154 protein-coding genes, 6 tRNA genes and 1 riboswitch are annotated in these 165,854 nt (G+C 62.2%); of the genes, 80 read left to right on the top strand and 80 right to left on the bottom strand.

Annotated features, from left to right (window positions below):
• Positions 1-193, bottom strand: a 193-nt coding sequence (locus CFR80_RS04505; protein WP_146221606.1) for a transposase, incomplete at its 3' end; no start/stop codon positions are given.
• Between the two features lie 593 nt (positions 194-786).
• On the opposite strand from CFR80_RS04505, the gene CFR80_RS04500 reads away from it, so the two are divergent.
• Complete coding sequence (locus CFR80_RS04500; RefSeq protein ID WP_042658792.1) at positions 787-2,223, top strand: hypothetical protein; 1,437 nt, start codon at positions 787-789, stop codon at positions 2,221-2,223.
• A 277-nt stretch (positions 2,224-2,500) separates the two neighbouring features.
• On the opposite strand, the gene CFR80_RS04495 is transcribed toward CFR80_RS04500, so the two are convergent.
• From CFR80_RS04495 to CFR80_RS04480, 4 genes are all read right to left on the bottom strand, one after another.
• Complete coding sequence (locus CFR80_RS04495) at positions 2,501-3,307, bottom strand: polyprenol monophosphomannose synthase (RefSeq protein WP_110507115.1); 807 nt, start codon at positions 3,305-3,307, stop codon at positions 2,501-2,503.
• Between the two features lie 178 nt (positions 3,308-3,485).
• Positions 3,486-3,562: transfer RNA gene (locus CFR80_RS04490), tRNA-Pro, on the bottom strand.
• A 55-nt stretch (positions 3,563-3,617) separates the two neighbouring features.
• A complete protein-coding gene (locus CFR80_RS04485) occupies positions 3,618-4,202 on the bottom strand; it encodes an LOG family protein (RefSeq protein ID WP_010513587.1) in 585 nt (194 codons plus the stop codon).
• A gap of 45 nt (positions 4,203-4,247) precedes the next feature.
• A complete protein-coding gene (locus CFR80_RS04480; protein ID WP_048856128.1) occupies positions 4,248-5,450 on the bottom strand; it encodes an MFS transporter in 1,203 nt (400 codons plus the stop codon).
• Between the two features lie 199 nt (positions 5,451-5,649).
• Between CFR80_RS04480 and CFR80_RS04475 the strand changes: the two genes are divergently transcribed.
• Complete coding sequence (locus tag CFR80_RS04475; protein WP_010513589.1) at positions 5,650-6,225, top strand: NUDIX domain-containing protein; 576 nt, start codon at positions 5,650-5,652, stop codon at positions 6,223-6,225.
• A gap of 369 nt (positions 6,226-6,594) precedes the next feature.
• On the opposite strand, the gene CFR80_RS04470 is transcribed toward CFR80_RS04475, so the two are convergent.
• The 4 genes from CFR80_RS04470 to CFR80_RS04455 form a co-directional block, all read right to left on the bottom strand.
• Positions 6,595-7,356: a methylenetetrahydrofolate reductase gene (locus CFR80_RS04470; RefSeq protein WP_010513590.1), complete on the bottom strand. Its 762-nt coding sequence runs from the start codon at positions 7,354-7,356 to the stop codon at positions 6,595-6,597.
• Positions 7,353-8,282: a bifunctional methylenetetrahydrofolate dehydrogenase/methenyltetrahydrofolate cyclohydrolase FolD gene (folD, locus tag CFR80_RS04465; protein WP_029329327.1), complete on the bottom strand. Its 930-nt coding sequence runs from the start codon at positions 8,280-8,282 to the stop codon at positions 7,353-7,355. Before folD ends, CFR80_RS04470 begins: the two co-directional genes overlap by 4 nt.
• 179 nt (positions 8,283-8,461) lie before the next feature.
• A complete protein-coding gene (locus tag CFR80_RS04460; RefSeq protein WP_010513592.1) occupies positions 8,462-10,033 on the bottom strand; it encodes a Do family serine endopeptidase in 1,572 nt (523 codons plus the stop codon).
• Positions 10,034-10,153: 120 nt separating this feature from the next.
• Positions 10,154-10,627 carry a nucleoside deaminase gene (locus CFR80_RS04455; protein ID WP_082071119.1) on the bottom strand — a complete coding sequence of 158 codons (474 nt, stop codon included), beginning with the start codon at positions 10,625-10,627 and terminating at the stop codon, positions 10,154-10,156.
• Positions 10,628-10,835: 208 nt separating this feature from the next.
• On the opposite strand from CFR80_RS04455, the gene CFR80_RS19735 reads away from it, so the two are divergent.
• The gene (locus tag CFR80_RS19735) at positions 10,836-10,973 is read left to right on the top strand and encodes a hypothetical protein (protein WP_232275600.1); all 138 of its coding nucleotides are present in this window, start codon (positions 10,836-10,838) and stop codon (positions 10,971-10,973) included.
• A 120-nt stretch (positions 10,974-11,093) separates the two neighbouring features.
• On the opposite strand, the gene CFR80_RS04445 is transcribed toward CFR80_RS19735, so the two are convergent.
• The 13 genes from CFR80_RS04445 to mnmE form a co-directional block, all read right to left on the bottom strand.
• Positions 11,094-11,840 (bottom strand): histidine phosphatase family protein, encoded by a 747-nt coding sequence (locus tag CFR80_RS04445; RefSeq protein WP_042658794.1) that lies wholly within the window; start codon positions 11,838-11,840, stop codon positions 11,094-11,096.
• Positions 11,841-11,875: 35 nt separating this feature from the next.
• Positions 11,876-13,984: a hypothetical protein gene (locus CFR80_RS04440; protein ID WP_010513596.1), complete on the bottom strand. Its 2,109-nt coding sequence runs from the start codon at positions 13,982-13,984 to the stop codon at positions 11,876-11,878.
• The gene (locus tag CFR80_RS04435; RefSeq protein ID WP_010513597.1) at positions 13,966-14,724 is read right to left on the bottom strand and encodes an RluA family pseudouridine synthase; all 759 of its coding nucleotides are present in this window, start codon (positions 14,722-14,724) and stop codon (positions 13,966-13,968) included. Before CFR80_RS04435 ends, CFR80_RS04440 begins: the two co-directional genes overlap by 19 nt.
• Positions 14,721-17,576, bottom strand: coding sequence for a DNA translocase FtsK (locus CFR80_RS04430; protein ID WP_010513598.1), 2,856 nt, complete (start codon positions 17,574-17,576; stop codon positions 14,721-14,723). The genes CFR80_RS04435 and CFR80_RS04430 overlap by 4 nt, the downstream gene beginning before the upstream one ends.
• Positions 17,577-17,747: 171 nt before the next feature.
• Positions 17,748-18,323, bottom strand: coding sequence for a 16S rRNA (guanine(966)-N(2))-methyltransferase RsmD (gene rsmD / locus CFR80_RS04425; protein ID WP_010513599.1), 576 nt, complete (start codon positions 18,321-18,323; stop codon positions 17,748-17,750).
• A complete protein-coding gene (locus CFR80_RS04420) occupies positions 18,323-19,099 on the bottom strand; it encodes a pseudouridine synthase (protein ID WP_010513600.1) in 777 nt (258 codons plus the stop codon). Before CFR80_RS04420 ends, rsmD begins: the two co-directional genes overlap by 1 nt.
• Complete coding sequence (locus tag CFR80_RS04415; RefSeq protein ID WP_010513601.1) at positions 19,096-19,836, bottom strand: gamma-glutamyl-gamma-aminobutyrate hydrolase family protein; 741 nt, start codon at positions 19,834-19,836, stop codon at positions 19,096-19,098. The genes CFR80_RS04420 and CFR80_RS04415 overlap by 4 nt, the downstream gene beginning before the upstream one ends.
• A gap of 168 nt (positions 19,837-20,004) precedes the next feature.
• Positions 20,005-20,080, bottom strand: a tRNA-Lys gene (locus CFR80_RS04410).
• Positions 20,081-20,163: 83 nt separating this feature from the next.
• Entirely contained in the window at positions 20,164-21,063 is a 900-nt protein-coding gene (locus CFR80_RS04405) for a ParB/RepB/Spo0J family partition protein (protein ID WP_010513602.1), read from the bottom strand.
• Complete coding sequence (locus CFR80_RS04400; protein WP_010513603.1) at positions 21,063-21,887, bottom strand: ParA family protein; 825 nt, start codon at positions 21,885-21,887, stop codon at positions 21,063-21,065. Before CFR80_RS04400 ends, CFR80_RS04405 begins: the two co-directional genes overlap by 1 nt.
• Positions 21,880-22,479: a 16S rRNA (guanine(527)-N(7))-methyltransferase RsmG gene (rsmG, locus tag CFR80_RS04395; RefSeq protein WP_029329330.1), complete on the bottom strand. Its 600-nt coding sequence runs from the start codon at positions 22,477-22,479 to the stop codon at positions 21,880-21,882. Before rsmG ends, CFR80_RS04400 begins: the two co-directional genes overlap by 8 nt.
• Positions 22,480-22,487: 8 nt before the next feature.
• Positions 22,488-24,359 (bottom strand): tRNA uridine-5-carboxymethylaminomethyl(34) synthesis enzyme MnmG, encoded by a 1,872-nt coding sequence (gene mnmG, locus CFR80_RS04390; RefSeq protein WP_010513605.1) that lies wholly within the window; start codon positions 24,357-24,359, stop codon positions 22,488-22,490.
• A gap of 13 nt (positions 24,360-24,372) precedes the next feature.
• Positions 24,373-25,707, bottom strand: coding sequence for a tRNA uridine-5-carboxymethylaminomethyl(34) synthesis GTPase MnmE (gene mnmE / locus CFR80_RS04385; protein WP_042658795.1), 1,335 nt, complete (start codon positions 25,705-25,707; stop codon positions 24,373-24,375).
• A gap of 73 nt (positions 25,708-25,780) precedes the next feature.
• On the opposite strand from mnmE, the gene CFR80_RS04380 reads away from it, so the two are divergent.
• A complete protein-coding gene (locus tag CFR80_RS04380) occupies positions 25,781-26,236 on the top strand; it encodes a methylated-DNA--[protein]-cysteine S-methyltransferase (protein ID WP_010513608.1) in 456 nt (151 codons plus the stop codon).
• Positions 26,237-26,269: 33 nt separating this feature from the next.
• Positions 26,270-27,241, top strand: coding sequence for a quinone oxidoreductase family protein (locus CFR80_RS04375; RefSeq protein ID WP_010513609.1), 972 nt, complete (start codon positions 26,270-26,272; stop codon positions 27,239-27,241).
• A 163-nt stretch (positions 27,242-27,404) separates the two neighbouring features.
• Here CFR80_RS04375 and rho read toward each other — a convergent pair whose 3' ends face one another.
• From rho to CFR80_RS04360, 3 genes are all read right to left on the bottom strand, one after another.
• On the bottom strand, positions 27,405-28,715 hold the full coding sequence (gene rho, locus CFR80_RS04370) for a transcription termination factor Rho (protein WP_010513610.1): 1,311 nt from the start codon (positions 28,713-28,715) through the stop codon (positions 27,405-27,407).
• A gap of 513 nt (positions 28,716-29,228) precedes the next feature.
• The gene (locus CFR80_RS04365; protein WP_010513611.1) at positions 29,229-30,542 is read right to left on the bottom strand and encodes an outer membrane beta-barrel protein; all 1,314 of its coding nucleotides are present in this window, start codon (positions 30,540-30,542) and stop codon (positions 29,229-29,231) included.
• A 168-nt stretch (positions 30,543-30,710) separates the two neighbouring features.
• Entirely contained in the window at positions 30,711-31,676 is a 966-nt protein-coding gene (locus tag CFR80_RS04360) for a magnesium transporter CorA family protein (RefSeq protein WP_010513612.1), read from the bottom strand.
• A 195-nt stretch (positions 31,677-31,871) separates the two neighbouring features.
• Between CFR80_RS04360 and trpB the strand changes: the two genes are divergently transcribed.
• The 4 genes from trpB (at position 31,872) to CFR80_RS04340 (ending at position 36,207) form a co-directional block, all read left to right on the top strand.
• On the top strand, positions 31,872-33,101 hold the full coding sequence (gene trpB / locus CFR80_RS04355; RefSeq protein WP_010513613.1) for a tryptophan synthase subunit beta: 1,230 nt from the start codon (positions 31,872-31,874) through the stop codon (positions 33,099-33,101).
• Positions 33,098-33,922 carry a tryptophan synthase subunit alpha gene (gene trpA / locus CFR80_RS04350; RefSeq protein ID WP_010513614.1) on the top strand — a complete coding sequence of 275 codons (825 nt, stop codon included), beginning with the start codon at positions 33,098-33,100 and terminating at the stop codon, positions 33,920-33,922. Before trpB ends, trpA begins: the two co-directional genes overlap by 4 nt.
• A 70-nt stretch (positions 33,923-33,992) precedes the next feature.
• Entirely contained in the window at positions 33,993-34,862 is an 870-nt protein-coding gene (gene accD / locus CFR80_RS04345; protein ID WP_010513615.1) for an acetyl-CoA carboxylase, carboxyltransferase subunit beta, read from the top strand.
• Positions 34,863-34,884: 22 nt separating this feature from the next.
• A complete protein-coding gene (locus CFR80_RS04340) occupies positions 34,885-36,207 on the top strand; it encodes a bifunctional folylpolyglutamate synthase/dihydrofolate synthase (protein WP_010513616.1) in 1,323 nt (440 codons plus the stop codon).
• A gap of 138 nt (positions 36,208-36,345) precedes the next feature.
• Here CFR80_RS04340 and CFR80_RS04335 read toward each other — a convergent pair whose 3' ends face one another.
• The 4 genes from CFR80_RS04335 to CFR80_RS04315 all read right to left on the bottom strand — a co-directional run bounded on the left by CFR80_RS04335 (position 36,346) and on the right by CFR80_RS04315 (position 39,694).
• Positions 36,346-37,761 carry a sugar porter family MFS transporter gene (locus CFR80_RS04335; protein ID WP_110507117.1) on the bottom strand — a complete coding sequence of 472 codons (1,416 nt, stop codon included), beginning with the start codon at positions 37,759-37,761 and terminating at the stop codon, positions 36,346-36,348.
• Positions 37,762-37,804: 43 nt separating this feature from the next.
• The gene (locus tag CFR80_RS04330; RefSeq protein ID WP_232275604.1) at positions 37,805-38,347 is read right to left on the bottom strand and encodes a hypothetical protein; all 543 of its coding nucleotides are present in this window, start codon (positions 38,345-38,347) and stop codon (positions 37,805-37,807) included.
• 61 nt (positions 38,348-38,408) lie between these two features.
• The gene (locus tag CFR80_RS04325) at positions 38,409-38,912 is read right to left on the bottom strand and encodes a Fur family transcriptional regulator (protein WP_029329333.1); all 504 of its coding nucleotides are present in this window, start codon (positions 38,910-38,912) and stop codon (positions 38,409-38,411) included.
• 287 nt (positions 38,913-39,199) lie between these two features.
• Positions 39,200-39,694 (bottom strand): flavin reductase, encoded by a 495-nt coding sequence (locus CFR80_RS04315; protein WP_010513622.1) that lies wholly within the window; start codon positions 39,692-39,694, stop codon positions 39,200-39,202.
• Positions 39,695-39,816: 122 nt separating this feature from the next.
• On the opposite strand from CFR80_RS04315, the gene CFR80_RS04310 reads away from it, so the two are divergent.
• The 3 genes from CFR80_RS04310 (at position 39,817) to CFR80_RS04300 (ending at position 43,877) form a co-directional block, all read left to right on the top strand.
• Positions 39,817-40,875 carry an enoyl-CoA hydratase/isomerase family protein gene (locus CFR80_RS04310; RefSeq protein WP_010513623.1) on the top strand — a complete coding sequence of 353 codons (1,059 nt, stop codon included), beginning with the start codon at positions 39,817-39,819 and terminating at the stop codon, positions 40,873-40,875.
• A 28-nt stretch (positions 40,876-40,903) separates the two neighbouring features.
• Positions 40,904-42,334, top strand: a complete 1,431-nt coding sequence (locus tag CFR80_RS04305; RefSeq protein ID WP_029329334.1) for a protein adenylyltransferase SelO family protein — start codon at positions 40,904-40,906, stop codon at positions 42,332-42,334.
• 64 nt (positions 42,335-42,398) lie between these two features.
• Positions 42,399-43,877, top strand: coding sequence for a sugar porter family MFS transporter (locus CFR80_RS04300; RefSeq protein ID WP_042658796.1), 1,479 nt, complete (start codon positions 42,399-42,401; stop codon positions 43,875-43,877).
• A 184-nt stretch (positions 43,878-44,061) separates the two neighbouring features.
• Here the strand turns inward: CFR80_RS04300 and CFR80_RS04295 are convergent, their stop codons facing one another.
• Entirely contained in the window at positions 44,062-46,059 is a 1,998-nt protein-coding gene (locus CFR80_RS04295; RefSeq protein WP_110507114.1) for a S9 family peptidase, read from the bottom strand.
• Between CFR80_RS04295 and CFR80_RS04290 the strand changes: the two genes are divergently transcribed.
• A complete protein-coding gene (locus CFR80_RS04290) occupies positions 46,058-46,825 on the top strand; it encodes a DedA family protein (RefSeq protein WP_029329336.1) in 768 nt (255 codons plus the stop codon). The genes CFR80_RS04295 and CFR80_RS04290 overlap by 2 nt on opposite strands.
• Positions 46,822-47,763, top strand: a complete 942-nt coding sequence (locus CFR80_RS04285; protein ID WP_010513629.1) for an SDR family oxidoreductase — start codon at positions 46,822-46,824, stop codon at positions 47,761-47,763. The genes CFR80_RS04290 and CFR80_RS04285 overlap by 4 nt, the downstream gene beginning before the upstream one ends.
• 99 nt (positions 47,764-47,862) lie before the next feature.
• Here CFR80_RS04285 and trmB read toward each other — a convergent pair whose 3' ends face one another.
• From trmB to CFR80_RS04255, 6 genes are all read right to left on the bottom strand, one after another.
• On the bottom strand, positions 47,863-48,567 hold the full coding sequence (trmB, locus tag CFR80_RS04280; RefSeq protein WP_010513631.1) for a tRNA (guanine(46)-N(7))-methyltransferase TrmB: 705 nt from the start codon (positions 48,565-48,567) through the stop codon (positions 47,863-47,865).
• A gap of 232 nt (positions 48,568-48,799) precedes the next feature.
• A complete protein-coding gene (gene metK, locus CFR80_RS04275; RefSeq protein ID WP_010513632.1) occupies positions 48,800-49,987 on the bottom strand; it encodes a methionine adenosyltransferase in 1,188 nt (395 codons plus the stop codon).
• A gap of 143 nt (positions 49,988-50,130) precedes the next feature.
• On the bottom strand, positions 50,131-50,922 hold the full coding sequence (gene dapB / locus CFR80_RS04270) for a 4-hydroxy-tetrahydrodipicolinate reductase (RefSeq protein WP_010513633.1): 792 nt from the start codon (positions 50,920-50,922) through the stop codon (positions 50,131-50,133).
• Positions 50,923-51,103: 181 nt separating this feature from the next.
• Positions 51,104-52,231 carry a molecular chaperone DnaJ gene (dnaJ, locus tag CFR80_RS04265; RefSeq protein WP_010513634.1) on the bottom strand — a complete coding sequence of 376 codons (1,128 nt, stop codon included), beginning with the start codon at positions 52,229-52,231 and terminating at the stop codon, positions 51,104-51,106.
• A 190-nt stretch (positions 52,232-52,421) separates the two neighbouring features.
• A complete protein-coding gene (dnaK, locus tag CFR80_RS04260; RefSeq protein WP_010513636.1) occupies positions 52,422-54,335 on the bottom strand; it encodes a molecular chaperone DnaK in 1,914 nt (637 codons plus the stop codon).
• Positions 54,336-54,520: 185 nt separating this feature from the next.
• Positions 54,521-55,126, bottom strand: a complete 606-nt coding sequence (locus tag CFR80_RS04255; protein WP_010513637.1) for a nucleotide exchange factor GrpE — start codon at positions 55,124-55,126, stop codon at positions 54,521-54,523.
• A gap of 243 nt (positions 55,127-55,369) precedes the next feature.
• Here CFR80_RS04255 and CFR80_RS04250 point away from each other — a divergent pair, with 243 nt between their 5' ends.
• Positions 55,370-56,080: a response regulator transcription factor gene (locus tag CFR80_RS04250; protein WP_010513638.1), complete on the top strand. Its 711-nt coding sequence runs from the start codon at positions 55,370-55,372 to the stop codon at positions 56,078-56,080.
• Between the two features lie 113 nt (positions 56,081-56,193).
• Positions 56,194-57,870 (top strand): stimulus-sensing domain-containing protein, encoded by a 1,677-nt coding sequence (locus CFR80_RS04245; RefSeq protein ID WP_258367729.1) that lies wholly within the window; start codon positions 56,194-56,196, stop codon positions 57,868-57,870.
• Here CFR80_RS04245 and pqqE read toward each other — a convergent pair.
• From pqqE to pqqA, 5 genes are read right to left on the bottom strand one after another with little or no spacing between them, the layout of a single operon-like run.
• Complete coding sequence (pqqE, locus tag CFR80_RS04240) at positions 57,851-58,957, bottom strand: pyrroloquinoline quinone biosynthesis protein PqqE (protein WP_010513641.1); 1,107 nt, start codon at positions 58,955-58,957, stop codon at positions 57,851-57,853. The genes CFR80_RS04245 and pqqE overlap by 20 nt on opposite strands.
• A complete protein-coding gene (gene pqqD, locus CFR80_RS04235; protein WP_010513642.1) occupies positions 58,954-59,235 on the bottom strand; it encodes a pyrroloquinoline quinone biosynthesis peptide chaperone PqqD in 282 nt (93 codons plus the stop codon). Before pqqD ends, pqqE begins: the two co-directional genes overlap by 4 nt.
• Positions 59,232-59,969: a pyrroloquinoline-quinone synthase PqqC gene (gene pqqC / locus CFR80_RS04230; RefSeq protein ID WP_010513643.1), complete on the bottom strand. Its 738-nt coding sequence runs from the start codon at positions 59,967-59,969 to the stop codon at positions 59,232-59,234. Before pqqC ends, pqqD begins: the two co-directional genes overlap by 4 nt.
• A complete protein-coding gene (pqqB, locus tag CFR80_RS04225; RefSeq protein ID WP_110507113.1) occupies positions 59,966-60,889 on the bottom strand; it encodes a pyrroloquinoline quinone biosynthesis protein PqqB in 924 nt (307 codons plus the stop codon). Before pqqB ends, pqqC begins: the two co-directional genes overlap by 4 nt.
• A gap of 59 nt (positions 60,890-60,948) precedes the next feature.
• The gene (pqqA, locus tag CFR80_RS04220) at positions 60,949-61,029 is read right to left on the bottom strand and encodes a pyrroloquinoline quinone precursor peptide PqqA (protein ID WP_010508617.1); all 81 of its coding nucleotides are present in this window, start codon (positions 61,027-61,029) and stop codon (positions 60,949-60,951) included.
• A gap of 295 nt (positions 61,030-61,324) precedes the next feature.
• Between pqqA and CFR80_RS04215 the strand changes: the two genes are divergently transcribed.
• Positions 61,325-62,587 (top strand): AI-2E family transporter, encoded by a 1,263-nt coding sequence (locus CFR80_RS04215; RefSeq protein ID WP_232275606.1) that lies wholly within the window; start codon positions 61,325-61,327, stop codon positions 62,585-62,587.
• Here the strand turns inward: CFR80_RS04215 and CFR80_RS04210 are convergent.
• Complete coding sequence (locus CFR80_RS04210) at positions 62,584-63,351, bottom strand: Crp/Fnr family transcriptional regulator (RefSeq protein ID WP_010513646.1); 768 nt, start codon at positions 63,349-63,351, stop codon at positions 62,584-62,586. The genes CFR80_RS04215 and CFR80_RS04210 overlap by 4 nt on opposite strands.
• Positions 63,352-63,579: 228 nt before the next feature.
• On the opposite strand from CFR80_RS04210, the gene CFR80_RS04205 reads away from it, so the two are divergent.
• The 7 genes from CFR80_RS04205 (at position 63,580) to CFR80_RS04175 (ending at position 70,600) form a co-directional block, all read left to right on the top strand.
• On the top strand, positions 63,580-64,044 hold the full coding sequence (locus CFR80_RS04205) for a hypothetical protein (protein ID WP_110507112.1): 465 nt from the start codon (positions 63,580-63,582) through the stop codon (positions 64,042-64,044).
• A 120-nt stretch (positions 64,045-64,164) separates the two neighbouring features.
• Complete coding sequence (locus CFR80_RS04200; RefSeq protein ID WP_029329342.1) at positions 64,165-64,971, top strand: OmpW/AlkL family protein; 807 nt, start codon at positions 64,165-64,167, stop codon at positions 64,969-64,971.
• Between the two features lie 4 nt (positions 64,972-64,975).
• Entirely contained in the window at positions 64,976-66,343 is a 1,368-nt protein-coding gene (gene hemN / locus CFR80_RS04195) for an oxygen-independent coproporphyrinogen III oxidase (protein WP_110507111.1), read from the top strand.
• Between the two features lie 57 nt (positions 66,344-66,400).
• Complete coding sequence (locus tag CFR80_RS04190) at positions 66,401-67,042, top strand: 2OG-Fe(II) oxygenase family protein (protein ID WP_010513651.1); 642 nt, start codon at positions 66,401-66,403, stop codon at positions 67,040-67,042.
• A gap of 155 nt (positions 67,043-67,197) precedes the next feature.
• Positions 67,198-68,838, top strand: coding sequence for an electron transfer flavoprotein-ubiquinone oxidoreductase (locus CFR80_RS04185; RefSeq protein ID WP_010513653.1), 1,641 nt, complete (start codon positions 67,198-67,200; stop codon positions 68,836-68,838).
• Between the two features lie 71 nt (positions 68,839-68,909).
• Positions 68,910-69,659 (top strand): electron transfer flavoprotein subunit beta/FixA family protein, encoded by a 750-nt coding sequence (locus CFR80_RS04180; RefSeq protein ID WP_010513654.1) that lies wholly within the window; start codon positions 68,910-68,912, stop codon positions 69,657-69,659.
• A gap of 2 nt (positions 69,660-69,661) precedes the next feature.
• Positions 69,662-70,600 (top strand): electron transfer flavoprotein subunit alpha/FixB family protein, encoded by a 939-nt coding sequence (locus CFR80_RS04175; protein ID WP_110507110.1) that lies wholly within the window; start codon positions 69,662-69,664, stop codon positions 70,598-70,600.
• 69 nt (positions 70,601-70,669) lie between these two features.
• On the opposite strand, the gene CFR80_RS04170 is transcribed toward CFR80_RS04175, so the two are convergent.
• A complete protein-coding gene (locus CFR80_RS04170; RefSeq protein WP_010513656.1) occupies positions 70,670-70,873 on the bottom strand; it encodes a hypothetical protein in 204 nt (67 codons plus the stop codon).
• 517 nt (positions 70,874-71,390) lie between these two features.
• On the opposite strand from CFR80_RS04170, the gene CFR80_RS04165 reads away from it, so the two are divergent.
• Positions 71,391-72,824 carry an MATE family efflux transporter gene (locus CFR80_RS04165; RefSeq protein ID WP_010513657.1) on the top strand — a complete coding sequence of 478 codons (1,434 nt, stop codon included), beginning with the start codon at positions 71,391-71,393 and terminating at the stop codon, positions 72,822-72,824.
• Between the two features lie 257 nt (positions 72,825-73,081).
• Here the strand turns inward: CFR80_RS04165 and CFR80_RS04160 are convergent.
• Together CFR80_RS04160 and CFR80_RS04155 are read right to left on the bottom strand one after the other, a co-directional pair.
• Positions 73,082-73,157 (bottom strand) — tRNA-Ala (locus CFR80_RS04160).
• 97 nt (positions 73,158-73,254) lie between these two features.
• Entirely contained in the window at positions 73,255-73,899 is a 645-nt protein-coding gene (locus CFR80_RS04155; RefSeq protein WP_083819077.1) for a Maf family protein, read from the bottom strand.
• Between the two features lie 406 nt (positions 73,900-74,305).
• Here CFR80_RS04155 and hemE point away from each other — a divergent pair, with 406 nt between their 5' ends.
• From hemE to hemJ, 3 genes are read left to right on the top strand one after another with little or no spacing between them, the layout of a single operon-like run.
• Complete coding sequence (gene hemE, locus CFR80_RS04150) at positions 74,306-75,367, top strand: uroporphyrinogen decarboxylase (protein WP_010513659.1); 1,062 nt, start codon at positions 74,306-74,308, stop codon at positions 75,365-75,367.
• A gap of 3 nt (positions 75,368-75,370) precedes the next feature.
• Positions 75,371-76,084: an HAD family hydrolase gene (locus tag CFR80_RS04145; RefSeq protein ID WP_029329343.1), complete on the top strand. Its 714-nt coding sequence runs from the start codon at positions 75,371-75,373 to the stop codon at positions 76,082-76,084.
• A complete protein-coding gene (hemJ, locus tag CFR80_RS04140) occupies positions 76,077-76,526 on the top strand; it encodes a protoporphyrinogen oxidase HemJ (RefSeq protein ID WP_039733358.1) in 450 nt (149 codons plus the stop codon). Before CFR80_RS04145 ends, hemJ begins: the two co-directional genes overlap by 8 nt.
• A 25-nt stretch (positions 76,527-76,551) precedes the next feature.
• Here hemJ and CFR80_RS04135 read toward each other — a convergent pair whose 3' ends face one another.
• Both CFR80_RS04135 and CFR80_RS04130 read right to left on the bottom strand, forming a co-directional pair.
• Positions 76,552-77,001: a YjjA family protein gene (locus CFR80_RS04135; protein WP_010513663.1), complete on the bottom strand. Its 450-nt coding sequence runs from the start codon at positions 76,999-77,001 to the stop codon at positions 76,552-76,554.
• A gap of 98 nt (positions 77,002-77,099) precedes the next feature.
• The gene (locus CFR80_RS04130; protein ID WP_029329345.1) at positions 77,100-77,420 is read right to left on the bottom strand and encodes a YggT family protein; all 321 of its coding nucleotides are present in this window, start codon (positions 77,418-77,420) and stop codon (positions 77,100-77,102) included.
• A gap of 144 nt (positions 77,421-77,564) precedes the next feature.
• Between CFR80_RS04130 and CFR80_RS04125 the strand changes: the two genes are divergently transcribed.
• Positions 77,565-77,640: transfer RNA gene (locus CFR80_RS04125), tRNA-Ala, on the top strand.
• Positions 77,641-77,852: 212 nt separating this feature from the next.
• On the opposite strand, the gene CFR80_RS04120 is transcribed toward CFR80_RS04125, so the two are convergent.
• Positions 77,853-78,200 carry a RidA family protein gene (locus tag CFR80_RS04120; protein ID WP_232275609.1) on the bottom strand — a complete coding sequence of 116 codons (348 nt, stop codon included), beginning with the start codon at positions 78,198-78,200 and terminating at the stop codon, positions 77,853-77,855.
• A 99-nt stretch (positions 78,201-78,299) separates the two neighbouring features.
• Here CFR80_RS04120 and CFR80_RS04115 point away from each other — a divergent pair, with 99 nt between their 5' ends.
• The 14 genes from CFR80_RS04115 to CFR80_RS04050 all read left to right on the top strand — a co-directional run bounded on the left by CFR80_RS04115 (position 78,300) and on the right by CFR80_RS04050 (position 90,218).
• Positions 78,300-78,743, top strand: a complete 444-nt coding sequence (locus CFR80_RS04115) for an HPr kinase/phosphorylase (protein WP_010513667.1) — start codon at positions 78,300-78,302, stop codon at positions 78,741-78,743.
• A 134-nt stretch (positions 78,744-78,877) separates the two neighbouring features.
• A complete protein-coding gene (gene rapZ / locus CFR80_RS04110) occupies positions 78,878-79,849 on the top strand; it encodes an RNase adapter RapZ (protein WP_048856067.1) in 972 nt (323 codons plus the stop codon).
• Positions 79,846-80,304: a PTS sugar transporter subunit IIA gene (locus CFR80_RS04105; RefSeq protein ID WP_010513669.1), complete on the top strand. Its 459-nt coding sequence runs from the start codon at positions 79,846-79,848 to the stop codon at positions 80,302-80,304. The genes rapZ and CFR80_RS04105 overlap by 4 nt, the downstream gene beginning before the upstream one ends.
• Positions 80,297-80,593, top strand: a complete 297-nt coding sequence (locus CFR80_RS04100) for an HPr family phosphocarrier protein (protein WP_010513671.1) — start codon at positions 80,297-80,299, stop codon at positions 80,591-80,593. The genes CFR80_RS04105 and CFR80_RS04100 overlap by 8 nt, the downstream gene beginning before the upstream one ends.
• Positions 80,580-82,418, top strand: coding sequence for a phosphoenolpyruvate--protein phosphotransferase (gene ptsP, locus CFR80_RS04095; RefSeq protein ID WP_010513672.1), 1,839 nt, complete (start codon positions 80,580-80,582; stop codon positions 82,416-82,418). The genes CFR80_RS04100 and ptsP overlap by 14 nt, the downstream gene beginning before the upstream one ends.
• A gap of 224 nt (positions 82,419-82,642) precedes the next feature.
• Positions 82,643-84,223 (top strand): bifunctional phosphoribosylaminoimidazolecarboxamide formyltransferase/IMP cyclohydrolase, encoded by a 1,581-nt coding sequence (gene purH / locus CFR80_RS04090; protein WP_010513673.1) that lies wholly within the window; start codon positions 82,643-82,645, stop codon positions 84,221-84,223.
• A gap of 98 nt (positions 84,224-84,321) precedes the next feature.
• Complete coding sequence (locus CFR80_RS04085) at positions 84,322-85,095, top strand: hypothetical protein (protein WP_010513674.1); 774 nt, start codon at positions 84,322-84,324, stop codon at positions 85,093-85,095.
• A gap of 125 nt (positions 85,096-85,220) precedes the next feature.
• Positions 85,221-85,562 (top strand): AtpZ/AtpI family protein, encoded by a 342-nt coding sequence (locus tag CFR80_RS04080; protein WP_010513676.1) that lies wholly within the window; start codon positions 85,221-85,223, stop codon positions 85,560-85,562.
• A 12-nt stretch (positions 85,563-85,574) separates the two neighbouring features.
• Positions 85,575-86,324, top strand: coding sequence for a F0F1 ATP synthase subunit A (locus CFR80_RS04075; RefSeq protein WP_010513677.1), 750 nt, complete (start codon positions 85,575-85,577; stop codon positions 86,322-86,324).
• Between the two features lie 61 nt (positions 86,325-86,385).
• Entirely contained in the window at positions 86,386-86,610 is a 225-nt protein-coding gene (locus CFR80_RS04070) for an ATP synthase subunit C family protein (RefSeq protein WP_003616715.1), read from the top strand.
• A 16-nt stretch (positions 86,611-86,626) separates the two neighbouring features.
• The gene (locus CFR80_RS04065; protein ID WP_110507109.1) at positions 86,627-87,241 is read left to right on the top strand and encodes a F0F1 ATP synthase subunit B family protein; all 615 of its coding nucleotides are present in this window, start codon (positions 86,627-86,629) and stop codon (positions 87,239-87,241) included.
• 30 nt (positions 87,242-87,271) lie between these two features.
• Positions 87,272-87,766 (top strand): F0F1 ATP synthase subunit B family protein, encoded by a 495-nt coding sequence (locus CFR80_RS04060; RefSeq protein ID WP_010513680.1) that lies wholly within the window; start codon positions 87,272-87,274, stop codon positions 87,764-87,766.
• A gap of 21 nt (positions 87,767-87,787) precedes the next feature.
• Positions 87,788-88,537, top strand: a complete 750-nt coding sequence (locus CFR80_RS04055; protein ID WP_010513681.1) for a glycosyltransferase family 2 protein — start codon at positions 87,788-87,790, stop codon at positions 88,535-88,537.
• Positions 88,538-88,550: 13 nt separating this feature from the next.
• Positions 88,551-90,218, top strand: a complete 1,668-nt coding sequence (locus CFR80_RS04050) for an ArnT family glycosyltransferase (protein ID WP_010513683.1) — start codon at positions 88,551-88,553, stop codon at positions 90,216-90,218.
• 131 nt (positions 90,219-90,349) lie between these two features.
• On the opposite strand, the gene CFR80_RS04045 is transcribed toward CFR80_RS04050, so the two are convergent.
• From CFR80_RS04045 to CFR80_RS04035, 3 genes are all read right to left on the bottom strand, one after another.
• Positions 90,350-91,438, bottom strand: a complete 1,089-nt coding sequence (locus CFR80_RS04045) for an oxidoreductase (RefSeq protein ID WP_110507108.1) — start codon at positions 91,436-91,438, stop codon at positions 90,350-90,352.
• Positions 91,439-91,617: 179 nt separating this feature from the next.
• Entirely contained in the window at positions 91,618-93,384 is a 1,767-nt protein-coding gene (locus CFR80_RS04040; protein WP_029329348.1) for a porin family protein, read from the bottom strand.
• 445 nt (positions 93,385-93,829) lie between these two features.
• Positions 93,830-94,102 (bottom strand): hypothetical protein, encoded by a 273-nt coding sequence (locus tag CFR80_RS04035; RefSeq protein WP_010513686.1) that lies wholly within the window; start codon positions 94,100-94,102, stop codon positions 93,830-93,832.
• A gap of 94 nt (positions 94,103-94,196) precedes the next feature.
• Here CFR80_RS04035 and CFR80_RS04030 point away from each other — a divergent pair, with 94 nt between their 5' ends.
• Entirely contained in the window at positions 94,197-94,712 is a 516-nt protein-coding gene (locus tag CFR80_RS04030) for a DUF2721 domain-containing protein (RefSeq protein ID WP_029329349.1), read from the top strand.
• A 102-nt stretch (positions 94,713-94,814) separates the two neighbouring features.
• Here the strand turns inward: CFR80_RS04030 and CFR80_RS04025 are convergent, their stop codons facing one another.
• The 4 genes from CFR80_RS04025 to CFR80_RS04010 form a co-directional block, all read right to left on the bottom strand.
• Positions 94,815-96,029 (bottom strand): cytochrome b, encoded by a 1,215-nt coding sequence (locus CFR80_RS04025; protein ID WP_010513688.1) that lies wholly within the window; start codon positions 96,027-96,029, stop codon positions 94,815-94,817.
• A gap of 192 nt (positions 96,030-96,221) precedes the next feature.
• Positions 96,222-96,298, bottom strand: a tRNA-Arg gene (locus CFR80_RS04020).
• A gap of 71 nt (positions 96,299-96,369) precedes the next feature.
• Positions 96,370-99,663, bottom strand: a complete 3,294-nt coding sequence (locus tag CFR80_RS04015) for an efflux RND transporter permease subunit (protein ID WP_010513690.1) — start codon at positions 99,661-99,663, stop codon at positions 96,370-96,372.
• A gap of 63 nt (positions 99,664-99,726) precedes the next feature.
• The gene (locus tag CFR80_RS04010; RefSeq protein WP_010513691.1) at positions 99,727-100,560 is read right to left on the bottom strand and encodes an SDR family NAD(P)-dependent oxidoreductase; all 834 of its coding nucleotides are present in this window, start codon (positions 100,558-100,560) and stop codon (positions 99,727-99,729) included.
• Between the two features lie 90 nt (positions 100,561-100,650).
• Between CFR80_RS04010 and gmk the strand changes: the two genes are divergently transcribed.
• The 8 genes from gmk to CFR80_RS03975 all read left to right on the top strand — a co-directional run bounded on the left by gmk (position 100,651) and on the right by CFR80_RS03975 (position 106,916).
• A complete protein-coding gene (gene gmk / locus CFR80_RS04005) occupies positions 100,651-101,313 on the top strand; it encodes a guanylate kinase (protein ID WP_042658798.1) in 663 nt (220 codons plus the stop codon).
• Positions 101,314-101,331: 18 nt separating this feature from the next.
• Positions 101,332-101,469, top strand: coding sequence for a hypothetical protein (locus CFR80_RS19195; protein WP_010513693.1), 138 nt, complete (start codon positions 101,332-101,334; stop codon positions 101,467-101,469).
• Positions 101,456-102,694, top strand: coding sequence for a multidrug effflux MFS transporter (locus CFR80_RS04000; protein ID WP_029329351.1), 1,239 nt, complete (start codon positions 101,456-101,458; stop codon positions 102,692-102,694). The genes CFR80_RS19195 and CFR80_RS04000 overlap by 14 nt, the downstream gene beginning before the upstream one ends.
• A gap of 130 nt (positions 102,695-102,824) precedes the next feature.
• Positions 102,825-103,610: an MlaE family ABC transporter permease gene (locus CFR80_RS03995; RefSeq protein WP_010513695.1), complete on the top strand. Its 786-nt coding sequence runs from the start codon at positions 102,825-102,827 to the stop codon at positions 103,608-103,610.
• Positions 103,607-104,404, top strand: coding sequence for an ABC transporter ATP-binding protein (locus tag CFR80_RS03990; protein WP_010513697.1), 798 nt, complete (start codon positions 103,607-103,609; stop codon positions 104,402-104,404). The genes CFR80_RS03995 and CFR80_RS03990 overlap by 4 nt, the downstream gene beginning before the upstream one ends.
• 187 nt (positions 104,405-104,591) lie before the next feature.
• Positions 104,592-105,998 (top strand): DNA repair protein RadA, encoded by a 1,407-nt coding sequence (gene radA / locus CFR80_RS03985; protein ID WP_010513698.1) that lies wholly within the window; start codon positions 104,592-104,594, stop codon positions 105,996-105,998.
• A complete protein-coding gene (locus CFR80_RS03980; RefSeq protein WP_010513700.1) occupies positions 105,995-106,621 on the top strand; it encodes an IMPACT family protein in 627 nt (208 codons plus the stop codon). The genes radA and CFR80_RS03980 overlap by 4 nt, the downstream gene beginning before the upstream one ends.
• 58 nt (positions 106,622-106,679) lie before the next feature.
• Positions 106,680-106,916 (top strand): DUF3297 family protein, encoded by a 237-nt coding sequence (locus CFR80_RS03975; RefSeq protein ID WP_010513701.1) that lies wholly within the window; start codon positions 106,680-106,682, stop codon positions 106,914-106,916.
• Positions 106,917-107,073: 157 nt separating this feature from the next.
• Here the strand turns inward: CFR80_RS03975 and CFR80_RS03970 are convergent, their stop codons facing one another.
• From CFR80_RS03970 to CFR80_RS03940, 7 genes are all read right to left on the bottom strand, one after another.
• Complete coding sequence (locus tag CFR80_RS03970) at positions 107,074-109,668, bottom strand: MMPL family transporter (protein ID WP_010513702.1); 2,595 nt, start codon at positions 109,666-109,668, stop codon at positions 107,074-107,076.
• Between the two features lie 141 nt (positions 109,669-109,809).
• Positions 109,810-110,820: a lysylphosphatidylglycerol synthase domain-containing protein gene (locus CFR80_RS03965; RefSeq protein ID WP_010513703.1), complete on the bottom strand. Its 1,011-nt coding sequence runs from the start codon at positions 110,818-110,820 to the stop codon at positions 109,810-109,812.
• A gap of 79 nt (positions 110,821-110,899) precedes the next feature.
• On the bottom strand, positions 110,900-111,385 hold the full coding sequence (gene ribH / locus CFR80_RS03960; protein ID WP_010513704.1) for a 6,7-dimethyl-8-ribityllumazine synthase: 486 nt from the start codon (positions 111,383-111,385) through the stop codon (positions 110,900-110,902).
• Between the two features lie 66 nt (positions 111,386-111,451).
• Positions 111,452-112,702: a 3,4-dihydroxy-2-butanone-4-phosphate synthase gene (gene ribB / locus CFR80_RS03955; protein ID WP_010513705.1), complete on the bottom strand. Its 1,251-nt coding sequence runs from the start codon at positions 112,700-112,702 to the stop codon at positions 111,452-111,454.
• A complete protein-coding gene (locus CFR80_RS03950; protein WP_010513706.1) occupies positions 112,702-113,319 on the bottom strand; it encodes a riboflavin synthase in 618 nt (205 codons plus the stop codon). Before CFR80_RS03950 ends, ribB begins: the two co-directional genes overlap by 1 nt.
• A gap of 2 nt (positions 113,320-113,321) precedes the next feature.
• A complete protein-coding gene (gene ribD, locus CFR80_RS03945; protein WP_010513707.1) occupies positions 113,322-114,326 on the bottom strand; it encodes a bifunctional diaminohydroxyphosphoribosylaminopyrimidine deaminase/5-amino-6-(5-phosphoribosylamino)uracil reductase RibD in 1,005 nt (334 codons plus the stop codon).
• Between the two features lie 129 nt (positions 114,327-114,455).
• Positions 114,456-114,618: riboswitch (FMN riboswitch) on the bottom strand.
• 106 nt (positions 114,619-114,724) lie between these two features.
• A complete protein-coding gene (locus tag CFR80_RS03940) occupies positions 114,725-115,615 on the bottom strand; it encodes an MIP/aquaporin family protein (protein WP_010513708.1) in 891 nt (296 codons plus the stop codon).
• A gap of 298 nt (positions 115,616-115,913) precedes the next feature.
• On the opposite strand from CFR80_RS03940, the gene CFR80_RS03935 reads away from it, so the two are divergent.
• The gene (locus CFR80_RS03935) at positions 115,914-117,794 is read left to right on the top strand and encodes a hypothetical protein (RefSeq protein WP_010513709.1); all 1,881 of its coding nucleotides are present in this window, start codon (positions 115,914-115,916) and stop codon (positions 117,792-117,794) included.
• Here CFR80_RS03935 and CFR80_RS03930 read toward each other — a convergent pair.
• On the bottom strand, positions 117,766-118,293 hold the full coding sequence (locus CFR80_RS03930; protein ID WP_042658790.1) for a hypothetical protein: 528 nt from the start codon (positions 118,291-118,293) through the stop codon (positions 117,766-117,768). The genes CFR80_RS03935 and CFR80_RS03930 overlap by 29 nt on opposite strands.
• A 291-nt stretch (positions 118,294-118,584) precedes the next feature.
• Between CFR80_RS03930 and CFR80_RS03925 the strand changes: the two genes are divergently transcribed.
• A complete protein-coding gene (locus CFR80_RS03925; protein WP_010513711.1) occupies positions 118,585-118,812 on the top strand; it encodes a DUF3126 family protein in 228 nt (75 codons plus the stop codon).
• A gap of 48 nt (positions 118,813-118,860) precedes the next feature.
• Here CFR80_RS03925 and CFR80_RS03920 read toward each other — a convergent pair whose 3' ends face one another.
• Entirely contained in the window at positions 118,861-119,484 is a 624-nt protein-coding gene (locus CFR80_RS03920) for a DUF2939 domain-containing protein (protein WP_010513713.1), read from the bottom strand.
• Between the two features lie 198 nt (positions 119,485-119,682).
• Between CFR80_RS03920 and CFR80_RS03915 the strand changes: the two genes are divergently transcribed.
• Genes CFR80_RS03915 through pyk form a run of 4 tightly spaced genes read left to right on the top strand, consistent with a single transcriptional unit; the run spans position 119,683 to position 123,367 of the window.
• Positions 119,683-120,507: a HesA/MoeB/ThiF family protein gene (locus CFR80_RS03915; RefSeq protein WP_010513714.1), complete on the top strand. Its 825-nt coding sequence runs from the start codon at positions 119,683-119,685 to the stop codon at positions 120,505-120,507.
• A complete protein-coding gene (locus tag CFR80_RS03910) occupies positions 120,504-120,890 on the top strand; it encodes a DsrE family protein (protein ID WP_010513715.1) in 387 nt (128 codons plus the stop codon). Before CFR80_RS03915 ends, CFR80_RS03910 begins: the two co-directional genes overlap by 4 nt.
• 15 nt (positions 120,891-120,905) lie before the next feature.
• Positions 120,906-121,898, top strand: a complete 993-nt coding sequence (locus tag CFR80_RS03905) for an SH3 domain-containing protein (protein ID WP_110507107.1) — start codon at positions 120,906-120,908, stop codon at positions 121,896-121,898.
• Between the two features lie 29 nt (positions 121,899-121,927).
• Entirely contained in the window at positions 121,928-123,367 is a 1,440-nt protein-coding gene (gene pyk, locus CFR80_RS03900) for a pyruvate kinase (RefSeq protein WP_029329353.1), read from the top strand.
• Positions 123,368-123,452: 85 nt separating this feature from the next.
• Here pyk and CFR80_RS03895 read toward each other — a convergent pair whose 3' ends face one another.
• Together CFR80_RS03895 and CFR80_RS03890 are read right to left on the bottom strand one after the other, a co-directional pair.
• Positions 123,453-124,355 carry a prephenate dehydrogenase/arogenate dehydrogenase family protein gene (locus CFR80_RS03895; protein WP_010513719.1) on the bottom strand — a complete coding sequence of 301 codons (903 nt, stop codon included), beginning with the start codon at positions 124,353-124,355 and terminating at the stop codon, positions 123,453-123,455.
• Between the two features lie 46 nt (positions 124,356-124,401).
• Entirely contained in the window at positions 124,402-125,478 is a 1,077-nt protein-coding gene (locus CFR80_RS03890; protein ID WP_010513720.1) for a lysylphosphatidylglycerol synthase domain-containing protein, read from the bottom strand.
• A gap of 194 nt (positions 125,479-125,672) precedes the next feature.
• Here CFR80_RS03890 and hpnA point away from each other — a divergent pair, with 194 nt between their 5' ends.
• The 9 genes from hpnA (at position 125,673) to CFR80_RS03845 (ending at position 137,780) form a co-directional block, all read left to right on the top strand.
• Positions 125,673-126,668, top strand: a complete 996-nt coding sequence (gene hpnA, locus CFR80_RS03885; protein ID WP_010513721.1) for a hopanoid-associated sugar epimerase — start codon at positions 125,673-125,675, stop codon at positions 126,666-126,668.
• 10 nt (positions 126,669-126,678) lie between these two features.
• Positions 126,679-127,911, top strand: coding sequence for a glycosyltransferase (locus CFR80_RS03880; RefSeq protein ID WP_010513722.1), 1,233 nt, complete (start codon positions 126,679-126,681; stop codon positions 127,909-127,911).
• Entirely contained in the window at positions 127,908-128,771 is an 864-nt protein-coding gene (gene hpnC / locus CFR80_RS03875) for a squalene synthase HpnC (RefSeq protein WP_010513723.1), read from the top strand. The genes CFR80_RS03880 and hpnC overlap by 4 nt, the downstream gene beginning before the upstream one ends.
• 82 nt (positions 128,772-128,853) lie before the next feature.
• Positions 128,854-129,735 (top strand): presqualene diphosphate synthase HpnD, encoded by an 882-nt coding sequence (gene hpnD / locus CFR80_RS03870; protein ID WP_010513725.1) that lies wholly within the window; start codon positions 128,854-128,856, stop codon positions 129,733-129,735.
• Between the two features lie 3 nt (positions 129,736-129,738).
• A complete protein-coding gene (hpnE, locus tag CFR80_RS03865) occupies positions 129,739-131,055 on the top strand; it encodes a hydroxysqualene dehydroxylase HpnE (RefSeq protein WP_010513726.1) in 1,317 nt (438 codons plus the stop codon).
• Between the two features lie 49 nt (positions 131,056-131,104).
• Positions 131,105-133,138, top strand: coding sequence for a squalene--hopene cyclase (shc, locus tag CFR80_RS03860; RefSeq protein WP_258367724.1), 2,034 nt, complete (start codon positions 131,105-131,107; stop codon positions 133,136-133,138).
• Positions 133,139-133,153: 15 nt separating this feature from the next.
• The gene (locus tag CFR80_RS03855; RefSeq protein ID WP_029329355.1) at positions 133,154-133,834 is read left to right on the top strand and encodes a phosphorylase family protein; all 681 of its coding nucleotides are present in this window, start codon (positions 133,154-133,156) and stop codon (positions 133,832-133,834) included.
• 322 nt (positions 133,835-134,156) lie between these two features.
• Entirely contained in the window at positions 134,157-135,368 is a 1,212-nt protein-coding gene (locus CFR80_RS03850) for an acetate/propionate family kinase (RefSeq protein ID WP_010513729.1), read from the top strand.
• A gap of 42 nt (positions 135,369-135,410) precedes the next feature.
• The gene (locus CFR80_RS03845) at positions 135,411-137,780 is read left to right on the top strand and encodes a phosphoketolase family protein (RefSeq protein ID WP_110507105.1); all 2,370 of its coding nucleotides are present in this window, start codon (positions 135,411-135,413) and stop codon (positions 137,778-137,780) included.
• A 245-nt stretch (positions 137,781-138,025) separates the two neighbouring features.
• Here the strand turns inward: CFR80_RS03845 and CFR80_RS03840 are convergent, their stop codons facing one another.
• The 10 genes from CFR80_RS03840 to CFR80_RS03795 form a co-directional block, all read right to left on the bottom strand.
• The gene (locus CFR80_RS03840; protein WP_181418158.1) at positions 138,026-139,093 is read right to left on the bottom strand and encodes a L,D-transpeptidase; all 1,068 of its coding nucleotides are present in this window, start codon (positions 139,091-139,093) and stop codon (positions 138,026-138,028) included.
• Between the two features lie 254 nt (positions 139,094-139,347).
• Positions 139,348-140,349 (bottom strand): glycosyltransferase family 2 protein, encoded by a 1,002-nt coding sequence (locus CFR80_RS03835; protein WP_110507104.1) that lies wholly within the window; start codon positions 140,347-140,349, stop codon positions 139,348-139,350.
• Between the two features lie 283 nt (positions 140,350-140,632).
• On the bottom strand, positions 140,633-142,348 hold the full coding sequence (locus CFR80_RS18865) for a hypothetical protein (protein ID WP_146221610.1): 1,716 nt from the start codon (positions 142,346-142,348) through the stop codon (positions 140,633-140,635).
• Between the two features lie 864 nt (positions 142,349-143,212).
• Positions 143,213-143,300, bottom strand: a tRNA-Leu gene (locus CFR80_RS03825).
• A 378-nt stretch (positions 143,301-143,678) separates the two neighbouring features.
• Positions 143,679-145,196 (bottom strand): efflux transporter outer membrane subunit, encoded by a 1,518-nt coding sequence (locus CFR80_RS03820; protein WP_010515677.1) that lies wholly within the window; start codon positions 145,194-145,196, stop codon positions 143,679-143,681.
• A gap of 16 nt (positions 145,197-145,212) precedes the next feature.
• The gene (locus tag CFR80_RS03815; protein ID WP_010515679.1) at positions 145,213-146,124 is read right to left on the bottom strand and encodes an HlyD family efflux transporter periplasmic adaptor subunit; all 912 of its coding nucleotides are present in this window, start codon (positions 146,122-146,124) and stop codon (positions 145,213-145,215) included.
• Positions 146,125-146,152: 28 nt separating this feature from the next.
• Positions 146,153-146,347, bottom strand: coding sequence for a DUF1656 domain-containing protein (locus tag CFR80_RS03810; RefSeq protein ID WP_010510087.1), 195 nt, complete (start codon positions 146,345-146,347; stop codon positions 146,153-146,155).
• Between the two features lie 199 nt (positions 146,348-146,546).
• Positions 146,547-147,020, bottom strand: a complete 474-nt coding sequence (locus tag CFR80_RS03805) for a MarR family winged helix-turn-helix transcriptional regulator (protein ID WP_010515680.1) — start codon at positions 147,018-147,020, stop codon at positions 146,547-146,549.
• Positions 147,021-147,200: 180 nt separating this feature from the next.
• A complete protein-coding gene (locus tag CFR80_RS03800) occupies positions 147,201-147,635 on the bottom strand; it encodes a hypothetical protein (protein ID WP_010515681.1) in 435 nt (144 codons plus the stop codon).
• Positions 147,636-147,675: 40 nt separating this feature from the next.
• Positions 147,676-147,933, bottom strand: a complete 258-nt coding sequence (locus CFR80_RS03795) for a hypothetical protein (protein ID WP_010515682.1) — start codon at positions 147,931-147,933, stop codon at positions 147,676-147,678.
• 99 nt (positions 147,934-148,032) lie between these two features.
• On the opposite strand from CFR80_RS03795, the gene CFR80_RS03790 reads away from it, so the two are divergent.
• The 5 genes from CFR80_RS03790 to CFR80_RS03770 all read left to right on the top strand — a co-directional run bounded on the left by CFR80_RS03790 (position 148,033) and on the right by CFR80_RS03770 (position 152,068).
• The gene (locus CFR80_RS03790) at positions 148,033-149,148 is read left to right on the top strand and encodes an ABC transporter ATP-binding protein (protein WP_010515683.1); all 1,116 of its coding nucleotides are present in this window, start codon (positions 148,033-148,035) and stop codon (positions 149,146-149,148) included.
• A gap of 45 nt (positions 149,149-149,193) precedes the next feature.
• Positions 149,194-150,222 carry an extracellular solute-binding protein gene (locus tag CFR80_RS03785; RefSeq protein WP_010515684.1) on the top strand — a complete coding sequence of 343 codons (1,029 nt, stop codon included), beginning with the start codon at positions 149,194-149,196 and terminating at the stop codon, positions 150,220-150,222.
• On the top strand, positions 150,222-150,686 hold the full coding sequence (locus tag CFR80_RS03780) for a hypothetical protein (protein WP_010515685.1): 465 nt from the start codon (positions 150,222-150,224) through the stop codon (positions 150,684-150,686). Before CFR80_RS03785 ends, CFR80_RS03780 begins: the two co-directional genes overlap by 1 nt.
• Before the next feature lie 34 nt (positions 150,687-150,720).
• The gene (locus CFR80_RS03775) at positions 150,721-151,209 is read left to right on the top strand and encodes a YcgN family cysteine cluster protein (RefSeq protein ID WP_010515686.1); all 489 of its coding nucleotides are present in this window, start codon (positions 150,721-150,723) and stop codon (positions 151,207-151,209) included.
• A gap of 154 nt (positions 151,210-151,363) precedes the next feature.
• Positions 151,364-152,068: a M48 family metallopeptidase gene (locus CFR80_RS03770; protein WP_010515688.1), complete on the top strand. Its 705-nt coding sequence runs from the start codon at positions 151,364-151,366 to the stop codon at positions 152,066-152,068.
• A 114-nt stretch (positions 152,069-152,182) separates the two neighbouring features.
• On the opposite strand, the gene CFR80_RS03765 is transcribed toward CFR80_RS03770, so the two are convergent.
• Positions 152,183-152,986, bottom strand: coding sequence for an NAD kinase (locus CFR80_RS03765; protein WP_010515689.1), 804 nt, complete (start codon positions 152,984-152,986; stop codon positions 152,183-152,185).
• Entirely contained in the window at positions 152,983-153,834 is an 852-nt protein-coding gene (locus CFR80_RS03760) for a carbon-nitrogen hydrolase family protein (RefSeq protein ID WP_010515690.1), read from the bottom strand. Before CFR80_RS03760 ends, CFR80_RS03765 begins: the two co-directional genes overlap by 4 nt.
• 142 nt (positions 153,835-153,976) lie before the next feature.
• On the opposite strand from CFR80_RS03760, the gene CFR80_RS03755 reads away from it, so the two are divergent.
• On the top strand, positions 153,977-154,936 hold the full coding sequence (locus CFR80_RS03755; protein ID WP_010515691.1) for a cation diffusion facilitator family transporter: 960 nt from the start codon (positions 153,977-153,979) through the stop codon (positions 154,934-154,936).
• On the opposite strand, the gene serB is transcribed toward CFR80_RS03755, so the two are convergent.
• Positions 154,926-155,834, bottom strand: coding sequence for a phosphoserine phosphatase SerB (serB, locus tag CFR80_RS03750; RefSeq protein WP_010515692.1), 909 nt, complete (start codon positions 155,832-155,834; stop codon positions 154,926-154,928). The genes CFR80_RS03755 and serB overlap by 11 nt on opposite strands.
• A 30-nt stretch (positions 155,835-155,864) precedes the next feature.
• On the opposite strand from serB, the gene miaA reads away from it, so the two are divergent.
• The 7 genes from miaA to clpB all read left to right on the top strand — a co-directional run bounded on the left by miaA (position 155,865) and on the right by clpB (position 165,535).
• A complete protein-coding gene (gene miaA, locus CFR80_RS03745; RefSeq protein ID WP_110507103.1) occupies positions 155,865-156,869 on the top strand; it encodes a tRNA (adenosine(37)-N6)-dimethylallyltransferase MiaA in 1,005 nt (334 codons plus the stop codon).
• A 72-nt stretch (positions 156,870-156,941) separates the two neighbouring features.
• Complete coding sequence (gene ilvB / locus CFR80_RS03740; RefSeq protein ID WP_010515695.1) at positions 156,942-158,762, top strand: biosynthetic-type acetolactate synthase large subunit; 1,821 nt, start codon at positions 156,942-156,944, stop codon at positions 158,760-158,762.
• A gap of 105 nt (positions 158,763-158,867) precedes the next feature.
• Positions 158,868-159,383 (top strand): acetolactate synthase small subunit, encoded by a 516-nt coding sequence (gene ilvN / locus CFR80_RS03735; RefSeq protein WP_010515696.1) that lies wholly within the window; start codon positions 158,868-158,870, stop codon positions 159,381-159,383.
• Between the two features lie 52 nt (positions 159,384-159,435).
• Positions 159,436-160,455, top strand: a complete 1,020-nt coding sequence (gene ilvC, locus CFR80_RS03730; RefSeq protein WP_010515698.1) for a ketol-acid reductoisomerase — start codon at positions 159,436-159,438, stop codon at positions 160,453-160,455.
• A 142-nt stretch (positions 160,456-160,597) separates the two neighbouring features.
• Complete coding sequence (locus tag CFR80_RS03725; protein ID WP_110507102.1) at positions 160,598-161,326, top strand: fumarylacetoacetate hydrolase family protein; 729 nt, start codon at positions 160,598-160,600, stop codon at positions 161,324-161,326.
• Positions 161,327-161,530: 204 nt separating this feature from the next.
• On the top strand, positions 161,531-162,595 hold the full coding sequence (locus CFR80_RS03720) for an aldo/keto reductase (protein WP_010515700.1): 1,065 nt from the start codon (positions 161,531-161,533) through the stop codon (positions 162,593-162,595).
• A 336-nt stretch (positions 162,596-162,931) separates the two neighbouring features.
• On the top strand, positions 162,932-165,535 hold the full coding sequence (gene clpB, locus CFR80_RS03715; protein ID WP_110507101.1) for an ATP-dependent chaperone ClpB: 2,604 nt from the start codon (positions 162,932-162,934) through the stop codon (positions 165,533-165,535).
• A 104-nt stretch (positions 165,536-165,639) separates the two neighbouring features.
• Here clpB and CFR80_RS19595 read toward each other — a convergent pair.
• Positions 165,640-165,854: hypothetical protein (locus CFR80_RS19595; RefSeq protein ID WP_220032737.1), on the bottom strand; the 215-nt coding region annotated here is incomplete at its 5' end.

Raw genomic sequence — 165,854 nt, 5'->3', positions numbered from 1 at the left:
CGCACCCGGCCGAGGCTATGTAGAGCATCGCATTGACCACCTCGCGCATATCCGTCGTGCGAGGGCGACCGCCCCGTTTCGCAGGGGGCACAAATGGCACGATCAAAGCCCATTCCCCGTCCATCATATCCGATGGATATCGCAGTCCTTCCCGGCTATGTTCACGTCGGGCAATACCAGTCCATGTCACCATTCACTCCATCTCTTCGTAAAGACGGATGAATCACAACAGGCTGGTATTGTTCAAAAACTTTCGGATCAGGCTCTATGGCGTCGTTGTAGAAGGCATCATCAGTAAATATCAGTTCACAATCGCAATGCATCAAGCCAGATTCCACCGCGGAAAACAGAATCCAATATTCCTACGTTTATTATAACGCACGACAATGACGCCCAGGACTGATTTTGGCTGAGGTATACTTCTTTCAGACGTCTTGCACAACGATGAGGCTGAAGAAGCTTGCATGGTCAGTAAAGTTTTCCTAGGGCTTCACATGAATGATGATGCCGCAGGGCGTATAGCAGCCAGACCATTCGTCACAAGGCAACATGCGTATAGGATTTTCCCTACGCCTGCAACACAAGCGAATATGCAGTCTGAAACGAAAATGAGCGGTACATCAAAAGATGCTTGACCAAAAAATCTGACCGACCCCAGCGTGCCAAACACAGTAATCTGCATTGAAAGGCAGCCACCCGATAATATGAAGAATGGAGGTAACGCGTAGGCTTGCCCAAAAAAAGGCTGTGACATATAGGAATGACGCGATTATCGACGGGGATAACATGAAATATTTGAAAAAATCATGCGGTATAAATTACATATTTATACTGTGCATGATAATGTATTTAGGTGATACTCTTTTTTGGGAGCACTTACCCGTAAAAATAAAAGAAAACTGTTTATCACTTACCTTTAATAGCATGATGGATCATATGCTTCATGGAAGTTTTGATGTTGATCCAGAGACTGTTGGGCAAGAGGGATTTCTTCGTAATGGCCATGTTTATGCCTATTGGGGAATATTTCCGGCCTTGTTGCGCCTACCAGTAATTTTCCTGCCACATGGCCTTCACATAGATATCACACGCCTGTCATGTGCCATTGCAGCTATTCTCATGTTCTGTATTAACTTACGGAGTATTAGCTATATTACTACACGCACCGCATCGACCGCATCATGGGTCAGAAGCCTCCTTTTCGTAGCGGTGGCATTCACTGGTGTGCAGATATGCTTCCTCTGTCCGTCTCTTTATCAGGAAGTATGCCTATGGGCGCTAGTTTTCGGCATGATGTTCGTTTATTGGGCTCTGCATTCTTGCCTAGATCCAGAAGAAGCTCCGAAAGCACTTATCTGGATGTCTGCGGCCTCTGTGGGTGCGCTTCTAACACGCGTCTCTATGGGGATCGGAACTTATGGTGCCGAGACTCTCCTAGGTCTACTAGTTTTATGGCGCTGCTGGCGCAACACATTAGGCGCACCGCAGGCGACGGTCCGTAAATGGTTGTATCAATGCGCCGTCGCAATCATCATCCTTATTGTAGGCATCCTGCTCGCTGCAGGAATCAATTTCGAACGATGGGGCAATCCCCTTACGTTCGCGAATTATAATCTTTATCTTTTTAACGAACAATATCCCGACCGTCTTATAAGAACGGAACATTACGGTCTCTTCAATATCCAGCGCATTCCTCTTGGCCTAATCTATTTCTTTTTTCCGCTATGGTTCATTCGAAATGGGGATCATCTGTTTTTCCAGGACGCGTTTACGCGCCTGATAGATGCGGCCGAACTGCCACCAAGCAGTTTCTTTCTTACAGATGGTGTCTTTCTTCTTTTAGGCTGGATTTTTGTATCGTCGCTGATGAAGCGAGCACTACAGCCTCGATCCATGATGGTTCGAACATCCTCTCTTGCAATCATTGTGGGGCTATCCGTGCCTGCCATACTGATGCTCATGGCGATCAGCATGAATTACCGTTATCGGGCTGAATTTTATCCCCTAATCATCTTCATGGGCTTTATGGGAGCCCACAGTATTTCCTTGAACAATGGCTGCGATAGAAAATGGCTCAAGCCGCTGTGCTGGGGGCTCGTTGCCATCGGCATTCTCACCTCTCACGTCGTATTGATTCTCTATGATGTCAGCGAACTTGGCCCAGCCACGCGCTTTCTTACAAACGGAGTTGTAAGTTATTATCGATCCAAATTTTGTATTTAACGTGAATAAAACCTCTCGCAGACACTATGGCTTTCCACTCGTGTCTGCGGGATATATTTTTTTATTCCAAAATCACTTCATAAATAACGTCCCCGCCTTCTGTCCTGACGGGGAACATCTGTCGTCCCCGTCGGGACAGACTTCATTGTATCGTGCATGATCAGGTCATGGCGCCCCCCTGCGAAATGCGTCGGGCAGGCCACTTCATCATCACGATAAAGACATCGCAGATCTGACAACGGAAATATGAGCGACCTCCCGCATGGGGCGTGGCATGTCAGCCTGCCGTGCCACCACCTGATGCTGTTGGAAGAGATGTCTTTCTGCGCTTCAGCATATGGTGGGCAATCATCTGCCCGAACTGGATCAGCACCTTGCGGCCCATCTTGCTTTCCCCTTCATGACGCGACCGGAAAACAAAGGGCAGTTCAATCACACGTGGAGCGGTCTTCTGCACCATCAGCAGATCAAGCAGGATCTTGAACCCCGTACCCGACAGGTCGCTCACCGATCTGACAAACAGATCACGCCGCACGGCGAAAAAACCGCTCATCGGGTCGCTCACCTTCACGGGCAGGCATAGCTGCGCGATCCGGATGCCCGCATTGGACAGGAACAGCCGCCACCAGTTGGCCAGGCCACTATTGTCGCCACCTTCCACATGCCGGCTGCCGATCGCCACATCGTACCCCTGGTTCCGGATGGCATCGAACATCTGGCCCAGCAGCCGCTCGTCATGCTGCATGTCGCCATCCATCACCGCCACAACCGGCGCCGATGACGACAGGATTCCCTCGATCACGGCGGAAGACAGGCCACGACGGCCCACCCGCAGGATGCCACGCACCCGGCTGTCAGCCTGCGCCAGCCGCCAGACTTCATCTATGGTGCCGTCAGGCGATGCATCGTCAACGAATATCAGTTCCCAATCGAGATGCACCAGCGCCTGCTCCACCGCGTGAAACAGGGGCTCGACATTTCCGCGTTCATTATAGCACGGGATGATGACGCTAAGGACCGGCCCCGGTCGGGATATACCTTTTTCATGCGACTCAGACTGCGAGGGGACTGAAGAAGCTTGCATGGTCGGTAAAAATTCCTAGGGCTTTACATGGATGGCGATGCGGCAGGACGTACCGCAGGCAGACCCCCCATTACAAGAGGTCATGCGTAAAGGATTTCCCCTACGGCTGCAATATAAGCGGATATGCAGCCTGAAACAGAAACAGGCCGGTTACCAAAAGGCAACCGGCCTGCAAACCTGGTCGGAGTGAGAGGATTCGAACCTCCGGCCCCTGCGTCCCGAACACAGTGCTCTACCAGGCTGAGCTACACTCCGTTGCAGGCGGCTATACAGGGCTGCTGCATTTTAGGCAAGGGGATAGATGAAAGATTTACAGCGTGGTGACCCTGTCGCGTGCATCTGCCTGCACCGACAGGGCAGCCAGCGCCGTCATCAGTGTCGCCACATCGGGCACCACCTCAAACAGGTTCCGCGCGGAAGGGGAGGCAAACCCATCCGCGATGCAGCTGTCCACCATGGCCAGCAGCGGATCGGCCCACCCCGCCACATTGACGATATAGATCGGCTTGTCATGCTGGCGCAGCTGCCGCCACGTCATGATCTCGATCGTCTCGTCAAAGGTGCCCAGTCCCCCCGGCATCACCACAAAGGCATCGGACTGCGCGAACATGCGCGCCTTGCGATCATGCATGCTGTCGGTCACGGTCAGGTCGGTGACACCTTCATGCATGATCTCACGCGAATGCAGAAAGGCGGGAATGACCCCCGTCACCGCCCCGCCCGCAGCCAGCACGGCGTCCGCCACGGTCCCCATCAGGCCAACATGCCCCCCACCATAGACCAGCCGGAGCCCGGCCCGCCCCAGCGCGGTGCCCAGCGCGCGGGACTGCGCCGCATATTCCGGCCGGGAACCGAAACGCGATCCACAAAAAACAGCAACGGATGAAATCTGCATCTATCCAGCTCAGCTCCCCACAGGATTATCGTTTTCCCACGCCTGTCAGCGTGGCAGGAATCTCAACATAATGGTTACACCCACACCCGCCAGCGTAAACAGGGCCGACACCAGAAACAGCGCGCCATAACCCATGGTCTGGATCACCAGCCCCAGCAGGGGGCCCGACAGGCCCACGGCAATATCAAGGAACACGGAAAATGCCCCCAGCGCGGCCCCCCGGTTTTCCGGCCCGACACGCGCCACCGCCAGCACGCCCATGGCGGGGAACACCAGCGAGAACCCCGCCCCGGTCAGCGCCGCCCCCAGCGCCGCCCCGCTGATCGAGGAACACCGCCACAGCACGACCAGCCCCAGCGTTTCCACCAGCAGCGAGATGAACGTGACCACCAGTCCACCCCGGCGGTCAATCTGCCGGGCGAACAGGAACCGCATGAGCACGAACGCCAGGCCGAATCCGGTCAGCGCCGTCGCGGCCCCGTTCCAGTGGTTATGGGCGTAGAACAGGGCAAGGCAGGCCGAAATCGTCCCGAACCCCACGGACCCGCATGCCAGAACCGCCCCATGCGGCAGGACACGACGGAACACGGCATGGAACGGCATTGGCGGTGCCTTGCTGGGCACGGGCGGCACCGGGGCGTACTGCCGCGCCAGCAGGAAACCGAACAGGGTCAGCCCCGCCGAGAGCATGCCAACCACCGTCAGTCCGCCATATGGCAGCGGCAGGCCCGACAGAAGCTGACCGATTGGCGCGCCCAGCGCGATGCCGCCATACGACGTCACCCCGTTCCATGAAATGACCTGCGCGGTGCGCGCGGCACCCACCCGTCCGATATTCCACATGATGGCGCCAGTCGCGGTCCAGCTTTCTCCTATTCCCAGAAAAATACGGCTGGCGATCAGCAGGATGATGGACAGGGCCGCGAAATGCAGCAGTACGCCCGACAGCATCAGCGCCAGTCCCGACAGGGTACAGACCGCAAGACCGGTCACCACCGTGGGCTTGGCCCCACGACGGTCCGCCTGCCGCCCTGCCCCCGCGCGGGAGGCAAAGGTGGCAAGGTACTGCACGGATACCGCCAACCCCGCCAGCACCGTGTTATATCCCAGCACCTGGTGCACAAAAACCGGAATGACCGCCATCGGCAGGCCAATATCGATGTAACAGAGGAGGTTGAACAGCACGACGGGAAGTATCCGCCGTGTAGGAGACCCCGATACAGCCTGCGGCCCGGTCATGATACGCATAAACTCCGTAAATAAAAAACAAACGCCCAGATCAAACGCGGATACCAGCAATACGGCCAACCCCACAAAATCATTGTGGAGCCGAGGCACCATAGGGCTTATGGGAAAACGTGAAAAAACCAACCCATGACTATTCGTTCCCGCATGACAGCCCTGTGCGGGATGCATGCAGGCGTGATCAGGAAGGATGCAGGACCCCATGACGCAATCCCCCACCCCGGACGCAGGTGGCTATACAACCGTTTCCACCCGCACCGCCTATGAAAATCCATGGACCCGCGTGCGCGAAGACATCATCATCCGCCCAAATGGCAAAAAGGGGCTGTACGGCGTGGTGGAACGGGGGGATTTCGTCGTGGTCCTGCCCCTGTGGGACGGACCGGATGGCCCACGCGTCACCCTGATCCGCCAGTACCGCTATCCCATCGGCAAACGGATGTGGGAACTGCCCATGGGCATGTGGGAACACCGTCCCGACGCCACGCCCGAAGACGTGGCGCGCGGCGAACTGCGCGAGGAAACCGGCCTGCTTGCCGAGCATATGCGCGAAGCCGGCCTGCTGTATCAGGGTGCTGGATACACCACCCAGAAAGGTCGCGCCTATCTGGCCACCGGCCTGCGGCAGGGCCCGCACCAGCGTGAGGAAACGGAAGAGGACATTACCTGCCACGTCGTCACGCTGAAGGAGATGGAAGCCATGATCGTGGACGGGCGGATCACCTGCATGGTCACAATCGCGGCATTTGGCCTGATCCGCGCGCGCGGCTGGATCTGACCGGGCCGGGACTCGCTGTTCGGGCGCCAACCCCGGGACGTTCTGTTCCGGGAGAGAAGATGAAGGCCGCCGGGCAGTCCCCGATCGTCGCGGCGGCTCCGGGTTCAGATTGCATGCTGTCCGCACGAGATGCCGGGGAAACAGCCCTTTTTGAACAATACGACTGCAGCCCGATGGGCTTTGGGAAGGCACATCATCCGCCAGACGGGTTTGATCGGCCAGCCATTGCGTAAGGGCCGCAGAAATCCGCTCAGATCTCCAGCATCCCCACCGGATGAAACGGTTACATGGGCCCCTGCATGGACCCTACCTTGGCAGGGCACTTTCCCCTGAAGACCGTTCCGGACCACAAAAACGATCCCGTGCGGTTCAGCAGGTCAACGGATCCTGCGCATGGCCACGGCGCAGCGGGGGCAGGTAACGCTCCAGCTTGACACGCAGCGGCATGAGATAGGTATTGCCGCCCGCCTGCGCCACCGTCTCCATCATCTGCCGTGCAAAAGCGATGTTGGCGTCCAGCGTCGGCTCGAAATCATGGGGGAAAATGACGTGGTTCGTCGTTTCCCAGTATGAGCGTGACTTCGGGCCAATCACGGGGGAAATACCCCAGAACACATTTTCCCCATGAAGCCAGTTCATGCACAGGTCCAGCATGCGCATGTCAAAAATGGGCTGGGTAAAGAAACCGGCAGCACCGGCTTCCTTCTTGCGGGCTATGGCCTCCATTTCCTTGTACGGCGCACGGCGGTACGGATCGAAAGCGGCATAGACCGTCAGATGCGGCGCTTCACGCCGGTACCGGGCAATCATGCTCTCGCTGGTATTGGGATAGGTGCGGTGCTTCAGGTCCGATGGCGGATCCCCCTTCACCACCAGCACTTCCTTCAGGTCCGGGTCATCCGCACCCGGTAGCGGCGCGTCGGGCGCGATGTCGATGGCGCGGATATGGGGCACCACACGGGGGAAAATTGGACGGACCAGGGCCGCCGCCTCCCAGCTTCGGATGGAAAAACGCAGGAGGTCGGGAATATTGAGCATCTGCGCATCGGGAAACAGCCGGCGGACATCCTCGGCATCGCGTAGCAGCGTTTCCTGGTCGCGCGGAATCAGTTCAACGGATGTCAGCGTCATGTGTTTTCTCCTGAACGCGCCTTGCCCTCCACCAGCATGCGGGCCGCATCAAGGGTGTTGCGCAGCAGGCAGGCGATTGTCATGGGCCCGACCCCGCCGGGTACAGGCGTAATCAGGCCCGCGCGCCTGACGGCTTCATCAAACTTCACATCCCCGACCAGCCGCGTCTTGCCATTAGGCAGCGTCACGCGGGATATCCCGACATCGATCACTGTCGCACCAGGCTTGATCCAGTCGCCACGCACCAGTTCGCGCACGCCTGTCGCCACCACAACGATATCCGCCTGCCGGGCAAGGGATGCGGTATCGCGTGTATCGATATGGGCCACGGTCACCGTGCAGCCTTCACGCAGCAGCAGTTCCGCCATGGGGCGGCCCACCAGATTAGATGCCCCGATCACCAGCGCATCCCTGCCACGCATGTCACCCACGTAATGACGCAGCAGCAGCAGGCAACCCAGGGGCGTGCACGGCACGATACCCGGCAGCCCCAGCGCCAGTCGGCCGGCATTGACCACGCCCAGCCCGTCCACATCCTTTTCGGGAATGATCGCATTGGTCACCGCAACCGGGTCCAGCCCCGCCGGCAGCGGCAGCTGCACAAGGATACCATGGATTTCAGGATCAACATTCAGCCGTTCGATCAGGCCCAGCAGTTCCTTCTGCGATGTCGTGGCAGGCAGCATGTGCATGAATGAGCGCATACCCGCGCGATGGGTCTGCAGCGCCTTGTTGCGCACATAGACCTCACTGGCCGGATCATTGCCCACCAGCACCACCGCAAGGCCGGGGGTGACGTGATACCGGTCATAGAAAGCGCTGACATCGGTCGCGATATCCTGCGTCATGCGGGCCGCGAAGCCCTTGCCGTCAATCAGGCGCGCGGCAGGGTGTTCCTGTGCATCGGATACTGCTGGACCGGTCATCATCCCTCCGGAAACGAACATGGCGATGCCAGCAGATAAGGCAAGAAACCATGGTGCGACAATCATCCCCCGCCAGTTTTCTGGCCCATACCGTAAAAAAACCGGCTTTTTCCCGTCCGGATGCAAAAAAGGCCGGGGCATTCCTGCCCCGGCCCCTGCCATCCGGTAATGGAAATGGCTTACTGGTCGTCTTCCTCGCTGCTGGTCGTATCCGAATCATCGCTGTTGGGGCTGACGGCCACAAAAACACTCTGCCCATTGCGCACGACCCGCAGCAGGACGGAATGGTTGGCCTGCAGTGCCTGCCGGATGGCGGACACCGTGGCGCGCGGGTTTTCAACCGGCACCTCACCCACGGACTGGATGACGTCGCCCGCATGGATCCCGGCCTGTTCGGCAGCGGAACCGGGCTGCACGTCACTGACCACCACGCCACGCACGTTTTCCTCCAGCCCGAGCTGCTGGCGCATGTCAGGCGTCAACGGCGCAAGTGTTACGCCCAGCTTGGGTCCCTTGTCCGCATCGTGGGAGGTATCGCCCACCGTGCCATCAGCCGTGCCACCCTTGCCAAGGCTGGAAATCTGGACACTGGCGGTCTGCGGCTTGTTGTTGCGCAGGTACGCAATCGTCGCCTTGGTGCCCGGCACGATGGTCGCTACCTTGACCGCAAGCGTATGCGGCGTGTCGATGGGCTGGCCATTCAGCGCGGTGACGACATCCCCCGCCTTCAGCCCCGCCTTTTCAGCCGGGCTGCCGGCACTGACGCTGGCTACCAGCGCACCCGTCGCCGGCGCACCAGAGGGCGATGGCTTCATGCCCAGCGCACTGGCCATGGACGGCGTGATCGCCTGCGCCGTCACCCCCAGATACCCACGGGTGACGTGACCGGTCTTTTCAAGCTGGTCCACAATATTCTTCACGGTATCGGACGGGATGGCGAAGCCAATCCCGATCGACCCGCCAGAAGGCGACAGGATGGCGGTATTCACCCCCACCACCTTGCCATCCTGCGTGAACAGCGGGCCGCCGGAATTGCCGCGATTGATCGGGGCATCGACCTGAATGAAGGAATCATAGGGGCCATCGCCAATGTCACGCCCGCGGGCCGAGACGATACCGGCCGTCACCGTGCCGCCAAGGCCATACGGGTTGCCCACGGCCACAACCCATTCACCCGGTTCGACCTTGTCCGAATCCCCCAGTTCGATAAAGCGCAGCTTGCCCGATGGCGAGACCTTGAGCAGCGCGATATCCGTCTTGGAGTCGCGCCCCACGATCTTGGCAGGCAGCGCCGTGCCATCATCCAGCGTCACGGTAACCTTGGTCGCCCCCTTCACCACATGGTTGTTGGTCACGACATATCCGTCGGGCGAAATGATAAAGCCTGATCCACGGGCCTCAACGGTATGATGGGGCTGCTGCGGCATCATCTGGAAGGGAAAGGGGAACGGAAAACCGCCGGGCATGCCACCCGGGCCACCATCCTCGCCCGTATCGGCATCCTTGATCCGCGCCGTGATGGAGACAACGGCAGGTTTGACCTGCTTGACCAGGTTCACGAAATTCGGAAGCTGCTGGATCTGGGTGTCAGGATGGATGACCCCGCTATCTTCCGCCCGCGCCAGAGGAGCCGAGAGCAGGCAGCCCCCCGCTACGGTGCTGGCGACGAGTGTAGCCAGCATCCGGTTCCGGAACCGGCGGGGGGAAAGGGTGTTCGACCGCAATACGTCTGACATGGCATCCCTGAACATGGTTGTCCTGCTGAAATCTCAAAACGACGGACGGGACCGACCGCCGGGGCTTACAGTCCCATTGCCTGCATTGTGCCGCAAGACAGCCGACCCGTGTTATACCGTTGCATGACAAATAGGTTAGGCGCGCAGCCGCTGGAAAAACTCCCGCAGCAGCCGTCCCGCCTCGCGCTCGCGCACGCCGCCCACGATTTCGGGGCGATGCAGGCAGCGTGGCTGTGCAAACAGGCGTGGGCCATGTTCAACCCCGCCCCCTTTCGGGTCATAGGCCCCGAACACGATCCGGCCGACCCGGAAATGCGTGGCCGCGGCGGCGCACATCGGGCATGGTTCAAGCGTGACATACATCGTGCAGTCAGCAAGACGCAGCCCCCCGCGCTGCACACTTGCCGTCCGCATGACCTGCATTTCCGCATGGGCGGAGGGATCGCCCCATTCTTCCACCCGGTTGCCCGCGCGCGCCAGCAGCAGCCCGTCCGGCCCCGACAGGGCGGCACCCACCGGAACCTCCCCACGCCGGGCCGCGGCACGGGCTTCCTCCATCGCGATATCCATGAAATGCCCCGGCAGGGGACGTGAACGTGTCATGCGCATCCGGTCGCGGTCCCCTTCAGTCCCGATATGTCCGCCGTCGTCCATTTTTTTGTGGATCGGCACAACTCCCACCTGACAATATCGTTTCACATAGGTGGCAGTAGGGGCGGATTCTCCCTACTGTCCTTCTGGCAGACCGCAACTGGCCCATCCCATCCCGGGTCATGCAACCACCCGGGGCATGGGTGACCTTTATGGGAGTAAGGTGATGCATACGCTCACGCTTGTTCTTGCCACCGCTGCCATTGTAGCGGGGATGGCCGCCTCGGACGATCTGCGCCACAGGACCACGCAGGCAGGCGAACCCTGTGTCCTGACCTGCATGCTGCGCACGGACCAACGCTGACAGTTCCCCGGCCCATGCCAGACCACACCCCGGCATGGGCCGTCCTTCATTTCCCCGCCGGGCCGCGCATGACCATGCCATGGTCACCTTCCGGGCTGGCCGCAGGGATCTGCGCGCGCCTTACGCCCGACCGGTTGCCGCGATGGCGGCCGAGTTCACGGTCGTCTCTTCATACCCGTCCTCCGCAGATGCGGGCAGCGGCATGGGCAATTCGTTGACCGTGACGATCCGCCACCCCTCCGGCAGGCGCTCGATCACGCTCAGCGCCAGGTTCTGCACGGAAAAATGCAACGCCGTTTCCGCATGGATACGCAGGGCATGCGCCAGGGCGGCGCGAATGGCCCCGCCATGGCTGACCACGACCATGTCCTGCCCCGCATGTTCCGCCGCCAGACGGTCCAGGCACGCGCCAACCCGGGCACAGACCTGCACCATGCTTTCCCCCTCCGGCGGCAGTTCGGTGGCACTGACGGACCAGAACGGGTGCGCGGGCAGGCTCAGCCTTTCGGGCAGGGTATCGTGGGTGATGCCGTGCCATTCTCCCATGGACTGTTCAGTCAGGTCCGGCTCAACCTGCCATTCATGCGGGCCATAGCCCGCCTGCTGGATGGCGCGCGCCGTCTGCTGCGTGCGTGACAGTGGCGAGGTGAACCACAATGCCGGATGCGGCAGGCGACGGGCCAGTGCTTCATACATCCAACGCTGGGCCACAAGGCTGTCGGGGCACAGGGGCACGTCCATCGCGCCATACAGCCGCATGCGGGCGTTCTGTTCCACCAGTGCGTGGCGGATCAGCCAGAATCGGGTCACCCCCCTCTGCAACTGGGGAGTATCAAGAAAATTGCTGTGGTTTTTCTGTATGGTCACGCTGGACATCCATTGAACGGGAAAGTCGTGAAAACTCAGGCTGGCAGGATGGCGCGCGCCTGCCAGCCATGAGGCAGATAGGTCTGTACCGGCGCGGCCATGCTCAGCCGCGACCAGTGCCGCAGGATCAGATTGATCTTGTCCACGATCCGTCCCACGTTACGCACTTCACGGCGCAGGCGTTCGGTCGGATCCATGCCTTCATGCGACGGCTCCCCCGCCACAAGCCGGGCACCTGCGGAAATACGCAATGCCCCCGCGACCATACCGGGCAGGCCGGGATGCGCCAGCGGCACGGGCTGGCCCACATGACACAGCAGGCAAGCAAGGGCCACGTCGGGATCATCGGGCGGGATAAGGCCCGACAGGTCGGTGTTGAGCCACGCATAAAGCCGCCGCGCATCCGGCAGCGCCAGCGGACGGAAGCCTTCCCCGTCACAGCCGGGCGCACGCACGAAAAAACACATGATGGTCGGCAGGGTGTCCCACGCCCCTTCCATCGGCACGCGTTCTGGCCGGACAGGCGGCAGGAGTTCCAGAGCGGGTTCCGCCATGATGCGGGCCGAAACCGCAGACAGGAAACCACGTAGCCGGTCATGGACCGTCGCACGGGGAATGCGGCTGAACGCGGCCATTTCCGCCAGTGCCGCGCACCAGCGCAGGATCAGCCCGATGTTATGCCCCGCAGGCAGACCGGCTACCGCCCCGCCCCGCGGCCAGGCATGCCGATAGCTGTAATCCTCCAGCCCCACGGGCACGGGACGGGGACCATCCAGCCTGCGGCGCACACCCACGGGCAGGAGCAGGGCCCCGCAGAACGGCGGCCCGGTAAAGAACTTGGACCCCGTGACCATGACCATCCAGCCCCTGTCCAGATAGTCGCGGACCCGCATCGGGTCCAGCCGGGCCTGACAGGCATCCACCACCACGTCCGGGCCATCCCCCATCCCGTCCATTGGTGCACAGGCCTGTTCCAGCGCCGGAAGCCCCGGCGCCAGCAGCCCGGTCTTGGACAGGTCGAGCCGGTGCAGCAGCACATGCCGCCCCGCAGCACGCATTTCATGGGTAAGGCGGCAGGTTTCGGCATCCACGTCCGCGACCGGGCGGACATGTCCCTCCGCATCGCGCATCGGCACGTTCACCACCAGCGTATCGATGGGGAATCCCGCAATCGGCGCCCCCCGCGTCACACCGTGGCCAAGGGCGGTATCATTGGCGAAATGGCACCCCATGGCGGCCAGCGGCACGCCGCTGCCGGTTTCCTCGGGCGCAAGCACGATATTGCTGAGGGGTCGCCCGCCCGGTGCAAGGGATGCAAGGGCCAGCGCATACAGTTCGCAATCCGTGCCGGAGGGGGCCAGCACGACCCCTTCCCCCGCCACGAGGCCGAAATGCGCTGCGATATCGGCCTGTATGTCCGTATCCAGCGCGCAGGCCGCCTCTTCCCCGCGCCCATGCAGTGCACCGGCCAGCAGGGACAGTCGCGCTGTCTCCGCCCCCGCGAACCCCCGTTCGGACAGCGATGACGCCGTGGATGAGGCAAAGGTAATGGCCCATGGCCGGGGCCGGTGCGAACAGCCGTAATGGTTCAGGCCCGTTGCCGGGTCCACTGCCAGGCGGGCATCGCCGCCCGTGGCCATCAGGTTCTCGGTCGGTCCCAGTATGGGCCACAGGCCACGTAACGCGTCATGCAGCGCGGCAAACCGGTCGGTGCCGACGTGTCGCGGCACATCAGGCTGAAGCGGGGCAAGGGCCTGCCATATCTGCTGCAGGGCAGATGGCGGGGGTACCTGTGCCTGCGCCATCTGTGGTACCCATGTCGCGGGCGCATCTGCATCCGACCGCCCGGTATCAAGGTACCAGAACAGGGCCGCCGTGCGCGCGGCACAGAAAGCGGCGCACAGCGCCCTGTGCGGCACGATTTCCAGCAGGGGGGCAAGTTCCAGTGCATGGCGCAGGAAAAAGGCCGTTTCCTCCTGCTGTCCCTGCGCTGGCAGCCCCAGCACGATGGCGCCCGTGGGCTGGACACGGAATGGCAGGTCCAGCGCCGGGTCCAGCGCGATCTGCCGCTCGCCCGCAATCACGCGCAGATCCGGCCGTTCCAGAACGCGCAGCAGTTCCTGCGTCAATGTGTGGGCGAACACCGTGCTGCTTCCTTTTCCACATTGTCAGGCGGCGCGGTCCAGCCAGCCTGTTCCATGATACGGCGCATATGCTCCGGTGGCATGGCCGTGGCGTGCACGGGCACATCCAGGGGTAAATGGATGCTCCGGCTCATAAGGTGTAGCGTCCCCGCGTCCCGGGCGCCATAGCGCGTATCCCCGCGTATGGGACACCCGATCGCAGCGCAATGCGCACGCGCCTGATGGGTCCGCCCGGTTTCCAGTACCAGTTCCAGCCAGCTTATGGGCTGGCCTGCGCCGTCATGCCCCGTTCCCAGCACGCGCCAGCGCGTCCGGGCTGGCTGACCGCCGGTTTTCACGGGCTGCATCCGCCACTGCCTGTCGTGTTCCACCCGCGCAAGCGGGACATCGATCACCCCCTGCGCCGCATCGGGCGCGCCCTGCACGATGGCCCAGTAGGTCTTGCGCGCTTTCCCTGCAGCCAGACACGCCTGCACCGCCACCAGCGCCTGCTTGCGCAGGGCAACCACAAGACAGCCCGATGTATCCCGGTCCAGCCGGTGGGCCAGCCACGGGCCATTGCGATGCCGCGACAGGGCAGGAAACCAGTCCTCGACGCTTTGTCCCCCACCCCTGCCCGGATGGACCGGCAGGCCGGGCGGCTTGTCCAGCACGACCAGCCGGTTGTCACGGTACAGGACCGTAAACGGCAGGGTGGCGGAGGGCTGTTCCACCGCACGGGACATGGCGTGGGGTTTCATTCGTCTTCCGTCGGGCGGCGCATCAGGACTTCGCGGCGACCGACATGATTGGCCTCGCTGACCAGCCCTTCCTTTTCCATCTGTTCGATGATCTTGGCGGCACGATTATAGCCGATCGACAGATGGCGCTGGATGAAGGATGTGGACGCCTTGCCTTCGCGTGCCACGACCTCGACCGCCTGCGCGAACAGGCCATCTTCCTCCCCGCCGCCGGCAGGTGCGGCGAAGGGTTTGCCGGAACTGTCCTCTTCCTGCGGGGAAATGACGTCATCATCATAAATCGGCTCACCCTGCGTGCGCAGGAAGGCGACGACGGCCTCCACTTCATTGTCGTCCACGAACGGGCCATGCACGCGCGTGATCCGGCCACCGGCCTGCATGAACAGCATGTCACCACGCCCCAGTAGCTGTTCGGCCCCCTGCTCGCCCAGGATGGTGCGGCTGTCGAACTTGCTTATGACCTGAAAGGAAATACGCGTCGGAAAGTTCGCCTTGATGGTGCCGGTAATCACATCCACCGACGGGCGCTGGGTGGCAAGGATCAGGTGGATGCCCGCAGCACGCGCCTTCTGCGCCAGACGCTGCAGCAGGGCCTCGATTTCCTTACCCGCCACGATCATGAGGTCGGCCATCTCGTCCACCACGATCACGAGATATGGCAGGGAATCGAGGGCAAGCTGCTGTTCTTCAAACGTAGGCTTGCCGGTTTCGGGGTCATAACCGGTCTGTACGCGCCGGGTCACGATCTCACCACGCGCCCGCGCTTCGGCCACGCGTTCGTTGTAGCTTGCGATGTTACGCACCTGCAGGTGCGCCATGGCCCGATACCGGCGATCCATTTCGCGCACGGCCCATTTGAGCGCCGCAACCGCCTTGGCCGGTTCCGTGACCACTGGCGTCATGAGGTGGGGTATCCCCTCATAGATCGAAAGTTCGAGGATCTTGGGATCGATCAGGATCAGGCGGCACTGTTCGGGCGAAAGACGGTACAGCAGCGACAGGATCATGGAATTCACGCCCACCGACTTGCCCGACCCGGTGGTGCCCGCGATCAGCAGGTGCGGCATGGCGGCGAGGTCGCTGTAAACGGACTCGCCCGCAATATCCTTGCCCAGCGCCAGGTTCAGGCGCGCACGCGAATGCGCCCATTGCGGATCCATGAGCAGTTCGGAGAAATAGACCGTCTCACGCCGTGTATTGGGCACCTCGATCCCGATCACGTTACGACCCGGCACGGTGGCGATACGCACGCTGAGCACCGACAGGGAACGCGCCACGTCATCCGCCAGACCAATCACGCGCGCGGCACGGATGCCGGGAGCAGGCTGGAGTTCATACAGCGTGACCACCGGACCCGCGTGATAGGCGACGATTTCACCCTGCACCCCATATTCCGACAGCACGGTAACAAGCTGCGTGGCATTGGCGTGCAGCAGTTCCTCGGTCGGCTTGGTCGCTTCAGCAGATGGTGGGGGCTTGAGCAGCGACAGCGGCGGAAACTGCCATTCCGGCTGCGGCGGAGGCGTATAGGCGTCTTCCGTCAGGGCCACGGGCGTTGCGGGGGCATAATCCGGGCCGCCCGTCGCCGGTTCTTCCGCTGCACGGTTTGTGCCCGAAAAAAAGCGCGACAGCAGGTTCGGGCGCGCAGGCTCCTTGGCAGCAGCCGGCAGGTCATCGGGGAGCGACGGAATGATGGGTGTCGTCTCCTGCCCCTCGGTCTCCTCATGCCATGGCAGCCGGTCCGATGCCGGCGTGGACCCGCCCGTAAGCAGGGGCTGGGTAATTTCCTCGTCCATGCCCGGCGGGTGCATCCAACTGGTCTGCAGCGAAACCTGCGCGGGTTTGCCCCCGTCCGCCTTGCGGCTGCCCAGCGCTGCGGGACGAACGACCGTTTCCGGTTTTTTGACCGGTGCGGGCATGGACTTAGGCACGGCAGCTACAGCCGTCTTGGGATCGGTTACCGGCATGATGCCCGTGCCGGGCATGGAGGGCTGTCCCGTGGACACGTCCGGGTCCGCCTGCATCACGCGGCTGCCCGTATCCGCAAGCGGTGTCTGGAAAGGCGAGGCCTCAGCCGTGTCATGCCTTACGCCGGAAGCCGGGGACGCCGTGGGTCTGGCCCGCTGCGACATGTCGGGATACGGGACCGTGTCCGGCATATCCCGCGCCTGCGCCCTGTCCCCCGTTACGCGCCGCAACCAGATGGCCAGCACCATGGGCTGGCGCAGCAGGACCCGGATCCCCCGGCCAATGCCCCGCCATTCGGACAGGGACAGCGCAAGGGCCAGCAGCAGCAGCAGCCCGCCGAGCACCAGCCCCAGCAGCCAGACGACAAGCGGCCCCCCTCGCCCCACGAACACGGTGGCCGCCTGAATGGACATATGCGCCACCGACAGGCCGACAGCCCCGCCCGGTCCCGCCTGCGTGGGCCACAACGGGGCATGAAGCGCTGGCAGCAGCAACGGCACGGCAGCAATGTCAGCCGCGATGACCGGCAGCCCGCAGACCAGCGCGATGAAACGCAGCAACGCCGATGTCAGCCCGTGGTGCCGGATCAGCCGCCATCCCCATGCCAGCAGGCAGAAAATGGCCAGCACGTCCACAATCCCGAAATTCTGGAGCATGAAATCGGCAATATACGCGCCCGGCCGCCCAAGCAGGTTGGCCGGGGGCTGGGCGCTGGACGTATTGGCTGATGGATCGCGTGGATCATAACTCCACAACGCAATGGCGAAACACAGCGCCAGACTCCACAACCCCAGCCCCCCCGCTTCGGTCAACCGGTCGCGCAGACGCGACCGTACCGGGCCGGAGGACAGCGAGTCAGGGACAAAACGGCTGAAAATCGCCAAAAATCCATATCCTGATCATAAGTCCCGGCATGGGGGTGCCAGCAGGGACCAAACGCACAAGGGAAACAGCCAGTACACTACACTCCATGCCTGTCATTTCCGTCAAACGATCCAACTATAACCCCGTCCGCCCCATAGACAGAAGGCCGCTGGCAAAAATACGGCAATCAATCATGCCGCGTCATCCGCGCCATGCCGCCACGCATACAGGCATGCGGCCCCATGCCTGCGTTCCAGCAGCAGCCGGTCGGCAGGCACAGGCGCGGGTTCTGCCGCAGCCGTTTCCACCACCACCAGCGTTGCAGGGTGCAGCCAGCCCCCACGGTCCAGCACCGCCAGCGCCCGTGCAGGCAGGGCCTGGTTATAGGGTGGGTCAAGGAAAACCATGTCCACCGGCGCTGCCGCCCCACGTGGTGACAGGCGCAGCATGTCCTGTGCGCGGATTATGGCGCGATCCCCCATGCCACAGGTCGCGACATTTTCACGCAGGGTCCGCAGGGCGGCACGATCGCGTTCCACGAACACGGCGCTGGCGGCCCCACGGGACAGGGCTTCCAGCCCCAGCGCACCCGTGCCCGCGAATCCATCCATGACACGCGCGCCACGCATGGTGTCCGCCCCCGCCCATGGCGCATGAGCCAGCGTATCAAACAGCGCCTGCCGCACACGGTCCGCCGTGGGGCGCGTGGTCTGTCCCGGCGGCGCGCGCAGGGTACGCCCACGACAGTCACCCGCAATAATCCGCATTACGCCCTGCGCTGTGACGTGGCGGACGGAAGCCCGGGCACCTGTTCACGAATGACCTTGCCAGTGACTTCTTCCAGTTCGCCGCGCTTGAGGGTGCCAAGCTGGAAAGGACCATAAGACGTGCGGATCAGGCGGCTGACATGCAGGTTCAGTCCCCGCATGACCTTGCGGACCTCGCGATTCTTGCCCTCACGCAAGGACACGGTCAGCCACGCATTGTCTCCCTTTACCGAATCCAGATGTGCCTCGATCGGGCCATAGCGCACGCCCTCGAATTCACTGCCATGGGCAAGGGAGGCCAGCATCCGTTCGTCCACCACCCCGAACACACGCACGCGGTACCGGCGTATCCAGCCATTGCTGGGCAGTTCCAGCCTGCGGGCCAGTTCGCCATCATTGGTCAGAAGCAGCAGTCCCTCACTGTTGAGGTCCAGCCGCCCCACGCTTATGACGCGCGGCATGCCCGGTGGCAGGGACTCGAACACGGTCGAACGCCCTTCGGGATCGCGATGGGTTGTCACCAGGCCATCGGGCTTGTGATAGCGCCACAACCGCGTGCGGTCAGGCGCGCTGACCACGGTGTTGTCCACCTGAACGATATCGCCCGTATCCACGAACGTGGCCGGATGGGTGACGACCGCGCTGTTCAGCCTGATCCGTCCTTCGGCAATCATGCGTTCGGCATCGCGGCGGCTGGCCACGCCCGAACGGGCCAGCCATTTGGCGATACGGTCGCCCCGTTCCGGTGCGTTGGATGGGGAATTGTCCTGTGTCATGTTCGTATCTGCCTCGCAGCGTCGATCAACCCTTCGAACAGGAGACGGTCCCCTGCCGATATGCCAAATTCCGGATGCCACTGCACCCCGATGCAAAATGGATGGCCAGGCAGTTCAATGGCCTCGACAACCCCATCAGGCGCTGTAGCACAGATCACCGCACGCCCTGCATCCGCGACCGCCTGATGATGGGACGAATTCACCGCCAGCCGCCCGCCCCCCACCAGGCGCGCCAGATGCGTGCCTGCGATCACATCCACCATATGCCCGGCCTCATCACGCGGATTGGGCTGTTCATGCGCAAGGGCCGTGGGATAGGTGTCGGGAATATGCTGCACCAGCTTTCCCCCCAGCACCACAGCCAGAAGCTGCATGCCGCCACATATACCCAGAACGGGCAGCCCACGCGCCATGGCGGCACGGACAAGGGCCGTTTCCGCTATCGTCCGCCGTGGCTTGGTCTGCACGCTGGCATGCTGGTCCGATGCGCCGTACAGATCGGGCGGCACGTCAAACGCGCCCCCCGTGACCACCAGACCATCCAGCCGCGCGACCATGGCCGCCGCCTGCTGCGCATCATGCCCCAGGGCAACCGGCAGCCCACCGCACGCAGCAATCATATCCATGTAATTCTGCCGGATCGCGTACCACGGGAATCGGGAATAACCGTCCCGGTCATCCGTTGCGGGTGGTTCGCTGTCCAGAGTGACCCCGATCAGGGGGAAATGGGGTTTCATCCCGCCTGCCTAACGGAATATCCAGCCAAAAGGAATGGAGATGCCACGCTGTTCCCTTCCCTGATTGCCTGACAGAGTCGAAATGCTGGAGCCCCCCACGGAACAGAATACAAAAAATCCCCACCGGGCATGCCATGATGGGGATTTTCGTAAACCTGTTAAACCCTATGGTGGGCGCACAAGGGCTCGAACCTTGGACCCGCTGATTAAGAGTCAGCTGCTCTACCAACTGAGCTATGCGCCCACAGGGTTACCCGCTTGGATGAGAGGGCTTCTAGCAGTCAGCCCATTGTCTGGCAAGGGGAATTTTTTATTTTTTTGAAATTCCTACCGCTGCAGCAGCCGCAGCACGCCATCAAACTGCTCCAGCGACCGGTAATCAATGCGGATGCTGCCCCCTTTTCCGTCAAAGGATATCTGTACCTTCAGCCCCAGCCTGGCCGCAAGATCGCGTTCCAGTGCAGCGATTTCAGGATTGCGGACCGTTTTATCCGCCCTGTCGCGTGCACTCGCCGCCTTGCGCTCCTGCTGTTTGGCCAATGCTTCCGTCTGCCGGACATTAAGCCCCTGCGCCAGCACGGTTTTTAGCGCCGCAACCGGATCGGCATGTGCCAGCAGGGCGCGGGCATGCCCGGCGGACAGGCCGCGATGACGCACCGCGTCACGCACAGGCGGCGGCAGCTGCAACAGACGCACCATATTGGCGACATGTGGACGGGACTTGCCTATGGCGCTAGCCAGTTCATCCTGCGTCAGGTCATAGTCATCTAGCAGGCGCTGCAGGCCCTCGGCTTCCTCAATGGCATTAAGGTCGGCACGCTGGAGATTTTCCACCAGTGCCGCCGCCATGGCGTCCCCGTCATCAAGCGGACGGATATGGACGGGCACGTCATGCAGACCCGCGATCTGGGCCGCGCGCCAGCGGCGTTCGCCCGCAATGATCTGGTAAACCCCTTTCCGCCCCGGATGAGGACGGACAAGGATGGGTTGCAGGATTCCGCGTACGCGGATGGAACTGGCCAGTTCATCCAGCGCACCGGGCTCCATCTGCTGGCGTGGCTGGAAGGGGCTGGGCTCCATGACGTCAACCGGCAGGCTGGAAATGGCTTCCGGCGCCTTGCGGGCCTCTACCGCCGGGGCGGCGGGCAGCATGTTGACCTGCTCACCCAACAGGGCAGCCAGCCCGCGACCGAGACGGGGACGACCGGCATCCTTCTTGGTTTTCATCAGCTTGCCTTCCCTTTTCGTGCTGCGTGCAGCCCCAGACGGTCCACCACTTCGGTGGCGAGGGCCTGATAGGCCAGGCTGCCAGATGAACGGTGATCGTAATTCATCACCGGCTGCCCATGGCTCTGCGCTTCCGAAATCCGGATATTGCGGGGAATGAGGGTTTCCATCACCCGGTCACCGAAGAAGCTGCGGGCGTCATCCGCCACCAGTTCCGACAGGTTGTTCCGCCGGTCATACATGGTCAGCACAATACCATCGAGCTTCAGCGCCGGATTGAGCGACTGGCGCACACTGTTGACGGTACGGACCAGCTGGCTGATCCCTTCCAGCGCAAAGAACTCACACTGCAGCGGCACGATCACGGACTGCGCCGCCACAAGGGCATTGAGGGTCAGCAGGCCGAGGCTGGGCGGACAATCAATCAGGATGGTATCGTAATCCGCCCCGATCTGCGCCAGCGCATCATGCAGCCGGTATTCCCGCCGGTCCGCCATGACCAGTTCCAGTTCCGCGCCCGCCAGTTCCGTATCCGCCGCGATCAGCGACAGGCCAGGCACGGCGCTGGGCTGCACCACCGCGGCTGCCCGCGCGCTATCTTCCAGCATGGCGTAGGTACCGCTGCGCCGGGCATCATACCCCACGCCCAGACCGGTCGAAGCATTGCCCTGCGGGTCCATATCGACAAGCAGGACCTTCAGCCCCGATGTCGCCAGAGCCGCCGCCAGATTGATGGCCGTGGTTGTCTTGCCCACACCGCCCTTCTGGTTGGCCAGCGCAATAATGCGGGGGAAAGCGGCAGAGCCGTTTTCCGTATCATTCATTGTTGTGGTCTGTGACACGCCTGATATCGCTCAATTTTAGAATCACACCATCCGTATTTGTACGGCTTGGAATCCGGGTTGTCGCCATGTGCCAGTCGGTGCTGGCCGTCATCAATTCTTCTTCCGCATTCCGTCCTTTCAGAAACAGGCAGAAGCCATCTGGGCGCAGAAAACGCGTTCCCCATTCCAGCAGGCGCGGCAGGGGAGCCAGCGCGCGGGCCGTCACCACCTGTGCTGGCGGAACATCCGCTGTCTCCAGCCGCTGCGCGCACACGCACACCTGCACGCCTGCGGTCCGTGCAGCTTCGCGCAAGAAAGCGGCCTTGCGCTGATCCGATTCAATCAGCGTGACCCGCGCATCCGTGGCGCAGGCGATCACCAGACCGGGGAACCCGCCACCAGACCCCATATCCACCAGATCAATGGGACCAGACGGAATCATCTGCGCCAGTTGCAGACTATCAGCAATATGGCGCGACCATAAATGCGGCAGGTCATGCGGGGATACAAGATTGATCCGCTGGTTCCAGCGCAGCAGGATATCGGCATAGCGGTCCAGCCTGTCGCGTGTTTCACGTGAAACATCGGGCATGACGGGCCTCATACCGCAACCTGCCTTTGCCGCACATGCGCCAGCAGGGCAACCAGGGCCGATGGCGTAATACCCGGGATACGCTGTGCCGCGGCAAATGTCATGGGGCGAACCCGTGCCAGACGCTCCTGCATTTCCGTGCTCAGCCCACCCACCAGCGCATAGTCCAGGTCTGGTGGCAGCGCCATGCGCCCTTCCGTGGCAAGCTGCCGGATTTCACGGTCCTGTCGGGAAATATAGCCGCTGTACCGGGCTTCGGTCGCCAGGTGCTGGGCTATGCGGGGTGGCAGGTCGGCAAACCATGGCGCCACCCGGGCAACCGTTTCAGGAGATGCGTCCGTAGCCAGCACATCCAGCAGGGAGCGCGCGCGCCCGTCAGCCGAGACATTCACCCCTGCCCTGCGCAGGATATCGGGCGTATAGGTTTCATTGCGCGCGCGAGCGGTCGCGGCCTCAATCGCGGCACAGTCCCCACGGTAGCGCTGCGCACGCGCAGCCCCGACACACCCCCATTCCAGACCACGCGGCGTCAGCCGCAGGTCGGCATTATCCGCCCGCAGGGTCAGGCGATATTCAGCGCGGGACGTAAACATGCGATAGGGTTCGGACACGCCCTGCGTGGTCAGGTCATCGATCATGACGCCGATATAGGCATCCCCGCGATCAAGGGTGACACCGGGTTGCCCTACCGCATGCCGGGCGGCATTGACGCCTGCGACCAACCCCTGCGCGCCCGCTTCCTCATACCCGGTCGTGCCATTGATCTGGCCGGCCAGGAACAGGCCTGGCATGTTTTTCAGTTCCAGCGTGGGTGCCAGTTCGCGCGGGTCCACGTAATCATATTCCACTGCATAGCCCGGCCTGACAACCCGGCAGTTTTCCAATCCAGGTATGCTGCGCAGCATCTCTACCTGCACATGTTCAGGCAGGCTGGTGGAGATACCATTGGGATACACCAGCTCTCCATCCGTGCTGCCGGGCAGACCTTCGGGTTCAAGGAAGATCTGATGGGACTCCCGCTGTGCGAACCGCACGACCTTGTCTTCGATCGAAGGACAGTACCGCGGTCCCCGCCCTGATATTGCCCCGCCATACAGGGCAGAAAGCTGCAGGTTCTCGCGTATGATATCATGCGTGCGTGGCGTGGTGGCTGTAATGCGGCACGACACCATGGGGTTCGTGATGGCGTCCGTCATGCGGCTGAACGGCTCGGGCACGGCATCGCCCCTGTCTTCCGCCAGGGTGTCCCAGTCGATGCTGTCCCGTGCAATACGGGCCGGTGTCCCGGTCTTGAGACGTCCCATGCGCAACCCCAGTGCGGCCAGACGTTCACCCAGCGCATTTGCGGGCTGGTCCCCTACCCGCCCGGCAGGCTCGCTGTCATGTCCAACATGGATCGTCCCGCGCAGGAATGTACCAGTGGCCAGCACCACAGCCCCGCAGGCGAAGGTACGACCGTCCTCACAGATCACGCCATCAATCCGCCCCTGCCCATCAAGCTGCAGGTCACCGGCCGCTCCTTCGACAATATCCAGCCCTTCGGTCTGCGCCAGCAGGTCCTGAATCGCCTGACGATAGAGCGAACGGTCAGCCTGCGCCCGCGGTCCATGCACCGCAGGCCCCTTGGAGCGGTTCAGCAGTTTGAAATGGATCCCGGCCCGATCCGCCGCGCGCGCCATCAACCCATCCAGCGCATCGATTTCACGCACAAGGTGTCCCTTGCCAATCCCGCCAATGGCCGGGTTGCAGGACATGATGCCAATCGTCTCGCGACGGTGTGTCAGCAGCATCGTCCGCGCGCCCATACGCGCAGCGGCTGCAGCGGCTTCGCATCCCGCATGGCCGCCGCCCACGACAATCACATCATATTCGCGATTCATCCCGGCGTCTCTCCTACTTGCCAATGCAGAACTGGCCAAACACGGTATCCAGCAGGGCCTCGACATCCACGGCCCCTGTCAGGCGCCCGAGCGCGCGCATTGCCAGCCGCATCTCTTCCCCCCGCATTTCCGGCCATGCCATCATCCGTGCCCGACCGAGGTGATGGACCGTCTCCTCTATCGCGGCGCGATGGCGTGCCCGGGTGAAGGGCGCGCTGGCCCGACCGGCCGTCAGGGCACGTGCCCGGTCAGCCAGAACGCTCCTTAGCACATCCATGCCCGCACCGGTGAGAACACTGATCCCTATTACGCCATCCGGTGCGGGAGACAGGTCCGTCTTGTTGCATACCAGCACCCCGTCCCCATCCAGCCGCTCTGCTGGCGGACCATCTGTAAACACATGCACCACGCAATCCGCCTGTTTCACGTGAAACAGTGACCGCCGCACGCCTTCGGCTTCAATCTCATCATCGGTTTCACGCAGGCCCGCCGTATCGACCAGCGTAACCGGCACGTCCCCCATGACGACACGGATTTCAATCGCATCGCGCGTCGTACCAGCCCGTGTGGACACAATGGCGGCATCCCGCCCCGCCAGGGCATTCAGCAGGCTGGACTTGCCAACATTTGGTTCCCCCACAATGGCGAAGACCAATCCACGCCGCAGGCGCGCGGCACCCTCGCCCGTAGCCAGGTAATCCTGCATGGTCGCGTGCAGCGCCTGCAGGCCATTCACCAGTTCCTGCTCGACTTCAGGCGGCAGTTCTTCATCAGGGAAGTCGATCAGGGCCTCCTGATGCGCCAGCAGCACGCGCAGCCTGTCGGCCCATTCCTGGTACAGTCGGCTCTGCGCCCCATCGACCTGCGCCAGTGCCTGTCGCCGCTGGGCTTCGGTTTCCGCATCGATCAGGTCGGCAATGCCTTCCGCCTGCATGAGGTCAAGTCGGCCGTGGGTAAAAGCACGACGGCTGAACTCTCCCGGCTCCGCCGGGCGCGCGCCCATCGCCACCAGCGTGTCGGCCACGGCACTGATAACCGCCGGTCCCGCATGCAGGTGCAGTTCCGCGCTGTCTTCCCCCGTATAGCTGTCTGGCCCCGGAAACCACAGCACCAGCGCGCGGTCCAGCAGGACGGGCGCGTCCCCATCCCGCCGCCATAGCCCCCGCAGGGACGCACGACGCGGCGCAGGCAGGCGTCCGCACAGGGATTCCACAATCCTGCCCGTCCCCGGACCACTCAGCCGCATGACGGCTATGGCCGCACGGGACAGGCCACTGGCCAGCGCGAAAATGACGGGGGGATGACGATCACTTTCCTGCACAAACATCTCCATGGTGGCCATCATCATTTTGTCAGTTCCGGGAACGGCGTTATCGTTCACCTCTTTGTCCTGATCAAGGTGACTCATGCCACAACTTTCAATGCATTCGCCACTCGCGCCCCTGACCATCTCTGTCGAGGATGGAAAAATCGTGGCGCTTGACTGGGGCTGGGGTCGGGATCAGGAAGAAACACCCCTGCTGCTGGAAGCGCGTGCCTGGCTGGATGCGTATTTTGACGGTGACGCCACGCTGTGCACCCTGCCGCTGGACCCATATGGCACACCCGAACAGATCGCTGCATGGCGTTTCATGCAGACCATTCCCGTGGGCCAGCAGGTCTGCTGGACGGATGCGGCGCGTCTGGCCGGTGTCTCCAACGATGCCATCATCAGTGCATGCATGGAAAATCCCATTCCCATCCTGATCCCCTGCCACCGCATCAATTTTGATGACTGTGCGCAGTATGATCCCGAAACCTATCCCGGTGATGAAGGTGCGCGGGACCGGCAGTTCCTGCATGATCTGGAAACCCTTTCCGCGAGCCCCCTGGCCTAATTTCCCCTGCACCAGCTACAGGACGTTCAGGACATGAATACCGTCATCCGCATTCATGAATATGGGGGGCCTGATGTCCTCCGCACCGAAACGCTACCCGTTCCCACCCCGGCAGCAGGCGAAGTCGTGCTGCGGCAGGAGGCGATCGGGGTCAACTTCATCGATACCTATTTCCGCACCGGCCTGTACAAATTCCCGGCCCTCCCCGCCGTACCCGGCATGGAGGGCGCCGGAACCGTCACCGCCATCGGCCCCGGCGTGGAGGACATCCGTCCCGGCATGCGCGTGGCCTATGTCACGACCCCAGGCGGCTATGCCACGTTCCGTACCATTGCGGCTGACAGGCTCGTGGTCCTGCCCGATGACATCCCGTCCCAGACTGCCGCCGCCATCATGCTGCGCGGACTGAGCGCGCATATGCTGCTGCGCGAGGTCCATCGCGTCCAGCCCGGAGAGAACATTCTGGTCTATGCCGCAGCCGGTGGCGTGGGGCTGCTTATGTGCCAGTGGGCACGCCATCTGGGCGCACGCGTCATTGGCGTCGTCTCAACGGTTGAAAAAGCAGAACTGGCCCGGGCCAACGGGGCAGCGGATGTCATCATTGGCATGGACCGGATACGGGAACAGGTCAGCGACCTGACAAATGGGCGCATGCTGCCGGTCGTGTATGACAGCATTGGCCGCGACACCTTTGAAACCAGCCTGTCCTGCCTGATGCCACGCGGTCTTATGGTCAGCTATGGCAATGCATCGGGGGCGGTGACGGGCGTTGATGTCGGCACGCTGGCTTCCCATGGCAGCCTGTACCTGACGCGCCCGGCCCTTACGACCTACATTGCCAAACGGCCCGCGCTGCTGCATGCCGCCAGTGAACTGTTCAAACTGGTGCGGCAGGGCATCATCAAACCATGTATCGGCCAGTCCTTTCCCCTGACCGAAGCGGCAGAGGCCCAGATCGCCCTTGAATCACGCAAGACCACGGGCAGCACGATCCTGATTCCCTGAATTACAGCCGGAATAACAGAAGTTTCCGGGTACCGTCTTTTTTCAAGAAAGCAGCGCCTTCTGAAGCATTTTGAAAAAGCTTCACCAAAAACTTTTGCCCTTCAAAACAAAAAACCCCGGCCTTACAGCCGGGGTTTTTTCAATCCGTCACGAAGCAACCCGATCAGGTATTCATCGCATCGAAGAAATCGTGGTTGGTCTTGCTGTATTTCAGCTTGTCCAGCAGGAAGTCCATCGCATCCATGGTCCCCATCGGGGCAAGGATACGGCGCAGGACCCACATCTTGGCCAGATCGGCCCGATCAACCAGCAGCTCTTCCTTACGGGTGCCACTCTTGGTGATGTCGATGGCAGGGAACGTACGCTTGTCAGCCAGCTTGCGGTCAAGGATCAGTTCGGAGTTACCGGTGCCCTTGAACTCTTCAAAGATGACTTCATCCATACGGCTGCCGGTATCGATCAGCGCGGTCGCGATAATGGTCAGCGAACCGCCTTCCTCGATATTACGGGCCGCACCGAAGAAGCGCTTGGGGCGCTGCAGTGCGTTTGCATCCACACCACCGGTCAGCACCTTGCCCGATGACGGCACGACGGTGTTGTAGGCACGGGCCAGACGTGTGATCGAATCCAGCAGGATCACGACATCACGCTTGTGCTCGACCAGGCGCTTGGCCTTTTCCAGCACCATTTCCGTAACCTGGACATGACGTGTAGCAGGTTCGTCAAAGGTGGAGGACACCACCTCCCCCCGCACCGAACGCGCCATGTCCGTCACTTCTTCCGGCCGCTCGTCAATCAGCAGCACGATCAGGAACACTTCGGGATGGTTCGCGGAAATGGAGGAGGCGATGCTCTGCAGCATCACGGTCTTGCCGGTGCGCGGCGGGGCCACGATCAGCGCGCGCTGGCCCATGCCGATGGGCGAGACAAGGTCGATCACGCGCGATGTGAAATCGCGGTTCGGAGTCTTGCCCTTCCCCTTGCCATTGGCTGGCGGTTCCGTAGCGCCCCCCACAGCCGAGTTCTCGACTTCCATCTTCAGGCGGCGTTCGGGGTAAAGCGGCGTCAGGTTATCGAAATTGATCCGCTGGCGCACGGCCTCGGGCGGTTCAAAATTGATCGCGTTGACCTTCAGCAGGGCAAAATACCGTTCCCCATCACGGGGCGCGCGGATCTGGCCCTCAACCGTGTCACCGGTGCGCAGGCCGAAGCGGCGGACCTGGCTGGGGGAAATGTAGATATCATCAGGTCCGGGCAGGTAATTGGCTTCCGGTGAGCGGAGGAAGCCAAAGCCATCAGACAGGATTTCAAGCGTGCCGTCCCCATAGATGGCCTGATCATTGTCGGCCAGTGTCTTGAGGATCGTGAACATCAACTCCTGCTTGCGAAGAGAAGATGCGTTTTCAATGTTCAGACTTTCAGCATATGCCAGAAGGTCTGCTGGGGATTTGGCCTTGAGTTCGGCGAGTTGCATGCAGGATATGCCTATAAGTGGGCAGTTCACGAAAGGAAAGGAAAAGCCGGCAATCAGTTTGAGAAGGCGCGTCGATGACGGACCCTGACCATATTCGGACGAAACGGTTTGATGCAGCTTAACGGATAGGTGGGAATCCCGAGCACGCCATGAAATGGCACCCTTCGGGACAGCGAAACCATATGCCTTTAATCATGCGCCGTCAAGCATCCGCACCTGTCCATGCCATGGAACCCTGCAGGCATGGGGGCGATTATACTGTCTTCATGGCTGTAACGCCACGGCGCGGCACAATATTCACCTGGCCATTGCGGCGTTTCGATCCGGTTCCACTGCGAATTTCCAGCCTTTACCCATCGGGCACCGGACAAGGTTCCTGACGGCTTCATGATAAAGCGTTGATAAAAAATCAGCAGAGGCACCCTGCGGTTGCGTTTCTGAAAAAAGCCCTGCCCGCAACGCCCTTATGATCCGCACGATGGTTCATATACCCGGCGTGTGACAACCGCACGCTCAGAACCCGATGACGGCATCCCCGCCAAAGGTGAACATGCCATTGTTCCGCCCACCATTGAATGGCATGGTCCCGTTCAGTGCACGGTCAAAGCGGATTTCGGGGCGCAGCATGAACACCCCGATATGGTGGCCAAGTTGCGGGCGATAGCTGACACCCAGCGTCATTTCGCCATACGTCGTGCCATGGCTGGAGGCCGATGGCCCCGGCACGACCGTCCCCCCTGTGCCAGCCAGTGCTTCCATGTAGGAAGTGTTCCCCTGGAAGGTCGCAACCATGGCGTTGTTATTGTCGCGGTATATTTCCCCACGGTAATTGAAGGTCAGGTCACGGTTGATACGGTAGCTGAGGAAACTGACGAAGCTTTCCGCATCCACGCCGGCAAACTGCCCCCGCGCGCCAATGCCGCGCGTGCCCTCGTCATGCAGGTAATTGAATTCCGCCGTCAGGTTCAGCCGGTCATTCACCTGATAATAGGCACTGATATCGTTCCAGAACCGCTGGGAATGATCGGCTTCATAATGGCCGATGGCGCGCCATGAATTTTCCGGCCCGACGCGGCTCAGTTCCACGATACGCAGCCTGCCGTGGGCCAGTCTGTTCAGGTTGAACCCGAAATACCCGGCTGGCGCACTGTTGTTGTCCGCATGCCCGAATGATGTCTGGTTCCCGGTATCAATGCCGAATGTCACATCCACCATGGGCGTGACATGCCAGTTGAACATGGCGCCCACATGCTGGAACGGCACGGAATATTCAGATGTATAGGCCAGCGTGTAGAAAGGCCGGGAGGTCGGATCAAGCCCTTCCACCCCCATCGGGGCCTGCAGGATGCCCGCCTGCATGTCCAGCCCGCCACGTGTCAGCCATGGCAGGTGAACATCCATGTGCGCCTGCGCGGGGATCAGCTGGTACCGGGCATTCCATTCCCGGTCACTGATGCCCAGCACCTGATAGTACCGCGCATCCGATCCGTACATGCCCTCCAGCGTAAAGCCGACCTGATATCTGTTTACGGTGGGATCGATTGCCTTGTTCAGGGTGAATTCAGCCTGGTTCAGCTGGACCTGATTGGCATGGTCGGCAAGGAAGTCACCATAGTTGTAACCGGGCTGTGGACGGGCGGGATTGGCCATGATCCCCCCTTCGATCTGCGCGCTCAGGGTAATGTCACCCAGCCACCGGGCAAGGCCCGTGCTGCTGTCATGCCGTAGGCCGGAAAAGACATGAACCTGCGCGCGTGCAATGGCAGGCAGACCGCACAGCATGCTGGTGATGACCAGAAAACACCCCAGTTTACGGTTTGATTTCATGGTGGCCTTCCCCCTCTCCCGGTCTACCCGGGCAGGCACGGACAGTCTGCGCGCGCTCCGGCGTTCATGAATTTTCTTTTATTTCGTTTCCCTCGCCAATGGAACATAAATCATTGAAATGATTCGATATTATAATAATTATGATGCCGATATGTCAGGCAGGACCGCCTATTTTCCCAGCCATCCACGCCGCCAGAACCAGATCAGCGGCAGCACCACCGTCGCCGCCATAAGGGCAAGGGAATACCAGTACCCATATTTCCAGTTCAGTTCCGGTATATCATGGAAGTTCATGCCGTAGATGCCCGCTACCAGCGTGGGAGCCACGCCAATAAAGCTGACCACGGTCAGGATCTTCATGCCATTATTCTGTTCGATGCTGATGAAGCCCAGCGTCGCATCCAGCAGGAACTGCACCTTGTTGGCGGTCTGGGATACGAAATCGTTCAGCGAGCGGATATCACGCCCCACCGTCGCCAGCCGCGCCTGCAGGTGTTCAGACAGGTCATGGCGCTTGTTTTCGCCCAGGAAAATGGAAATCCGTTCCAGTCCCAGCAGGCTGTCGCGCACGGATGAACTGAGATCGCCCGACCGGCCCACCCGGCGCAGCATGTTGCGCAGCAGGGCACCCGCCTGCGCCTGGCTTGGCTCCTCGGACTGGAACACATCCTTCGACATGCCATCCAGCGCCTGCCCCAGATGTTCCAGAATATCGGCCAGCCGGTCCACGATGGCTTCCAGCAGCATGATCCCCGCCTCATTGGAAACCAGGGGCGTCGCCTCGCCCGCCACCGCGCGCGCCACCACATCAAACGCGCTGAACCCGGTATAGCGAATGGTCAGCAGCCTGCCGGGCATGAGCACGAACCCCACGGGGGATACGAAAAAATCATCCGGCGTCTTACGCACCAGCGGCGTGGACAGATAGACGCCATTGCCTTCGGTAAAGAGCCGTGACGAACTTTCAATCTCATCCAGCTGGGCACGGGTGGGAACACGCAGGCCCGTCACCTCGGCGGCCAGGGCTTCCTCCTCCTCGGTGGGATTGAGCAGGTCCAGCCACGCCGCACCGGCCGCATCCTCCGCAGTCGTAACGGTCCGGGCCGGGGCGCCGGGACGATGGGCGAGAAACATGGGCAGTCTTTCTTTGGTTCGGGTCGTTGTTCATCCATCATGTGACGGCAAACATGTCAAATCATGACATGCCCCACGATACGGCAGGGGCTGGTATTTTGCCGCCATCCGGTCCAGAACCGGCTGACAAGCGGCCAGGGACGGCTGCATGACGATACCATTGAGCCACGCACCTATTCTTGTGGAGTAGCGAAGTTGAGCGCAACAGACACACAGGCAGGCGCCAACAGCCTGCGCAGCGGGCCGGACGGTCGCGGCCGTTTCGGCATTTTCGGCGGCCGTTTTGTCGCTGAAACCCTGATGCCGCTCCTGCTGGAGCTGGATGGCGCCTACAGGGCCGCACAGGCGGACCCCGAATTCCGGCGTGAACTGGATTATTACCTCAAGGATTATGTCGGCCGTCCCAGCCCGCTGTGGTTCGCGCGCCGCATGACCAGGGAGCTGGGCGGCGCCAAAATCTACATGAAGCGCGAGGAACTGAACCACACCGGTTCCCACAAGCTCAACAACGTTATGGGGCAGATCCTGCTGGCCCGCCGCATGGGCCGTACCCGCATCGTGGCTGAAACGGGCGCGGGCCAGCACGGTGTCGCCACCGCGACCGTGTGCGCGCTGTTTGGCATGAAATGCGCGATCTACATGGGCGCCACCGATGTCGAGCGCCAAAAGCCCAACGTGTTCCGCATGCGGCTGCTGGGTGCCGAGGTCGTGCCCGTCACCGCAGGCGCGGGCACGCTGAAGGACGCCATGAACGAAGCCATGCGCGACTGGGTGACCAACGTACACGACACCTACTTCCTTGTTGGCACGGTGGCGGGGCCGCATCCCTATCCGCAGATGGTACGTGATTTCCAGTCCGTCATCGGCGTGGAGACAAAGGAACAGATCATGGCCGCCGAAGGCCGTCTGCCCGATACGATCGTGGCAGCGATCGGTGGTGGGTCGAACGCCATGGGCATCTTCCATCCCTTCCTTGATGATCCCGAAGTCAGGCTGATCGGTGTCGAGGCCGCAGGCTGCGGTCTGGACAGCGGACGCACCGCCGCCTCCATCGAACGCGGCAGGCCCGGCGTGCTGCACGGCAACCGTACCTACCTGCTGCAGGACGCGGACGGGCAGATCACCGAAGCCCATTCCATTAGCGCGGGCCTCGACTACCCCGGTGTCGGCCCCGAACATTCATGGCTCAGTGACATCGGGCGCGCCGAATATGTGGGCGCGACCGACCAGGAGGCACTGGACGCCTTCCAGCTGTGCACCCGCACGGAAGGCATCATCCCCGCGCTGGAAAGCGCCCATGCCATTGCCTACGCCGCAAAGATCGCGCCCGATATGGCAGAGGACAGGATCATCGTGGTCAATATTTCAGGCCGGGGGGACAAGGACATCTTCACCGTCGCCGAACACCTGGGAGTGAAACTGTGAGCCGCATCGCCCGCCGCTTCGCCACCCTGCGCCAGCAGGGACGTGGCGCCCTGATCCCCTATGTCGAAGCCTGCGACCCCGATTTTGATACGTCGCTTGCCATCCTGCGCGGCATGCCTGCCGCCGGTGCAGACCTGATCGAGGTTGGCGTCCCCTTCTCCGACCCGTCAGCCGATGGCCCGACCATCCAGAAGGCGGCCCTGCGCGGGCTGAAGGGCGGTTCGACCATGAAGCGCGTGCTGGAAATGGTCGCGGCCTTCCGCGAAGGCGATGACGAAACCCCGATCATCCTGATGGGCTACACCAACCCCATCGAAGCCTATGGTCCCGAACGCTTCTGCGCGGATGCGCGCAAGGCGGGCGTGGACGGGCTGATCGTGGTCGACATGCCGCCAGAAGAAGCCGACCTGCTGGCAGGTCCCGCCGCTGCCGCCGGGCTGGACATCATCCGCCTTGTCGCTCCCACCACGCCCGATGACCGCCTGCCGGTCGTCTTCAGTGGCGCATCGGGTTTTGTCTATTATGTCAGCATCACCGGGGTGACGGGCACGCGCACCGCCAGCACCGATGAACTGGCCCACGCCCTGCCGCGCCTGCGCCGGGCTACCGACCTGCCCATCGCCATCGGCTTTGGCATCCGCACGCCCGAACTGGCGGCGAACGCCGTAAGCGTTGCCGATGCCGCGGTCGTGGCCTCCGCCCTGCTCAACACGCTTGAGGCCACGCTCGATGCCAATGGCCAGGCCACGGCCCGGACCGTGCCCGCCGTGCTGGAACAGCTGCGCGCACTGGCCGATGCCGTGCATGCCGTGCGGAAATAAAAGACAATCTGGCCCAATCGTTCATCTGCCTGTATGGAACAGGCCCCATAAAGCTTAAGGGAGAGGCAATATGAGCTGGCTGACCGAATATGTCCGTCCCAAGATCCGCGGCCTGCTCAAGCGGGAAGTGCCGGACAACCTGTGGACCAACTGCGAATCGTGCGAGCAGATGATCCTGACCAAGGACCTGCGCAAGGCGATGAACGTGTGCCCGCATTGCGGCCACCACATGCGTGCAACCGTGCCCGAACGGCTGGAATGGACGTTTGATAACGGGGAATACACCCGCATCGAACTGCCCAAGGTGCCGGTTGACCCCCTCTCCTTCCGTGACCGCAAGCGCTATACGGACCGGCTGAAGGACGAACGCGCCAAATCCCAGCTTGATGAATCCATGGCCGTAGCGCATGGGCAGATCGGCGGGCATAACGCGGTTGTCGCCGTCATGGCGTTCGAATTCATCGCGGGCACGATGGGTGCGGGATTGGGCGAGGCCTTTCTGGCCGCAGCCCGCCTTGCCATCCTGCAGCAGTCCCCGCTGATCGTCTTTACCGCGTCCGGCGGCGCACGCATGCAGGAAGGCATGATCAGCCTCATGCAGATGCCGCGCACCACGGTGGCGGTCCAGATGCTGCGGGAAGCGGGGCTGCCCTATTTCGTCGTACTGACCAACCCGACCACGGGCGGCGTGTCCGCATCCTTCGCCATGCTGGGGGATGTGCAGATTGCCGAACCCAATGCCCTGATCGGCTTTGCCGGACAGCGCGTGATCGAGGATACCGTGCGCGAAAAGCTGCCCGAGGGCTTCCAGCGCGCAGAATACCTGCTGGAACACGGCATGCTGGATATGGTGGTCAAGCGCGGCGACCTGCCCGGCATGCTTGGTCGGCTGATCGGCCAGCTCAATTACCGCCACATTGCGCCGCGGCCTGCGGCCTGATTTCCGGAAAAGAACGCCACGCATGAATGCCCCCACGCTTGGGCCGGAATTCGTTGGCCGGACAGGGCAGATACTCGAACGGCTGAACCGGCTGTATCCGACCCTGATCGACCTGTCACTGACCCGGCTGGAGACCCTGCTGGCACGCCTTGGCCACCCGGAACGCCACCTGCCGCCCGTCGTGCATGTCGCGGGCACCAATGGCAAGGGCAGCACATGCGCGTTCATGCGCGCCGTGGCCGAAGCTGGCGGATGGCGGGTGCATGTCCTGACATCGCCGCATCTGGTGCATGTGACGGAACGATTCCGCATTGCGGGCCAGATCGTGACGGAAAGCGAACTGGCTGGCGTTCTGGAAGAAATCGAGCAGGTCAATGCCGGCGCACCCATTACGGTGTTCGAGGTACTGACGGCTGCGGGTTTCATGCTGTTTTCACGCCATCCCGCCGACCTTGCGATTGTCGAGGTCGGGCTGGGCGGGCGGTGTGACGCCACCAATGTGCTGCGCCATCCGGTCGCCTGCGCGATCACGGCCATTTCCATGGATCACGAGGCGTTCCTTGGCAACACGCTGGGCGCGATCGCGGGCGAGAAGGCCGGCATCATCAAACCCGGCGTTCCCGTCACCACAGGCCGCCAGCCTGCGGAAGTCATGGCCCCACTGACCCGCACGACGCATGATCTGGGCAGCCCGCTGTGGCGGCGCGATCATGAATGGTCCATCACACCCGCCCCGGACGGCGCCAGCCTGCGGTATCATGACCGTCATGGCACGCTGGACCTGCCGCTGCCGGGCCTGCGTGGGGCGCACCAGATCGACAATGCGGGACTTGCCATCGCCACGCTGCGGGCCAGTGGGCTGCCCCTGCCGCCGCAGGCATGGGCGGGTATCGCCCACGCCCGCTGGCCCGCGCGGATGCAGCGCCTGTCCGGCCATCTGGCGGCACTGCTGCCGCCGGGTTGGGAGCTATGGCTGGATGGTGGCCACAACCCCGGCGCGGGCGAAGTGCTGGCGCAGGTCATGGATGAATGGACGGACCGTCCCACCCATCTGGTCATCGGCATGAAGCAGACGAAAGACGCCACCGGCTTCCTGGCGCCACTGCTATCCCGCGCCGCCTCCATTCAGGCCGTGGCGGAGAAGAACCAGCATCTGGCCCAGCCGGTAGCCGACATTATCGCCGCCGCCGGTGGCCGGGCAACGGCAGGCCCCACCCTGCATGATGCGCTGACGCACCTGACGGCAGCGGCAGGGCCGGATGCCGCCCCTGCCCGCGTCATCATATGCGGAAGCCTGTATCTGGCAGGTGTCGCCCTGCAGCTTGATGGCTGGCAGTCCGACTGACAGGTAAGATCCCAATCGTTTCCCGGTGCCGCCTTTTTTCAGCAAAGGCGGCGTTCCCTGAAGCCTTTTGAAAAAGCTTCACCAGAACCTGTTACACCCGCCCCCTTGACCACAGGGCGGGTGCACGGTGACCTTGCCCTATCTGCCACCAGGCAGCGGTTCGCCCTGCCCGATCTCACGCAGGGGCAGGCCGGCCATGAGCCTCTGCTCGATCTTTTCCAGCGACATGTCGCGCGTCTCCGGAATGAATCGCCAAGTCACCACCACGAAAATCAGGTTGAACCCGGCAAACAGCCAGAAGGTCGGCCCGTTGCCCATCCATTGCAGCAGTGACAGGAAGCTTGCCCCCACGATCATGTTGGCGATCCAGTTGGTCAGCGTGGAAATGGAAATGCCAAGGTCACGCCCCTGCAGCGGCTGCACCTCCGAACACAGGACCCAGATCAGGGGGCCGGCGGACATGGCAAAGCCGGAAATATAGATCAGCAGCATGAAGACCGAGATGATCTGTTCCGTCTGCCCCAGGTTGGGCCGGTTCAGCATGAAACCAAGGCAGCCCATGCCCACGGCCATGATGATGAAGCCGGTATACAGGATGGGCTTGCGCCCCCACCGGTCCACCAGACCAATGGCGATAAAGGTGGCCAGCATGTTCACCAGCCCCACCATGGCGGTGCACCACAGCTGCGCCGGGCCGATATAACCGGCCAGCGCGAAGATCTTGGGCGCGTAGTACATCACCACATTCACGCCAGCGAGCTGCTGCATGACCTGCAATGTCATGCCCAGAAAGATGGAGCGGCGGAAATTGCTGTTGTGGCGCAGCAGGCTCCAGCCGCGCTGCTTCTGCTGCAGCTGGCGGCTGATGTTCTGGATTTCCTGCATGGCGGCACTCCGGTCATCACGCAGGTCCACCAGTACCTCCAGCGCCTCCTTGCGCCGGCCACGCATCATGAGCCAGCGCGGGCTGTAGGGCAGGAACAGCACCCCGATCAGGAACAGCACCCCCGGCACGGCGGCGATGGCGAACATGCCGCGCCAGTTACCGGAATAGCTGAACATCGTATTGCTGAGGAACGCAATGAAAATCCCGGCCGTAATCATGAGCTGATAGGTCGAGATCATGGCGCCACGCGCCTGTTCGCTGGCGATTTCGGACAGGTACAGGGGCGCGGTGAATGCCGCCACCCCGATCGCCAGCCCCATGATCAGCCGCCCCACGATCATGGACGGGATCGACCATGCCAGCGCACAGGCCAGCGACCCCGCCACGAACACCGCCGCCCCCACCAGCAGCGCATGCTTGCGCCCGATCTGGTGCGACATCCAGCCACCACACAGGGATCCCACGGCGGCCCCCCCCATCATGGCGCTGACAATCCATTCCTGCTGCACGATGGAGGCATGGAACGTCTGGGCCAGCAGGTCCAGCGCACCGGATATGACCCCGATATCCAGCCCGGCCATAAGGCCGGCAAGTGCGGCAAGACAGCCAATGACGAGAGTACGCAGCCGTGCCGTATCGAATCCGTTAGCTGCGGGCTGATTTTCCATGAAAGCCGGTCCTTTGATCTTTTTCTTGTTGCCGGTGATCAGATTATTCCGACCGGGCAATCCCGGTCAGCAGAAAGAACGATACACCATATCTTCGCGTCCGGTCAGGATCATGTTCCAGCAGCTCATCGATTACAAATCGTTTTACCCTGAGAACGACCGGCATATCCGCTGTATGCCCTGCCGGATCGTCCGATTCCATGATTTCCATCATATTTGCAAGCCATGGCGGCACGCCCGGGCGCTCCGTCAGCACCAGTGGCGCGCGGGGGGAAAACACGATGGTGCCACGCACCTGTATCGTTTCCAGGTCCGCCTGCGTGGTCACATGGTACAGGTAGGCATCAGTTCCCTCGCCCGCCCGCAGGTGACGCACGTCCACCCGCGTCAGACCGATCGCCACGATATCAAGATAGGTCAGGGCATGCGCGATACCTTGCAGGGGTGCGGCAAACAGGTCCGGCTGCCCGGCTGCGGGCGCGGCAGGTGGCGCGTCCCCGCGCTGCCGCGCCTTCGCAGGCTTCCTGCTGCGCATGAGGGACGCAAAGGGCAGTTCCGCCATCCGGCCTTTTCGGCGTTGCGCCATGTCCGTGCCCCATCAATGACCGACAGATGCCGTTATCGCCCGTTGTGGTAAATGCAGGCCGTCAGGCGCATGCGGCGCACACGCCCTCCGCCTCTATGGTGGTCTGGCGGACGGAAAACCCGCGGGCACGCGTCACATCCAGCAGCGCCTGAAGGATAGGGGGATCATCCAGTTCCGTCACGCGCCCGCATTTGCTGCAGATCAGGAACTGCGCCGCATGGACATGGCCATGGCTACGGCAGTCATGGCCGGATTCCAGCATGTGCCGGCACCCGACAAAGGCGGACAGGCGTTCGATCTTGTGGATCAGCCCCTGTTCCATAAGGAAGTCCAGTGCCCGGTAGACCGTGGGCGGCGCCACCGGCTTGCCACGGCTTGCGCGGATCTGTTCCAGCAGGTCATAAGCCCCCAGCGGGCGGTCCGACGCCAGCACCAGCCCCAGTACCAGCCGGCGGATATCCGTCAGCCTGACAGCACGTGCCACACACACGGCCGCCGCCTGGTCAAGCAGGTTTTCCACCCCGTCGGGCAAACCGGTTCCGGCCGTCTGTCTCGTGCGGGCCACTGCTGGTGCTCCTGTATCCGGTTACCGGCATGGCCCCGGTGCGCCCGCATGCCTCCGGGCCGGGTCAGTCCGGCAGGTGATCCGCCCACATGGCCATAAACGCCATGAAAAGGGCAAGGCCAGCATGTATCCAGATCAGTCCGCGCAGCGTCAAGACAGGAACCCTGTCCCGCATGCCTGCCCTGTCGGGCGTGTTCCCCACCATGCCGCCATCCCCCTGCCTGTCGGTCCATCCGGCCCGTCATGCCGCAAAAGGCTGGATTTTTCCTTAACCCTGCGCAGGCGGTCTATTCACCATCCTCATGGGGCAGCATATGGTAGGTGCGGTTGAAATAGACCAGCCCACCGCGCGGGCTGCTGTTGCGCAGGCTCTCCACCGCGCCGAACATGACACTGTGGGTACCCACTTCCACGATCCGCTCGATCCGGCAGTCCAGCGACAGCACCGCTTCAGCCAGCACCGGCGCGCCGGTGGTCAGGGTGTCCCAGTGCCCGCTGCGGAAGCGTTCGGCCTGTTCCAACGGACTGGCGAACACACCCGATATGTCCTGCTGGTCGGCGGCAAGGACGTTGATGCACATGGCGGCGTCCACACGGAACCGGTCGCGCACCCGTGAATTGCGGTTCAAACACACCAGAACGGTTGGCGGCGTATCGGTGACCGAACACACGGCGGATGCCGTAAAACCCGCCGGGTCATCAAGTGTTCCGGTCGTAACCACATTTACCGCCGCGCCAAGTCGCGCCATGGCGTTGCGAAAGGTGAGGGCGTCAATCCCCATGGTGCTCCTGCCTTGGTAGCTGTTGCATGCCTGTGGTCCGCACGCAGCCGTGACGCCGGACGATAGCGGGGGTAGCGCATTCTGTAGCGGTTGAACACAGCAAACAGCACCAGGGAAACACCATGGACAACGGATTGATCGATATACGCCATACCGGCCGGCTGGGCCGCATTACGCTCAACAGGCCTGCGGCACTCAACGCCCTGAACATGGACATGCTGGACCGCATTGACGCCTGCCTGCGCGCGTGGCGTGACGATGGGGCGGTCGAAACCGTGCTGATCGACAGCGCCAGCCCGCGCGCCTTCTGCGCGGGGGGCGATATCCGCGCCATACGCGACCGGCTGGCAACACATGGTCTTGAGGCCGGGGCCATGCCCTTCCGGCGCAGCTACCGCCTTGCCGCCACGCTTGCCGGGTATCCAAAGCCGGTCGTGTCCTTCATGGATGGCATCGCCATGGGTGGCGGGATCGGGCTGGGTGGCCATGTCCGGTACCGGATCGTGACCGAACGCGCCGTCCTCGCCATGCCGGAAACCGCCATTGCGCTTACGCCGGACGCGGGCGGGTCCTACCTGCTGTCCCGCGCGCCCGGCATGAGCGGACTGCGCCTTGCGCTGACGGGCGGACGAATGAACGCGACAATGGCGCTGGATGCGGGATTTGCCGACCGGATGGCCCATTCCACCACGCTGGACGCCATAAGGCAGGCGCTGACCCACACACCTGCGGGCCGGGTCATGGACAGCCTCCCGCCATGTCCCCCGATGCCAGGGGGACCGGACACGGCAGCCATCGCGACCGTCTATGATGCGCCCGACCTGCCCGACCTGCTACGCAGGCTGCAGGCGCATAAGGCCGACTGGGCGCGTGACGACCTGGCGGCAATGACGCGTGCCTGCCCGTTTTCGCTGTGCCTGACACTGGCGGCCTACCATGCCGCCCGCACCCTGCCGGATCTGGACCATGTGCTGGAACAGGAATTCCAGCTGGTCTGCCACCTGCTACTGCGTCCCGACTTTGCCGAAGGCGTGCGCGCCCGCCTGATTGACAAGGATAATGCCCCAAACTGGAGACCCGAATGCGTTAATGCCGTTTCCCCGCATGAAATTGCAGCCTGTCTGCATGACCATGCCTGTTCACCCCTGGGCCTGGGCACCGCCGGTCCGGACAGACGATAATTTATTATCACACATAAAGTATATGAAAATGCCATTTTCTGACCATTACATTCCCCTGACCCATCACAGCAGGCTGGGGGATGAATTCTATGACGTGGTGCAGGCCGCCGCCTTCCCCGCGCACATCCTGCGCTACCGGAATGATGACGTCTCACCCCGCATCGGGCTGGATACGCTCAGTGACGCAGAATGGGTGCGCCATTTCGGATATTTCGATCCCCTGCCCGGTTCGCTGCCGCAGCCACTGGCCCTGCGCTATCACGGCCATCAGTTCCGGGCGTACAACCCCGACCTGGGGGACGGGCGCGGCTTCCTGTTTGCGCAGCTGGAGGACAGCGTGGACCGGCGCGTGCTGGATATTGGCACCAAGGGCAGCGGCACCACGCCATGGTCACGTGGTGGCGATGGCCGCCTGACGCTAAAGGGGGGCGTGCGCGAAATCCTGGCCAGCGAACGGCTGGATGCCGCGGGCGTACGGACCTCGCGCACGCTGAGCGTGGTGGAAACGGGGGAAAACCTGCACCGTGGCGACGAACCGTCCCCCACGCGTTCATGCGTTCTGGCGCGGCTGAGCCATTCCCATATCCGCATCGGCACGTTCCAGCGCCTTGTCGCCCATCAGGACCGCGCCAGCCTGACCCGGCTGGTGGAATATGTGATCGAAACCTACTACCCCCACCTCGCTGGTGCTGCTGATCCTGCCGCCGCCCTGTATGACGCCGCCACGACCCGCATTGCCGAAATGACCGCGCAGTGGATGACGGCCGGCTTCGTGCACGGGGTGCTGAACACCGATAACATCAACATTACCGGCGAAAGTTTCGATTACGGGCCATGGCGGTTCGCGCCCACGTTCAACCCGACCTTCACCGCCGCCTATTTCGATCATTCCGGCCTGTATGCCTACGGCCGCCAGCCAGAGGCGATGATGTGGAATGTGGCACGGCTGGGAGAATGCCTGCTTTCCCTTTCCACGCTTGAGAACATCCAAAGTATTTTTGATGACTTCTGGGAACGATATGAACGTTTTCTTGATATTTCAGTGCTTAATCGGCTTGGGCTGAAAGATATTTCAAGAAAATCATCCACCAGTCTGCGTGAATGTCTTTTTTCTTTCATGGATGAAAGCCAGATTGGGTTTGAATTTCCATTTTTTGACTGGTATGGTGGCGAACAGAGCCAGAAACGTGCCGTAACAGGACCGCGTGGAGACTTTTATGCGCAGGACAGTTTCCGATCCCTGCACGACCGGATCATGCGCCATGAACCGGTGCCGGGCGTCGATCTGTCACAGCCATATTTCCACAATGGGATCGCGTGCGTGATGTCTGTCGAAACGGTGGAAGCCATCTGGCAGCCCATCGCGACGGCCGATGACTGGTCCCGCCTGCGTGACGCACTGCGTCAGGTCGCCAGCATGAAAGCCGCCGTGCAGACCCATGCCCTCCGGGACGGTTGACCCCGCCCCGGGAACCCGGCCGTTACGGATGAATTATAAGAAGAAGGAAGGAAAAGGCACCCGCATGAATAACCAGACCCCACCAGCACACCCCACGCCAGAGGCAACGGAACCGTTGCCCGACATGTCCCAGATCGAGATTTCCCCCAACGCACGCAAGACCTTATGGCTCGCAGCCATCGTGGCCGCAATCTGTGGCGGCCTCTATGGTTACGATACCGGGATCGTCTCGGGGGCGCTGCTGCTGATCACGCATGATTTCCACCTCAGCAGCTTCTATCAGGAGATGGTAGCCTCCGCCATTCTGGCTGGCGCCGTGATGGGATCGCTGCTGACCGGGTGGATGTCCGAACATTACGGGCGCCGCAAGTCCATCATGATCGTGACGGCCATTTTCGTGCTGGGCGCGCTGGCCTGCGCCTTCTCGCCCGATGTCTACACGCTGATCATTTCACGTGTGTTCCTCGGGCTGGCGGTTGGCGGATCCACGCAGGTGGTACCCATGTACATCTCGGAACTGGCGCCAGCGCACAAGCGCGGGCACATGGTCACGATGTTCAACATCGCCATTGGCATCGGCATCTTCGCCGCCAACATCATCGGCTTTGCCGCACGTGATGCATGGGGCTGGCGGCCGATGGTGGCGATCGCCGCCATTCCTGCTGCCATCGTGTTCATTTCCATGTTCTTCCTGCCCAAAAGCCCGCGCTGGGCGGCAGAACATGAAAGCCTTGATTCCGCGCTGGAGCAGCTGCAGCGCATCCGTACCTCCGAACGTGACATCCGCCGCGAAATGCGCCGCATCCACGCCAATGCGAACGAGGAAACCGACCCGCGCGACATCGGCTGGCGTGGCCTGCGCCAGCCATGGGTGCGCCCGGCCCTTGTGGCCGCACTTGGCGTCGCCTTCTTCACGCAGGCAGGCGGCCTGGAAATGATGATCTACTACGCGCCGACCTTCCTGTCGGATGCGGGGTTTGGCAGCTCATCCGCGCTTATGGCCAGCATCGGCATCTCGATCATCTATCTGGTCATGACCGTGCTGGGGTCGAACATTGTCGACCGCATCGGTCGCCGCAGGCTTGTGCTGGTCATGGGACCGGGCAGCGTGCTCAGCCTGATCGGCCTTGGCATCATGTTCCTGCTGCACCCGCAGCCGGGCAGCATGGGCAGCTGGCTGATCATTGCCTTCATGCTGCTGTTCATGGTGTTCAATGCCGGTGGCATCCAGGTCGTGGGCTGGCTGCTGGGGGCGGAAATGTTCCCGCTGTCCATGCGTGGCAACGCCACCAGCCTGCATTCGGCCATGCTGTGGGGCAGTGACCTGCTGGTGACCAGTACGGCGCTGACGCTGGTCACCAAGATCACGCTGGGCGGCACGATGTGGTTCTACGCCGGGGTGAACCTGCTGTCGGTCCTGTTCGTGTATTTCATGGTGCCTGAAACGCGCGGCGCCTCGCTGGAAGACATCGAGGAAGCACTGCGCGAGGGTCGCTTCCGTCCGACACGCGGCAACACCGCCATTGTCGAGGAAGAAGAATAATACTCCACACCGCCGGGTTCGGTCGGTAGCATTAAAAAACGGGCGTCCCGGTCAGGGGCGCCCGTTTTGCGTCAGGTGAAGTCATGAAAGTTTCCGGGTGCCGCCTTTTTCCATAAAGGCGGCGTTATCTGAATCTTTTTGAAAAGGATTCACCAAAAACCTTTCGTCCGGATCAGACAGCTTCTTATGCGTGGGAGGGCTGGGGGTCAGCAATCAGGGCCACGCGCAGGGCAGGGGAGACGGGCAGCCTGAGCACCTGCTGGTAAAATGCCAGTTCCAGTTCCCATGCCTGCCGGATGGTGGCTTCCTGCCGGAAACCATGGCCTTCGCCCTCAAACTCGTACAATGCACACGGCACCCCACGTCCGCGCAGGGCGGCGACCATGGACCGTGCCTGCGCGGGGGGCACCACCCGGTCATCCAGCCCCTGCAGGAACAGGACCGGCACCCGGATGTCCGCCACCTGTGTTATGGGCGAACGGGCCAGATAGGTTGCCTCATCCGCAGGGTAGGGACCAACCAGCGTATCCAGATAACGTGATTCAAACTTGTGGGTATCCTGCGCCAGAGCCCGCAGGTCGGTCACGCCATACAGACTGGTACCCGCCGCGAACAGGCTGGAGCGCGCCAGTGCCAGCAGCACGGTCAGACCGCCCGCGCTGCTGCCACGTATGACGATACGGGCCGGGTCAACCTGCCCGGTCGTGGCAAGGTACTGGCAGGCGGCAATGCAGTCATCCACGTCCACCACGCCCCACTGCCGTTCCAGCCGTTGCCGGTAGGCGCGGCCAAAACCGGTCGAACCACCATAATTGACGTCAACCACGGCGAACCCCCGGCTGGTCCACCACTGCACCTTGAATGAAAAGGCGGGATTGGCGCGTCCGGTCGGGCCCCCATGGGCGACAACAACCAGCGGCGGCTTTTCGCCGTCCGGCCCGCGATACCGGGTATTGGCGGGCGCATAGAAAAAGGCATGTCCCGTGCCCTCACCACCGGGCAGGGGAAAATGGATCGGGGCAGGGCGGGCGATGTCGGCTGCCGCCAGCGGCAGCTCCGTTGCCCGCCGCAGCACCTGTGGCGCATGGCCCGGCTGGCCGCGCACGACCGCCGCCGCGTTATCAGGCGGCGCATCCAGCCACGCGAACCCGTCCCCTTCCACCGGGACGGGGCAGCCGGACGGGTGGCCAAGGTCCAGCGGCGTCACCACGCCGTCACGGATGGAAACCATCCGGGTATCGCCATCGTTGATGACCATGGCAAGGATGCTGCCATCCGCCAGCGGCACGTAACTGCGCAGGCCGAACACCCAGTGGGGCTGGCCGATTTCGGCTTCCATGGGGGCCAGCGCCACGGGGGGGGAGGACGTCGTATCGAACCGGTAAAGATTCCACCATCCGCTGCGATCAGACAGCGCCAGCAACCGCCCCGCCGCGTCCCAGCAGGGTTCAATGACCGATTCCATCTGCGCGTCATCGCCCGCGGCACTCCACGGGGCGGCAAGGCGCGGCGGATCATCGCCTTCCTGCAGCAGGGTGGCGACACGCAGGCGCGTCGCATCCCACGGCATGGCGGGATGGTCCCATTCGATCCATGCCATATACCGCCCATCGGGCGAGGGGCGGGGGGAAGACAGGAAATCCGGCCCCATGACCAGCGGTGTCCCCCCATTGAACGCAGGATCCACCGTCGCCGTACAGTCCAGCACCACGATGGCGGCGGCAGGTTCCTCGTCTTCCGCGCGGTGGTCTTCCCGCACGCAGAACAGGAAGCGGCCGTCGGGGCTGAGTGTCAGGTCGGCATACCACAGCCCAGCCCCGGTCGAGAGGCAGCGCGGCGTCCCGCCTTCCACCAGCCACAGGCTGCCGTCGCGACGGTTGCTGAACGCAATGATACCCTGACACACCGCATACGCACCGCCGCCATATTCATGTACCCGGGTGCCGACATCAAACGGGGCAGGGGTCACGTCTTCCACCTGTCCCGCACGGGCACGGACCAGCACGCGCCGTCCCCCTTCGGCCGGGCGCCCCTCGATCCAGTAGATGTCACGCCCATCCACCCGCACATCCGACAGGGAAACCGTCTTTCCCGCCACAAGTGCCGCGCTGACGGGTGAGGGCCATGTGCCATAGGGGCGCACCCCGGTGCCTGTCGTGGCGCTGGTGCTGGACTGGGTCATGTTCTTGCTCCTGCCATTTGTGCGTGACAATGGTATCGGAATTGCACACACCGCGTTTTACGCTCTGTCGTCCATACCCTACATACTCTTTTTATTTGTGACAGGTAGTCCGCTGCTTCAGCATCTTGAACATCTTTTCCAGCATTACGGCTATGGCGTGATTGGCGTCATTGTCATGCTGGAAAGCATGGGAATCCCCCTGCCGGCGGAAACCCTGGTCATTTCGGCCGCGATCTACTGCGCCACCACCCACCGGCTGGATATTGCATGGGTGGCGACGGCCGCGATCGTGGGCGCGATTACAGGGGACAACCTTGGCTACCTGATCGGACGCTGGCTTGGCTACCCGCTGCTGGAACGCCATGGGCCCAAGGTGGGGCTGACGCTGCGGCGCCTCCAGACCGGCCGCTATCTGTTCGCGCGGTATGGGGGGATCATCGTCTGCGCGGGACGGTTCCTTGCCATCCTGCGTGTATTCGTGGCCCTGCTGGCGGGGGCCAACCATATGCCGTGGTCCAGATTTCTGGTGTACAATGCGCTGGGCGGCACGATATGGGCCGGTGGATATGCCTATGCCGCCTATTATCTGGGCCACAGGATCACACGCATTTCCGGCCCGGTGGGCATAACCGTCGCAATAGTGGGCGGAATTGTGATGGTATGCGCCATCATCTTCCTGCGCCGGCACGAAGCGCGCCTGACGGCGCAGGTGGAAGCCGCAGCCCTGAAGGAAATGCATCAACCCAAGGAACAGGCGGACACATGACCAGACACTGGACCATTCGGCAGGCCCCACGCATGGACGGACGCCTTGCCCTTGTCACCGGGGCCACTGGCGGCCTTGGCTACCAGACGGCCCTTGGCCTGGCGTCACGCGGGGCCCGGGTCATCCTGACGGGGCGCAATCCCGACAAGGGACTGGCCGCACTGACGCGCCTGCAGCTTGACGCGCCCGGGGCGGATGCCACGTTCCGGCTGCTTGATGTCTCGAGCCTTGAATCAATCGCGACCTTTGCCCATGCACTGGCGGAGGAAACCGACAGGCTGGACGTTCTGGTCAACAACGCGGGCGTCATGGGCACACCGCACCGCATGGAAACACGCGATGGTTTCGAAATGCAGTTTGGCACCAATTTCCTTGGTCCCTTTGCACTGACGGCCCGCCTGCGACCCCTGTTATGCGCGGTCCCGCACGGTGGCCGGGTGGTGACGGTGGCAAGCCTTGCCGCCCTGACCGGGCAGATCGTGTTTGACGACCTGCAGGCCCGCCGCCGTTATGCCCCCTTCCGCGCCTACCGGCAAAGCAAGCTGGCCGACCTGATCCTGGCGCTCGAACTGGACCGTCAGGCGCGCACGCACGGCTGGCCCCTGCATTCCATTGCCGCCCATCCCGGCTGGGCCAGGACCGATATCGCCACCAGCAGGCTGGATACGGAACAGGGGTTGCAGGAACGGCTTACCCGCATCGGCGCGGTCTGGGCGTTCCGCCTTATGGGACAGTCCGCAGCCCACGGCGCGCTGCCCATCGAATTCGCAGCCATGGCGCCGGAAGCTCGTGATGGTGGCTATTACGGACCGAGCGGCCAGGGTGAACGTCGAGGACATGTTACCGACGCCTTCGTTCCGCCCGCCGCCCGCGACCTGACCATTGCACGACGGCTGTGGCAGGTGGCGGAGCGGCTGACCGGCACATCGCTGTCATAAATGAGAAAGAATAAAAATTTCTGGCTGCTGCCTTGTTAAAAGGCGGCATTCCTGAAGCTTTTTGAAAAAAGCTTCACCAAAAACTTTTCCAACCGTCTCTCAGCGCCGGATAAAGGTCCAGTACAATGGCTGACGGCCTGCTTTCAGCGCCTTGGCTTCGTAACGGGTGGGGGGCCAGCCTTCGGGACGGAGTGTTGCGGGCGGCGCCGTTTCAAACAGTTCCTGCGCACCCATGACTTCCTCAACCCATGCCTGATAGGTCGGGTCATCGCTGGCTACGCGCCAGACCGCACCCGGACGCAGGATACGGGCAGCCTGCTTCACCGTTTCGGGGTGGACAAAACGCCGCTTCGCATGGCGTGACTTGGGCCACGGATCAGGAAACATGAGAAACAGGCGGTCAATGGACGCATCGGGCAGGCCGCGCAGCAGGATGCGGGCATCTTCATCCCATATCCGCAGCATATCAGGGACCGGGGCGGTTGCCTCCTCATCATCCGGCACGACGCGGGACAGCAGGGAACACAGCCCGTTTTCAAAGACTTCGCACGCGATATAGCCGACATCCGGATGGGCGGCATGCTGGGCCAGGGAATGTTCGCCACCGCCAAAACCGACTTCCAGCCATATCTGCGCCGGCCTGTGGCCGAAACCGGCCGCCGGGTCCGCAATGGCGGATTCCGGGAACCGCATCCGGAGCAATGTCTGGTCCAGAAGCCGCTGCTGGCGGGGACGCAGCGGATGGCCGCGCTGACGCCCGTAAAGCCGGTCAGGAGATGCCTTTACATCCACAGAGGCCGTCATATGTCCGAAAATCCTGCTCCTGCTGCCGCGTGGTGCACGCCGCACGGCATGATTACCCCATTGGGGCGGGGGAAAAACACAGCGGGGGCTGCCATGACCGGCTTTTGCAAGCAGTCATGGCAAGCCCCCGATGGGCTCCGGCCCGTATATAGGCCAAAGCAGGCGGAAGAATGAACCCGCCAGAATGCCGCCTTTCCGAAAAAAGGCGGCGTCCAGAAAATTTTACCGTCTTTTAGCGGTTGAAGGCACCACGCAGGGCACCGACCAGATCGGTCTGTTCCCACGTGAAATCGTCCTTCGCCGCATCCGGCGTGCGGCCAAAGTGGCCGTAAGCGGAGGTCTGGGTGTAGATCGGACGGTTCAGGCGCAGATGCTTGCGGATACCGCGCGGAGACAGGTCCATGACCTCACGCAGCACGCGGCCCAGCTTTTCCTCATCGACATCCTTGCCCGTGCCATCCAGGTCAACATAGACCGACAGCGGATGAGACACGCCAATGGCGTAGGAAATCTGCAGCGTGCAGCGATCAGCAAGACCAGCCGCCACAACATTCTTCGCCAGGTAACGGCAGGCATAGGCCGCCGAACGATCAACCTTCGTCGGATCCTTGCCCGAGAACGCGCCACCGCCATGCGGTGCCGCACCGCCATAGGTATCCACGATGATCTTGCGCCCCGTCAGGCCGCAGTCACCATCCGGCCCGCCGATGACGAACACGCCGGTGGGGTTAACGTAGAATTCATCTTCCGGCGGCATCCAGCCTTCCGGCAGGACGTCGCGCACGATGCTGCCCAGTTCCTCACGGATGGTGGCCTGGCTGGCCCCTTCAACGTGCTGGGTGGAAATCACGACGGAAGTGGCGCCAACGGGCTTGCCATCGACATAGCGCAGGGTGACCTGGCTCTTGGCGTCCGGCTGCAGGGCTGCGGCACGCGGGTCGCCAGCCTTACGCAGGTCACGCACGCGGTGCAGGATATCATGCGCATAGAACAGCGGCGCAGGCATCAGGCTTTCGGTTTCACGCGTGGCGAAACCGAACATGATGCCCTGGTCGCCAGCGCCCTCGTCCTTTTCACCGGCGCTGTCCACGCCCACGGCAATATCGGCGGACTGTGCGTGGAGGTAGTATTCCACCTCGGCATTGCGCCATGAGAAACCGGCCTGATCGTAGCCGATGTCCTTCACCGCGTCGCGCGCGCCCTGAATCAGCAGGTCGGGGGTGACGGAGGCCGGGCCACGGACTTCACCCGCAAGGATGATGCGGTTGGTGGTGACCATCGTTTCACACGCAACGCGCGATTCACCGTCTGCCGTCAGGAATGCATCGAGAACGGTATCACTGATCCGGTCGGCGACCTTGTCGGGATGCCCTTCGGATACCGATTCCGATGTAAACAGAAAATCGCCTTTATTACGCATGATGGTCCTGTCTGCCTCGTGTGGAGTAGAATAACGCCTGCGAAACCGGGCGTACGATCGCATGCGTTTGGCCGAAACAGGACCAAGCGTCAAGCCATTTCCCTGAATACCACCATCCCACGCCACACCCCCGGCATGCCCGGTTATGCAGGGCGGTCCAGCCCCAGTACGTCTTCCATATCATAAAGGCCGGGCGCACGCCCCGACAGCCACCGCGCCGCCCGGACCGCGCCGGTGGCATAGACCCGACGGTCAAAAGACCGGTGGGTCAGGCTGATCTGTTCATGCCCCGATGTAAAAATGACCGAGTGCTCGCCCACGATCTGCCCACCACGCAGGGCGGCGAAGCCGATCGCCCCATCCGCGCGCGGGCCGGTATGTCCGTCGCGACCACTTTCGATATGATCTTCCAGCCTTACACCACGGCCTGCGGCTACCGCGCGGCCCATGGCCAGCGCCGTGCCCGATGGGGCATCGACCTTCTGCCGGTGATGCATCTCCAGAATTTCGGCATCATATTCACTGCCGGGCAGGACGGCGGCCATCTGCCGCGCCAGCCGGGTGACCAGCGTCACACCGGGGGAGAAATTGGCAGCCTGCACCACCGCGATCTTCTGTGCCGCCGCATCAACCGCCTGCTGCTGCGCCGGGGACAGGCCCGTCGTACCCAGCACCCATGCGGTACCGGTTTCAGTCAGTGCCGTTGCATGCGGAACAACCGTATCGGCATGGGTGAAATCAATCACGACATCGCAATGACGCGCCAGTTCGGCAATATCGGCATATACCGGGCATTCGATACCCGCGACTTTCTGCCCATCACGTGTCGTGCCACCAGCCAGAATGGCGTCACCGGCGGGCACTTCTTCAGCCAGCAGGCGACCCACGCGCCCGTTCAGGCCCGCGATCCCGATACGCAATGACTGCGCGTTCATTGAGCTTCTCCACCATTGTCCAGATATAGAAATAGCGGCGCGACCGGGGGATCGCGCCGCCTGGGCCTATTCATGGTGCAAGTTGGGGGGGATTCACCATGAATAGTGACCACGACCCTACACCTGAATAATCTGTCATTTCAACCGCCGCCCTTGCATGTCAGTTCAGGAAAGAGGCGGCTTACAGCTTGCCTTCAAAAAAATCCTTCACCTTGCTGAAGAAACCGGTGCTTTCGGGGCTGCCCTTGGCATGACCCGCGGCGTCGCCTTCAAATTCCTCCAGCAGTTCGCGCTGGCGCTTGGTCAGATGGCGCGGCGTTTCCACCACGACCTGGATATACATATCGCCACGGGCGGAAGACCGCAGGACCGAAAACCCCTTGCCGCGCAGGCGGAAATGTTCGCCCGTCTGGGTTCCTGCCGGAATCTTGACCTTGGTGCGCGACCCGTCCACGACCGGCACCTCGATTTCGGTGCCGAGGGCGGCCTGCGCCATGCGCACGGGCACGCGGCAGTAGATGTTGGCGCCATCGCGCTGGAAGATCGCATGCTGTTCAACCGATACATGGACATACAGATCGCCTGCGGGCACGCCCTTGCCGCCGGATTCCCCTTCGCCGGAAATACGGATGCGGGTGCCATCTTCCACCCCGGCGGGGATCGTGACCTCAATGGTGCGGTTCTTTTCCACCGTGCCGGTACCGTGACATTCCTTGCACGGATTGCGGATCAGGCGGCCCGAGCCATGACAGGTGGGGCAGGGACGTTCCACGAAAAAGAAGCCCTGCTGCGCACGTACCTTCCTCGCGCCATGGCACGACGGGCAGGTTTCGGGCTGTGCATCCTTGTCCGCCGACCCGGTGCCGTCACAGCTTTCGCAGGTGACGCGGGTGGGAACGGTGATCTTTTTCTTAACGCCGGCAAAGGCCTCAGCAAAGGTGATGGTCACCTGCACCTGCAGGTCGGCACCCGAACGGCGGCCACCGCGCCTGCCGCCCATCATGTCGCCGAACATCTGTTCGAAAATGTCGCCCAGACCTCCACCACCGAAATCAAAGCCGCCAGCGCCGGGACCACCGCCCTCGAACGCCGCATGGCCGAACCGGTCATAGGCCGCGCGCTTCTGGTCGTCCTTCAGCACGTCGTAGGCTTCGTTGATTTCCTTGAACCTGTTTTCCGCTTCCGCATCCCCGGGGTTCCGGTCGGGATGGTACTTCATGGCCAGCTTGCGATACGCCCGCTTGATCTCGTCACCATTGGCATCGCGAGAAACTTCAAGGACTGCGTAATAATCTATCTTGGTGGCCATGTGGGTCCTCTAGCAAACGCGGCCGCCCGGCATCCTTGCGGCACGATCCTCGCGTTCCAGAATAGTGTTGTTGTGCAGAATATGAAAAGCGCCCGTCTTCACAGAAGCACGGGCGCCACCCTGGTGGAAAGGTCGGGCGGGCCCGAAGGCCCGCCCTCCATTCCGGAGCCTGTATGACGCCTTGCGGCGATCAGGACTTCTTGGAGTCGTCCACGTCTTCAAAGTCGGCGTCGACAACCTTTTCGTCCTTCGGCGCACCGCCGGGGGCAGCACCCGCTGCACCGGCAGCACCTTCGGCCTGGCCTGCCTTGTAGACCGCTTCGCCAACCTTCATGGCAACCTGCGTCAGGCGATCGGTCGCCGTCTTCAGGGCTTCGGCATCGGTACCTTCAAGTGCCTTGCGCACATCGGCAATCGCTGCTTCCGCTTCGGTCTTGTCAGCCGCCGGAACCTTGTCGCCTGCTTCCGCCAGCGACTTCTCGACCTGGTGGGTCAGACCTTCGGCCTGGTTACGGGCCTCGACCTGTTCCTTCTTCACCTTGTCGGCTGCGGCGTTGGCTTCGGCATCCTTCACCATCTTTTCGATGTCGGATTCCGACAGACCACCAGATGCCTGGATCTTGATCTGCTGTTCCTTGCCGGTCGCCTTGTCCTTGGCCGAGACGGACACGATGCCGTTGGCGTCAATGTCGAACGTCACCTCGATCTGCGGCACGCCACGCGGTGCGGGGGCGATACCGGTCAGGTCAAATGTGCCCAGCAGCTTGTTGTCAGCCGCCATTTCACGCTCGCCCTGATAGACCTTGATGGTCACGGCGCTCTGGTTGTCTTCCGCGGTCGAGAAGGTCTGGCTCTTCTTCGTCGGGATCGTCGTGTTGCGGTCGATCAGGCGGGTGAACACACCACCCAGCGTCTCGATACCCAGCGACAGCGGCGTCACGTCGAGCAGCAGCACGTCCTTGACGTCGCCCTGCAGCACGGCACCCTGAACAGCCGCGCCAATGGCGACCACTTCGTCAGGGTTCACGTTGCGGGCGGGTTCCTTGCCGAAGAACTCCTTAACGGCCTCGATCACCTTCGGCATACGGGTCATGCCGCCGACGAGGATGACTTCGTCAATCTCACCAGCCGAAACCGACGCGTCCTTCATGGCGGCGCGGCAGGGTTCCAGCGTGCGCTGGATCAGGTCGTCCACCAGGCTTTCCAGCTTCGCACGGGTCAGCTTGACCACGAGGTGCTTCGGACCGGAGGCATCCGCCGTGATGAACGGCAGGTTGATCTCGGTTTCCTTGGCGGAAGACAGTTCGATCTTCGCCTTTTCAGCTGCTTCCTTCAGACGCTGCAGGGCCAGCTTGTCCTGACGCAGGTCGATGCCCTGCTCACGCTTGAACTCGTCAGCCAGGAAGCCGATGATGCGGGCGTCAAAGTCTTCACCGCCGAGGAAGGTGTCACCGTTGGTGGACTTCACCTCGATCACGCCGTCGGAGATTTCGAGGATGGACACGTCGAACGTGCCGCCGCCAAGGTCATAGACCGCGACCGTGCCGCCGTTCTTCTTCTGCAGGCCATAGGCAAGCGCTGCGGCAGTCGGTTCGTTGATGATGCGCAGAACTTCCAGACCGGCGATCCGGCCGGCATCCTTGGTGGCCTGACGCTGTGCATCGTTGAAGTACGCGGGAACCGTGATGACGGCCTGCGTAACCTTCTCGCCCAGATAAGCTTCGGCGGTTTCCTTCATCTTGCCCAGAATGAAGGCGGAAATCTGCGCAGGGGCGTATTTCTTGCCCTGTGCCTCGACCCATGCGTCGCCATTGTCACCCTTCACGATGGCGTAGGGGACCAGTTCCTTGTCCTTCGCCACGGTGGGGTCGTCGTAACGACGGCCGATCAGGCGCTTGACCGCATACAGGGTGTTGGACGGGTTTGTGACGGCCTGACGCTTCGCTGCCTGACCGACCAGCATTTCACCGCTGTCGGTAAAGGCCACCATGGACGGGGTGGTGCGTGCGCCTTCGCTGTTCTCGATAACCCGCGTCTCGTCGCCTTCGCGCACGGCAACGCAGGAATTGGTCGTACCAAGGTCGATACCGATAACCTTGCTCATTCAGATACTCTCCTTTTCAGCGGCCTGCCCGGACCCGAAGCATCGGGGCAGACCCTTTCTTCAATATCGTCCGGTGAGGGGGCGGACTGTCTGTTCCACATCCGCCCATGGCACCGGTGTTACCATCCGATGTAGGCAGCCCCCGCGCAGCTTTCAAGGGTCTGAAGACATGCGCGGAAACGATTTCACCCTGCCTGCGCCGGCCCCTTTGACACGACAACCATTGCCGGCTTGAGCAGCCGCCCGTGCAGCGTCCATGCGGGGGTCCAGGCCTCCATCACGGTGCCCTGCGCGTGTTCGTCGCTATGCTGTTCGGCCATGGCCTGATGGAGGTTGGCGTCAAAGGGCTTGCCCTTTGCGTCTTCCGCCTTGATGCCATTGCGTTCCAGAATGCCCACGAACGACCGTTCGGTGCTTTCGATCCCTTCGCGCATGCGCGTCAGGATGTTGTCCTCGCCTTCGGTCGGCTGGGGCAGGCTGGCCAGCGCGCGCTTGAGGTTTTCGGCCGCTTCGACCACGTCCTTGGCGAATTTCTGCACGGCGTACTGCCGGGCGTCTTCCACCTCGCGCTTGGCGCGGTTGCGCACGTTCTGGGTTTCGGCTTCTGCACGGACCCATTTGTCACGCAGGGTCGCGACCTCGGCCTCCAGTTCGGCTATGCGCGGATCGACCGCGGCCTGCCCGGCCTGAGCTTCCGGCGCCTGGCCGGAATGCTCGGCCGTCGCGGGGTTGGGTGTGCCGTCGCCGTTTGCGGCATCGGCAAAGGGGGTGGGGTCTGTGTTCTCGCTCATGCTCTTACAAGTAGGTAACGGCTGGCCAATGGACAAGGCATTGCGTTCCCGGCAGGCATGCCGTTTTTGCGCAACTTGTCCCGATTCCATGGAACAGCCGGAACGTCATGGACGTTCCAGTGAAGCAGGATACCCGCATCCCCTCATGACATGCGGGTGAATATGACGCTATGCTACATACGTGCGCCGGACAAGAACCGGCGGCCATGCCCGCATCGGCAGAGGAGCGAAAAGAGACCCCCCATGGAGCCAACGAAACAGACGATCGTGCTGGTTGATGATGACAGGAACATCCTGACCTCCGTGCAGATGACGCTGGAGGCGGAGGGATTCATTGTCCGCACCTATACCGATGGCGAAAGTGCGCTGCACGGTCTGTCGTCACGGCCGGCGGATCTGGCGGTGCTGGATATCAAGATGCCGCGCATGGACGGGATGGAACTGCTGCAGCGCCTGCGCGCGCGCTCGCAACTGCCGATCATTTTCCTGTCTTCCAAGGATGAGGAGGTCGACCAGCTGATGGGCCTGCGGCTGGGGGCGGATGACTACATCACCAAGCCCTTTTCCCAGCGCCTGCTGCTGGAACGCATCCGTGCGCTGCTGCGCCGCAACGAGGTCAGCCGCAGCGAGGCTGCAGGCGTAAGCCCCACCGGCACCATGGTACGGGGCGGGCTGTCGCTGGATGAAACGCGGCACCAGTGCCTGTGGCATGGCCGCGATATCCAGCTTACGGTTACCGAATTCCTGCTGGTCAAGGCGCTTGCCGCACGTCCCGGCCTGGTCAAGTCACGTGACCAGCTGATTGACGCGGCATATGGCGAGAACATCTATGTCGATGACCGCACGATCGACAGCCATATCAAGCGCGTGCGCAAGAAATTCCGCCAGGTCGATGAGGAATTCAACCAGATCGAGACCCTGTACGGAATCGGCTACCGTTACAAGGAAGAATGACCCAGCCGGTGCCGCGTCCCGTTCTTTCCCTGCCCCCGGCTGTCCTTACCCCCCTGCGCCGCCTGATCCCGCGCCGGTGGAGCGGGGAGGGCAGGAACGCGGTCGCGGAATTCATGGAATACCGCACCCGGCTGGTTTCGCCGCTCATGCGGCGCATCCTGCTGGTCAATACGCTGCCGCTGGGGCTGCTGGCGCTGACGCTGCTGTACCTGACGCAGTTCCAGAACAGCCTGCTGGAAGCCGAGGTTTCGGCGCTGCGTGAACAGGCCTGCATCTATGCCGGCGCGCTGGGACAGAGTGCTGTCATCGTCTCGCGCCATGACGTGACGCTCGAACCCAATCTTGCCCGCCCGCTGCTGCTGCGCCTGACCGAACCAAGCCCCAGCGCACATGCCCGCCTGTTCGCCCCCGACGGGCAGATCGTGGCGGACAGTCGCGTGGAACAGGCCGGTCGCCACGGCAATACCGCCAGCCCCCCTGTGCCCCCCGCGGCGGAGGAGGATGAGCATTCCCCGCTGTATCCCCCGTCGGTCAACATGGGCGAACGGCTGTACAACTGGCTCCTGGCACAGCTGCCCACCCTGTCGGGTGAGCGGATCATGACGCTGGACACGCCGGATTCCGATCCTTCCATCCAGCCAGTGACCCAGCCGGATGGCACGCGGGTCATGGAAATACCGCCCTATATCCGCCGTAACGCCAACCACCAGCTTATGGTTACGGTGGCCGAACCCGTCATGCATGACGGGCGGACAACGGTGGGCATCATTCAGCTTACGCGGGAAGCACGTGACGTGGACCGTTCGCTGTTTGCCGTGCGGTCGTCCATCCTGTCGCTGTTCCTCATGGCGCTGGCGCTGACCATCCTGCTGTCATGGTACCTGTCACTGACCATCGCGCGCCCACTGCTGCGACTGGCGGCATCCGCCCATACCATGCGCGAATCCTCCAGCCGTACGGACGTGGTGCCCGAACGCCTGCTGGCGCGACGCGATGAAATCGGCGAAGTCGCCCGCGCGCTTCAGGACAGCGCCAGCGCGCTATGGGCCCGGATGGACGCCATCGAACGGTTTGCTGCCGATGTCAGCCATGAAATCAAGAACCCACTGTCCTCCATCCGCTCGGCCATCGAAAGCCTGCTGCGCATCGACGACCCCGTACGCCAGCAGCGGCTGCTGTCGATCATCAACGATGACGTGCGCCGACTCGACCGCCTGATTACCGACATTGCCGACGCCAGCCGTGTGGATGCCGAACTGTCGCGCGCGCGCGCGGAACCGGTGGCCATAGTGCCGCTGCTGTCGGTACTGGTGGAAATACACCAGACCACCCGCCAGCCGGGACAGCCCTACATGGCGGTGGCCAGCAGCGGCGACAGTCCCGAACGGCGGCTGACCGTCCTTGCGGTGGAAGACAGGCTGGTGCAGGTCCTGCGCAACCTGATCGGCAACGCGATTTCCTTTTCCCCGCCCGATGGCAAGATCCTGCTGAGCGCGGTGCCGGCAGGCGGCATGGTCGAAATCGCGGTCAGTGATGAAGGACCGGGCATTCCGCAGGCCAAGCTGGACAATATTTTCGACCGTTTTTATTCGGAACGCCCCAGCAGCGAGAATTTCGGGCAGCACTCGGGTCTTGGCCTGTCCATCAGCAAGCAGATCATCGAAGCCCTGCGCGGCACCATCAGTGCCGAAAACCGCATCGACGCCGATGGCCATGTCCAGGGTGCGCGCTTCGTGATCTGCCTGCCGCGGGTGGATGTGAAGCCGGAGGTCAGCCGACCTCATCCGTAGCGCGGGCATACCGGCGGTAGCGGAATGGTGGCGGTTCGGCAGGCAGGGTTTCCAGCACCCGGACGACACGGTCATGATCGGGTGCCCGGCTGCATACGGGATCGGTCGCCGCGGCATTCCCCGCCAGCGCAAGCGCCTGACAGCGGCAGCCTCCCCAGTCCTTTTCCCGCTGGTCACAGCTGCGACACGGCTGGGGCATCCAGTCCGTACCCCGGAACATGGTGAACAGCGGGGAGTCGCGCCAGATATGTGCAAGCGTATCATGCCGCACATCGGGAAAGGCGACATTGGGGATCGTTTCGGCCGCATGGCAGGGCAGCACCCGGCCCGAGGGCGAGATATTGATGAACCGACGCCCCCAGCCCCCCATGCAGGGTTTGGGACGGTCGGCATAATAATCGGGCGTGACGTAATCTATGGTCAGGCGGCCGGCGTATTTCTGACGCGCGGCTTCCACTGCCTGCGTGGTCTGTTCAAGCTGTGCCGCCGTGGGCATGAGGGCCTCGCGATTGGCCAGCCCCCAGCCATAATACTGCGTATGCGCGATCTCGACCCGGCGCGCGCCCATTTCCACCGCCGCATCCAGCATCTGTGGCACGCGGTCGGCATTTTCGCGGTATATGACGAAGTTCAGCGTCAGTGGCATGCCATCCGCCGCAATCAGACGTGCAGCTTCCAGCTTGCGCGCCTGCGCGCCCTTCATGCCGCCCACATGTTCGGCATTGGCGGTATCGATATCCTGAAAGGACAGCTGGACATGATCCAGCCCGGCATCCACCAGCACGGGAAAGGTCTTTTCGTTCAGCAGCACGCCAGAGGTAATGAGGTTGGTGTAAAGACCCAGCCCCACCGCATGACGGATCAGGTCGGGCAGGTCCGGGCGGCTCATCGGTTCCCCGCCCGAGAAATGGACCTGCAGCACGCCCATTTCCGCGGCCTGGTCCAGCACGCTGATCCAGTCCTGCGTGGACAGTTCGTTGCGGCGCGGTTCCAGCGCCAGCGGGTTGGAACAGTACGGGCACTGCAACGGGCAGCGATGCGTCAGTTCCGCCAGAAGGCTCATGGGGGAAAGGATGGTTTCTGTCATGCCACCAGCACCTGCCGCGTCATAAGGTCACTGACCATGACATGGACATCGCGGCCGATCACATCAACCGGGGCCGCGAAACGGTTGGCCAGATCCGCCACGATCTGACCCAGCGTACGCGTGCCATCAACCAGTTTCAGCACCTCCGCCGCGATGGGATCGGGGATGAAGGCGCGTTCGGGAGCCTGGATGATCCACCGTTCACGCACGCGGTCATGCTGTAGCCGGACCCCGCGCGCGAAACGGATAACGCTGTCATCCGTAAGACCTGTGGTCATGCCACATCCGGGCGGAACGCGCCGGGGGGAATGCGGCCGGGATTGACATAGGCGTATTCCAGTTCATCCAGCATGGCCCACAATACGCCACACTTGAACTTCAGCGCGCCCAGTACCGCCTGCTGCTGTTCGGGCGTGCGGGCATTTTCCTTCACGTAACCCAGCGCGAAATCGGAATCACGCGGGGCCTGCGTCAGACGCGGCTGGAAGTAGGCTAGCGTTTCGGGCGTAATGAAATCATAATGCCGCAGCATGCCCGCGACCCGCTCACTGATGATGGTGGGCGAGAACAGTTCGGTCAGTGATGAAGCAATGGCTTCAAGAATGGACCGGTCGCGCACGAACGCCACATAGGCATCCACCGCGAACCGCGTGGCGGGCAGCAGCCCTTCGAGCGATTCGACATAGGCACGGTCCAGCCCCAGCCCGTCGGTCAGCTTCAGCCAGCGTGCCACGCCGCCCGTGCCCGGTGCATCACCATCATGGTCCACCAGCCGCCTGCGCCATTCACGCCGCAGTTCCGCCGTGGGCAGGCGGGCAAGCAGCGTTGCGTCCTTGGCCGGGATGCTGGCCTGGTAATAATAGCGGTTCAGCGCCCATGCCTGCACCTGCCCGCGCTTCAGCCGCCCGTCATGCAGCGCACGGTGGAAGGGGTGCAGGTTGTGATAGCGTTCCGCCCCGATGGCGCGCAGTGCGGCTTCCAGTTCATCGGGGGAAAGCAGGGGTGCGCTCATGCCGTAATCCTCATCCCGTCGTGGGAGACTTCCCACCCTGCGGCCTCGACGGCGGCGCGTTCGGGCGAATCCGCCAGAAGGACAGGGTTGGAATTGTTGATATGTATGAAAATCTTGCGTTTGATGCTCAGGTCACGCAGGGCAGCAATGGTGCCGTCCATGCCATCAATGGACATATGGCCCATGCGGCGACCGGTTTTCTCACCCAGTCCCGCGCGGACCATCTCGTCATCAACCCATAGCGTGCCATCAAAGAACACGGCATCCGCCCCACGCAGGCGCACGCGCAGGTTGTCGGTCATGCGCGCGCAGCCGGGCACGAAACAGACACGATGCTGCCCGTCGGATATTTCCAGCCCGACCGTTTCGCCATTTTCACAGATTGCCGCCGGGTCCGGCCCGGACTCGGCATAAAGCGGCACCTTGCCCGGCACCGCGAACGGTACGATGGTCAGCCCGGCTGGCGTGCCGTCACCCAGCTTCAGCGCCAGCGACTGATCGAGTCCCATAGGCGTGCGGGTCACGACCGCGCGGTTCAGGGCTTCAAAAATGGGATTGGCGTCCAGCATGGACAGCACTTCGGGTGTTGCCAGCAGGGTAAAGGGCTGACGTTCGCGCAGGGTCAGCAGGCCGGTGATGGTATCCACCTCGCCGCCCGTCAGGATGACACCGGCGATGGGCGTGGACCGCAGGCCTTCGCTGGGGTGCAGGGCCGGGGTCTGGTTTATCTGGGCCCGCAGGTCGGGGGAGGCATTGACCACGAACCAGTTCTTTCCATCCCCACTTATGGCGATGGAAGCCTGTGTGCGGGGCAGGGCTGCCGGATCGCCGGCCCTGGCCCGCCTGCAACCGGGAGCGTTGGAATTCCATTGTGGAAATCCGCCACCCGCCGCCGCGCCGAGAACGATAATGTCGATCATGGACGCAGACTGTAAAAGAAAATCGCCGCCTGTGCGAGACAGGCGGCGATGTTTCCATCTTACTTCTTTTCGCCGCAGACGTAGCTGTTGATCTCGGCACCCAGGGGGACTTCAACGATCTTGGGGGTATTCCAGGCCATGGGACTCTCCATTGATTGCAGTTCCAGAAGGCGGCAGGCCTTCGTCTTGGGGTATTTGACCCCTGTCCAATCCTGCTTTCAAGTACCGTCTCCCGCCATATGGGGCCCAAAAATTCACGTTAGCGTGTACGCACCATCACCCCCTGCAATGGTTGCGTAGCGGGAATGTGCCAAAAACCTTGGTCCTGCCCCCCATATGCCGCCATAAGGAACGGATTGGTACGATACGAATTAAGCGGCCACAGGAAACACCACAGCCGTTGGGGCCACGCCAGCACCACCTCAGGACCTGATCATGCCGCCCGAGACAGAGCCACCCCCACAGCAGCCATCTTATGAACAGGTGCAGCAGCAGCGCGCCATCGAGGTCATGCGCCACAGCCGCATCGACACGCGCACCGCCTGCCTTCTGCTGCTGAGCGTGCTGGCGGTTTTCTATACCCTGTATTTCGCGTCCGCCATCATCCTGCCCATGATCCTGGCGCTGGTGGTGAACCTGCTGCTGTCCACGCCGCTGCGCTTCCTGCACACACGGCTGCGCCTGCCCAAGCCGCTGGCGGCCCTGTGCCTGATCCTGTGTGTGTTCGGCATTGTCGGCGCGGTGGGGACCGCCATTTCCGTTCCCGCCACCGGCTGGCTGGAACGCGCACCCGAGGCGATCAATACGCTGCAGGAACGCCTTGCCTTCCTGCGCGGTCCGTTCCAGCTCCTGACCAGCGCATCCGACCGTATCCACAATTTCATGACCATCGCAGGCGGCCATGTGGACCACCCGGCCGCCGTGACCGATACGGCCGATGGCCATGTCATTGTGGTATCAACCCCCAGCACGGGCGGCCTGGACCGGTTCAGTTCGTCCATCCTGCTGGGCACGCAGGCCTTCATGGGTCAGTTCTTCACCATGATCCTGATGCTGTTCTTCCTGCTGGCGCAGGGGGACAGCCTGCTGCGCCGCTTTGTGGAGATCATGCCGACCTTCGCCGACAAACGGCGCACGGTACAGATCGCCTACCAGATCGAACGGAACGTTTCACAGTATCTGGCCACCATCACCATCATCAACAGCCTCGTCGGGCTGGTGAACATGGCGCAGTGCTGGCTGCTGGGCATGCCCAACCCGCTGCTGTGGGGGGTGATGGCGTTCCTGCTGAACTACATTCCCATTATCGGACCGATGATGGGGATCATCATCTATTTCCTTGTGGGACTGTTCGTTTACCCGTCCGCATGGCAGGCACTGCTGCCACCCGCCATCTATCTGTGCATCCACCTGACGGAAGGGGAAACGATCACCCCCATGGTGCTGGCGCGGCGGTTCACGCTCAACCCGGTTCTGGTCATGGCGTCACTGATGTTCTGGGACTGGCTGTGGGGCATTTTCGGGGCGTTCCTGTCGGTGCCCCTGCTGGCGGTGTTCAAGATCATCTGCGACCATGTCGAGATCCTGACTCCGATCGGCCATATCGTGGGGGGACCTGCACGCACGACCCCGCCCAAACCGCTGTTTACGGATGCACCCGATCCGCCTGATGACAGGCAGGCGGGACAGGATGACTAGGTATTGCCCGCCGCCAGCACGTCAAGCTTCGCCGCCGACACGATGGTGATGGCATAGCCCTTGCCCACCTCGATCATGCCCTGGCTACGCATCCAGCTAAGCGTGCGGCTGACGGTTTCGATGGTCAGGCCAAGGTAATCGGCAATATCACCACGCGTCATGGGCAGGTGCAGTCGGCCGCCATTACTTTCGTGACCGGGCAGCTGGCTTGCATGCATCTGATCCAGCAGGAAGCTGGCCACGCGTTCGCGCGCGGTCTTGCGCCCGAGCAGCAGCATCTGGTTCTGGGCGGCGACAAGTTCGTTGGATGCTTCTTCCAGCAGGCGGCGTTCCAGCTTGGGAAAATCATCCAGCAGGTCGGCCATCTTGTCGCGTGAAAAACGGCAGACCCGCACGGTATCGACCGCTTCCGCGCCAAAGGCGTAATTGTCCGACACCGCAAGCCCGAGGAAATGCCCGGGCGAGGCAAAACCCGTGATCTGCCGCCGCCCATCAGGCAATGCCTTGAACAGCTTGACCGTGCCGGACGTGACGTTGAAAAAGTCGGTGGCCGGCGCGCCTTCCTCGATAAAACCACGACCGGGGGGGATAATGGTTTCCACCGCCGCATCCGACAGGCGGGAAATGTCATCCGGTCCGATCACGCTGCACACGCTGGTGGGGCGGACGCTGCACGTCGTGCAGAAATCCGTCTGCACGCCGGACGACCCGATGACGATACGCCGAGGCCTCGATTCAAACTGACACGAAGGCATATCCGACATAAATTATTCCTAATCACTTTCAGGCGCCTGCGTTCCGGCGCCGAAGTAACCGGACATGCCTGGCTCCCTAGAAATACACTAATGCATTTGCCAAGATGTGGGGAGTATGGCCGATGGATTGATGTAAATCAATGCGTTCCGCCGCGAAATATCAGGTAAACAGGCCTGTAACCAATAAAAACCTCCAGCCCGAGGAAAATCCGACGCGTGCAGGCCGTCCCCCCGCCTATGGTCCGACGACTGGACCCTGCAGATGTCCCGTTGCTCTATCCGTTGATCAGGATCGCCCTGCCGCATATCTCCATGCAGGACTGGATACGCATCGGACGCAGGCTGGCCCGGTCCGGCCCCCGCGTGCGGGAAGGGATTCTGGTCGCCCATTACGGCATTGCCCGGCCACCCTGCGCCATGGCTACCTTCCGCCGGGGGTTCGACCTGTATTCGGGTGATACGCTGACATCGGATTACATCATCACCCTGTCCTATACCCAGCGGCAGAAGATCGTGGATGCGCTGATCCCGGCCATGGAAACACTGGCACGCGAACTGGGATGCGATGCAATACGCATGTTTTCCTATAGTAACCGGGCGATAAATCAGGACAGCCCGGTCCGGAAACTGTGTTCCACAAGCCACATTACCAAAAGAACAGTCAGGCTGGACCGTAATAAGGAAATAGTTCACCCGTCCTGATTGATTCATATCAAAGCCGAATGCTAGGTGAGCGTGATTTCTGCACCTAACAAATCAAATTGAACATTCTTAACGATCCCGTCTGCATGCCAGCCGGAATGAAACTAGGGTCTGCTCACGATGAAGAACATTCGTAAACTCGCCATGTCGGCTGCACTGGGCGCCACGGCACTGGCACCTGTCGCGGTCCATGCGCAGACGACAGCACCCTCCACCTACGTCAATGCACCGCTGGCACAGCCCGTGGCCGTGGCACAGCCCCGTAACGGCCACTGCGGCATCTTCCAGACCTGCGCGACCACCAAGATCGGCCTGGGCAAGGGTGACTTCATGATCCGCCTGTCCGCCGTGGGCGTGCTGCCGGAAGATCGTGACAGCAAGGTCTGGGCCAGCGTCAATGGCAGCCCGTATGGCGTAGTAAGCGGCACCCGCATCAAGACCACCAACCAGGTCATGCCGGAACTGACGTTCGAATACTTCGTGACCGACAACATCTCGCTGGACCTGATCGCCACCAGCACCCGTCATGAAGTGGCGGCCGAAGGTGCCAATGTCGGTGGCAAGCTGGATGTTGGCAGCGCATGGGTGCTGCCGCCGACGGTCACGGTCGCGTGGCACTTCCGTCCGCACAAGCGCCTGAACCCGTATGTGGGTGTGGGTGGCACGTTCATGTGGTTCCACAACATGAACGCTGCTGGCAATGCGCTGGGCACGACGAAGCTGAACTCCGGCTTTACCGGTGGTCCGTCCATCAACGCCGGTGTGGATTACCAGCTGGTTGGCAACTGGTTCTTCAATTTCGACGTGAAGCAGATGTTCGTGCGCATGCACGCATGGGCCGAAAATGGCAACGAAAGCGTGAAGGTCATGGCCCACGATTCGCTGGACCCGACCGTCGTTTCCGCCGGTATCGCCTACCGGTTCTAATGGCATGAACGCGGCGGACAGTTCCCTGCTTTCCCGTTATGGGGGCAACCTGCCGCGTTACACCAGTTACCCCACCGCAGCGCAGTTCAGTGATGCGGTGGGACCGGACGACAGCCGTGCGTGGCTGTCCTCCCTCCCGGCGGACCAGCCGGTTTCCCTTTATTTGCATGTTCCCTTCTGTGACACGCTGTGCCGGTTCTGCGGGTGCAATACCGCCGTTCTGCGCAATGCGGATGCGCGGGCCGCCTATGCCGCCCTGCTGCATGAGGAACTGCGCCGCATCATCACCCTGATCGGCCCCGGCCGCCGGGTCACGCACCTGCAATGGGGCGGTGGCACGCCCACGACACTCCCGGCCAGCGCCATGCGCCGCGTCATGCAGGCCATCCGCCGGGATTTCGATATCGCTCCGGATGCCGAAATCAGCATCGAGGTCGATCCCCGGCATCTTCCCCCCGACTATCCGGCCCTTCTGCATGAACTCGGGTTCAACCGCGCCAGCATGGGCGTGCAGGATCTTGATGCGGACGTGCAGGACGCCTGTGGCCGGATCCAGAGCTGGGAACAGACCAGCGACTGCCTGACCGCCCTGCGGGATGCGGGGGTGAACTCCATCAACATCGACCTGATCTACGGCCTGCCACGGCAGGACACGGCAGGCGTGGCGCGCACGGCCCGCGCGGTGGCCAGCCTGCATCCCGATCGTCTGGCAGTTTTCGGTTATGCGCATGTGCCATGGAAACAGAAGCGCCAGAACCTGATGCCGGTGGGCGACCTGCCCGGCCCGCAGACGCGCATTGCCCAGCGCGCGGCGATTGACGCGACCCTGCGTAACGAAGGCTTCCTGCCGGTGGGCCTGGATCATTACGTCAGCCCGCACGACAGCATGGCGCGTGCCATGGCCTCCGGCACGCTGCACCGTAATTTCCAGGGCTATACCACCGATACGGCACCGGCCCTGATCGGCGTGGGGGCATCGGCCATTTCCTCGCTTCCCGGCGGCATGACGCAAAATGCCGTCTCGTCCGCCGCCTATGCCCGGCTTATGGGAAACAGCCCCGACAGCCTGCCTGTCGTGCGCGGTGTGAAGCTGGATGCGGATGATCATGTGCGCGCCGCGATCATAGAACAGGTCATGTGCGACCTGCGGGTCGATCTGGCGGAGGTCTGCGCGCAGTATCACCTGCCCACCAGCCATTTTGTCCCCGAACTGGCGCATCTGGCTCCCATGGTGGCGGATGGGCTGGTCCGCATCACCGGCCGCCAGATACAGGTCACGGAAAAGGGGCGCCAGTTCGTGCGCCACGTCGCCGCCGCCTTCGACCGGTACCTGACAGCGGACAGTGCCACCCGCCACGCCAGCGCCCTGTAACCCACAGGCCGCCGCCCCCGATGGCAGCGCAGGCCCAGAGCAGCAGAACCTTTTCCCATGGAAACGAATTGCGTCATCGCAGCCCTTGCCGCCACGCCGGCTACGCCGTGGCCCTTTCCGCACTGGCAGCTTTATGACGTACTGCCCGCGCCGGTGGCCGCGGCACTGGTGACATGGACGCCAGATGCCCGTTTCATAGGTGGCGACAGTGGTGGCCAGCGGGCGGGACGCAACGGGAAACGGCTGTTCATCACGCCCGCGCAACGCGCGGCGAACACGGCGCTGGACCATCTGGCAACCCTGTTTGACACGACGCAGACACGCGCCGCCTTTGCGGACAGGTGCGACGCCCATCTTGAAAACGCGGCCCTGCGCCTTGAACTATGCCTTGATACGGATGGTTTCTGGCTGGAGCCGCATACCGATATCGGCGCCAAGCGGCTGACGCTTGTGATCTCACTTTCCATGGGTGCGCAGGCGACACAGTGGGGCACCGACCTCATGACCGCATCGGGCGCGGTCGTGGCGCGGGCTTCGGGCATGTTCAATTCGGGGTTGCTGTTCATACCATCCGCCCGGTCATGGCACGGCTTCGTCCCGCGCCCGATGACGGGCATACGCAGGACACTGATCGTCAACTATGTCGGCCCGGAATGGCGGGCAACGGACGAACTGGCCCGCGGGACGGCAGCACCCTGAACGCACCGCCATTGCACGGACCGAAGGAACGGAATGCGCAACAAGCCTTTATTCGCGCACCAAACGGTTCTAGGAAGCACTGCTATACAGTGTAATCCCATTCATCCCATTCATCCCATGTCACCCCGGTCATGACGCAAGAGGACAACAGAGGTATGAGCGAGACCCCGCGCGAGACTATGGAATTCGATGTCGTTATTGTTGGCGGCGGCCCATCGGGGCTGGCGGCGGCGATCCGGCTGCGGCAGGTTGCCCCCGAGGCGAGCGTCTGCCTGATTGAGAAAGGCAGCGAGATTGGCGCCCATATCCTGTCCGGTGCCGTGATCGAACCCCGTGCGCTTGCGGAACTCCTGCCGCACTGGCGCGAGGAAGGGGCCCCGCTGAACACGCCCGTGACAGAGGAGCAGATGCTCTACCTGACACGGAACGGCAGCCTTGAAATCCCGTTCCTTGACCGCGTGATGCCGCACATGAGCAACCACGGCAACCATATCGTAAGCCTTGGCGATTTCTGCCGCTGGCTTGCGGGCCGGGCGGAAGAACTGGGGGTCGAGATCTATCCCGGTTTCGCGGGTGCGGAGGTGCTGGTGGACGATAGCGGCCGGGTAACCGGCGTCGCCACCGGGGACATGGGCATCGGCCGCGATGGCAAGCCAGGCGACAATTACGCGCCGGGCATGGAACTGCGCGCGAAATACACGCTGTTTGCAGAAGGCTGCCGCGGGTCGCTGACCAAGCAGGTCACGGCGATGTACAACCTGCGCAAGGGCGTGGACCCGCAGACCTACGGGCTGGGTATCAAGGAACTGTGGGAAATCCCCAGGGAAATGCATCGCCCCGGACTGGTGCAGCACAGCTTTGGCTGGCCGCTGGATGACCGGACCTATGGCGGGGCGTGGATGTACCATTTTGGTGACAACCTGGTGTCCTACGGGTTTGTCACGGGACTGGACTATCCCAACACATGGCTGTCCCCGTTTGATGAAATGCAGCGCGTGAAGCTGCACCCGGCCTTCCGCCCGTATTTCGAGGGCGGTCGCCGCATCGCCTATGGCGCGCGTGCGCTGTCCGAAGGGGGAATCCAGTCTATCCCGCGCCTGACCTTCCCCGGCGGGGCACTGATTGGCGATACGGCAGGCTTCCTGAACGTACCCAAGATCAAAGGCACCCACACGGCCATGAAGTCGGGCATGCTGGCGGCGGAAGCCGTGGCGGAAGCGCTGGCGACGGACCGGGTGGAACCGGGATCCTATACCCGCCGCATCCGGGATTCCTGGCTGTGGACGGAACTGCGTTCGGTACGCAACATCCGCCCCGCCTTCGCCAAATTCGGCATGAAGGGCGGCGCGCTGTATTCGGGCATCGACGCCATGCTGCTGCGTGGCCGCGCACCATGGACGCTGCATACGCGGCACAGCGACAACGAAGTGCTGGAACCGGCCTCGATTTCGGAAAAGATCAGTTATCCAAAGCCCGATGGCAAGATCACGTTCGATCGCCTGTCCTCGGTCTTCCTGTCCAACACCAATCATGAAGAAGACCAGCCGGTTCACCTGAAGGTCCGCAACATGTCGCTGTGGAAGACGGTGAACTGGGATGTGTTCCGCTCCCCCGAAAGCCGGTACTGCCCGGCAGCCGTTTATGAAGTGGCGGATGAGGGCACGGACCCCCACCTGCAGATCAACGCGCAGAACTGCGTCCACTGCAAGACTTGCGACATCAAGGACCCCGCCCAGAACATCGACTGGGTCACGCCGGAGGGGGCAGGCGGTCCGAACTATCCCGGCGGGATGTAATCATATGGCAGGTACGGTATGTATCTGCCACACCGATTGCCCTTATCCGAAGACAGACAGGCAAATATGCAATGAAGGTTCTTGTACCCGTTAAGCGCGTGATTGATTACAACATCAAACCGCGAGTGAAAGCCGATGGTTCCGGTGTTGAAACCGCCGGCGTCAAGATGTCCATGAATCCGTTTGATGAAATCGCGGTTGAGGAAGCCGTGCGCCTGAAGGAAAAAGGCGTGGTGAGCGAAATCGTCGCGGTTTCGATCGGTGAGCCCAAGGCGCAGGACACGCTGCGCACGGCCATGGCCATGGGGGCCGACCGGTCCATTCTGGTGGAAACCGATGTGGTGACCGAACCGCTTTCGGTGGCCAAGGTGCTCAAGGCACTGGTGGAAAAGGAAAAGCCCGACCTGATCATCCTTGGCAAGCAGGCCATTGATGATGACATGAACGCCACCGGGCAGATGCTGGCGGGCCTGCTGGGCCGCCCGCAGGCGACCTTTGCCTCCAAGGTGGACGTGGCCGATGCCGCGGTAACCGTCACGCGCGAGATTGATGGCGGGTCCCAGACCGTAAAGCTGGCGCTGCCGGCCATCATTACCGCAGACCTGCGCCTGAACGAGCCGCGCTACGCTTCGCTGCCCAACATCATGAAGGCGCGCAAGAAGCCGATGGAAAAGATCACGCCTGCCGATCTGGGCGTGGACATGACGCCGCGACTGAGCGTGATCTCGGTTGCCGAACCGCCTGAACGCAAGGCGGGGATCAAGCTCGACTCGGCAGCGGAACTGGTGTCGCGTCTGCGTAACGAAGCAAAGGTGATCTGATCATGACCGTACTCGTTTATCTGGATCATGAAGCCGGGGCGATCCGCCAGGCCTCGCGTTCCGCCATTGCGGCCGCCAGCCAGCTGGGCGATGTCGATGTGCTGGTCACCGGGCCGGACGCGGCTGCCGCTGCAAAATCCGCCGCCGCCATTCCGGGCGTGAAAAAGGTACTGCAGGTTACTGACACCACCGGCAGCAGCGAACTGGCCGAACCGGTTGCCGCCCTGCTGGCGGATCTGGCGTCGGGTTACAGCCATATCCTGGCGGCGTCATCTGCTACGGCGAAGAACGTCCTGCCGCGCACGGCCGCGCTGCTGGATGTGCAGCCGATCCCTGATATCGTCGCCATCAACGACGCCGATACCTTTGTCCGTCCCATCTATGCCGGCAGCGCGCTGGCGACGGTAAAGTCGGCGGATGCAAAAAAGATCATCACGGTCCGCGCATCTTCCTTCGATCCGGTGGCAAGCGAAGGCGGCAATGCGGTGATCGAGGAAGTGGCCCTGCCCGCAGGTCCGGGTGGGTCCACTTTCGTCGCCACCGAACTGTCGAAGTCCGAACGGCCGGAACTGGAATCCGCCCGCGTTGTGGTTTCGGGCGGTAATGGCATGCAGAACGAAGAAAACTTCAAGCTGCTGGAACCGCTGGCCGACCGTCTGGGTGCCGCCATCGGCGCTTCGCGCGCAGCGGTGGACAAGGGCTTCGTGTCCAACGAATACCAGGTGGGCCAGACCGGCAAGATCGTGGCGCCGGAACTGTATATCGCCATGGGGATTTCGGGTCAGATCCAGCATCTGGCCGGGATGAAAGACAGCAAGGTGATCGTTGCGGTGAACAAGGACCCCGAAGCACCGATCTTCCAGGTCGCGGATTACGGGATCGTGGGCGACCTGTTCACCATCCTGCCGCAGCTTGAAGCGGAACTGGACAAGGCAGGCTGACGCCTGACCGCTTCATACGCACGCAAAAGGGGCGCGGAGGGATACTTCCGCGCCCTTTTTCATGCGTGCCTATTCATTTTCCAGCACGGCATGGGCGCGGGCAACCACGGTGTCGTATTCCTGTTGTGTCAGGTCACCGCGATGCAGCATTTCGCTCGCCCGGGCCAGCGCGTCGCGCGCGTGGGTCGCATCCGGTATCGGATAGCGCCGCCCCGGCAGGGCAAAGGCTGAATCCGGCAGGGCATTGCGTTCGGCCGCAGTCAGTCTGGACATTGGTATTCCTCCCTCAACGGAATGGTTTCCACCAGCGTGGGAACCGACGCCACAGTAGAGAAAGCCAATCGGGACAAGATACGTAAAAGACGGATGGCACCCATTATTTTATGCCATGCGCAAAAAAACAGGGCCCCCCGTTACGGGGGACCCTGCCAGGGGGATGCGGACACTGAAGGTGCTGCACCCATTCCGGTATTTTTTCCGGATGTTCTTTGTTTTTATGGAAGCCTGATCGCTTCGTGTGATTCTGTATGACATGCTTATTTTAACAGGTCAACATAAATATAAATAAAAATGAAATTTTACTTTTTTTGCACTGCACAATTCATCTGTTTATTTTGCACCGCACAATGCACTGACAATATATACGGCATGCGCCCATATTTTTTCGGACCGGTCGAAAAGACCGGCTGCACATGGCCCTTGTGCCAGATTTCATTGCCCCGCATCATGCACGCCACGAGCGCGGCAGCTCCGGCCTGACCATATGAACGCCAGCAGACAGGACACCCGAATGGGGGGACATACCGTAACCCGACCAAAAGCCACCTTCTGCACGGGGCATATCGTTCGCCACGTTGTGGTCATGGCCGGGACCGGCGCCATCGGGCTTATGGCGGTCTTCATTGTCGACCTGCTGAACCTTTTCTACATCTCATGGCTGGGTGATCCCGCGCTGACCGCCGCAATCGGGTTTTCCGGCGTGATCAGCTATGTGCAGATTGCCGTGTCCATCGGCCTGTCCATCGGCATCGGGGCCATTACCGGCCGGCTGATTGGCGCAGGCAAGATGGAGCAGGCGCAACGTGTCGCGTCTTCCTTCGGTATGTTCATGATGGGCGCGTGCCTGGTGATCGGCCTGTTCACGGCATGGCTGGCCACACCACTGCTTGCACTGCTGGGGGCAAAAGGGGAAGCCGCACGACAGGCAACCCTTTTTCTTGAAATCGTCTCGCCCGGGCTGCCGCTGATCGCGGCGGGAATGGGGTGTTCAGGCCTGTTACGGGCCATCGGGGCAGCGCGCATTTCCATGAACGTGACCCTGATGGGGGCCATGATCACGGCCATTGCCGATCCGCTGCTGATCGTGGTGATGGGGCTGGGGCTGAAGGGGGCTGCGATCAGCACCATCCTTTCGCGCCTGGCTGTAGCACTGGTGGGCTTTCGCTGTGCACGTCGGCACGGGCTGCTGGCACTGCCGGTACGCACCCATGTCATGGCGGACACCCGTCTGGTGGGTCAGGTGGCGATGCCTGCCATCCTGACCAATCTGGCGACCCCGGTGGGCAGCGTGTTCGTCACTCATGCCATGGCCAGCTTCGGGCTGGCGGCCATTGCGGGGCAGGCGACCATCGACCGGATCGTGCCGGTGGCGTTCGCGTTCGTCTTTGCCCTGACAGGATCGGTGGGGCCGATCATGTCGCAGAATCTGGGGGCGGGAAAGCTGGACCGGGTGCGCGACACACTGGTGGCCTCCCTGTGGCTGGTCGCGGGCTGTGTGGCCATTACCTGGGCCGTTCTGTTCCTGGCGCAGGACATTGTGGTGCGGGTATTTTCGGCGCAGGGCACGGCGGCCATGCTGATCCACCTGTTCTGTAACTGGACAATTGCCGGTTACGTTTTTATCGGCATGCTGTTTGTGGCCAATTCCGCCTTCAACAATCTGGGCTTCCCACTGTATTCGACCCTGTTCAACTGGGGACGGGCGACACTGGGCACCATTCCGTTCGTATGGTTTGGCATGCAGTTCGGTCCCGCCGGAGTACAGGTGGGACAGGTGCTGGGGTGCGTATTATTCGGGTCCTGCGCGGTCATGACCGCCTTTGGCGTGGTCCGCAGGCTGCATCCGGGCGACAGGGCGACGGAACCGGCCATGCCGGATCTTCCCCCCGCGCAGACGGGCGAGGCGGGGCTGATCGAACTCGACGAACTCGATCATTCCACCTGAGCCGTGGCCTGGCAGATCCTGGAAACGTTTTTGGTGAAGTTTTTTCCAAGAATCTTCAGGTAACACCGTCTTTTTTGAAAAAAGGCGGCACCCAAAAACTTCTTGTTTTTGAAATCGCAAGCGGAGGTCGAACAGTATATGTCCACAATCCGATAGACAGGGCACCTGCACGGGCAGGTACGTGCTTACCCTATCTCTCACTAAAACAGTGAAAACACACTATTCTGTTTTTTAAGGGGGGTACCAGATAAGGAATCTGGTGGAGCCAAGGGGAGTCGAACCCCTGACCTCCTGAATGCCATTCAGGCGCTCTCCCAACTGAGCTATGGCCCCACTGTCCTGACTGACTGACCGTTTCGATGGTCCGCCGTGGTCCGGTTCGCGGGGTATAACCGTAAGCCCCGGGCAATGCAACCCCCCACAATCCAATTTATTGCAGGATGATATGCTGTGCCCGCAGAGCCTGCAGCACCGCCAGCAGGGGCAGTCCCATAATGGCGGAATGTTCCCCTTCCACCCGGGAAAACAGGTGAATGCCCATGCCCTCCAGCCGGTAACACCCGACACAGGACAGAATCGCATCGCCTTCGATCGCCAGATACCGCTCGAGAAAGGAGTCGCTGAACACACGCATGTGCAGCACGGGACAGGCGACATGCCGCCAGACCTCGACCCCGTCACGCAGCATCACCACCGCCGTATGCAGGACATGCGGCCTGCCGCGCAGCATGCGTAACTGCTGGCGGGCCCTGTCCAGGCTTTCCGGCTTGTCAAACCATGCCCCTTCACATGACAGCATCTGATCCGCCCCGATCACGATCGCGCCGCGGTCCACACTGACGGCGCGGGCCTTGGCGCGGGCCAGTTCAAAGGCCGTCTGCCCCGGCGCCATGCCGCGGGCACGGGCATCATCGCGAATGGCGTGTTCATCAACATCCGCCGATCTGTAATCCGCCCGCACTCCCGCCGATTCCAGCAGACTCCGCCGTGCGCTGGAGCGGCTGGCGAGTACTATCGCGGGCGACTCCGCCTGTAATGGCAGGGGCTTTAGTACTAAATTCGAGTCGTCTGGCATTGCCCTCTCCGTACTACCGAAGTGAAACATGAATTTCGGCGCGTTCGAGTACTGGGGTACATGGGGACAGTACTCCAAACAATTCTGTGCCGTACCGAGTACCGTGGACAATGGGTACACCTCCATTCGCGGTGGGTTGTACACAGGCTTATGTCGGTACATTCTGGATAACCGTCCACAGGCGCGGGAATCCTTGGAGTCGGAAACTGTACACTCTGTGGGAAAAGTGGGGTACATTTTCGGAAACGTGGGTACCCCGTCATCCACAGCACTTAAAGCACATCAAAAATTTTCTTTCTCTTTTCTTTTATTGTTTTGAAAGAGGCGCGCGCGTTGTGCCTGCCCGCTATCCGTCACGGCGAAAGTACGAGATAGTCCGGCCACAACGAAACAGAACGACGGATCGATGACTGAAACACGCAAACCCCTGCTCGCCACCCTGTTGGGAGAGGCAACATGGCCACCTCCGGTATGGCTGATGCGGCAGGCGGGCCGGTTCCTGCCAGAATTCCGGGCGCTGCGTGAAAAGGCGGATTTCATAACCCGCTGCATGACCCCGGACATGGCGGTGGACCTCACGCTGCAGCCCATCCGCCGCTTTGGCATGGATGGGGCGATCCTGTTTTCCGATATCCTCATCCTGCCATGGGCAATGGGGCAGTCGCTGGAATTCGTGCCGGGCAGGGGGCCAGTCCTGGGGGCGGTCCGTTCACAGGCCGACCTGGACCAGCTGGACCCGACACGGGTAGAACAGGCGACCCGCCCGGTCATGGAAACGCTGGGGCGGCTGCGCAAGGCTGTTGACGGTCCGGAGGCGATCGGTCCGGCCAGACCGGGACAGGTCACGCTGATCGGCTTTGCCGGCGCGCCGTTTACGGTGGCGTGCTACATGGTGGAAGGCCATGGATCGCGTGAGTTCGAGGAAACACGCAGGCTGGCCTATACCGATCCCGCATTCTTTGACCGGCTGATCGACCTGCTGACCACCTCCACCGCGGACATGCTGTGCAACCAGATCAGCGCCGGGGCTGAAGCGGTCATGCTGTTTGACAGCTGGTCGGGCCTGCTGCCGCCGTCACAGTTCCGCAAGCATGTCATTGAACCCGCACGCCGGATTACCGAAATCATCAACGCCCGCCATCCCGGTGTGCCGGTCATCGGCTTCCCGCGTCTGGCCGGGCTCATGGCGATTGAATACGGGCATGTGACCGGCGTAAACGCGATGGCCCTGGATACCGGGGCCGACATGAAGGCCGTTGCGGAAAAAGTGCCTGACACGCTGGTGCTGCAGGGCAACCTTGACCCGATCCGCGTGCTGGCGGGTGGTGAAGGCATGCGTGCCGAAGCCCGCGCCATCCGTGATGCGATGAAGGGACGCCCCCATGTCTTCAATCTTGGCCATGGGGTCATTCCCACCACGCCCCCGGAACATGTGGGCGACCTGATCAAGACCATACGGGATGTATGAATGATGTTACCTGCCGCCCTGCGTCCTGATGGCGCGCTCAGACTGGTCATTTTTGACTGTGACGGTGTCCTGATCGACAGCGAGGGGCCGTCATGCCGCATGATTGCCCGCACCTTGCGTGAATATGGTCTGGCCATCAGTGACGAGGACGCGGTCCGGCGCTTTGCCGGTCACGCCCTGACGGCGCTGAAACATGAAATCGAGCAGGCGGAGGGCATAATCCTGCCCGATGACTGGCCTGCGCAGATGCAGCACAACCTTGTCACCCTCATGCGCAGCGAGGCGGAAACCATAGACGGTGCGCCCGCCATGCTGCGCGGTGTGGCGGCGCTGGGCCTGCCCTACCGGATCGGTTCCAATTCCTCTGTCATGGAAATGGAGGCGAAATTCGGCCGCACCGGGCTGGATGAACTGATCGCGCCTGCGCACATCCATTCCGCCCGTGACATGGGCCAGCCCAAGCCGGACCCTGCGGTCTATCTGGCGGCGGCGAAGGCGCAGGACGTGCCGCCTGAGAACTGCATCGTGCTGGAAGATACCGATACCGGCGCACGCGCAGCACAGGCGGCGGGCATGGCATGCGTGCTGTTACGGTCTGCCGACCTGCCCGCGCCATCATGGCCGGGGCTGCTGCGGATCACGCATCTTGACCAGTTCGTGCCGCTGCTGCGGCGTATCCTGGACAGCCAGAAACCGCACGGTGCCGCGCATGATTGATGCGCTGGCGTCCATCATGCTGTGGCTGAAGGCATTCCACATCATGTCGTTCATTGCATGGATGGCGGGGCTATTCTATCTGCCGCGGCTGTTTGTCTATCACTGCCAGGTGGCGCCGGGCACGGCAGAATCCGAACGGTTCAAGGTGATGGAATACAAGCTGCTGCGCTTCATCATGATGCCGGCCATGATCAGCACATTCCTGTTTGGTGGGCTGCTGTCGGCCATCCCGGGGCTGGTTGACTGGCACTCGGGCTGGTGGATCACCAAGCTTGCCTGCGTGCTGGCGATGGCGGGGTTCAATGGCGCGTGCGGGCGGTGGCGGCGTGATTTCGCCAATGACCGCAATACCCGCCCCGAACGGTTCTATCGCATGGCGAATGAAGTGCCGACCGTTCTTATGATGATCATCGTCATCATGGTGGTTGTCCGCCCGTTCTGAGGCAGGCGGACAACCATTCACCGGATCAGAGCAGGGACTTGCCCTGCTTCAGCACGGCGTTACACACCTTGGTCGATACCTTCTGCTTGAGGTTCCCGGTCAGCGACGACAGCGAGAACGTGTTGCCGTTTCCGGTATCCAGGATACCGTTCTGGCCGTTGGTGTACTGGGTGCTGGAGGTATCAAGGCCAGCCTTCTGCTTCAGCGAGGACAGCAGCGTGGTGGGGCTGTTGCCCTGCAGGTAGTTGTTCTGCACGCAGTAGCTCAGCAGGCCCGTGACGTTGGAGGGAGCGAGCGACGAGACGGACGGCACGTTCAGGCCGCTGCCCGACAGCAGGCCGGCAGCCTTGCCAAGTTCACCCGACGAGCCACCGGTCAGGCCGCCAAAGCCCTGTGCATGTGCAGGTGCGCCGGACAGGGCGGCTGCAAGCGGCAGAGCCGCGACGAGCGCCAGGAAACGGTTCGTTTTTTTCATTTAATGATAACTCCTGAAATCCGGCCCGAAGGAAAGCCAAGGCCACAATACATTATATCCGCCTTCGCCGTGGGGGGGATAGCCCGCCGCCACGGCTTTTATGCAATGCCGACCATAAGCATGCCGTAGATCTTGCCCATGACGGGCATCACCACGTACTGCAGCAGGAGCAGCAGTACGAGCGGGCTGAGATCGATATTGCCAATGTTCGGCAGGATGTTGCGGATGGGGCGCAGCACCGGCTCGGTCATGCGGAACAGGAAGTTGGAGATGTTCCAGACAATCTGGTTCCGCGGGTCCAGAATGCCGAATCCCAGCAGGAAGCTGAACAGACAGGCCAGCATCACCACATAGTAATAAAGCTGTATGAGTTCAGCCAGCAGGTTAAAGATAATGGTGATCAACGGGCCAACCTTCATGGATGATGGGAAACAGAATTTAGTGTCCGGCACGCCCGCATACAACTACTATGACGGCGGCGGGCAGGAGAGAAAAGCGATTGTGCGCCCAAAAATGGGTCTTGACTTACTGCCTGTGCACGGTATCTATCGCGCGAGGAATGTGGGGCTGTAGCTCAGATGGGAGAGCGCCTCGTTCGCAATGAGGAGGTCAGGGGTTCGATTCCCCTCAGCTCCACCACTTTCCTTCTTTCCAGAAATAAATGTCTGTCCGACAGACAGTCTCCACACGGAACTGATCTGCGTTTGCCGCCTTTCTTTCAGACAGTCTGCGCAGTGAACCTCCGGCGCTTATTCAGGATGTGTCTGACAAGATTTTACTGAATCTGTCCGGAAAAGGCGCAAGACGGAAACTTTTGTCTTCTGACCAGGTGTTTATTGCTGGCGGCTGTATCAGGATAGTGTGTCGTCAGCCTGTGTGGGCAAAGCGACCAGTTCGATTTCCGCCAGTTGCCCGGTCCGCTCGAACTGCTTGACCAGCCGCAGTGTCGTTGCGGGACAGGTGCGGCCGAACAGATCGTTCAGAAGGGGAAAGCAGGTGCTGAACCCGTCGGTTTCACGCAGCGTAAAGGTGATGCGGGTGACATTGTCCGCCCCCATGCCCTGCTGGTCCAGTTGGGCCATGCCCGTTGCCAGCGCCTGCCGGATCTGGGGAAACAGGCCAGCAGGGAACTGCCCGGTTGTGGCATCGAAGCCGGTCAGGTGCCGGATGTGTATTTCCGGTGAAGGGCGGAACGGCATGATTTCTTCCATTGAAGTCAGAATCACAAAATGGTCATGTTTTGTCCATAAAAAATTTTCCATCCCCGAAATGACGTTTTTCGGATACCTCCTTCATCCATGAATGACCCGGTCCAGATCCATGCGTCCTGCGCCGCGCGGGGGAAGCAGGGCATCATGCTCTGCGGGCCGTCGGGTGCCGGGAAATCCGACCTGCTGCTGCGTCTGATCGACGCGGGGTATGACCTTGTGGCCGATGACCGGGTCTGCATGCATGCAGGCTGGGCCAGTGCGCCCCCGGCACTTGCGGGCCTTCTGGAAGTGCGCGGCATCGGGATCGTGCGCATGCCCTATCGCGCGCGCGTGCGCGTTGTGGCTGTTGCAAGGCTGGTTTCTCCCACGGATTACCCGCCGCGACTCCCCCCGGCGCCCAAGCGTGATAAGGTAGTGGGGCAACCGGTGTTTTTCCTTGATCCGGCACAGCCCTCCGCCGTAGCCCGGATCGGGCTGGTCCTGGATTGCGTTGCCGGTGACAGGCAACTGCTGGATGAAAGACAGATGTGATATCGTCGCCACTTTCCATTGCAGCCCGTTCGGGGAACAATGGATTCACGAAAAGGTTCCGATCCCGCCATGAGACCGCGATTTGTCATTGGGCATGTGGCTGACAGAAGTCAGGGTTTTGCGTGACTGACACCATGCATGAAGACACACCCCTTCCCCGTCGTATCTTGCTTGTCACCGGGCTGTCCGGGGCAGGCAAGTCCTCGATCCTGCGTATTCTGGAGGATCTGGGGCACGAGGTGATCGACAATCCGCCACTGGGCATGCTGGACGAAATCGTGGCGCGTGCCGAACGTCCGGTGGCGGTGGGTGTGGATTCCCGCACGCGCGGGTTTGATGCGTCTGCCGTGCTGGAGGCGCTGGCACGGCTGCGGGTCAACCCGGCGCTGAATGCGGAACTGATTTATGCAACAGCCGAGGAAAGCGTCCTGCTGCGCCGCTACACGGCCACCCGAAGGCGTCACCCTCAGGCCGTTCATGGCACAGTGAAGGAAGGGATCGAAGCTGAAATCCGCCTGACATCCCCCCTGCGTGAAGCGGCGGATGTGGTGATCGACACCTCCGACCTGCCCCCGCCGGAACTGCGGCAGCTGGTCGAGGCCCGGTTCGGGGAATGGACGGCGGGGGGACTTGATGGCCTGACGGTGGCCCTCATGTCCTTCGCCTTTCCTGCAGGCCTGCCGCGGGAAGCTGACATGGTGTTCGACGCCCGTTTCCTGACCAATCCCTATTATGACCCAGCCCTGTCCTCCATGACCGGGCTGGACCAGGACGTGGCTGATTATGTGGCCCGTGACCCGGATTATCAGGAATTCCTGGACCGGATCGCGGGGCTGCTGGAACTGGTGCTGCCGCGCTTCGTGCAGGAAGGCAAGAAATACGCCACCATCGCCATTGGCTGTTCGGGGGGGCGGCACCGCTCCGTCACGCTGGTGGAGGCGCTTGCCCTCAGGCTTGCACAACGTGTCGGGCATACCCATCCACATGATGCATGGCCGGTGGTGATCATGCATCGTGAACTGGCCCGTCAGGGCCGCAGCAGCTGGCGGTGGGCCAACCGGCCCCGCGGGCTGCCGGAAACAACGGAGCAGAAAGACCCGCAATGATCGGTCTTGTGTTCGTGATGCATGGTGTCCTTGGCGAGACCCTGAAGGGGGAACTCGAACACGTCGTCGGTCCGCAGGCGCAGGCGACGGTGTTCAATGTTACCTCCACCTCCCTGCCTGGTACATGCCGGACGGCCCTGCAGCAGGCCATCGACTCGGTCGATAGTGGTCAGGGCGTCATTCTGCTGACCGACATGTTTGGCAGCACGCCATCGAATGTCGCGGTGTCCGTTCTGGAAACCGACCGGGTGGAAGTGCTGGCGGGGGTCAACATGCCCATGCTGGTCAAGCTGGCGCAGATGCGGGGTCATGCGGATATGCAGGACTGCCTCAATGGCGCGGAAGCGGCAGGCAGGCGGTACATATCCGTGGCATCCCACCTGCCGGCGGCCTGTCTGTCCGGTGTCGGGGAATGCGTGGGCGAGACGGACAGCGTGGCAGGCCACGGTGGCTGAAGCGGCAGCGCAGCCCGCATCGCACCAGGCGGATGTGGAAATCGTGAACCAGCGCGGGCTGCATGCGCGCGCGGCCGCGAAATTCGTGACGGTAGCGGAAAAATTCGACGCGGGCGTTGATGTCACCCATGCGGGCATGACGGTTTCGGGCCATTCCATCATGGGACTTATGATGCTGGGTGCGGGCAGGGGGGAGACCGTCACCATCACGACCTCCGGTCCGCAGGGGCCGCAGGCGCTCAGAGCCCTGACGCGGCTGGTCGGGGCCGGGTTTGATGAAGACGACTGAACGCCGTCCGAAGCAGCGTCCCCGCGCGGGAGAAGTCCGGCTGGAAGGCCAGCCCGTTTCATCCGGGGTTGCGATCGGGTATGCCGCCGTCGCGCATGAACCCGCCCCCCCGCCAGTGGACATGGCGCGCCGGGATTGTGATCCCGCGCACGAACGTACCCGCCTGCATGACGCCATAAGCCGTTCCGTGGCCCAGCTTGGCCGGCTGCATGACCGTCTGGCGCTGCTGCCGGAAGACGGACAGGTGGAAATCGGTTCCCTGCTGGAAGTCTACCGCCGCATGCTCGGGCCGTCGCGCCTGCGGCGCGGGATCGAGGCGCGGCTGGAACAGGGCATGCTGGCCGAAGCCGCCGTCATGCAGGAAACCGAGACGCTGGCGGCCCTCATGCTAGCCCCGCCCGGCCGTCCTGCACCGCAGGGGGAAGATGCCGTGGCCGCACGCAGGCGGGCGGGCGAATTCCGTGAAATCGGGCGCAGGCTGGTCCGTAACCTCAGTGGCACGCCCTACCGGTCCTTTTCCACCCTGCCCGATGGGGCCATCCTGGTCGCGGAGCAGTTGCGTCCCGCTGATGCCGCCCTGATCGATCCCTCCCGCATTGCCGCCGTCGTGACGGAAGAAGGCGGCAGCACCGGGCATACCGCCATCCTGCTGCGCGCGTTGGGCATTCCCGCCGTGCTGGCGGCCCATGGTCTGCTGGCGCAGGTGGGACGGCGCACGCGGCTGGTGGTGGACGGGGCGACGGGACGGGTCATCGTGCGTCCGTCCAGCCGCACGGCGGCGGCGGCCCGGGTCGAGGTTGCGTCCTACGCCCGTGAACGCCAGATGCTTGGCCGCCTGCGTCGCCTGCCCGCGCGACTGTCCAGCGGGGAGGTGCTGACGCTTCAGGCCAATCTGGAAATCCCGGCCGAACTGCCCATGGTCGCGCAGTCGGGGGCGGCGGGCATCGGGCTGCTGCGCAGCGAATTCCTGTTCATGAACACGGATACGCTGCCTGATGAAGAGCTGCAGGAAGCCATCTATCTGCCCCTGATCGAGGCCATGGCGGGGGACCCGGTCACGATCCGCGTGGTGGACTGGGGCAGCGAAAAAAACAGCGATGCCCTGTCACGCGTGGGAATTGGCAATGGAGGTGACGCCAATCCGGCGCTGGCGGTGCGTGGCATCCGGCTGCTGCTCCAGCACCGCGCGCTGCTGGAAACGCAGTTTGCCGCGATCCTGCGCGCGGCCCATGCGGGGCCGGTACGGGTGCTGCTGCCCATGGTTTCCCTGCTGGAGGAACTGCAGGCCGCGCGTGAGATCTATGCCCGCGTCGGGCGCAGGCTGCGGCGCAGGGGGGTGAAGATACCGGATCCCCTGCCGCCGCTTGGCATCATGATTGAAACACCCGCTGCGGCCCTGATGACGGATGTGCTGGCGCAGGAAGCCGAATTCCTGGCCATCGGCACGAATGACCTGACCATGTACACTCTCGCCGCCGATCGTGCCGCGACGGATGTGGCGGCATTGTATGACCCGCTGCACCCGGCCGTGCTGCGGCTTATGCGCATGACGGCGGATGCGGGGCTGCGGCAGCGCAGGCCGGTTTCCGTCTGTGGGGAACTGGCGTCCGATCCGCAGGCGGTGCCGCTGCTGGTGGGGCTGGGGGTGCGGTCCTTTTCCATGCATGCGTCTGCGGTACCACGGGTGAAGCGGGCCATCCGGGCCGCTGCCATGGATGACTGCCGCCGCATGGCCTGTCGTGCACTGGAAGCAACGGACGGGCAGGAAGTCCGCGCCATGCTGGCGCAGTATGCCCACACCCTGCAGCACCCGGATGATGGATAGGGCACAGGCTATCCGCCTGGCCTGTGGGCGGGCAGTGCCTGTCCGGTTGGTGCGGGTTGGTCTGGCGTGCGTGCCGCTGCTGACAGACAGCGGTCGTGCTGCCGGGGCCGGTTTCCGACCGGCACGGGGCCATTATGCCATTTCGCTTATTGCCCAGCCTCCCGCGGTTGGACTAAGCCTCCCGCATTGGCTCATTTCCAGCTTGCGTGAAAGGTCACCCGCTGATGACCCCCCCGAAGACCGTGCCGGTTCGGCGTGCCCTGATTTCCGTTTCCGACAAGAAGGGCCTGCTTGATCTTGCCCGCGCCCTTGTCGCCCATGGCGCGGAAATCCTCTCGACGGGTGGTTCCGCCCGAACCCTGCGTGAGGCCGGGATCGCCGTGCGCGACGTGTCCGAACATACCGGGTTTCCGGAAATCCTTGATGGTCGTGTCAAGACATTGGTGCCGCAGGTGCATGGTGGCATCCTTGGGCGGCGGGACCTGCCCGCGCATGTCAGTCAGATGGAAGAACACGGGATTGCCCCGATCGACCTCGTGGCCGTCAACCTGTACCCGTTCGAGGCCACGGTGGCGTCGGGTGCCGGTGCGGATGACTGTATCGAGAATATCGACATCGGTGGCCCCGCCCTGATCCGTGCCGCGGCCAAGAACCATGCCCATGTCGCCATCGTCACCGATCCGGCTCAGTATGGCGACATCATCACCGCGCTGGAAAACGGTGGCACCACGCTTGAACAGCGTAAGGTGCTGGCCGGTGCCGCCTATGCCCGCACGGCGGCGTATGACGCCGCCATCGCCGCATGGTTTGCAAAACAGGAAGGCGAGGAGCTGCCGTCGCGCATGATCGTTGCCGGCGAAAAGCGCGAGAGCCTGCGCTACGGCGAAAACCCGCACCAGAAAGCGGCTTTCTATACCGACGGGTCCACCCGCCCCGGCGTGGCCACGGCAACACAGGTGCAGGGCAAGTCCTTGTCCTACAACAACATCAACGACACGGATGCGGCGTTCGAGGCCGTGGCCGAATTCGACGCGCCCGCCGTGGTGATCGTCAAGCACGCCAACCCTTGTGGGGTGGCCGTGGCGGCGACACAGGCGGAAGCATGGGACAGGGCGCTGCGGTGTGACCCGGTTTCGGCCTTTGGCGGGATCGTGGCGCTCAATCGCACGCTGGAAGCCGAAGCGGCATCACGCATCGCCGCGATTTTCACCGAAGTGATCGTGGCCCCCGACGCTACTGAGGAGGCACGCCAGATCCTTGCGCGCAAGAAGAACCTGCGCCTGCTGCTGACCGGCGCACTGCCGGACCCGGCAGCCGGTGGCGTGGTAGTGCGGTCGGTGGCTGGCGGCTTCCTGGCGCAGACGCGCGATAATGGGCGCATCACGCCCGATGCCCTGAAGGTGGTGACGAAGCGTGCGCCGACTCCGGCGGAAATGGCGGACCTGATCTTTGCCTTCCGTGTGGCCAAGCACGTCAAGTCGAACGCCATCGTCTATGCCAAGGACCAGAGCACGGTGGGGATTGGCGCAGGCCAGATGAGCCGCGTTGATTCCGCGCGCATCGCCGCAACCAAAAGCGCCGACGCGGCAAAGGAAGCAGGCATCGACCATCCGCTGACACAGGGCAGCGTCGTGGCGTCGGATGCGTTCTTCCCCTTCGCGGACGGTCTTGAGGCCGCCATCGCCGCAGGCGCCACTGCCGTGATCCAGCCCGGAGGCTCGATCCGTGATGACGAGGTGATCGCCGCTGCCGACAGGGCCGGCATCGCGATGGTTTTCACAGGTATGCGCCATTTCCGGCACTGATCCCACAGCCAGCCCCCTTGCCTGCGCGTCAGGGATGGCATGAGATAGCACGCCCGGTGGACGACCGGGGTTAAGACAGACGAAAGACGGGTACCCGCATGGACATTCATCGACGTTCCTCCTGCCGCCTGCTTGCGGGCGTGCTTGTGGCTGGCAGTCTGGCGGCGGGCGGTGCCCATGCCGCCGGCAAGGGCGGCGCACAGCCTGCACCAGCCGCCCCGGCTGCGGCACAGGTCGCGCCGGTGTTCGACATGAGCCCCCTGCCGGTCACCACCGGCCTGATGACGCAGTATATCCTGAGCCCGGCGGGACAGCTGTCGGGCATGCTGCTTGCCGATGGCACGCAGGTCTTTTTCTCCCATGACCTTGGTGAGCAGCTTCCCGCCATCGCGCGTCCGGGCGAACAGGTCAGCGTCAATGGCCTGAAGGGCATCGGTCATCCCATCGTGCGGGCCTATGCCGTAACGGGCCCACGTGGGCGGCGTATTGCCGACGTACGCCCGCCCGCTACGGCGCCGATGCCGTTGGACTCCCCCAGCATCGGGCCGGACGTGCCGGTGGACGGCACCATCCTTGCCCCGCTGTATGACATGCAGGGCGGGGTGCAGGGCGTGATCATGCGCGACCATAGCGTCGTGTACGTGGGGGAAAAGAATGCAAGCCGCCTTGTCGCCTGGCTCAAGCCGGGGGCGACGCTGCACGCCATCGGCACCGGCGTTACGGGGGACCATGGGACCGCAATCAACGCGCGTGAGATCGGACCCGACGTGAACCAGGCCATTCATGTCGAACCCGCTGATGCCCCCCCGCCCGGCGCGTTCCCCGGCAGTGCCGGGTACGACGTCATTCCCGGTGGTTCCTCGGGCGATTAAAGGGCGGGCGTACTCCCCGATATGGGAAAAAAGATGCAGGGGTGGCGTGTTTGTTTGCCACCCGTTGCTTGACAGGTTATTGCAGCATCGTTAGCTAGCGCCTGCACCCTTGGGAGGTGCGAGAAGTGGATAAGGATAACGATCCGTCCGACGAGTCCTTTGACCGGCGACTGGAAGCGGCCCGTGAGCGTCTGAACCCGCCCGCAGCCGTGGAACGTGACACCGGTGGGACACTGTCCGATCTGGGCCTGGTGATCAGGTCAGGAACGGAACTTGTGTCGGCGCTTGTGGTCGGGGTTGCGATTGGCTGGGGGCTTGACCACTGGCTGCATACGAAGCCCTGGTTTCTTATTGTCTTTTCGCTCTTGGGCGGTGTGGCAGGTGTGCTTAATGTCTGGCGTCTTGTCAGGCCCGATGCCATAAACACTAAGGCAACGGGACCGGATGACGGTCCCGGACGGATATAGGGAAGAACGAAGTTGGCGGCCGGATCATCCATCGACGCGCTCGGTCAGTTCGAGCTCCATCCAGTTTTGGGTGCACTTGGCGAATCCCTGCGGTTCAGCCAGTCCCCCATGATGATGATTGTTGCCGCCATTGTGGTTCTGGCATTCCTGTACGTGGGCATGCGGCCCGCTGCGGTGGTGCCGGGGCGGCTGCAGTCCGCGGCCGAAATGTGCTACGACTTCATCTACAACATGGCGGTTGATACGATTGGCCCGGAAGGCCGGGCTTTCTTCCCGTTTGTGTTCACACTGTTCTTCTTCATCCTGGTCGGGAATTACCTCGGCCTGCTGCCCTTCTCCTTTGCCTTCACCAGCCATATCGCCGTGACACTGGCGCTGGCACTGATGGTGTTCTGCCTCTCGATCATCGTGTCGCTCAAGGTGCAGGGGGCAAAATTCTTTGCCCACTTCATGCCCGCCGGCGCCCCAAAGGCCCTGGCCCCGCTGCTGATCCCGATCGAGATCCTTTCCTTTCTTTCGCGTCCCGTGAGCCTGTCGATCCGTCTGTTTGCCAACATGGTCGCCGGTCACGTGATGTTCGACATGTTTGCCGCCTTCACGATCATGCTGGCCGGTCTGGGCTTCTTCGGTGACATCATCGCCGTTGGTCCCGTGGTCATCAATATCGCGCTGATGGCACTCGAATTGCTGGTTGGCGCCTTGCAGGCCTATGTGTTTGCAATCCTTACCTGCATCTATCTGAGGGAGGCGGTGGCCCACTAACGGGTCGCTCCCCGCTTCCATCTATTTCAATCCAGAACGTCTGAAACAAGGAAAACAAGACATGGATATCGCAGCAGCCCGTGAAATTGGTGCCGGTATCGCCGTTATCGCCCTCGCTGGCGTTGGCATTGGCCTGGGTAACATCTTCTCCACGCTGGTCAGCAGCATCGCGCGCAACCCGTCCGCGCGTCCGCACGTGTTCGGTCTCGGCATGCTGGGCTTCGCCCTGACGGAAGCCGTCGCCCTGTATGCGCTTCTGATCGCGTTCCTGATCCTGTTCGTCTGATACGCTGGAGGCGAACATGGCGCGCGCCGTGATGTATGACAACATCCGAAGGGCGGGGACTCTCTTGGCCTCGTCCGCGCTGGCTCTGCCGCTGATGGCCATGGTTGCCCCTGGCGCGCGCGCCGAGGGCATGCCCCAGCTTGATTTCGGTAATCCCTATGTCATCGGACAGGTGATATGGGGCGCTGGCATTTTCCTGGTCCTGTACTTTCTGCTGAGCCGTTCGGCCCTGCCGAAGGTGGAAAAGGTCCTGTCGCTGCGTCGTCAGACGATTGAGACGGATCTCGGGATTGCGCACAAGGCCAAGACCCGCGCTGATGAAGCAGTGGCCGACCTGCATGAAGCCCGCCGCAAGGCGCTGGCGGATGCACAGGCCAATGTGGACAAGGTTGTCGAGGAGGCACGTCTTGCCGCCGCCCGGCAGACCGAGGAAATGAACGCGCGTCTGGCGACGGAAATCCAGGATGCCGAAACCCGCATTGCACAGGCACGCGGGCAGGCACTGGCATCCGTGCGCGAGATTTCGACAACGACGGCGGAAACGCTGATCCTTCAGTTATCCGGCATTGCCGCCCCGGCCGATTTCGTGACGGCAAAGGTCGGTTCTGCTGCGGCAGCACGTGGTCTCTGACGCGCTGCCCAAGACAGACAGGTCATAATCATGTTTCATGATCCCCGTTTCTGGTCGGCTGTTGCCTTTGTCCTGTTCTTTGTCCTGTTCGGGCGTTCGCTGTGGAAACCCCTGGTGAGCGCACTGGACGGACGGGCAGAGCGCATCCGCGCGGAGCTTGATGAAGCGGCGCGTCTGCGCCGTGAGGCCGAACAGATGCTTGAGGATGCGACGCGGGACCGGGAAGCGGCTCTGGCCGAGGCCAAGGAACTGGTCGAACATTCCCTGCGTGAAGCTGCCAATATTGCAGTCAAGGCCCGTCAGGACGCCGAGGACATCGCAGCCCGCCGTGAACAGATGGCCAAGGACCGGATTGCATCGGCGGAACGTTCCGCCCTGCGTGAAGTCCGTGAAACGGCTATTGATATCGCCATTCAGGCCACGCGGGAAACGCTGGCCGCAAGCCTGCCCGCTGATACGGACGGCAAGATTATCGACAAGTCCATCGGTGACCTGCCGGCGGCCCTGTCACAGCGTGCTGCCTGATCACCGTTGGTGACAACCGGCATGACAGGGAATGGGGTGGAAGATCGCCCCGTTGTCTCCATAATCGCGGCTGTTCTGAACGAGGGACCGAATATCCGTCCCCTGTGTCAGGAAATTGCCGCTGTCCTGGGTCAGTTGCCCCGTGCTGAAGTCATATTTGTCGATGACGGTAGTACGGATGATACCGTGGCGGAGCTTGAGGCCGTAAGGCGCGACGGTATCCTGCCCGATCTGCGTATCCTTGGCCATGATACGGTTTACGGAAAGTCGGCCGGCCTGCGTACCGGCGTTGAAGCCGCACGGGGTGAGTGGGTTATCCTGCTGGATGGCGATGGGCAGGACAATCCTGCCGATTTCATACCCATGCTGGATATATGCCGCACGACAGAGGGGCGTGCTCCACTGGTCGTGGGTGTGCGGACCAAGCGGCGTGATACCATGTCACGCAGGCTGGCATCGCGTTTTGCAAATGCCCTGCGCAGCCGCCTGCTGAATGATGGCTGCCCCGATACGGGGGCATCGCTGAAAGCGTTCCGGCGTGAGGATTTCCTTGCGCTGCCGCAGTTTGAGGGACTGCACCGTTTCCTGCCCTCCCTTATGGGCAGGCGGGGGGTGCCGCTGGCCTGTTATTCGGTTCATCATCGCAACCGGCTGCATGGAACGTCCAAATATACCAACCTTAATCGGGCTATTGTCGGCATTCGGGACATACTGGGTGTCATGTGGCTGAACAACCGCGCCAGGATACCGAAACGCGTTACTGAACGCTGAAGGGACCGTGCCCATGACGCGCTTGACATTGCGCCACTATATCCTTGTGGCGCTGTCCGTGTTTGTCCTGTTCCTGCCGGGGCGTGCATCGCTTCCTCCGCTCGATCGTGATGAGCCGCGTTATATGGAAGCCACGGCCCAGATGCTGCACAGCGGCAATTATGTCGATGTCCGGTTTCTGGATCAGCCCCGCTATCTCCAGCCTGCTGGCATATACTGGCTTGAGGCCACTGCCGTGCGCCTGACGGGCATGGACGACAGGCATGCGGTCTGGCCCTACCGTATTCCCTCCCTTCTGGCGGTAACCGGTTCCGCCGTTCTGACGGCGTGGATCGGGGCTGCCCTGTTCGGGCCGATGTGCGGCCTGCTGGCTGCGGGGCTGCTGGCTGTCTCGGTGCTGATGACGGCCGAAGGGCGCATGGCCACCATTGATACGACCCTGCTGCTGTTTGTGCTGCTGGCGCAATGCGGTTTGCTGCGTGCATATCTGGATCGGGAACGTGACCTGGCCACTCCGCTTGCCGCAGCCCTGCTGTACTGGATCGCGCTGGGCTGCGGGCTGATGCTGAAGGGGCCGGTTATCCTGATCCCCGGATTTGGCACGCCACTTGCGCTGGCGTTGGTGGAACGGCGCATTGACTGGTGGAAACGGCTGCGTCCTGCATGGGGCTGGCTGGTCATGCTGGCCATCGTACTGCCGTGGTGCATCGCCATCGGGGTCATCAGCCACGGGGACTTCTTTTCGCGGGCAGTCGGGCGCAATTTCCTTGGCAAGGTCGCCAGCGGACAGGAAACGCATGGCCTGCCGCCGGGCTATCATCTGGTGGTGTTCGCCATTGCGTTCTGGCCGGGGTCGATTTTTGCTGCCATGGGGCTGCCTTTTGTATGGGAACGCCGGTTTCAGCCGCACGTGCGCTACCTGCTGTGCTGGATCGTACCGCACTGGCTGGTGTTTGAGGCCATTGCGACCAAGCTGCCGCATTACGTGCTGCCTACCTATCCGGCCATTGCCATCCTGACGGCGGCGGCGATTGTGTCCTTTCCCACCGATTGGGAATGGCCACGGGCAATATGGGCGCGCAGCCTTATTGCGGCCTATGGGCTGATCTGGTTCACGGTCGGGTCGGTTCTGGCGTTTGCGGGACCGGTGCTGCTGTGGCGTATGGAAGGAATGGTGTCCCCTGCCGCCATGCTGGTACCTGCGGGCGCGCTGCCGCTGCTGGTCCTGTCCGGTTACCTGATCCTGCACCGGCAGGCATTGCATGCGGCCATGGCGGCGATAGCTGCGGCCGTCATCATCCATGTCGGTCTTTTTACAACCGTCATTCCCCGGTTGCAGACCATATGGCTCAGCCCCCGCCTTGCGGCGATGGTGGACGCGCATCGTCCCTGTGCCCGGACCATCGTGGCCTCGACTTCGGATTCGGAACCCAGCCTTGTCTTCCTGCTGGGGCAGGATACGCGGCTGGTCAATGCCACGGCTGCGGCGGACTTCCTGCAGCAGAACCAGAAATGCGGCATGGCGCTGGTGGGTGCACAGGATCTGGCGGCATTTAGCGCCCGCATCATGGAAAACGGTCTGGACGTGCACGAACTGGGGCAGCAGACGGGACTGAATTATTCAACCGGCAAGCATCTGGAAATCGGATTATATGCTGTCGTTCCACCGGCAGCGCCTTAAGCACCGTTTCGGAATGACCCGGTGATAAAAGTTTCTGGGTGCCCCCTTTTTTCAAAAGGGCGGCATTCTCTGAACCTTTTTGAAAAAAGCTTCACCAAAGACTTCTTTGTATTTCATGGATAGTTATTGAGTCAGTTCTGCCATGACTGGTGCCAGTCGTCTTTTTCCTGTTCCGTCAGGGGGAGAGGAAGCGCCATCCGGCGCTGGCTGGAATCCACGCAGGTTTCCATTACCGCCATCAGGGCCACGGCCTGTATGGGGGGCACGGGATTAAGCACCCGGCCCATGATTGCATCGCGTAGCATGGCGTAATAGATCCGGTAATCGCCCGGCGGGGTGGGAAATGCGCGCGGTGTTTCGCTGCCGTCGAAGACGAGCAGGTCATCAGGATCTTCCCCCCAACCCTGATCACCGGGGCGTATGCCGGACCGAAGCTGATTTTCCTGCTGATCGGTCCTGCGTTTGAGCACCGTGCCGCGTGTACCATGCACGACAAAGCGTGGACCGCTCCATGCCGAGAGCAGGCTGCAATGCAGGCTGACCCGCCTTTCCCCATATGTCAGCAGCACCTGCGCCCAGTCATTGCCGCGTGCATCATCGCGCTGGCGGGCCAGACTGGCCTGTACATGATCCGGCAGGCCAAACAGTTGCAGGGCCTGATCAGCCATGTGCGGGCCCAGGTCGAACCACAGGCCGCACCCGGCTTCATCCGTCTCGCGCCAGCGTTCACGCACCTGCGGACGGAAACGGTCCATGCGCGATTCCAGTTCGGTCATCCGCCCGATCTGCCCGTTGGAGATCAGGGTACGGATGCCCAGAAAATCGCTGTCCCATCGCCGGTTCTGGAAAACGGACAGGAACCGGCCCTGTTCACGCGCAACCTGCGCCACCATACGCGCCTGCGCCAGTGTAGTGGTAAACGGCTTGTCCACCACCACATGCAGTCCGGCGCGTAACGCTGTGATGGCAAGGTCGGCATGAGTGGTGTTTGGGCTGGCGATCACCACCATGTCCAGATCCGGCAGGGCAAACAGGGCATCGGGTGTCGCCGTGACCGTGACCTCCGGCCAGTCGCGCAGCACCGTCTCCGGTTGTCCCGAACTGATGGCGACAAGCCTGAGTCCCGGTATTGCGGCGATCAGGGGGGCGTGAAAGGTGCGGCTGGCAAAACCGTAGCCGATGAGGCCGACCCGTAATGGCCAGTGTGATGGTGTGGACATCCGCTTCCCTTTCGCTGGTGTGCGCAGGGGCCAGTATCAGGCACGTGCGGTATCCCGGCAATCGGGGCGGGACGCTGTAGAATAAAAGTTTCCGGGGGCCACCTTTTTTCAAAAAGCTTCACCAGAAACGTTAAAGGACAGGGACCATGGCGAGGGCCATCACGCGGTCCCCACCAGTGTCAGAACAGCAGGATCATACCGCCGGATGCGCTGTTGTCGCTTTCCTTGTACGGCCCATGGGCGGCCGAACTGGTATGGGCATATTCCGCCACAAGGTTCAGCCAGTCGGTCATCTTGTAATAGGCCGCGCCTACTTCGGATTCATTGCGGCGGACCAGATCGGGATCGTTCTCGCCCGGGGCCTGGTACAGGTTACTGACACCATAGCTTCCGACCAGTTTGAACTTCTTGGTGAAGTTATACATCATCTGGACATAGTAGCCTTCCGATGCACGCTTGCGCCCGTTGCTGGCAACACCGTCAAAGAACAGGCCGGTCGTGCCCAGGCCGCTGCCGCGATAGTAGTAGCCCACGAACTGTGCCGGTCCGTAGGTCAGCTTCGTGCCGATTTCGCCCGCTTCCGCCGTAACCCCATGTTTTTCACCCGGTACAACCGGCACGGCCGTGCTGGTTAGCGTAGAAAGCGTATGGGGAGCCCCATCGATCAGTACAGAGGAACTCGCCATCGTCATCTCGTTGCGGCTCAGGTCCTGCTGGTGCTGGGTCAGGAAGCTGGCCCAGATGCGGGCACTCAGTCCACCGATCTTGAAGTCATAGGTCACCTTGCCCTGGATCATGGGCGAACTGTGCTGGGTGGAACTGGCCGAATAGGCATTGCCATTGGCGTCATCACCCGAGAAATCGAACTCATCCAGCGGCTGCAGGATGCCGATCGTGCCCTGGAAACCCTTGATCGTGGGCGACTGGTAGGAAATCTGCGGAATCCAGTCGGCATATACATAACCGACGCCGATACGGCCAAGCGACGTATTGCCCGGGGCCGAGTTGCTGCCAGTGGAGCCGACACTCAGCAGGGTCGCATCATCAAGGATCGCGTCACCGCCAAAGATGCCAAGGTCACGACCAATCTTGAACGTGCCCCATTTCTTGTTGCCCGCCGTCACGTACACCTGACGAAAATCGATGCCGGCGGTGCCAAGGCCCACCGGACTGCCGCCGGTATTGGCGTTGAAGGCGCCGTTCTTGGCATTGTCGATGCCCGGATACATGCCCATGACGGCCGCAAGGTCAATGCCGTTCTGCGTGGTCTTGAGCTTGAGGATCAGGCCTGCCGGCAGCAGGCCGTTGCGCAGCGCCGAGGAATCGAATCCGCTCGATCCGGTCGAGACGCCGCCTGCGACCGGCATGCCGCCAGCCGGGCTGTTATAGGTATAGAACCCGTTGATAAAGCCCGACAGGTTGATGTCGATCGGGCCTGCCTTGAAGGTCAGGCCTTTCCCGGCCTCGTATTTTTCCATGCGCACGAATGACAGGCCGCCCCCAAGGCCCATGGAATGCTGGGCGGCCAGCCATGTGGATTCAGCCGACGCGGCGCTGGCCTGCGCACTGGCTGCCGCCTGCTGCGCCTGCGCCAGAACATAGTCGGGGTCCATGCCACCGCCGCCAATGCCGATCTGGCCGGGGGGCTCGACCTGCTGGCCCAGCGCGGTCCGCATCTGGGTATGGGTGGATGTTGAAGCCGCCGTATGACGTGTGGGCATGTATTGCGGCGCGCGGCTGGAGGCAGCTGCCGCTTCGTGCACGTGCTGCATGTGATGGGCCAGCAGCCCCCTGTACTCGCCCTGTGTCAGGCTGCCCTTGGCCTTCAGGATATCGAGGAGTTCGCTATAATCGTCAGCCCGCGCATCTTCGGGAAAGGCGAGGGATGCGCTTCCGCTTGCCATTACAACTACCGCGCCAATACGCGCCAATTTTCCTGCCGACATAGTATTAAACTCCCTGTCCGCATTCCTGTTGTATAAAACCCCGCGGGTCAATGGCCCCCATCAGGTCCGGCAGGCCCGGTCCGGGGACATGACAGTCCTGTAATGACATAGGGATTTTTCCCCGCATACGGGGCGGTGGCGCAGGGGAGTGGCATCTATCCAGATGGATTCGTTGCCCAATCTTCCTTTTTTTTCATACAATGTTCAAAATATGGTCAGTCGGGAACACATGTGCGTTTTCTGACCGGATGCGTACGATATCGCAGTACGGAAGGGCAGGGAAACGGAAGAACGAAGTGGTTTCGTAACATTCTCCACGATCCATCAAACAATCGTGTGCGCATGTTTTTTCTGCCCTGTGACCAGTAAAAAAATACACAGGTACGTTACGGGCAGTCAGGAATACAGAATATCCAATCACGAAGCTGTGTTTGTATTCTATTGGTTAATTATTGACTGTATCCTGTTTGCCCATCGCCACATTCACGACCGTGCGGGCCTGCCGCCATGCGGCTTCCAGCGCATCGACCATCATTTCGTGGGGGGCGGTCCAGTCCTGCGTCTCGTGTCCGGGCATGGTCAGGCGTGCGCGCCACTGTCCCGTTCCCGCCGAGGAGGGCTGGCGGTCAATGTTCACCACCCAGTCCGCGGGTATGCGTGTCAGTACCCGTGCCAGCCGTTTTTCCGGTGTCAGCGGTGTGGCGTAATTATGTGACATGGGATCCTCCTTAACTGTGGATAAGATGGGCTGTGCCCCTTGACGCAGGCGGGGATAACCCCAAAAAACGCAGGCTTTGCGCGTAACCAAGGATATGCCTGCCGTGTCTGCCTTCCCCGGCCTTGTTCCCGATGCATCCGTCGATGGCGTGGCCCATCTGATCCAGACCGCCCTGACACCCGTTTTCATGCTGTCGGGTATCGGAACGCTGCTGAACATGTTCAACACGCGACTGGCCCGTGTCAGTGATCATATCGAGACGGTACGTGACAAGCTGGAAAATGCGGATGACAAGGGCGGTGAAAGTGCGGGGCTGCTGTTACGCCGACTGACGCATCTGCATTACCGTACCCTGCTGCTGGATGCCTCCATCCTGTTTGCGGGTGTGGGTGGGGCGTCGGCCTGTGGTTCGGCCTTTGCCCTGTTCATGGGTAGCGTCCGGGATTCGGCCATTGCGTGGTGGCTGGTGCTTATGTTCGGCAATGCGCTGGTGTGCACCGTCATTGCGCTGGCCATGTTCCTTGGGGATAGCCTTGTCGCGTGGCACGGCCTGCGGGTTACGACCTTCCTGCCGCACAAGAAGGACATGATGAACAACATCGTGGACTGACGCGATGTCCGGATGCTGTTCCAAAGTCATTTATCGGTAAATGGCAGAAGTGTTCGGATGTCGTTTTTTTTAAAAAGCATCACCAGACTCAGCTTTGGTTTTTCAGCCTTCGGCCTGCTGCCCTTCGCGCCGCGCGCATAGCGGCAGCAGCACAAGGAAGTAGCCGAAATAGTACAGTGCCGCGATCCGGCCTGCGATCATCCAGCCCCCTTCGGCATGATGTCGCCCCACCAGCCCCATCAGCACGAACGATATGACCAGCCCCACCATGCCGATCCGGCAGGCCGGGCGGAAACGTGCCGAGCGGATGGGCGAACGGTCCAGCCAGGGCACCGCGAACAGGACCAGGATCGATCCCGCCGCTGCCAGCAGGCCACCGAACTTGGACGGCACGGATTGCAGCAGGCCGTAGAACGGCAGGAAATACCATTCCGGTTCAATATCGGCAGGTGTGTGCATGGGGTTGGCGGGACGGTAATTTTCCGGTTCCGACAGCAGGTCCGGCCACAGGAAGGCCAGCGCCACGAAAACCAGCGCGAACAGCACGAGACCCGTCAGGTCCTTGGTGGTGTAATAAGGGTGGAAGGGCACGGTCTGGCGTTCGGGCACCGGCCTGCCATCGGGGTTGTTCGGCCCGCTGACATGCAGCGCCGCCACATGAATGGCGACGACAGCCACGATGGCAAACGCCATGAGGAAATGCAGCACGAAAAAGCGGTGGATGAAAATATCCCCCAGATGGTCGCTGCCTTCCATGACGTGTTCCAGCGTGCCGCCAATGACCGGCACGGCACCAACAGCCTTGCCCGCGACATCCGCCCCCCAGTACGACATCTGTCCCCATGGCAGCACATAACCCGCGAACGCCGTGACCATGACCATAAGCAGCAGGACCAGCCCGCTCAGCCACAGGATTTCGCGCGGCTGCTTGTATGACCCGTAATACAGCCCGCGGAACAGGTGGATATACAGGGCGGCCATGAACAGGCTAGCCCCCGTCATGTGCATCGCGCGCAGCATCCACCCACCCGGCAGCTGGCGTTCGATCATTTCCACCGACATGAACGCCCCGGCGGAGGTCGGGGTATAGTTCATGGCCAGAAAAATGCCCGTCGCCAGCATCAGCACCAGCACGGCGGTCAGGATTGCCCCGAAATTCCACAGGGCATTCAGGTTTTTCGGCATGCGGAAATCAATATATTCCTGCCGAAAGCCGCTAATGACCGGAAGCCTGCGGTCAATCCAGCCCACGATGCCGCCAGGACCTGCGGATGGCGCATGCGGGGGAATGTTTTCGGGGAGGCTGGGCCCGCTCATTCTTGTTTCCTGAATTCAGCGAATGGAAAAATCAGGAAACGGTGTAGCAGCCACAGGGGCGGCAGGCACCTCATCTTTTGAACCGGGCATGATTTCATGGCGCCACAGTCCTGCACCATGCAGCAGGACATGCAGACAGGCACAGACCGAACAGGTAGCGCCACAACAGACATATACTGATTGTAAGGAAAGTGGCGCACCCGAAAGGACTCGAACCTCTAACCCCCAGATTCGTAGTCTGGTGCTCTATCCAGTTGAGCTACGGGTGCGCTGTGAGGCGGCTTTTAACTGACCCCGTCGCACCCCGCAACCCCCTTTTTCGATTATCGAAAGATTTTTTTTATTTCGCCCTGCGCGTAAGCAGCCGGGCGGCGGTGCGCCGGGTCCATATGCGGATGTGTTCCATGTACAGGTAGATGACCGGCGTGGTGTAGAGGGTCAGCAGCTGGCTCATCATCAGCCCCCCCACCACCGTAATGCCCAGCGGGCGACGCATTTCCACCCCGTAGCCGCCATTTGTGATCAGTGGCACGGCGCCCAGTGCCGCCGCCAGGGTGGTCATCAGGATCGGGCGGAAGCGCTGGATGCAGGCATCCCGTATGGCCTGCTGCGGGGGCAGCCCGCGGTCGCGTTCCGCATGCAGCGCGAAATCCACGATCAGGATGGCGTTCTTCTTGACGATCCCCACCAGCAGGATCATCCCGATCATGGTGATCAGGGAAAACTCCTGCCCCAGCGCCCATAGCGCCAGCACCGCCCCGACCCCGGCAGATGGCAGGGTGGACATGATGGTCAGCGGGTGAATGTAGCTTTCATACAGGATGCCCAGCGTCACATAGATCGTGACAAGGGCGGCGATGAAGATCAGCACCTCGTTTATGATGGCGGACTGGAACTGTGCCGCCTGCCCGGTAAACCCGCCATGAATGGATGGGGGAACATGCAGCCGGATCATGGTGTCGGCAATGGTGGCCGTCGCGTCGCTCAACGCCCTGCCGGGGGCGAGGTTGAAGGAAATGGCGGCGGAGACGAACCCGCCCTGGTGTGACACCGTAATCGCGGTGGGGCGCGGCACAAGCCGCGTCACATCCGAAAGCGGGATCATGGTTTCCATGCTGGACGACACGGCCGACCCGTTTGACGCTGCTGCCCCGCCCGCCAGTTTGTTGGCGATTTCGTTGCGGAAGGACTGCTGGCTCAGCTGCGTGCTGGTGCTGGCCTGCGTGGAGGAGGCCATGCGCGCGCGCACCGTATTGGACACCGTGCCGCCGCCGGGACTGCCGCCAGCGGTGGAAATGCGGAATGACTGCAGGATATCGGGGGACGTGCGGTACTGGTCCGCCACCTCCATCACCACATGGTATGTTGCAAGCGACGTGGAGATGTTGGACGCAATGCGCTGGCCGAATGCGTCATACAGCGTGTTGCTGACCAGCTGTGGCGTGACCAGATACCGTGCCGCAAGGTCGCGGATGATGTCGGCATGGATTGCAGCACCATTGTTCATGATATCCGTCGTGACATCCCGCAAGGCCGGGTCCGTGCGCAGCGCCGCCGTCAGGGCGGGAACCCATGTGTACAGGGCATCCGCGTCATCGCTGGTCAGCAGGTAGCGGTATGCCCCTTCCTTCTGCCGCCCGCCACCACCGCTTATGTCACCCGCCGAGAACAGGGAGACATCAAGGCCGGGAATATTGGCCAGCCGTTTATGAATGCGTTCGATCATCTGGTCGGGACCGTCGCGGCGCTGGCTGCGGTCGATCATCTGGGCGAAGGCCTGTCCCTCGATATTGGTGTCGCCGGAAAAGGCGACGACTTCTTCCGTATCGGGGTCAGCGGTCATGGCGTCGCTTATGGCGCGGATTTTCTGTGTCATGGCAGGGAAGGACGTGGTCTGGTCGGCGCGGAAGAAGCTCATGACCATGGCCACGTCTTCCTTGGGCAGGATCCCCTTGGGCATGAGCACGATCACCCCGACCATGATCGCCAGGCTCAGCGGCAGGGTCACGGCGGTCAGCACGTGGTGGCGCAGCGCCACATCCAGCGTACGTTCATAAAACCGCAGCAGGTGCAGGTAGCCCGCTTCCAGCCAGTCACCCACCGCGCGCGGCCAGCGCCGCCACCACGGCGTGCCGGCGGGCAGGGGGGCATCATGGCTGACTTCCAGCAGCAGGCTGCACATCATGGGCGTCAGGCTGAGGGCAAGCACCAGCGAGACGGTGACGGTAATGGCCAGCGTCATGGAAAATTCGAAAAAGACCTTGCCCGGCGTGCCCCCCAGCAGCAGCAGCGGCAGGAACACCGCCACCAGCGATATGGTGATCGACATGACGGTGAACCCGATTTCACGCGATCCCTGAAGGGCGGCCTGCATCCGTCCCATGCCCGCCTCCATGTGGCGGGCGATGTTTTCCAGCACCACGATGGCGTCATCCACCACGAAGCCGGTCGCGATCGTCAGCGCCATGAGGGAGAGGATATCAAGCGAGAAATGGAACAGCGACATGACCGCCAGCGTCCCCGCCAGCGAAATGGGCACCGTAATGGCCGGGATCAGGGTGGACCGTGGCGTGCGCAGGAACACCAGCACCACGGCGACCACCAGCAGTACCGACGCCAGCAGCGTCCACTGCGTATCGGCCAGCGACGCGCGGATGGTGATGGACCGGTCCATGGCAGGGGTCAGCGTCACCCCCGCCGGCAGGGCCGCGCGCAGGGCGGGGATACGGGACTTGATCTCGTCCGTCACGTGAATGACGTTGGCCCCGGCGCGGGGGCGGATGATGGCCATGACGGCCTTGTGCCCGTTCAGGAAGCCGACCTGGCGTTCGTTTTCAACGCCGTTGCGCACGCTCGCCACATCCTGCAGGCGCACGGGGTGGCTGTCGCGGTAGCCGATGACAAGGTCACGGTACTGCGCGGCCACGCGCGCCTGATCATTGGTTGCCAGCGTGTAGCGCGTGGTGTCGTTTTCGATCACGCCCTTGGGCGTATTGGCGTTGGCTGATGCCAGGGCAGAGCGGATGTCCTCGAACCCCAGCCCGTATTTGAACAGGGGCCACGGGTTGATTTCCACCCGGACGGCGGGGGCGGAACTGCCCGCGATTTCAACCCAGCCCACGCCCTGCACCTGCGCCAGCAGCGGCTGCAGGCGGGTCTTGGCGATGTCATACAGCTCTGACATCGGCTGCGTGTCCGATGTCAGGGCCAGAATCATGATCGGGTTGTCGGACGGATTGGCCTTCCAGTATTCCGGCTGTGATTCCAATGTCGCGGGCATGTCGGCGCGGGCCGCGCGCAGGGCAGCCTCCACGTCATTGGCGGCGGCGTCGATATTGGTCGATTCATTGAATGTCAGCAGGATGAAGGCGTTATCCTGACTGGAATCGGATTCAATCTCGCTTATGCCTGCGACCTGTCCCAGCCTGCGTTCCAGCGGGGTCGTGACGGAACTGGCCATCTGCTGGGGGGACGCGCCTGGCTGCGTCGCCATGACATAAATGACCGGCACGGCGATATCCGGCAGATCGCCCACCGGCAACAGCCGGTAGGCGAACAGGCCTGACAGGACAATGGCGGCCGCCAGCAGGGTGGTCGCGACCGGACGCAGGATAAAAATACGGCACAGGTTCACTGCCTGTTTCCGGGTGTTCGGGTCATGTTGTCCTTGATTCAGATGGAATGCATGCGCACGGATTTACGTGGATGACGTGGCATGGTCCGCGCTCAGCCCGGTTTCCGCCATGGTGCCTGCCTGTCCTGCGGGCTGGCGGTAATAATAGTATTCGGCAACCCGGATCGGCAGCAGGTCCATGAAGCGTGATCCCGCCGCCAGCCACCACGGGAACGCGATGCGTCGCCTGCCGCGCGCCACACCCGACAGGATGGCGCGCACCGCGTCGCCTGTCTGGGTCAGGCCGGGCATGTGGAAATCGTTCTGCGCGGTCATGGGGGTGGCAACAAAGCCGCAGCATACGCTGGACATGACAATGCCTGCCCGTTTCATGTTGGCCCCTGTCGCCACCATGAAGCGGTCCACCGCCGCCTTGGATGCGCAATAGGACGGCGTGCCGGGAAAGGACACAAGTCCCGCCACCGATGACATGGCGCAGATGCGTCCACGCACCCCGTCGCTTCCGCGTGGCTGCGCGCGCATGACATGCAGCGCGGGCAGCACCGTGTTCAGCACACCATCCACGTTGGTCGTGAACATGCGGCGGACCTGCGCATCGGGTTCATGAGGCGCGTCATCCTCTCCACGGGTGGAGGCGGTTATGCCCGCGCACGCAAAGACCAGGTCCAGCGGGCCCGCAGTGCCAATCCATTGTTCCATGCCGGCCTGATCGCGCACGTCACGCACCTGCACGCGGGCGTCGGCGCCGCGTGCAATGCAGCGTGTCGCCACGTCGCGCAGGGCGTCGGCATTACGGCCACCCAGATGCAGCGTGCGTCCCGGCCGGGCAAGGGCCAGGGCAAGTCCGCGTCCGATCCCCGAGGACGCGCCGGTAATGAGTATCGAATCCTGTTTCATATTCGCAGACTACATACTCCCTGTTAGAACTGCGCTACCCCGTTTATGCATCCGGCGCGCATTTGCACCGCCACCGCCAAGGAGACCGGCATGACCCAAGCACCCATTTCCCCCCGCACGCCCCCTGCGGCCCCGGTCCGGCGCCGTGGGGTCTGTCTGGTTATTTCAGCGCCATCCGGTGCGGGCAAGTCAACCATTGCCAATGCGTTACGGGCGTCGGAGCCGCAGCTGCTGCATTCCGTATCCGTGACCACCCGACAGCCGCGACCGGGGGAAACGGACGGGATCCATTATCATTTCCGCAGCATGGACGAATTCACCCGCATGGCGGATGCGGGCGAGATGCTGGAATGGGCGACCGTGTTCGGCCGGGGATACGGCACCCCCCGCGCCCCGGTGGAACAGGCCCTGTCGGAGGGGCGCGACATGGTGTTCGACATTGACTGGCAGGGGCACCGCCAGATCCGCGCCGCCCTGCCGGGGGATGTGATCAGCCTGTTCGTGCTGCCGCCTTCGATCGAGGAGCTCGAACGCCGCCTGCATGGCCGCGCATCGGATGAGGCGGATGAGATCGCGCGCCGCATGCAGGCCGCGCGGGACGAGATCTCGCACTGGAATGAATTCGACCACGTCATCATCAATTCCGATCTTGATACGGCCATCGCGGAAGCCCGCGCCGTGCTGGTGGCGGCCAGGCTGGAACGCCACCGGCAGGTGGGGCTGATGGACCTGGTGGCCAGCTTCGGTATCTGACCTGCACAGGCGGGCTGCATGGCCAGCCCGGCCGCGCATGTGTTTCATGCACCATGGATGATGGACAAGGTGCCGGGAATTCGTGGATATGCCGATAGCGCGGCGTCCGCCGTCGTCCTGATCCCCTGTCTTTCGGATTCCCATGCCCCCGCGTAGTCTTCCCGCCCCTGCCATGCCGTTCTGGATGATTGCCCTGCTGGGGCTGCTGACGGCCATCGGCCCACTGGCGACCGATATGTACCTGCCTGCCTTTCCCATCATGGATGCGGAACTGGCCGGTGGCCATGCGGGCGCCAGCCAGGTCACGCTGGCGGCGTGGTTCGCGGGGCTGGCGGTGGGGCAGTTCAGCCTTGGCCCCATTTCCGACCGGCTGGGCCGCAGGCTGCCGCTGCTGGGCGGGCTGGTGCTGTTTACGGTGGGATCGGTCGGGTGCGCCATGGCCGCCAGCTTCGACCTGTTCTGCCTGTGCCGGTTTGTCTCGGCGCTGGGCGGGGCGGCATGCGCGGTTCTGCCACGCGCCATCGTGCGTGACGTGGCGACGGGGGCCGCCGGCGCGCGGATGATGTCACAGCTCATGCTGGTGTTCGGGGTCATGCCCATCCTTGCACCGTCACTGGGCAGCCTGGTGCTGATGATGGGGCACTGGCGGTGGATTTTCATCATTGCGGTCATCTATGGTGCGGCAGGTCTGGTGACGGTACTGGCTACCATGCCCGACACCATGCCGGTGGACAGGCGCATAGCCTTTTCCCTGACCGGCACGATCGCCCGTTATGGCGGGCTGGTGCGTGAACCGGTGTTCATGTCCAGTGCGTTGATCAACAGTTTCTCCTCGTTCGTCATGTTTGCCTACATCACCTCCGCGCCCATGGTGTTCGAACATCTGCTGGGGTTCACGCCTACGCAGTTCGGGGTGTTTTTCGGGCTGAATGCGGGGATATTCATTGCCTGCGCGCAGATGAACGGCAGCCTTGTGCACCGGATCGACCTGTCGCGGCTGCTTGATGGCGGCATTGCGTGCTGCCTGCTGGCGGCGACCGCATGCCTGACGCTGTCGCTTGCGGGCGTTGCGGGGCCTGCCCATCCCGTGCTGGTCTGTGTGCTGATCAGCAGCATTACCGGCTGCCTCGGGTTTATCGGGCCGAACGCCACGGTGCTGGCGTTGACCCATCATGGCCATCAGGCGGGAAGTGCTTCGGCACTGATGGGCACCATCCAGTTTTCCCTTGCGGCGGCCAGTGGCTTCATTCTGGGGCATGTTGCCTTCCGCACGCCCGCGCCGCTGGCGGTGGTGGTCATGGCGGGCGTGGGCTGCATGGTGGCGTGCAATATGTGGCGCCATGCCTGCAACCGGCGCCTGGGTGGCTCCGGCGCGCCGTAGGCCCGTGGGCGTGGTCGTGGTCCATCATGCGCTTTCGCTTTGACGTGGGTGGCCTGCCGCGCTACGGCAGGGATATGTCTGCTGAACCTGTCATCCGGTCTGGCGATCACCCTCATGCGTGGGAGGCGTCGTGAACGGCGTACTCGATTTTATTGCCGGATTGGGCAGGGCCGTTCTGGATATCGTCCGTATGGCGGGGCGGGTGGCGCTGTTTGCCGCCGTTGCCCTGTCGCATGTGGTCCGCCCCCCGTTCTACTGGCGCACGCTGTGGGGTACGCTGGTTGAAATCGGCTATTTCTCGCTGCCGGTCGTGGCCCTGACGGCGCTGTTTTCGGGCGGGGTGATCGCGCTCCAGTCCTATACCGGTTTTGCCCAGTACCATGCCCAGAACGCCATTGCGGGGATTGTCATCCTTGCGGTCACGCGTGAACTGGGGCCGGTGCTGGCGGGGTTGATGGTGGCGGGCCGGGTGGGGGCCGCCATGTCGGCTGAAATCGGCACCATGCGGGTGACTGACCAGATTGACGCGCTGACCACCCTGTCCACCAATCCCATCAAGTATCTTGTCACGCCACGGCTGGTGGCGGGCACGCTGGCGCTGCCGTTCCTTGTGCTGGTGGCCGACATACTGGGTGTGCTGGGCGGGTTTACCGTGTGCGTGATGAAGCTGGATTTCTCGGCTTCCGCCTATATCACGGCCACGATTGCCTCGCTCAAGGTCATGGACGTGACGGTGGGGCTGGTGAAGGCGGCCATCTTCGGGTTCCTGATCGCGCTTATGGGCTGCTATCACGGCTATCACAGTCGGGGCGGGGCCGAAGGCGTGGGGGCGGCGACGACGGCGGCCGTGGTTGCGGCCTCGATCCTGTTGCTGACATTCGACTATCTTCTGACGGACGTGTTCTTTTCCCAATGACAGACACACAGACACCCAAGATCCGCATCCGCGGCCTGAAAAAGGCGTTTGGCCCCAAGGTGGTGCTGGATGGGGTGGACCTTGATGTCATGGGCGGCACGTCGTTCGTGGTCATCGGCGGGTCGGGTACGGGCAAGTCTGTGCTGCTGCGGTGCATACTGGGGCTGATCACGCCCGATGCAGGCTCCATCGAGATTGATGGCGTTGATGTCACGACACTTTCGCCTCGCCAGCGTGAACCCTACATGGCCCGGATCGGCATGCTGTTCCAGAATGGCGCGCTGTTTGACAGCCTGAGTGTCTGGGAAAACGTGACGTTCGGCCTTGTCGCCGCCGCACGTGCGGGCCATGGCCCGCGCATTACCCGTGCGCAGGCCCGCGAACGCGCGGGTGCCCTGCTGGAACAGGTGGGCATGGACCCCGCCGTGGGCGCGCTGTCGCCATCCGAACTGTCGGGGGGCATGCAGAAACGCGTGGGACTGGCGCGTGCGATTGCGGCACGTCCTGAAATCCTGTTCTTCGATGAACCGACAACCGGACTGGACCCCATCATGGGGGCTGTAATCGACGGGCTCATTGCCGACTGCGTGCGCAAGCTGGGATCGACCGCCATCGCCATTACGCATGACATGGCCTCCGCCCAGCGGATCGGGGACCGGGTCGGCATGCTGTATGAGGGCAGGCTGATCTGGCAGGGGCTGCCATCAAGGCTGTTCGACAGTGGCAACCCGGTGGTGGACCAGTTTACCCATGGTCGCCGCGAAGGACCGATCAAGATTGATGTGCGGAACTGATTGATAGGGAAACAGAAGTTTTCGGGTGCCGCCTTTTTTTAAAGGCCGTGTTCTTCTGAAGCTTTTTGAAAAAAGCGTCACCAAAAACTTTTTCTGTTTGGCCAGGGCTTTTCACGCGCCCTCTGACTTTTGCGGCCGGTCGTTCCATATATGATATACACGATCTGTTCTTGTCCAAGGAGCCATCATGGCGCGTCGGCCCGCTAACCGTTTTGTCTGTCAGTCCTGCGGGGCGGTCTTCCCCAAGTGGTCGGGCCGGTGCGATGCCTGCGGCGCATGGAACAGCATAGTCGAGGAAACGGTCGAACCCACCGCAACCGGCGGCACCAATGCCCGCAGGCGTACCGGCGCGCGCATCAATCTGGTCGGCCTTGCGGGCGACACGCCGCCGCCGCCACGTATCGAGACCCGTATCGGGGAACTGGACCGCGTGCTGGGCGGCGGGCTGGTTCCGGCATCCGTCGTACTGGTGGGTGGCGACCCGGGTATCGGCAAGTCGACGCTGCTGCTGCAGGGCGCATGCGCGCTGGCCCGTGCAGGGCGCAAGGTCATGTACATATCGGGCGAGGAAGCGGTGGACCAGATCCGCCTGCGTGCGCGCAGGCTGGGGCTGGAAGCGCCGACGCTGGAACTGGCCGCCGCCATCAACGTGGCTGATATTGTCGCAACGCTGGATGCGGAAAAGGATCTGGCGCTGGTCGTGATCGATTCCATCCAGACCATGTGGATGGAAACGGTGGAAAGCGCGCCGGGTACCGTAAGCCAGGTCCGTGCCTGCGCATTTGAACTGATCCGCCTGGCCAAGCAGCGTGGCTTCAGCCTGATCCTGGTGGGGCATGTCACCAAGGAAGGGGCGCTGGCCGGTCCCCGCGTGCTGGAACACATGGTCGATGCGGTCATGTATTTTGAAGGCGACCGTGGGCACCAGTTCCGCATCCTGCGCGCGGCCAAGAACCGTTTTGGCGCGACTGACGAAATCGGCGTGTTCGCCATGACCGATCAGGGACTGGAGGAAGTACCCAACCCTTCAGCCCTGTTTCTGGCTGAACGGCGCGGGCATATCGCGGGCTCCGCCGTGTTTGCGGGCATGGAGGGCACGCGCCCCGTGCTGCTGGAGGTACAGGCCCTGCTGTCTCCCAAGGCTGGGGATGGTGGCGCGCGGCGCGCGGTCGTGGGGTGGGATACGGGGCGGCTGAACATGCTGCTGGCCGTGCTGGAAGCGCGGTGTGGCATCAAGCTCAACACCATGGATGTCCACCTTAATATCGCAGGCGGCCTGCGGGTGGGGGAACCTGCGGCCGACATGGCGGTGGCCGCCGCCCTTGTTTCTGCCGCGACCGGGCAGCCTACCAGCGCGGGCTCGGTCTATTTTGGTGAGGTCGGCCTGTCAGGCGAGATCCGTCAGGTCTCGCAGCCTGATACACGCCTGAAGGAAGCCCACAAGCTGGGATTCGAGCAGGCCTTCCTGCCGCGCCGTATTGCACGTGGTAACCGCAAGCCCTCCGCCCCGGATGGGCTGGGCATACAGGAAATCGGTCATCTGGGTGATCTGGTCAGCCTGTTTACGGGCGCCATGGAGGAGACGGCCGGGTGAGTACCCCCGAACGCTTCATGCTGCGCGAACCCGTCATGCTGGAGCGGGAGGTAAAGAAAAGCATCTTCCTGGCGCAGGCGGCACCCGCCTCCACCCCTGCGGACGCCATGGAATTCATTGCATCCGTCAGCGATCCCGACGCCACCCACAACTGCTGGGCCTACCTGATCGGCCAGACCTATCGCAGCGATGACGCGGGCGAACCCGGCGGCACGGCGGGCCGCCCCATCCTGCAGGTGATCGAAGGGCAGGGCTTTGACCGCACCGTGGTTGTGGTCACGCGGTGGTTTGGCGGCACCAAGCTGGGTGCAGGCGGTCTGGTGCGGGCCTATGGCGGGACGGCTGCGGAATGCCTGCGCACGGCTGACCGCATTCCGATCGTGGAAATGGTGTCCCTGACTTTCACCTGCGGTTTTTCCGACCATGCCCTGCTGCGCGCGCGATTGGAAAGCATGGACTGCCAGATCGTGGGCGAGGATTTCGGCGCGCAGGGGGTCGGCATGCAGATCACCCTGCCCGCGGCACGGGAGGCGGAGGTCCGCACCCGCATAACCGACATTACCCGAGGGCAGGCATTGATCCGCGCGGTGGAGGAAGACGACATGCAGGGTGTTGGAGACTAACGGCATTGCCGCTATGTCAGACAGCGTTTCACCTTCACCATACGGAAAAAGACCAGATATGACCGATACCCCGCCGGACCGTCTGTCCGTCAATCCCGCCAGCCCCTTTTACAACGAGGCCCTGCTTGATCGCGGCATTGGCGTGCGTTTCAAGGGCATCGAGAAAAACAACGTCGAGGAATACTGCATAAGCGAAGGCTGGGTGCGTCTGGCCGTAGGCCGTGGCACCGATCGTTTCGGCAACCCGATGGCCATGAAGGTCAAGGGCCCGGTCGAGGTCTGGTTCAAGTCCTGAACCCTGTCTGATAGGAAAACAGAAGTTTTTGGGTGCAGCCTTTTTTAAAGGCTGCGTTCTTTCGAGGCTTTCTGAAAAAAGCTTTGCCAGAGACTTTTTCATGAAAAAGGCCGCATCCTTTCGGATGCGGCCTTTTGTGTATCCCGCAGCGGCGGGATCATTCCTCGTCGATCGGACGCTTGGGGAGCAGGGCCGGCACGAAAACCAGCGTCGCCACCAGCGTGCAGGCCAGCGACAGCAGCAGCAGCCGGCCCATGCTGGCGGTGCCCGGATGGTGGGACGCCGCAAGTGACCCGAAGGCCGTGCCCGTCGTCAGCGCGGAAAACAGCACCGCGCGCGCCGTCGGGCTGGACAGGGGCAGCTTGATCCCCGCCCGCCAGTTCATGACGAAATAGATGTTGAACGACACGCCCACCCCCAGCAGCAGGGGAAGTGCGATGATATTGGCGAAGTTCAGCTGCTCCGGCACTACAATGATCAGGATGACCGTCATCAGCGCCGACAGCAGCAGCGGCGCCAGCACCAGCGCCGTATCCAGCAGCTTGCGCAGGGCCACCGCCAGGATGATGGCGATCATCACGATGGCGGCGGCCGCTGCCGTGACAAAGGCATGCACCATGGTCGCCGCACTCTGCACGATGTCGATGGCGGATCCCGCCGCCATGGGAGCGACCTTCTGGATTTCCTCCACATAGGTGTGCAGCGCCCGGTTGCCCTTCATGTCCTTCGTCGGATGGACCTCGACCAGCGCACGCCCATCAGGCAGCAGGTAGTCATGCGCCAGCTGCGCGGGCACGTCGGAAATCGCAACCGGTTTTACCTGTAGCATGTCACGCAGCATGTTCAGCTGCATGGGCAGGAAGCGTACCAGTGCCTCGTTCGTGGCCAGCACGCGCTGGTCATCCGCCTGCGACAGGTGGGCCAGCGCCGACTGGATGCGGCGCAGCGGGTCATCGGCGGGAAGCTTGTCCATTACACCACCAAGTGCCGCCGCCGTCTTTGCCGCTGCCGTGCGCAGGGCATCCGCATCCGGCGCGGGTGCGGGGTTGGGAACCAGCAGCGTCGGGAGCATGATGTTCGCGGCGTCCTGAATCAGGGGTAGCTTGTCCTTCTGGTCCGCAGGCACCAGCGATCCCAGCCACAGCGCGTCATGCACCATTGGCAGGCTTGAAAGTTTATCGGACATGGCGGCGGCCTGATCCAGGTCCGGCATCAGTACATCCACCGTATAGGGTGAGTACTGCGGCTCCGACATCAGCATGCCCAGCGTGACCATTCCCTCCGACTTGGGGTTCTTGGTATGCAGCGGGTCCGCGTCGAAGGTCAGGCGGGGCACAAGGGCCACGCCCACCAGCGCGATCACCACGAAAACCCCAAGGATCGGCTTGCGATGATGGCGGATCGCCACGTCGACCGGGCGGGCGAAGGCAAACCCGATCTTGCCATGCCCGGATGTGGGCCGGAACAGCCGCAGCAGGGCGGGCAGCAGCGTCAGCGTGCAGATGAAGGCGAACAGCATGCCGAACCCGGCAATCAGCCCAAGCTGCGCCACACCGACGAAGGCGGTGGGGGTAAAGGCAAGGAATCCCGCCGAGGTCGCCATGGCGGCGACAAGGATCTGGTGGCCGGTTTCATTACCGGTCTGCTCAAGCGCGTCCAGCAGCCCCGGTGAGGAACCGTCCGGCAGGGCCTGCGCGCGGAACCGGACCGAGAACTGGATGGCGAAGTCCACCGCGATGCCCACGAACAGGATGGCGAACGCGACCGAGATCAGGTTCAGCTTGCCCACCACGATTGCCGCAAAACCGGTGGTCAGCAGCAGGCCGGAGACCAGCGTGATGATGATGGGGATGATGATGCGCCACGTATGCACCGCCAGGATCAGCCACAGCGAAACCAGCACCAGCGACCCCAGCAGGCCCGCCACCATGCCTTCGGCCACGGTTGCGAATTCCTCGTCCGCGATCTGGGTATCACCGGTGATGTGGACATGCGCCCGCCCGCTCTGGACAAACGGCAGGCTGTTGGCGGCGTTGCGGATGGCGTCCGACGCGGCCCCGCCGGGCTGGAAGGAATCATAATCCAGCTTGGGCTGTGTCACGACAAACTGGTACTTGCCGCCAAGGTCCGCCAGATCGCCCGCCAGCAGGCGTTCCCACGACAGGGGTTCGGGCGTGCCCGAGACCGAGTGCTGCAGCGTCGTGGCGAACCCGTCCAGTGCGGCATGGAAGGGGCCCAGGTCGGCCTGTCCCTGGCTTATGCCCAGTGCGATCAGGTTCAGCGCGTTGAACAGCCCGCGTCCCGACGGGTCGGCGGCCAGTTCACTCAGGAATGGCTGCGCGGTGATGGTGGTGTTCAGCACCCGCTCCAGCGCCTTGGCGTCAAGGAACATGAGGCCGTTGCGCACCAGATAGGGGTCGGTCTGGGGTGTGGTGACGTAATTGAAATGGGCATGGTCGTCACGCAGCTTCGCCGCCAGCGCCAGCGCGGTCTGCTGCGCCTCTTCCGGCAGGGCCGCGTCAATCACGGCGACAAGCTGGTCCTGTTTCTGGGGAAACAGCCGCCCCATCTCGTCCGACCGCTTTTTCCAGTCCAGCGAGGCCGAGAACATCGTCCCCGTATCCGTGGTCACGCCCAGCAGCGCGTAACTGGCATAGGTTGCCCCTACGATCAGAAACGCAAAGACCAGCACCACCGCAATGGCACGACGGGAACAGAAAGCGACAAGGCGCCCAAGCGGTACCGATAGCATGACGAGTATTCAGCCCTTCAGAAACCTACGTCGTGCCGCATGAGGCGCGGCAGTCGGTGAAGAGGCCCGGTTTGGCCCATGATGCGGTCCCGATGCAAGGTGGTTCTTTGTCACACGACGTGACCGCGCATGGCGCGGGCATCATGACTGACCGGGCAGGTGCGCTTCCCCTGCAGTGGACGGGGCGGGACGGATCCAGCGTATTTCCATGACCTGCCATGCCACGAGCGACGGCAGGCCCCATGCAATCTCCCGCAGGCGCTTGATGAGCGACAGCGCGATCCCTACCTGCGGCGACAGGCCGAACAGCCCCCCGATGATGATATATCCCCCCTCCGACACGCCCAGCGCGCCGGGTACGGCGAAGCCTGCCGACTTTGCCGCCTGTCCCACGCTTTCGATCACAAAACTGTCAGCAAGCGAAAGCGGATGCCCCATGGCCTTGAGTACAAGGAAAACCTCGAACGTGCCGAGCGACCAGCCCAGTAGTTGCAACGCGCCCGCGCGCAGCGAATTTTCATGCGTGCGGTAAAGGGCGATGATTTCGGCATGCAGGCCGCGGATGTCATCCACCCCGTCCCATCCCAGATGGGCCGCGATGCGCACCAGCAGTTTTTCCACAAGGGAAATGGCGCCCAGATACTGGCTGCCAAAGAACACGGCGCCCAGCAGGACGGCGGCCCCGGCGCTTTCCATCAATTCATCCGTCACATGCGACCGGTTGACCAGACAGAATAGCACCCCAAGCCCGATCAGCGTGAAGGTGACCTGGCTGAGCAGTTCGATCGTCAGGTCGCAGATCGTCGCGGCAGCGGCGCGCTTTATGCCCATGTTCTCGCGCCGGGCCATGAGGCGGGTGGTAATGACCTCACCGCCCACCTGGGCCACCGGCAGCAGGTTGTTAATCCCTTCGCGCGCGCAGCGCAGGGCGAAAAAATCCATGAAGGCCAGCGGCGCGCGCCCGGTCTGGGCCAGCGTTCGCCATGCCTGCGCCGAGACACAGACCTGGCTTGCATGGAAAATGATGATGGCAGGGATGCTCCACCCGCCGGCCGCAATCAGCCGCAGGATGTCATGCAGACCAAAACGCCCCAGCATCCATATCGTCAGGCCGATACCGAATGCCCCGGCGATGAAGGTAAGCTGCCGCATTCGCCATCCCTGTCCGCAGTCCCTGAAACAGGACCATTAAAAGGCTGTTTTCAGCCATTTAACCGGTCCTGTGTCTATCTTAACAGCCTCTGATTTTCTGAAGCAATGCGATACTTTCAACACAGGCGGCGACCGCTTCGCGGCCCTTGTTGTGCACGTCGTCGCGCGAACGGACCACGGCCTGTTCGTCGGTATAGGTGGTCAGCACGCCAAAGGCGATCGGCACTTCGGTGTTCAGCGTCGCCTGCTGCAGGCCCACGGCGGTGCCCAGGCTTATGAATTCGAAATGCGCGGTATCGCCCTTGATCACGCAGCCAAGGCATACCACCCCGTCATACCGCCCGGTGCGTGCCAGTGTCTGTGCCAGCAGCGGCAGCTCATATGCCCCGGGCGCATACATGACATCGTCCGGTCGCATGGAGATGGCGTGTTCCTCCAGCCATGCCAGCGCGCCATCACGCAGCCCGTGGGTCACGTTTTCATTGAAACGGCTGACCACGATGGCGATGCGCGGCGCGCGGGCGAACTCAAGCTGTGCGGGGGTGGAGGGGATGTTGGTGCTCATATCCGGCGTTTTCCGTTTTAAGGTGTAGAGAGTGTATGAAAATAACCTGTTGATAAAAAACTTTTCTCAGTGCACGTCGGCTGTTGCGGGTTCGCACAGGGCATGCCCCATCCGGGTGCGCTTGGCTTCCAGATAGGCCCGGTTGAAGGGGTTGGGTTCCACCGCAAGGGTGATGCGTTCACGTACGTCAAAGCCATGGCGTTCCAGCGCACGCACCTTGTCAGGGTTGTTGGTCAGCAGGTCGAGCCGCTTTACCCCCAGCGCGCGCAGGATGTCGGATGCCGCCTGCCAGTCACGCGCATCGGTCTGGAAACCCAGCCGGTGGTTGGCATCCACCGTGTCCAGCCCCTCATCCTGCAGGGCATAGGCGCGGATCTTGTTGGCAAGGCCGATGCCACGCCCTTCATGCCCGCGCACATAGACCAGAACGCCGGATTCCGCCTGTCCGATCTGTTCCAGCGCGCCCTGAAGCTGCGCGCCGCAGTCGCATCGCAGCGACCCCAGCGCATCGCCCGTTACGCATTCCGAATGTAGCCGCACCAGCGGGACAGCGCCCGCGCGGTCGGGCTGCCCCTTGACCATGGCGACATGTTCCGTCCCGTCGGGCGCGCGGAAGGCATGGATCATCATGTCCGGGCCGCCAAAGCGGCTGGGCAGGTGGGCGCGGGCAACCTGTTCGATGGCGGGTGGCGCGTCGGGCACGGTGTTCAGCGGGTTGGCCTCCAGCCATTTCGCCAGTTCCGCAATCGACAGGATCTGCAGCCCGTGGCGCGTGGCGTAGGGGCGCAGGTCGTCCATGCGAGCCATGGTACCGTCCTCGTTCATGATCTCGCAGATCACGGCGGCCGGGATCAGGCCCGCCATGCGGGCAAGGTCCACCGATGCCTCGGTATGGCCGGGGCGCGCCACCGTCCCGCCCGGCACCGCGCGCAGCGGGAAGATATGCCCGGGGGAAACCAGGTCCGCAGGCTTCGCGTCGGGCGCTGCGGCCACCAGCACGGTTTCGGCGCGGTCGGCAGCCGAAATGCCGGTGGTGACACCCTCACGCGCTTCGATCGATACGGTAAAGGCCGTGCCGCGCGGGCAGGTGTTCACCTGTGTCATCATGGGCAGGTTGAGCTGCGCAACGCGTTCGGGCGACATGGGCATGCACACCAGTCCACGCGCATGCGTGACCATGAAATTCATGGCATCCGGCGTCATGAGTTCGGCGGCCATGACCAGGTCGCCTTCGTTCTCGCGGTCCTCGTCATCCACAAGGATGATCATCCCGCCCCGGCGGATGGTGGCAACGGCCTGTGCCAGTGCCGGGGGCATCAACGATACTGACATACGCTCTCCACATATTTTGCGATGACATCGACTTCGATATTCACGGGGTCCCCTGCCTGCAGGGTACCAAGGGTCGTATGGTCCCAGGTGTGGGGGATGATCATCAGGGCGATGCGGAATTCATCCGCGTCACAGCCCCCTTCGCCCGGCGCACCGACATCGTTCAGCGTCAGGCTGATGCCGTCGATCGTGATCGACCCCTTTTCCACCAGATAGCGGCGCAGGCGGGCCGGTACGGTGAAGGTGATGTGACGGGCCTCCCCTTCCTGTCGCACCGCCGCAAGCCGTCCTGTTCCATCCACATGCCCCTGCACGATATGGCCCGACAGGCGGGTGGTGGGAGTGACCGCGCGTTCAAGGTTGACGGTGTGGCCTGACGCAAGCCGGCCCAGCGCCGTGCGGTCCAGCGTTTCCGAACTGATGAAGAACGTGGCCGTGCCCGCCGCATCGAACGACGTGACCGTCAGGCACACGCCATTGACGGCAATGCTTTCGCCCATGGTCAGGTCGGGGATGCCGGTGGCCACGGTTATGTCCAGGTCCCGGTCCAGCCGGCGTGCGGCGGTAATGCGGCCCTGATGTTCGATAATGCCGGAAAACATGCTTACTCCTTCACTGCGGCCAGTTCGGGAAACAGGTGCAGTGGCGTCACGTCCCCCTCCCGCACGCGTATGCTGTAATGATCGGTGCCACCATGGCCTGCAGTAATGGCCAGCCAGTCGTGCCACAGGTTCCGCGCCGTGATTTCCGCCAGAAGCTGCGGCCCGGCTTCCACCATGGCCCACGTGACCCCGGCCTGACCCAGCATGTCGGGCAGGGCCGCGATGTCGGTACAGACCTGCACCGCAAAGCCACGGTCCTGCGCGGCCTGCAGGTAGGCGGCGTCGACTTCCCCCGTCCGGGTGCAAACAGCCAGCACACGCGGCGCGCGCTTCGGGTGGTCGGTCACCCGGCGCACGTTCAGGCCCGGATTGTCGGCGCGGATGGTGCTGCCGGTAGTAATCACCGCATCCGTCGCGCGACGCAGGCGGTGCGCAAGGTCCAGCGACGCGGCGGAGGTAAAGGTGGTGCGGCCCGCCGGTGGCACCATGGATCCCGTGGCGTCGAGTGCCTGCTTGACCGTGATCCATGGCTGGCCCGTGCGCATGAAGTGGGCGAAAGGGGCCAGAAGGCTGCGGCACATGGCCTGTATTTCGCCCTGCGGGCCCGTGGGGTGCAGGACGTGCACATCGCAGCCATGCTGGCGCAGGTGGTCCGCCCCGCCCCCTTCGACATGGGGGTTGGGGTCGCGCACGCCGATCCAGACATCGCGGACCGGTGTCGCCAGCAGCGCCTGCGAACACGGGCCGGTGCGACCGGTATGGTTGCACGGTTCCAGTGTGACGACCGCCGTATGGGCGCGATCCAGCAGGCCGCGCTCACGGCACTGGTTTATGGCCTGTATTTCGGCATGGGGGGTTCCGGCGCGGTGATGGCCACCCACCGCCAGGATGGCGCCATCACGGTCCAGCAGGGTACAGCCCACCGGCGGATTGGGGGCGGTCGCGCCCACATGGCGGGCGGCCTCGTTCACCGCCGCGCGAAAGGCCTGCGCGATGGCAGGGGGCATGTCTGGGCCTGAAGGGGGTATGACACCCTGTGGCAACGCGTCCAAAACACAGTACTCCATCCATCCGGACGGACCCAGGGCGCGTAAAACCATTGGCCTGCCTTCACGCACGGAAGGCAGGAGCATAGTTTCCGTTCTCTTTCATCCGGACTGTAACCGTCGGTTCCGGAATTGCACCGGATCTGCTTGACCCCGCCCGCATGTACTGCGGCCGGGCGCTCGCGGACTTATGCCCCTGTTACAGGGAACAAACACCGCCGGTGGGGAATTTCGCCCCGCCCTGAGAACGCCTGCGAACCGGGCGGCGGGCCCGATTCGTATTCAGTAAGGTGATCTTGGGAATGATTTTAACGAATTGCAAGTGCGGCGATGGATAACCACGGTAAGTTAGCGTGATTTCAGATGTTGTCTTCCCTGTGGCGTCCCGGATGCAGCAGGGAAGGAATGCGGCCATGATGGCCGAAATTGACCAGCCGTGCCTCTTCCACTTCGATCCGGCCCAGAAGCCGGGAGCGGATCAGCCATATCGCCAGTGCAGCCCCCGTGAACGGCCCCAGCGCGTAGATCCAGAACGACTCCCACTGTCCCGCCACGACGGCGGGGCCGAAGCTGCGCGCAAGGTTGGAACTGTTGCCCGACAGCCATGCGGAAACCGGGTTGCAGAACAGGAAGAACAGGCCACCCGCCCATGGCGTCAGCCATTTCAGGACCGGATGCCCCGCCAGATAGCACAGCATCAGCACCAGCAGGGCCGTCAGCACCACTTCGGTCACCAGCGGCCAGACGATGGCAACCCCGGAGAAGGGAACGGTCGCGGCATAGGCGGATGCCTGCACCATCCGCCCCCATCCGGGCAGGACATGCCCGAGTGCCGCCAGCAGCACGGTGGCAAGACACGCCCCCGCCATCTGGGCCGCCACATACCCGCACAGGTCCACGATCCCCAGCCGTCCCGCCAGGCTGAACGCCAGCGAGACGGAGGGACTGACATGCGCCCCGCTGACGCGCCCGAACGGGGTGAAAGCCGCAACCGTGCCCGACAGTCCGAAAAACAGCCCGCACAGCGCCGTCTGCACGATGGGGTGGGGACCAAGGACCCGGCCAATGGCGGTATAGGGCGTGGTCAGGACCGTGACGGACACGATTCCGCAGATCATGAGCACCACCGTGGCCACCAGTTCGCAGCCATACAGCTTCCAGTGGAAGGGATGGTCGGGGTGGGGCGACCCGGCGAGTGGCCGGTCCTCAATGGGGCGGGAACCGGGCTGCCGGGGTGCGGTCATGTCCATTACTCCTTCATTCAGCCATGTCGAGGTCTTGAGTTAAGGGAAGGAATGGTGTGGAATAAACGCAATCATGCGAATATATGCCGTGCATGAGAATAGTTAATGCATAGCAGTTGAACGTTTTTTCTATATAGGGTGCAGGCCATTCCTCTATTCCATCCGGCGTATGCCGGATAAGGAAAGGGAGTGGTTTTTTATCTGCCGCGTCCGTTTGTTACTGTATTCATCATCAGTACATGCATCGGGCGCGGACAGGTGGTTTTTTATTAACCGTATGTTCAGGGGCAGACGCGCCAGACTGATGGATTACTGTTGGAAAGTGGATCGTGGTTCCTGTCATCCCGACGGGGTACGCCGGCCGCGCCTGCTGCTGGGCGGGCTGGTGGTCATGCTGGGTGGCATGGTCGTATCCGAGGGTGCCCGTGCGGATGACATGGCGGAAATCCGCGCCCTGCACGCTGAAATGCGGCGGCTGGAAGCCAAGGTCGAACAACTGGAAGCCCATCACGGCATGACGCATGGCAGCCAGCATGTCGTGGCCGGGCGCACGCTGCGGTCTGGCGGCCACCCGTCGGGCGGGGGGGCATCCGGCACCAGCACGATGGGTCAGATCACGGCCATGCCCGACCTGTCGCGCCTGACCATTGGCGGCCCGACCCTGTCGGATGACGCGCAGGCGGCCGCCGCGGCCGAAAACACCATGACGGAATCCATCGTCCCCACCCAGCCCCGGCTCGACCTTGATTCCTCCAGCCCGCTGGCCATTACCCAGACGGGCGTGGACAGCCTGCCGCCCATTTTCCGCATTGGCGGGGTATCGGTGCGGCTGGGTGGATTCATTGATTTCTCGAACATCTACCGCAGCAAGAACCTGACCAGCGGACCTGCCACAAGCTGGGGCAGCTTCCCCTATGCCAACAGTCCCAACGCCCATACGGGCGAATACCGCCCGTCCGCGCAGCTGACGCGCCTGAGCGTGCTGCTGCAGGGATCGCCCACCAAGGACGAGACCCTGTCGGGCTATATCGAAACCGATTTCGGTGGGGCCGCGGGCACTGCCAACAGTTACCAGACCAATAGCTACACGCCGCGAATCCGGCAGGCGTACATGACCTACAGCAACACGAAATGGGGGTTCCACGTACTGGCGGGGCAGGCATGGAGCCTGACCACGGGCTATACGCAGGGCCTGCTGTCACGTCATGAACAGCTGCCGCCGGTGGTCGATAACAACCAGATACCGGGTATCGTGTTCACCCGCGTGCCGCAGATCCGCTTCATCAAGGATTTCGGTCGCAAATGGTGGCTGGGGCTGTCGCTGGAGGCACCGCAGGTGGCTTACGCCGCGTCGGGAAGCTGCTCGGATGTTGATTCCACGAATGACACGTGTGCAGGCGGTGGCGACCATCCCATGCTGATCAATAATACCCTCCAGTCCGGTACGCACCTGCTCTATAGCAATGCAGGTGCCGGCATGCTCAACCCCAATGCCAAATACAGCATGGATGTCGCGCCGGACATCGTGCTGAAGGGCGCGCTGGACACCAAGCCCGCGCATTACGAAATTTACGGCCTCGCGCGCTGGTTCAAGGCCATGTCGCAATCAGCCAATGGCGGTCCGATCCGTGAACGGGTGTCGTTTGCGGGGGGCGTCGGCGGTGACGTGACGGTGCATGTCATTCCACGTTTCCTGCAGTTTACCGGCAATGTGCTGGCGGGTGAGGGCATTGGCCGCTATGGCCCCGGCATGCTGCCCGACGCCACGTTCAAGGCCAATGGCACGCCCGCGCCCATTCCTGAAATCATCGGCAGCATGGGGCTGATTGGGCATCCGACACCCGACCTGCTGGTTTATCTGTATGGCGGCGTGGAGCATGCCGGGCGGCGCACCTATACCGGTACGGATGGCAACCAGTATGGCTATGGTGTGAATGACCTGGCCCTGAGCAGCTGTAATGTGGAAATGATCACCGGCGGCAGCTGTGATGCCCAGACCCATACCCTGGCCGACCTGACGGTGGGCGGCTGGTGGCATGTGCTGCAGGGTGGCTATGGTGCGGTGATGACGGGCGTGCAGTACACCTACCTGCGCAAATTCGCCTATAAGGGCGGAGACGGGGCGTCCCCCACCACGGGGGGGAACACCATTTACGTCACGTTCCGCTATTTGCCGTTCCAGTAGCCGCACTGGCTGACAGTGCAGCCAGGCAGTCATTGACCTGATGGGTCAGGTGAATGTCATGTTCGGCGCTGATGGCGTGAATGCTGTCACGGGTCCAGCGGGCGGGCATGCCATGCGGGGTGCACAGTGCCCCCGCCCCCAGCAGCGGCCCGTTGCCGGGGTCCAGAACCGACAGGACGGCATGCGGATTACGTGGCAACGCCTGACGCAGGGCAGTGCGCAGCTGGCGCGTGGTCGCGTCATCCGTATGGGCGATCAGGTCGGGCACCAGTTCGATCCACCCTCCCCATCCCGCCGCCACGGCACGGCGCAGGCGCGGCCATGCCCGATGCGTGTCCAGTGTCCTGACCGTGGCCTCTGCGCCATCTTCATGGATCTGGCGTGACAGGCTGCGCGCGTTCAGATCCAGGCTGGTTTCGGTGATCGTGCCGGGCTGTGGCAGGCTGGCGGCAAGAGCTGTCAGCCCGATGGGGGGAGCAAGCAGGGCCACAAGCAGCATCAGCCGGGGAAAAGATCGTAGGCGCATGGTCTTTGTTCTCCCTTCTTACTGGTGTTGCGGTATGGTCATGGAACCGGGGAAACGTGGCAGGGGCGCGGCGGCGTTGGGGAAAATCATGGGCACGCGGTTGCAGGGGCGCACACATGTGCCTATAGCCTGCGGCGATGCCCGCGCTGTAGCGGGGCAGCCGCGCGATCCTGACCGGACCTGCCACGCGCGTTGACCACCGGGCCATATCCGGCCCTGATCCTATTTCTGGCGGGTCCTGCCATTTTGGAGAACATACGTTTCATGGCTGCCATGTCCTCTTCCGAAATTTCGCGTCTTCAGGTCTGCCTGCGCCGTCTGCTGGGTTCGCCGGGGCTGACGGTCAATGCACCGCCGCGTGCCGGTCTGTCCGTCGAACTGGCGGTCAATGGTGAAGTGGTGGGTACGGTCCACCGTGACGAGGACGAAGGCGAAGTGTCCTACGCCGTCCACATGACCGTTCTGGAAGAAGATCTCCCCGCGCCGAAGTAATTTCCTCACGGGCCATGGCGGAAGCAGCCTTCCGCCATGGCCTGCGTGTCAGGGCTGGGTAAGTGGCTGGGGCACGGGCCCTGCCGATGCCTCGACCAGCGGGTCGTGCCTGGGGGCGGGCAGGTCCACGCGATGGATCTTCCACTGGAAGGCATGGATGCGCATCTGCAGGCGCAGCGGTGTTTCGTTTTCATGCCCTGGCATGATCACGCTTGCCTCGAACACGCCCGGATGGGTGAAATGCATGTGCACATGCCGCATCAGGCCAAACAGGGTCTGCGGCGCGCCTGGCTGTTCATGTGGCAGGAGATGATCCACCAGCATGCCCAGCTTGTCTGGGCGCACTTCCTCGTCAATGGCGTTCGACATGGCGGATGACGCGAAGGATGAGCCGAATTCCGGCAGTTCGTCATCCGCGTGCTGGGGACCAAGCAGGGTATCGACCGCCTGCGTCTTCAGCCCGTTGCGCACCGATTCCCATTTGAGACAGGTATTCAGGCTGCCCATGTCATGCGTGCGGATGGCCGACGTGATGGACCACAGCGTGAAGAACGGTGACGTGGCGTACAGCGTTGTGGCCGCCGCCAGTGTGCCCGCACAGACCCAGCGCGCCTGCTGGCGGCGCAGGGTGGCGATGCTGTCGGGAATTTCCATGCGGGAAAGATAAGACATTGATTTATACTCCCCCCAGATGGTTTCACGGCTGTTATTGGACTATACTGGAAACATATCCGGCATGCATTGGTTTCATGATTGGTTGAAGAAATTATCACGTAATCGTGATCTGATGTCCGGCGCATCCGGCTGCATCCCGCACCGGGCGCGGTGTATCCGCCATGGATGCGCGACCGGTCGGGGCAGGAGGCAGGGATGAATTTTTCCGAAGACGAAATTCAGCGCTACGCGCGCCACATTCTCCTGCCCGAAGTTGGTGGAACGGGGCAGGACGCCTTGAAAAAGGCCAGTGTTCTGATTGTCGGCGCGGGGGGGCTGGGTTCTCCCGTCGCACTCTATCTTGCCGCCGCGGGTGTCGGGCGGATCGGGCTGGTGGATGACGATGTGGTCGAACTGTCCAACCTGCAGCGCCAGATCGCCCACGTGACCGACCGGATCGGTCAGCCGAAAGTCGAGTCGGCCGCCCGCGCCATGCATGCGATCAATCCGGGAACACGGGTCGATTGTCATAACGCCCGGATGACAGCCGACAACGCCCGCGCGCTGGTGCGTGACTACGACATTGTGTGTGATGGCTGCGATAATTTCGCCACCCGCTACCTTGTGGCCGATGCCTGCGCGCTGGAACGACGGACCCTGATCTCCGCCGCCGTGCTGCGGTTCGAGGGACAGCTGTCCACGTTCCGCCCGGGCGGTCCATGCTATCGCTGCCTGTATCCCGAAGCCCCGCCTGCGGGCACGGTGCCGTCCTGCGCGGAAGCGGGCGTGTTCGGCGCGGTGACAGGGGTGATGGGCACGTTACAGGCGACCGAGGCGCTGAAGGAAATCCTGCAGATCGGCGAAAGCCTTGCCGGACGGCTGCTGGTGTGGGACGCGCTGGCCATGCGTTTCCATACCATTACCCTGCCGGCTGATCCTGACTGCGCGCTGTGTGGTGCGCATCCGGCCATTTACGACCTGTCCGCCCACCGTGACGCAGCCCCTGTGGCCTGCGGGGTGCCGGAAGGGACGGCATCATGATGCGTGACGACGGGGCGCTGGCTATCCTGTTATATGATGGCGCATATGCCCGTGCGCATTATGCGTTCGTAATGGCGGCAGGCGCGCTGGCCATTGGCCGTCCCGTCATCATGTTCGCGGCGGGACGCGGGGTGCATGCGCTGGCGCGTGACTGGATCGGGCTGCATGATGCGGGTGATGATGCATTGGTGCGCGCGCGTGGGGTCGCGGGCATGGATACGTTGCGCGATGCGGTAATTGAACTGGATGCGACACTTATGGCCTGTGAAGCAGCGCTGAAACTGTGCGATCTTCCGGCGGACCGCCTGCTGCCTGGCGTGCAGGTGGCGGGTGTGCCCGCTTTTCTTGAAGCCGCCCGGGGGCGGCAGATCATAACCCTGTAAGGATCAGAGAACACGATGGCGCAGTGCGTGCGGCATGAATTCCTTGCGCGACCGGCCCGTGTGCCGTCCCGCGCCCCCGTGCGGTGGGGGTATCTGACAGCCTGTGCGGCGGTTCTGCTTATGGGTGGGGGGCATATGGATCGTGCCGTGGCGCAGGCCACGTCACACCATCACGCCCATCATGGCAAGACAGCGGCCGGCACGACATCCCTGGGCACGGCGTCCACCCATGCCCATGCGGGTAAAGAGAAGAAAGCCCACGCGGCAGGGGGGCACCGCCACCACCATGCTGCTGCCGTGGCCGGTGCGGCGGCGGGGGCCGCGACCGGCGCGGGGGCGGCTGCCGTTGCCGGTAGTGCACAGCAGCCTGCGCCGCCTGCGCATGCGACGGCGGCTTCCGCGCCTGATACATCACCTGCGACGCTTGCCCCGGTGGATAACACCAAGGGCAGCGTGACCGGCCTGCCGCTGCCGCGCTTTGCCGCATTTCGTGCGGATGAGGTCAACCTGCGCACCGGGCCGGGCCAGCGCTATCCCATTGACTGGGTGTACCACCGTCGCGGCCTGCCGGTGAAAATCGAGCGTGAGTTCGATGTCTGGCGCCTGGTGGAGGATTCGGATGGCCAGAAGGGCTGGGTCCATCAGGCAACCCTGGTGGGAACCCGCACGTTTGTCATTCCGGGACTGCCCCCACAGGGCGATGCCCAGCAGGCAGGCCAGCCCACCGCCAAGGAAACCGACGTGATCGGCCGGGCGGATACGCGCATTGTCGGCCACGTGGCGGATGTGGCTGATGCGGCGGACATAAAGGGTGCGGTCATGCTGCGTTCGGATGCCAGCCCGACATCATCCGTCGTGGCCGTGCTGCGCCCCGGCGTGGTGGGCACCGTGCGCCAGTGTCAGGCGGGAACGTCGTGGTGCAAGGTATCGGTCAAGCAGTACAGCGGCTGGCTGGAACGCAGCACGATGTGGGGGCTGTTGCCGCAGGAGGTCATATCCCCCTCCTGATGACTGATGGAAACAGGCTGGAGAAGAAAATGCCGGATACCCCCTATCGCGCCCTGCGCCGGACCAAGATCGTGTCAACCCTGGGTCCGGCCACGTCAGATCACGCGACCATCCGTGCGCTGGCTGTGGCGGGGGTGGATGTATTCCGGCTCAATTTTTCCCACGGCACCCATGCCGACCATGCGGCCCGCCATGCCGTGATTCGTGATGTCGAGGCCGAACTGGGCCGCCCCATTGGCATTCTGGCCGACGTGCAGGGGCCAAAACTGCGCGTAGGCCATTTTTCCAATGGGAAGGTGCAGCTGAGTGCTGGTGCACGGTTCCGGCTGGACCTTGATCCCACACCGGGGAACGAGACCCGGGTCTGCCTGCCGCATCCCGAAATCATTGCCGCCGCCGCCGAGGGCAGCACCCTGCTGCTTGACGACGGGCGGCTGGCGTTGCGGGTGTGCGGGCGTGGCGATGATTTCCTTTTGACGGAGGTCGTGCTGGGTGGTCCACTGTCGGATCACAAGGGGGTCAACGTGCCCGATGTGGTCCTGCCCATTCCCGCGCTGACGGACAAGGACCGGGTGGATATGGCCTTTGCGCTGGACCTTGGCATCGAATATGTCGGCCTATCCTTCGTGCAGCGCCCCGCAGACGTGCGCGAAGCCCGGAAACTGGCTGCTGGCCGGGCATGGATCATGACCAAGCTGGAAAAGCCGCAGGCCATGGACAACCTGCACGAAATCGTCGCTCTGTCGGACGCGGTGATGGTGGCACGTGGCGACCTGGGTGTCGAATTGCCTCCTGAACGCGTGCCGCTGGCGCAGAAGCGCATCATCCGCGTTGCCCGGCAGCTTGGTCGCCCCGTCGTGGTGGCGACCCAGATGCTGGAAAGCATGGTTTCCGCCCCCACTCCTACCCGCGCGGAGGCGTCCGACGTGGCGACGGCCGTGTTTGACGGGGCGGATGCCGTCATGCTGTCGGCCGAAACGGCGGTGGGGTCATATCCGCGTGAAGCCGTCGCCATCATGGACCGGATCGTGCGCAGGGTGGAGGAAGACGAGGTCTGGCGTCGCCAGATGGAAACCTCCAGCCCCGACCCCGACCATGATGTGCCCGGCGCGATTGCCGCCGCCGCCCGGCAGATTTCCGCCACCCTTGATGCCGCCGCCGTGGTGGCCTTCACCCTGTCGGGCCGCACGGCGCTGCGCATTGCGCGGGAACGGCCGGGCTGTCCCATCCTTGGCCTGACGCCGACCGATGACATCGCCCGCAGGCTGGCGGTGGCGTGGGGTGTGCAGGCGGTCTCGGTCGGGCAGGAAGCCCCCGTTCATAATATCGAAAGCGTGGTGGATCAGGCGCTGGCGGTGACCAAGGGCGATGGCTATGGCGTAGCGGGAGACGCGGTGGTGATCGTGGCCGGACTGCCATTCGGGGTGGCGGGCAGCACCAATACGCTGCGGATTGCCACCGTTAGCTGAAGCTTTTTTCAGAAAGCGTCCTGAAACGCCGCCTTGTCTGAAAAAAGGCGGCAGCCGGAAACCTCCATCTTTTGAAAAACCGTTTTCAGGCCTGTCGGTTTTCAATCAGGCTGCGCCGGATGGCTCGGCCGCGCTTGATGCGGCTGACGATCACGTCTTCATCGCCGGTGCGGATGGCGTCACCCATGGCCTGCGCATCCGCGATGAAACGGTCGAGCATGTCCAGCAGCGCCTCGCGGTTGTTCAGGAAGATGTCGCGCCACATGGTCGGGTCGGACGCTGCGATGCGGGTGAAATCCCGAAAGCCTGATGCCGCGAAATCCAGCACTTCCGATCGCGTTTCATCGGCCAGGTCATCCGCCGTGCCGCATATGGTGAAGGCCAGCAGGTGTGGCAGGTGGCTGACAATGGCGCAGACGCGGTCATGGTGGTCAACGGTCATGCTGCGCACGCGTGCGCCCATCATTTCCCATAATTCCGTAACGCGCCTGATGGCGTCGGTCGGGGTATGTCCGGGCGGGGTCAGCAGGCACCACCGGTCCTCGAACAGGGTGGCGAACCCGGCATCAGGGCCGGAAAACTCGGTGCCCGCCATGGGGTGCGCGGGAATGAAGGCAATATCGGGATACTGCGCCAGCAGTGGCGTCATGGCTTCCATGACCGTGGTCTTGACCGATCCGACCTCGCTCAGGATCGCCCCCTTTTTCATGACCGGCATGACCTGGGCCGCAACCATGGCGATCGCACCCACCGGCACGCATATGATCACGCAGTCCGCACCCCGTGCGGCGGTGGCGGGGTCGGATTCGACCCGGTCGGCAATGCCCAGTTCGGTCACGCGGGCGCGGACCTCGGGGCTTATGTCACAGGCCACCAGCCGACGTGCGATGCGCCGGTCTTCCATGCCGCGCCGCAGGATGGAGGACCCGATCAGGCCGGGGCCGATAATGACCAGCGTATCGAACAGGGGCACGGGTTGGTCCGTCATGGTGGGGCTGTCTGTCTGGCTCTGGGGTTCACAGGGGCGCGGGAGATCAATCCCGCGTGATGTCCGTGGGCGGCGCGGGGTCGTGGATGGACACGGGGGCAACCGCCGGCGCGGTGTCCGCCTGTGTGGAGCGTCGGCGCAGGGCGCGCATTTCCATTCCCTGCCACAGCAGCAGCATGGGAATGCCGATCACCAGTTCACGCCCGCGGCGCAGCAGCGACAGCCCCAGCGAGACGGACGGCGCGATGCCGAAGGCCGAGCCAAGGGCGATATAGGCGGCTTCCTGCACTCCCAATCCGGCTGGCACCAGGAATGACACGGACATGATGCCGCAGGCTACGCCCTCGATCGCGATGGCGCCGCTGAAGCCCAGATGCGCGCCAAGGAAGTAGTAGGCCACCCAGATCGTGGCCGCACTGCCCAGCCAGCCCACGTAATGCAGCAGTGCGCCCTGCACGATGCGGCTGGGGTGGGACCAGATGGCGTCGAAGCGTTCCTGTATGCTGTCGGCGCTGCTCAGCATCGCGTCCTGCCACTGGGCGGCCATGTTGTTGCCCAGCATCTTGCCCGCGCGCTTGAGCAGGTCGCCGCCGCGGCGCTGGGTATAGACAAAGCCCGCGATGCCCATGCTCAGCAGCACAAGGCCGATCATGACCGGCCGGGCGAACGGGCTGGACTGCTGATGGGCCACCAGGCACACCACGGCGGTCAGGATGAACAGGATCTGGCCCATTACCTCCGTAGTGATGTCCACCAGATTGGCGCAGGCGGCTTCGCTGCCATCGATATGGCGGCCCTTCGTCCCGGCGAACAGGTCGCTCGAACACGTGGCGCGGATGCCCAGCACCATGCCGCCCAGCTGCGAAAACGGCAGGCAGGAGGCGGCGGCGTCACGGATCATGCGCGAAACCAGCAACTGCACGAACGGAATGTCCCGACAAGCTGCGTGCCATGCAAGACCCAGTATTGCATCAACTGCAAGCTGGGCCATGACGGTCGCCATGAAGCCGGCAAACCCGATGGAGACGATGGCCTTCATGACCGAACCCGCGCCAAGCCACGCGGTGCAGCCAGTCAGCAGGGCCAGGCCAAGGATGGCCAGCAGGATGGTGAGCTTTCTCAAAAAAGATCCGTCTTGGTCTGTTGGCGTCGGGACACCGGGTAAAATTCATGCCTCAGTGGCCGGTTGTGCCTGACTTACACTACAGCAGGGTCTGGCGCCACCGGGAGGTGTCGGGATAAATGGAACGCCCGCTGGTTGCGAGTCCGTAATCGCAATCGTGAATTCTGTCCCCTGACGGAGCGATCGTTCAGACCATGACTGCCCCAACCCTTGTAACCGGTGCGACCGGTTTTGTCGGCTCCGCTGTTGCCCGTAATCTGGTGGAGCGTGGCCATACCCTCCGGCTCATGGTACGCAAGGGAAGCGACCTGACCAACCTGCGTGACCTGCCCGCCGAACTGGTGGAAGGGGATCTGTCCAGCCCCGACAGTTTCGACGCGGCGGTGAAAGGCTGCCGCTACGTATTCCATGTGGCGGCGGATTACCGGCTGTGGGTTCCCGACCCGGTGCCCATGATGATCGCCAATGTGGAAGGCACGCGCGCGCTGATGCTGGCGGCGCAGAAGGCGGGGGTGGAGCGGATTGTCTACTGTTCGTCCGTCGCGGCCCTTGGCCTGATTGGTGACGGCACGATTTCGGATGAGGAAACGCCGGTTCATGAACATGGCGTGATCGGCATCTACAAACGTTCCAAATACCGTGCCGAGCAGGAAGTCCTGCGCCTGGTGCATGAACGCGCGCTGCCTGCCGTGATCGTGAACCCGTCCACGCCCGTGGGCCCGCGCGACATCAAGCCCACGCCCACGGGGCAGATGATCCTGGATTGCGCGGCGGGCCGCATGCCGGCCTATGTCGATACCGGCGTCAACATCGTGCACGTGGATGACGTGGCCGAGGGGCATGCCCTGGCGCTGGAGCGCGGGCGGATCGGGGAAAAATACATTCTGGGTGGCCAGAATTACCTGCTGCGCGACCTGTTCGCCATGACGGCCGAACTCGCCGGTGTCGCCCCGCCGCGGATAAGCCTGCCGCAGGCCGTGATCTGGCCCGTGGCCGTGGCCAGCGAATGGCTGTCCCGTGCATTTGGCATTGCGCCACGGGTGACGACCGAAATGCTGGCCATGTCGCACAAGAAGATGTTCTTTTCCTCTGACAAGGCAATCCGGGAACTGGGCTATGCCCCCCGCCCCGCGCGGGACGCGGTGAAGGATGCGATCGACTGGTTCCGTCAGCACGGAATGCTGGATTGAGGACCCTGTCATGCTGCTGCTTGCGCTTTCCATTCTGGTGTTCGTCATCTGGCTTGGACTGATTTTCTGCCACGGCTGGTTCTGGCAGGCGGGACCGATCCTCTCCCCCGTGCGTGGCGCGCAGCTTCGGGCCGCGGACTGTCCGGAAGTCTGCATCGTGGTACCCGCGCGGGATGAAGCGGCATCGGTTGTGCCGTGCATAAGTTCCCTGCTGGCGCAGGATTATCCGGGTGAGATGCATGTCATCCTGGTGGATGACAACAGCACCGATGGCACGGGCCGGCTGGCGCGCACCATTCCCGACCCGCGCAGGCGGCTGACGGTGGTCAATGGAAAGGCGCGGCCTGCAGGCTGGAGCGGCAAGCTGTGGGCGGTGGCGCAGGGCGTTGCACGGGCGCGGGAGATGATGCCCGATTCCACGGGGTTCGTGCTGATGACCGATGCGGACATTACCCATGACCCGCGCCATGTCTCGACCCTGGTGGCCAGGGCCCAGGCCGGGAAGCTGGATCAGGTATCGGAAATGGTGGAGCTGAACTGCGCCAGTCCCGCCGAGCGCATGCTGGTCCCGGCGTTCGTCTTCTTTTTCGCGCTGTTGTATCCCTTCGCCAGCGTGAACAACCCGCGCAGCAGGGTGGCCGGGGCGGCAGGGGGCACGGTGCTGGTGCGCTGGAGCGCGCTTGCGCGGATCGGTGGAATCGAAAGCCTGCGCGGCGCGCTGATCGATGACTGCACGCTGGCTGCCCACATCAAGCATAGCGGCGGCCGGATATACCTGGGGCACAGCTGCCTTGCCCGCTCGATCCGGCCCTATCCCCATCCGGCGGATATCTGGCGCATGGTGGCGCGCACGGCCTATGTGCAGCTTGGCTATTCGCCGCTCATGCTGGTGGGAACCGTCATCGGCATGGTGCTGGTGTGGATCGTGCCGCTGCAGCTTGCGCTGTTCAGCCACGGCCTGCCATGCCTGCTGGGGGCGGGGGCGTGGGTCATGTCCATGGCGTCGTACACCCCCACCATGCGGCGTTTTAACCAGTCACCGGCATGGGCGCTGTTGCTGCCGGTCATTGCCGGGTTCTATACGCTGGCAACGATCGGTTCGGCGCTGGATCACCATCGGGGCCGGGGCGTGGTGTGGAAAAGCCGCGCCTATACCGAACCCGATGGCGCAATTTCGACACATATGCGCGGTGAGGGCACCGCAGCCGTAATGAACCGCAGCATGGGGGATGACGTAGGGTGAACAGTGAGGAGCGGAACGTGTGGGGCAGCGAGGATGTCTCGTCGGGCAAGGATGCCGGGGATGAGAACTTTCCCGTAGGCTCCCTGCTGATCAGCCGCAGGCTGCGTCCGCATGTCCATGCCTATTATGATTTTGCCCGCGTGATCGATGACATAGTCGATACCGACCGGCTGGATGCGGATGCCAAGATCACGCGCCTCAATGCCATGGAGGACGTGGTACTGGGCAAGCGCATGGCGCCGCAGCGGCCGGATGCGCAGACGGCGGTGCGCGTGGGCCGCACGCTGACACAGACCGGGGTATCCACTGACACCGCCACCGACCTGATCGTGGCCTTTCGGCAGGATGCGGTGAAAAACCGTTATGATACGTGGGAGGAACTGGAGGAATACTGCCGTTATTCCGCCAATCCCGTCGGCCGCTTCCTGCTGCAGCTGCACGGCGAGGACGCGGGCACGTTCGGCCCGTCCGATGCGCTGTGCACCGCGCTGCAGATCATCAACCACCTGCAGGACTGTGCCGATGACCTGCGCAACCTGGACCGCTGCTACCTGCCGCGTCCGTGGCTGGAGCGCGAGGGTGTCAGCGTGGATGACCTGCGCCGTGGCCATACGCTGCCGGGAATGCGGCGGGTGTTCAATGCACTGCTGGACCGGGTGGATGAACTCAACCGGCATGCGGCGCTGCTGCCCGGACTGATCCGTGACCGGCGCATGCGCATGGAGGCGGCGGTTATCGTGGGCCTGTCAAGGCGTCTGGCGCAGCGGCTGCGGGTGGAAGACCCCATTGCGCGTCGCGTCAAGCTATCGCGCATGGATGTGGCGCGCGCGCTTGCGGGAGCCATGCGCACGCTGGTCTGATGGGCGCGATTTTGTCCTTGGTCGTGATTGCCGCTAAGAACAGGCGGAACTGAAATTCGTAAAGTGAACGGAACACGCGGGAATGGGTTTTTTGCGCGCGCGGCATGATGAGGCCCCGGTACTGGGCTGCGATCCCGCCGATCTGGCCGAGGTGGAGCAGATCGTGGTGCGGTCGGGCACGTCCTTTGGCAAGGGAATGCGTATCCTGCCGCCCGAACGGCGGTATGGCATGTATGCGGTCTATGCCTTCTGCCGTCTTGTCGATGATGTGGCCGATGATGAAGGCGAGCCGGACGACAAGTGCCGCAGGCTGGAAGACTGGCGCGCCCGCATTGCCCGCCTGTATGCGGGCGAGGCGCGTGACGGAATTGACCGCGTGCTGATGGCGACAATCCGTCGTTTCGACCTGCGCCAGCAGGACTTCAATGACGTGATCGACGGGATGGAAATGGACGCCCGTGGTCCCGTCGTCGCGCCGGATGAGGCGACATTCGACCTGTACTGCGACCGCGTGGCTTCCGCCGTGGGGCGGCTGTCGGTGCGGGTGTTTGGCGATGCCTCGGCCCATGCCGATCAGGTCGCCTACCATCTGGGGCGCGCGCTGCAGATCACCAACATCCTGCGCGACGTGGCGGAGGATGCGCGTCTGGGCCGGCTGTACCTGCCGCGTGAACTGCTGGAACGTTTCGGCATAACGCCCGAGCCCGCCGCCGTGGTGCATGCGCCCCGGCTGGAACAGGTGGGGCGTATTCTTGCCGGTCGCGCGCATGACCATTTCCGTGCAGCCGGCCGCGCCATGCGGCTGTGTGACCGCACGGCCATGCGGCCCGCACGCGTCATGGGCGCGACCTATGCCGCCATTCTTGCCGCACAGGAACGGCAGGGGTGGGGGACGCCGGAAAAGCGTGTCTCCCTGTCCCGCCCGCGCAAGGTGCTTGTGGCGCTGCGCGCGCTGGTGGCCTGACCCATGCCGGGACATGTCCATATTGTAGGTGGCGGGCTGGCCGGGCTGTCGGCGGCGGTTGAGCTGGCGGGTGGCAGCGAGCGTGTCAGTCTGTACGAGGCCGGTCCCGCCTGTGGCGGCCGGGCACGATCCTATCTTGACCGCCAGCTTGGCTGCCGGATCGACAATGGCAATCACCTGCTGCTGTCTGGCAACCCGGCGGTGTACCGCTATCTTGGCCTGATCGGCGCGCAGGATACGCTGGTGGGGCCGAAGCGACCGGTTTTCCCGTTTGTGGACCTTGCCGACCGGCTGCGCTGGACGCTGGACCTGTCACGCGGGCGGGTGCCGTTATGGGTGCTGTCAAAACGCAGGCGCGTGCCCGGCATGCGGCTGGCGGAACTGCGCGGCCTGATGGCGCTGATGGAGGCGACGCCCGACATGGTGGTGTCGGACTGCCTGCAGCCTGGCAGCCTTGCCCGCAGGCTGCTTGAACCCTTTGCCATATCCGTCCTCAACACCATGCTCGATACCGGCAGCGCCGCCCTGCTGGGCGCCGTGGTGAAGGAAAGCCTTGCGAGGGGGGGACGTAACTGCCTTCCCCGTTTTCCGGCGGTCGGACTGTCGGAAAGCTTCGTGGACCCGGCACTTGACCACCTGTCGGTGCTGAAGGCCGAGGTGCGGACCGGCAGCCGTGTCAGCGCGGTCGAGATGGTCGATGGCAGGGTTGCCGCCCTGCATGTGGGGGATGAACGGATTGCGATGGGGCCGAATGATACGGTGATCATGGCGGTGCCGGCACCCGTGGCGGCCAGCCTGCTGGCGGCCGACCTGCCGGGGTTCAGCGCCCCGGATGAGTTCGAGTCGATCCTGAACGTGCATTTCCTGCTGCCCGATGCCCCGGTGCTGACCGGCGGACTGGCGCAGGCCCGTTTTATCGGGGTTGTGGGCGGTATCAGTGAATGGGTGTTCGTCAAGGATCGGATCCTGTCGGTTACGGTCAGTGCCGCCAACCGCTATGCCACGCGCGACCTTGATGAACTGGCGGCCATTATCTGGAACGAAGTCCGCGCCGCGATCGACCCGGCCGCCACGGCGCCTCTGCCGGTTGCCATGCCACCGCTGCGTATCGTGCGTGAAAAACGCGCGACCTTTGCCGCGACCGTGCACCAGGACCGCCTGCGGCCCGGCACGCGGACCATGGCGCCCAACCTGCTGCTGGCGGGTGACTGGACGGCAACCGGATTGCCCGCCACAATCGAGGGCGCAATCAGGTCAGGTGCCGCGGCGGCGCAGGCTGTCCATGCCCGCAGGAATACGCCGGGCCGACCGGAACAATGATGTACGGATCTGCAACAGGCCCCCGTCATGACACGGGGAACATGGAATAATGGCAAAGACACCCGAGACGACGACCACAGCATCCCGCGCCCGCAAGACGACAGCAACACCCCGCCGGGCGACCAGACCCCGTGTCGCACCGGATGCTCCGCTGGACCCGGCCGATCTGGACCAGGCGGTAACGCGCGCGCATGCGGCACTGGGCAAGCGGCAGGCGGATGACGGACACTGGGTCTTTGATCTGGAGGCCGATGCCACCATCCCGGCGGAATACGTGCTGCTGGAACATTATCTGGACCGCATTGACCCCGCGCTGGAACAGCGGATCGGGATATACCTGCGCCGGATCCAGGGCGCGCATGGCGGCTGGCCGCTGTATCAGGACGGAACGTTCGACCTGTCGGCGTCGGTCAAGGCGTATTTTGCCCTCAAGGCGATTGGCGACAGCGTGCATGCGCCGCACATGGTGCGCGCACGGCAGGCCATCCTTGACCATGGCGGGGCGGAGCGGACCAATGTGTTCACCCGTATCCAGCTTGCCCTGTTTGGTGACGTACCATGGGACGCGGCCCCCGTCATGCCGGTCGAGATCATGCTGCTGCCGCGCAGGGCGCTGTTCTCGGTATGGAACATGTCCTACTGGTCGCGCACGGTGATCGCGCCGCTGCTGGTGCTGGCGGCACTCCGCCCCACTGCGGTCAATCCGCGCCGGGTGCATGTGCACGAACTGTTCGTGACGCCGCCCGGAAAGGTACGGGACTGGATTCGCGGGCCATACCGCTCCGTCTGGGGGCATGTGTTCCGCTATGCGGATGCGGTGCTGCGGCCTGCTGAACGCCTGATCCCCGAAAAGACGCGGCGCAGGGCCATAAAGGCGGCAGTCGATTTCATCGAGCCACGGTTGAACGGACTGGATGGGCTTGGGGCCATTTACCCCGCCATGGCCAATACGGTCATGATGTTCCGCGCGCTGGGCATATCCGATGACGACCCGCGCGCGAAAGCCGCGTGGGAGGCGGTGCAGCGCCTGCTGGTCAATCAGGGCAAGGAGACGTACTGCCAGCCCTGTGTCTCCCCCATCTGGGATACCGGTCTGGCCGGTCATGCCATGATCGAGGCCGCATCCGGTCCCGGCGGCATCGCGCCGGAGGAGACGAAACGCAAACTGGCGACTGCCGCAAGGTGGCTGCGTGAACGCCAGATCCTGAATGTCAGGGGGGACTGGTCCATCAACCGTCCCGATGTCCGGCCCGGTGGGTGGGCGTTCCAGTACGCCAATGACTATTACCCCGATGTGGACGACACCGCCGTTGTCGGCATGCTGCTGCACCGCGACGGTGACCCGGCCAATGCGGATGCGATTGCCCGCGCGCGGGAATGGATCATCGGCATGCAGGGCAGCAATGGCGGCTGGGGCGCATTCGATGTTGATAACAGCCGCGACGTGCTCAACCACATTCCCTTTGCCGACCATGGCGCACTGCTTGACCCGCCCACGGCGGACGTGACGGCGCGCTGCATTTCCTTCCTCGCGCAGCTGCGTCAGGTCGAGGACCACGGCGCGATCGAACGCGGTATCGCCTATCTGCGCAGGGAGCAGGAAAAGGACGGATCGTGGTTCGGGCGCTGGGGCACCAATTACATCTATGGCACGTGGTCCGTGCTGTGCGCGCTCAATGCCGCCGGGATGCCGCATGGCGATCCCATGATTATCCGTGCGGTCGACTGGCTTCGTCGCCACCAGCGTGCCGATGGCGGCTGGGGCGAAGGCTGCGAGAGTTATGAAGGCGGTGCGCATGGCGACTATAAGCAGAGCCTGGCCTCACAGACCGCATGGGCCGTACTGGGTATGATGGCGGTCGGCCTGCGGGATGACCCGGCCGTGGCGCGGGGCATTGCCTGGCTGGGCCGCACGCAGGGCAGGAATGGCGAATGGAAGGAAGAACCCTATAATGCCGTCGGTTTTCCCAGGGTGTTCTACCTGCGCTACCATGGTTACCGGCAGTTCTTTCCGCTTCTGGCCCTGGCGCGGTACCGGAACATGCAGCTGAGCAACTCCGGCCGTGTTGGCTATGGTTTCTGACTGGGGGCGGTAACAATGTCCGATAGTGTATCTGTGTCCCCATTCTCCCGGCTGGGTATCGTAGTGGGGATGGAGGCGGAAGCATCCCTGATCCGTCCCTTCCTGCCCACGGCCCGTTTCGGGTTGAGTGGGGCCACCCTGTCCGGTGCGCGACAGGCTGTACTGGATCTGGTGGAAGGCGGGGTGGATGCGCTGCTGTCCTTCGGGCTTGCGGCGGGGCTGGATCCCGCGCTCCGGCCCGGGGCGGTGGTCATGCCACGTCATGTCATGGTCAATGGTGAACGTCTGGCTGCTGCTCCCGCCCTGCTGGACTGGTTGGGGGCGGACCGGGCGGATGTCATCAATGGCGATCTGCTGCATAGCGACGTGATTGTTACCGCAGCCACGCGCAAGACGGCCCTGTTCCACCAGACAGGGTGCGTGGCGCTGGATATGGAAAGTGGCGTGGTGGCGGAAATGGCTGCGGCCCGGCAGGTGCCCTTTGCCGTCATGCGTGTCGTGTGTGACCCGGCGGACCGGACCCTGCCGCCTGCCGCGGTTGTGGCGCTGCGGCCGGATGGCAGTCTGGCGGTCGGGGCGCTTGTGCGCAGCATTGTCTGCAACCCGTTCCAGATTCCGGCGCTGATCCGTGTGGGACGGGATGCGGGGCAGGCGCGTGCGGCGGCAAAGGCGGCGCTGGAACGGCGTTTTTCCTGATCCGGGCAGGGGCCGCCATAAGTGCGGGCAGGAATGACCGGACGTGTGGCACGCGGATGTGATATGCGTTGCCATGGCAGGGCAGCCGTGCGCGGGGGGCTGCCTGTCACGGCATGATTGAACTAACCGTTTGATTTACATTTGTTTTTGTCGTGATTCGGGTCAATGTACCCATGCCTGATGGATGCAACATGCGGGATGCAGCCCATTATTTCGCTTCCTTGAAGCCTGCTCCGATGTAGGCAATTGATTCGCATCAATGTCACGAATGGCAGATCAGCGTGACATATTGCCGGTTGTAAAAAACAGGGGGGAGACAGGCATGACACGCGCTGTGCTGGCACTGAACGCAGGATCATCCAGCCTGAAGTTCGCCCTGTTTGCCATTGAGCCGGGGGAAACGGCGGCCTCCCCCAGCCATCGTATTGCATCGGGGGAGCTTGAGGGAATCGGCATCCATCCCCATTTCGTCGCCCATGATGCAGCAGGCCGCGTGCTGGTGGATGAAAAATGGGCCCCCGTCGCCGAGGGAGCGAAAGATGCGGCGCATCATGGCCCCATGGCAACCCTGATGGAATGGGTGGGCAGGCAACTGGGGACCGTGGACCTTATGGCGGTTGGCCATCGCGTGGTGCATGGCGGTCCCGAATTCATTGCCCCCGTGCGGGTCACCCCGGATATTCTGGCCCGGCTTGCGGCCCTGACCCCCTTCGCCCCGCTGCACCAGCCCGGCAGTCTTGCGCCCATCCGCGCGCTGCTGGACCAGCATCCCGACCTGCCGCAGGTCGCGTGTTTCGATACCGGTTTCCACCATACCCTGCCCGCGGTTGCGCAGGCGCAGGCCCTGCCGCGGGATTATGCCGACCGGGGCGTGCGACGGTACGGGTTCCATGGGCTGTCATACGAATACATTGCGTCCGTTCTGCGCGCACGGGCGCCACATCTGGCGCAGGGGCGGACAATTGTCGCGCATATCGGCAGCGGGGGCAGCCTGTGTGCCCTGCAGGCCGGGCGCAGCATTGATACCACCATGGGCTTTTCAGTGCTGGATGGCCTGGTCATGGGGACACGGTGCGGGCATCTGGACCCCGGCGTCATCCTGTACATGCTCAAGGAAGAAGGGCTGGGTGCGGCGGAAATCGAAAATATCCTCTACCATCGCTCCGGGCTGCTGGGGGTGTCGGGCCTGTCGGCGGATATGCGCGACCTGCACGCCCATGCCGGGGTCAGCCCGGAGGTGACGCAGGCGCTTGACCTGTTCGTCTATCGTTTTGCCCAGCAGGCCGGCGGCATGATGGCGGCGCTGCAGGGGCTGGACGGGCTGGTGTTTACCGCGGGCATCGGGGAACATGACGCCCTGATCCGTGCGGCGATCTGCAAACGGCTGGAATGGGCGGGTGTCCGCCTTGATGCGCAGGCCAATGCCGCTCACCATGAAATCATAAGCATGCCGGATAGTGCCGTGGAGGTGCGGGTCATCCCCACCGATGAGGAAACGACAATCCGTCGGCATGTGCTGATGTGTCTGTCCTGAACGCAGGCCGGACAGGGATAGAATGTCTCGGAAGGAACGGAAATGAGTGAAACTGCATCCGCAACACCGCTGTCCGCAGCGGATGTCGCGCTGTTCAACAAGTGGTGGCATGCAGCAAACTATCTGTCGATTGCCCAGATCTACCTGCTGACGAACCCGCTGCTGCGTGAACCGCTGAAGCTGGAACATACCAAGCCCCGGCTGCTGGGTCACTGGGGCACCACGCCGGGCCTGAACTTCCTGTACCTGCACCTCAACCGCATCATCCGTGAACAGGATCGCAGCATCCTGTTCGTTGCTGGGCCGGGCCACGGGGCGCCGGGGGTGGTGGCGAGCACCTATCTGGAAGGCACGTACAGCGAGTATTTCCCCGAAGTATCGCAGGATGCGGACGGTCTGGCGAAGCTGGTCAAGCAGTTCTCCTTCCCCGGTGGCATTCCCAGCCATGCGGCACCCACCACGCCGGGTTCCATCAATGAAGGTGGGGAACTGGGGTATTCGCTGTCCCATGCCTATGGCGCGGCGTTCGATAATCCTGACCTGGTCGTAGCCTGTGTCGTGGGCGATGGCGAAGCCGAAACCGGCCCGATGGCGACATCCTGGCACAGCAACAAGTTCCTGGACCCCAAGACTGATGGCGCGGTCCTGCCGATCCTGCACCTGAACGGCTACAAGATCGCCAATCCGACCGTGCTTGCCCGTATCCCTACCGAGGAACTGCTCAGCCTGTTCCGGGGCTACGGCTATGACCCGATCGAGGTGGCGGGCGATGATCCCGACACCATGCACCAGAAAATGGCCGCGGCGATGGACACGGCCTTTGCGAAGATTGCGGACATCCAGAAAGCCGCGCGCGAGAAGAATGAAACCGCGCGTCCGGCATGGCCCATGATCATCATGCGCACGCCCAAGGGCTGGACCTGCCCCAAGACGGTGGATGGCCTGCGCACGGAAGGGTACTGGCGCGCCCATCAGGTGCCCATTACCGACATGACCAACCCGACCCACCTGAAGCTGCTGGACGAATGGCTGCATAGCTACAGGCCGGAAGAACTGTTTGACGAAAACGGTACCCTGATGCCGGAAATCGCGGCGCTGGCGCCCAAGGGTGACCGTCGCATGAGCGCCAACCCGCATGCCAATGGTGGCCTGCTGCGCCGTGACCTGCGCCTGCCGGATGTGACGGATTATGCCGTGACCGTCTCCTCGCCGGGGCATGAACTTGGCGAAGGTACCCGCGTACTGGGCACGTGGCTGCGTGATGTGATGAAGGCCAACCTGTCTGCCCGCAACTTCCGCGTGCTGGCGCCTGATGAAAACAACTCCAACCGTCTGAACGCGGTGCTGGACGTGACCAACCGCGCATGGAACGCCGAGACCTTCGATTACGACGACCATCTGGCGGTTGATGGCCATGTGATGGAAATCCTGAGCGAGCACACCTGCCAGGGCTGGCTGGAAGGGTACCTGCTGACCGGTCGCCATGGCTTCATGTCATGCTATGAGGCGTTCATCCACATCGTGGATTCGATGGTCAACCAGCATGCCAAGTGGATCAAGCAGGCTGATGAGGTCTCATGGCGCGCGCCGATCGCATCGCTGAACTACCTGCTGACGTCACATGTGTGGCGGCAGGATCATAACGGGTTCAGCCATCAGGACCCCGGTTTCATCGACCATGTGCTGAACAAGAAGGCGAAGACGGTGCGGGTGTTCCTGCCGCCTGATGCCAACACCCTGCTGTGCGTGGCCAAATCATGCCTTGAAAGCCGTGACCGTGTGAACGTGATCGTGGCCGGCAAGCAGCCCGAGCCGCAGTGGCTGGACATGGATTCCGCCATTGCGCATTGCGCCAAGGGCATCGGGATCTGGGAATGGGCCAGCAATGACAAGGGCGGTGAACCCGACGTGGTCATGGCCTGTGCCGGTGACGTGCCGACAATCGAAACGCTGGCAGCCGTACAGTTGCTGAATAAACACCTGCCGGACCTGAAGATCCGTGTGATCAATGTGGTTGATCTGCTGACCCTTGAATCGAAGTCCCAGCACCCGGATGGTCTGGATGATTTCGTGTTCGACAGCCTGTTCACCACCGACAAGCCGGTGATCTTTGCGTTCCATGGCTATCCCGCGCTGATTCACAAGCTGATCTACAAGCGGACCAACTGCCGCAACTTCCATGTGCATGGTTATCGGGAAGAAGGGTCCACCACCACGCCGTTCGATATGACTGTGCGGAACAACCTGGATCGTTTCCATCTGGTGCAGAACGTTATACGGCATGTGCCGGGGCTGGCGGCCAAGGCGGCGTATGCCAACCAGGCCATCAGTGACAAGCTGGTTGAGCACACGCGTTACGTGGCTGAATATGGTCAGGATCTGCCGGAAATCCGTAACTGGCGCTGGTCATAAGGCGTCAGGTTCCTCAGGGTTCCGGAAAGGGGAGGGCAGTAGTGCCCTCCCTTTTTTTATACTGGCGTCGGGATAACCTGGCATGCCGTCTTTTTTCCGGAAGGAGGCGGTTTCCAAAGTTTTTTGAGAAAAGATTCACCAAAAACGTCTTCATGATTTGATGTATATTTCATGCACAGGTGCATGAGGCAGTATTCATGAATAAAAACGGCATGAAGGAGACGTTTTTATCTGTACGAACGTAATCAGTTGGGCCAGTCGTCAGGAGCAGGAGCAGGAGCAGGAGCAGGAGCAGGAGCAGGAGCAGGAGCAGGAGCAGGAGCAGGGCTCGACTGCTGCCCCTCTGGAGCTGCTGGCGGTTGTGTCGCTGCGGAGGTTGGGGTGTGTGCAGGAGCCGAGGTTGAAGATGATGTGATGCCCGCAGGTGGGGATGCGGTCGCGGCAAGGAACTGGGCGAAGCTGTCCTGAATCCTTTGCGCTGCTGCCGGATCGGACAGCAGGGCATTGGGATCGGACGAGTCCACGACAATGACCCGGTCGCCTTCCAGCGGAGAAGGGATGTGGTTCGCCCCCAGCAATGCCCGCACGGCGCGGGCTTTCTGCGGATCATCCTGTTGCGTGATCAGGTCCAGCTGACGGTCCAGCAGGCCGTGACGGTCAATGAAGCTGTTGACGCGCGCGGGAATGCGGATGCACCCCTCGGAATCCGCCTGTCCCAGTCGTGATTCAAGGAAGGTAGGATCGGTTGCATGCATTTCCAGCCGCACGACCGCCACGGCTCCCTTACGGCGCCAGTCTTCTGTCGTCTGCCAGCCGAAATCCCATACACGCATGCCTTTTTCGCCGTTGCCGCGAATGCCATGCTCGTTTTTCGTTCCCTGGGCGCGATAACCGTAAATCTGCCCATCATTGAAGAATATGCCGGCGGGCGTGCGGAAATGCTCTTTCCGGCCCGGCCTGCCCGTGCTGACGGATACCATGCCAAGCGGTACAAGCCGGTGCGCGGCCGGGTCCGTCAGTACGATCCACATCAGCTGAACGGCGGGCGCGCGGTCCACAATCAGGACGATTTCCTCATCCTGCGGCCATTCGGCGGTATGATCGAGTATATCTGTCGCCAGCGTCATGGCGCGCTGGGTCTGGCGTGGGCGGGGATGGGTCGCCTGCGTGCCCAGTTCCTGCTGTATGTCATGCTGTAGCATGATTGCGGTATCAGGCAGGGCGGTGGCATGGGCCTGCATGGCTGCATCTGTCATGAATACGGTGATCAGGGGCAGGGCACGGAACCAGATCAGGCGTAGTGGAAGCGTCATGCAGGCGGCGTACCTTGGGCAAGAAAAGACAAGCGCATTCTTATACCGTATTTAGGTCTGCCTGCGCAGGGTGGCGGCAGGCCGCCCACGGCATGGCCTCCCTGCATGAACCGCCCCGGGTGCGGTGAAGGATAAACCGTCTGGAGGAATGGAACCGGGGGTTCGCTAAGTGTAAACCGAAATCCCCCTTTCCTCTTTGTGGCATATCGGGTTTCCCGTCATGGTCCATATGCGCGGGATAAGGGCCGTAATGGTCAGTTGCTGGCAACAAGTTCCACGGCAGCCAGGGAACAGGTTGCGTCATATGACGTAGGGGAAGGCTGGGCGAGATAGGCCAGCCGTTTTGCTTCCGTGCGGGCCAGATAGACCACGTCCAGGATCAGCCCGCAGGTAAACGACAGGGCTGACAGGATGATAAAACCTGTTGCCAGGAGTGCAGTGGGAAGACGTGGAACAAGCCCCGTATGAAGCCAGCCAATAATGACTGGCATGCCGGCCATAAGGGAAAGACATAACAGGACCACCGCGACAGTGGAAAAAAACACCAGAGGCCGTTCGAGCTTTATGAGGTTGAAAATCAGGGCCATGATCCTGAACCCGTCTTTCCATGTGTTTAGCTTGGATTGTGATCCTGTCGGCCGTTCGAAATAGCGTGTCCGGATTTCCCCGATCGGCATGCGGAGATCGAGGGCATGAATGGAAAATTCCGTCTCGGTTTCAAACCCGCTTGAGAGAGCGGGAAAGGATTTGACGAAACGGCGTGAGAATACCCTGTAGCCGGACAGGATATCCGATATCCTTTTTCCGAATACGGATCTTACAAGCAGGGTAAATATCTTGTTGCCCAGAACATGTCCGGGCCGGTAGGCCGTCGTGGCGGTACTGACGCGTGCGCCATTGACCATATCGAGGCCATTGCTGGATGCCAGCGCAAGCATTTCCGGTGCTGCAGAGGCATCATAAGTCGCATCCCCATCCACCAGAATATAGAAATCAGCGTCAATATCCGCAAACATGCGACGGACGACATTTCCTTTGCCCGGCATGCTTTCCCGGCGCACGATGGCGCCGGCATCCAGTGCCCTTCGGACGGTATTATCGGTTGAATTGTTGTCATATACATAGACAACGGCATCCGGCAGATATTTCCTGAAATCGGATACAACCTGAAATACGGTTGTTTCTTCATTGTAGCAGGGGATAAGAACCACGACAGACAGGGTATTCTTATTTTTTCTTGAAATAAAATCCGTCATGACAATCCAGACATTAACAGAGAAATGCTTTAGTAAAAGAGCGTAAGGCCCACTATCGTGAAATAAACATGGTAAGATCAACTGTGGACCTGATATAGCCGAACGGATTGATAAAAAAAATACCATGAATTTAATTCATGTTAAATTTCCATTACGTGAAGATAAAATCAAATAATAAACATATTAATTATATACCAAACGTAATTCCATAAGTTAAAAATTTTATTTTTGGATATATCAACGTGTGCATTCTGGATATTTTACTATGTGGAAATATAAACCATTACGGTATGGAGCGCAGGTTTCGCCATGAAGCTGTGTTTTTTGTGATGGATAATTCACACAGACCAGGTAAAAAATTGTGGGCAGAGGCATAGTGAACTGCTCTCACTGCAATATCCGTAACGCCGGGAACTCCATCGTAAGGTGAACTGAAGTCCCAATCCGGGGGATTGAAGGTGGAAAATCCCATAGGGGTCGGGATCTGTGCCAGCTCTGAATACAGCATGGCAAAACTATTGCCATGATAAAGGTCGTATCCACTATCCGGGACGGCAGGCGGTGTGTCTGCTACCACGAATGCCTTACATTGGGCGGGTTTATCTGGAACGCTGTCATAAAGCGCCTGCTCCCTGTTCAGGGAGAGGCCCAGAACAGGAGAGAAATTCACCTGTTCACAGACAACAATGAGCAGAAGGACGGTTGTCAGCACATATTGTCTGCGTTGCAGAAGGAAATCGCAGGCAAGTGAAAGTGCAATACATAACGGGAGGGTTTCATACAGGAAAAACCGACTGACGACCCGCAATCCTTTTGCGCCCGGCACAAGATGGAAGACCAGTTGCCACAGTGAAAGTGGCCCGAGCTTGAAACAGAGCAGCAGGATGATAATATTCGTAACCGAAAATATCAGCCATATTGTTCTACTGTAACGTGCTGTTCCATATCGTGTGCCTGCCCAGGCACCCCAGAAGGCCAAGGCAAGGGTAACAGGCGGAAATCCGACCAGAAGTTCACTGAAATGATAAGGCGTGCGCAGTACAAGGTCTCTGCCCACTCCCCATTGCCCAAGCTGGTTGAGAACGGAAATGGCAAATATGACCCCTCCGTTCCAATGTCCTATGTGAAGTAAATCATAAGGATGTGGCAGATAGGCATAGGTTTCTTCCCATGAGTGCATGCCGGTTTCGCGGGCTTTGCTTAGGTATACGTAAAGGAACGGAACCATTAATGTAATAAAAGAAGATAAAAGAATGAAATAATATGGGTACAAATTGATTTCTGCATTGAATACAGATTTTATGTTTCCTCGAATGCATGAAATCGTGGAAACCGTCGCTAAAAGTATGCAAATGGAAAATACAAAGAACCACAGGATGTAATAACCTGTCATGAAACATGCAGCACATAATGCACTACAGCACAAAGCATAGAGATAAGAACGTTTTCGATTTCCAGAAATATAATTTTCACGTGATATGTAGAAAAGAATGATCAATGCTGGTATGAAGTATATCATTAATATCTGGATATGATGCGCAGAATTTATCCATATATTATTTGATGTTACAAATATAAATGAACCAAATATTGATGAAATAAATTGAAACCTGAATACGGTGCGACACATGATATAAAAAAGACAGAAACCGATAACATGAAGAAAAATACCGGTCACATCATTGGAAATGAATGGACTTTTTGTAAAAAATTGACTTATGCTGTATAAAATACCAAATAAAAAGTATCCATCATTATATCCAAGAGTTTTCAGATATGGGAAGAAGTATTGAGTGGAGCTCCATGTTTCACCATTGAAGAAAACATTTTTCCAATGGTGTAATATGGAAATTTCTATAACCGTATCGTAATCATCTCCAAACAGAACAGAGAACTGGTTTATGATTTGATATCGGTAGCAGATGATCAGTGACGTGAGTATGGCGACGACCAGAAAGGTTAGTTTCTGGAGTGCATGCCTCTGGATAAATCTACTCACGTTTCTCTCCATATTGCTTTTTTATCTTTCGATGTGCATCGCAAAATTACAGACTCTTGGCAATCAAATATCTGAATTGAGAGTAAAAGGATTTCTTGATTAATTTATTATATTTTCGATAAAATATTATATTATTTATTCATTATAAATAACAAAAGAATGTTCTGGGTGGTGATATTCATTGCGGTTTCTGGCTGTATATTTTTTGGAAATCCATTGATTTTTGCACAGAATTCGGAATTGGAAGGTGAATACCACAGCAGGATGGATAAGTGACCAGAATGACGTGGAAGATGAAACGCTACTGACCTGATTGATGAAAAACAGAAGCGTAGAGCAGCACCTTTTGTCCTGATGCACCGCCATAATCGGAAATGGACAGCCGTTTTTGTAAGATGATCAATACCCGCAGCATCCTGTTTGCTCAGGCGGTGGTTGGAAGATACTGCTGGTTCATTCTGAGCGATGAGAGGCAACCGGCTACTGTGTCCGCAGTCTGATATATTGTTTCCGGTTCCAGATCAGTTATGAAACTGCAGGACGTGAAACTAACCTGTCTGATGGTGCCAGTGACAGGTTGGGATCAGGGCATCGGCATCCCACGCAAAAGCCCCGAAGATCACTAATCATACGTGCCAGATTGTGCTTGATCTGTTCACTTTGCCCCTTGGCTTTTGCCGCGGATGCCAGATGTCTGCTTCCCTTGAGACGAGCAGGAACGCGATAACGAAAATAGTAATCAGATTGTTTTTGAATAAGCTCTCCTCTACTCCCCATACGAGGGCTCCGGTGGAGCAGGGTGTGTAGCAAATCCAGACCTGATTGCAGGAATTTATAAAGTATAAATTAAATCAATGTGTTGCGTGGTGCGAGCTGCGGGACTCGAACCCGCACGCCCTGTTGCGGGCGCAAGATTTTAAGTCTCGTGCGTCTACCATTCCGCCAAGCTCGCATGTGCTGACCTGTTTAGCATATGCGTGACACAGGACAATCATCCGGCATGATTTTATTGAATTAAGTGAACATATCCCTTTCTGCGGATCGCAACGGTCTGCTGCTCCCTATAAAGGGCTGAAGCCTGTCATTCTGGCAGTGCACGACAAAAGTCATGCCAGCAGGTCACATTGCGCCTGTCCGGGATGCTATGGGCATCTGTTCTTTCCCGTATCTCTGCGTTACTTCGCAAAGACATCTGACGTTTTACATAAAACTGAAGGTAACAGGTTTGAGACCCGTTTCCCTGCCCCTGTCGCGGATAAAACAGACAGACGCAGGGCCGGGGGCATGCCCAGCCGGCCACACGTTATATGGGCCAGCTGGCAGAAAGGTTTTACTGCTGGAAAGCGCGTGCCAGAATATTCTGTTTTTCCAGCGAGACAGGCAGGGTGGTGTTGGTCAGGGCAATACCCTGCCAGCCCGCGCCAAGTGCCGTGTAAAGGTTGATGGCGTCCTGCAGGCGTTCCAGCCGTGCCATGGCCTCCGCATTCTGGGCGTTCAGGGTCGTGCGTTCGGTTGTCAGTACTTCCAGGAAGCCGACCAGACCGGCAGCATACAGCTTGCGTGCACGCTCGCTGGCCAATGCGCTGTCTTCCGCAGCCTTGGCCAGCAGTTCGGTGTGTTCTTCATCATCATGCCATGCGGCCATCGCGTCCTCGACTTCCTTGAAGCCATTCAGGACGGACTGACGATAGGCCAGTCGGCTGGCTTCGGCCGCAGCCTGCGCCATGCGGATCTGGGAGGTATATTTGCCGCCATGCATCAGCGGCAGCGAGGCCATCATCAGGAACTGCCAGCTCATGCCCCCCATCTGGAACACCTGATACAGGGCCGATGCATTGGGGTTGAAGTTCAGCGGAATGGTGAAGTTCGGATAAAGCTGGGCAACGGCCACGCCAATGCGTGCCGTGGCTTCGGCATAGGTACGTTCGGCCTTGCGGATGTCAGGACGGTTGGCAATGACCATGGACGGCAGGGTGGACGGGAATTCCGGCACCGGCGGCAGCGGCCTGGCCACCTTCAGTTCCAGTTCCGATGTGCCGGGCATCTGCCCCATCAGCACGTCAATCGCATGCGTGATCTGGGAGATATGGGTTTTCAGCGGTTCACGCGCCGCCGTCTGCGAATCCAGCTCCGCCTTGGCCTGTGCGATCTGCATGGTGTTACCCACGCCTTCCAGGTACAGGCGGTTGGTCAGGTCATAGGCATCCTGCGCCACATGGATGTTGTTGTTGGCGATTTCCAGCCGCAGCTGCTGGTCACGCAGCATCATGTAGTCACCGGCCAGTTCGGACAGCATCATGACCATGACGGCGCGACGGTCCTCGATCGATTCCTCGACCGCGCGATTTTCAGCTTCCACGCTGCGGCGGATGCGACCGAACACGTCAATCTGCCAGCTGGCGCTGAACCCGTAGCCCAGGTACGATGCCTGCGGATGGTTGACCGGATTGCCGGGCCGCAGCGGCCAATTGTCGATATTGATCGAATACCGCACATCACCAGCGGATGCCTGCGTATCGACCTGCGGATACCACTGCGATGCCTGCACGTCGCGGATCGCGCGTTCGGCCATGATCCGCTGGCCCGCGACCTGCAGGTTGTAGTTCCCCGCGATCGCCTTATCCACCAGCTTGTCGAGTTCCGGATCCTTGAAGAGGTGCCACCACTCCTTCAGTTCCTTGTTGGTCTCCTCGATCTCTTCCTTGGTGGCGGCGTGGTCGTCCTCGGTAAACTTGGCCGGGGGTTTCATCCGGTCGGGCTGGTAGCGGGGGCCTACCGTGCAACCGGCCAGGAAAATGGCCGATGTCAGGAACAGGCCGGTCCGGCGGGTAACTGCGTTGATGTTCATGATCGTGCCCGGCGCCTTACAGGTGGTCTTGCAGCCATGTCGTCAGACGGCCGCGTTGGGTACGGGACTGGGGACCGACGCTGATCGTGGCGGTCATGCCGGCCGCCAGTGTCACGCTGTCAGGCACATGGTCCAGGTGGATACGGACCGGGATACGCTGCGCCAGTCGGACCCATGTGAAGATCGGGCTGACATCCTGCAGGCCCAGCCCGTCGGGCCTGCCATTCTGGTCGTTGATACCGCGGGCGATACTGACGACATGGCCGGGCAGGATGTCCTTGTAGCCCATCAGCTTGACACGTGCCTCGTCCCCTACGTGCACGCCCCACATCTTCGTTTCCTCGAAGTAGCCGTTGACCCAGTAGGAATCGGCATCGATCACGGCCAGTCGCGCATGACCTTCGGTGACATAGTCGCCCACCCGCAGGTTCAGGTTGGTGATGTTGCCGTTGACCGGGGAATACAGGATGGAGCGCTGCAGGTTCAGCTTGGCCAGATCCAGGGCCGCGCGCGCCGCGTCAACCGACGCGATCTGCGTTGCCACGTTCGAGTTGAAGACTTCCTGTTCTTCCGCCGATACGATGCCACCCAGTCCCATACGGCGGCGTGCGTCATTCTGCTTGAGCTTCAGGTCCTCCAGCGCGCCGTCCAGACGGGCCTGTGCCTCGCGGATGGCCAGGCGGAAACGTACGGGGTCAAGCACGAACAGGGGGTCGCCCCGGTGCACGAACTGGTTGTCGACCACGGGCAGCTGCACCACCGTTCCCGATACTTCCGGCGCCACGTCCACGACATAGACGCGGACACGTCCGTCACGTGTCCAGGGGGCGATCATGTAGGTGTCCCACAAGGTGACGCCCATGACGGCGGCCATCATCACGACAGCCAGAGTCAGGACCACACGGATCAGGGTGCGAAGGAGTGGCATGGGGATTTCTCGAACCTTCTTGGGACAGTCAGATGTACAGGATCATCAGGCAGAGGACGCAAGTGTATAGCGCAACCTCAAACAGGGCGAGATGCCAGAACCATTTCATTATGCCGCACCACCATAACAGTGATCGCAGCAGCATGGTGACGGGCAGCGCGGCGACGGCATAGACGACAATCGGTGCCATGAAGACACCGAAGAGGTTGAATTCGCTCAGCATCAGGCGGTTCTCATTCCGAACGGTCCCGTTGAAGGAGAAGCAGGCGCGGGCAGGCCATCCCTGTCCGCCGCTATCTGTAGCCGACCAGACGCATGGAAGAAACCGGCAAAGGGAACAAACCGCACGGATGTCGCATCCCCAGCCGGGGACGTCTGCCATGCGGCGTGCGGCATCGGGGAAGGGCGGGGGGAAAGAAGGATCATGCCTGTTCCCCGGCTGGCGTGCTGGCACGCTGGCACAGGTTGGCTTCGATCCGTTCAAAGACGGAATAGCATGCCTGCAGCTCCGGCGTGGAGATGCCCTGCAGCAGGCGGCTGGATACGGCCTCGACCGCATGGCGGACCTGACGGGCGGTGCGTTCGCCCTTTTCTGTCAGGCTGACCAGTTTGGACCGTTTGTCTTCGCTGTCGGGGGAACGGAACACCAGGTCGCGGCGTTCCAATACATCAAGCAGGCGCGCAACGGACGGAGCTTCGATTTCGAGGGCGCGGACAAGGTCGGTCTGGCGCACTGGCGGGGGCAGCAGGCCAAGGTACAGCACCGGCCGCCATGTCGCTTCCGTCAGGCCGTATTCGTGCAGGTCACGATCGACCTGCCGACGCCACGCGGCGCCAAGCCGGGCGAGACGGCGACCGAACGACAGTTCCTTCTCGTTGCGCTCCAAATCGGACATTCTGTTCCGCCAGCATGGACATACAGTTATTAAGCATACAAACCATTTGCGTGCTTAGTATCTTCGTAAGCTGCACGTTTCCAGAAAACGACAATGTGAGCCAATGCAATTTCAGCATGGATACTATCTGGCAATGACGTAGATCATTGCCAGATAGTTCGGGCCGGTGGCCCGGGCGGGTTATTTCCCGCGGCCTGTCATGGCCCTGAACAGGTTCCACACCGCCCGGCCGGTATGGCGGGTCAGCGGACCTGCAACCGTGGTGGCCACGGCGGACAGGGCAACGGTCTGCCGCAGTTCGTTCAGGGCGTGTTCACGTGCGAATCGCACGCGGATCTCTTCCGGTGTCATGTAGGAGCGTCGGCCCATGACCAGCCCCATGATGACCACCACAAGGTCCGCACCGAATACGGTGGCGGCCGAACCAAGGGCGCTGAAGCCCAGTGTCTGGTAACAGAAGGCCCACAGCAGCCCATGGCCCGAAATAACCGCAAAGAAGGCAAAGATGGCTGCCACAACCAGGAATGCGGCCTGACGACCAAGACGGATCGCCATCAGCTTGCGTAGGGTCAGTTCCCCTTCAATGATGGTTTTGCCGATTTCGCCTATTCTCATGATGCTCGCGTATCCTCTGGTTGCAGCAGGCTAGAAAGCCTTATTTCGTTGCGCGGCCAAGAAAATAGCCGATCACCGAGAAAATGGCGATAGCAACAAGCGAACGAGCGCGTGAACCGCTCTTCTTGGGTGCGTGTTCCGCAAGGTTTTCACGCGCCTGGCCCGCCAGCTGCTCGGCCTTGCTGGCAACATCGTGCAGGGCCTGTTTGCCGTGCGTGTGCAGCAGCTTTTCGATGTGACCCTTCAGGGCCTGCAGGTCTTCTTGCGTGACGTGCTTGATTGTTTCTGTCTTGCTCATGATCGTTTCCTTTGGGACGAATGAAGTCAATAACCCTCTGGTAAGGAGGCAACCATTGCTTATAACGCGTTATCTCCCCAGTCAGGTTTCTGTTATCGCATGTCTCCTTTCTCCATACGGCTGGTTGTCAACGCGCTCCGGGCCTTTTCCGGTGCGCCGGACCTGTCTTTTTCCGCAATGGCGGGTACGTGCCTGGCGGTTGTGAACGACCGGGCCGACTGCCTGCGGGTGCTGGCGGACATGCTGGCGGGTCACGCCCCCACCTTCGGGGGACAGGTCACGGTTGACGGTGTGGACGTGACCGCCGCGCCACCGGGGCAGCGGTCCTGTGCGCTGGTGGGCTGGCGTGACCCGCTGTTTGCCCACATGACGGTTCAGGCCAATCTGGCCTTTGCGCTGCGGGCGCGTGGCGAGGGGCCGCACGCCGTGGCGGCACGCGTGCGCGCGGCGCTTGCCCTGCTGGGGCTGGACGGGCTGGAACAGGCCCGCCCCGACACGCTTTCGCCCGAGCAGGCACTGCGTGTCATGATCGGGCGGGCGCTGGTGTTCGAACCGCCCGTGCTGGTGCTGGAGGACCCGTTCACGCCCCTGCCGCCTGCGGCCCGCGTGGCCATGCGGCGGCTGGTTGGTCGACTGGTGCGCGCGCGTGGCCTGTGCGTGCTGCTGCTGACGCGTGAGCGTGAGGACGCGCTGCTGCTTGGTGACATGATCGGCTACATGGACGGCATGGAGATCGTGCAGCTTGGCACGGCGCTGGACCTGTTCGACCGTCCGGCGTGCGACCGGGTGGCCACCGGCTTTGGCCATGCCAACAGCCTGACGGTGCGGGTGGCCGGTGTCGAGGACGATGTGGCCGTGGCGCACCTGCCCGGTGGCCTGCCGGTCGAGGCCATGGCCGCCACGGGGGTGGAGGCGGACCAGCTGGCCACGCTATGCATCCGGCCGGACCGGATCGCGGTCATGTTTCCCTCGCGGCCCGGCATGGTGGGGGGCGCCGATCCCGACGGGCCGCCCGTGCTGGAGGCGACCCTGACGGACATGCGCCAGATGGGCGATCACGTGCTGCTGCGATTCCGTCTGGCGAATGGGGAGGAACTGCTGGCGCGCCGTCCGCCCACCGCGGCCCTGCAGCGGGTGACGGCGGGGCAGGTGGCCATACTGGCCTGGCAGCCGGGGCAGGCAATTGCCTTTCCGTTCCGGGGTGAAATGGGGTAGCGTCCGGCATCCTTTGCCCATGCCTGAAAGGACTGTTTCCTGTCCGTGTTCCAGTTTGCGTTCCGTCCCCGTGTCCGTGCCGCCCTGTCCTGCCTGCTGGCGGCCGCGTCCGTCCCCGCCGTGCTGCCTGCCCCGGCGGGTGCGGCGGTTCCCGTGCGGCACAGGGCCGCGCTTGTGGTGGCCAGTACGGAGTCGCAGCTTGGACAGGCGCAGGATGCGGCCTTTCTGCAGCCGTTTGCGCGCAGCGCCCGGCAGCCGGTGGTGCGCAAGGCATGGAACGGGTCGCTGGTGGACCTCGACGCGCACGGCCTTCATGCGGGACGCGCGGGCACATGGTCGCTGGTCTTTGCCGAGGACAGCACCATACGCGCCGCCTGCGTGGGGGAACTGGTCATCCATCTGGCCGGTAGCGCCACCAACCCCGATGGGTGTGGCGTGCCGGGGCTGACCGCGCAGGTGGTGGTGGCATGGGACCAGACACGGCACAGGTCCGCGCCACGCTGGGCCGATTTCTGGGATATCGTACGCTTTCCCGGCAAGCGTGGCCTGCGTCGCGACCCGCGCACCACGCTGGAAATCGCGCTCATGGCCGATGGCGTGGCACCGGGCGATGTCTATAACCAGCTGGCTACCCCGCAGGGTGTGGACCGGGCCTTTCGCAAGCTGAGCCAGCTTCGCCCCTATATCACGTGGTGGTCCACCCCGACGGACGCCACCAGTATCCTCGAACGCGGGCAGGTGTTGATGAGCAGCGCACCCGACGATGCGGTGCACAACATTTCCGTGCGACACAGGAACACGATCGGCATCAATACCGACATGGCGCTGTCCTATGGCCTGTCATGGGGCGTGGTGGCGGGGCAGTCGGCCTTCCGGCTGGGGCAGGCGCGCAACCTGCTGCATTTTATTGTCCAGCCCGCGCAGCAGGCCGCGTTCCGTGTCCGCTATCCCGCCGCCACACCACCTGATACGGCGCACCCGCCCGTGGCGCTGCCGGTGGATGTGCAGTTCTGGCAGGTACATTATCCCGCGCTGTCACAGCGCTTTGATACATGGTTGCGGGATGCGGGCTGATGCTGCCTGACCTTGGTATCCGACCGGCTGGTCTGCTGGGGGTGGACGGGGCCTGTATCGCGCTGGGGCTTGCGGTGGCGTGCGGGCTGGTGGTGGCGGTGCATGTCGTGCTGTACCGCGCGTGGCCGGCATGGTGCGTGCTGCTGCGGGGCATGATGCTGTCCCTTGTGCTGCCGGGGCTGGGTCTTGCGGTCTGGTGGCCGTGGCTTGCGCATGGCAGCAGCATGGCGGGATGTGTCATGCAGGGGCTGTGTCTCGCCCCCGCCGCGATGTGGCCGCTGCTGCGGGTGCTGGACCGGATTCCGCCGGGCCTGTCGCGTACGGCCAGCGGGCTCGGGGCGGATGCGAAAATGCGGCTCCGGCTGCTTTGGCTGCCGCTGCTGGGTCTGCCGGTGGCGGGGGTGGTGACATTTTCCCTCGGCATGATCGTGCTGTGCGCAATGGCAGCGGTGGGCGGCCAGTAAGGTTTTATGGATATGATACGGCAGGACCACGACCATGACAGATGATACCCCGCCATTCTGGGAAACGACGCCTCTTGACCAGATGTCTTCTGCGCAGTGGGAGTCGCTGTGTGACGGGTGCGGGCGGTGCTGCCTGCACAAACTGCGCGAGGACGAGACGGACGAAGTCCTGTTTACCGATGTCGCCTGCCGCCTGCTGGACACCACATCATGCCTGTGTACCGATTATGAACATCGGCAGCGCCGGGTGCAGGACTGTATCAGCCTGACGCCCGAAATGCTGGCGGATATCGACTGGCTGCCGCCCACCTGCGGATACGTGCTGGTGCGTGACGGGGAACCGCTGCCATGGTGGCACCCGCTGGTGTCCGGCACCCGTGATACGGTGCATGAGGCAGGTGTGTCCGTAAGTGGCCGGGTAATCAGTGAACGCAGGGCGGGCATGCTGGAAGACCATGTGGTTGACTGGCCGGGCGAAGCCCCACGGGACGCATTCTGCCGCACGCGTCCGCCCCGCCGCTGATAAGAGTAGTAAAAGTTTCTGGGTACCCCCTTTTTGGAAAAGGGCGACGTTCTCTGAAGCTTCGTGAAAAAAGCTTCACCATAAACTTCCTTATGAATTGAGCAGGGTGTTTCGTGGGTGGACTTCTGAAACAGTCTTTAACGGCAGGGATGCGGTGACAGCCGGAACGGAGGTCGTGCCGATTGCATCCGGGCAGGTCACGGTAGGCTGGCGGACCTCGGTCCGGGCGCGGCGTATTTCCATGCGGATCGATCCGCGTAGCGGGCATGTCATCATCACCCTCCCGCGCGGGGCACGCAGGGCGGATGGGCTGGCGCTGCTGCGGGCGCATTCCGCATGGGTGGCGGCGGGGCTGTCGCGCCTGCCACCGCCTGTTGAACTGCACCATGGCGGCCATGTCGTGCTGGATGGGCAGCGTTATGAAATCCATCACTGTCCCGATGCGCGGCGTGGCGTATGGCTGGAAGAGGGACGGTTGCATGTCAGCGGGGCGGAGGAATTCATTCCCCGTCGTGTCAGTGCCTATCTGCGCGCGCAGGCACAGGCCCTCCTGCCCGGCCGCCTGCGCGCGCAGGCCGAAACCTGTGGCCTGAAACCGACGCAGGTCAGGCTGCGTGATACGAAAAGCCGGTGGGGCAGCTGTTCATCCGATGGGTCGATCATGCTGTGCTGGCGGCTGGTCATGGCCCCGCAGGAGGTGCAGCACTACATCATCGCCCATGAACTTGCGCATCTGCGGCACATGAATCATGGGCCGGATTTCTGGCTGCTGGTGGACCGGCTGACCCCCCACCGGCGTCAGGCCGAAAAATGGTTGCATGACAATGGTGCCAGCCTGCACCGGATCGCTCCGGCCTGATGGATCATAATGAACGTTTTTGGTGAAGCTTTTTGCAAAAAGCTTCCGAAAAACGCTGCCTTTTTGAAAAAAGCAGCGTCCAGGAAACTGTTGCCTGTTTTTTGGGGAAATCCCTTACGCAGTGAACTGTTCGGTTATGATCCGTTCCGACAGGCTCTGCCCCGGATCGAACAGTACGGTGGTCTGCAGTTCCCGCGCTTCGCTGATTTCAACAGAAATCACATCGCGCACTTCGGTAAAGTCAGCCACGGCGGCCACGGGGCGTTTGTCGGTTTCCAGAATATCGAAACAGACCTGCGCGGTGGAAGGCAGCAGCGCGCCACGCCACCGGCGTGGACGGAACGCGCTGATGGGGGTCAGCGGCAGCAGGTTGGCCGATAGCGGCACGATCGGCCCGTGCGCGGACAGGTTGTAGGCGGTCGACCCCGCGGGCGTGGAAATCAGGACGCCATCGCATATCAGTTCGGGCAGCCGCACGCGCCCGTCCACTCCGATACGGATTTTCGCCGCCTGCCGTGTCTGGCGGAACAGGAACACGTCATTCAGCGCAAGGGCATGGATGCATCTGCCATCCATTGTCGTGGCTTTCATGCGTAGCGGGTGCAGGATGGCGGTCTGGGCTGTGGCAAGGCGGGTGGGCAGGTCATCAGGCACGGCGGGGTTCATCAGGAATCCCACCGTCCCGCAGTTGATGCCATAGACCGGTAGCGGGCGGCCCAGCGTCGTATGCAGCATTTCCAGCATGAAGCCATCGCCGCCAAGGCAGACCAGCGCGTCTGCCTCATCAGGCGGGCACTGCCCGTACTGTTCCACCAGTCGCTCCAGCCATTGCTGCGCGCTTTCGTTGGGGGCGGCGGCAAAGCTCAGCTTCGTGGGAAGGTACCCATCGGTCCAGCCGGGGTACGACATGTCATTCATGGGGTATGGATGGACAGGCGGTGATGCGCCATGACCGGCATGCGTTCACGGATGCTGTCGGTTACCGTGTGGTCAAGGCGCGCCGTGCTCCACCCCGGGCCGTCCGAAACCTGGGCTACGACGGTGCCCCACGGGTCGATGATCATGGAATGGCCGTACGTGCGGCGCTTCTGGCTGTTTTCATCTGTATGGGTGCCGGTGGTGCCGCAGGCGACCATCCAGCACTGCGTTTCGATCGCGCGCGCGCGCAGCAGCGTTTCCCAATGGGCCAGCCCCGTTTCCACCGTAAAGGCGGCAGGCACCAGCAGTACGTTCGCCCCTCGCGCCCGCAGTGCATGGAACAGGGCGGGGAAGCGGATATCGTAGCAGATGGCCAGCCCCGCCGTCAGGTCCGGCGAAAGCGGGGCGGTCACGATATCGGCACCGGGTTCGTACGTATCGCTTTCACGGTACCCTTCGCCACCGGGGGTGGTGACGTCAAACAGGTGGATCTTGCGATAGCGCGCGCGCTCGCGCCCCTTTGCGTCAAACAGCAGGGAGGTATTGAACAGCCTGTCGCCATGTCGTTCCCCTATGGACCCACCATGGACGATCACGCCATGATCGCGTGCGATATCCGACAGGAACCGGTACAGTGGCCCCGCTTCCCCCGCGCCATCGGGGGCGGGCAGGGTTTCGGCCGCCGCGAACTTCATGTCCCGTGTTCCGCCAAGGCAGCTCCACATTTCGGGCAGCATGACGAGGTCGGGCTTGTCCGCGCTGATGGCGGCGGTGATCAGGGCGCGGGCATGCTTGATATTTTCGGGCGCGGATGCGCCGGGCGCCATCTGGATGACAGTGGTGCGCATCAGGACAGGTACTCCGTGGGCATTGCGCCCCGACCATAGGACAGGCAGGCCTGCAGCCGCAACCGGTATGGCCGGATCGTGCGCCCTGTTAAAAGCCGTGGCGGCACGATAGGATGCAGCCGGACTTCATATTGAAAAATCAATGGCGCATTCCTCATCTTCCCGAACTGTCATCTTCGCGGCCCTTGGCGGCAACCTGCTGGTGGCGGCAACCAAGTTTGCCGCAGCCTTCATGACCGGCAGCGCCTCCATGCTGAGCGAGGCCATCCATTCCCTGATCGATACCGGCAATCAGGGGCTGCTGCTGGTTGGCATGCGCCGCGCGACGCGTCCCGCCACTGCCATGCATCCGTTCGGTTTCGGGCTGGAACTGTATTTCTGGACCTTTGTGGTGGCGCTGCTGATTTTCGGTCTGGGGGCGGGCGTATCCCTGTATGAAGGGATCATCCACATCATCCATCCGCAGCCCGTGGCGCACGTTCTGGTCAATTACGTCGTGCTGATGGCCAGTATCGTGTTTGAAGGCTCGGTCTGGCTGATGGCGCTGCGGGCGTTCCGCAAGGAAGGCAAGGGCCGCCGTGGCTGGGTCGAGGCCGTGCAGATGAGCAAGGACCCTACCGTCTTTACCGTCCTGTTCGAGGATACGGCGGCACTCAGCGGCCTTGGCGTGGCGCTGCTGGGCAATATTCTTGCCGAATGGCTGGACATGCCGGTGCTCGATGGCGTGGCCTCCATCATCATCGCATGCATCCTTGCGGTGACGGCCACCTTTCTTGCGCGTGAATCCCAGTCCCTGCTGACGGGTGAAGGGGTGGCGCCGGAGGTGCTGGCGGCATTACGGCGTATGGCGCTGGCGGCCAGCGGGGTGGAACGGCTGAATGAAATCCGTTCCCTGCATTTCGGCCCGCGTGACGTGCTGGTGGTGATCAGCCTCGATTTCCGCAACGATATGACGGCGGGACAGGTGGAAGTCGTGGTCAGCGCGCTGGAACGCCAGATCAAGCAGGCCTATCCCGAAGTGACACGTGTCTTTATCGAGGCACAGGACAGCCGCACCCAGCCCCCGGGCACGGCCGACAGCGGCAGCATGCCTACGCCGTGACGAATTCGTCCGCCCGGTATCCTTGCGCGAACAGCAGGGTGCGCAGGGTGGTTTCATTAACCTGACTGGTGATTTCGCGCCGCACGGCGGGCTTGGCATGGAAGGCGATGCCCGCACCGGCCACGCGCAGCATGGCAAGATCGTTCGCGCCATCGCCCGTCGCCATGGCATCACGCATGTCCATGCCACCTTCCGCCACCAGACGGCGCAGGTGCGCAAGCTTGGCGTCCGGCCCGAGGATGGGCTGCCCCACCGTGCCCGTCAGCTGGCCATCCGTATCCAGCAGGGTGTTGGCATGGTTTTCATCAAAACCGCACAGCGCCGCCACCCTGCTGGTGAAGAACGTGAACCCGCCCGACACCAGCGCCGTGCGCGCGCCATGCGCCCGCATGGTGCGCACCAGTTCTACCGCGCCGGGATTGAGTTTCACGTCCTGCCACGCACGTTCCAGCAGGCTGACGGACAGGCCGCGCAGCAGGGCGACACGTTCGCGCAATGCAGATTCGAATTCGATTTCCCCGTTCATGGACCGCCGTGTGATGTCGGCAATCTTTTCCCCGATCCCCGCATGGGCTGCGATGTCATCCAGCGTTTCGCAGCTGACGATGGTACTGTCCATGTCGGCCACCAGCAGGCGCTTGCGGCGGTTGTCACGTGGCGTTACCAGCACGTCCAGCCCGCGTCCGGCAAACACGGCCCGCACGGCCCCGATGTCTGGCTGCACCCATGTCGCGGGGGCATTGCAGGCGATTTCGACCGCTTCCCCTTCCGACAGGGTGACGGGAACATCACCGCGCACCAGATCACGCGCGGCATGGATGTCAACCTGCGTGAGGGATGTGGCGCCACGGTTGGCCACCAGTACAAGGGTATGGGAGAAGGAAGAGGAATCAGCCATGGGGTCCGGGTATATGACAGGTGTGAGACAATGACACGCCCCCCGTCCGGGCGGGCGCGCGTGGCGGTGATCGTGGCGGGTCCGACCTGTTCGGGCAAGTCCGCACTTGCGCTGGCGCTTGCGCGGCAGGTGAATGGCACCATCATCAATACCGATTCGATGCAGGTCTATCGCGACCTGCGTATCCTGACGGCCCGCCCCGACGCCACCGAGGAAGCCTGCGTGCCCCATGCGCTGTACGGCGTGTTGCCCGCGGCCGAGCCCGGCAGTGTCGCATGGTGGCGTACGCAGGCCATTGCTGCGGCCCATGACGCATGGGACGCGGGCAGGGTGCCGGTCTTCTGTGGTGGCACGGGCATGTATTTCCGCGCGCTGACCGACGGGCTGGCCGATATTCCCCAGCCGCCTGACGCGATCCGCGCACAGGCGCGCGACATGGTCGATCGCCTTGGGCCAGAGGCCGTGCATGACATGCTGCGCCAGCGTGATCCCGAAACCGCCGCCACCCTGCGCCCGACCGACGGGCAGCGCATCGCGCGCGCATGGGAAGTGCGTGAGGCCACCGGCCATGGGCTGGTCTGGTGGCGGCGTGAAGCCGTGCTGCCGCCGCTTGGTGCGCATTTTGTCGCCATACGCCTGCATCCGCCACGCGATGCGCTGCGGGCCGCCATCGCCCGCAGGTTCCATGCCATGCTGGACCATGGCGCCGTGGCGGAGGTCGCCCGCCTGCTGGCGCAGGACCTGCCCCCCACCCTGCCGGCCATGCGCGCGCACGGCGTGCTGGAACTGGCTGCCGTGCTGCGGGGTGACATGGACATGGCGGCAGCCGCGGCGCAGGCGATCCGTCTGACCGGGCAGTATACGAAACGGCAGGCGACATGGTTTGCCCATCACGCGCTGGCGGCGGAGGTGGACACATTTTTATATGAAAAACGGTTTGAAAAATGCGATGTCGCGCAACAAATGGAAAGATCGAGTAATAAAATCATTTCTTTTGTTATTAAGCGCATTGACGCGGGCCAAGGCTTTCCGTAAACCCGGCCCCGGGATTTCGCCTCATGCGGCTGGCCGGATTGTCCCGGCGGCTTCGGGCGAAGGAGCAGGAACATGAACGCAGCATCGCACCAGACAGACCTGAAGCCTCACGCCGCCGGCACGGATACGACCGTCCTCAGCGGTGCGGAAGTGCTTCTGCGCGTATTGGTCGAACAGGGGGTCGAGGTTATTTTCGGCTACCCCGGTGGCGCGGTCCTGCCCATTTATGATGCGCTGTTCCGCCAGAACGCGATTCGCCACGTGCTGGTCCGCCATGAACAGGCCGCCGTTCACGCAGCCGAAGCCTATGCCCGGTCCACCGGCAGGGTGGGCGTGGTGCTTGTCACCAGTGGCCCCGGTGCCACCAACACCGTGACCGGCCTGCTGGACGCCATGCTGGATTCGATCCCGGTTGTGTGTTTCTCCGGTCAGGTGGGCGTGCCGCTGATCGGGACCGACGCATTCCAGGAAGCCGACACCACCGGCATCACCCGTCCGGCCACGAAGTACAATTATCTTGTCCGTCGGCCCGAGGACGTGGCCCCGTGCGTGCATGAGGCCTTTCATATCGCGCGCAGCGGCCGTCCCGGCCCGGTGCTGGTTGACCTGCCCAAGAATCTGATGGTCGGCCCCGCCTCCTACAGTGACGCGCCGCGCGTGCCGCATCCGTCCTATCACCCGCAGACCGAGCCGGGACGCGACGTGATCGCCCGCGCCGTGGCTGCCATGAAGGGCGCGCGCCGCCCGCTGTTCTATACCGGTGGCGGCATCATCAATGCCGGGCCTGAAGCCTCCACGGCACTGCGCCGGCTGGTGGAAAAGACGGGCTTTCCATGCACGTCCACGCTTATGGGGCTGGGGGCGATGCCTGCGGGCGATCGCCGCTTCCTGGGCATGCTGGGCATGCATGGTACGTACGAAGCCAACATGGCCACCCATGGCTGTGACGTGCTGATCGCGCTGGGGTCGCGCTTTGACGACCGGGTGACCGGGCGGCTGGATGCGTTTTCCCCCGGGTCATTCAAGATCCATGCGGATATCGACCCCAGCCAGATCAACAAGATCGTGCCGGTCGATGTCGGCATCGTGGGGGATGCGCGACGTGTGATCGAGATGATGCTGGAGGAATGGGACTGCACCCCCGCCAATACCCGCCAGCCGATCGATGTCGCGCAGTGGTGGCACCAGATCAGTGAGTGGCGGAAGATCGACAGCCTCGGCTTTTCGCAGGACATGGCGCCTGACGCGATCATCCGCCCGCAATACGCCATCCGTCGCCTGCATGAACTGGCGACCGCCACGGGGCGTGATACCTATGTCTCGACCGAGGTGGGGCAGCACCAGATGTGGGCGGCCCAGCATTTCGGCTTCAGCAAGCCCAATCGCTGGCTGACCTCGGGCGGGCTTGGCACCATGGGTTATGGCCTGCCGGCCGCCGTTGGCGCGCAGGTGGCGCACCCCGATGCGCTGGTGATCGACATCGCGGGGGAAGCGTCGACGCTCATGAACATTCAGGAACTGTCCACCATCGCGCAGTACCGCCTGCCGGTTAAGGTGTTCATCCTGAACAACCAGTACATGGGCATGGTGCGGCAGTGGCAGGAACTGCTGCATGATTCGCGCTATTCCGAAAGCTATAGCGCGGCGCTGCCCGATTTCGTGAAGCTTGCGGAAAGTTTCCACGGACGCGGCCTGCGGGCGACATGCGTGGGCGAACTGGATGGCGTGATTGCCGACATGCTGGCCCATCCGGGTCCGGTCGTGGCGGATATCTGCGTGGCGCAGGATGAAAACTGCTACCCCATGATCCCGTCGGGGGCGGCGCATAACCAGATGCTGCTGGGCCCCGATCAGGACGACGAGATCAGCGCAGAAGGCCGCATGCTGGTCTGATCGTCCGTCCGCCCCGGTGGCGTTCCCGCCGCCGGGTGCCTTTCCGTCCTTCCTGCCGGTATGCAGCCTGCGTGCCGGCGTCTTCAGCAGTCAGGAAACACCATCATGACCACGCAGCAGGAGAGCCCGGTCTCCGCGGTCATTTCCATTCAGGTCGAAAACGAAAGTGGCGCGCTGGCGCGTGTCATCGGCCTGTTTTCCGGTCGTGGGTACAATATCGAAAGCCTGACCGTGGCCGCGGTTGATGAAACCCGCCGCCAGTCGCGCATCAATATCGTCACGACCGCGACCCAGCGCGTGCTGGAACAGATCCGCGCGCAGGTGGAACGCCTGGTGCCGGTGTACCGGGTATCGGTCATGACGGCGGCGGACCCCCACGTCGCGCGTGAAATGGCGCTGGTCAAGGTGATCGCCAGTGGCGAACGCCGTGCCGATGCCCTGCGCATTGCACAGGCTTTCCGCGCCCATCCCGTTGATGCCTCGGCCACTTCGTTCGTCTTTGAACTGACGGGTGCGACCGACAAGCTCGATGCCTTTATCGACCTCATGCGTCCCCTTGGCCTGGCCGAGGTGTCGCGCACGGGTGTCGCCGCCATCGCCCGTGGCGCGGCAATCCTGTAAGGGTCGCGTTTTTACCTGATCGATTCGTCTATCATTCCCAAGGAGCAAGACCATGCGCGTCTATTATGATCGCGATGCCGATGTGAACCTGATCAAAAGCAAGAAGGTGGCCATCATCGGTTACGGCAGCCAGGGCCATGCCCATGCCAACAACCTCAAGGACTCGGGTGTGACCGACATCGTTGTCGGCCTGCGTCCCGAATCCAAGGCCGTCGCCAAGGCCGAAGCCGCGGGCTTCAAGGTGATGACCCCCGCCGACGCCGCCAAGTGGGCCGACGTGGTGATGGTGCTGACCCCTGATGAAGGCCAGGGCGCGCTGTACAAGGAATCGCTGGAAAAGAACCTGAAGCAGGGTGCCGCCCTTGCCTTCGCCCATGGTCTGGCGATCCACTTCCGCATCATCGAAGCCCGTCCCGACCTGGACGTGTTCCTGATCGCGCCGAAGGGCCCGGGCCACACCGTGCGGTCCGAATACCAGAAGGGTGGCGGCGTGCCGTCGCTGGTGGCCGTGGCCCAGAACGCTTCGGGCAATGCGCTGGAAATCGCGCTGTCCTATGCATCCGCCAACGGTGGTGGCCGCGCGGGCATCATCGAGACGACCTTCAAGGAAGAAGTCGAAACCGATCTGTTCGGTGAGCAGGCCGTGCTGTGCGGTGGCCTGGTCGAGCTGATCCGCGCCGGGTTCGAGACGCTGGTCGAAGCGGGTTATGCGCCGGAAATGGCTTACTTCGAGTGCCTGCACGAAATGAAGCTGATCGTGGACCTGATCTACGAAGGCGGCATTGCGAACATGAACTACTCCATCTCCAATACGGCGGAGTATGGTGAATACGTGTCCGGCCCGCGGGTGATCACGCCGGAAACCAAGGTCGAGATGAAGAAGATCCTGACCGACATCCAGGACGGCACCTTCGTGCGCAACTTCATCCTGGAAAACCAGTCGGGCAACATCGGCTTCAAGGCCACCCGTGCCCGCAACAACGAGCACCAGATCGAGAAGGTAGGCGAAAAGCTGCGCGCCATGATGTCGTGGATCGGCAAGAACAAGCTGGTCGACAAGGCCCGCAACTGATTTCACGACCGGGATCGGGGGTGGCATGCCATTCCCTGTTTCCAGACGCCAGCCGGGATTACCCGGCTGGCGTTTTTTTTATGTCGGCTTTTCCGGTCGTTGCCTGCATTTGCCGTGACATGTCCCTTGCCCCGGTGTCACCATGCGCGCCGGATACGAACAGCAGGAGCACCGTACCGTGACGGATTACGTGATTCCCCCCTACACCCTTCCCATTGTGCCAGTGGAGGGGAGTGCGGGTGTCTTTCCCGTCCGGCGGATATGGTGTGTGGGGCAGAATTACGCTGCCCACGCACGCGAAATGGGCAGCAATCCCGAACGGTCCGAACCTTTCTTCTTTTCCAAACCGGGTGACGCGGTGGTGCCGGGTGGTGGCCTGCTGACATTTCCCGTCAGTACGTCCGACCTGCACCATGAAGTGGAAATGGTGGCCGCGATCGGGCGCGAGGGAGAGGACATCCCGGTGGAAAAGGCGCTGTCGCATGTGTACGGTTATGCCGTGGGCCTGGACATGACCCGGCGTGACCTGCAGGCAGCCGCCAAGAAGGCGGGGCGCCCATGGTCACTGGCCAAGGGGTTTGACCAGTCCTGTCCCATTTCATCCATTGTTCCCGTATCGGTTTGCGGTCACCCCGAAGGCGGCGCCATTACGTTGAGCGTGAATGGCGAATCCCGGCAGAAGGGCGATCTGGTGGAAATGATCTGGTCCGTGGCCGAGATCATTTCCTGCCTCAGCCGTTTTGTGGCGCTTGCGCCTGGTGACCTGATCATGACCGGCACGCCTTCGGGCGTGGGGCCGGTCCGGCGCGGGGACGTGCTGCATGCGACCTGCGCCAGGGTGGGGGAACTGAACGTGACCTATACCGCCTGAATACCCGCGGCGCGTGTTGTTGTGCCATGCGCCAGTTGTTGGGAGACTGTTTGAAAACAGATGGTTTTTGGGAGCTGCCTTTTTTAGAAAGGCGGTATTCCGTGAAGCTTTTTGGAAAAAACTTCACCCGAAACGTCTTTCTGGTTTGCAGGCAGGCTTTTCAGACAGTCTCAGGATATCTTCACGCAGAAGGATTGAACAGACATGCAATACCGTCAGCTTGGCCGTTCGGGCCTGCGGATTTCCGCCTTTACGCTGGGAACCATGACCTTTGGCGGCAAGGGTGATTTTGCCAAGACGGGTGACACTGACCTTTCCGGTGCGCGTCGCCAGATCGATCTGTGCATTGATGCCGGGATCAACATGTTCGACACGGCTGACATCTATTCCACCGGCGTGTCGGAAGAAATCCTTGGCGCGGCCCTCAAGGGCCGCAGCGACGACATCATGGTTACTACCAAGGCCCGTTTCCGCATGGGCACGGGCGCGAATGACGCGGGCCTGTCACGCTATCATCTGGTCAGCGCGTGCGAGGCCAGCCTGAAGCGGCTGGGCCGCGATCATATCGACCTGTATTACCTGCATGAATGGGATGGGCAGACGCCGCTGGATGAAACGCTGGAGGCGCTTGATACCCTGACCCGCGCGGGCAAGATCCGGTATGCGGGGGTATCCAACTTCTCGGCGTGGCATATCATGAAGGCGCTGGGCACGGCCGAACGCAACCGCCTGATCGCGCCGGTAGCGCAGCAGATCTATTATTCCCTGCAGGCGCGCGAGGCGGAATACGAACTCCTGCCCGTGGCGGTGGATCAGGGCATTGGCGTGCAGGTATGGAGCCCCATGGCCGGTGGGCTGCTGTCGGGAAAATACCGGCGTGGCAAACCCCAGCCGGAGGGCACGCGACAGATCGAGAAATGGGGCGAACCTCCTGTTTATGATATCGAGAAACTGTATGACGTGGTGGAGGTGCTGGTCAGCATTGCCGAATCACGCGGTATCTCGGCAGCACAGGTGGCGTTGGCATGGGTGGCGCAGCGCCCGGCGGTGACATCCATCGTGATCGGCGCGCGGACCGAGGCGCAGCTGATCGACAACCTGAAGGCGGCGGACCTGACCCTGACGGCAGAGGAAGTCAGCCGTCTGGATGACGCCAGCGCGCCGCCGCTGATCTACCCGTTCTGGCATCAGGCCAGCACCGCGTCGGACCGTCTGTCGGCGGCCGACCTTCTGCTGCTTGGTCCCGCTATTGCCAGAAAAGGCAAATAGGCCAGCTGTTTGCGTCCCTGCCCGGACCGGGTGGGGACCATGCCGGTTTCATGCCGCCGCACCGTCTGGGTGAATGGCCGTTACGTTGATAAGACACGGCACCCTTGACCTGGATCAAGGTTGCAGACCCGCTGGCGATGATCAGCTACCTTTTATGGAAATCCGGGTTGCCCGGTGCGGTATGACAGGAAACAGGGGAAGGAAATCCACACCCGATATCTTGTAATAACATCCAGTTGATCCCATCTGGAATCCAGCGCCATGCCGTTGCCTGTTGAGGGACGGCGCAAAGGCACAACCTGTTATGTCGCCTGATTGAAAGGGACGAGGGAATAGATGAACATCGAGAAGTTTACAGAACGGTCGCGCGGCTTCCTGCAGGCGGCACAGACCATTGCCATGCGGGATTACAACCAGCAGCTGACGCCGGAGCACCTGCTCAAGGCCCTGCTGGATGACGATCAGGGGGCGGCCGCCGCCCTGATCCGCGCAGCCGGTGGGCAGGTTCCCGCCATTACGGCGGCGAATGAGGCCGCCCTTGCCAAACTGCCGAAGGTGCAGGGCAGCGGCGCGGGCCAGCCAAGTGCCACCAGCGAACTGGTGCGCGTGCTGGATGCGGCCGAACAGGCTGCGCAGAAGGCGGGCGATGAATATGTGGCGCAGGATCGCCTGCTGGCCGCCATCGCCGCATCCGAGACACCGGCCGGTCAGGCCCTGCGTGCAGGCGGGGCGACGCCACAGGCACTGGACAAGGCCATCGCCACCATCCGCAAGGGACGCACCGTGGATAGCGAAAACGCAGAAGCCAATTTTGATGCGCTGAAAAAATATGCCCGCGACGTGACCGAAATCGCGCTGCAGGGCAAGCTGGACCCCGTGATTGGCCGTGACGAGGAAATCCGCCGCGCCATTCAGGTCCTTGCACGACGCAGCAAGAACAACCCCGTCCTGATCGGTGAGCCGGGCGTCGGCAAGACCGCCATTGTCGAAGGGCTGGCGCAGCGTATCGTCAACGGTGACGTGCCCGAGGCGCTGAAGAACAAGAAGCTGCTTTCGCTCGACATGGGCGCGCTGGTTGCCGGTGCGAAGTTCCGTGGTGAGTTCGAGGAACGCCTGAAGGCCGTCCTGAAGGAAATCGAATCGGCTGAAGGCCAGATCATCCTGTTCATCGACGAAATGCATACCCTTGTGGGTGCGGGGCGCAGCGATGGCGCGATGGATGCCTCCAACCTGATCAAGCCCGAACTGGCCCGTGGCGTGCTGCACTGCATCGGCGCGACGACGCTGGACGAATACCGCAAGTATATCGAAAAGGACGCAGCCCTCGCCCGCCGGTTCCAGCCGGTCTATGTGGGTGAGCCGACGGTGGCCGACACGATTTCCATCCTGCGTGGGATCAAGGAGAAATACGAACTCCATCACGGTATCCGTATTTCCGATAATGCGCTGGTCGCCGTGGCAACGCTGTCCAACCGCTACATCACCGACCGCTTCCTGCCCGACAAGGCCATTGACCTTGTGGATGAGGCTGCAAGTCGCCTGCGCATGCAGATCGACAGCAAGCCCGAGGAACTCGATGAACTCGACCGTCGCCTGATCCAGCTCAAGATCGAACGTGAAGCCATCCGCAAGGAAGATGATCCGGCCAGCAAGGAACGTCTGGTCAAGCTGGAAGCGGAACTGTCGGAACTGCAGGAAAAGTCCGATGCGCTGACCGCCGCCTGGCATGCCGAAAAGGATCGCGTCAACGCGGTGCAGAAGCTGCAGGAGGAAATGGATCAGGTCCGTTCGGATATCGAGATCGCCCAGCGCAAGGGTGATCTGGCCCGTGCGTCGGAACTGATGTACAGCCGCCTGCCGCAGCTTCAGGCCCAGATTGCCAAGGCGCAGGAAGAAGCTGACCAGATCAGCAAGGGCGACGGCATGGTCAGTGATACCGTGACCGATCAGGGTATCGCCGCCGTCGTCTCGCGCTGGACCGGTGTGCCGGTGGATCGCATGCTGGAAGGTGAGCGCGCCAAGCTGCTGCGCATGGAAGACGAACTGCGCAAGAGCGTGGTGGGGCAGGAACCGGCGCTTAAGGCGGTATCGAACGCGGTGCGCCGTGCCCGTGCCGGCCTGCAGGACCCCAACCGTCCCATCGGTTCGTTCCTGTTCCTTGGCCCGACGGGCGTGGGCAAGACGGAACTGTGTAAGGCGCTGGCCCGCTTCCTGTTTGATGATGAGAAGGCCCTGCTGCGTGTCGACATGAGCGAGTTCATGGAGAAGCATGCGGTTGCCCGTCTGGTCGGCGCCCCTCCCGGTTATGTCGGGTATGAGGAAGGCGGCGTGCTGACTGAAGCCGTCCGTCGCAGGCCCTATCAGGTCATCCTGTTTGATGAGGTCGAGAAGGCGCATGAAGACGTCTTCAACATTCTGCTGCAGGTGCTTGATGATGGCCGCCTGACGGATGGACAGGGGCGCACGGTTGATTTCCGTAACACGCTGATCGTGCTGACCAGCAACCTTGGCTCTGAAGTGCTGGCCCACCTGCCGGATGGGGAATCGGTCGAAAGCGTGCGGCCCGAAGTCATGCAGGTCGTGCGGAACCACTTCCGACCGGAGTTCCTTAACCGTCTGGATGAGATCATCCTGTTCTCCCGCCTGCAGAAGGCGGATATGGGCAAGATCGTGGAAATCCAGATCGGTCGCCTGCGCAAGCTGCTGGCCGAGCGCAATATCCAGCTTCGTCTGGACAAGGGCGGCGAGGAATGGCTGGCGAATGAAGGGTACGACCCTGTCTATGGTGCCCGTCCGCTCAAGCGTGTGATCCAGCGTGCGTTGCAGAACCCGCTGGCGGGGCTGCTGCTGGAAGGAACCATCCATGATGGTGAGACCGTCACCGTTGATGCGAAGGATGATCACCTGACCATCAATGGGAACGAGATGGATGCCGACTGATTCTGGCGATCGGCACGTGCTTTGAGGAAAGGAGGGGCTTGCCCCTCCTTTTTTCATATATTTTTCATTTTCATGCACTTTTTTTGGTGCGGTTTGTGAACGGTTTATGGGTTTAGTGGCTGTTTTCCGTTCATTTTCTGTATTTTCAGGTCGGCGTTGACAGGGTGGGGGAATATCCGTAAAAGCCCCTTCACCGGACGGCGATGCCGCTTCGGCGGGTTCTTTGACAAGAGAATAGAGAGAGTATCTGGAAGGGATATGCTGGCGGCGCGATTGTTGCTCTTTAGGGGGTGATGATTGGCGGTCTGGACTGGGTGAG

The sequence above is a fragment of the Komagataeibacter oboediens genome (assembly GCF_003207815.1).
Lineage (GTDB): Bacteria > Pseudomonadota > Alphaproteobacteria > Acetobacterales > Acetobacteraceae > Komagataeibacter > Komagataeibacter oboediens.
The sequence above is the reverse complement of the archived record's forward strand: the minus strand, read 5'-3'. Positions and strand labels throughout refer to the sequence as shown.

What these genes read in the sequence shown, in the direction of transcription:
- CFR80_RS04500 (WP_042658792.1), top strand. Translation starts at nt 787, where the DNA reads ATGAAATATTTGAAAAAATCATGCGGTATAAATTACATATTTATACTG.
- CFR80_RS04210 (WP_010513646.1), bottom strand. Translation starts at nt 63,351, where the DNA reads ATGTCGGATATGCCTTCGTGTCAGTTTGAATCGAGGCCTCGGCGTATC.
- CFR80_RS04485 (WP_010513587.1), bottom strand. Translation starts at nt 4,202, where the DNA reads ATGCAGATTTCATCCGTTGCTGTTTTTTGTGGATCGCGTTTCGGTTCC.
- CFR80_RS04250 (WP_010513638.1), top strand. Translation starts at nt 55,370, where the DNA reads ATGGAGCCAACGAAACAGACGATCGTGCTGGTTGATGATGACAGGAAC.
- CFR80_RS03965 (WP_010513703.1), bottom strand. Translation starts at nt 110,820, where the DNA reads ATGCGGCAGCTTACCTTCATCGCCGGGGCATTCGGTATCGGCCTGACG.
- CFR80_RS04170 (WP_010513656.1), bottom strand. Translation starts at nt 70,873, where the DNA reads ATGTCCAGACTGACTGCGGCCGAACGCAATGCCCTGCCGGATTCAGCC.
- CFR80_RS04155 (WP_083819077.1), bottom strand. Translation starts at nt 73,899, where the DNA reads ATGCCAGACGACTCGAATTTAGTACTAAAGCCCCTGCCATTACAGGCG.
- CFR80_RS04405 (WP_010513602.1), bottom strand. Translation starts at nt 21,063, where the DNA reads ATGAAAACCAAGAAGGATGCCGGTCGTCCCCGTCTCGGTCGCGGGCTG.
- hpnD (WP_010513725.1), top strand. Translation starts at nt 128,854, where the DNA reads ATGGGTTTTTTGCGCGCGCGGCATGATGAGGCCCCGGTACTGGGCTGC.
- CFR80_RS04145 (WP_029329343.1), top strand. Translation starts at nt 75,371, where the DNA reads ATGTTACCTGCCGCCCTGCGTCCTGATGGCGCGCTCAGACTGGTCATT.
- pqqD (WP_010513642.1), bottom strand. Translation starts at nt 59,235, where the DNA reads ATGACCACAGGTCTTACGGATGACAGCGTTATCCGTTTCGCGCGCGGG.
- CFR80_RS03820 (WP_010515677.1), bottom strand. Translation starts at nt 145,196, where the DNA reads ATGAACATCAACGCAGTTACCCGCCGGACCGGCCTGTTCCTGACATCG.
- CFR80_RS03950 (WP_010513706.1), bottom strand. Translation starts at nt 113,319, where the DNA reads ATGTTTTCCGGCATTATCGAACATCAGGGCCGCATTACCGCCGCACGC.
- CFR80_RS04070 (WP_003616715.1), top strand. Translation starts at nt 86,386, where the DNA reads ATGGATATCGCAGCAGCCCGTGAAATTGGTGCCGGTATCGCCGTTATC.
- CFR80_RS04380 (WP_010513608.1), top strand. Translation starts at nt 25,781, where the DNA reads ATGCATTCGCCACTCGCGCCCCTGACCATCTCTGTCGAGGATGGAAAA.
- clpB (WP_110507101.1), top strand. Translation starts at nt 162,932, where the DNA reads ATGAACATCGAGAAGTTTACAGAACGGTCGCGCGGCTTCCTGCAGGCG.
- CFR80_RS03975 (WP_010513701.1), top strand. Translation starts at nt 106,680, where the DNA reads ATGACCGATACCCCGCCGGACCGTCTGTCCGTCAATCCCGCCAGCCCC.
- pqqE (WP_010513641.1), bottom strand. Translation starts at nt 58,957, where the DNA reads ATGACAGAAACCATCCTTTCCCCCATGAGCCTTCTGGCGGAACTGACG.
- rho (WP_010513610.1), bottom strand. Translation starts at nt 28,715, where the DNA reads ATGCAACTCGCCGAACTCAAGGCCAAATCCCCAGCAGACCTTCTGGCA.
- purH (WP_010513673.1), top strand. Translation starts at nt 82,643, where the DNA reads ATGACCCCCCCGAAGACCGTGCCGGTTCGGCGTGCCCTGATTTCCGTT.
- CFR80_RS03845 (WP_110507105.1), top strand. Translation starts at nt 135,411, where the DNA reads ATGAGTGAAACTGCATCCGCAACACCGCTGTCCGCAGCGGATGTCGCG.
- CFR80_RS03990 (WP_010513697.1), top strand. Translation starts at nt 103,607, where the DNA reads ATGACAGACACACAGACACCCAAGATCCGCATCCGCGGCCTGAAAAAG.
- CFR80_RS04475 (WP_010513589.1), top strand. Translation starts at nt 5,650, where the DNA reads ATGACGCAATCCCCCACCCCGGACGCAGGTGGCTATACAACCGTTTCC.
- CFR80_RS04360 (WP_010513612.1), bottom strand. Translation starts at nt 31,676, where the DNA reads ATGTTTCTCGCCCATCGTCCCGGCGCCCCGGCCCGGACCGTTACGACT.
- shc (WP_258367724.1), top strand. Translation starts at nt 131,105, where the DNA reads ATGGCAAAGACACCCGAGACGACGACCACAGCATCCCGCGCCCGCAAG.
- hemE (WP_010513659.1), top strand. Translation starts at nt 74,306, where the DNA reads ATGACTGAAACACGCAAACCCCTGCTCGCCACCCTGTTGGGAGAGGCA.
- rsmD (WP_010513599.1), bottom strand. Translation starts at nt 18,323, where the DNA reads ATGCGGATTATTGCGGGTGACTGTCGTGGGCGTACCCTGCGCGCGCCG.
- CFR80_RS19195 (WP_010513693.1), top strand. Translation starts at nt 101,332, where the DNA reads ATGGCCAGCCCGGCCGCGCATGTGTTTCATGCACCATGGATGATGGAC.
- CFR80_RS04400 (WP_010513603.1), bottom strand. Translation starts at nt 21,887, where the DNA reads ATGAATGATACGGAAAACGGCTCTGCCGCTTTCCCCCGCATTATTGCG.
- ilvB (WP_010515695.1), top strand. Translation starts at nt 156,942, where the DNA reads ATGAACGCAGCATCGCACCAGACAGACCTGAAGCCTCACGCCGCCGGC.
- CFR80_RS03970 (WP_010513702.1), bottom strand. Translation starts at nt 109,668, where the DNA reads ATGCTATCGGTACCGCTTGGGCGCCTTGTCGCTTTCTGTTCCCGTCGT.
- CFR80_RS03805 (WP_010515680.1), bottom strand. Translation starts at nt 147,020, where the DNA reads ATGTCCGATTTGGAGCGCAACGAGAAGGAACTGTCGTTCGGTCGCCGT.
- CFR80_RS04455 (WP_082071119.1), bottom strand. Translation starts at nt 10,627, where the DNA reads ATGCGCATGACACGTTCACGTCCCCTGCCGGGGCATTTCATGGATATC.
- CFR80_RS03775 (WP_010515686.1), top strand. Translation starts at nt 150,721, where the DNA reads ATGACAGATGATACCCCGCCATTCTGGGAAACGACGCCTCTTGACCAG.
- CFR80_RS04375 (WP_010513609.1), top strand. Translation starts at nt 26,270, where the DNA reads ATGAATACCGTCATCCGCATTCATGAATATGGGGGGCCTGATGTCCTC.
- rapZ (WP_048856067.1), top strand. Translation starts at nt 78,878, where the DNA reads ATGCATGAAGACACACCCCTTCCCCGTCGTATCTTGCTTGTCACCGGG.
- rsmG (WP_029329330.1), bottom strand. Translation starts at nt 22,479, where the DNA reads ATGCCCGATGTTTCACGTGAAACACGCGACAGGCTGGACCGCTATGCC.
- serB (WP_010515692.1), bottom strand. Translation starts at nt 155,834, where the DNA reads ATGGCTGATTCCTCTTCCTTCTCCCATACCCTTGTACTGGTGGCCAAC.
- hemJ (WP_039733358.1), top strand. Translation starts at nt 76,077, where the DNA reads ATGATTGATGCGCTGGCGTCCATCATGCTGTGGCTGAAGGCATTCCAC.
- pqqC (WP_010513643.1), bottom strand. Translation starts at nt 59,969, where the DNA reads ATGAGCGCACCCCTGCTTTCCCCCGATGAACTGGAAGCCGCACTGCGC.
- pyk (WP_029329353.1), top strand. Translation starts at nt 121,928, where the DNA reads ATGCCGGATACCCCCTATCGCGCCCTGCGCCGGACCAAGATCGTGTCA.
- CFR80_RS04045 (WP_110507108.1), bottom strand. Translation starts at nt 91,438, where the DNA reads ATGTCCACACCATCACACTGGCCATTACGGGTCGGCCTCATCGGCTAC.
- CFR80_RS04050 (WP_010513683.1), top strand. Translation starts at nt 88,551, where the DNA reads ATGACGCGCTTGACATTGCGCCACTATATCCTTGTGGCGCTGTCCGTG.
- CFR80_RS03755 (WP_010515691.1), top strand. Translation starts at nt 153,977, where the DNA reads ATGGCGCATTCCTCATCTTCCCGAACTGTCATCTTCGCGGCCCTTGGC.
- CFR80_RS04460 (WP_010513592.1), bottom strand. Translation starts at nt 10,033, where the DNA reads ATGTTCAGGGATGCCATGTCAGACGTATTGCGGTCGAACACCCTTTCC.
- miaA (WP_110507103.1), top strand. Translation starts at nt 155,865, where the DNA reads ATGACACGCCCCCCGTCCGGGCGGGCGCGCGTGGCGGTGATCGTGGCG.
- CFR80_RS04130 (WP_029329345.1), bottom strand. Translation starts at nt 77,420, where the DNA reads ATGAAGGTTGGCCCGTTGATCACCATTATCTTTAACCTGCTGGCTGAA.
- CFR80_RS04165 (WP_010513657.1), top strand. Translation starts at nt 71,391, where the DNA reads ATGGGGGGACATACCGTAACCCGACCAAAAGCCACCTTCTGCACGGGG.
- CFR80_RS03915 (WP_010513714.1), top strand. Translation starts at nt 119,683, where the DNA reads ATGAATTTTTCCGAAGACGAAATTCAGCGCTACGCGCGCCACATTCTC.
- CFR80_RS03910 (WP_010513715.1), top strand. Translation starts at nt 120,504, where the DNA reads ATGATGCGTGACGACGGGGCGCTGGCTATCCTGTTATATGATGGCGCA.
- CFR80_RS04025 (WP_010513688.1), bottom strand. Translation starts at nt 96,029, where the DNA reads ATGAGCGGGCCCAGCCTCCCCGAAAACATTCCCCCGCATGCGCCATCC.
- mnmE (WP_042658795.1), bottom strand. Translation starts at nt 25,707, where the DNA reads ATGATGATGGCCACCATGGAGATGTTTGTGCAGGAAAGTGATCGTCAT.
- ribB (WP_010513705.1), bottom strand. Translation starts at nt 112,702, where the DNA reads ATGCCCCCGGCACTGGCACAGGCCGTTGCCACCATCCGCCGGGGCGGG.
- CFR80_RS04245 (WP_258367729.1), top strand. Translation starts at nt 56,194, where the DNA reads ATGGAATACCGCACCCGGCTGGTTTCGCCGCTCATGCGGCGCATCCTG.
- metK (WP_010513632.1), bottom strand. Translation starts at nt 49,987, where the DNA reads ATGCGTAATAAAGGCGATTTTCTGTTTACATCGGAATCGGTATCCGAA.
- CFR80_RS04315 (WP_010513622.1), bottom strand. Translation starts at nt 39,694, where the DNA reads ATGGGGATTGACGCCCTCACCTTTCGCAACGCCATGGCGCGACTTGGC.
- CFR80_RS03720 (WP_010515700.1), top strand. Translation starts at nt 161,531, where the DNA reads ATGCAATACCGTCAGCTTGGCCGTTCGGGCCTGCGGATTTCCGCCTTT.
- CFR80_RS04290 (WP_029329336.1), top strand. Translation starts at nt 46,058, where the DNA reads ATGTTCTTGCTCCTGCCATTTGTGCGTGACAATGGTATCGGAATTGCA.
- CFR80_RS03810 (WP_010510087.1), bottom strand. Translation starts at nt 146,347, where the DNA reads ATGCTGAGCGAATTCAACCTCTTCGGTGTCTTCATGGCACCGATTGTC.
- CFR80_RS04060 (WP_010513680.1), top strand. Translation starts at nt 87,272, where the DNA reads ATGTTTCATGATCCCCGTTTCTGGTCGGCTGTTGCCTTTGTCCTGTTC.
- CFR80_RS03765 (WP_010515689.1), bottom strand. Translation starts at nt 152,986, where the DNA reads ATGAATGACATGTCGTACCCCGGCTGGACCGATGGGTACCTTCCCACG.
- CFR80_RS03855 (WP_029329355.1), top strand. Translation starts at nt 133,154, where the DNA reads ATGTCCGATAGTGTATCTGTGTCCCCATTCTCCCGGCTGGGTATCGTA.
- hpnA (WP_010513721.1), top strand. Translation starts at nt 125,673, where the DNA reads ATGACTGCCCCAACCCTTGTAACCGGTGCGACCGGTTTTGTCGGCTCC.
- CFR80_RS03925 (WP_010513711.1), top strand. Translation starts at nt 118,585, where the DNA reads ATGGCTGCCATGTCCTCTTCCGAAATTTCGCGTCTTCAGGTCTGCCTG.
- CFR80_RS04300 (WP_042658796.1), top strand. Translation starts at nt 42,399, where the DNA reads ATGAATAACCAGACCCCACCAGCACACCCCACGCCAGAGGCAACGGAA.
- gmk (WP_042658798.1), top strand. Translation starts at nt 100,651, where the DNA reads ATGACCCAAGCACCCATTTCCCCCCGCACGCCCCCTGCGGCCCCGGTC.
- folD (WP_029329327.1), bottom strand. Translation starts at nt 8,282, where the DNA reads ATGACCGGTCCAGCAGTATCCGATGCACAGGAACACCCTGCCGCGCGC.
- CFR80_RS19735 (WP_232275600.1), top strand. Translation starts at nt 10,836, where the DNA reads ATGCATACGCTCACGCTTGTTCTTGCCACCGCTGCCATTGTAGCGGGG.
- accD (WP_010513615.1), top strand. Translation starts at nt 33,993, where the DNA reads ATGAGCTGGCTGACCGAATATGTCCGTCCCAAGATCCGCGGCCTGCTC.
- CFR80_RS04185 (WP_010513653.1), top strand. Translation starts at nt 67,198, where the DNA reads ATGAGCGAGACCCCGCGCGAGACTATGGAATTCGATGTCGTTATTGTT.
- CFR80_RS04305 (WP_029329334.1), top strand. Translation starts at nt 40,904, where the DNA reads ATGCCATTTTCTGACCATTACATTCCCCTGACCCATCACAGCAGGCTG.
- CFR80_RS03815 (WP_010515679.1), bottom strand. Translation starts at nt 146,124, where the DNA reads ATGCCACTCCTTCGCACCCTGATCCGTGTGGTCCTGACTCTGGCTGTC.
- CFR80_RS03930 (WP_042658790.1), bottom strand. Translation starts at nt 118,293, where the DNA reads ATGCTGCTTGTGGCCCTGCTTGCTCCCCCCATCGGGCTGACAGCTCTT.
- CFR80_RS03835 (WP_110507104.1), bottom strand. Translation starts at nt 140,349, where the DNA reads ATGACGGATTTTATTTCAAGAAAAAATAAGAATACCCTGTCTGTCGTG.
- CFR80_RS04495 (WP_110507115.1), bottom strand. Translation starts at nt 3,307, where the DNA reads ATGCAAGCTTCTTCAGTCCCCTCGCAGTCTGAGTCGCATGAAAAAGGT.
- CFR80_RS04415 (WP_010513601.1), bottom strand. Translation starts at nt 19,836, where the DNA reads ATGAAACCCCATTTCCCCCTGATCGGGGTCACTCTGGACAGCGAACCA.
- CFR80_RS04000 (WP_029329351.1), top strand. Translation starts at nt 101,456, where the DNA reads ATGCCCCCGCGTAGTCTTCCCGCCCCTGCCATGCCGTTCTGGATGATT.
- hemN (WP_110507111.1), top strand. Translation starts at nt 64,976, where the DNA reads ATGAACGCGGCGGACAGTTCCCTGCTTTCCCGTTATGGGGGCAACCTG.
- dnaJ (WP_010513634.1), bottom strand. Translation starts at nt 52,231, where the DNA reads ATGGCCACCAAGATAGATTATTACGCAGTCCTTGAAGTTTCTCGCGAT.
- CFR80_RS03760 (WP_010515690.1), bottom strand. Translation starts at nt 153,834, where the DNA reads ATGCGCACCACTGTCATCCAGATGGCGCCCGGCGCATCCGCGCCCGAA.
- CFR80_RS04335 (WP_110507117.1), bottom strand. Translation starts at nt 37,761, where the DNA reads ATGGAAAATCAGCCCGCAGCTAACGGATTCGATACGGCACGGCTGCGT.
- pqqA (WP_010508617.1), bottom strand. Translation starts at nt 61,029, where the DNA reads ATGGCCTGGAATACCCCCAAGATCGTTGAAGTCCCCCTGGGTGCCGAG.
- ribD (WP_010513707.1), bottom strand. Translation starts at nt 114,326, where the DNA reads ATGCCCCCTGCCATCGCGCAGGCCTTTCGCGCGGCGGTGAACGAGGCC.
- ilvN (WP_010515696.1), top strand. Translation starts at nt 158,868, where the DNA reads ATGACCACGCAGCAGGAGAGCCCGGTCTCCGCGGTCATTTCCATTCAG.
- CFR80_RS03940 (WP_010513708.1), bottom strand. Translation starts at nt 115,615, where the DNA reads ATGGACATGACCGCACCCCGGCAGCCCGGTTCCCGCCCCATTGAGGAC.
- CFR80_RS03850 (WP_010513729.1), top strand. Translation starts at nt 134,157, where the DNA reads ATGACACGCGCTGTGCTGGCACTGAACGCAGGATCATCCAGCCTGAAG.
- CFR80_RS04200 (WP_029329342.1), top strand. Translation starts at nt 64,165, where the DNA reads ATGAAGAACATTCGTAAACTCGCCATGTCGGCTGCACTGGGCGCCACG.
- CFR80_RS03840 (WP_181418158.1), bottom strand. Translation starts at nt 139,093, where the DNA reads ATGACGCTTCCACTACGCCTGATCTGGTTCCGTGCCCTGCCCCTGATC.
- CFR80_RS04340 (WP_010513616.1), top strand. Translation starts at nt 34,885, where the DNA reads ATGAATGCCCCCACGCTTGGGCCGGAATTCGTTGGCCGGACAGGGCAG.
- CFR80_RS04435 (WP_010513597.1), bottom strand. Translation starts at nt 14,724, where the DNA reads ATGAAACCCCACGCCATGTCCCGTGCGGTGGAACAGCCCTCCGCCACC.
- ptsP (WP_010513672.1), top strand. Translation starts at nt 80,580, where the DNA reads ATGAAGACGACTGAACGCCGTCCGAAGCAGCGTCCCCGCGCGGGAGAA.
- hpnE (WP_010513726.1), top strand. Translation starts at nt 129,739, where the DNA reads ATGCCGGGACATGTCCATATTGTAGGTGGCGGGCTGGCCGGGCTGTCG.
- CFR80_RS04085 (WP_010513674.1), top strand. Translation starts at nt 84,322, where the DNA reads ATGGACATTCATCGACGTTCCTCCTGCCGCCTGCTTGCGGGCGTGCTT.
- CFR80_RS04180 (WP_010513654.1), top strand. Translation starts at nt 68,910, where the DNA reads ATGAAGGTTCTTGTACCCGTTAAGCGCGTGATTGATTACAACATCAAA.
- trmB (WP_010513631.1), bottom strand. Translation starts at nt 48,567, where the DNA reads ATGACGGCCTCTGTGGATGTAAAGGCATCTCCTGACCGGCTTTACGGG.
- CFR80_RS04065 (WP_110507109.1), top strand. Translation starts at nt 86,627, where the DNA reads ATGGCGCGCGCCGTGATGTATGACAACATCCGAAGGGCGGGGACTCTC.
- CFR80_RS04365 (WP_010513611.1), bottom strand. Translation starts at nt 30,542, where the DNA reads ATGAAATCAAACCGTAAACTGGGGTGTTTTCTGGTCATCACCAGCATG.
- CFR80_RS04030 (WP_029329349.1), top strand. Translation starts at nt 94,197, where the DNA reads ATGCCTGCCGTGTCTGCCTTCCCCGGCCTTGTTCCCGATGCATCCGTC.
- CFR80_RS04115 (WP_010513667.1), top strand. Translation starts at nt 78,300, where the DNA reads ATGAATGACCCGGTCCAGATCCATGCGTCCTGCGCCGCGCGGGGGAAG.
- CFR80_RS03780 (WP_010515685.1), top strand. Translation starts at nt 150,222, where the DNA reads ATGCTGCCTGACCTTGGTATCCGACCGGCTGGTCTGCTGGGGGTGGAC.
- dnaK (WP_010513636.1), bottom strand. Translation starts at nt 54,335, where the DNA reads ATGAGCAAGGTTATCGGTATCGACCTTGGTACGACCAATTCCTGCGTT.
- CFR80_RS03880 (WP_010513722.1), top strand. Translation starts at nt 126,679, where the DNA reads ATGCTGCTGCTTGCGCTTTCCATTCTGGTGTTCGTCATCTGGCTTGGA.
- CFR80_RS03905 (WP_110507107.1), top strand. Translation starts at nt 120,906, where the DNA reads ATGGCGCAGTGCGTGCGGCATGAATTCCTTGCGCGACCGGCCCGTGTG.
- CFR80_RS04120 (WP_232275609.1), bottom strand. Translation starts at nt 78,200, where the DNA reads ATGCCGTTCCGCCCTTCACCGGAAATACACATCCGGCACCTGACCGGC.
- CFR80_RS03895 (WP_010513719.1), bottom strand. Translation starts at nt 124,355, where the DNA reads ATGACGGACCAACCCGTGCCCCTGTTCGATACGCTGGTCATTATCGGC.
- CFR80_RS03795 (WP_010515682.1), bottom strand. Translation starts at nt 147,933, where the DNA reads ATGAGCAAGACAGAAACAATCAAGCACGTCACGCAAGAAGACCTGCAG.
- CFR80_RS04035 (WP_010513686.1), bottom strand. Translation starts at nt 94,102, where the DNA reads ATGTCACATAATTACGCCACACCGCTGACACCGGAAAAACGGCTGGCA.
- CFR80_RS04010 (WP_010513691.1), bottom strand. Translation starts at nt 100,560, where the DNA reads ATGAAACAGGATTCGATACTCATTACCGGCGCGTCCTCGGGGATCGGA.
- CFR80_RS03800 (WP_010515681.1), bottom strand. Translation starts at nt 147,635, where the DNA reads ATGAGAATAGGCGAAATCGGCAAAACCATCATTGAAGGGGAACTGACC.
- CFR80_RS04480 (WP_048856128.1), bottom strand. Translation starts at nt 5,450, where the DNA reads ATGCGTATCATGACCGGGCCGCAGGCTGTATCGGGGTCTCCTACACGG.
- ilvC (WP_010515698.1), top strand. Translation starts at nt 159,436, where the DNA reads ATGCGCGTCTATTATGATCGCGATGCCGATGTGAACCTGATCAAAAGC.
- radA (WP_010513698.1), top strand. Translation starts at nt 104,592, where the DNA reads ATGGCGCGTCGGCCCGCTAACCGTTTTGTCTGTCAGTCCTGCGGGGCG.
- CFR80_RS04255 (WP_010513637.1), bottom strand. Translation starts at nt 55,126, where the DNA reads ATGAGCGAGAACACAGACCCCACCCCCTTTGCCGATGCCGCAAACGGC.
- mnmG (WP_010513605.1), bottom strand. Translation starts at nt 24,359, where the DNA reads ATGAATCGCGAATATGATGTGATTGTCGTGGGCGGCGGCCATGCGGGA.
- CFR80_RS04175 (WP_110507110.1), top strand. Translation starts at nt 69,662, where the DNA reads ATGACCGTACTCGTTTATCTGGATCATGAAGCCGGGGCGATCCGCCAG.
- CFR80_RS04190 (WP_010513651.1), top strand. Translation starts at nt 66,401, where the DNA reads ATGGAAACGAATTGCGTCATCGCAGCCCTTGCCGCCACGCCGGCTACG.
- CFR80_RS03790 (WP_010515683.1), top strand. Translation starts at nt 148,033, where the DNA reads ATGTCTCCTTTCTCCATACGGCTGGTTGTCAACGCGCTCCGGGCCTTT.
- CFR80_RS04285 (WP_010513629.1), top strand. Translation starts at nt 46,822, where the DNA reads ATGACCAGACACTGGACCATTCGGCAGGCCCCACGCATGGACGGACGC.
- CFR80_RS04055 (WP_010513681.1), top strand. Translation starts at nt 87,788, where the DNA reads ATGACAGGGAATGGGGTGGAAGATCGCCCCGTTGTCTCCATAATCGCG.
- CFR80_RS04135 (WP_010513663.1), bottom strand. Translation starts at nt 77,001, where the DNA reads ATGAAAAAAACGAACCGTTTCCTGGCGCTCGTCGCGGCTCTGCCGCTT.
- dapB (WP_010513633.1), bottom strand. Translation starts at nt 50,922, where the DNA reads ATGAACGCGCAGTCATTGCGTATCGGGATCGCGGGCCTGAACGGGCGC.
- CFR80_RS04105 (WP_010513669.1), top strand. Translation starts at nt 79,846, where the DNA reads ATGATCGGTCTTGTGTTCGTGATGCATGGTGTCCTTGGCGAGACCCTG.
- CFR80_RS03920 (WP_010513713.1), bottom strand. Translation starts at nt 119,484, where the DNA reads ATGTCTTATCTTTCCCGCATGGAAATTCCCGACAGCATCGCCACCCTG.
- CFR80_RS04420 (WP_010513600.1), bottom strand. Translation starts at nt 19,099, where the DNA reads ATGACACAGGACAATTCCCCATCCAACGCACCGGAACGGGGCGACCGT.
- CFR80_RS04470 (WP_010513590.1), bottom strand. Translation starts at nt 7,356, where the DNA reads ATGACGCTGACATCCGTTGAACTGATTCCGCGCGACCAGGAAACGCTG.
- CFR80_RS04295 (WP_110507114.1), bottom strand. Translation starts at nt 46,059, where the DNA reads ATGACCCAGTCCAGCACCAGCGCCACGACAGGCACCGGGGTGCGCCCC.
- CFR80_RS03725 (WP_110507102.1), top strand. Translation starts at nt 160,598, where the DNA reads ATGCGCGCCGGATACGAACAGCAGGAGCACCGTACCGTGACGGATTAC.
- CFR80_RS04215 (WP_232275606.1), top strand. Translation starts at nt 61,325, where the DNA reads ATGCCGCCCGAGACAGAGCCACCCCCACAGCAGCCATCTTATGAACAG.
- CFR80_RS04205 (WP_110507112.1), top strand. Translation starts at nt 63,580, where the DNA reads ATGGTCCGACGACTGGACCCTGCAGATGTCCCGTTGCTCTATCCGTTG.
- CFR80_RS04040 (WP_029329348.1), bottom strand. Translation starts at nt 93,384, where the DNA reads ATGTCGGCAGGAAAATTGGCGCGTATTGGCGCGGTAGTTGTAATGGCA.
- ribH (WP_010513704.1), bottom strand. Translation starts at nt 111,385, where the DNA reads ATGAGCACCAACATCCCCTCCACCCCCGCACAGCTTGAGTTCGCCCGC.
- CFR80_RS03935 (WP_010513709.1), top strand. Translation starts at nt 115,914, where the DNA reads ATGGATTACTGTTGGAAAGTGGATCGTGGTTCCTGTCATCCCGACGGG.
- CFR80_RS04310 (WP_010513623.1), top strand. Translation starts at nt 39,817, where the DNA reads ATGGACAACGGATTGATCGATATACGCCATACCGGCCGGCTGGGCCGC.
- CFR80_RS04330 (WP_232275604.1), bottom strand. Translation starts at nt 38,347, where the DNA reads ATGGCGCAACGCCGAAAAGGCCGGATGGCGGAACTGCCCTTTGCGTCC.
- pqqB (WP_110507113.1), bottom strand. Translation starts at nt 60,889, where the DNA reads ATGATCGACATTATCGTTCTCGGCGCGGCGGCGGGTGGCGGATTTCCA.